Source organism: Acinetobacter celticus, from assembly GCF_001707755.1.
Lineage (GTDB): Bacteria > Pseudomonadota > Gammaproteobacteria > Pseudomonadales > Moraxellaceae > Acinetobacter > Acinetobacter celticus.
The window spans coordinates 1-230,686 of the sequence record NZ_MBDL01000009.1; the positions used below are offsets into that span (position 1 = coordinate 1).

The following is a 230,686-nucleotide window of genomic DNA, read 5'->3' on the forward strand; positions in this document are numbered from 1 at the left end:
GCATGTGTTAAGCCTGCCGCCAGCGTTCAATCTGAGCCATGATCAAACTCTTCAGTTTAATATTGCTTAGTGCCTTAAAGGGCACCAATCTTGGCTCATCAATTTTCTGACAAATATTTCTCAAATAAACTTCGAGTAATTTCTACCATCAATCAATGAAAATAATTTCGATCAATCAATCAGTAAAAATCCACACAAGTTGTTCTTCATAAGCTCTTAATGATCTTCTCACTGGTTCGTCACCAGCAAGTTTAACACTTCAAATTCAACAATTTGTTTCGTTTGTCGTGTTGATGGACGCTATTCTATACACTTTAAAAACAAGCGCAACCCCTTTTCCTAATTAAATTAGAAAACATTAATCTTTTGTCTGTTTTTTAACCCAAGATGCTATTTTTAGCTCAATAATTGGCTTTTGTATAGCATTTTATTTTACTTACTTACACACTTAAAGGGCTGATGGCATATAAAAAAGACCAGTATTTATTGACCTTTTTTTAATTTATACACAACTCATTGATTAATTCGTCTGCTCTGCTAACCAAGACATAAATTTTTGACGATCTTGTTTAGATGACTTTTGCCAAAGTTGAATAAGTTGCTGATCGGAAAATGCTGTGTTGCTATTTGTAGAAAAAGAGACACTCTTATTCGTATTGATTGCTGAAGTGTAAATAGGCGCTGGTTGATTAACAAGCACTGACACTTTGTTTTTGGTTAAATCTGTGGCGGAGTCACTAAATAGGTTCTCGCCTAACCAATTTTTTTGATTAGTTTTAGCACCAGCTTGCTGAACAAGTAATGTATTTTTTTGATCATATAAGCCAATGATAGGCTGATCTTTATATTTCTGAGCTTCATCAAAATCTTGAGGAGCTTGAATTAATGCCAAATGATAAATGGCGCCATCTGTTAATGCAGGAGTTTTTACAGCAACCACACCCGACTTCAAAATGTCATGTGAATTATCAGCATGCTGGAAAAATTCAGTGTATCGAACATGAATCGTGTTTTCACCTGCATCTATTTTGTATTGATTATTTTTACGTAAAAATCCACTGCTAACTTCCTGCCCATTAACAGCAATTACTTTAATTTCTTCTGGGGCTGTAACTGTTACGGCCGAAAATGCTACACCACTCACCATAAATGCCAAGACCGCTACAGTAAATCTAAAAGCCATTTATATACTCTTTTTCAATGCTAAATTTTGATTACATAGTGCAATGGATTAATGACATTTTCGTGACAGTTATAGGCTGAAACCAAATTGATATAAGCTTGCTATCAAGTTCAATTGTTTACCCAATAAAAAAGAGTGCTTAAAGCACTCTTTTAAATATCACATGACATTTTAAAATATTAGTTAAAACTTTTAAAACGTTCACTATTTTCAATAAATGTTTTTTCGCCCGCTGATGATTCGATTGAACCAAACACCAGTTGTGCACGTAATTTCCAATTTTCAGGAATATCAAACATCTGTGCAACCTCAGCATCAACAATTGGATTGTAATGCTGTAAAGATGCTCCGATATTTTTTTCAGATAAGGCTGTCCAAACTGAAAACTGTGCAATACCCGTTGAATGCTCAGACCATACCGGGAAGTTATCAGCATATAAAGCAAACTGTTCTTGTAGTGCTTTTACTGTGTCTTGATCTTCATAGAATAAAACCGTACCAAAACCTGCTTCAAAACTACTGATTTTTGCATCTGTACTTGCAAAAGCACTTGCTGGAACAATTTTACGTAAATTTTCACGCACAATATTCCAAAATTTATGATGTGACTCACCATACAAAGTTACGATACGTGAAGTTTGTGAATTAAACGCTGAAGGACTAAAACGTACTGCCTCTTGGATCGTCTGCTCAATGACATCTTGATCCAATGTTACATTTTTACCCACTGCATAAATTGTACGGCGCTGTTTAATCTGATCTAAAAACGACATTTAGAAACCTCTTTGTTATTTTCATACATAGAAACTTGATGAACGCATCATATGCCAATATCTTGTTATAAACACAACTAAAAATATGACATAGTGTTTTATTTTTAGAACAATCGTTTCATTGTAAATAAACACATTTCATTGTTCTGCATTCAATTAAATGTTGCCAATAAGTTCCTCATTTTTAGATATACACTCGAAATCTATCTTGATCATTAGTTTCTTCTTTTTCTGCAACTTGACCCTCAATAGAACCAAATACCAATTGCGCTCTCATTAACCAATTTGAAGCGATACCAAAATAATCGGCAACAGCACGATCGACCGAAGGATTATAATGTTGTAACGATGCGCCTAAACCTGAATCTGCCAATGACGTCCAGATGGCAAATTGAGCCATACCCGAAGTTTGTTCAGACCAAACTGGAAAATCAGATGCACTAAATGGCACCTTTTTCTGTAATTGTTGAATGGTATTTTGATCTTCATAGAACAATACGGTGCCAAAAGCATCTGCGCATTGGTCAATTTTAATTTCTACACCTTCAAAAATTGTACTGGGTACATGACGTTTTTGAATTTCTTTGACGATGTCCCAAAAGCTTTGATGGGATTCTCCAAATAACACCACAATTCGGGTACTTTGTGAATTATAGGCAGAAGGACAACTTCTAACAGATTCTTGAATAAGCTCTGCAATATATGCCTGACTGTAATGAACCTTTTTCCCCAATTGATACACACTGCGTCTTTTCTTTAACTGGTCAACAAATGTAATTTCAAAAGGAGCATTACTTGGTTTTTTTTTGAATTTAAAGTCTTTGGTTAAATCTGTAGTTAGTACGGCACCAATTTTATTAAATAAATCCACAACAATCCCCAAATGTCAAAAATGACGAAACAACAAATATCCTATTCTAATAATTAACGTTATGCTTTATACGATTGTTTCCACCTTTATGATGTTTTTTAAATCAATCAGTTAACTAAAAAACAATAAACTCCGCATTTAGCGGAGTTTATGTGATTGATCAAGCATTATGACAGAGCAAAAAAATCTAATCTATTTGTCTGTTTCAAAAAGTGCTGCAACAAAAGACTTGGCAGAGAATGGACGTAAATCATCAATTTTCTCTCCCACACCAATGAAACGGATGGGTACATGTGTACGGCTGGCAATATTAAATAGCACACCACCTTTTGCAGTACCATCAAGTTTAGTAATGGTAATCCCTGTTAGGCCTACGGCTTCATCAAACATTTCAACCTGATTAATCGCATTTTGCCCTGTACCCGCATCGACGACCAACATCACTTCATGCGGTGCGGTTGCATCAATTTTTTGCATGACGCGTTTTACTTTGGTCAACTCTTGCATCAAATGACTTTTATTATGCAAACGACCCGCAGTATCTGCAATTAATACGTCAACGCCTTTAGCACGAGCACTTTCAAAAGCATCAAAAATAACAGATGCGCTGTCTGCTCCATGACCTTGGGCAACCACTGCAATATTATTGCGTTCGCCCCAAATTTGAAGTTGTTCTGTTGCCGCTGCACGGAATGTATCCCCTGCCGCTAACATGACTTTTTTACCTTCACCTTGTAAGCGTTTAGCTAATTTACCAATAGTGGTGGTTTTCCCCACACCATTCACACCAACCACCAAAATAACATATGGACCTTTATTCGGATCAATATGCAAAGGTTTAACACGTGGTGCAAGCAATGCGACTAATTCTTCTTGAAGCGCTTTATACAAGGCATGTGAATAAATTAAATCGCCACGTGCAGTTCGCTCTGTTAAGTTTGCAATAATGGTTTTTGTTGCTTCTACACCAATATCTGCAACCAATAACTGCTCTTCAACCTCTTCAAGCAACTCATCGTCAATTTCTTTACCACCGATCAAAATATTGACCATACCATCGGTAAAGCTCTTACGTGTTTTGGTTAAACCTTCTTTCATCCGCCCAAAAAAGCCACCTTTAGTCGGTGTTTCTTCTGGCGCCACTTCTAATGCTACAGATTCAGAAACAGCTATTTGCTCTTTTGGTGTTTCTATAATTGGCACATTGACTGCAGGTAAACTTGGTAATGTGACATCATCATCTCCAATATCAGCATCAATCAAAAAATTATTTTGCCCATTAGATTGCTGTTGCATGCCGAATCCTTGAAAAGCATCGCGTTAAAAGAAGCTGATTCTAACATAAGTTCTTTATTTTTGGCCCTTTCCCAAAGGTTCAATCGGCAACACACCAAAAAACAACAACCTGTACTTGCGTTAAAATTGTGGTTTCTAAAGAATAGAGACAAATAGTATGATTTTTCATTTGGAATACTGATGTCCAAAAATATATTAAATCCTGTCACTTTTTATCATTTTTTTAAATATTGTATTTTTTGTGCCAGTTCCATTTGTATCGGCTTAGGAATGGTGTACTCAACTGCCTATGCAGAAACACGAAGTCAACTGACACCAACAACATTTGAAACCACTTTAACAAATGGCTTAAAAGTCATTATTCGTGAAGATCATCGTTCTCCCATGGTCATGACGCAAATTTGGTATAAAGTGGGCAGTAGCGATGAATCTGGAAATATTTTAGGCATCTCTCACGCACTTGAACATATGATGTTTAAAGGCGCCAATAAAGTCCCCAAAGATGAGTTTACTCGCCTTAGTCGCATTTATGGGGGCAGTATTAATGCTGCAACATCTACCAATTACACCAATTATTATCAACTCTATCCCAAGACCTATTTTCCAATGGCCTTGGAACTAGAAGCAGACCGCATGAGCAATCTGCTGTTGCGACAACAAGACTTTGAGCCTGAAATGAAAGTTGTCATGGAAGAACGACGACTTCGCACCGATGATAATCCCCGTTCGTTGGCTTTTGAACGTTTTAAATGGATTGCTTATCCAACCAGTCATTACCGCCAACCCATTATTGGCCATATGAAAAATTTACAAAATATTCAATTAGATGATTTAAAAAATTGGTACAAAAACTGGTATACGCCCAATAACGCCATTTTAGTTATTGTTGGTGATGTAGATTCTGAAAGTGCTATTTATCAAGTACAGAAATATTTCGGCGACATTAAAGCTAAAAAAACGCCACCTCGTAATGACGTTTTAGAATTTGAACGCGTGGGCTACCGCCATATGGAAATCAATTCTACCGTGCAAGTACCGAATTTATATATGGCATGGAATGTCCGCTCATTGGTTACAGCCAAAGACCCACAGGATGCTTATACACTCAATATCATTCGCAATATTTTAGATAGCGGTATTTCATCGCGCTTACAAGAGCGTCTCGTTCGCCAGAAAAAAACGTTAACTGCCTTAAGTCTATCTTACGACCCATATAACCGTGGTGACAGCTTGTTTAGTATTTCAGCCTTACCCGCGGAAGGTGTTTCACTGCAAGATGCGCAAAAAGCCATTCAGGCAGAAATTGATTTATTAAAAACAGAATTGATTCATCCTCAAGAAATGACACGTATTTCGGCCAAATTTATTTCCAATTTAATTTTTAATCAGGACGATATTGCAGGACAAGCCAAAATGATTGGCAACCTTGAGGTAAATGGTTTGAGCTATCGTTTAATGGATGAATTAGCAAAACATTATAAAAGTGTTAGCCCGCAAGATATTCAGCGTGTCGCCAATGTCTATTTTGTGAAAGATAATTTAAGCACACTTTACCTTTCGCCCGAAGTGCCAACAAAATAATGGGGAATCTCATGCGAAAAATTTCAGTTATTCTTTTTTTGGCAACTTTAGCAGGCACTTGCACCACTTTCGCAGAACAGCTAGATAACGATTTTAACCCAGAAACTATCATTCATGACAATTCAAACCAACTACAATCTATTCCACTCTTACAAAGCCTTAAAAATATCAACAACAATCAGGAATTCCACGCACCTTATGTCCAAGACCTCAAGAACCACAATGCTGTCCGAAGCTTATTTGTTGAATCTCAAGATTTACCCATGGTTGATATTCAACTGACATTCAATGCAGGATCAGCACGTGATTTAGAAATTGGTCAAGGTTTGTATGGCTTATCCAATATGGCTGCCAACCTCATGGATGAAGGCACTGAAAAATACAATGCCTATCAGATTATCAACGCATTTGAACAATCTGGCGCACAATTTAGTATTCAAGCTTACCGAGATATGTTTATTGTCCACCTTAGAGTGTTGTCAGACCCAAAAAAACTAGAACCAGCGCTCAGCATGATGTTAGAGGTGCTCAATCATGCAACATTTAAAAATAACAGTATTAATCTGGCTGTAAGCAACACTCAAGTCGGACAAAAACAATTAAAAGAAAGTCCGAGCCGTTTAATGAGTATCAAATTTTATCGTGAAATCTATGGATCACATCCTTATGCACAGCCCATTACAGGCACCAATGGTGGCCTTAAAAAAATTACGTCGGATGATTTAAAACAATTCCGCGATCAATTTATTGTTGCACAGAACATGAATATTGCCATTACAGGAAAACTCACAACGAAAGAAGCGCGCAGTTTATCAAAGCGTATTTCAGCGCATCTAAAACAAGGGGGAAAAGCACAACCATTAGCGCTACCCCAACCCAAAACCACATTAAATATTGTGCATATTCCTTATGATTCATCACAAGGACATGTCATGTTTGGACAACTTGGCACAACACGAAATGATCCAGATCGCTTAGCCCTTGAAATTGCGAACCGTATGTTTGGTGGTGGCTTTAATTCTATTCTTATGCAGGAATTACGCATTAAACGTGGCTACACCTATGGTGCTTATAGCTCTTTTAGTTTCAGCCAAGCGCCTGGTACTTTTAGCTTTAGCTATTCCACACGCCAAGACCAATTAATAGAGAGTATTAAAGTTGCTTATCAGGCTTTAACTCAGTTTGTACAAAAAACCATTGACCGCGAGCAATTAGAAGAAACCAAGGCTGGTATGCTACGTGCCTTTCCAAACAATTACAGTAGTAATCGTTCCATTAATGCACAATTAGGTTCACTCGGGTTTTACGTTCATTCAGCAGATTATTTAGATGAATACCCAAAACTATTAGAAAAAATAACAGCAGAAGATGTACAAAACGCAGTGCGCAAGCATTTACATCCAGAGCAAATGACTTTGATTGTGGTTAGCAAAGAACTTAATAAAACCAATTTAAAAGATATTTTACTCAATCATCAACAAAGTGAACCTTTATCCCCTAAAGACTCAGCTCCATTAATCTCATCTCAGCCAATTCAAACTATTGCTCAGCCAAAGGCGGAAGTTGATGCACCTGCACAGTCTCAGAATGATAAGCCTGCATTAACTTCAAATACTGCCCCATATTGACCTGATGTTTTTGACTTAACACAATTGCCATCTCTTGCGATTCAGGACAGTTTTGTTGTTCTGAAACTTTCAAAACATTATGAAATTGTTGCACAGAAATTGGACGCTTTAAAGCAAGAAAAGCCAAGATAAGAATAAGCACAACAATTAAACTAATGAAGATATTGTAAAGCTGTTCTAGCTTAAGTTTTGATTTGATCTGAAGAATTTTTTCTAAACCAATAGACATACACTACCTCGAATTCAAAGTAGTGTATGGCTACATTTCAATAAGTTCAAGCTCAGAATGCTTACTTCTCAGGCACTCTGCACCTATAGCACAACTTAAATACATATTTGAAAACTAATTCGTTATACGTTGAATAACTGCAAAATAAAAGATGAGTCCAATAATAGCCAAAACCAAACAGATGGTAAAAATACTCATCCCACCTTCCGCATGCACAGGATGTAAATCATCCTCATCTGCAATACGTAACAGCTCTCCATTATACATGCCGTAAAAATCTTCACGTTGTTGCACATCTAGCTCGCGAGTAAAATCATACACTCTCTTACGTTGCGCCAAACCAAAATCACCTAAATGAATTTCTTGATGAAAAATTGCTTCATCTAGCCTTTGGCGATGCAAATGTGCCAACGCAATAATTTGATCTGCCGAAGGAGGCATATCAAAGGTCAAACCATCTAAAGTTTTAGTCATCATACTTCTCCTTGTTATTAACGTATTCTTATCTAAACATATTAATAAAAATTCAAAGCGATCATTGTTTAATCATGTAAACAGCGACTTAAAGCTAACATTCTGCATATTTTGTTGACATTTCAACTTATTTGTAATACTAATGAAACAATACTTAATTAAAGTAAGTAATGATAGGGCGAAATAGGCACCTATCCAGATGTAATCATAATTAGAAAGATAAGGAGTTTAATATGATGCAACAAATCCCTGCATATGACCTAGAACATGTATATGCAAATGCGGTAAATACGATTCAACATCAAATGAACTTTGTAGATGCTGTAAAAGAATTGGAAGAAGCTGCACGCGCAGGTCATGGTAAAGCGGCGTTATTTTTAGCAGAGCTTTACTATCAAGGTTTCCGCGTAGAACGCGATTCCCTAAAAGCACAGTACTGGCAAAAGATGGCCACATTACAAGCATAACGAAACGTCGCCTAGGTGGCGTTTTTTTACGCCTATTTTTTATACTCTAATATCTTATATACATATTTTCTTACGTTTTTCTGCAAAGCTTACACAGTAATTTAATCTAATGTTTTTACAATAGAATCACCAAAGCAACAAACAGAAAATCATGTCGCAGATTAATCAATTACAACCTATCTCTACAGATTTATTTTTTAAAATTAAAATTTTAAAAACCATGATGTATTGCGGTGTACTTTGGGGCTTATACAATGAGGGTTGGGCCATGACTAAAGACGCAGAGGACTGTATATTTCCTTTTTGGCTCAATGGTTTACAAGCACATAAATACGCAAAAAAACATTGGCCCAATTACACACCTAAACGCATCACCCCCAAAGATTTTGAAAACTCATTACTTCCTACACTAACCCGATTAAAAGTGACTCCTGCACTTTGTAATGCCAGTAATAAAAAATTAAAACTCACCACCCAACAAATGCGTCATTTCTTCTTTTCGACTCAACAAATAAATTTTGCATAGGAGAAAATGGGAATTTATTCAAGAAATAAAAAATTGTGAACGTTCAGTATTTGCTTTTTTTATGATTCAAGTTAACTTAAAAGAAATAACAAATCTCGGGGACAAACAAAGATGACAACAGTTGCTCAAGTACTACACAACAAACCAGAACAAGCTGTATATACCATTGCTCCAGATGCTACGGTACTCGAAGCTATTTCCCTCATGGCAGAAAAAGAGATTGGCGCACTTGTTGTAACCCATGAAGATAGCGTTGTGGGTATTTTATCTGAACGAGATTACACCCGTAAGATTGCACTTATGGAACGTACCTCGTTCAACACCACAGTCAATGAAATTATGACAGCCAAAGTTCTGACCATTACCCGTGCCTTTACGGTAGAAGAATGTTTAGAGCTGATCACAGATAAACATTTACGCCACTTGCCTATTGTTGAAAATGGGACGCTCATTGGTTTGATTTCTATTGGTGACTTGGTCAAGGCCGCGATGGAAGATCAGAAAAAACTGATTGATCAATTACAGCAATATATTTCTGGCTAATTCAATCTCTCAATTTTAACGACACATCCTTTTTCAATAAAGAAAGAGGATGTGTCTAATAACTTTCTCTCATAGAAAAGCATGACAATGTAATGACATCAAAATTACAAAGTATAATTTTTTAGCTAAAAAATATATAAACCAAGATTAGAGACTACTTCCCTGTAAATCTTACAAAAAAATCCCAATTCTTTTCACTGGGATTTTTTTGTATCACGAATAATATGGGGGGGTATTAATTCAAACCTAATTTTGCCGCTACATAGTCTGCATCTTTATCGCCACGACCAGAAACATTCACAACAATTTTAATCTCTTTTGCCATTTTTGGTGCTTCACGTAGTGCCCAAGCCACAGCGTGTGCACTTTCTAGCGCAGGAACAATCCCCTCTACCCGTGACAAAATCATAAATGCATCTAGACACTCTTGATCTGTGGCTGTGGAATATTCCACGCGACCTAAATCTTTTAATAAACTGTGCTGTGGGCCAACACCTGGGTAATCTAAACCCGAAGCAATAGAATGCACAGGTAATGGCTCACCCTGTTCATCTTCTAAAACATAACATGCCATCCCATGAATATGGCTTGGCTTACCTAAAGTTAAGGTTGCAGAATGCATATGAGTATCTAAGCCATGCCCCGCAGGTTCTACACCAACCAACTTCACATCTTCATCATTTAAAAATGCCGTAAAAGCACCTAATGCGTTTGAACCACCACCGACACAAGCCACTACATAGTCAGGGTTTGCACCAAAGCGCTCATTGGTTTGAACTTTAATTTCATCACCAATAATGGCTTGAAAATCACGAACCATCATTGGAAATGGATGTGGGCCAACCACAGAACCAATTGCATAAATATAGTTTTGAGGATCTTTTAAATATTCTTCAAATGCACTATCTACTGCATCTTTTAAAGTCGCTGTACCACGTGTCACCGAAATAAGTGTTGCACCCAAAATTTTCATTTTTACAACATTCGGATGCTCTTTTTCAATATCGACTTGCCCCATATGAATTTCACATGGAATACCAACCAAAGCACAAGCTGTGGCCAAAGCCACCCCATGCTGACCCGCTCCAGTTTCAGCAATGACTTTGGTTTTCCCCATATATTTTGCTAACAGTGCTTCGCCCAAGCAGTGATTAATTTTATGCGCACCCGTATGGTTTAAGTCTTCACGCTTTAAATAAATTTGTGCACCACCCAACTGATTCGTTAAACGCTTTGCATAAAATAGTGGGCTGGGTCTACCCACATAATGCGCAAACAAATCACTTAATTCATTTTGAAATTCTGCGGTATGACGAATGTGCTCATAAGCAACGTTAATATCATCCATGGCTTGCTTTAAATCTGGCGGAATAAACTGACCACCATACTGTCCAAAAAAACCGTCCTCATTGGGTAATGCAATACCATTAATTTGATGTGCCATTTTACTTCCCTGTTTTCAATCAACAATAAAAAAAAACTGCCCCGATAGTAACGAACTTTGACTTTAAGCAACAAGTCCAAACCCATTTTTTTCGATCAAAGCAGTCTCATTTTTAAATCTAGATTTAAATGTTTTTTAAGCCTAACGCGCCAAATATTTGGTCATATCCTCAACACCTTTTAAGGTCATTGGGAACATATGATTTTCAAAAATTTGCTTAATGATGCCAATACTTTGCGTATAGTGCCAATAGTCTTCCGCTTCTGGATTTAACCAAGCCGTTTTATCAAAATGTTGCCGTAAACGTTGTAGCCAGACTTGACCCGACTCATCATTCATATATTCAACTGAACCACCAACCGATACAACCTCATAAGGCGCCATACTGGCATCACCCACGACAATGACACGATAATCACGACCATAGGTATTAAATAAATCCCAAGTGTTCATACGTGTATTGGAACGACGAACATTATCTTTCCATACATAGTCATATAAGCAATTATGGAAATAAAAATAGTCCAAGGTCTTAAATTCAGTTTTTGCAGCACTAAATAGTTTTTCACATTGTGCAATATGCGAATCCATCGAACCACCCACATCAAAAAGCATTAAAACTTTTACACGGTTACGGCGCTCTGGAACCAGTTGCACATCCAAAATACCCTGCTTGGCTGTTTCGCGAATAGTGCCATCAATGTCTAGCTCATCCGCTGCACCTTGACGGGCAAATTTGCGTAATCGACGCAGTGCCATCTGCATCTGGCGACTACCCAAAATCTGATCATCATCTAAATTTCGATATTGACGTTGTTCCCAAACTTTAACAGCAGATTTTTTACGCCCAGGCCCACCAATACGAACACCCTCTGGATGATCGCCAAATGCGCCAAATGGTGATGTTCCCCCCGTACCAATCATACGGTTACCGCCTTGATGCTTTTTATGCTGTTCGCGCAGACGCTCTTCCAGCATTTTCATCAATTCTTCAAGGGATCCCGCTTTTTTCAGTTCTTCACGTTGTTCTGGGGTTAAATGCTTTTCAAGCAATTCTAAATCAAACCAGTCTTTGGGTAATTGATGTACTTGCTTCAATAACTCATCTAAATCGAAGGTGGCAATCCCATCAAAATAATCTTTCATGGCTCGGTCAAATTTGTCAAAAAATCGTTCATCTTTAACCATGACCGTTCTTGCCAATTGATAGAATTCATCTTGATCAGCAAAAACAATACCCGCAACGACCGCCTCATTTAAATCGATGAGTTCACGCGTAGAAACGGGTACACCATATTTTCTTAAGGTATAAAACAATCGCACAAACATGCGTGTTCTCCCTTATCGACGTGACATGAATGCTAAACGCTCAAGAAGTTGCACATCTTGCTCATTTTTAATTAACGCACCATATAGCGGTGGAATTGCTTTCGATTTATCCTTATTACGCAAAACATCTTCTGGCATATCATCGGCCATTAACAAACTTAACCAATCAATCAACTCAGAGGTAGATGGTGGTTTCTTTAAGCCTGGAATTTGGCGTAATTTGAAGAAGACCTGTAAAGCTTCTGACACCAACGTTGCAGAAATATTATGAAAATGCACATCAATAATTTCACGCATGGTTGCTTCATCTGGGAATTCAATATAATGAAAGAAGCAACGACGCAAAAATGCATCAGGTAATTCTTTTTCATTATTTGATGTAATAATGACAATTGGACGTTGTATTGCAGTAATGGTTTCGCCAGTTTCATAAACATAAAACGACATTTTATCCAGTTCATGCAACAAGTCATTTGGAAATTCAATATCCGCCTTATCAATTTCATCAATCAATAAAACGCAACGTTCGTCACTGGTAAATGCTTCCCATAATTTCCCCGGTTTAATATAATTTTTAATATCATAAACACGGTCATCACCGAGCTGACTATCACGCAAACGTGAAACAGCATCGTATTCATACAAACCTTGCTGTGCTTTGGTTGTTGACTTGATATGCCAAGTAATCAGTCTTAGACCTAAACTTTCAGCCACCTGCTCTGCAAGCAAAGTTTTACCTGTACCAGGCTCACCTTTTACTAAAAGCGGTTTTTGCAAACTACGGGCTGCTTTTACAGCAAGTTTTAAACTATCAGTCGCAATGTACTGATCTGTACCAGAAAATTGTTGAGCATCCACTGACATATGAAACCTTATTGTTTTACTTTAAAGAGGTGAACTTTTTTTACGAACGGAAATATCTGTTTTATTTGCATTGAATTTTGACCAAAAATAGCCAATGATTAAACCCATACCAATCACAAATAAAATTAAAGATAGATTAGACCAAACCAAAGGTTGATCTTTGGTTAACACACCAAATAACAGACCAAAAATTGCAGGTGCAACCGAGGCATTTATGCCTTCAGATACTGTTGGTGTCAAAAGTACCGCAAATGCGAGCAACCAACCAATACCACCAAAAGGTTTCGGTATTCGTTTCATTACCCCATACCAACAAATCAAAGCAATCACACTACCCAAAAGATAAACCGTGATTGCAATGCTATCTTCAGGAATTGAGTCCAATAAAGCCCAAAAACTATTCATTTCACAACTCCTGAATTGACCTTATGCACCGCGCAAACCTTCTGGCGCTGGAGCATTTGGATTAATTAAACCTTCTGGAGGCATTTGTAGAAAAAAGCCTTTGGTTGCCAGTGAGTCCATCACATGAAGGACATTGACACGAGCCAAGGCCCGCGCTTCACTTAGCTCTAAGTGCATTACCAGTGTTGCACGGCCAAATGCAATTCGAACAGGCTCAGAAAGGACTTCTAAAGGGTCAAACGCTTCAGCTTCATTTTCGACAGGACGAACAACATAAAGATACATTTCGCCTTTTTTGCTCGATTTGTAAATAGAACAATGCATTTTGAATCAGTACTCATAAAACTCAAGACAAAGCATACATCAAAAAAAAGACTGATACATTAATGATTATTAACGCATCAGTCTTGAATGTGTATAAGTGCTAGATCTTTAATCAATCTTGAACACTTTTTATTCCATCACTTTCATTTGTTTCGACAGATACGATTCATCTGAATGAAGGACATCAATCAATGGTTTGGTCAACATGTCATAACGCCAACCCAATAAGTACTGGGGTAAATCTTGCTCATCATTATGAAAAACCACATGCTGATATAAAGAGCTCAGCCATTTTTTGCGCATGAGCACTTCTTTTGGCACAGCAATTTCGTCAGCAATATTTTGAATCGTTTGTTCAACTCGATCGGTAATTTCACGGGATGAATGTCGAATTGGACGGGCCATACGCAAAGGCCATTCAGCTTGTTCGGGTAAAAATTTCAGTAAATCTAAAATAGTTTTACCATGCTCACGCACAATATTGGTACGAATGTCTTTCATGGTACTTAACTGAAAAGTATTGCGCGGGTTTTTTTCAACCAAATCTTGCATGGTGGAATTTTTAAGAATAAAACTGCGCGGTTGGTTTAGCGCTTTCACCATTTGCTCACGCCACACAGCAAGTTGTTGCAATTGCATTAACTGTTTACGTGAATTACGGTAATTCCCCATATCCTGATAAAGCATTGAGATTGGTTTTTCTTGCCCAATTTCATAGGTAAGGCTACAGCAATCTTCTAACACGTAGTCTAATAAACGCTTTTCAGACAACTCTATTTTGACTTTCTCTGACAGTTGCATGATGTATTCAACATCATTGGCTGCATACATCAACTGTTCTGGGGTCAATGGTCTAGCCAACCAATCTGAACGGGTTTGATCTTTTTCGATATCAACATCTAACATAGTTTTTAATGCATTTTGATAGCTAACTTGTAAACCATGCCCTAAAAATGACATCCCTACTTGGGTGTCAAACACATTTTCTAAGGTTTTATGCTGTGAATAATGATAAATTAAATCAATATCTTCACTACAGGCATGGAATACATTTTGTTGCGCTGCAAAAATTCTGTTCCAGAACTCAGTTAAATCAAGTGTTGTACCATCGAGTAAATAGACCTTTCCATTCACATTAATTTGGAATACGCCTAATTTTGGCCAAAAGGTATCTACCTTAATAAATTCAGTATCTAGCCCATAAATGGTGCCCTGATCCATAAGGTGGTATACGGTTTGTAAATCTTGCTGATGATGAATAAATTGATACATAACTGCCGAGTCTATAGCTAGATGCTCTTTTCAAATATCTTACCCGATATATAATAATTATCGATAAAAAAATTAGATATATTCGTTATACTTTTTAGATTATAGTTGTTTTTAAAGTCAAAAAAGCCCTTTTACTAATATATATAAACTATTAGTAAAAGATACTTCACAATCGCTCGATTACTTCATGCGCATTCGGTTATGCACAGCTTGGCTTAAAGTGTGGCTATCGACATATTCAAGCTCACCACCTTGCGGTACTCCTTGCGCAATTCGTGTCATTTGTACAGACAAATGCTTGGCGGCTTCAACAATATAATGTGCCGTTGCCTGACCTTCGACTGTTGCATTGGTCGCCAAAATCACTTCTTTAATACAACCATCTGACAAACGTTGAAGTAGGTATGGAATGCCTATTTCATCTGGCCCTATACCATCTAAAGGTGATAAATGCCCACCAAGAACATGATATTTGCCTCTAAAGCTCCCACTTTGTTCAATAGCCATAACATCTGCAGGCGATTCAACCAAACATAAAATTTGATCATCACGTTCATGTGATAAGCAAATATTACAAACTTCATCTTCCGTCAAAGAATGACAAATTGAACATTCATGAATGTAACTGGTGGCTTCATTTAGCGCATGCGCCAAACCAATTGCACCCTCTTTATTCCTCATGATCAAGTGCAATGCCATACGTTGAGCCGACTTTGGCCCAACGCTTGGCAGAATACGCAATGCTTGAACAAGCTGATCAAAACGATCACTAAACATGCGTCGCTATTCCTTAGAATAAACCAGAAAGACCTGGTGGTAAGCCCATACCAGAGTTTGCAGCTTTCATTTTCTCTTCAGAAATTGCTTCTGCTTGGCGCGCAGCATCATTCATTGCCGCAGCAATTAAGTCTTCAATCATGTCTGCATCGTCTTGAAGTAATTCTGGGTTAATTTCAATACGTTTAACCACATTACGGCAAGTCATTGTTACTTTAACCAAACCACCACCAGCTTCTGCATGAACTTCTGTTTGAGCAAGCTGCTCTTTGGCTTTTTTAAGGTTGCTTTCAACTTCTTTTTGCATGCGCTGTGCTTGCTGCATTAACATATTAACGTTCATAAATCACTCCGAACAAAAACGTTTTAAAATTAGATAAGATCTAAACCACGGGAAATATCGCGAATAATATCATCAATATCTTCCAATCCAACAGATAAGCGAATTAATCCTTCACGAATACCCGCAGCTTCTTTTGCTTCGGCTGGAAGTTTACCGTGCGTGGTGGTTGCCGGATGCGTAATCGTCGATTTTGTATCGCCTAAATTACCTGTGATGGAAATAAACTGCGTATTGTCAATTACTGTCCAAGCGCCTTCACGGCCACCCTTCACCTCAAATGAAACAATACCGCCAAAACCCATTTGTTGTTTCTTAGCCAGTTCATACCCAACATGTTCTGGCAAGCCGGCATAATAAACTTTTTCAACCTTAGCATGTGCATTTAAAAATTCTGCAATTTTTTGTGCACCCTCAGAATGTGCTTTCATGCGTAAACGTAATGTTTCTAAGCCTTTTAAGAAAATCCATGCATTAAATGGGCTCATAGATGGACCCGTTGTACGCACGTAACCAAAGACCTCTTCTAATAATTTAGAATTGCCTACAACCGCACCGCCCAATGCACGACCTTGACCATCTAAATATTTAGTGGCTGAGTAAACTACTAAATCGGCGCCAAATTTAATCGGTTGTTGCAATACTGGCGTACAGAAACTGTTATCAATTGCCAGTAATGCACCATTGGCATGTGCTATATCTGCCAAGGCTTGTATATCTGCAATTTCAGCCAAAGGGTTCGATGGAGACTCAACAAAAAGGAGTTTGGTTTCAGGCTTAATGGCATTTTTCCATGCATTTAAGTCAGACAAATTAACAAAGTCGACAGTTACACCAAATTTAGCAATGTACTTTTCAAATAAAGAAACCGTAGAACCAAATACAGCACGTGAACAAATGACATGATCGCCCAACTTCAAGAACGCCATTGCCACAGCCATAATCGCGGCCATACCGGTACTTGTTGCGACAGCTCGTTCAGCACCCTCTAAAGCAGCTAGACGTTTTTCAAACATTGCCACAGTCGGATTGGTAAAACGCGAGTAAATATTGCCAGGTTCTGCACCAGAAAATTTAGCTGCCGCTTCTGCAGCGTTTTCATATACAAATGAAGAAGTCAGAAAGATTGGTTCACTGTGCTCGCCTTCAAAACTACGAGTATGACCTGTACGGATGGCTAAAGTATCTAATTGGTATTCTATATCGTCTTGATGACTCATCAGCATTACTCAGTCCAAAGACTGCCTTTTGTTCATAATTGTCAACATTTTGAGCGTCTATGCCATTTCAGGTCAAGGTATAATAAGCAAATATCGATTAGACTTCGACCAAACCTGCAAAGACAGAGGCTAATTATCCACATGTATCCAATAAAAAAGAAACTTTTAATACAACAAAAAAAACTGAAGCATCTTTCAGCACGTGTGTTTAATGCGAAATCACTCATTCTTTCCCAAACCACCCCTTATGAAGTGATTGAAGAATATAAATATTGTAAAATTCGGTACTATGCTTCGCCCAATAAAAAGTATCAAGAACCCTTGGTCTTTGTGGCCCCACTTGCCATCAATATGGCCATTTATGATCTTTATCCATATCGTTCATTGGTTAAACATTTTCAACACAGCGGTTTTGATGTGTATTTACTGGAATGGACAAAATTCAATTATCAGGACAGGTTTTTAAATTTTCTGTCATTTATTGATGATGCTTTACCACATTGTATTAACACTATTTGTCAGCATGCACAAAGCAAAGATATTTCTCTACATGGTTGGAGTATGGCTGGTGTGTTTGTCACGCTGTATACCGCATTGCATCAACCTGAACATGTTAAAAACCTAATCGTTCTAGGTAGCCCAATCGACAGCTATGCCTCAGGCCGTATCGGTCAACTTTTTAAGAAAATTAATACACTCATTTCACGTAATCATGCGCTGCAAAAAAACCTCTATAACGGTCAAATTCCCAAGTATTTTATTCATACATCAGGTCGAATTAATGCCCTTGGTTTTAAAATTTTAGACCCTAAAGGATGGTTTGAAAGTCAAAAACAATTTCTCATGAATTTGGCAAATACTCAAACTGTCTACGAACATGCCACCATGGGAGATTTTTTAAATCATATGTTGGACTATCCGGGTGGGATCAATCAGGACATGGTTCTAAACGTTTGGCTACAAAACCCACTAAAAAATGGCGTTATTCAATTATCGGATAAAGCCGTTCACTTAAAAGATATTAGCTGCTCACTCTTGGTGGGTGCGGGTTCCAGCGACCAAATTGTGACAGCCGAAGCCGCTCAACCATTATGTGAATTGACAAGCAGTCAAGATGTCACGTTTACTCTTATCCCTGGAGGTCATTTGGGTTTAATGTCCAGTCAAAAAAGCGCCAATATTTTTTGGCCAAAACTGACCACGTGGCTAGAACAAAGATCAACTTTACTAAAAACAGATAATTAGGATTTAAATATGATTCAATCAGTTGCATTCATTGGTTTAGGTGCTATGGGCTACCGTATGGCCTCACATTTACCAAAACACTTTGACACGGTGTATGTCTGGAATCGTAATTTCGACAAGGCCAAACAACATGCAATTGAATATGGCACACAAGCCGTCGAATTAAGCCAAGCAGTACAAGCCGATGTGATTTTTTCATGCTTACCTACCAGTGCAGACGTCGAAGCCTTAATAGAAACTTTGAATATTAAGTCGGGTGCAATTTGGGTTGACTGTACCAGTGGTGTACCTACATCTGCTCAAAAGCTTGCTGAACTATTAAAAATTCAAAATATTGATTTTCTAGATGCTCCAGTCAGTGGACAAACCATTGGCGCAGAAACAGCCACATTGACCGTGATGATTGGTGGTGATACTGAAGCCTTTGAACGTGCCTTACCCGCTGTGCAAGCATTCGGTAAATTAATTAAACATGTGGGTGCGTCTGGTGCGGGTTTTGCAGTCAAAGCTGTCAATAATATGTTAATGGCTGTAAATCTTTGTGCTGCTACGGAAGGTTTAAGCACCCTAAAAGCACATGGGGTGAATTTAAATGAAGCCTTAGATTGTATTAATGCATCAAGTGGAAAAAGCAATGCGACTGAAACTATTTTACCTCAGCGCGTGATGAACCGCACATTTCCCCTAAGCTTTGCTCTACCCTTATTAGCAAAAGATACAGGCATTGCTGTAGACTTGGTTCGCCAAGCAAAACTGTCTGCACCCATTATTGGTTTAACACAAAGTTTAATTCAAGTTGCCAACGATACTGCCGAATCAAATAGTGACTTTTCAAGCGTTGTAAAAATGTACGAAACATGGAGTAAAATTACAATCGAGTAATAACTCGCCCTTGCATAACCATAATGAAACCTAATATTGTAATAATGTGGTAATACATTTTGTTACAGATCTAGAGGAAACGCTCATGAACAAATTTTCTGTTGCCGCCCTAATTAGTGCCGTAACTTTTATTGGGGCATCTTCTGTCGCTTTTGCTTCTGAACAAGAATGCCAAAAGTTAAAGAATGATCATGATGTCATTTACGCATCAAAAGGCTTCTGTTTTAAAGACCCTGAAGCGAAAGCTAAATTTGGTAATGACAATTGCTATACAACCAAGCCAAAGTTTTCAGAAAAAGAACAGCAACGTCTTGATACGATCAGTGAACGTCAAAAAGCATTAAACTGTAAATAATTACACTTCAGTATTCGTTTAAGGAATTTAATCATGGTTTATGATGACCAAAATATTTTTGCAAGAATTTTACGTGGTGAACTTCCAGCCATAAAAGTTTATGAAGATGACCAAGTACTTGCATTTATGGACATTATGCCTCAGGCAGAAGGTCATACATTGGTTATTCCGAAGACACCTGCTGTTACTTTATTAGATTTAGCACCAGAAGCTGCAGCCTATACCATACAAATTGTGCAAAAAGTTGCTCAGGCCATTGAAACTGCGCTTGGTGCACAAGGAATTGTTCTCATGCAACTGTCTGGCGCATCTGCTGGCCAAACTGTGCCCCATGTGCATTTCCATCTTATTCCAAGCTCAGTACACGAACTTGGAAAACATGCTGTACAAATGGGCGATCAAGATAAAATTAAAGCTCAGGCTGAACAAATTAAAAGTGCTTTAGAAGCATTATAAATAATAGGTTTTAAATTTTTAAATGGAGCTTCGGCTCCATTTTTTTATATTTCCATGACATGAACCTTCAACGCACATTCATCCAATATGGATAAAAACCACACAATACAACAAAAAATAAAACACTAACTATACGTTTATAAAAGATATTTATGTAAAAACACTTCAGGAAAACCATCTTAAAAGACTGATTAACTTTAATATTTTTGAAATATTTCCTTAATAGAACTGTCTTATTTGTAATGAATACTTAGCGCCATTAGATAGCGAAATTATTTTTAGCGAAGCTACTGATAAATCGAATTGATAAGACGAATAAGTCTTTATTGGAGCTACAAATGAAAAAAACACTCTGTGCACTAGCAATCGGGGCAACTATTCTTACACCAGTGATGGCTTCTGCCGCTGATGTTAAAATTTATGGTCGTGCACACGTTTCTTTAGACTATTTAGATGATGGTAAAGATTATAACGAGGTTGGCTTATCCTCTAACTCTTCGCGTTTAGGTTTCAAAGTCGATCAAAAAATTAATGATGATTTAAATGTTTTTGCACAAATTGAACAAGAAGTTAACTTCGCAAGCGGTAGCCAAGATTCAAAAGGTGTCGATTTTTCTACTCGTGACACATTTGTCGGCCTAAAGAGCAATACCTACGGTCAAGCACGTGTCGGTCGTTTCGACAGCCCATTTAAAGCAGCACGTGGCCCAATCAACTTCTTTGGCGACATGGTCGGCGACGTGCGTAACGTAACACGTGTAGGTAATTTGAAATTTGATGAGCGCAATGAAAACACCATCGAATATAAATCACCAAAGTTTGGCGGTGGTTTTAACGTACTCGCAGCCATGTCTATGCATTCAGGCACACAAATTGATAAAGATGCGAATGGTGAAGGTATAGACGACAACAAAGCTTACGATCTTGCATTAACCTATAAAGCCGGCCCAATTGATGCAGCCGCAGCTTACGAAAAATATGATGAAAATGCTGCTAATGCCGCAGGTGGCGCAAGTCGTGATGCATTTCGCCTAGCGGGTGCATACAAAATTACAGAAGAATTTAACCTTGGTGCAATGTATCAAATTGCAAAACACGATAACAATGTTGCTAACCCAGATGCCCAAGTATTTGGTTTAGCTGGTGAGTATAAAATCACACCTAAAACATCAGTTCGCGGTGAGTACTTCTACCGTGATGTAGATGCGAACGATGCAAATGCAAGCTTAATTGGCGTTGGTGTCGAACACAAATTAGATAGCACACTTCGTGTATATGGCAACTTAGCGACAGTTTTAAATGACAAAAACTCTAAGCTCAATCCATGGAAAGAAGGTCGTAGTTTTGGTGCTGGCATTAGCGGTGTAGCAGACGAAAATTCAACCGCACTCTCTCTTGGTCTACGTTACGACTTCTAAGCGTATAAATTCCCTCCTTTAAAAGAACATGCTTACATGTTCTTTTTTTATGTTTCTTAGATTCCCACTTAAATAGCTTGTTTTTTATTCAATTTATGATTTAATTCAAGAGAGCTGTTTTTATTTTAAATGAACTTAAAATTAAATTCCAAGGCTTTTAGTCGGCTTTAAAATATAATCATAGCTATTTAGTTGGTATTAATAATGATAGAAACTAAACCAATTTAGTCAGAATAATTTTATATAAATACAACCGTTTCACTCAACTTTAAAATAAATTATTTTAGAATATTTTTTAACTATTTTAAACACTAAATCATTGTTTTAAATATCATTAATAATATATTTTTATTTTAATTGTTTCCTCTATTTATTTTTAGTTTATTTTTGTTAATAATAGGTAATTAGTTTAAATAACAGGCTTATCAATATGAGCTTAGTTCCCAAAGATTTTAACCGTCGTACAGTCAGAGAAATCACGGCTATTTTAATAATTAAAGTAGTGATTCTATTGACCATCAAACATATCTGGTTTGACGCCCCTACTATTCCCAAAAATTTTGACTCTCAAGTTGCAGAGCGTATCGCTGGCAACCCTTCCCCAATCAAGGAGACACGTTGATGATTTCTGAAAGCGTGGTCGATTTATCGCGGTTCCAATTTGCAATGACCGCGATGTATCACTTTATATTTGTTCCACTGACATTAGGTCTTGCCTTTATTCTTGCCATTATGGAAACCACCTATGTGATTTCTGGCAAAGAAATCTACAAGGACATGACTAAATTTTGGGGTAAACTTTTTGGTATCAACTTCGCTTTAGGGGTAACTACAGGCTTAACCATGGAGTTCCAATTCGGAACAAACTGGGCCTATTATTCACACTATGTCGGTGATATTTTCGGTGCACCACTCGCCATTGAAGGCCTCATGGCATTCTTTTTAGAATCGACCTTTATTGGACTTTTCTTCTTTGGATGGGATCGTCTCACCAAAGTGCAACATTTAATGGTCACTTGGCTGGTTGCAATTGGTTCCAATATGTCAGCCCTCTGGATTCTAGTGGCAAATGGATGGATGCAAAACCCCGTCGGTTCAGCATTTAACTATGAAACCATGCGTATGGAACTGATGGACTTCGGCGCACTGATTTTCAACCCAGTTGCACAAGTTAAATTTGTTCATACCGTTTCTGCAGGTTATGTCACAGGGGCAATTTTCGTACTGGCTATTTCAAGCTATTACATGCTGAAAAAACGTGACTTACCTTTTGCGCGTCGTTCTTTTGCCATTGCTGCCATCTTCGGTCTAGCTTCAACGTTATCCGTTATTCTTTTGGGTGATGAATCAGGTTATGAAATTGGTGACGTACAAAAAACCAAACTCGCCGCAATTGAAGCAGAATGGGATACACATCCTGCGCCTGCGCCATTTACGTTGTTTGGTATTCCAAATAAAGAAACCATGACCACAGACTACGCAATTAAAATTCCATATATCATGGGGATTATTGCCACACGCTCAACCACCAAAGAAGTTACAGGTATTAAAGACCTGATTATTCAACATGAAGATCGTATCCGTAATGGTATGGTGGCTTACTCACAATTAGAAAAACTTCGTGCAGGCGATACATCTGCTGAATTAAAAGCTGCATTTGCTGAATCTCAAAAAGACTTAGGCTATGGCTTACTTCTTAAAAAATACACACCAAATGTTGTAGATGCATCTGATGCACAAATTAAAGCTGCAGCAAAAGACACTATTCCGCATGTTCCAAGTTTGTTTTGGGCATTCCGCGCTATGGTCGCTTCAGGCTTCTTAATGTTGCTTCTCTTTGCTTTGGCAACTTTAGCAGTTGCTAAACGCAATGCAGAAAACAAACCTTGGTTATTAAAATTCGCCTTATTTGGCTTACCTCTTCCTTGGATTGCAGCCCAAACAGGCTGGTATGTTGCAGAAGTTGGCCGTCAACCTTGGACTATTGGTGAAGTACTTCCGACTCACCTGTCTGCATCTTCACTAAGTACTGGTGATGTATGGGGCTCAATCATTGCTCTAGCATCGTTCTACACTGTGTTACTAATCATTGAAATGTACTTAATGATTAAATTCTCGCGCCTAGGCCCAAGTTCACTTCATACAGGTAAATACCATTTTGAAAAACTGGATGCTGCCAACAAGGCAAATGAGGAGACTCAAGCATGATTGAATATGAACTACTCAAAATAATTTGGTGGGTGTTGGTTGGCGTACTGCTGATTGGCTTTGCCCTCACAGATGGCTTCGATATGGGTTCAATGGCGCTCATGCCATTTGTTGGAAAAACAGATGATGAACGCCGTGCAGCCATTAACACCATTGCACCGCACTGGGAAGGAAATCAGGTTTGGTTTGTAACCGCTGGTGGCGCATTATTTGCTGCATGGCCAATGGTGTATGCAACAGCTTTCTCTGGCATGTATTGGGCACTATTACTGGTCTTATTTGCCTTATTTTTACGACCTGTAGGGTTTGACTATCGTTCTAAACTACAAAACACACAATGGCGCACCTCATGGGATTGGGGTCTTGCAATTGGTGGTGCTGTTCCTGCACTGGTGTTTGGTGTTGCATTCGGCAATATGTTCCTTGGCGTACCTTTTACCCTAGATGAAACGGTTCGTTCTACATATACAGGTAGCTTTTTTGCGCTATTAAACCCCTTTGCATTGGTTTGTGGCTTGGTGAGTTTATCTATGCTATGCGCGCATGGTGGTGCATGGTTAATGTTACGTACCGATGGCGCTTTACGCCAACGCTCTGCCAAAGCAACTCAAATCATGGGAATAATCTTTTTGGTTTGCTTCTTAGGTGCAGGCGCTTGGCTATACTTTGGCGGTATTCAAGGTTACACATTGGTACAACCTTTTAATACCAATGGTGTTGCGAACCCACTAGCAAAACAAGTACTGACCAATGCAAATCCGGGTTGGATGAATAATTATTCAACCTATCCAGTGACCATGCTTGCACCAATTTCAGCAATCTTGGGCGCATTGCTCATTATCTTGGCCGCTACAAAAAATAAAGCAGGACTGAGTTTTACAGGTTCTACCTTGGCAGTAACAGGCTCAATATTAACAGCAGGATTTGCCCTGTTCCCGTTCCTTATGCCATCAAGCATTAACCCAACGGTAAGCTTGACCATGTGGGATGCTGTATCGAGTAAAAATACCCTAACTGTAATGACCGTTGTTGCGGGTATATTTGTCCCAATCATTATTGCTTACACGACATGGTGTTACTATAAGATGTGGGGCGTCATTACCAACAAACACATTCAAGAGAATTCGCATACGCTGTATTAAGGCGATGCACAGGAGCTTAAATTATGTGGTATTTTGCATGGATTCTCGGCGTTTTGATGGCCTGTTTTGCTGGTGTACTCAGTGCACTCTACATCGAACATCATCAAGACCTTGATGAGGAATAAAATATGACTGAAGTTGCAGTGACACACGAAGATAAAAAGCCGAATAGATTTGCAATGGCCATCTCATTTTTGTTGGCATTGCCACTTGCAGCCGTTTTGCTTATTCATCCCGCAGCGATGCTGGATGCAAATGGTGAATACAGCCACAGCACGATGATGTACGTGATGATAGGCATTTCTGGTGGCTTTATTCACGGTGTTGGCTTTATTCCAAGATTTTGGCTTTGGAAATGGTTATTTAGCCCATATTTAGCATGGCCACTCATGCTTTGGGGCTACTACACTTGGTTCTTTACCTGAACTTTAAAAGCCTTCAATAAGACCATGCCAGTCAGTGAATAAATTGACTGGCATTTTTTAAATTCATTACATTATTTGATATATGTCTAAATGCTACCCGCAACTGTTCGAAGCAAGGTGACTTTAAAATTAAAGTTTCTACCAGTTCGTCAATAAAAGAAATTTGACCAGTTTCGAGTGAAGTACACCTCGCTACAAAATACCTTTTTAGCAACCCAATGAACCCCTAATATCTCATTTAAAAAGGTAGAGTTCAGCCCTGAATAACTAAAAACACTGACTCAACCAATACTATAAACAAGGGTCAATGTAAGAAAAACATTCCTGTTCTAAACATCGAGAATGTATTTTTTTTAAATGATTATTCATATAAAGCCCACTTTATTATCGCCAATAAAAAAGCGGGAAATTACTCCCGCTTTTAAAAAATTTGCTCTTAGCGATGTGTGTGAATGGACATCACAATTCCCATGCCTGCCAGCATACCAATAACCGCTGTACCGCCATAACTCATTAACGGTAAAGGGTCACCTGTTACAGGTAAAATACCACTCACCATGCCTGAATTTAAAAAAACAAAGAAGAAAAAGGTTAAGCCAGTCGCCCCTGCATATAATCGACCAAAATTATGAAAGCTATCCATCGCAATCATTAAACAACGAATAATAATTGCAGCAAATAAGCTAAAAAGCAGAAAAACACCAACAAAGCCAAACTCTTCAGCATAAGTAGACATGATAAAGTCAGTATGATGTTCTGGTAAATAACCCAAATGCGATTGCGTCCCTTCAGTAAAACCCTTACCTGTCAGACCACCAGAACCAATCGCAATTTTAGACTGAATAATATTCCAACCAGCGCCTAAAGCATCTGACTCTGGATCAAACAATGTCACAATTCGCTTTTTTTGATATTCCTGTAAAAAGAACATCCATAGCAAAGGTGCCATAACCGCCAATGCAACCATTGCACCTGCAATGAGTCGCCATGACATCCCACTAAGGAACAAGACAAAAATACCCGGAATAATCAAGCCAATGTTTAAATCGGGCTGTAATGCCACCAAAAGAAATGGCATCATCATAATGACTAAAGCCACAATGATATGTAAAAACTTAGGTGGGAATGAGCGATTCGCAAAATACCAAGCCATCATCAATGGCATAGCAAACTTCATCACTTCACTGGGCTGCATACTCCCAATGCCTGGAATGGTAATCCAACGCTTTGCGCCCATACGGGTTTCACCAACCACCAAAACCAAAATTAGCATGAACAAGCCAAAAATATATAAATATGGACTTATCGCTTGATAAACTTTAGGAGGTACTTGCGCGCATAGAAACATAATAATAAAGCCCACACCAAAGCTCGTTGCTTGGCGCAGTACCATATCCGTACTTCCGGCTGTTGCGCTGTATACCACCATTAAACCCAAAACGGCATTTAAAATAAGGAAACAGAGCAACCATGGATCTAAATGTAATTTAGCCCAGCGCGAAGAATCGTGTTTTATACTAAGTCCATCTCTGGCGGAATGGCGTAAAAACCGATACTGCTGTGAAGGGATCATTTGCGATGCGTATTTAAAAATATAGTGGGCAAATTATAAGTTAAAGCCACACAGAATAAACCGATGTGGTCAAAATTATTCTAGATTTATTTAATGAGACAGCGACTGAGACGCTAAAATTAGTTTTGCCAATTCCAAATCATCTGGATAAGTAATTTTAATATTATCAGAACGCCCTTGTACAACCTGTACGGACTCGGACACATATTCTAAAGCACTGGCTTCATCTGTAATATTTGCTTGTGACAATACCGCTTGCTCAATTGCTTTTTTTAACACGCCCAGTTGAGCTATTTGTGGAGTTTGCGCCTGCCAAAGTTTAGATCGATCAACTGTTTGATCAATTGTAACCCCAACTTCAACGCGTTTCAGTGTGTCTCGTACAGGAATGGCCAATATCGCGCTTTTTCCAGTTTCAACTGCTGTATGTACCAAATGATTTAAACAGTCTTGCGTAACACATGGACGCGCTGCATCATGCACAAGCACCCAATCATCTTCAGAGGCAAGTGTCGATAAATAACTTAATGCATTTAACACAGAGTTAACGCGCTCTGCACCGCCCAAACAAAAATGCGCTTTATCTGAATGATCAAAATTCAAAGTTTTGGCGAATGTATCTTGTTCGCCCACAGCAAGCACATAACCGGCTAAAGGCAATTGATTCAACCTTGAAACTGTATGCTCTAATACCGTTTTATTTTGGATGACCTGATACTGCTTCAGTTCAGATTTAGAAAATCGGCTACCCGACCCAGCTGCTGGAATAATCGCCCACAAGTTAAGGCTCTGGTGGTGCTTCAACTGGCTCTTCATTGGTGCGTAAATCTTCTTTAGAATTTGGATCAATATAAATTGGTTTATATTGAGTACTGACCGTACTCATCTGCACAAAAGTTTCATGAGGTTTAAGCAAACCTAAGTCTAAACGTGCATGTTCCTCAATGGCTTCAACACCATTTTTTAAATCATATACTTCTGCTGCAAGAACGCGGTTCCGTTCTTTTAATTCTGCATTCAGCTCAATCTGTTGTTGAACTTTCTGTGACAGTTTCTGGTGATCGTTATGACCGCCTTCACCGAACCAATATATATATTGAAACCCTGCGATCAAAATGATCGCAAGGCCCAACAATGCTTTACTCACTTTGGAGTCAAATACATTTAGCATAGATAGCATGGACGCTTAGTTTAAACCTTTAAACTCAGCTTTACCGCGATATGCAGCATTAGTCAATTCTTCAATACGAAGTAATTGGTTATATTTTGCAACACGGTCAGAACGACACAGTGAACCTGTCTTGATTTGACCTGCGCCAGTACCCACAGCAAGATCTGCAATTGTAGAATCTTCTGTTTCGCCTGAACGGTGTGAAATCACAGTCGAGTAACCATTTGCTTTCGCAAGATAGATTGCATCTAGAGTTTCAGTCAATGTGCCAATTTGGTTGTATTTAATCAGAATAGAGTTACCTACTTTCTCATTAATACCGCGCTGTAAAATTTTTGGATTAGTAACAAATAAGTCATCACCAACCAATTGAATTTTATCGCCTAAAATAGAAGTTAGGTAAGACCAACCTTCCCAATCCGACTCATCTAAACCATCTTCAATTGAGATAATTGGATATTGGTTTACAAGACCTGCTAAATAGTCAGAAAATTGATTGCTTGTGAATGCTTTGTTGCCTTCGCCTGCAAGAATATATTGACCATTTTTGTAGAATTCTGAAGATGCACAATCAAGCGCAAGCATAATATCAGAACCAGCTTTGTAGCCTGTTTGACCAATGGCTTCAAGAATAACAGTGATTGCTTCTTCGTTAGAACGAAGGTTTGGTGCAAAACCACCTTCATCACCAACTGCAGTGTTTAAACCTTTTTTGTTTAAAACTGATTTTAGAGAATGGAAGATTTCTGCGCCAGCGCGTAATGCTTCAGAGAATGAAGTGAAGCCTACAGGCTCAATCATAAACTCTTGAATATCAACATTATTATCTGCATGCGAACCACCATTGATGATATTCATCATTGGTACAGGCATCGTCAAGATAGAGTTATTGCGTAAGTCTGCAATATATTGGAACAATGGTGTTTTTTTCTCGTCCGCTGCAGCGCGTGCAACAGCCAAAGAAACAGCTAAAGTCGCATTAGCACCCAATTTTTCTTTGTTTTCAGTTCCATCAAGCGTGATCATTGTGTTATCAATGTCTTTTTGCTCGAATACTGATTTACCCAATAAAGCATCACGAATCAGCGTGTTAACGTTGTTAACTGCTGTACGAACGCCTTTACCTAAGTAACGCGCTTTATCGCCGTCACGAAGTTCTAAAGCTTCACGAGAACCAGTTGAAGCACCAGAAGGTGCACATGCACGGCCTACAACGCCAGAGGCTAAGATTACGTCAGCTTCAATGGTAGGGTTACCACGAGAGTCCAAAATTTCACGTGCACGAATGTCAACGATTTGACTCATGAACAGTTCCTCAGTTGATTAATAAAGACGATGCGCCCAAAAGACGCATCAATGTAAATCTAATTTAGTGTGTGTCTAGCTTCTGAAAGCCTTTCACTAAAGTATCTAATTCTTTCAGTTGCGCCAAAAATGGTTCAAGCTGAGACATGCGTAAAGCACATGGCCCATCACACTTTGCATGTTCTGGGTCTGGATGTGCTTCTAAGAATAAACCCGCTAAACCTGTCGCCATACCTGCACGTGCAAGTGTCGTGATTTGGGCACGACGTCCGCCCGCAGAGTCTGCACGGCCACCTGGCGTTTGAAGCGCATGGGTAACATCAAAGAATACTGGCACATTCATTTCTTTCATGTGGTCAAAGCCAAGCATGTCTACAACTAAGTTGTTATAGCCAAATGCTGAACCTCGCTCACATAAAATGAGTTTGTCATTTCCTGCTTCTAAACATTTATTTAGAATATGACGCATTTCATGCGGTGCTAGGAATTGTGCTTTTTTAATATTAATGATGGCATCAGTTTTTGCCATTGCTTCGACCAGATCAGTTTGGCGACTTAAAAAAGCCGGTAACTGAATAATGTCCGCAACTTCCGCAACAGGAGCCGCTTGGTACGGCTCATGTACGTCAGTAATAATAGGCACATTGAAATGTTTTTTAATGTCAGCTAACCACTCAAGACCTTTTTCTAGACCTGGGCCACGAAAAGAGTTCAAGCTTGAACGGTTGGCTTTGTCAAAGCTGGCTTTAAATACATAAGGGATACCCAAACGCGTACAGATATCGACATAAGTCTCTGCAATTTCAAAAGCCAAGTCTTTAGACTCGAGTACATTCATACCGCCGAACAAAACAAATGGCAAATGGTTTGCCATTTGTATGTCGCCCAAACGTACAATTTCTTGTGGTTTTAGTTGTGACATTTAAACTTCCTAGTTTTATTCTGCAAACGTATTATTTAGTTTTTTGGTACTGCTTTTTAGCAGCATCAATAAAGCTAGCAAATAACGGATGACCATCACGTGGTGAACTTGTAAATTCTGGATGGAATTGTACAGCAATGAACCAAGGATGTTGAGGAATTTCAACTGTTTCCACTAAGCGCTGAATTGGAGAATAACCTGAAATTTTCATGCCTTTTTCTTCAAGCACTGGAATGTAGCGATTATTCATTTCATAGCGGTGACGGTGACGTTCGATAATTTCATCACTACCGTACACTTCACACGTTTTTGTGCCTTCAACCAATTCAGATTTCTGAGCACCTAGACGCATAGTTCCACCAAGATCAGATTCAACACTACGTTGCTGAACTTCACCGCGCTCATCTAGCCATTCCGTAATTAAACCAATCAACGGAGATTTAGTTGAACGGTTAAATTCAGTAGAGGTTGCATCTGGAATACCGGCAACATTACGTGCGTATTCAATTACAGCCAATTGCATACCCAAACAAATGCCAAGGAATGGTACGCCGTTTTCACGTGCGAATTTAATCGCCTGCATTTTCCCTTCTGTACCACGTTCACCAAAACCACCAGGTACTAAAATTGCATCTGCATCTTTAAGTACTTCACTTACATCTTGGCTTTCAAGCTCTTCAGCATTGACATAGTCAATTTGAACTTTAACGCGGTTTTTAATACCTGCATGTAGAAGTGCTTCGTTTACAGATTTATAAGCATCTGGAAGTTCTACATATTTACCAACCATCGCAACACGCACTGTGTATTCAGGATTCAACAATGCTTCTACAACGTTATCCCAATCTGTTAAATCAGCTTCAGGAAGATCATAACCAAAACGTTCACAGATTAAATCATCGACGTTTTGTTCATAGAATGTACGTGGAATTTGGTAAATTGAACGTGCATCTTTACACACGACAACTGCACGCGCTTCTACGTTGGTAAATAACGCAATTTTACGTGTCGTGTCTGCATCAACATCATATTCAGTACGACAGATTAAAATATCTGGCTGAATACCAATTGAAAGCAATTCTTTAACCGAGTGCTGTGTCGGCTTAGTTTTAAGCTCAGCAGCAGACTTAATATAAGGCAGTAACGTTAAGTGCATTAACATCGTGCGCTTATGGCCAAGTTCAACCATGAGCTGACGTACAGATTCCATGAATGGGAGAGATTCAATGTCACCTACTGTACCGCCGATCTCTACGATCGCAACATCATAGCCTTCGCCTGCGCGAAGTACACGCTCTTTAATATTGTCCGTAATATGTGGAATAACTTGGACTGTACCACCAAGGTAGTCACCACGGCGTTCTTTATTTAAAACGTCTTGGTACACACGACCTGATGTGAAGTTATTTAACTTGGTCATTTTTGCACGACGCAAGAAACGTTCGTAATAACCCAAGTCTAAGTCAGTTTCGGCACCATCCTCTGTGACAAAAACTTCACCATGCTGGAACGGGCTCATTGTTCCTGGATCGACATTAATGTATGGATCCATTTTAACCATGGTTACTTTTAAACCACGAGCCTCTAAAAGTGCAGCAACTGAAGCAGCAGAAATACCTTTACCTAGTGATGAAACTACACCACCAGTAACGAAAATAAAATGGGTCATTGGGTTTCTCGTACAATCGAGCCAAAATAGGCCTGCAATGTTGCGCAATTTTACTTTACCTTGCACTAATAATGCAAAGTCATTCCGCAGCAATTCAAAGAACAATAAACAATTGGTTATTCTATCAGCATTTCCAATAAAAATTTAGCTTAAATTTCCATGATTTCCATCTTCTATTTTATGGTTATAATATGCATATCTGTTTAACGCTTACTTTTGTGTAATTATGAATAAAAAACTTTTAATTTGCAGTGCAATTGCAGCAGCTTTACTCATTACTGCCTGTGTAAAAAAAGAAGAGCCAAAGCAAGAAGAGCAAGAACAAGTTGAAACTGCTCCTTCTGAAGCTATGCCTGCTGAACCAGCTCAATTCGAGCCTTTAGATGCAACCGATACGCAAGAAATTGAGCCTACACCGTCTCACACTGAAATTATTCGTGAAGAAACACCAAATACGACGACCGAAGTGCGCCGTGAAGTTCAAACGCCTGTGACTGCTCCTGTAGAAGCACCAAAACCGACAGTCACACCAAAGGCTGAAGCACCGAAAGCAGAAAGCAAACCTGCCCCTGTTACACCTAAGCAAAACAGTGGTTCAGCGCAATCTGAAGATGATGCTGTTGCCGCCGCTATTGCTGCTGCCACACCTGCACTTGGAAATTAATTTATTAATTTCCCTAAAAAAAAGCCCAGTTTAATATACTGGGCTTTTTTAATGACAATATATCTTTATAAGGTATTTTTATCGATCGATTTATCAAAATAACTCAAAGATATGGTTTTAACTTTTCTGCTAAAAATTCAATAAATAACCGCACACGTTTAGGCAAATGTTCTTGCAAATAATATACGGCGTGAATCTTCTGGTAATGCAATTCGATTTGATCCTCAAACAACGCCACCAAACGTCCTTCTATTAAATCATCTTGTACCAAAAAACGTGAAAGGCAAGTAATACCAACACCTTCCAATGCAAGCTGACGAACGGTTTCGCCATTTGAAGCCTTTACTTTTGGACGTGATACAAAAGCTTTACCATTCGTGCTAATGGGCCATGTATTTAAATGTTGTACTTGGCTAAACCCAATTAAATCATGCGTTAATAAATCTACAGCTTGCTTAGGTACACCATACTGCGCTAAATATTGTGGACTGGCTACAATATATAAACGGCTGTGGCAAAGGAGTTTTGCATGTAATGTTGAATCGTTTAACTCACCAAACCGAATAGCGACATCCGTTTGATGTTCGAGCAAATCAATGACTTGATCATGGTTATTTAATTCAATTTGAACATTTGGATACTTCTGCATAAATTCCCGCGTTAACGGCACAATCACATGCAAAATAAAAGGCGTTGCAGAATCTATACGAATAAGCCCTGAAATATCTTCATCGGATTTCAGTAACGAATCCTCTGCCTCTGCCAGTTCATTCAATATTTTGCGCGCTTTGGTTAAAAACAATTGCCCTTCTTGAGTTAATTTTAATTTTCGGGTGGTTCGTTCTAATAAGGTCACATTCAATTTTGACTCTAAGCGTTGCAAGGCCCTACTCACACCCGAAGCGGTCTGCTCCAAACGCTCAGCAGCCATAACAATAGAGCCACTATCAACAATAGTGACAAAGGCTTGTAATTCTTCAATTGTAGATTTCATCCACGCTCGCACTCTTGATTTTTAATCAATAATATTTTGCAAATTACCGCATTTTTTAGCAAGGATAAAATCTGCAAAATAGCCTCATTCATTTAACAAAATAAAGCCAGTCACTTCCGCAAATGACTGGCTTTAATTATTATCGAGATTATCGATTTATTTTTTACTGTGTTTAGAGGCATTTAACAAAAAGAAATCTGCAGCCAGACGAGACGCCCAAGAATGGGTTTCCGTAAGTCCTTCGTAAAACCCGCAATGGCTGCCTTTTTTTGTCGTGATGACTGCCACACTGTGCATGCGCTGAACGATAGCTTTATAAGGTTCAAAATTGTGAATATGGCAAACGGGATCATCTTCTGCATTCAAGACTAAAAGCGGAATATCGACCTTTTCAAAAACATAAATTGGGTTTGTAGACTGATTATAGCTGCTGTAATCCTTAAACCCTGCCATTTCAAAATAAGTCTGTTCAAAATCTAACAGTGTTTTGGACTGTAAAACACGCTCTAAAGAGGCTGTGTTTTGCCACGTTTCAGCATAAGGTTGGATAAATTTTTGAAATAGTTTCTTGGTCATTATTTTACTGTAAAACGGATGCACATTTTCAAAACCCAGTTCAGTATTATAGCCAGGGCATAACGCAAATGCTGCTTTAAAGGGTGCGTTTGCGCCTTCTTCACCCAAATAGCGAACCAAAAGCCCCGTTCCCGCAGATGACCCTAGTCCATACAATTCGGCGTCTGGATATTTTTGTTGAATAAATGCCAGTTGTTCACGTAAATCATCCGTTGAACCAAACAAGTTCATTTTAGGAATGGGCATTGGTAAGTCGGCATGTCCGCGACGCAAACACAGTGCAATTCGCCAACCAGTATATTGGTTCAAATCTTGCACCAATTCGCGCATACTTTCAGGCGTACCTGTAATAGTGTGCATAACCACAATGGTTGGTACAGAACTTGGTAAATCTAGACCGAACCATGCGACTCCTGTTACCCCACCATCCTGCATCGTCAGCTGGTCAATTTGATCATATTTTAAGCGAATACTGCGTTTTTTAATCACATCAAAATACAATAAGTGTGCATGTGTATTCGACAGCCACGGCGTAGGCCTATATTTACGATGAAGCTGGGGTAGCTTGTCAAAGATCGCTTTAAATTCTCCTTGTGGATTAAAATAAAGTTTCGGCTGTTCTGCACCGATGATCTGATCAAACACCGAAAATGCACGGTGACTGACTTTATTTAACACACTTTTCATGAAACCACCTTTTACACTTTGGCCGAACGACGCCCTATACACGCCATGCACAACTTTAATTTGATCAATCCACTTAGGCGAATTATTTTGGCGCAAAAGCTGCCATCCGTTGCCCCATCTGCGCGGCTAAGGCTTCTAAACCACTTTTTGGGCGGATCATCACTTCAAAATCTACAATTTGACCTGCTTCATTAAAGCGAATCATATCTATACCTTTTAGCTTTTTCTCTCCCACATTAGCAGAGAACTCTAGCACCACACTTTGCTGATCTTCAGTATAAAATTCACGGTAATAAGTGAAGTTTTCAAAAATTTGAATCACATTGGTCAAAATAAAGGTGACCACTTGTTTCCCCGGATAAGGCGTGTGCGCAATTGGAGAACGAAAGATCACATCTTCCGCTAATAACTCATCTAAAATACTCATATCACGGCTTTCTAACATTTGATGCCATTTTTGAACAGATGCCTGTGTTTGACTAAAACCCATAATGTATTCCTTTCTATTCATTTTTTTGAATGGAGTGATAAGACACCTTGAGAGGGATTTATTTCATCCAAACCCCTCTAAACGCGCTTTATCTAAACGTAAAAACGTCCTTGCTTAAATAACTGCAGCCAATGTTGCACCCTGACGAATTGCACGCTTCGCATCTAACTCGCCCGCTTCTTTGGCACCACCAATTAAATGTACACTTTTGCCATCGGCTTTTAACTGCTCATACATGGCAGTAAAAGACTCCTGACCTGCACAAATAATCACGTTGTCTACTTCAATAATTTTCGGTTGATCATTCACAGTAATATGTAAACCTTGATCATCAATTTTGTCGTAACTGGCTCCAGCAATCATTTTTACATCGCGATTTTTAAGTCCTGTACGATGAATCCAACCCGTGGTCTTACCTAAACCTGCCCCAACAGAAACCGCTTTACGTTGTAGCAAATAAATTTCACGTTCAGACTGTTCTATAGTTGGCTGTTTTAAACCGCCCACATGTGCATATGATGTATCAATTCCCCATTCATCATAGAATTTCTCTGGGTTTAAACTGCCACTTTCACCGTCATGGCTTAGGTATTCGGCTGTATCAAAACCAATACCACCTGCTCCAATAATCGCAACACGCTTACCTACGGGTTTACGTTCTTTAAGCACTTCTAAGTAATTCAATACTTTAGGATGATCAATTCCATCAATCTGTAACTGGCGTGGTGTAACCCCAGTCGCTACCACAATTTCATCAAAATCAGACTTCGCCAATTCGTCATAACTTACCGTATGATTCAGTACCAATTTTATACGTGGTTGCAATTCAATTTTGCGTTTGAAATAACGCAGCGTTTCATAAAACTCTTCTTTTCCTGGAATGGTTTTCGCAATATTAAACTGCCCACCAATTTGGTTTGATGCATCATAAATTGTGACATTATGCCCACGGTCGGCCGCATAGGTTGCAAAACTTAAACCAGCTGGGCCTGCACCAATCACCGCAATATTTTTTTCTTGAGAAGCTTCTTTAAAGAGTAATTCTGTTTCATGGCAGGCACGTGGGTTGACCAAACAGGTGGCTATTTTCATTGAGAAAATATGATCTAAACAAGCTTGGTTGCAACCAATGCAGGTATTAATCTCATCACTGCGACCTTGCACTGCCTTTTCTACAAAAAATGCATCTGCCAATAATGGGCGCGCCATCGACACCATATCTGCATGGCCCGAAGCCAATATATGCTCTGCCATTTCTGGGGTATTAATACGGTTTGAAGTAATTAAAGGAACATTGACCAAGCCTTTCAGCTTTTCCGTTACCCATGTAAATGCAGCACGAGGTACTTTCGTCGCAATGGTTGGAATACGAGCTTCATGCCAACCAATTCCTGTATTAATAATGGTTGCACCAGCTTTTTCTATTTCTTTTGCAAGTTGCACCACTTCATCAAAAGTTGAACCACCATCAACCAAATCAAGCATCGACAAACGGTAAATAATAATAAAGTTTTCACCCACTTCTTGACGTGTGCGCTTTACAATTTCAATTGGAAAACGAATACGGTTTTCATAACTGCCACCCCATTCATCATCACGGTGGTTGGTACGCGCAGCAATAAACTCATTAATTAAATAGCCTTCCGAGCCCATAATTTCCACACCATCATAACCTGCATACTGGGCAAGCTTGGCGCAGTTTACAAAGTCCGCTATGGTTTGTTTCACCTCTGCAGAACTTAGTGCATGTGGCTTTACAGGGTTAATTGGTGCTTGAATGGCAGATGGTGCAACGTTATCGGCCTGATATGAATAACGACCCGTATGTAAAATTTGTAAGGCAATTTTACCGCCTTCTGCATGTACAGCTTGTGTAACCACTTTATGCTTTTCAGCTTCTTCAAGGGTATCTAATTTATTTCCCCCCATAAAAGTTAAGCCCGCGTCATTTGGGGAAATCCCTCCCGTCACAATCAGACCCACGCCGCCTTTCGCACGCTCTGCATAAAATGCGGCCATGCGATCATATCCCCCCGGTGCTTCTTCCAAACCCACATGCATTGACCCCATCAATACGCGGTTTTTTAATGTGGTAAAGCCTAAATCCAATGGTTCTAGTAAGTTTGGATAGTTAGACATATTCTCTCCTTAGCGTGCTTATGTGCTGGCTGTTTTTATGCAGACTGTGGCATATTTTTAACCACAGCAATTAATGCAACTTGTTGCATACTTTTATATTCGAGATTTGATTTTTATGCAACATGTTGCATAATAAAACTTGTTAAAAAATATAAGCAGTACTCTATGTCCCTCGCTCATGTCTTACTGACCAGTTTAATTGAAAAGCCAAGTACTGGAATTGAGCTTGCACGCCGTTTTGACCGCTCCATGGGCTTTTTTTGGAATGCAACGCATCAACAAATTTACCGTGAACTCAGCGCCATGCAGCAAAAAGGCTGGATCTCCCCGATAGAAGATGATAATGCCAATAGCCGGAAAAAAACTTATCAAGCAGAACGTTTAGGTCGTACTGAATTGGCCAACTGGATGGTCAAACAAAGCCCGCCGGCTCAGTTACGTGAAGAATTGATGGTGCGCCTACGTGCAGAAGCTCAAATTGGCGGAAATACCGTTTTGCCCGAACTGGAACGCCATTTACAGTTGCATCAAGATAATTTAAAACTCTATCAAGCCATTTTTGCCAAAGACTTTGCACAAGCAAATGAGCAAGATCGCACCCTATTTATTCATAAGCACATTTTACAATTGGGTATAGATTTAGAAATAGGCTGGATAAAGTGGCTAGAAACACTCATCCCCGCGCTGAAGGCGTTTGATCAGAACAATTGAAATAAAAATAAATAAGGAATGACTATGCCACACTACCGGATGCCAGATGGCGAACAGCTTTTTGTAAGAGAATATGGTCAAGGAAAACCTGTTTTAGTGCTCTCTGGCTTAGGCATGCAAAGCTGGCAGTGGCATCCATTCTTATATCGCTATCGCAATCAGTTTAAATTCATCATTCCAGACTGGCGTGGTTTTGGTGGTTCAAGCCAATGTAAAATTCCACCCCTCGATGCAATTTCTAGCCATTGGTGTGATATTCAAAATTTGTTGCTACAGTTACCGCATGAGAAATATAGCGTCATTGCCTATTCCATGGGGGCAACAACCGCTATGCATGGTATGCAGTACGGTCAATTTGCAGATAAAATCCATCACTACTTACATATTGATCAAACGCCAACAATCCGTTCAAATTCAGATTGGCCTTATGGGTTATTTGGTACGCGCAATACCGAGTTTATTCGTATTCTTGAAAATATTTCTGCTGTGCTACAACGCAACACCAGCGCAGTGTTTATTGATCAGTTAAATAGCACAGACCGTGAAAGCCTATTACACAGTTGGCTCTTTTTTATCAATTTACAAGCCAGTAGCAAAATTGCACCATTTGTAATTCAACACGGCCTAAAACACCCTCGCTTGCAAGCTTTTATCCTACCTATTCAACGTTTAGATTATCTGGCTTGGTACATCAACAACTATTTGCATCATCAAGAAGACTACCGTATGGCCCTAAGTCGCTTAGAGCGACCCGCAACCTTTTTTATTGGTGAGCAATCTAAACTGTATCCTGCCGAAGGGCAGAAAATCATTGCCAGCCAATTAAATCAGGCCAAAACTGTGCTTTTTGAAAAATCAGGACATATGCCCCTAGTCAGTGAGCCATTTAAATTTAGCAAAGAAATTGGCGTATTTTTAAAAGCCATTTGACCCCAACTGAATTTTATTTAAAAAACACGGCGGTCATATTCAATAGCCTCTAAGTCATATACTTGATAAACACAGTCAATCAACGGGCGAGTATATTGACTTTCATCGTCATTTCGGACAATTAAATAAATTGGGCTCACGGCCGCACTGTCGGCCAAAGGCACATAGTTCACATGCCTAAATTGCATCATTTTGACAGATTCAGGAACAATACAAATTCCTTCACCGGCTGCCACCATCCCCAATGACTGTTGCAAACAATCAAGCACCATAAAGCGTTTCGGTTCTAAACCATACTCTAAAAACAATGACTTCACTTGTGATGCATACCCAAGACCCGCTTGTGATGGATAGGAAAAAATTTGCTCGTCATTTAATTCTGTGAGTGAAATTGCGCGGTGCTGATTAGCAAAGGGATGGCTCGAATGTACTGCCACCATCAGCTTTTCTTCGCGCAACATGACCCGCTTTACAGACTGATCTGAAATTCTCACTCGCCCAAAACAAGCATCTACTCGGCCCTCCTTTAAGGCCTGAATTTGTTCAATCCCATTTAACTCTGTTAATTTAACGCTCAAATGTGGATATTGCTGCCGAAACAAATAAACAATACGCGGTAATAACCCACACAATATAGATGTGCTATAACCAATTTGAATTGTTCTTTCGGTCATCCCCGCACGTTGCGTAATGAGCTTAATCTCATCCGCATTGGCTAAAAGTTTCAATGCCTGTTGATAGAAAAAACGGCCAATCACTGTTGGGCGTAATGGTCGACTCCCTCTTTCAAATAAAAGCGCGCCCAATTCCTGTTCTAAATTTTGAATTTGACGGCTTAACGGAGGCTGTGCAATCAATAATTTTTCTGCAGCTTTAGTAAAACTCTGCTCTTCAACCACGGCAACAAAATAGCGTAAATGTCTTAATTCCATGACAAATCCTCATGGTTTATGGCCTGCACAATAGTGTTTAAATCAACCCTGCATAAACCTATATTTTTAAGTATTCAAATTTATGCACCAATTTGAGCCGACATGCTACGTCCATTTCGTCCTGTTTCAAACGCGACTATAGTCTTGAAAAAATCAACAACAACTTGAATAACAAATATCATTTGACAACAATAAAACGATAAACTCTAATTTATTAATATTGTTGCAAATATGGAATATTACAATGCTCAGCGATTTGGATGATTTTTATTGTTTTGCCCAAGTGGTTGAACATGGTGGTTTTAGCGCAGCTGAACGGGCAACAGACATTCCCAAATCTAAACTAAGTCGGCGTGTTTATAATTTAGAAGAACGGCTTGGCGTTCGCTTAATTCAACGCAGTTCTCGACATTTCGCAGTCACTGATATTGGCATGAATATCTATCGTCATGCCCAAGTGATGATGAATGCCGCCCAAGCAGCCCATGATTTAGTCGATCACTTAAGCACTCAACCACGTGGTGTCATTAAAATTAGCTTACCCGTGTCCATTGCGCAAAATGAAATTACTAAAATTTTGCCTAATTTCTTAAAAATGTACCCTGAAATTAAAGTACAAATGATGGTCACTAACCGCCGTGTAGACATTATTAATGAAGGTTTTGATCTGGCACTGCGGGTGCGCGATAACTTAGATGATGATCCCAATTTGGTGATTCGAAAACTTGAAGCGATAGAGCAACATTTGTTTGCCAGTCAAGCCTATCTCAATCAATATGGTGACGTTAAACAACCCGAAGATTTAACCCAGCACCGCATACTCAGCATGGCCGATGAACATCTAGATCAGCATATTGTGGTTCATGATGATCAATCCCAGCAGAAAAAAATTCGAGTCAACCCGATTATTATGGGTTCCGATTTGACCATGTTAGCGCAGTTGGTTTCTCAGGATTGTGGGATTGCTTTGCTCCCCGATTCCATCGTGCAAGATTATTTAAAATCGGGTGAATTAGTCCGAGTCTTACCCGAATGGAAAGCACCACACGGCATTTTACATGCAGTTTACCCATCACGCCGTGGCTTACTGCCTGCTGTTCGGGTCTTTATCGACTATCTCGTTGCAAGTTTTAATCCTGCAAAAATTTAAGGCAAAAAAAAGCTTATCCAAATTCATGGATAAGCTAAAACTTTAAATACAGAAACTACAGCTGAATCTGTTGGAACTATATTACAAATAAAACTTCTTTTCGTTAAATAGAAAATAGCTCTAAATCAGCGTAACTATTTATCTGAAAGCCCTATAAATCAGGGTTTCTCAAAATAGACTTATTGCTAAATCATCTTTGTACAATTTTAAGTCAACATTCCACGACTAAAGTCTAGCGCATTTTAACGCCTTAAATTGCAGAATAACTACCTGTACCTTCTGGCCACGGAGAAAGCAATTCAAAACCATCTTCCGTAACAACCACCATATGTTCCCATTGCGCAGATAATGATCGATCTGCGGTCACAACCGTCCAACCATCTTTCAATTCTTTAGTACGTGCTTTGCCTGCATTAATCATGGGTTCAATGGTAAAAACCATCCCCTTTTTAAGCATGACCCCTTGGCCTGGTTGACCGTAATGCAAGACACTAGGTTGCTCATGATAAACTTTACCAATACCATGCCCACAATACTCACGGACAATAGTATAACCTTCACGCTGCGCCACGGTTTGAATAGCATGACCAACATCACCTAAGGTTGCACCTGGCTTAACTGCGTGAATACCCGCAACCATTGCTTCATACGTGGTTTCAACCAAGCGTTTGGCTTCGGGCTGAATGCTCCCCACATAGTACATACGACTGGTATCACCAAAGTAACCATCTTTAATAATGGCGACATCAATATTAATAATATCGCCATCGTTTAAAATTACTTTTGCTGAAGGAATACCGTGGCAAACCACTTCATTCGGTGAAATACAGGTGGTTTTGGTATAGCCATAATAACCCACATTGGCGGGTACAACTTTTAAAGTATTAACAATAAAATCATTACACAAATCATCTAAATATTCAGTTGTTACACCTGGCTTGACATACTCCCCGATCATCTCCAAAACCTGTGCAGCAAGACGTCCTGAAATACGAAGCTTTTCGATCTCTTGCTCAGTTTTAATTGTGATACTGGAAGCTTTCATTACAACATCCTCATATAAGATGGCCCTGATTATAGCCTTTTTCAATATTTTTTGTTTTATCTGTCTATGTCTCTAAATTTAGCTTTCCCACGGCTTATTAAAAGCAGATTCTTGAACAACTTATCTCCACTCAACTGTATATCAAAGAAACGAGTATCCATTGCAATAACAACACGCTATTCATCATTTTTTTCATTACCTACTGATAAAACAATTAGATAATTCAAATTAAAATTTACTGAATGATATGTTGAGTATGAATATTATAAAAAAAATGAATAATACCCCTAAATAAACTCCAAAATCTGGTTCAATTGCACTAAAATTACGGCCTTCGATTGATTCTCCCTTTCTTATCTTTATGACAAATCTCCGTACAAGGGATATTGTTGCCTTAGGTTTTATGACCTTTGCCCTCTTCATTGGTGCAGGCAATATCATTTTCCCACCCATTGTGGCTCAACAAGCTGGTGAACATGTATGGCTTGCGGCTGCAGGTTTTTTAATCACAGCCGTTGGTCTACCTGTTATTACCATTGTTGCTTTATCACGCGTTGAAGGCTCTATTCAAATTTTAAGTTCACCCCTTGGTAAATTCGCCAGTATTTTACTGACTGTGGTGTGCTATTTAGCTGTAGGCCCTTTATTCGCAACACCACGTACAGCAACTGTTTCTTATGAAATTGGTTTCTCTTCATATTTTGGCGACTCATCTAGTAGCTTACTCATTTACAGTATTATCTATTTTTCTTTTGTTACGCTTGTTTCTCTGTATCCAAATAAAATTTTAGATACTGTTGGTTACTTTTTGTCACCGTTGAAAATTTTAGGTTTGGCCATTTTAGGTCTATCTGCATTTTTCATTCCTGTTGGAAAAATTCATCCTGCAATTAACAACTATATTGCTAGCCCTGTTTCCGAAGGTATTGTGAATGGTTATTTGACCATGGATACTTTAGGCGCATTGGTCTTCGGTATTGTGATTGTAAAAGCCATCACTTCTCGCGGTGTAAGCGATAAAAAATTAGTGACGAAATATGCGGTTATTGCCAGCATTATTTCTGGTATTGGCTTAACACTGGTTTATCTCAGCTTATTTAAATTAGGCATGGGTAGTCACGAATTCGCTCCAAATGCAACCAATGGTGCAATTATCCTGCATGCCTATGTGCAACATGCTTTTGGTGATATGGGTGCTTACTTCCTTTCTGCCATGATTTTTATTGCATGTATGGTGACTGCAATTGGCCTAACCTGTGCCTGTGCAGAGTATTTCTCCACCCTGACAAAAATCCCATATAAAATACTTGTTTTTATTCTGGTTGGTTTTTCCCTCATCATTTCGAACTTAGGTTTAACTAAACTAATTGCTGTCTCTGTACCTGTACTAAGTGCAATTTACCCACCTGCCATTGTGGTTATTTTACTGAGTTTCTGCATCAAGTTTTGGGATAAACCATCACATGTTATTGCACCTGTCACAGCAGTTTCATTTGTTTTTGGTGTTTTTGATGGCGTAAAAGTGGCTGGTTTTGAATTACCTGCGATGTTACAGAGTTTACCTTTGAGTGAACAAAACTTGGCTTGGCTTATTCCATCTGCACTTGTTTTACTTATTGCAACAGTGATCGACAAAGTTAGAAAATAACCTTCTAATAATGCATTAAAATCGGATTTTTACCCAAATGAAGATTTTCTATCAATGACTTATAATTGCTCTATTTTACCCAAATGTGCTCTTATTGGTCTCACTGTCCAAATAATCAAACAACAATTTACCTCTAGCCCCACATAACCCAAACAAGAACCGTTACAATAAGTACATCTAGATGCATAAAATTAAAAATAATTAAAATTCATTACCTTAGTATTAAAAACGCTTACATTTTACCCATAATTTATCCATACATCCTATATACACTGATCTATTTCGCGTATTAAAAATGCTTGGCATGTATTTTGCTTATCCTATTTTGAGATGAAAAATTGTATTTTTAATCTCGCTCAAACATACCGTTTCAAAATATGAAGTATTTTTTGTATTTATAATGGTATTATGTATATACTATGGTCTAACATAGATATATGACAAAATAATGACACTTGCTCTTGAAATACCTTGAAATAGGCAGTACAACTGTAATTGTCATTCTTACTAAAACAATTGGGTTTTAGTAAAAAACGAAAGGAGGGGTGGAGATGTTATCAATACATTTCAATAAGGAATTTTTCATTAACGCTCTCAAAGCCAATAAAAATATGGTGACCTTTTTAAGCACCACTATTGCGTTGATGCTTACGTTATTGATTCATGGCTTAATGCAGGGAAACTTAAGACTTGAATACTTTGGCTATGCGTTAATTGTCTCATTTGCGTTCTTTTTATGGGCTGCAATTGACGAAAAATACCGCAAGCAAGTACCACTCTAATTTATTTGATTAGAGTATGAAAAAGGTGGATGACTTATCATCCACCTCTGAAAAAGAAAGACTAAAATTCCAAAAAACGATCACTAAAAATTTATTCAAAACTATCTCGTATTACTTTTATTTTTTCTATTGACCATAAAAACTTTTACTTAGCCCTAGTAATAATATGGCTGTCGCTCCTACCTCACTAATCACCAGCAATAACATGGCAAGAGTCATCAAACCCTTGGGTAAAGTCATTGTTTCACCCAACTGATGGGGTGTTTTAAACTGATTGGTCGTGTCTTTTAAATAACCATGTAAAATATAACTTAGAATAGAAAATGAGAAAAAAACCAAGTTAATAACAATACACAGCCAATTAATCCATTCCTGAAACGCAGAAAAATATGCCAAAACAGCTAAAATAAGCGATGCAGGTGCATACAATAAACTACTTCTATGCGCAATATCGACATAATAATGCGCACGAGATTGCGTTGATTGACGAATTTGCCAATATTTCCAAACGCCCGTTAACATTCCTACCCATAAAAATATTCCACTAAAAAGAATTCCCAATTTGACCGAAGCTGTCAGTTCTATTGCATCCATACGATTTTATATTTCCCTTGTCATTAAAAATTGATCTGACTTAAAAGTCATAAATCAATCAAGTTTCTATTTGGAACTTGTGTAAAGTACACTTATAGAAGTTAATATTTATAGAGATCACTATGTCTCAATTTGAAGCATTTAACATTTGCTGTAAAGATGGTTACATCTTAAGCGCTCGTTTTTATAGTCACTCATCAAACAGCCCTAAAAGTTTGCCTATTTTAATTTGTCCTGCAACAGGCATTACCAAGCAATTTTATAATAGCTTTGCAACATGGCTGAGTGAACAAGGATACAACGTTTTAGTGTTCGATTTCCGTGGCATTGGTGACTCATTGCACGGGCCATTAAGCAAATCGGAAGCCAGTATTGTGCAATGGGGTCAATTAGACATCCCTGCCGCTATAAATGCATTGCTCAATAAAACCCATGCAGCCAAAGTCCTTCTACTGGGCCACAGTGCTGGCGGACAATTACTTGGTCTTGCACCTAATCATGAAAAAGTGGCTAAAGTTGTGGCTGTTTCAGGGTCAAGTGGCCATGTAAAAGGTCTAAAAGGCCGTACAAAATTATTGGCCCCACTCATGTTTAAAGCGATATTTCCTATTGCCCGTATGACCATTGGCTATGGCCCGACCAACGCAATTGGTATGGGGGAAAACTTACCCAAAGATGTTGCACGTCAATGGGCAGAATTTTGTGGAAAACCTGGTTATGTCACGAATGCCATTGGCAAAACAGTGCATGAAGATTTTCATCATGACATTAAAACCCCTATTACCGTGGTTTGGTCTAGCGATGATGAAATTGCCACTGAAGTTAATGTCAAAGATTTACTACGTTTATATCCAAATACCCAAACCACAATGCTTGAATTAAAACCGAGTGAATTTAATCACAAAGCCATTGGACATATGCTGATGTTTAAAAAGAGCCATCAAAATATTTGGCCGCTTATTGAAAAGCAATTAAACCTCTAAGCTATTTTTATAGTCAGCCAAACTTGTCATGAACGGGTTTGGTCGATTAACCTTGTAATCATAGCTTTATTTAAATAAAACTTTTTTAGATGAAAAATTTAATTGATTAATCAACGCTATATTTTGTGCCCACTTTTTTAATTCAATTGTAGACAGGCTTTAAATAGATGATAATTGAAAGCAAAATAGCACTTTAATTTTTTATTCTATATTGATGTATTCTAAGTTTGTTCTAAATACTGTCATCATCAACTTAAATTTTTAATAGGCTAGATGATGAGTATGCAAATAATACCCTTAAAAAGCACCCTTCTCTTTAAAGGTATTATTTGCAAAATCAAAACCAATCTCCCAAATGGTTTTGATTTGATAGATTCATTCTAATCTTAACAGACTTTAAATATTTCTCTTATTTTTGCCTATTTTGAGGTGTTTTTAATAAATATTTCCGAAATAACAGCATTATTCAGAAATTTATCCTTAGGAAAATAAAATGAGTGAAAATATTTACACTTTAGATAAAACTGATCGACGTATTCTTTCCGAACTTAGGCAAGATGGACGCTTAACCGTAACCGAACTGGCTGAAAAAATTGGCTTATCGTCATCGCCTTGCTGGACACGTCTAAAACGCCTAGAAAACCTAAACGTCATTGAAGGCTATACAGCCAATATTAATCCGAAAGCCATTGGAATTAATGAACTGTTCTTTATTGAAATTACTTTAGAACGTCATGATGATGAAATTTTAAATGAATTTAGTGATGCCTTAGCAAATATGCCTGAAGTCGTTGAGGCACATTTAGTGACTGGCGATTACGATTATTTAGTGAAAGTTGCCGTAAAAAATTCTGAGCATTACGAACGTTTTTTACGTAAAAATCTCTATTCAATGAAAGCGGTCCGCCATACCCGTTCTATTTTTGCCTTACGTCCCTTAAAGCTTGAAAATAAAGTTGATTTAATGATGATTGAATAATCTATTATTTTTTTAACGTTCAATTCTTTATTTTAAATCGGTAATTTTTTCCAATTTATGTTTTAATACACTTAGTATGAGATGAGCCTCTACAGTATATGAGCTTGACTTATATACGACTAGCCCCTAACCATGGGGCTTTTTATTGCCTATAAATTTCATTTTCAATTGATTTATATGACTATTTATAATAAATAGGTCATAAAAAAGCACCGAATGAACAGTGCTTTTTTATTTTTGTGGCATTTAAACCAAGTAAATTAACCCAAAATACCAATTGAAAATTGGATTACAAATGCATTCACAATATCGACAAAAAATGCACCAGTCAGTGGAATAATTAAAAAGGCTTTATGTGATGGCCCATAAGTATTGGTTACCGCTTGAATATTAGCAATTGCAGTTGGAGTCGCACCTAAATTTACACCACATTGGCCTGCACAAAGCACAGCCGCATCGTAATTTTTCCCCATAATACGAAACGTCACAAAATACAAATATAACGCTAAGAAAATGGTTTGCACGATTAAAATAATGACCAGTGGCCCTGCTAAATCTGCCAACAACCATAGCTGTAATGACATTAAAGCCATAGACAAAAATAATGCCAAAGAGGCATTACCAAAAACATCTATGCAACGGTCAAAGACTTGAACTTTTAAACCATGTTCTAAAATATTACGCAGGATTACACCACACATGAGCGCCCAAACAAAAGTTGGAAGCTCAAACCACTGCCCTTTGGCAATTGCCGTCATGAAATAAGCAAAGCTAATGCAAATTGCAAACATCCCCAGCGTTTTTACAGCATCATCTGCGGTAATTAAACGCGTCTTTTCCGGGTATTCGAACGGTGCTGTTTGTGCTGCAGGTGGCGCTTCATTGCGACCCGTTTCCGGTAAACTTTCTTCCGCTAGCTTATAGCGTCGTATAAGAAACTTAGCGACTGGCCCGCCCATCATACCGCCAATGACCAATCCAAATGTCGCACTGGCCATGCCCAATACAACTGCGCCTTGTACGCCATGCTCTTGTTCAAATACAGCGCCCCAAGCACCTGCTGTACCATGTCCACCAGTTAAGGTTACTGAGCCTGTAATAAGACCAATCAGCGGGTCTAACCCTAAAACTTTAGCAAGACTAACACCGACTACATTTTGTAATAATACAAAAATAATAACGCATGCCAAAAAGAGTATAAGTGCTTTTCCACCCTCTTTAAGCTTAATCAAACTCGCACTCAAACCGACGGAGGTAAAAAACATCAACATAAAAACCTGTTGAATATTTGCGTCGAAGTTAACCGTAATATTAAAACTTTTAAATAAAAAATAGGTAATTACCGCCGCGACTAATCCGCCTGCGACTGGTTCTGGAATATTGTATTTTTTTAAAATACTCACCTTATTGACGACGACATACCCCATCAATAGTACAAAAACTGCTACAACGATTGTCAAAAAGGCATCTAATTGATAATTCATGAGGTATCCACTGATGCTTACTTAATTAATTTTAAACGGAATCGTAAGTTCTGGACAAGATTTTATTTTTATTCTTAGGCTATCTAGACTTTATTTGTACAAATACGACTATTTATAAAATACATCTATGTAAATATAGTGAATTAACTAAAACAAACGAAGTATTAAAGATTAAAAATATGGAAGAGGCCGATACTTTTTAGTAATACAAAAATACCGATCTTCACATATTATCAGCAATTAAAAAATTAGAGCTTTTCATTAAAATAGATAAATAAGCAACCAATTCTATTCGACGTCATACACCCAATTTCTGGCTTGTTTGTCTGTGGTATTTTCACAGACATAGTAAAAATCATCCCATGAATCTGGATGGAAAATTTCAAGTTTTCGATAAGTCACTTTTTTTGACTTCTCGATACATTCAAAGCTTTCACCTTGATCTTTCACGGCTGATCCGTTAAGGAATCCACCAATACATAAAAACCGTGCTTGTTTTGCCATTTGCTACATCAACTTTTTCAATCACTGAATCATGCGGTGATTAAACGATTTATTAGATGGACTGTAAAGTGAAACAAACGATATCTATAAAAAAGTATTAATCAGACGAAGTGAGTCTTGGTCTGATTGATTAAAATCATGCGTAATACCGATGATTTAGTTTTGGAAGTACTAAAAAACACCAAGTTTCATCATCTCTGTATTTTAAATTTATTGTAGTTTTTCAATTTTTTGCTCCTGATACTCAAAATAGTTGTCAAATTCAACTGGTAGATCTTTTTGAATTTCCTTCAAAATTTTTTCTACCCCCCCAACTCAGTCTGATCATCAAAGAAATTTTTAGGAAGATTTTTGATTAACTTATAATCCATAATAAACTTTTTCCAATCACTACCAAAAATAGTAAGACTGTTTATAGCTAATAGAGCTTGTTCGTAAGTATTTAATTGGATTCTTAATTTTTTCACATAATATTCATACTTGTCATTCCCTGAGATTTCAGCTGCATCAATCCATTTTGTAGTATGATAAAGATGTCGATAGTAATGACCTAAACGTGTCTGATGCCCTCCAAAAATTTTATATTTAAATTTTTTTTCATTTCTGACCAATTCTCGAAACGCATTATTTGAAAGTAAACCAATAAGCTCATCTACATTAATTTTTTCTGAAAATCATTCATCCAAATAATATTTTAATGTTCTATTAGATCTTTGCCCCGCACCAAAGAAAAAACAATAAAAAGCCATTTCAATTATATAAACACTATCTAATGAAGATTTAAAAAGAGGTTTATCACTATAAAAATTAATAAATTTTCCTATCTTTGAATCACACTTAACATTATTAATATCGATTTTATATTTAATTTGAAAAATTTCTATAATCAAAACCAATTCTCTAAACATCCAAAGAATCGCCTTATTACTTGAAATATAACCGCCATCTAATTTATCAATTTCCATCATTTTTACATTTTCACGATGAATTTCTAAAAGATGAAAAAAATGATCTTCAAATCGCTGTTGCTGCACTCTTTCAATTTCTTGTTTATATGCCTTATTAGAAAAATATACTGCTAAGGCCGTTAAAGCAACAATAATCAAAGCTGTCACACCAGAAACAAAACTACCTAAATATCCAATATTTTCAATATACTCACTTTTTTCATCCCATACTTCGAAAGAAAAATATTGTAAAAAAATACAAAATAAAAACCATGGGATTCCTATACATAAAAGAATAAATGGCAAATATACAATCTGTCTTAAGTTTTTCTTTTCAAGAAACATAAAATAATACTTTAATTAAAAATTTCGATTATTTTTATATTTATTTTTCAATATTTCAATAAATAAGGGCTGAATTAATCAGCCCTTATTTTAAACTACTTTTTAATCAATTAGACATTAAGTCAATTGAGCAGCAGCAATTTTCTTAGTATCAACATCTTTAGCAGCGTCAGTATAGTCGCTCATTTTGTCGAAGCTTAAGTATTGGTAGATGTCAGCTGACATGCTATCAATTTGAGCTGCATATTGTTGGTATTCTTCTGGGCTTGGCAATTTACCAAGTACAGCAGCAACAGATGCAAGTTCAGCAGAAGCTAAGTAAACGTTCGCACCTTGACCTAAACGGTTCGGAAAGTTACGCGTAGAAGTCGATACACAAGTTGTGTTCGGCGCTACACGTGCCTGGTTACCCATACATAATGAACAACCTGGCATTTCAGTACGCGCGCCAGCTTTACCATAAATGTTATAGAAACCTTCTTCCATCAATTGACGTTCGTCCATACGCGTAGGCGGAGCAATCCACAAACGAGTTGACAATACGCCACCAGGAACTTTTTCTAACAACTTACCAGTTGCGCGGAAGTGACCGATGTTTGTCATACATGAACCAACGAATACTTCGTCAATTTTCACACCTTGAACGTCAGATAACAATTTCGCATCATCTGGGTCGTTTGGACAGCAAAGAACTGGTTCAGTAATTGTCGCTAGATCAATTTCATACACTTTCGTGTATTCAGCGTCAGCATCAGCTTTAAGAAGTGATGGGTTCGCTAACCATTTCTCCATGTTCTCTACACGACGCGCCATAGTACGAGCATCGCCATAACCTTCAGAAATCATCCATTTCAACATTGTGATGTTTGATTTCAGGTATTCAGCAACTTTCTCTTCAGAAAGCGTGATAGAACAACCAGCAGCAGAACGCTCAGCAGAAGCATCAGAAAGTTCGAATGCTTGTTCAACAGTAAGGTCATTTTCCATTTCTGTTAAATCGATCTCAAGGATACGACCAGAGAAGATGTTTTTCTTACCTTTCTTCTCTACAGTTAAGTCACCTTGCTGAATCGCAACATAAGGAATTGCATGTACTAGGTCACGTAGTGTGATACCAGGTTGCATTTTACCTTTGAACTTCACAAGGATAGATTCAGGCATGTCTAGTGGCATAACACCAGTTGCAGCAGCAAATGCTACAAGACCAGAACCCGCAGGGAATGAAATACCAATTGGGAAACGTGTATGTGAGTCACCGCCTGTACCAACAGTATCCGGCATTAACATACGGTTTAACCAAGAGTGAATAATACCGTCACCTGGGCGTAAAGACACACCACCACGGTTCATGATGAAATCAGGAAGCGTGTGTTGCATTTGAACGTCAATTGGTTTTGGATATGCAGCTGTATGGCAGAAAGATTGCATAACAAGGTCAGCAGAGAAACCTAGGCAAGCCAAGTCTTTCAATTCATCACGTGTCATTGGACCAGTAGTATCTTGCGAACCAACAGTCGTCATCTTAGGTTCACAGTAAGTACCCGGAAGTACGCCTTGACCTTCAGGAAGACCACATGCACGACCAACCATTTTCTGTGCTTGAGTGAAACCTTTGCCAGTAGCAGCAGGTTGAACTGGAACACGGAATAAAGTAGATGGAGCAAGACCTAAAGCTTCACGCGCTTTAGTGGTCAAACCACGACCAACGATTAGGTTAATACGACCACCCGCACGAACTTCATCAAGAAGTACTGGTGTTTTAAGTTCAGCTTCAGCAATCACTGCACCGTCTTTAGACGCAGAAACTTTTGCAGCAGCATGATCAATTTTAAGAACGATTTCATCGCCCATGTTCATGTTTGCAACATCAATTTCAATTGGTAACGCGCCTGCATCTTCCATTGTGTTGAAGAAGATTGGAGCAATTTTAGAACCTAAGCAGTAACCCCCGTCTTTTTTGTTCGGGATGTGTGGAATGTCATCACCAAAGAACCAAAGCACAGAGTTTGTTGCAGATTTACGGCTTGAACCCGTACCAACAACGTCACCTACGTAAGCAACTTGCTGGCCTTTCGCGATTAAGTCTTTAATTTGGTTAAGTGGACCAACTTCACCAGGAACTTCTGGGTTAATACCATCACGTACGTTTTTCAACATTGCATTTGCGTGTAATGGAATATCTGGACGGCTCCAAGCGTCTTGTGCAGGTGACAAGTCGTCTGTGTTTGTTTCGCCAGTTACTTTGAAAACTGTAAGTTTGATTTCGCTTGGAACGTCTTTACGAGTTGTGAACCATTCAGCGTCAGCCCAAGACTGCATAACAGCTTGTGCATTTACGTTACCGGCTTTTGCTTTGTCTGCAACGTCATGGAACGCATCAAATACAAGTAAAGTTTTTTTCAAAGCTTCAGCAGCAAGTTCAGAAAGTGCTGCGTCATCAAGAAGAGCAACCAAAGGAGCAACGTTATAACCACCAAGCATAGTACCTAGTAAGTAAACCGCACGTTCTTTAGAAACTAATGGAGAAGTTGCTTCACCTTTTGCCAAAGCAGCCAAGAAAGCAGCTTTAACATATGCAGCTTGGTCAACACCTGCTGGTATACGGTTTTCAAGCAAGTCAACTAAGAATGCTTCTTCGCCAGCTGGTGGATTTTTTAATAATTCAACTAACGCTGCTGTTTGAACATCGTCAAGTGGCTTCGGTGGGACTCCGAGTGCGGCACGTTCTGCAACGTGTTGGCGGTAAGCTTCTAGCACGGTTTATTCCTCTTTTTTAAAAAATTACTTGCGAATTCCAGCCATTTTCAGGCTTCGCAAATAATATGGACTGCTTGATTTTACTAAAATTCCAGTTAAAAGTTAATGCGCTACTAGTGTTTCTTTGTGATGCTCATTATTTTCTAACTAAATGTAGCAGGATTGGTCATTCAACAACCAAATTCTTTAATAAAAACACTCATTTCAAGCAAAATTTAACGTTTAACTCGAATTTCAACATAAAAATAGGCAACGCTATGTTGCCTTGTTTGTATCAAAAGATGTATTCCACCTTAGTGGACAGTCGTTGTTGATAAATATTGCGTTAATTCTGTGCGATTTCCACTAAAACGTAATGGGCACTGGTCTTCATATAGTCCTTGATATTGATTACTGGCAAATGAAATTTCAACTTTAAAACATTGAGGATTTCCCTCAACTTGATGTTTTAAAAACACACGATCACCAATACTTAATACATAATTTCCACCACCAATAATAACCACACCCTGTGCATCTTCTAAGAGTAAATCTGCATGATGCAAATAGCCGACAACATCCATTTGTTGCTCCTCTTTTTATCATCTTCTATTTCGATTATTCAGTAAAAAGATAAGCTTTGCTATATTTTAGATATATAAATTTGTCACAAGTTGTATTTGTCATTAATCCCATGATATTTGCTTAGGCTATTTTATTTTAACAACAAAAAACCGCTCCTAAGAACGGTTTCAAAAGTTTTGATCTATTGCCCTGTAATGTCTAAAGCAAATTATTAAAATGGTTTGTAATCTGGCATTTTCTCATGCGGTGAAGCAATACATTTTGCAGTAAATTCACTTCGAACTTTTTCACGTACGCTTTCTACATCTGCCCGAATGGTTGCTTCTGGCAAGGCATACACTTCATCAATAATACTGATGATGAATTTTTTAGTGGTTTCATCTTCAATTTTATCGGCGTGTTCCACTGCTTTTTCTTTAGGAATCGCATTTTGGCGATCTAACATAATGGTTCGCGCGGCGTTGCCGACACTACGACAATAACCTTGCCATTGCTCTTCTGGGGTTAAAGGCTTCTTCTCTGCACAGCCAACCAATGCAATCAAAACTGATAAAGCGAGTAACTTTTTCATGAAAAATCTCCTACATGGCAGCACTATAAAAGATCGGTAGGAATTTGTCATTTAATTCCCCCAAACCCATCGTTTTAGGCCTCTAAATATTTTGAGTTTTAAATATTGATAGGTCTTTGTAATTTATCTACATAATTTATAACCAGCGACACAGTTTCAAATCCTACCTTTCTATTCTTTTATTTCTGTCTATAATTTAGTGATTATTTTCATGAATATTGTTTAATATTTTCTTATGTCAGATTTACAGCTTTCCCTTAGTGAATATTTATCTGCAGTACAAGAAGTCGTTAAACTGGCTTTTGACGATGCGGTCTGGGTAAAGGCTGAAATTCGCAATTTAAATATAAAAAGTGGCCATTACTATATTGAACTGGCAGAAAAAGAACAGGATAGTGATAAAGTTATTGCCAGTTGCAAAGCAACAATTTGGAAATTTTCAGCGACAAAAATTGTGGGAAAATTTGAACGTGAAAGCGGAATTGAATTAAGCCGTGATTTAAATGTCATGATAAAAGTCAAAGCACGGTTTGATCCGCAATATGGCTTTTCGGTCAATATTGAGGAAATTGATTCAAGTTATACTTTAGGCGATTTAGCCAGACGTTATCAGCAAATTGTGCAACAGCTTTCCAACGAAGGTTTGATTCATAAAAACAGGTTACTTCCCGCACCTTTTGACATTCAGCATGTTTTAGTGATTGCACCTGAACAAGCCGCAGGTTTAGGCGATTTCAAAAAAGATGCCGATGCCTTACAAAAATCGGGCGTGTGCGAATTCATTTATCATCACGCCACGTTTCAGGGGAATACGGCAGCGCAAAATATTATTGCGACCCTTGGGCAAGGGCTTCGCCAATGGGCTACAGATTTTGCGACCCCACCCGATTTAATTGTGATTATTCGCGGTGGCGGTGCTGTCAACGATTTGGCATATTTAAATGACTACGATTTGGCTGCCTTATTATGTAAGCGTTCTGTGCCTATTTGGGTGGGTATCGGTCATGAAAAAGACCGTACTATTTTAGATGAAATTGCCAACCGTTCTTTTGATACCCCCAGTAAAGTCATTGCAGGTATCCGCAACCATATTAGCTCGCGGGTTCAAGAGGTCTTAGATGCTTGGCAAAATATTCAATTGCTTTCTCAACAGCAAATATCAGCTTATCAAAGCCAAAATGACCAGCTAATGAAAATGATTCAAACGCTGTCTAAAAACCAAACCTACGATGCCAACAAACAACTACGGCAAATTAAAGACCAAATACAGCTATTTGCAGAGCAACAACTGAAATTTGCCGATTATCAAATTGAAGCATTGATGCGTGAAACCTTATTGCAAAACCCACGACATGTTTTATCTAAAGGCTATGCGGTTGTTCGGCAAAACCAACATGCTATTCGCTCAGTTCAGCAACTGACGACTGAACCCTCACATATTGAAATTGAATTACAAGATGGTACGGTGCATGCCAATATTCATGTAATTCACCCACAACAGGTTATTTCCAATGAATAAAGAACATTTAAGCTTTAAAGATGGCTATGAAATTTTAAAGAAAAATGCTGAATTATTAGAAAGTCAGCAAGAACCTGACATTGATAATTTAATGAAATTGGTAGAAGAATCAATGCAAGCCTATAAAGCCTGCAAAGCCCGTGTGGATGCTGTACAAACAGCATTAGCCAATACATTCAAAAAATAAATTTCACGCTATTTCATCAATATTCGACATAAAAAATGCAATCTTAAGATTGCATTTTTTATTAACTAGAAGCGCCAATTATAGAAAACGTCTATTGCACGTTCTAAGGACTGGCTGGCTTCCAAATACAATCGTTGATTCATTTGATAACGTAAGGTCAGCTTATTGACTGGGGTGAATACGCCTACACCATAACGAATAAACAAGTCTGGGGTAATATAGCCTGTCACCGAAACTTGGGTATCATCACCTGTGCCTTGTGCATCTAGTGCCAAACCACTTAAACCAAAAGTACGGCCAATTTGGTTAGTCAATGCACGCGTACCACCCAAGCCCATACTAATACCAGCCGCTGCAATGGTGTTGTTCACATCAGACTTAAAGCCTTCCGTTTGACTTAATGCACTACTACCTTCATTAATACGACCCGTGATTAAAGCATTCAGCGCCTCTTGTTCAGACAACCCTGCATCATTATAAATTTGAATATTTGGCCCAGCGGCTGTACCGGTTACACGAAAACCTACGGTACTTCCCTGAACCAATTTATTCGCATCAACATCTAAAGTCGGATTTGCGAGTGGCCCATTAAAACGCGCAATAGCACGATTCAAGTCTAGGCTTTGACCATAAGCTTCAATTTTCACACGCTGTGGTACACCAATGGCACCATTAGCTCGCATAGCTGTTTCTAAACCGCGTTGCGATAAATTCAGTCGGCCAATTAAGGGAATACGACTATTAAAGCCTTGAAAAATAACTTGCTTACCAAGACTGACCGCAATATCTGCACGAATATCCCATGGGCGGGCAGATTTTAAAATTTCAAGTTGGTTATCACCTTCATGCACAATCCGAACATCGGACGATACGTTAACCACTGGTGCAGTGGCTTCAGGCATTGAAATTAAAGCACGCGGGATATCGACAGAACCTGTCAGAGATAGACGTTTTTTGAATGGCAATACATCTAAATTTAATTCAGGTGTCACCAATGCAGTAATTAACGGCGCTTGGCGAATGAGCAAGTTTTTGGCTTTTAATTGCAGTTGAATTCGTGGTTCATCCTTCCAATCAATATCACCAGTAAGCTGTCCAGCACCTTGCCCGCTATTAAATGCACCATTAATTGTGGCATTGTTTTGACGAATAGAGGAATACAACTGAATATTGGTTAGGTTCACTGGCAATGAAATCATGCTGATTGAACCATCTTTTAGACGTAGCTCACCATTCAGTAACGGCGCTGTTAATGTCCCGCTAATTTTACCAGCATAAGACAATGTCCCACCCATAGAGCGTACATCTTGAATAAACGGTTTTAAAATTTTCAATTGCACTTGATTGAAGGCAATTTCTCCGCGCATCGGCTTATTGTCTTTATAAGGGTCAATAATGACATTGGCATAACCAGTACCAATATCTGGTGCTTTTGTATCTAAACGAATCTGCAAGCCTTCTGCGACACTTTTCGCAATAAGGCTAACTTCATCGTATTTCATGGTAGAACCTAAATACTGCGGGTCTTCAGCAGCCAAGCCAAGCACACCATTTCGAGTCAATAGGCGTGCATCAATTTTTGGTCGCGCACCTTTTGCCCATGAGGCTTTGGCATAACCATTCACTTTACCTGTAATGGCCAAACCTTCTGGCATAAAAGTGGCAAAGTCATTTAAATCTAAATTACGGCTAATAAATGACACACTGCCACGGTTAGGACTTACGCGAATCGGTTGATCAAAACACAACTCACTTTGTTGGCTCATCCAGCAATGTGCACCAATAAATAGGTCAGATTGTGCTGAAGTATAAATAATCGAGGCATTTTGTCGTTGCACTAAACGTGTACGTAACGAGTCGAAATCACCTTGTTGTATTTGACCTAACCAATTATTTTGTGCGTTAAAGCCTCCCGCTAACTGCACTTTAAATTTAGATAACTTATTTTCGGCACTGACTTTTAATACATGTGCATTACGCGTTCCAGCTAAAGAAATTTCGCCTTGCTGAATTTCACGTGTACCACTGCGTAAATTGTCCAAACGTGCAACCAATAAGGTTGGGGATGCGGATGTAGGTAGTTGACCTTGTACACGAATTTTTTTAATACTGAAAAGATCATTTAAACCAAAATCATCAACCGCTAAATTGGCAGAAGCTTGTAAACGAGGCTGAACTTGCATATTTAAATAACCGTAAGCACGACCACGCAAACCTGCATAAATTTCATATAACGCTGGTGCGTTTACTTTTAAACGTAAATTTTGCGCATTACCTGATGCTTGTACTTGGTTACTGGCATAGGAAAGGAATAGATCATTGGCTTCAAACTGTTGTGGTATAAAACCTTTTTGATTGGAATTAATCACCAATGCCAAATTACCTTTGCCACGCACAGGTTTACCATTAAGCACACCCGCCAAATTCAAACGTTGAATTTGAATACGCTTCATCGCATCTGACCAAAGCCCTTGCGATTTTACTGTGCCTGAAATTTCACCCCGCATATTAGATGCAAAATAATGTGGTTTAAAACGTACTAAAGAGGCATTAACATCCCATCCAATGCCATTTTTTAAATTCAATATCCCACTGGCTAAAATTTTCCCTGCCACGCCATCATGCTTTAACTCGGCAATTTTAATAAATTCAGGCGTTCCCGAAACTCTTAACTTTAGTAAACCTTTGCTGGCCTCAATTTGACTGGCATTTAGACTTCCATCGTAGTTCACGGCAAAACTTTTAAAACCACCTCCGGCTTTTTCATCATGAAAAATTAAGGCAGCAGTACTTTTTCCTGTTAAGCGAATTGTCTCTTTTTGCTGTGCTAAACGACCTGTTAAATCTACTGCATTTAACTGAATAATTTGCTGATTCAGTTTTGCGTAACCATTGGCTTGAATAGAACCATTTAATTGGTCAACTGGTGCAGCAGGAACAATCGTTTGCAGATTAAAATCCTGTGCTTTTAAATTAGCATTCCATTTTAGTTGGCGCTTTTGGTCTGGCAATTGTATGACTGCACTGCCGTTTAACTGCCCTTTATTTGCAACATAGCTAAAAGTAGGCACATTCAAAGTATTATTTTTTAAATTTAATTGAGCCTGATACGCACCCGCAGGCAACATGCCTTTATCATGCTGTGTAATAGCCGTTGCGACATGAATATTTTGTTGTCCGTCAGCCAACGTTAATTTTGCATTACCAGATGCACTGCTTAACCAGCCTACATAGGGAACAGCGCGGTCAATATTTTTCCAAGATACATCCAATAACATCGGTTGCACTTTTTTATTTTTTTCAGGGTTCTGATCGAGTTTTAAATTCCATGTTTCATAACGGTCAAAATCAACCAAAGCAGTGACATGCATCCCTTTTTCTAAAGTTCCTTTAGATTCAATTTTGCCATCAATACTTGGGGGCAAAAAATCTTGTACGGCTTGTGGAATCAATTTGTCTTTGGGATTCAGTTGATCTAAGCGCCCTTGTATATCCCAAGTCACATGATCTTTCCAACTAACAACCCCCGCTGCATTTACAGAGCCTTTCATCAGCTGACCGTTCACGTTTTCAATATTTAACTGATGAACCAAATCGGTATGCATGACTGCGTTATATTGACCTTCTGGAATATTTTGACCAGTTAAGTCAGTCATGATATTTAAATTTAGACGGTTAATATCACCATTAAATTTACCAATACCATCTTTAGTAAATAGTTTTTGCTCTGTCAGTAGTGGCCAATGATAGTTTTTAAATTTCAATTGTCCACGCATAGGCACATGCGGACGCATAGGGTTTACAATCGCCCAACCCGTCAATAGATCTGGGGTATTTGTAGCAATACCTGCTTGAATGGTGTCTAAAGTACCACGTGCATTTACTGCAATATCATGAATACTTAAGCTATTATTTAAAGAAGGTAAATTGACTATAGCTGTGGCATTTAAAGGATACTTTCCTTCAAATTTCATGTTCCCAGTGGCATTGCGCACACTCAGGTAGCCCATATCCATACTTGAGTTTTCAAAGTTCAGTTCTGTACCTGACCATAGGGCACCATTTAAATGAATATCATGAAAGTCGATACCCGCAGAATGGGTTTTAATCAATAAATGATCAACATCTGCACTGTCCACCCTTAAGACAAAGGGTAAACGAATTTCACTAAATTTGAATGGTTCATCACTTGGTGGTGTTTTGGTAATAATTTGAAGATTGCGTACATCAGCACTTTTTAAATGAATTTCTTTATTCACAATAGCGCGCCAGCCTAAGGTTACATCGGCACGGTCTATTTTGACATCGACTGGTTTTAAACTGACCAAAACATTACGTAAAATAATGCCACGCCAAAGATTTCCGCCTTCATATTCATAACGAATAATTTGCTGACGCTCTAACACCCGATCTAGCAAAAACTTACTGCCTTTGTCGGTAGAAAACATGATAGCTAAAGCAGCAACCAGCAATAACACCGTAAAGAGCAATGATAAAATCACGCTACGTAAAATACGGCGCTTTTGTGGCAATACGTCAGGCGTATTGTCTGGTTCTGGAGCTTGTTGCTGCTCTTGTTCAGCCATAATCGTCAAATTACCTTAAAATTATAATTGTGAGCCAATAAAAAAATGGATTCGAATTGGGTGGTTTTCATCAGAAAGACCTGTCGCGACATCAAGGCGAATTGGCCCAATAGGCGATGCCCAACGTACACCTAAGCCTGCACTATATGCAGTGTCAGTTTTAAAGTCTTTATCATATGCATTACCAAAGTCGCTAAACACGGCGCCACGCCAGCCTTCTTTGAATTGGTAATTATATTCTAACGACCCCACAGCTAAAGCTTGCCCACCAACTTTAAAACCATCTTCTTCTGCAGCCAAACTCTTGTAATCAAAACCACGAATGGTTTGATCTCCCCCTGTAAAATAACGCAAGTTATACGGCACTTTGATAAAATCTTCTGTCAAAATATAACCAATATCACCACGTCCAACAAACTGGTGATTATCATTTTCACCCACTGAGTAAATAAAACGCCAGCCCGCATTTAAAATGGCCATATTGGCATCGGACATTAAACTTTCAGCACCCATTTCAATCTTATAGGTTTGTTTAAAACCTTTACTTGGGTTAACCCGTTTATCACTACTGGTACGCGATGCTTCATAACCAAAGAGTAACGATTGTTGTTGGTCATTATTATTGACCAAAAATGCATCTGGAATTTCAGTAATATCAACAATACCTTTTTGGGTAATACGATCTAAACGATAACGTAATCCAAAAGTGTGTTGCCAGCTACCTCTTGGGTTTTTAATAATACGATCGACCCCAGCCACGGCAGACTCAATCATCAGATTAACGTCTTGCCCCACATCATCACGTTCTTCGCGTTCATAACCACCGACCAAACTAATATAGTCATTTAATGGATGATGATAAGGAATGTTATAACGACCATCTAAAGATTGGCGAATTTGTGATACTTCTAAGTTGGCATCAAACGAATGTCCGCGCTTGTTGACAATTGCCCGACGATATTGCCCGCGTAAACGAGGCCCCGTATCTGTTCCAAAACCAAGTCCAACTTCGGCACTATTCAATTTATCTGCATTCAATGTCACAATGACAGGGACTTTTTTATCTTCGCGTGCTTGTGCTTTTAAAAGATCTTGTTCTTGGTCTTTCTGATTTTGCTTATTTTGGATCAAACGTACATTGCTATTATCATCAGTAACATCTGTACCCGCAAATTGGTCTTCATTGACCAAGCTTTGTGTTACTTCTTTATTCGATGCGATAGCTTTTCGATCTTTCACTTCTAATGAATTTTCAGTTAACTGATTTTGATCGACCAAGGCCTGAATATCGGGTGGCAATTCCAAAGGCTTTTCAATCGGGTCAGGACGGACAGCATCCACCAACGTGTAGTTAAAATAACGCGAGTTGGTTAAGTTATTGGCCAAACCATTTACACGCCAAAACGTATAATCCGCGCCATCTTCCCATGTGACCAAACTTTGTAAAATGTCGGCATCTAATGGGAACTCAATATTTGGGTCATTCATACGAAATTCAACATTCCCCAACTTATAACGTTCGCCCGTTTCATAACGTAAGTTAATATCCGCCGTATTTTGCGGTTGCGCTACTTTGACATCATGCAAGCGCCAATACGAATCAAAATAACCATTATTGCTCGCGGCATCAGTAATTCGTACCTTGGTATTTTCATAAGCGCCATGATTTAAAATATCGCCTACATCTTGATCTGGCAAAACGCGAATAACTTGGAATTGTGCTTGATTTTCCCCTGCACCACTAAATTCTACATTTTGAGCTTGAATGAGTACGGGCGAATTGGGCGTAACAGTAACTTTGACTTTACTATCGCTAACTTTTTCAAATTTAAATTCTGAATTATAAAAACCAACTGCTTGGGCTGCCTGATTAGACAATGTTCTAAGCTGAGGTAAAGCCGATGGAAAATCATTAAAAGATTCCACTGTAAAGCTTGATAATTTACCTTCAATATTGGCCTTTAAACTATTTAAAGCCGTGACATATTCTTTCGTTGACGTTTCGTTGTTATTTTGACTGTTGGCAATAATGACATCTGCCGTGATACGAGAGACTTTGACGATATTAGGTTGCTTAGATGGGCGCACTTTATATAATAAGCGCTGAAAAATATTCAGCTCATTTACATCAGTTGGCAACTCATCAGAGAATGCTTCTGCCAATGTATTGCCACTTTCATTATTAGACACCACAATTTCACTGTCTGCGCGAATACTACTCATCAGTTCATCGACATTGACAGGCGCCTGATTTATTTGGGTTAATTCTTGTTGTGTAATATCAGCGACGGTACTTTCTATATTTTGTGTGGCACGATAATTCTGCGCTTCACGTTTTGCATCCTCTGCAACTTGTAAAATCTCATTGGCCATATTTTGGTCAACAGGCGCTATAGGTAAATCGTCTAAGGCTTCAAATTCAATTGGTTTAAAAGCTTCTATTGGCAATGTTGAGCTTTCTTGCTGTTGTAGCATTTGCATACTATCTGGCTCAGGCACAGAGTTCTGCATTAGTTCTATTTTTTCAATAACTTCAGGTGCGCTCAGTCCTTGCTTTGTCACTTCATTTTTCTGTTCTTTTAGCATTTCTGTTTGAGTCACATGAGCAACAGGCGTATGTTCTTCTACAGTTTGCGCCATACCATGCTGTGCAAGAAGCGTTAAAAAGATGCTCATCCATAAACGTTTATTGCTATGATGCCGATATACAAGTTGACTCATACTTAGGTGAAGCATTGTCTTTTGAAAATTTATTTTTGCAGGCATAGCAAGCTCTAGAGAAATTCTTTATGTAATGGGGGAATAAATCAATAAATTATGAGCTAAAGAACTTAAATTTATTGGTTTTCCCCCGTTCTAGCTAAAAGTATCTTACATGATTTTTTTAGATGTTTAACCAAACAATCACATTTCGTAATAAAACTTAAATGCGACACTAATCATATGAAGAACAGTGAACATCTTTTAAGCACTCGGCATTTCCTGCCTATGTTTCTAACCCAGTTTTTTGGGGCACTCAATGACAACGTATATAAGCAAGCTTTACTTTTAGTCATTACATATGGATGGATTCAACAACAAACCGCAGGTATTAGCACATTAAATAACTTCGCAGCCTTACTGTTCATTTTACCTTACTTTATCTTCTCTGCGACCGCTGGACAGCTTGCCGATAAATATGAACGTTCACAGCTTGTTCGAATACTCAAAATTGCCGAAATTTTGATAATGTTGATTGGTACAGCAGGCTTTTTATTAGGTAGTTTATGGTTGTTGTTATTGGCACTCTTTTTAATGGGCACACATTCAACTTTCTTTGGCCCAATTAAATACGCTATTTTACCCGAAATTTTAAAACCCAATGAATTGATGTCAGGTAATGCCCTCTTTCAATCTGGCACGTCTATGGCTATTTTGATCGGGATGATTTTAGGTGGCGCTGTCATTTCTATGTCGCAAGGTAATTTACTGTGGATTAGTTTGACGGTACTGACAATTGCTTGCTTAGGCTATTTTTCTAGCCGTTTTATTCTTAAACAAGAAGTCAGTTCACCGAATATTCAAATTGATTGGAATTTTTTTCGTACCAGTTTTCAAACCGTAAAATACGCAAAAAGTTTGCGGTTAATTTTTTTAATTTTATTGGGTAACTCTTGGTATTGGTTTTATGGCGCAACTTATTTAACACAAATACCACAATTGACCCAACAAAATTTGCATGCATCTGAAAATGTGGTGAGCCTACTTTTGACCTTCTTTTCTGTCGGCATTGGGGTTGGCTCTTTACTCTGTCGCAAAATTGGTGGTTCAGAAGTGAATATTAAAATGGTTCCACTGGGCGCTGTAGGCCTTACCGTTTTTGCACTTTATTTGGCAATTAGCCTGTCTTTTGTTCCTGAACGAACTGGCCCCTTACTGGGTTTATATGAGGTATTTCACGGCGGTTGGAGCTATTATCATGTCATGATAGCTGTCACGCTTTTAGGTATTAGTGGCGGGTTTTATATCGTGCCACTATACGCCATGATGCAAGCGTATTCTCCACGTTCACATCGTGCGCGGGTTGTGGCTGCCAACAATATTTTAAATGCTATTTTCATGGTATCTTCTGCTATATTCTCTATCATCATCTTAAGTATTCTAAAGATTGATATTAAAATACTTTTCTGCATAACGGCAGTACTCAGTGCCATCTTTACTATTTGGTTATTAATACGCCTAAAACCTATGCTTAAAACTGCGCAAGACTCATTGGAGGGTTAATTTCATGCGTCAATATACAGGTCTCGACAAGCTTATAAACTCATTTGACCAAGCTTTACGGAGTTTAGTTCCTGGTTCGACTGCAGCGCATAGAGAAAATCCTGCTGTTCAGGCAGAAACCCAATTGGCTGTCAGTGAAGCACGTCATGTTGCCGGATTAATGCGTGTTAATCACAGTGGTGAAGTTTGCGCCCAAGCGCTCTATCATGGTCAAGCACTGACTGCAAAACTGCCAAATGTACGCCGTGAAATGGAACAAGCTGCAGTTGAAGAACAAGACCATTTGGCATGGTGCGAAGACCGCTTAAAAGAACTAGATAGTCATACCAGTTTGTTAAACCCTGTGTGGTACGGTCTGTCTTTTGGTATGGGTGCTATTGCGGGTATTGCGGGCGATAAATATAGCTTAGGCTTTGTTGCTGAAACAGAACGCCAAGTCAGTATGCATTTGCAGCATCACATTAGCCAATTGCCTGAACAAGATCATCGTTCTCGTAAAATTTTAGTGCAAATGAATGAAGATGAACTACAGCATCGTGATACAGCACTAAACGCAGGCGGTGTCGACTTACCTGTTCCTGTTAAAATGACGATGACTGCAATTTCAAAACTGATGACCAAAACCAGTTACTTTATTTAATCACATTTAAAATTAAACAATCTAGCCTGCTCTGTAGCAGGCTTTTTATTTAATTATTAATTGCAAGTATTTGCTGTGCCGTTTCATAGCCACTCAAATATGCCCCCCGCAAAAAATATCGTATCTGCAATGGATTGGTTAAAAGTTTGTACCAAAGCTTCTGAATATTCAGGGGTTGGAAAACTAAATAACCCATTAGGTAAAATTTATGTTATTAATTTCAACCTCTTACTAGGCAATCTTGTTTAATATGTTTTGGATAAATCCTTCCACTTGCTGATGCGCTACTTGATCAATAAATTCTGATTGAAAGTTCCTTCTCGCTTCTAAGGAGAGGGAATATCCACTGTGAATTTATGATTGTTTAAAAAATGACTTATCAAAGAAGTCTAATTTATATTTTTAAATTTACATCACTATTTAAAATTTAAACTATTTTTTAGATTTTAAATACATGGTAATGACATAAATAACTTTGATCATTAAAAGACAGACAATCACCCAAAGAATAATATCAACGCCTTGGTGATACGGTAGCATCTTTGTCCAAAATAGGTGTAGCCAATGACTCATTTGTAGTCCAAAGCTCACCACAATCAAAGCCCACAAAAAACAGGCCATGAGATTGATCAAAATATACTTCCATAAAGGATAAGCTTTAATTCCCACAGTAATGGGTAAAACAGTTCTTAAGCCCCAAGCAAAGCGCATAAGTAAAATAGTTAAGATTGGAAACCGTTCAATAAATTGACTGGCCCTCTCAAATTTTTCTGCAAATTTAGGTTTGGTTTGTAGCAGTTTCTGCCCATAGCGACGACCGACTTGATAATAAAATTGATCACCTATAAAACTGCCAAATACTGCCACGGCAATCAATAGCCAAAAACTCATGACATGCTGATGCACGGCATACGCCCCAAGCATCAATACAGTTTCACCTTCAAAAAAAGCACCGATGAAAATTGCAAAATAGCCATAATGTTGTAACAGATCAGTCCAATTCATTCTTTTACTTTATCTTTACATCGCTAAGGATCATACCATTACATATTGCACATCTAGGCAAAATCTTTCTGCAATCATTGCAAACGCACTCTCTTGCTCAATTCAATGAATGGCGTCTTATTAAAATGATCAATAGATGTGTGTCATTCACTTTCATTGTTATAAATTTATTGAATGGCCTGTCCGAGTAATGACGTGCAACTCACCATTGGAAAGTGATGCGGACTGTGTCGAAATAACATATCGTCCCAAACATCCTGCATGGGAATTTTGACATCCAGTGCCAGCGGTAACTTTTTAGGATTAAACTGCATTTGAGATAAATCAGAACCCCAAGCAATCAAGTCCATGTCTAATGCAATATTATGTGATGGTCGCACTCGCCCCGAATCTGCTTCCATTTTTTTTAATAGTGCAGTCATTTCATCTACTGCTAAATGGCTTTTAAGCAAACAAGCTGCATTCCAATAATCTTCACCAATGCCATCACGACATGGCATTACATATATTTTAGAAAATTCAACCTGCCCTAACGCCATCATTTGAGTTAAGGCACTTTGAAAATGCAGTTGAGGATTGAAATTACTCGCCAGTGCTAGGGCGAAAATCGTTTCGGTGGCGTTCAAGACGAATTCCTACAGAATTTGCTTGCGCAATAATGGCAGGCTTACGGATGGTAATCATAATAGATTCAATGGATGCATAGGTAGTAAAAAGTGCATCGAGTACCAGTTTTGCTGCATGTTCAATCAATTTTGGTTGCGTAGTTTGAATGACCGTTGCAGAAATTTCACAAATTTCTGCATAGTTTAACGTATCTTCCAATTCATCTGAATTCGCCGCTTGTTCTAAACTGGTATTAATGGTGATATCCAACATTAAAGGCTGAATGATTTGACGCTCCCAATTGAAACAACCCACCACTGTATCAACCTTTAAGCCTTCAATAATAATTGCGTCCATGTTTAAAACTCGACTTTTAATCATACAAATCCTCCCTAAATCTTCCTTTTTATAAAAAGGGACTTTCTCTATCGCTAAGTTTCTAATCATTTCATCTAATTAACTTAGCTTCAGCAGAAGGAGTTTAAAACCACTTAAAAAAATGAGCGCCCCTCAACTTTAAAAGCTGAGAAGCACCACTATACGAAACAATTTTAATCAATGCTTTAATAACAAATTTGGATCCATGGTTTGCACCATTTGCAAACGTTGGTCGGCATAAATGTCTGTATACGGCGCAAGAATGCGCATGAAACGATCAAAATACAGCATTTGCTTGAACAGCAAGGCAAAGTCACGTGGGAAACGAATCCCATGACGCTCACCGACTCCAACCATATCCATCATAATGTCATTAAGGTCAGCTGGATTAGAGCTTAACAACTCTTGTGGATCTGCCATTAGTACGCCACTAAATAGACGTTCTAAATCTGCTGCCAAAACTTGTGTGTCAATTTTTTTATCGATCATGCCCATTTTCAGCATGTTTTCAGCCATCAAAACATAATCAGTTTTTTGTAATGCATCCATAAAGGCGATACAAGCTGTCCAGACTTCAGGATTTAACTGCCCGACAATACCAAAATCGATAAAACCAATTCGGCCATCCTCAAGTAACATCAGGTTGCCTGCATGTAAGTCTGCATGAAAACTGTTGCACATCATTAGGCTACCAAACCATGTATTCATGGCAGTCACCAAAACATGTGAAGGGTCTTTAGAGACTTTTTTGACCACATCAAAGTCCGTCAATGGTACGCCATAAAAACGTTCCATGGTTAACACGCGGCGGGTTGAAAACTGATGATAAACTTTTGGCGCAGTGGCAGCTTTATTGTTCGTCACCTGCAAATAATTGACAAAATCATCAATATTTTGTGCTTCTTCAATGAAATCGACTTCACGTACCATACGCGTTTTAATTTCATCAACAATATCCGCTAACGATGCAAATTTCACTTTTGGTACGACTTTTTCTAAAATTTTAGTCGCCCAATGTAAAACGTTTAAATCGGTATAAAGAATTGTTTCTACACCCGGTTTTTGTACTTTTAAAACAACGCTTTCACCCGTGACTAATTTAGCAGCATGCACTTGTGCAATAGAAGCAGAAGCCAAAGGTGTTTCATCAATTGACGCAAAAATTTGCGATAAATCACGGCCAGCAAATTCTGAAGCCAGCACTTGTTGTACATAGCTAAAAGGTAAACTTGGCGTTTGATCTAAACAGCCTTGAAACTCTTCGACGTATTCACGCGGAAATAATGATGGTGTACTGGCAATAAACTGTCCTAGCTTTATATAAGTAGAACCTAAAGATTCAAAGGTCTCGCGCATGAGTTTTGCATTGCTGGGTTTTTCTGTTGCGTACTTAATACCAGCCTTTGCTGCCACGACCGCTGTTTCACCCATACGGGCCACAGAACGGAATCCATCAAGCCAAATATTGTTTTTCATAATGTCTGAGGAAAAATAAATTGTAGTGAGTGTAGCAAAATTTCTAAGCCGTGCAGGATTATCTTGCCTGACAAATTGGACAATTTTCATCAAAGTTAAAGCCCAAAATACGTTGTTTCATACTTAAGCCATCCCAAAGTAATAGCTTTTGTTTTATTGGGGTTAAATTTAGACCTAAATACAATAAAGCATGATGTGCTTGTAAACTGGCCATCACATTTGGTGTCGTGGCAAGTACCCCAGAGTCGGCACATCTTAAACTTTCATTCATATGTTGTTCTTTGGGAAATAAGCATTCATAACACGCCGAATCCCCTTCAACCATAAACAATTGACCTTGAAAACCAATGGCTGAAGCACTAATTAAGGGCACATTAAATTGCTTACACACCGCATTGACCGAATAACGAGTCGTAAAATTATCACAACCATCAAGAACAACATCTTGTGATGCAATCAGCGACTCTGCATTCGATGCGTCTAATTTTGCAGTGATGCTATTGACCTGAATATGCGGATTAATACTCATCAATCGTTTTGCTAAAATTTCAGCTTTATAAAAGCCCAAATCCATTTCTGTAAAGGCCATTTGTCGTTGTAAATTACTGATTTCAATCGTGTCGGCATCGATTAAAGTCATTTTCCCCACACCTGCACGGGCCAGTAACTCAGCACTTGCGCAACCAATACCACCGCAACCGACAATTAGTACATTAGAAAGTTTAAGTTTTTCCTGTGCCTCAATGTCCCAGCCATCTAATAAAATTTGACGGCTATACAAGTGCATTTCAGATTCACTGAGTTCTAAGTCTAAGTCCGATGACTGATTCACAATATAAATATCCGTATGAAAAAAATGTAAGGTGACGGTTTTAACCATTATCAGCATTGCACTGGCGGTCTTGTCAATTTTTTGCTGAATTTAAGCCCAAGAAGTTGTCTTGTTGATCAACAATCCATCGGATAAATATTCATACTTACATGAACTGGCGACCAATCTATCTCAATTTCAAAAAACAGCATATAAAAAGGCTGTCTCATGACAGCCTTTTCTATTTAACTTGAATTAAAATTTTATTAGCCTACTTTGGGCAAATTTTCTGCTTTGGCAATTTCTTGTTGTTTTAGCAAATTGCGCTGAATTTTGCCACTGGAGGTTTTTGGTAAATTTTGCACAAACTCAATTTCTTTCGGATACGCATGTTTAGACAATCGCGAGCGCACATAATCTTGCAACTTTTGCATTAACTCAGTGGATGCCACGTACTGCGGTTTTAACACAACAAAAGCTTTTACGACTTCCGTTCGCTCTAGGTCTGGTTTACCCACCACAGCAGATTCTAAAACCTCTGCACATTCTAATAATGTACTTTCTACATCGAATGGCCCGACACGATAGCCTGACGTTGTAATGACATCGTCAGCACGTCCAATAAAATCAACACCACTTTGTTCATTTAAACGTACCGTATCACCAGTTAAATAATAGTGACCTACAAATGATTTGCGGTTATTGCCTCCATAGCCTGTAAACCAAAATAATGGCGACTGTGAACAATCAATAGCCAATGTCCCCATTCCACCCAGTTCAACTTCCTGATTTTCTTTATTCAAGACTGCAAAGCGATGCCCCGGTATGGCATAACCCGCTGAACCGACTTTTTTATAATGCTCAAGTGCGTGATGATTCGCGACGACCATCCCCAATTCAGTTTGACCATAATGGTCATAAATATTTACGTTTAAATCATGACTGAACCAGTGAATCACTTCTGGCGTTAATGGCTCGCCTGCACTACTCACGACACGTAAATGATCTTTAATTGAGGCATCAAATTTTTCTTTAAAGCCAAAAAACATGCGAAATGCCGTCGGAGATCCCGTTAAGTTACTGACTTTGTATTTTTGAATAATCTGTAAGGCGTTATCCACACTAAACGCACGTTCATCCATAATAATGCTGTGGCCTAAACTTAATGGGCCAGTAATGCCATAATACAAACCATAAGCCCAACCGGGGTCTGCCAAATTCCAAAATGAATCTTCATCACGTAAATCGACTGCATGGGTCATATACCCTTTAAAGGCCAATACAGCTTTTAATGGTACAGGAACAGATTTGGCCAACCCTGTTGTCCCCGATGTAAACATCATTAAAAAGTGATCATCAAATGACAACATGACAGGTTCGCAGACTGCTGATTGCTGCTCAATAACAGCCCAAAAGTCAGCGTTATGCGTTGCCTGTACCGTTAAAATATGAGGCACTTTGACATTGTTTAATTTCGGTCGCTGTTCTGCATTGGTCACAATGAATTGGGTATGTGCGGTTTCAGTTCTATGTTCAATGGCTTTCGATTCAAATGCGGTAAATAAAGGTTGATATACGGCGCCTATACGCCATGTGGCCAAGACCGTAATTAATAATTCAGGGGTTCTGGGCAATAAACCTGCTATGCAATCGCCTTTTTTTATTCCTAAACTTTTAAAATAATTTCCGAGTTTTCCCGAAGCTTCATCTAACTGCTCAAAAGTCCAAGTGGATGACTCACCTTGTTTGCCTTCCCAATGCAAAGCAATTTTTTGCTGACCAATATAACGTTGACAGCATTCGACATAGGCATTGATCTGTTGAGCCGACCCAATCAGCTGTTCATCAATTAATTTTTCAAAATCAAAATTTTGATATGCATGTTCCAATGTTTTCATTTTAACAACCTCTAATCCTATAGCTTGAATGGCAAGGTATCCGCGCTGTCCATTCATCATTGTTATATTCTTTACGGTCTCAATTGCAGAACCGTAACCGTACATCCAGTACTAAGTTGCGCACCAATGGCTCAGTGCACTTTTTTTAAATCATAAGATAAGCAAAACATGTTCAGATGCCACCTGCAATTTCCATAACCATCAAATTCATTGCAGGTTTTGAGCACCGACCAAAGTCTGAACTTAGGTTTTGGTCACTTCACGGGCAATCACTAAACGCTGAATGTCCGATGCACCTTCATAAATTTGGCTGACACGCACATCTCGATAAATTCGCTCTACTGGAAAGTCCGAAACATAGCCATATCCGCCATGAATTTGAATGGCATCGGAACACACTCTTTCTGCCATAGTCGATGCAAATAGTTTCGCCATGGAGGCTTCTTTTAAGCAAGGTAAATTGGCATCCTTTAAACTGGCAGCATGTAAAACCAATTGTCGCGCCGCCTCAATTTGCGTTGCCATATCGGCTAAACGAAATGCTACAGCCTGATGTTGTACAATTTCGACACCAAAAGCTTTGCGCTCATTGGCATATTCCACGGCGGCATCTAAAGCGGCACGTGCCATACCGACAGACTGCGCTGCAATTCCAATACGGCCAGACTCTAAATTGGATAACGCAATTTTGTAGCCATCACCTTCTTTACCCAATAAATGATCTGCGGGAATGCGACACTCATCAAAAATAATGGTGGCAGTATCTGAGCAATGTTGTCCCATTTTTTCTTCAATACGTGAAACAATATAACCTGACGAATTTGTCGGAACTAAAAAGCAAGAAATGCCTTTTTTACCCGCCGATTTATCTGTCATTGCAAAAACCAACGCAATATCGGCATATTTTCCTGTGGTAATAAATTGTTTTATGCCATTAATGACCCATTCATCACCATCACGTACTGCATGACATTCCAATGCACTGGCATCTGAACCTGCTTGTGGTTCTGTTAGACAAAAGCACCCCAACATTTCACCTGTCGCCAACTTGGTCAAATACTTTTTCTTTTGTGCTTCTGTGCCATAACGCTGCGTAATCCCGCAAGGCAAAGAATTTTGCACACTCACAATCGTCGAAATTGCACCATCGCCAGCAGCAATTTCTTCTAAAGCTAAAACCAATGACACATAGTCCGTACCTGCACCGCCCCATTCTTCAGAGACAGTCATACCTAAAGCACCCAATGTTCCTAATTCTTTGAGTTCCTGTGTAGGAAAACGCGCTGTTTTATCTCGTTCGGCCGCAGTGGGTTTCAGCTTCGCCTGTGAATAACCACGAAGTACATCTTGAACCATTTTTTGTGCATCATTTAAAATCATAGAGTATCCTTCTCATTACTATTTTTAGAATTCGGTATTTGTCAAAGTTCTATTAATATTTGATATATGACGGCCCATTCGCAACCTACATAACATCTAATAAAACATGTATCTGCGATAGCATAAAACGGTAATGTCAATTAAACAGGTTTTGCGAATGGAGAAAGTTTTGGTTACTTTTTAAAAAGTAACAGCCGAGCTCCCAACCTATAATTTATTCACCATAAGACTCCGCCATCACACATCCCACTTATTTAGGTTGCATTCGAATCGCACCATCCAAACGAATCACTTCACCATTCAAATAACCATTTTCAAAAATATGTCCCACCAAAAGTGCAAACTCTTCTGGTTTTGCCAAACGTGGCGGAAATGGCACCATTTGACCCAAAGCATCTTGCACATTTTGTGGCAAACCTTTCAACATTGGCGTTTCCATAATACCGGGTGCAATCGTCATCACCCGAATAGCCTCACGTGCCAATTCACGCGCCAAAGGCAATGTCATTGCAACCACAGCACCTTTTGAGGCTGCATACGCAACTTGACCAATTTGCCCATCAAAAGCTGCTACAGAAGCAGTATTAATAATGACACCACGGTTTTCTTCACCGTCTTTTAATTCATATTTCGCCATTAACTGAGTTGCATAACGCAACATGTTAAACGTACCCGATACATTAATATCTAATACCTTCTGAAACATTGCTAAGTGATGTAAACCATCGCGCCCTAAGACTTTGGCAGAAGGTGCAATTCCTGCACAGTTCACTAAACCATTGAGTTGACCATACTTACGTTCTACATGTTGAAAAAAGGCTTCGGCAGCAACATCATTGGTCACATCTAATTGCATAAATTCGGTCTGATCACCTAGATGGCGTTGTAATTCTTCACCTAGCTCTTGATTCATATCAACTATAATGACCGTCGCACCCTGACTGACTAAATACGTTGCAGTGGCAGCGCCCAAACCAGAAGCACCACCTGTGACAACAATAACTTTTCCTTGAATTTTCATTTTAATTGTTCCTTATTAATATCTTTTTAAATTCGACTTAAGGCACAGAGTAAACACAGAAGAAACTGAGTACAATTTCCAAATGTTGCATCTTGCATGATGTGTTTGAACAATCACGGAATTTAGCCAATTACAACATGGACGAATGCATTGGATACAGATTACTTTAAAGGCACTATTTCTATTAGCTTAGTCAGGGAAGCACTATTTTCAGCAGAACAACGCGGTTTTTGCACCACAACCTTGCTACAACAAGCAGGAATTTCGCCCGATTTACTTCAGTCAGATAAAGCCCGTGTTTCTGTCACTCAATATGCACAATTGTGGATTGTCTTGGCCAATACCATGAATGATGAGTTTTTTGGTATGGACAGCCACCCGATGCGTAGAGGCAGTTATACACTTCTCTCTAAATCGGTGTTATCTGCAGAAAATTTAGGAAAGGCGCTACAACACATTCTACAGTTTTTGAATTTGCTGTTAGATGACTTTAATAGCACCTGCTTTGTTCAAGAAAACTATGCCTATATTGTTATTCAAGATACACAGCATCCTAAACGTATGTTCAGTTATGCAACTTATTTAATGTTGGTTCATGGTTTGATGTGTTGGCTCAGTGGACAACGTATTATTTTAAATTCTATACAACTGAAATGTAATGCGCCAACAGATGATAGTGATTATAAAATTCGTTTTTGTGATGACATTAAATACAATACAGATGAAAACTATATCCAATTTGATGCCAACTACTTAAATATTGCGATCAAACAAGATAAAAAGTCTTGGTATCAATTTATTCAACATACGCCATACAACCTACTGGTGCGTTTTAAAAACCCAAATGCACTAAGCCATCAAATTCGCAAATATTTTTTGCAAACCTCCTGCACTAAATGGCCCGAACTCACCGAATTAGCACCACAATTTCATATGTCAGAAGCCACTATGCAACGTCGCCTGAAACAAGAAGGTACCAATTTCCAACAATTAAAAAATGATATTCGGCGTGATTTAGCAATTAGTTTACTTGGGCAAAATACGCTCAGTTTACAGGCCATCAGTGAACAACTTAATTTTCAAGATACCAGTGCATTTCATCGTGCATTTAAAAAATGGACTGGTCTTAGTCCCGGAACTTACCGCCAAAGTAATATCAGATAAGTCAACTAAATTTCTAGCAATTATTAAGTAAAAATTAAACAATATAAAATTCACATTGATTATCAGAACCTTATCAAGCCTTCCACAAAGTTACTGGACGTTCATCCTTTTCCACTTGAAAAAACTATCAAGATAGGTTAATTTTCACTCAATTTAAAGCATTTTGCTTATTTTTATATCTCTACTCCCATTAAATCAGCGTCAAGGTTTCTTCCATGCTTAAGATGATTGATGTACTCGAGCACAGCTTAGTACAAAACTTCTCAGACTCTTTATTTAACTCAACTGAACAATGCGAAAACCAGTTCAATCAAGCACTGTTCAATGTTTCAGATATTGATTTACAGAATATTATCTCTACATTTTTCATGCGTCATGACGCAACAGACCTTGCACAACATTTAGATATTCAATCTGAAACAATTGAACAACTGCAAGCAGGTTCAGACTTAAAAGATGAATCGTTAATGACCGCCACTGCAAAAATTGTGGCTTATTGTCTTGCCGTTGAAACTGATGCATTCAATCAAGTTGATGTAGCAGAAAGTTTGCAAGATTACCCAATGTAATTGAAATAAATGCATTAAAAAAGCGGTCTAAAGACCGCTTTTTTAATATGTTCAAAATTTAAACTTCACAACATTTAAGTTCTGAGCAAAAATAAAAGCACATTCAATGTGCTTTTATTTGATCTTAAGAAATACTCAATTAGTGTTGCCACTGACCTAAAGTCACACGGTCATTACCACCGTAGTCTTTCACTGTCCGTACTTGTTTAAAACCCGCATCTTTAAAAATATGCTGTACTGCGTCTGCTTGATCATAACCATGCTCAAGTACAATCCAGCCATGAATGGTCAAATGCTTTTTACCTTGCTGAATAATAGTTTTCAAATCTGATAAACCACGCTCACCCGCCACCAAAGCGCGTTCAGGCTCTGTCTCCAAATCTTTCATGTGGACATCGTTCGCATCAATATAAGGTGGGTTTGAAACAATCACATCATAGTATTGACGACCCAATGGACTAAACCAATCACCACAAATAAACTTCACCTGATTTAAGTCATGTTTTTCAGCATTGCGCTGCGCAACCGCTAAAGTCGGTTCATAAATATCTGTTGCAGTAATTACCCACTCTTCACGTTCACTGGCCAAAGAAAGTGCTACAGCACCAGTTCCTGTTCCCAAATCCACCACACGTGCATCTTCAGGCAAATCTAGACGTAAGACTGTTTCCACCAAGACTTCAGTGTCTGGGCGTGGCACTAAGGTATCTGGTGTCACAATTAAATCCAGCGTCCAAAATGGCTGTGACCCCGTGACATAAGCCAAAGGCTCACCTGCATCTATACGCGCCAAAGCTGAAACATAATCCTGTTCTTGTTCAGGGCTTAGGACTTGATCTTTTTTCATGATTAAATCAAAAGAATCAATTTTGGTAATATGTTCAAGTAACCACGCATTTTCTTGACGTTCGTAACTTTCAGCTTCACCACGTAAAGCAAGCGCCTGTGCAATATTCATTTATCCACCATTTTGCTGTGCAAGCATCGCAAGCTGATCGGCTTGATATTCACGATGTAAACTGTCTAATAATTCAGTCAAATCACCTTCCATCACCGCATCTAACTTATATAAAGTTAAATTAATACGATGGTCGGTCATACGCCCTTGTGGGTAGTTATATGTACGAATACGTTCCGAACGATCCCCTGAACCCACCAAATCACGGCGCATTTCAGAAGTGGCTGCATCAGCCGCTGCCCGTTTGGCATTTTCTAAACGTGACACCAACAACGCCATGGCTTTGGCTTTATTTTTATGCTGTGAACGTTCGTCCTGACATTCCACCACAGTTCCTGTCGGTAAGTGCGTAATACGCACCGCAGAATCGGTTTTGTTAATGTGCTGACCACCCGCGCCCGAAGCACGGTAAGTATCAATACGTAATTCAGATGAATTGATTTCCACCGAAGTATCGACATCAACTTCAGGTAAAATTGCCACGGTACACGCCGATGTATGCACACGACCTTGCGATTCAGTCGCAGGCACACGCTGTACACGATGTGCACCACTTTCAAATTTTAAGCGACCATACACGCCATCGCCATTAATCAGGCAAATGACCTCTTTATAGCCACCATGTTCGCCTTCATTTTCAGACAGTACTTCAAGACGCCAACCTTGTGTTTCAGCATATTTACTGTACATGCGATATAAATCGCCAGAGAAGATCGCAGCTTCATCACCACCCGTTCCTGCACGAATTTCCAAATAAGCAGAGTTGGCATCATTCGGATCTTTAGGAATCATTAAAATATTTAAATCAGCTTCAAGCTGAGCAATAATGGCTTTATTGTCCTTAATTTCTTCTTGCGCCATTTCCTTAAAATCTGGATCAGACAACATCGCTTCAGCGGTTTCAATATCCTCTTCCGCTTGCTTATACTTTCTCCAGACTTCAGTAATTTCATTTAAATCACTGTGTTCCCGAGATAACTGACGAAAACGTTTATTGTCTGAAATAACTTCGATATCGGCCAGCAAAGCATTTAATTCTTCGTGACGATCAGACAGTTGGTCTAACCGTAAACGTAGGGATTCTTTCATTGTTCAAAATATCTCAAATACAGCCTGTTCCAAGGCATTTGCCTAAACAGATCATTCTAAAAATTGCCCTTAGTTTAACGATTCTGTGTTTTAAATGACATCTTTATTGCGACGATGGACTCAAAAGTCCTTATAAACAGTGCATCTTAAAAATATAGTGATGATGACGACAAAAATACAAAGTGCTATACAAGCGAAAAATTTATCAAAAGAATGTCGATAGTCAGCACAATTTAAACCGTAAATTTTAAATTACTGGGTATGAAAAAACACTCATTCGATCAATATTAAATCTATTACAATTCAATAATTACAAAATAAAACAATGTGTAAACCAAAGCACAGCATTTCAGTGATGATTCTCCATAGTTTTAGAGAATCGTTTTGTTACATTTGCTCCATCGAATTGATTACAACAGTCCAAACGAATTTGGACATGGAATGAACCATGAAATTGAATGCTCTTTTAATCAGTACATCTCTAGCAGTAGCGTCTATGTTTACTGTTACGGCACATGCTGACAATACCACTCGTGTTGCTGCTGCAAGTGCCCTTGGTAGTGTGGCAGGTACTGCAATAGGTAAAAATATGGGTGGCAACACTGGTGCAACCATTGGTGCAGCACTCGGTGGAGCTGGTGGCGCAGCGGTAGCAAGTGATCGTCGCAACCGTACAGAGTCTGCAATTGGTGGTGCAATTGGTGGTGGTGCTGGTTATACCGTCGGTAAAAGCATGGGTGGCACCAATGGTGGCTATGTTGGTTCTGCTTTAGGTGCGGCTGGTGGTGCAGCTTTAGGAAATAAAATTGCAAAAGACAAAGCACATAGTAGTAAAAGCAAACACCGTAAATATAAAAAACATCGCCATCACTAAGTCAGTAAAATTAAGCACCTTCGGGTGCTTTTTTGTGACTTCAAGTTTAAAACGCACCGTCTAATGTAGCCAATGATGTAGAGACTTGGTAGATGAGTTACATAGTAATGACCAAAGGTATCATTTTAACAATAATGCCCTTCACGATGTTTTCTACATCTTTGCTTACATTAGTTTCAAGACAAAATTTATATGCTCTTAGGAGTAAATCATGAAAATCAATACACTAATTCTAAGTGCTGTTCTTACTGCTTCTGCGTTCACCATGACAACAGCACATGCAGGAAACACCACCAATACCGCAATTACTTCTGCACTCGGCGGTGTTGTCGGTGCTGCGGTAGGTAAACAGATGGGTGGCTCTACAGGTGCAATGATTGGTTCTGCAATTGGTGGCGGTGCAGGTGCAGCCGTATCTGCTGACCGTCGTGACCGAAATGGCGCAATTATTGGCGGTGCATTAGGTGGCGCAGGTGGCTATACCGTCGGTAAAAATATGGGTGGCACCAATGGTGGTTATATTGGCGCAGCGGCTGGTTCTGCTGGTGGTGCAATTTTAGGTCAAAAAGTAAGTGAAGACCGTCGATATGACGATGAACGATATGACCGTCGTTATAATGACAGAGGCTATAACAACCGTGGTGGTTACCGTTCTAGTCATTATCGCCACAATGATCGTAGTTATTACAGCAAAGACAATGGTCGCCATTTAGGTCACTATAAAAATGGCAAACGCCATTAAGTCATTCTGATATTGACAAAAAAAGCACCTTGGGTGCTTTTTTTGGACTTACATTTATAATATTTCAGCGCTTTATTTTTTCTTCCCATCACCAATCCGCTTATTAACGACCGTTCAAACAATGCTTTGCCAAAGTCACGCTCCTTTCATGTTTCAAAAACATATTTAGCCTATGACTTCTACTTTTTGCTCTACATCAATTTACTAACTTTCGGCCTATTTACAGACCCTCTGTGCCTGATTTTACAAAATGCCCTACTGGACTAAAAAAGATACCCATTCAATACAGCAATCCATAACTAAAATATCTATATAACTCTAACTACACTGCTTGCCACTGCTGATGCACCTCTTCTGAATTTTTATTTAACACCACTTGATTGTCATGGAGTTCTGCAACCCAAGACAATGGAATTAAATGATGCATACCATCGCCAGATTCATGTCGCCTTAACTTCAGCTGATCTGTTCCTTCTAAATGATCCACCGTACCCACTTTTGTACCACAGGATGCAATGACCTCTGCATGTTTTTGAATGCTGTTAAAATCTGTCATTATCTACTCCCAGCCCTAATTATATGTGGTATTAATCTAACTGTTTTTCAGGCTTATTCTGCTTATTGTTTAAAACAAACACACAACTCCTCTTAAGACTTACAATAAGAAACACCATAGTAAAAGAGTCATAAAATGAAACACTCAATATAAATATTAAAGTGAATCAATACAAATAAACACAATATGTAATGACAATTACAGTACTTTCCCCAGCAACCTAGCGCCCCATATATCGCTACATTTCGATATACATCGCCCCACTTATATCGTATTATTTCGATATATAGTATTTGTGAGATAAAATATGCGCTCATTGCAAACGACTCAGTTTTCAATTCTTGAATTGGCGCCAGTACGTGATGACCAACCCGTTGCGTTTTCTTTACATCATGCCCTAGAGCTTGCACGACACGCAGAAAAACTGGGTTATGCACGTTTATGGTTGGCTGAACATCACAATATGGAAGGGATTGCTAGCTCAGCAACAGCCGTTTTATTGGGATATTTACTGGCCAATACCACAACATTAAAAGTGGGTTCTGGTGGCATTATGTTGCCCAACCATGCGCCATTGGTCGTTGCAGAACAATTTGGCACATTGGCTACCTTGTACCCGAACCGTGTGGAATTAGGTCTTGGCCGTGCTCCAGGTACAGATCCACATACCATGCGTGCCCTGCGCCGCGGTCGACAAGAAACTGAAGATCAATTTCCACAAGATGTGAATGAAATTCTCTATTATTTTAAAGATGCACAGCCTAATCAGCGCATTATTGCCACACCAGGTCAAGGTACACATGTGCCTGTTTGGTTATTAGGTTCAAGTTTATTCAGCGCTCAGTTGGCTGCAAAATTAGGTCTGCCCTATTCCTTTGCATCACACTTTGCGCCACGCATGTTGGGGCAAGCCATTCAGCTTTACCGTGACAACTTCGAGGCTTCTGAATATTTAGCCAAACCTTATGTCTCTATGGGAGTTCCAACCATTATTGCGGAAACAGATGAAGAAGCACAGTATTTAGCCACCACGCCTTATCAACGCGTCCTCAATATGATTCGTGGACAGCGAGGCAAATTAAAACCACCTGTAGAAAGCATGGATGGGCTTTGGTCAACCGCAGAAAAAATGTCGGTCGATAATTTTTATGCCATGGCACAAATTGGCTCAAACAGTACGGTCAAGGCTGGTTTAGAAAAACTGTTAGAAAAATATGATGTCGATGAATTTATCTTTACTTGTGACATCTATGATACAGACAAACGTTTGCAAAGCTTTGAACGCTTAATGGACATTAAAAACAATACTTAAGGTTTGCTCTACTTATTCTTAAGACTTAAAGCACTGCATCTAGCCAGTGCTTTTTAATAACCCTGAAAAAACTGTAGCAAATATATAAACCCCATTGCCTTCTTCATACTTTTCAGCATAATTAAACCATAACAATGAACTCTAAAATAAGGATAACAATATGAATCAATACATAAATAAGCCCACACCTGCTTTTGTCGCGGCCAGCTGGGTCGCATTATTGGCGGGTGCCGCAACCTATTGTATCGGTCTATTTAATGCAAATTTGCTGTTAAATGAAAAAGGGTATTATCTAATTTTAATTTTATATGGCTTATTTTCATCTGTTTCTTTACAGAAAATTATCCGTGACAAACTTGAAGGCGTTCACGTCACTCATATTTACTATGGGCTGTGTTGGGCATCTGTCGCCATCTGCATTGCTTTACTTGCGATCGGCTTATTTAATGCCAATTTAGCTTTAAGTGAAAAAGGCTTTTATATTATGGCTTTTTTACTCAGTTTATTTGGTGCAGTGGCAGTACAAAAAAATATCCGCGATATGGAATATCTACGACAGCACAATTCAAGTGATCATTTAGAATTAAAAAACAACAAAAGCTTACCGGAAAATGAACCTCTCGATTAAATATAACTCTCTTATCAATCACGATAGATAGTGCGCCTTTTTCAAAGATGACTGATCAGCTTGCATTCTGCACTTTACCGTTTCTTAATTCTTCGTTATCAATAGCGTAATAAAGAACCTAAACGATATAAAACGAATAACATTGGAAAAATAATATGGTCACTTTTAAGCAGGATGCGCCCTCGTCTACCTTTAAAAATGTAGCAACAGACTTCCAGACATTTCAAGGAGTTTTAGTACAATCTAAAGAGATGAAAGATTTCGATTTCAGCCACAAAAATGTCGCAATTTTAAGTATCGATCAACATTCTGCAAGCCTGCTTAGCAATGTATGTGAACAAGCGACCCATGTGGCTGTCTTTCAAATTCACCCACATTTCATACTACCTAAAACTGAACGTTTTATGCAAAAATTGATTCAACATCCACTGGTTATGAAAAACCGACGCTTATTTAACCACCGTATAAAAAGTTTGTTGGCACTTCGATTTTTAGAAGATCAAGTTAAAGATACATGGCTCAAACACTTATTAATGCCCAATACCGCAATCCAAAATAAAGTTTTCTTAAAGGCCGATCACTATTACTCTTCACTACAACGAGAGAACTGTACCTTAGTGACTTGGCCAATTATTAAAATTCACGAACATGGTATTCAAGCCATTAATGGAGATATTTATGCATGTGACGTTATTGTGCATAACCCTGAAGAATCCCTATAAGCCTACCCAAAAAAAGATATAAAAATGAACCTTGATTAGGCTTGTATCTTGCAGGCCTAATTTTATAAAGCCTCATCGTTTCATTCCACCCCACAATCTGTCTGTGTATTTTTCACTCAACAAAAAAGCAGATACAATTCAAAAACAAGTCACTATCTATAGAGTTTAAAAAATTTCATTCATAGAAAATACTCTGTTTTTTATATTATTTTCACCTAATAAGTAAAACCACCCTCAATTTACGCAATAAAAAAGAGCCATATAAGATGGCTCTTTCATTACAAATTTTAATTTAAAAAAATTAACCAATACGACGTTTTAGACCCGTCATTTGCAGAACACGCGTTGAGATTTCTTCAATCGACATTTCAGAAACATCTAAGTATTTAATGCCTTCTGAAATATAAATACCTTCTACCGCACGAAGTTCCATCTGACATTGGCTAAAACTTGCATAACGGCTATTGGCTTTACGTTCAGTACGAATCGCGACAAGGCGCTCTGCATCAATCATTAAGCCAAATAATTTATGCTTATGTTCTCTTAAAACAGCAGGTAAACGGTTATCGTCCAAATCTTCTTCTGTTAATGGGTAATTTGCAACACGTATACCAAATTGTAATGACAAATAAATAGACGTTGGGGTTTTTCCTGAACGCGAAACACCAATTAAAATCAAATCAGCTTTGTCATAATGGCGTGTACGTGCACCATCATCGTTATCTAAAGCGAAATGTACAGCATCAATTCGGGCCTTATAAGACGCTGAATCTGTCACGGCATGAGTCTGTCCGACTAAAGTTGTAGGCGAAGTCCCCAACTCTTCCGACAATTTACTAATAAGACCTTCAAATACATCAAGATTTATTGCATTTGCGGTATTAATAATATCGCGTACATATTGATCAACCAATGTGTCAAATACCAACGGTTTTTCACCATCTTGTTGCGCTCGAAGATTGATCTCAGCTACGACATTAGTCGCGGCCTCTTCAGTGGTAATATAAGGAATAATATGAATGTCAAAATCAACATGTGGAAACTGCGCTAATAGCGAGTGTCCAAGGGTTTCAGCGGTAATTGCAGTACCATCGGAAATAAAGAAAACACTGCGCTGAATTTGTTTGGTTTCTGACATTAAAATTCTCCTCAAATATTTGTCTTAGTGCTATATAATCTTTATAGTAAGCCATCTTACATGACTGTCACTTGGTAAAATCAAAATACTAGGTAGATTTGTTATAATTTCATGCCAAGATAGTGAATAAAACTGCAAAAGTGGAGTAACAACTTTGGAAGCGCGCGTAATTGGTCTAGAAAAATTAGGGAAACACGACGTTGAACTCGTGGGCGGGAAAAACTCATCACTCGGTGAGATGATCAGCCACTTGTCAAATGCAGGTGTCTCTGTACCGGGTGGTTTTGCAACGACAGCGAATGCTTACCGTGAATTCCTCGAGCAAAGTGGCCTTAACGCTAAAATTAATGCAGAACTTGCTGCGCTTGATGTAGAAGACGTTATTGCCTTAGCCGAAACTGGTGCAAAAATTCGTCAATGGATTGTCGATACTCCTCTTACCGTCGAACTAGAAAAAGAAGTTCGTGAAGCTTTTGCAGAACTTTCTAACGGCAATCCAGAAATCTCGGTTGCCGTTCGTTCATCTGCAACTGCAGAAGACTTACCAGATGCCTCTTTCGCAGGTCAACAAGAAACTTTCTTGAACATCCGCGGCATTGACAACGTACTGATTGCCATTAAAGAAGTTTTTGCATCATTGTATAACGACCGCGCAATCGCTTACCGTGTACATCAAAACTTTGCACATGATGTTGTTGCCCTATCTGCGGGTATTCAGCGTATGGTTCGTTCAGAAACAGGTGCTGCTGGTGTTATGTTTACACTGGACACTGAATCGGGTTTCCGTGATGTTGTATTCATTACAGCCTCTTATGGCTTGGGTGAAATGGTCGTTCAAGGCGCAGTAAACCCTGACGAATTCTATTTATCTAAACCATTGCTTAATGCGGGCAAACACTCAATTTTACGTCGTAATCTTGGCTCTAAACATCAAAAAATGATTTATGGCGAAGAAGCATCTGCGGGTAAATCAGTGGTTGTTATCGACGTTGAAAAACAAGAACGCCAACAATTTTCATTAAACGACCATGAGCTTCAAGAACTTGCTAAACAAGCTTTAATCATTGAAAACCATTACGGTTCACCAATGGATATTGAATGGGCTAAAGATGGCGATGACGAACAAATTTATATCGTACAAGCCCGTCCTGAAACTGTAAAAAGTCGCGAAAATGTCGGCACCATGGAACGTTACCTTTTAAAACAAAAAGGTACTGTGGTCTGTGAAGGCCGTTCAATTGGTCAACGTATTGGTTCAGGTAAAGTACGTATTGTTACGTCTATTAAAGAAATGGACAAAGTACAACCAGGCGACGTTCTTGTTTCGGACATGACTGACCCAGACTGGGAACCAGTCATGAAACGTGCAGCTGCAATTATCACCAACCGTGGTGGTCGTACCTGTCACGCTGCAATCATTGCACGTGAATTAGGTGTACCTGCAATTGTAGGTTGTGGTAATGCAACTGAAGTGCTTACCGATGGTCAAGAAGTGACTGTTTCATGTGCCGAAGGCGACATGGGCTTTATCTATGAAGGTGCGTTAGATTTCGAAATTCAACGTAACTCAATTGAATCTATGCCTTCACTACCGTTCAAAATCATGATGAACGTCGGTAACCCTGACCGTGCATTTGACTTCGCGCAAATTCCAAACGAAGGTATTGGCCTTGCACGTTTAGAATTCATCATCAACCGTATGATTGGTGTGCATCCTAAAGCATTGTTAAACATTGATAGCTTACCACGTGAAACACGTGCTGCTGTGATGGCGCGTACTGCGGGCTACTCTTCTCCAATCGAATTCTATGTAGAAAAATTAGTTGAAGGTATCTCTACCCTTGCTGCCGCTTTTGCCGACAAACCAGTCATTGTTCGTATGTCTGACTTCAAGTCAAACGAATATGCGAACTTAATTGGCGGTAAGTTGTACGAGCCAGAAGAAGAAAACCCAATGTTGGGCTTCCGTGGCGCAAGTCGCTACGTGTCTGATAATTTCCGTGACTGCTTCGAATTAGAATGTCGCGCACTGAAAAAAGCACGTGATGAAATGGGCTTAACCAACATTCAAATCATGATTCCTTTTGTACGTACAGTTGCAGAAGCGAAACGTGTCATTGAATTATTGGGTCAAAACGGTCTTAAGCGTGGTGAAAACGGCCTTAAAGTGATCATGATGTGCGAATTACCAACCAATGCATTATTGGCTGAACAATTCCTTGAGCACTTCGATGGTTTCTCTATCGGTTCTAACGACTTGACTCAGTTAACACTTGGTCTAGACCGTGACTCGGGTATTGTTTCTCACCTGTTTGATGAACGTGACCCAGCGGTTAAAGCGCTTCTTTCAATGGCAATTCATGCTTGTCGTAAAGCGGGTAAATATGTAGGTATTTGTGGTCAAGGCCCATCTGACCATCCTGATCTTGCCCAATGGTTAATGGAACAAGGAATTGAATCTGTTTCATTGAATCCAGACTCTGTTTTAGATACTTGGTTCTTCCTTGCAGAAGAAAAGACTAAACAAGCTTAATAAAACATGTTAAAAAAGACCCTCTCGTAGGGTCTTTTTTTATCTACGATTTTTTGTTTTTTAGATTTATTTTGAGAATTGAGTTTTATGCAAATTTACTTGGCGAGAAATAACCAACAAGCCGGTCCTTATAGTTTAGAGCAAATCAACCAAATGCTTGCCAGCCAACAAGTACTTTTGACCGATCTTGCATGGCACCAAGGGATGCCTGAATGGAAAGCTTTAGGTGAACTCACACAAGGTAAACTCATCTACCAGCCAGAAGGATATATTGCGCCTGCCAGTGAGCAACCTTTTCAGGCACAGGCAACAACGCAATCAACAGCAGTGAAGCCACAAACAAATGCTCAGCAAACCTTAGCTTCAATTCCAAGTCGTGTGCTGGCGAAAATTGTCGATATTCTTTTATGGGTTCCTGCAACCTATATTTTAACGGGTTTCTTTTCAGAAAAAGAAGCAGCACAATTTAATGCCTATAACATCCAATTTATGGATGCAATGTTTGGCACAGTCGCCAACCCGACATTGGCACAAGAATTACAAACTAAAATGGTGGAAATGTTTCCGCAACAAGCATGGATTGCAATGGGTATTTACTTATTCATCATGCTTGCGATTCAGGCTTTTCTGATTGCTAAATCGGGGCAATCTATTGGTAAAAAACTCACCAAAATTAAGATTGTAGATGCTGAAACAGGTGAAAAAACGTCCCTGCTACGTGCCTTTACCTTAAGAAGTGTCTTGTTTATTTTCTTAAATTTTGTGTTTATGTTCATTGCAATTGTAGATCTTGCCTTTGGATTTGGGGCAAAACGTCAAACTTTGCACGATAAAGTTGCCAAAACCAAGGTCATTAAACAGTAAATTATAAAATAAAATGGGGGATGAACTTTTCACCTCCACTTTATCCTAGCATATTGAAATTAAAATAAAATTCTTATAAAAAACACTTAATTCTGACCAGTAAAATTGGTTTTTATAACAGCCATTTAAAGCATGTTTATGTATAGCTTAGTTTCCCGATATGAGGCATAATCCCCTTCAACGTAGCGGTGTCTCATGATTGAGACCGATTTTCCATGTCTAAAAAAATCGTTTGCAATCATGCGCCACTATAATCGCTATCCCATATTTAATTAGGGAATGGGACTCTTCACCGAGGTTGTAAAATGAGACAAACGATTTTAGCTGTATTGTCTTTATCTGCGATGGCTGCGCTCTTAACTGGGTGTGGCGGTGATATGGTACTTCTAAACTCAAAAGGTCCAGTAGCACAAGGTCAATCAGATCTTATGATGACTGCGATCTATTTAATGCTTCTAGTGGTGATTCCATCAGCACTTATGGCAGTTTGGTTTAGCTGGAAATATCGCGCATCGAATAAAGATGCAGACTATAAACCTACATGGGCACACTCAACTGCAATTGAAGTTGTAGTATGGGGTGTTCCTGTAATTATTATTGGTATTTTAGCGTGGTTAACTTGGTGGGGTTCCCACAAGTATGACCCATACCGCCCAGTTGATTCAGATAAAGCTCCTTTAACTGTTCAAGTTATTGCTGAACAATTCAAATGGATCTTCATCTACCCAGAACAGGACATTGCGACTGTTAACGAATTACGCTTCCCAGAACAAACTCCGGTTAGCCTTCGTTTAACGTCTAACTTTACAATGAACTCGTTCTTTATCCCTGCATTGTCTGGTCAGATTTATGCAATGGCGGGTATGCAAACTCACCTGAATTTCTTAGCAAATGAAACTAGCCCAGCCGAAGGCTACCGTGGTTTCTCTGCGAACTATTCAGGCTATGGCTTCTCACAAATGCGCTTCCGTGCTCATTCTGTGACAGATGCTCAGTTTGCTGAATGGGTAAATGCAGTTAAAGCAGGTAAGGGTTCAACTATTAACCCTAACGCAGTTCAAAAAGCTGTTTTAGACCAAGCTGAATTTGCAACCTTACGTGACGGTAACCGTGGTAAGCACCAAATCGAAGCATTAGTGGCAAAAGCAACGACTCCAGAAGAAAAGGCTGCTGCTGAAGCAATGAAGCCTTATCCGACTAAGCCACACCCAGTGACTTATTATTCTTCAGTAGAACCTAAATTGTTCGAATCTGTGATTCACAAATACATGAGTAACTACCACGGTGCTGATCACTCAGCTACAGGTACGCACGAAGCAGCTGCTTCTGAAACTCATGCAAATGCTGGTCATTCGACTGCTTCTGTAGGGGAATAAGACATGAGCTTATTAGGTAAGTTAGGTCCAGATGCAATACCACACGATCCAATCGTGTTAGCAACTGTTGTAATGATGATCCTAGGCGGTATCGCAGTTTTTGCGGGTATCACCTACTTCAAAAAATGGAACTACCTGTGGACTGAATGGTTCACATCTGTAGACCATAAAAAAATTGGTATCATGTATATCTTCGTGTCAATTGTCATGCTTGTGCGTGGCTTTGCCGATGCAATCATGATGCGTCTTCAGCTGTTCCTTGCAAAAGGTGGCGGCGAAGGCTACTTGCACCCAGAACACTATGACCAGATCTTCACCGCGCATGGCGTGATTATGATCTTCTTCGTAGCAATGGGTCTTGTTGTTGGTTTAATGAACATTGCTGTACCACTTCAAATTGGTGCACGTGACGTAGCATTCCCACTATTAAACTCTTTAAGCTTCTGGTTGTTCGCAGGTGCTGCGGGTCTAATGATGGCTTCGCTTGCAATTGGTGAGTTCGCTGCAACAGGTTGGATGGCTTACCCTCCACTGTCAGGCATTGAATACTCTCCAGGCGTAGGTGTAGATTACTACATTTGGGCACTTCAAATTTCTGGTCTAGGTACACTTTTAACTGGTGTTAACTTCTTTGTTACCATCATTAAAATGCGTGCGCCTGGCATGAAACTTATGGACATGCCTATTTTCACTTGGACAGCGCTTTGTACTGTAGTACTTATTATTGCGGCGTTCCCAGTGTTAACTGCAACCATTGCAATGCTTACACTTGACCGTTACTTCGGTTTCCACTTCTTTACAAATGACTTGGGTGGTAGCCCAATGTTGTATGTAAACTTGATTTGGACTTGGGGTCACCCAGAAGTATACATCTTAGTATTACCAGCTTTTGGTATTTACTCTGAAGTTGTATCTACTTTCTCTCGCAAATCATTGTTTGGTTATAAATCAATGGTGTATGCGACTATCGCGATCACAGTATTGTCATTCGTGGTATGGGTTCACCACTTCTTTACAATGGGTGCTGGTGCCAACGTTAACGCGTTCTTCGGTATCATGACCATGGTCATTGCGATTCCTACTGGTGTGAAAATCTTCTCTTGGTTATTCACCATGTATAAGGGCCGCATTACCTTTACAACACCTATGCTTTGGACACTTGGCTTCCTTGTGACTTTCGGTATTGGTGGTTTAACGGGTGTGTTAATGGCAGTTCCACCAGCGGACTTCTTGGTACACAACTCATTATTCCTAATTGCTCACTTCCATAACGTAATTATTGGTGGTGTAGTATTTGCAATGTTCGCAGGTATCATTTTCTACTGGCCAAAAATGTTTGGTTGGAAGCTGAATGAAGCTTGGGGTAAAGCAGCGTTCTGGTTCTGGTTCTTCGGTTTCTATTTTGCATTCATGCCACTTTATATCCTTGGTTTCATGGGTATGACACGTCGTTTGAATACATATGACAACCCTGAGTGGGACCCGTACTTAGCAATCGCACTTTTCGGTTCTGTTCTTGTTGCTATCGGTATCTTCTGTTTTGTTATGCAAATTGTTGTCGGTTTCCTTCAACGCAATGACAACTTAGACCTTACTGGCGACCCATGGGATGGCCGTGTACTTGAATGGTCTACTTCGTCTCCTGCTCCGTTCTATAACTTTGCTTATCTTCCTAAGGTCAATGGTATTGATACTTTCTGGACTGACAAAGAGAATGGTATTGCATACGCGAAACCAACCAAGTATGAAGACATTCACATGCCAACCAACCGTGCGGCAGGCTTTGTAATTGCAATGTTTATTACAGTTATGGGCTTTGCTTTAATCTGGCACATTTGGTGGTTAATCGTGATCACTTTCATTGCTTCTATCATCAGCTTCATCGTTTCTTCTTTCACAAAGAAAGTGGACTACTATGTTCCTGCTGCTGAAGTTGAACGCATTGAAAATGAACGTTACGCGATTCTTGAAAAACACTTGAAGAAGGACTAAGACAATGGCTGAAGTACTTCATCACGATAACCACGGCCATGATGAACATCATCATCACGATGATACTGACATCACAGTCTTTGGTTTCTGGACTTACTTGATGAGTGACTTGGTTCTGTTCGGGACACTCTTCATTGCGTTCGCTGTTTTAAGCAGTCATATTCCAATGGGCACACCTAGTGCGAAAGACTTGTTTGGCGACTCTTTAGGTTTCGTCTTAACTGAGACTTTTGCCCTACTTATCTCATCGGTAACATTCGGCTTTGCAGTTCTTGCAGCATACAAAAAAGATGTTGCTAAAGTATTAACTTGGTTAGCCATTACTTGGGTATTTGGCGCGGCCTTCATTAGCATGGAAATTTATGAGTTCAATCATTTAGTTCATGCTGGCCACGGCCCAACTACAAGTGCGTTCTTATCTGCGTTCTTTACCTTGGTAGGTACGCACGGTATTCACGTAACTTCAGGTTTGGTATGGATGCTGGTATTGATGTATCAAATCAAGAAAAATGGTTTGACACTTGCAAATACTCGTCGTCTTGCTTGCCTAAGCTTGTTCTGGCACTTCCTTGACATCGTTTGGATCTGTGTATTCAGCGTAGTTTACTTAATGGGAGTACTATAATGAGTCATGATCATAATTCTGCTGGTGCAGCTCACGGTAATACTAAACAGTACACCATTGGCTTTATCCTTTCAGTTATCCTCACAATCATTCCTTTTGGTATGGTGATGGCTGGCGGATTTGGCCGTGGTTTGTTAGTTACTGTTATTGCAATTACAGCAGTCGCTCAGATTCTAGTGCAGTTAATTTATTTCCTGCATATGAACTCATCTTCAGAACAACGTTGGAACGTTATTGCATTCGTGTATACGATTCTAACTGTTGCTATTCTGCTGGTTGGTTCTGTATGGATCATGAACTACTTGCACTACAACATGATGATCTAAACGGATCATCATGCTGAAAAAGTATTTATTCCTGACTAAGCCAGGAATTCTCTTTGGTAACTTTGTTACCACTCTGGGCGGCTTCTTTTTAGCCGCTCAGGGGTCTGTAGATTTCCTCCTCCTTTTCATTACCCTACTAGGTACAACATTAGTTGTTGCCTCTGGTTGCGTCGTCAATAACGTCATTGATCAAGATATTGATCAAAAGATGGAACGGACGATGAATCGCGCATTGGTCAAAAAAACAATCAGCCCTTCCATTGCACTAGTTTTTTCAGCCGCACTTGGAGTTTTAGGTTTCGCCCTGCTGTGGTTTTTTGTCAATGCCTACGCCTTTGGCTTTGCTGTACTTGGTTTTGTTGTTTATGTCATTTTTTATAGTCTTTGGAGCAAACGCACCTCTATTCATCAAACGGTGATTGGTAGCATTTCTGGCGCAAGCCCTCCTGTTATTGGCTATACCGCAGTTTCAAATGAATTTGACGTTGCTGCACTGCTACTTTTTTTAGCATATGCACTTTGGCAAATGCCTCATTCATGGGGAATTGCTGTATATCGTTTTAATGACTATAAAAATGCAGGCATTCCCATTTTGCCTGTTGCGCGTTCAATTTTCCGCACGAAAGTTGAAAGCCTGATTTATGTTGTATTGTTTGCTGCTGTGCTTAATGGTTTGTATTGTTTTGGCTATACCAATATGTTCTTTTTAATCACCTTTAATGCCTTATCCGCATATTGGGTGTATTTATCAATTATTGGATTTAAAGCTGAAAATGATCAAGTTTGGGCTAAAGGCTATTTCTTATATTCGGTTATTTTAATTACCGCATTAAGTTTCAGCTTTAGTTTTAGCTACATATCACCTGCACCGCACTTACCGTTGTTCTAAAAAAAGGATAGAGTTTTCTCTATCCTTTTTTTATTTATCTCATTTACCATTATTTTAAAATCTGCGCTACTTTAGCTTTCATTGCTCCCCCAAAACCACAACACGTTTCAATATCTCCGTTCATTTCTATATAAAACTCAGCAACGACACTCTACTGTTGAAATTTTTCATTTGCCTCAGGCTATAAAACCTTACCTCACCCATAAAAAAACTTTTGTAAATGATTCATCTGCGAAAGCCCGATAACATTCTATGCTTTATTTTTTACTCACTTGTGGCTGACCATATTGATCTGCCATTACTTCGACCAATTGATCTAGACGAATATATTTTTTAATGACTTGATCAATATCTGCTTTGGTCAACGTTGCAATCGCTTGATCACGTTTTTCACGCTCCAGTAAAGTACGGCCTTTTTCTAACTGCGGAATCAACATACTGTGAATACGGCGATCATCTTCTAATGCAGTCAGGCGTTTTTTCAACATTGTGGCTTTCGCAGCTTCTAGCTCTTGTTCCGTAATGCCTTTATTCAACATTTCTTGCAATACTTTATGTACAGCCTGAGAAACCTGTGCAGACTTTCCAGCCGTGTAATTGGCACTAATTAATAAAGCGCCCGATTCATTCCAATCACTAAAATTAACGTCTGCACCAAAACCATAAACCAGTGCATTTTTCTCACGTAACTCCTGCGCCAAACGTGAAGATAGCTGTGAGTCTCCTAAAATATGACGAAATACTTGTAAGGCAGGCATATCTGGATTGTCTGTTCCCACAGGCATGGTCAATAAAGCCTGATAACTACCAAACTCACGCTGTTCAGACAATGCATGTACTTTCTGAGCCTTATACGCAGTGTATTCATCCGTTAAGCGCTCATAAGGTTGTGTCGACTCCCAATTGGCAAACTCAGCATTTAAGCGCTTTTTGATGCGTTTAACATCGAACTCTCCAGTAATCGCGATGTTGGCATGATTGGTTTTAAAAAATTGTTGATACAGTTGTTGCACCTGTTCACGCGTGGCTTCCTGATACTGTTTTTTCACCAATTCAGGTTCAAAATGATAACGCAAGTCCCCCGGTTGATAGATTTCAATCAAACGGGCCATGGTAAGTGCAGCGACTGTACTCGGCTCTGTATATGGGCGATCTAAACTTGACAGACTTTGTGATTGAATTAAATCAAACTGAGTTTGTTCAAATAATGGTGTCTTAATAGCATCTAAAAAATATCGAAAGAAATCTTCAAATTTTTCTTTTTTAGCTGAAATTTGCAAACTAAAGCTATTTCCGCTCGCACTTACACTCGCAAAACCACCTGATTCAATAATTTTATCCGCAATCTGCTGCAAACTTTTATCTTTAGAAGCTCGGAACAATAAATATGCCGTTAAATCTAAAGTCACATCTTTATTCTTTAATAATTCGGCTGTACCAAAATCTAAGGAAATAGAAGCATAGGTTTTATCGTCGCGAGTATTGGTTGGAAATAACGCATATTGAATGCCATTTTTTAATTTACCACGCTGAATTTGCTTTTCTTTCTGTAGTAAATACGTTTTAGATTCTTGTACATACTGTTTTACTTCAGCCTGATAAGCACTGACATCTTTCAATGGCTCTTCCGTTGTCGCCTGCTGATCAAGAGTTTTTAGAGGCTCAACCTTTTGTTGCTCTAAGGCTTTTTTCTGCGCTTCGGGTGTTGGTAAAATATTACCCGTTAAACGATGTTCTGGGCGTAAAAATGCTTTATAAGCGGTATTCACATCTACAGGTTTTAACTTATAGACCTCGTCTAAATCTTTAAAATACTGTCCCCAATTTCCCTGATGTGCAACATAATAGTCACTCAGTCTTGAACCCAAAGCAGTTGCATTATTTTTAATGTTATCGGCCTGATTGCGCGTCATACTTTTTATACGGTTTAACTCTGTTTCATTAAAATCTTTAGTCTGCTCTACACCGTGATTTAATGCTGTTTGTACTTGTGTAGCATTATGGTTTGGCGCATAAACTGCCCCCATAAATACCAAATTAAAGTCGCGGTCTAACCATGTACTTGACTGAACAGCCGTCGCTAAGCCAGATTCCACAATGCTTTGATATAAATGACCACTGGGCTGTAAAGTAAATAATGCAGGTGACATTGACAGCGCAGGTACCAATGAGTGATCTGCACCATTTAAGTAAATATTAAACTTGGCTAAATCGCTGCCTTTTTGCACTGTAAATTCACGCTGTTTAATTTTAGCTCCATCGAGCTTAGGCACCACAATTGGGGTTGGCACTGGACGTGATGCAATTGAGCTAAACTGAGCATCAATTTGTTTTAATACCGTTGCTTTATCAAATTTACCCGAAAGTACCATGACCGCATTATTCGGTGCATACCATGTCCGATAAAATTGATTCAGCTCTTTCATACTAATCGATTGAAGTTCATTTAAATCGCCAATGGGTAAACGCCCCAAATACTGATTCCCATAGGCACTTTTGAAAATTTGATCCATCATGACCGCAAATGGCTGATCTAAACGTACTTCACGCTCACGTTTTACAATGGCAATTTCAGAAGGAACGTATTTTTCTTGTAGTACCAACTTATCCATACGTTCAGCTTCTAAATGAATCACTTCATTTAGCGCATTTTGTTCTGGGCGCACAACATTGGTATATTTAGTTGAATAATAATCTGTACTGGCATTGGTCATTAAGGTGTATTGATCTAGTCTGCGCTGAAATTCATCACCCTGAATATTTTGCGTACCTTTAAAGGCTAAATGTTCTAATAAATGTGCTAAACCACCTTTGCCTTGTGGATCGTTCAATGAACCTGTCAAATAAACAGTATTCATAAAAACTTTATCTTCCTTGTTATTCTGCGCAAGAATGATGCGAAAGCCATTATCTAGTTTATATTCTTCAATATTTTGTTCTGTTTTAATCAATATGGGCTGAGCTAAAATTGTGCCACTAAAACCAAGAAAAAAAAGCGAAAGTGTCAGTTGTTTAAAGCGCATAAACGTCTAATTCCCAGTCAGAAAATGTAAATTTTTTGTCATGTTTATATTAAAGAGATGATTCTCACTACACAGTATGTTTTAAAAAATCTGCCAGACCATAGACCAGCAAATTTTAATCAACAACAGTCCAACAAATTCTAAATTAATCTATCTTAATAGATGTTGTTATTCTGCATCTAAATAAATTTCGGCTTGCATATACAATTTTGCATAACCTGAGATTTCGATCCGTTCATTTCCCAACATCACACAATACAACTCACCACCTCGTCTAGAGGCCTGATAAGCCGTTAATGTATCTTTGCCCAATTTATCCGCCCAAATTGGCACAATAGCAGTATGGATTGAGCCTGTAACAGGGTCTTCATCAATCCCATTGGCCGGTGCAAAATAACGCGATACACAGTCATATTGTTGCCCTGTGGCAGTAATAGCCACATCTTTTGCATTCAATTGCTCAGATGCTGTAATTGCTGTACGCAATTTTCCCAACTGTTTAAGTAATGCCAAATTGGGTTGTTCATCCAATACATCTTGTACCGTTTCATATTCCACAATATAAGCTTGTGCGTTTAAATACACCTGCCTAAAAGGCTTACTCAATGCTCGCTTAAGCAATTCAGGATATTCTGTAACGACCTCTGCACGACGAATGGGAAAGTTCATTTGAATCTTGCCATCTTCTTCTTGATGAATAATAAAGATACCTAAATCTTTGACATGAAATTGAATTTTTTTAGCGACGGTAAAATCTTTAAATAACACATAACTGCTGGCCAATGTGGCATGGCCACAGAAATCTACTTCTGTCGTTGGGGTAAACCAACGAATTTCATAATTTTCATGATCATCTTTCACAGCACTGGTTTTTACAAAAGCGGTTTCTGCCAAATTATTTTCCATGGCAATATTTTGCATCACAGCGTCATCTAACCATTGATCCAATACAATAACCGCCGCAGGGTTCCCTTTAAAAAGTTCTGTGCTAAAGGCATCAACCTGATACATTTTCATCTGTGGTATTCCAAGTTTACTATTTGATTTTCAATATTTATTATCTTACAAAAGAAAAGCCAATACGAATACACTGGCTTTTCTTTTGTGATTTTTCTTTCAATGAATGCGCACAATATATAAATTAGCTATGCTTTAAATCGACATCATCTTGATTAAAAATACTCTTATTCGTTTGCCCCAAAATTTGACTGGTAACTGTCCCTGCCGTCATTGAACCATTCACATTTAATGCGGTACGCCCCATATCAATTAAAGGTTCAATTGAAATGAGCAAAGCCACCAAAGTCACAGGCAAACCCATAATAGGTAAAACAATTAGAGCTGCAAATGTTGCCCCACCACCCACACCTGCTACACCAATTGAACTTAAAGTCACCACACACAATAAAGTCAAAATCCAAAGCGGGTCTAAGGGATTAATGCCCACCGTTGGCGCAACCATGACTGCTAACATTGCAGGATATAACCCCGCGCAACCATTTTGACCAATGGTTGTACCAAATGATGCAGAAAAACCAGCAATAGATTCAGGTATACCCAGACGACGAGTCTGAGCTTCAATATTCAATGGAATACTGGCCGCACTCGAACGGCTTGTAAATGCAAAAGCCAAAACAGGCATAACTTTTTTAAAAAATCGAATAGGATTGATACCGGTCATCGCCAAAATAGTAGCATGCACAGCAAACATAATTGCCAAGCCAAGATAAGAGGCAATTAAAAATCCGCCCAAATTTAAAATATCAGCAAGTTTTGAACTGGCCACAACTTTAGTAATAAGTGCAAATACACCATAAGGGGTCAGCAACATAACCAGACGCACCAATTTCATGACCCAAGCCTGTAAGGTTTCAATGGCTATTAAAACCCGCTGTCCTTTTGGTGCATCATCCTGAATCAGTTTTATTCCCGCTATTCCCAACAGTACCGCAAAAATCACCACACTAATAATTGAAGTCGGATGTGCGCCTGTTAATTCAGCAAAAGGATTGCTTGGAATAAAAGAAAGAATTAAATCAGGTACATTTAAATCGGTTACTTTACCGACATAATCAGCATTTAACTGCGCTAAACGCTCTGTTTCTTGTGAACCTTGTACCAACCCCACAGCTGTTAAACCAAAAAAATTGGTAACAACAACGCCAACAAAAGCTGCAATAAAAGTGGTAATTAACAATGTACCAATACTGTAAAAGCTAATTTTACCCAATGAACTGGCATCATGCAGTTTAATCACCGCCCCTAAAATAGAAATAAAGACCAAAGGCATGACCACCATTTGAAGCAGTTTAACGTACCCATTTCCCACCACATTAAACCACCGAATAGATTCTGCTAGGACTTCAGGTGACGTCCCATAAACAGCATGTAAACCCAGCCCAAAAACCACCCCAAGTCCCAAGCCTGCAAATACTTTCTTAGAGAGACTCCAATGTGTTTTTTGTGTTTGCGCAAGCAATACTAATAGCCCAATAAAAACAATAATATTGAGCATTACTGGCGTATTCATATTCATTCCTTCCATTACATCTTTATATTATACCCCTGCGCTACGGCGCTATCTTATGATTATTTTGTAATGACCCAGATGACATATTCAATAGATTAACTTTTATGCGATGACCCATTTTATTCAATTCATAATCCAGAGTATGTTTTAGATAACCCTGAGTTTTAAATATGCTAAAACCCCTTTAACTTATTGAATTAGAAAAACGACCGATCCTGTGATTCACCTCAACTCATTTCCATGCTACTTTTGAATGAATTCTCCATAAATATAAAGTGTATCTAATGTCTTTTAAAATTCACTGTATAGATGTCAAAAATGCGTTGCAAAATTATATTTGGATACTCGAACATGAAGCATCCAAAGAAATAATAGCCGTCGACCCAACAGAAGCAAATTTAGTTGAGCAGTTTTGCAATACGCATGATTTAAAATTGGCACAAATTTGGCTGACGCATTGGCATAAAGACCATATTGGTGGTGTACCTGAATTAATCAAAAACCGTAATATTCCTGTATATGGCCCACGTGAAGAACTCAGTAAAATTCCCTTTATCACCCATGCTCTTGAACATGAAAATCAGTTCAAATTTCATGGATTAAACATCGATATCATTGCTGTTCCAGGACATACTCTGGGCCATATTGTGTATCTCATAGATGCTTTAGACGTTTTATTTTGTGGCGATACATTATTTGCAATGGGCTGTGGCCGTGTGTTTGAAGGTACATATCAACAAATGTATCACGCGCTTACGCGACTTGCAGCTCTACCCGCACGCACCCAAGTGTATTGCACCCATGAATATACCTTAGCCAATGCACAATTTGCGCGACACGTCGAACCTGACAATCTTGCCATTCAAAATCGCTTCGATGTGATTGAAGCAAAACGCATGCTTGGTCAATGTACATTACCCAGTACCATCGAATTAGAATTAGAAACCAACCCATTTATTCGGGCCGAAAGCGTGGAAGAGTTTCAACGCTTGCGAGAGCTTAAGGATAATTTCTAAGCAATCACTCCAAATAGGCTGTGAAATACGTATATATTCCCACCAATACAATAATCTTATAAGCGTTTTTCTCAGCCATCATTTTTAAAATCTATGCTTCTGTTCTTTTTATATCCAGATTTATATTAATTACTCACAAATCATTACACTACAAAAATATTAAATAAAATCAAAATCTTGATATTTAAAACCTCGATTCAAACTCCTATTTATGCACAATTTATCATCATAAAATAATTAATTTAATAAAAATAGAAATTTGCCCTTTAAAAGTTATTTAAACACCCCTATCTAATATTTAACAATGAATAAGGAGTTCGCTCGTGAAAAAAGTGGTTAAAGCAAAAAATCTGATTGCCTTTCGTCTATGGTTGGAAAAACTAGGTTATAACGTTCGTACCTTGGCGGACAATCGAGGGTTCTCTTTTAGTTTCAAAAAAGAATACGGTCTTGTTACCTATGAACTTGCAGGTAATGCTTTAGCCATACAATTGGGTGAAGAATTTGAGGATCACTTAAAAGCTTAAAATTTCCCAACTTTTTAATCGAGAAAAATGGATTTTTCAAAATATAGCCCTCAAATTAAATGAGGGCTTTTTATTATTCAAATTATTACTAAATTTTAGGCAATAAAAAAGCAAGGTCATTTACCTTGCTTCAATATAATGGTGGGGACGGAGAGACTCGAACTCTCACACCTTGCGGCGCTGGAACCTAAATCCAGTGCGTCTACCAATTTCGCCACGTCCCCATTTTGGGTGCCAATAAACATTGGACTTTCAACAACTCAATTCAACTTAAGATGAATTTTTTACAATAAAAAAGCAAGGCCAACTACCTTGCTCTAATATGATGGTGGGGACGGAGAGACTCGAACTCTCACACCTTGCGGCGCTGGAACCTAAATCCAGTGCGTCTACCAATTTCGCCACGTCCCCATCATTGGGTACTAACATAAAGTTAGACTTTGTAAAACTTGGCAGAGGATCAAGGACTCGAACCTTGACGAACGGTTTTGGAGACCGTCATGCTACCATTACACCAATCCTCTATTGCACATTCCTTAAACCTGTTTAAGATCTAAGTGGTGGGGACGGAGAGACTCGAACTCTCACACCTCGCGGCGCTGGAACCTAAATCCAGTGCGTCTACCAATTTCGCCACGTCCCCAATGGCTGTGTATATTATAGAGATCATTTAGACATGACAAGCCCTTTTTATAAAATTACTTCTTGTTTGATTAAATAAAAAACAAAAAAACTTTTTTTGCTTTTTTCTTAAACAATTTCAGTTATTAAGCATGTTTTTATTGGGTCAAAACTATCAACTCGTTGGCTTTTTTGCTTGGCAAGTAGCATTTGCAATAACGGTTTAAAACATAAAAAATGCTGAGGAAGATCAATATTTAAACGTTGGCAATGTAAATAAGCCCAATCTTCATAACTCTGTGCCTGTAAACGCTGCCCTGTTAACCATTCCAACAGCACAATACCGAATGCATAAATATCACTTTGTATGCTTTTAGCTTGACCTTGAAATAATTCTGGCGCCATATAACGTGGTGTGGCATTCATTGTGGTCAAAGAAGAAGTATTGAGTGCTAAGGTCTGTTCAAAATCAATCAGTCTCACCCGCCCTTCATACACCACAAAATGTTCTTTCTTAATATCTGCATGTAACCAACCTAATCGAGTCAGTTCATCGAACATTTCCACTATCTGTAGCAATAACCATTTGATCTGGCCCACCCCCAGTTCTTCAGGTATCTGATCGAATGCTGGAGAAGCATCTGGTAAAAGCAACCCTTGCGATTCACATGCATCGAATAACTGATGCTTTAGTTTTTTGACTGGCACAATTTGAAAGGGCAATAAAAAATGAGCCCCCAAAGAATGTAGCAAGGCATACATGCCTAATTCATGTTGAAATCCTAATATTGCGTGTTTAGAGTATGCTCCTACTCTCTGCTGGGTTTTAAGCCAAAACAATAAAGATGGTTCTGCATCTAAGGGTTGCGTTTGAATTTGATACAGTCGACGACCAAAGATGAAGCTTCTGGCCTTGGTTTTAAGAATAAAGTCTGCCGATTGCAATACTTGTTCATTCAACAACAATGAATTCTGCATGCTTTTTTTCTAGAGCATTTTGGTAATGCAATAATTCCAAACAATGTAAAATGGTTTTACCTACACGCGCCTGCGTTTCAATCATTGAAATTTTAGGCCACGTCGCACGCTCACCTTCGCGTTGTAAGATTTTAAATAAATACGGTCGGGGGTTTTGTAACATATAGCTGTAATGACGCAAACTGTGTTTTCCGACAATATTCACATCACCATAATAACGCTGATCGACCACGCCATAACCATGATCTAATAAACGACGTATCGGCGGGACATTTCCAACACGCTCACGGGCAAAATCCATTACCCCTTTTGCCACCACTTTGCCTTGTCTACGAATAATTCGTTCAGGCCAACTCAGCATATCTTTACGAAAACGTGAAATATCATTTTGCATAAAGGGCACAATATGCGGATTCACCTGACTAGCAATTGAATAGTTAATATTGTACAAACGCGCCATTTTTTGTTGCGGGAAGTCACTGCGTACACTGCCATCAACCCAACTTGTCGATGCCATATACGGTGTATATTGTCCATCATAACGCTTGCTGGTGAGCTTCACGGGTGGAAACAACACAGGAACTGCACAAGAAGCCAATACCGCGCTCCACACCAATAAGTCTGGCGAAGTATACGCATTCATAATACGGGCATCTTGTGAAGCATCGTATGGTGCTACAGCAATATTAATATCTAAGCCCGACTCCTTTTTTGCTTCTGCAAAGGTCAAATTACCCAAATTTTCTTTTAAGAAATTTTTTAAATATTTAACATCAGCCAAACCACCATTCCCTTTGAGCAAGTCGCTGATTTTCCTGAAGTGAAAGGCTTCGCTATAAAAGTTCTGCCCTTTCAAAATTTCCATAAATGCAGAAGGTTTAGATACGCCTAACATTGCAGTCATTAGCGCGCCTGCGCTCGAACCAGACAGCACTTTAGGCATTAAGTCTTGTTCCATCAGCGCTTTGCATACCCCTGTATGAAATAAACCTAATGTAGACCCACCTGAAAACATCATGGCAGGCTGACCAAATGCTTTTTGAGATTGCTCAAAAAAACTGATTTTCTCTGACAAAGTAAGGCATTCACACTCTTTTGAAGCAATAAATGCCAAACTTTCGCTGACTTCTGCAACATAGTCTTCAATAATTTTTTTAGTGCCGACATAAGCCACAGAAAACAGCAATGGATGTGCAATATTTGCAATATCGTAAGTTAACCCTTCACTTAAAATATACATTAAATCACGGGTGCGCTTTTGCATTCTGTAACGCTTCAACAAGGCTGAGCGATGTACAATAATTTCAGAATCAAAATATGGTGAATGATTGTCTAACTTCCATTCCTGTGCCCCAGACTCTTCATCTATTTTAAGGGCAACACTTTTCCATTCTTCATAGTTTTCAGCAGTTTCTAACTGTCGTTTTAATTTTTTTATGCGGTACGCTTGATGCGGATTTACATCTCGTGAAAAATCTTTAAATAGCATATCCATTCCTCAGCGCGAGCTTTTTATTTATTACATTTCTTTAAAACTAAAACTGTTGCGAAATTTGATTCGTGATTCAATAGCAATGACAGCGTTAAGTTGGCACAATCTACCGAAATACTATACATTGTTGCTGTAAAATTACATCTATTCATCGATTAATCACAAGCTGAATTTTCATGACCAACATTGATTTACCAGACAATATTTTAAAATCGCTTTCTACAGTACTTTTGCAATTACAGCAAACTTTACCAGAAATACGACAAATACCCGATTTTTCAAGTAGCGCCTATAAATGGCAAGACAAACAATTAAAACCCATTCATCAACCTAAAAAAATGTTTTTGGATAATTTAAAGGGCATTGAAAGACAAAAAGAAAAAGTCATTCAAAATACGCTCCAGTTTTTAAACGGATTCCCTGCCAATGACGTTCTACTTACAGGTTCTCGTGGTACAGGAAAGTCATCGATTGTTCGCGCATTATTGACAGCCTATGAAGCACAAGGGCTTCGTCTAATTGAAATTGAACGAGATGACTTATCTGACCTACCCGAAATTCAAAAGATTATTGCCAATCGCCCTGAAAAATTCATTGTGTATTGTGATGATTTAGCATTTAACGCTGAAGATGAAAACTATCGTAGTTTAAAAAGTGTGTTGGATGGTTCATTACAATCGGGTTCAAGTAATTTTATTATTTATGCCACCAGCAACCGTCGTCATTTATTGCCTGAATTCATGCATGAAAATACGCCCGTCACTAGAGTCGATGTTCCACAATATACAGAATTACACCCACAAGAGGCCATTGAGGAAAAAATCTCTCTGTCAGATCGTTTTGGTTTGTGGTTGTCATTTTATCCAATGGATCAAAAATTATATCTGGAAATTGTAGAGCATTATTTGGCAAAAGCAGAGATGCCCTTTACCGAGGAAACTCGTGCTGAAGCCTTAAGATGGTGTCAATTACGGGGCCAACGTTCTGGACGAGCAGCTTACCAATTTTCTAAACATTGGATTGGGTCAACCCAGCTTGCTTCTAATTAGGAAAAGTCTCAGTTTTGATCATCCATTGATTTATGAATGCTATACGCTTTAAATCAATGGACATCTTCTTGCCTCTACCTTGCGTTGCCTAATTTATTTTACATCCCCCTATTTCTTTAAAAATGACCTTATTGTATAGAACAGATAAGCAACTATTGTGATCAGCTTTTGGATTTTGACATATCAAAGGTCGACAAAATGCTTCAAACTCTGTGCAACCTCTTTCTTATAGTCATGTATATTTTTCATTATTTAGAGAGGATTCACCCATTTTAAGGACTCACCGATGACCGACACCGAACTCAATTCACTTTCAGTTGAAACCGATGCAAAACTATTTTCACGCAGTTTTGACTTTTCACTCGACTTTGAAAAAATCAACTTTAGAAAACGTCCAAAATTGTACCGTATTGGCCGTGGTGAAGAAGGTGTATTATTGGTTGAACCGTACAAGTCTGAAATTCTACCGTTTTGGGCGTTTGAAGATGTAGCTCAAGCGACCGAAAGCAGCGATAAAATTTTCGCCTTATTTTTAGAATATTTGGAAAATAACGATTTTGTTGGCGCAGACATGGCACGCAAATTCTTGTTGATGGGTTATACCCGTGCGCGTCGTTATGCCAATCATAAAAAAGGTTCGATTAAAACTGGCCGCAAAAGCAAAGGCGCAACCCCTAAAGTAAAAGCCGCAGTTGACGTAGCGAACCCAACTGAAAAACCACAACGTAGCCCTGAAGATTTAGCCAAAGTTGCGGTTGCTAAAATCTTTAAAGAAAAAAGCGATCAAGCTAAAGCCAATGAAAAATACGTTGAGTTGAAAGAAAAGTTCAATGAAATGATCCGTAAAGATTAATCATTTCATTTCTGAATAAGGCGCAATATTTCTTAAAATATTGCGCCTTATTTTTTGATAAAAATAACTAAATATAGGTATAGCTCATTTCTGATATAAGAAATACTCTCAGAAATCCAATAATGAAATATTAGAAGAGTTATGAATGTTGATCAAAAAATACTTAAAATAAAATTACTCTGGCTTTGTTAGCTCAGTCATCGGCCAACGCGGTGTCGTCGTTACTGACAGCCCATCACATTGCCCTGATTTTAAGCGCTGATAACCCGCAAAAGCAATCATAGCGCCATTGTCTGTACACAACGCAGGTTCTGCATAAAATACAGTTGCTCGAATTTTCATTAGATCCGCTTCCAAACGTTCACGTAAACGACTGTTAGCGCTGACGCCACCTGCGATCACCAAACGCTTTAAACCTGTTTGCTTTAAGGCTTTCACCGATTTTTTAACCAGTGTATCGACCAATGCTTCTTGGAAAGAGGCAGCAATATCTGCTTCACGGCCTTCGCCTTCCACTTTTTTTAACTGCACCGATACCGCTGTTTTCAGACCACTAAAAGAAAAGTCTAAACCTTGGTGCAACATTGGACGTGGAAATGCAAAGGCATTCATATCTCCATCCACAGCCAATTTTGAAATATTAGGCCCACCTGGATAAGGCAACCCCATCATTTTAGCGACTTTATCAAAAGCTTCACCCGCCGCATCATCAATAGACTCACCTAATAACTCATACTGACCAATACCATAGGCTGCCATGAGTTGCGTGTGACCACCTGAAACCAACAAGGCAACGAATGGAAATTCTGGAGGTGTTTCAGACAATAAAGGTGCCAACATATGCCCTTCCATATGATGCACACCAATTGCAGGTTTATTCAATGCAAAGGCTAAAGTCCGACCAAACAGTGCACCCGTCATAAGTGCCCCCATTAAACCCGGCCCACGCGTATATGCAATGGCATCAATCTCTGATTTTTTCACGCCACTGTCTGCCAGTAATTGCGTCATGAGTGGCACCAATTTACGCACATGATCACGTGACGCCAGCTCTGGTACAACTCCGCCATATTCTGCATGCAATTTAATTTGGCTATACAGCACTTGTCCGCGCAAGCCTAGTTCACTGTCATACAGCGCTAATCCGGTTTCATCACAAGATGTTTCTAAGCCTAAAACGATCATTAAACTGCCTATAACCTGTATCAAATCTATTGCAAAGCCCATTATAGACTTGTGGTATGAGATGTAAATGAGTAAAATACTGACCTTCACTTGTGATCCAAGGCAATTCAGCCTAGATCTTATCCATAACTTAATGAGGATTCTTCATGCCACAAGTTAAATTGAAAGAAGGCGAACCAGTAGACGTAGCTATCCGTCGTTTCAAACGTTCATGCGAAAAAGCGGGCGTTTTAGCTGACGTTCGTAAGCGCGAATTCTATGAAAAACCAACTCAAGAACGTAAGCGCAAAAAAGCTGCTGCTGTTAAACGCTACCAAAAGAAATTGGCGCGTGAATCAGTACGTACTACTCGCCTTTACTAAGATTAATTTGTGATTAACTGCCTGGATAACTAAATGACTACTTTAAAAAACCAAATAACTGACGTTTTAAAAGCAACAATGCGTGCTAAAGAAATGGGTAAGTTAACGGTAATACGTGGTCTTCAGGCAGCAATTAAGCAAATCGAAGTCGATGATCGCGTTGAACTTGACGACGCTCAAGTTCTTGCGGTTATTGAAAAGCAAATAAAACAACGTAAAGAATCGATTAAAGCCTTTCTAGGCGCTAGTCGAGATGATTTAGCTAGTAAAGAGCAAGCCGAACTTGAGATTTTATCTCAATTTCTACCAGAAGCTATGACTGAGGAAGAGCTTGATTCTATCATTGCGCAGACTATCTCTGCGCAAGAAGCTACTAGCATGAAAGATATGGGTAAGGTGATGAACTCTCTGCGTCCGCTCATAGCCGGGCGCGCCGATCCTTCACAAGTTTCCGCTAAAATTAAAGCAAAACTTTCTTAACCCTCATCACACTTCTTTGACGTTGAACTGCCTTTCACTACGAAGACAGTTCATCTGCAAGTCTATTTATTAGATCTTTTTACACCCCATACTTCTAATTAAAATCACACTGTACATTATAATTTTTCAATATTTGCATTTCCTTCGACGACAACATCTGCGCTACCACATCCTTTTTGGTCAGATTGACATATTTTTTATCTAAATATGCACGATTCGCATCAGCAGCTTGATATAGATCATCCGCATGCTTCGCCAAAATCCCACAAAACGTCTTTTGCTGTTCTGCATTAAAGCCCCGTTGCATCGGGTCTAAAGTATTAAAAAAATTCCGAGTATCTTGCTGATAACGATCATTAATTTTACTGACCGCCAATACATATTGTTCCGCACTGGCCGCGTGTACAGCCTGCAACCCCAAACCTGTCATAAAAAAAGCAACTATCATTTTTTTCATTTAATAAGTCTTTCAAATTAAATTATCAAGTGAATACATTGTAGCACTGAGCATTTTCAGGCTACAGATTAAAGAAGATTGAAACCAATAAAATTGGGGAAATATTCCTGATAAGCCAACTCTTTGGGTGCAGGCAATTTACCTTGTGTAACTGTACCCAATCTTAAACGCAAAATATGAGGTAAATCTAAACGATATGAATAAATTGGACTACCGCATTGACCACAAAATACGCGCGCTTTGTTTTCTGTATGAAAATATTCTTTTAATGCATCCGAACCCTGCAATATTTTAAATTTTGTTCGATCAATCGGACTATTCCAACCAAACAAGGCGCCTTGCGCAAGCTTGCAATGCGGACAACAACATAAAATACTTTCCTCAATATCTGCCAAATAATGATATTGAATCCTTCCACATAAGCACTGACCTTGTATCATCCCCCCCTAAATATGCGCTTAAATTTTTAATTGTCGATCTTTTTGCATAACAGTTAAACGCTGATCTATTGTCGCCAATAAAGATTTATTCTCTTTAGCCAAACGCTGTGCATGTAAAAGCGTTTTTATTGCTCTTTCTTCATATCCCGACCAAAACTCAACTTCTGCACGATAGCGCAAGACATTAATAGGTCTAAGTGTAGATGCATGGTCTACATTTGCAGCTTGTTGCATCAAGCGCCAACCACTCACATCTCGTGGATTGTTTTTTAAAAAGCTTTGTACAATAATTTGAGCTTGAGCAGGTTGGTTATTACGAATTAACACCTCAGCATACTTATAATTAAGCGCACGGTTTTCTGGCATAATAATCGCAGCATTCGCAATTCCACTTAATGCCTCTTGGATTTTATTTTGCCCAAGGAAAATATCTGCCTGCAATAAAGTCATTAAAACATGATCTGATTTAATTTTTTTCGCGCGCTCTATTACTGTTTGAGCAGCAACATAATCACCCTGTTGTACTTGAAAAGCTGTCAACGCCAAAAAACCAGCAAAACTATTTTGATCGACCAAAACCTGTAATTGTTGCTCATTGGTCTGCCCAGAAATCACACGGCTATACCACTTAAGCACATCAAAATCTTCATTATTCAAATTTGGCTTTATTTTAGGCAACTGATTTGCTCTTAATCGAGCCTCACTCATTCGCTGTGTTGTCAGCGGATGAGTCAACCAAAAATCGGGTAAAAAACTCACCCTACTGGTCGCGCGGTGCATTACTTCAAAAAAATCGGCCATACTTTGCGGATTATAGCCAGAGGTGTACATATATTGCATTCCAATGCGGTCTGCTTCGCGTTCTTGGTCTCGACTATATGTCAGCTGTTTATCCATTAAGGCAGCCTGTGAGCCTAACATAACAGCGGCCCCCACATCGCTATCGGCTTGAGATGCGACCAACGCGCCCACCAAAATACCTGCAAGCGACAATAAACCTTGCCCCTTAAAAGCTTCTTGAGAGCGACTATAATGACGCTGTGTCACGTGTGCAATTTCATGTGCCATTACACCTGCGACTTCATCCATATTTCGTGCAGAATTAATTAATCCCGTATTTAACGCAAATAACCCACCCGGCACGGCAAATGCGTTAATTTGTGGATCATTAATAATTAACAACCCTACAGGCTGATTCAACTGAGTTTGACTCAAAATATGAGAAAAAATAGTAAATAACCGATCTTCTAGCCAAGGGTTTTGTGTAACAGGCATTTGCTTATTTACTTCGCGAAATACCTGCTCACCAATCGCTTTTTCTTTTTGTTGATCTAAAAGTCCAATTCCACCACCAATATCAGGTACTGAAAATTGAGATGCTACATTAAATTCTACCGTTTGTGTTTGAGCAAGACCTGAGCAAAACCCCAAACTACATGCCAGCAAAAGTCGTTTCAATTTAGCATCCCAATTCATTTATAGCTAAAATAAATATAGCATTGAAAATAGGGTACTTATGAAAGAAAGTGTTATTAAATTTTTAATTAAAGTCTTTATTTACAAGATAACGAGGCATTCGCCCTTCCAAGGCATCAACTAAATTTTGATAGGCCAATTCCGCCATACGCTTACGGGTTTGTGCTGTCGCTGACCCAACATGAGGTAAAGTCACCGCATTTTCCAGTTGAAATAATGCTGAATCTTGCAAAGGTTCTTTCTCGTAAACATCTAAACCAGCTGCAAATATCGTTTTATTTTTTAAAGCTGAAATTAACGCCTGCTCTTCAATTACAGAACCGCGTGAAATATTAACCAAAACAGCATGAGCCTGCATAAGCTCAAGCTCCGCCTCACCAATCAGTGCTTTTGAACTATGATTTAAATCTACAGCAACAACCACAAAATCCGAACGTTGCAATAAATCAGTCAGTTCGCAATATTCTGCATTAAATTGCGTGGCGGTTTCCATTTTTTCACTGCGATTATGGTACAGCACATTCATATTAAAACCATGGAAACCACGTCGTGCTATTGCAGCACCAATATGGCCCAACCCAATAATTCCCAAGGTTTTACCATAAATATCTTGCCCAAATTGATCAGGCCCGACCGTTCTCAGCCACTGACCTTGTTTTGTCCACTGCACCAACGATGGTACTTTTTTTGCAGCACTCATCAATAAAGTAAAAGCTAAATCTGCCGTTGTTTCTGTCAATACATGCGGTGTATGTGCTAACCAAATTTTTCTTTGATTTAAATAACTTAAATCATAATTGTCATAGCCTACACTCACACTAGACACAATTTTTAATTGTTCGACAAACTTTAAGTTGTCTTCATTTAATAATCGCCCAGCTCCAATAAAGCCATCAGCATCTTTGCCCTGCTCTAAAATTTGCTGATTTACGTCCCCTAACTTAGGGTTAATTTGAACAACATGATAGCACTGCTGTAATTTCGTCAAAATTTCATGATCAATCTGGCTAAAAACTACAACTTTCTGCTTCATTTGTTCGTTACTCCTTGATTTTATTTTGCATAAATTGCCACAAGCGCTTCTTCAATAAAGGCTGCTCAACCATCTCTTGTAAAGACGCAAGTTGAATATGCGCCGAAGAGGTCAAATGTGGAATTTGCCCCAAACATAAGATATTTTTTTCTGTACTGATTGCATCTAAAAAACCCGATACATAAGACGAAGCGCCACGACCATCTTGCATATTGAGCCACAAAAATGGCCATTGCAAACTATGAAATTCAGCCTGAACTGCACGTTGGATATTTTTCCACAGAAGCTGCTGATCTGCCGTGACTGTTGTTGCGTCTATCAATAAGACACACTGTGTCAAGCAAATGGCTTCAATTGAAAATGCATCAATCTTTAAAACGGAAGACAATTCACTGGATGTTGCAGGTACGACGACATCAACAGCTGGAATATTTTTTTCAAAGACTGTTTTTATTTGAGGTTGTACGGGTGTCTTAGCTGGCGTAACAACAGGTTCTACTTTAGCCGGTGTGCTAGGCAAAATAATTTCAGAGACATTTTCTTGCTGTGCTGAATCACGCCAAAGATAAGATTGATTGTGCTCGCACACAGCGTCCCTTGGAATCCAGATATCGATTCCCAATGTCGCCATAATGTCACGTTGATGCCCAATCATTGTTTCTTCATCACCAAATTCAGGTTTAACATTCTAGCGGGAATGACCAATTTTTGCTGAACTTTTATTAGACTCTTGCACAATCACCCACCATGCCCGACTACAGGTTAAATATTCCATATTTGTATAAAATAATGATCTGTGTTGCAATATTTCTACCAAAAAAACTTAGATAATCACTTAAATAATCGTCAGACTATTTTTCTTTTGCATTAAATCAATCATTTCTGCTGTTTCAAAACCCAATCGCCAATACAGTAGCTCTAATACATCTAGTTCATCTTGAGTAATAACTCGATCATTCCACAAACAAATTTCCGCCACAGCCAAAATACTAAAACGATCACGTAATAATAGCCCCGCTATATCGTTTAAAATCTCAGCCAAATCAATGGGTTCATCAGAAATATCACTATATAAATCCAACTCTTTTGGACTTAAAATACGCGTTAAAATCAGTTCGCGTACTTCTAACTGATTATCACTATTAATTTGTTGTACATGCAACAAGGCATCAATTAAACGCACAATACTGGGTTTAACATCTTCTAGTGCAGTCGCTGTATGAATCGGCATTAAGTTTAATTCAAATTTTACCCGCTCTAGCAACAAAGCATCCAATAAGCCAATTTCACCATCTTCTTGAATAATTTTGGCCAACTTCATTAAAAACTGCCGTGCAATTGTTGCAGGCATGCCCCCTATATTTTTACAGGCTTGCTTAAAAATAGAGATATGCACACGACCATCTAAATGCAACAAAGAGTCCACAATCGCGCGACTCACTTCAGCCTCAGTCGGAATAAACTCACGATACTGACGAATCATCAAAATGGCGACCATAACCTCTCTTGAACCTGTTGCTGTTTGCATCGCGCGTTCAATCAATTCAGGTCTTCGCCAATTTTCACGAATTTCTGCTTTTAAAGGCTTGATGGCATCTTTAATTGCAAAACTAATTGGCGATAGTCTAAGCAATGGTAAAGGCTGTGGTGAACTCCAATGTACAACCACATCTGGACTGACTTCCTCTAATGAACGAAATAAACTAAATAAGGGCTGATTTTTTAATTTTTTTAGATTTTCTAATTGTAAATCTTGAATCATGTTGGGGTTTAGTTCAAAAATCCGTTGCTCAATTGTTGGATGAATATTCATCCAATTTTGCGGACTTAAAGCATTGGCAAAACACATGTGGGAAATTGCTTCAGCATATTCGCTATGAATTTGCGAACCAGAGTGATGCACATAAATACGAAGCAGTGTCTGAATATTGGCATCATTTTGAATTAAACGCTTGGTTTTTTGATCATTTTTATATGTTCGCCCACCCAAGGTAATAAACTTAATAAAGCGAGAAATAAGCAAACCCAAGCTACCTACCAACCAAATAATTGCACCAATTGCCACAAATACCGTTTCAAATTTATTTTCACGTACATAGCCATTACGATAAAAGCCACGTTTTGCAATTTTACTGCCCCACTGACTAAAGGTGGTTAAGCCACTGTACAATATTTTTAAACGCGTATTTTCTGCAGCTTCACCAGAAAGAATTTTATTAAACTCATGACTAAGCAAACCATAAAGCTCTATTTCATCTAAATTTTGCAAAGCCCCCCAAGTCAAAATAATGACGGTATCACGCGGGTAAAATCCAGCAGTAAGTGCATTTACACCCACTTCATAAGGCAATACATACAGCGCTGGCGTCTCAATCAGAAAAGTGCTCGCCAATTGTTCAGTTATTTTTAGGGCTACACTCTCCTCGGGAATACTTTCCATTAGAGTTAAACGACGCGTACCGAATTGCTTTGCTAAAGAATGACCACCCATCCTGAAAATATAAAATTCATAGAGAATAGAAATAGAAATAATTAATAAAAGTAAGAGAATCAAATAAGGGCTTAATACATGCCAATAAATAGATTGTGAGGAATCTACATAAAAAACCAACAGCCCCACAATTGTATTAATAATAACAAGAGTTAAGACTATAGCCACCGCACAAATAAAGGCAGACCAAAACATATTTTTGTTTTTAATAAAATTGTAGCCAGCTCGTCCCAAAACAACACCTTAAAACAACATTGCCTTTTGTTGATCCATCATAAATGAAAAAAGCGGGAAATTCCCGCTTTTCACAGAGTTTATGCGCGAATTATCCTTCACGCACACCAGTCAAATCTACGGATGCCGCATCGATATTGACATCAATATAACTGTCTGACTTCTCAAGCTTAGCAGAATCACTACGCTTCTTCTCTAGTGCATCAAGGTAAGCTTCATCAATCCCGCCCGCTACATACACACCATTAAATACAGAACAGTCAAATTCTTGCAATTCAGGAACTTTCGTGGTGCGTACTGCTGCTTTTAAATCTTCCAAGTCTTGGAAAATCAAACGGTCGGCACCAATGATTTCACGAATTTCTTCCACACTACGGTTTGATGCAATCAATTCTGCTTTAGCTGGCATATCGATACCGTAAACGTTCGGATACTTCACCATTGGTGCAGCCGATGCAAAGAACACTTTTCTTGCACCTGCATCACGCGCCATTTGAATGATTTCATTACATGTCGTACCACGAACAATTGAATCATCGACAAGCAGTACATTTTTGCCTTGGAATTCAAGCTCTACAGGGTTCAATTTCTGACGAACAGATTTTTCCCGCTGTTGTTGTCCTGGCATAATAAAAGTACGGCCAATATAACGGTTTTTCATGAAGCCTTCGCGGAACTTCACACCGAGTCTATAAGCCAGTTCAAGTGCAGAAGTACGCGATGTATCAGGAATTGGAATCACGACATCAATATCGTGTTCTTCACTCCATTCACGCAAGATTTTTTGCGCCAGTTTTTCACCCATTTTTAAACGAGCTTTATAAACCGAAATACCATCAATTGTGGCATCTGGACGAGCAAAATACACATATTCAAAAATACATGGACTGTATTCAGGAGCTTCAGCACATTGCTTGGTGAACATTTCACCGTCTACAGTAATAAAAATCGCTTCGCCTGGTGCAATATCACGCTCAACTTTAAAACCAAGCGCTGTAATTGCTACAGATTCAGAAGCAATAATGTATTCTTTACCCTGTTCCGTCTCACGTGAGCCGTAAATGAGTGGACGAATACCATTCGGATCACGAAAACCCACCAAGCCTTGACCAGTAATCATGCTCACAACGGCATAACCACCTTTACAGCGATCATGCACACGTGAAACAACAGCAAAAATATCATCTGCAGTCGCGGTTAATTTACTGCGCTTTTGCAATTCATGTGCAAAAACGTTAAGCAAAACTTCTGAATCAGAATCAGTGTTCATATGACGTAAATCCGTCTTGAACAAATCATCGTGAATTTCAGCAGCATTGGTTAAGTTACCGTTATGCGCTAACGTAATACCATAAGGCGAGTTAACATAAAATGGTTGCGCTTCTGCACTACTTGATGAACCAGCTGTAGGATAACGTACATGGCCAATACCATAATTACCCTGCAAAGCACGCATATGGCGTGTATGAAACACATCCCGTACCATGCCAGTATCCTTGCGAAGGAACAAGCGTCCTTCATGGCAAGTCACAATTCCTGCAGCATCTTGTCCACGATGTTGTAACATCGTTAATGCATCAAACAACATTTGGTTAACGGGTGATTTACCAGCTATACCAACTACTCCACACATAGCAACCTCGTAGACAAGCTAGGATTAATTAAAAGGATTATTTGTTGACTCACCTGATGAGCGGACTTTTTGGTTCACAGTTTCAGATGATGCATCTGAAGACTTAGGTTGATCTTCAGATTGAATATGATGCAAGGCTTCATTGGCTACTTCTTTAGACATTTGAGCTGCCCAAGGTGCATATGGCAATAAAGACTGAATGAATTTAGATTGTTTCCAATGAGGGGAACTTTCCACCCAAGGCCCAACGCCCTGAATTGTAATAAGAACCACCAAAAGACCTTTTAGACCACCAAAAATACCACCTGCTAAACGATTCAGCGGGCCAAGTTTTAGGCTTTTTAGAATACCATTTAATAAATATGTGACAATCCACGTCAGCACAACAATCATCAATACAATGAATGCAAAGGCCGCAATTTTCTGCACCACAGGATCAGCACTGAGTGAGTGCATCGAAGGTGCCAAAATGGATGCATATTTTGCCGCAACAATTAATGCCAGAATCCATCCTGCCAAGTTCGCAAAGGCTTTAATAAATCCTTGTCGCAAACCGTTAAGCCCTCCAATGAGCAAAATTATCAGTATAACGATATCAATGGTATTCATGATATTACAGTGCGTCTACACAGTCTTTAATCAGATTAGGCCCAGTATATATGAGGCCACTATAGACTTGTACAAGGCTTGCACCCGCATTCTTTTTCGCCAATGCGTCCTGACCCGATAAAATACCACCAACACCAATCAATGGAATCTGACCTTTTAAAGCTTCTGCAAATGCAGCCAAACAGGCAGTACTTTTAGCAAAAACTGGAGCACCTGATAAGCCACCTGCTTCATCACCATGAGGTAAATTTTCTACCCCTTCACGCGACAAAGTCGTATTGGTCACAATTAAACCATCCAGTTTAAAAGTCAGCAATTGTTGTGCAATAAATTGAATATCTTCAGACTCTAAATCTGGCGCAACTTTTAAGACCAATGGTACATAGTGCTGGTTTTCTTCTGCTAATTCAAGCTGACGCTTCTTTAATGTTTCCAACAATTCAGTAAGCGCATCGCCACTTTGCAAACTACGCAAATTTTGGGTATTGGGAGAAGAAATATTTACCGTAATATAAGAGGCGTAATTGTAGACTTTTTCTAAGCAAATCAAATAATCATCAACTGCTTTTTCTACAGGGGTCGCAGCATTTTTACCAATGTTAATGCCCAAAATGCCTTTAAATTTGGAAGCTTTGACATTTTCAACCAGCTGATCGACACCATCATTATTAAAACCCATACGGTTAATAATGGCTTTTGCCTTAGGCAAACGGAATAATCGAGGTTCAGGGTTACCTGCTTGAGGCAAAGGTGTAATGGTGCCAATTTCAATAAATCCGAAGCCTTGACTAGCCAAAGCATCAATATACGCACCATTTTTATCTAATCCTGCGGCTAAACCCACAGGATTTGGAAATTCAATACCCATGCAAGTCACAGGTTTTAATGCAACCGACTGACGCATCAAGCCCATTTTATGGGTTGATTTCAATAAGGATAGTGTCAGCTCATGTGCACGCTCTGGTGCTAAAGAAAACAACAAAGGGCGGGCAAGAGAATACAACATATCTGTGAAAGTCTACTGCTTTTTAAGTCGCCACATTATAGGCATAGCCCAGTCAAAACACCATGCTTCGGGGTTCTTTATTTTTAGCAATTATTGTACAGTCGCTGTTAATTTAATCTGTCCTGCTTCAGAACTTAATTCCATCTTATCAATACTTAAACCAGATTGAACCATTTGAGTTAGAAAGTTTGCCAACACTGCGTAATTTTCATGCATCACCGCAATTTGGATCTGCGTACCAGACTGTTGCGAGGCAACAGATAAACCCTGTTGTTGTGCAACGCGTTGTACCTTTTCTGTGGCAGATAATACGCTATCTCCTGCTGGTTTCATGGTAACTGCGTGACTTTGCATCCACACAATGGTGTCTTTTAATTCATTTAATCGTTTTTGTTGAAATTCAGCTGCTTTATGCATATAAAACAATGCAGAACCAATGAGTGCAACAGTGACAAAAACGATTGTAAAAATTACCATGACGCGCTCTCGTGTAGAAAGCCGATCTAAATAATCCGTGATTTTTTCTATTTGCAGATCAAGCGTCTGCTGTAATTGTTCAAATGCTTTCATTATTGTATTTTCACCAATCCAACAACCCCTGAATCTCGTGGCTGGATATTACCAAGCTCTACTTTAAAACCTTGTTGATTTAACTGCTGGGTTAAATTTTGTAATATTTCTGAAGAGGATGCTTTTAACTCCATATTGAGCGCAGAGGCATCATAAATTACGCGGTTCGCAACAACTTGATGCTGCATAACCAATGGCCCAACCCGACTTAATAGTGCTAAAGCCTGTGTGTTCCCAGTCTGATTTTGACGTAATTGTGCTTCGAACTGGCTTTTTAAAGTTTGCTCTGTCACAGGATAATTCTGTCCAAACCAATATTTAAACTGATCTATGGCTTGTACTGCCATAACATTTGCGACTTTCTTATTTTGATACCAACGCACAGCATCGTAACTGAACTGTATCACCAGCAAACCCAAAAAGACCGCCACACAAGCTTTCCAGTAACCAGATACGCCCGTATTGTTTTTGGCCTTAGGTAAAACATTAAAAGGATGTTGTTTGGCTTTTCTAATTTCAGGGACGTGATAATCAAAATTTTCAAGCAAATCTTGCGTGACAACGGCTTCCAAACTTTGCATCTGTGCAGAAGATAGATTTGTCATCTTATAAGACATATGCGCAGGCTGATAATCTAGATACACAGCTAAATCATCAATAGACTGACCAGAAAATTCACCTTCACGCGCCAGTAAATGACCATTAATATTGGCTAGAATCGTTTGTCCAGAGGCAGGTATCGGAAGCAATAAAAAATCGGGTAATAACGCCACGACTTTGACTGGAATTAAGGTCAAAGCATGCTGCAGGGTGGTTACTGTCGAGTTTGCAATACCCAAAATACTCAGTTGATCTGGGCTTTGAAAATGATGCAACACTTTCATCGAATCTAAAGGCAAAATAACATATTCTTCAAGCAGATACTTTACGCCGTCTTGACCTAGTTTCTTATACTGAGCCTTAGAGAATGTCTGCTGAATAATCTGCGTATCTCTACTTGGAAAGAATACCGTCGCTTCTTTACCATGATGTTCCCGCACATCCTGAATTAACTGTTCAAGATTTAAAGACTGCTTCCAAGTTTCACCATCTGACCATTGCCAAACCCCATTGGCTTCAGGTACCCATAAATACAACATTGCTTTTTTTCTGCCATTTTATTTAATTAATTTATTGTACGACTGGAATAAAACTCTTTATTTGAGTAGATAATCCTGGAGCAACCACCACTTGTTCATATAAACGAACTTCCGCCAATGCATACGGATGAAATGGCTCTTCAACAAGGATAGAGGCCATGTGTGCCACTACATTCATATGACAGACCACAACAATCGACTCATAAGGCAATTGCGAAATCCAATTGACGGCATTTTTAGCGTCATCATCGGGTTTAATTGCATTACAAATCACTACAGGTATATTTGGAAAATACAGGCGTAAATGTGACAAAGTCTCTTGGGCGCGAAGCAAGGGGCTCACAACAAATACGTCTGGCTGAATCATATCTTTTAAATAACGAGCCGTTTGTGCTGCCTGCAAATGACCATGTTCAGTTAATGGTCGTTTCATATCATTTCCCATAACGGGTGGCATAGCCTCCCCGTGACGGATTAAAGTCAGTTGCATAAAATATCCTTTTTTCTATGCCACACTATATATCGTGTTGATGACAGTTGTATTGTCGCCATCTTTATTTATCTCAGACTTGTTGATGTGGCAAAACAAACTCAACATCACTACGATGGCCATTTTTCATCAAAGAAAGTGCAATACTTAAAGGTGGCGCACCTTCATAAATAACATTGTATAAAGCACTGGTAATGGGCATATACACATTTAACTCGTCTGAACGTGCTTTCACTTGCACAATTGTATTAATCCCTTCGGCCGTTTGCCCCAACTCTTGTGTGGCTTGTTCTAAAGACTTTCCAGACCCCAATGCAAAACCAACTTGATAGTTGCGACTGAGAGGGCTACTACATGTTGCAAATAAATCACCCACCCCAGACAAACCAAGGAAGGTCAACGGATTAGCACCGAGCTCCACAGCAAAACGACTCATTTCAGCCAAAGCACGGGTTAAAATCATACTTTTGGTATTTTCACCCACACCATAAGCAGCGGCCATTCCCATTGCTACAGCATAAATATTTTTTAATGCCCCACCCAATTCCACGCCATGCACATCATCACTGGCGAATACGCGAAATAGCGCACTATGCAAAGCCTGTTGCACAGCAGAACGTACCAATTCAGATTGACTCGCAATAACCGTTCCAGCTGGTTGCCCTGCAACAATTTCCTTGGCCAAATTTGGCCCAGACAAAACGCCATATGGCACTTCAGGCAAGACAGAGCGAATAATATCGCTCATAAAACTAAAAGTATTGGCTTCAATGCCTTTCGTCAAAGACACAATCACTTGTGAGCTGATAAAAGGCTTAATTTGTTCTAAAACATGACGAAATGAATGGCTTGGAATAGCAACAAAAACAATATCTCGGTTACAAACTGCTTCTTCTAAATTGGACGTCGCATGTAATGCGGTTTCTAGCTGAAAATCGGGAAGATAACGCTTATTAATATGCGTATGATTAATGTCGGTTGCGACCGCTTCATCGCGAATCCAAATAATTGTTTCACAACCATTACGTACTGCAGTATTGGCCATGGCTGTACCAAAGCTACCACCACCCAATACAGTCACTCTTAATGCAGGCTTATCTGCGGATGCTGTAGGTTCAACCAAATCTGAAAATTTAAGTTCTGACATTGTTTTTATTTCCTAATAGGCTCAATTGATGGCTTATTTTTGCCATTCACTAACAAATTCAGATGTTTGTATTTCTGCGCGCGGTGGAATTGCTTTGACCGCTGTCCCAATATAAATAATTCCTGAAATTAAGTCTGTAGCATTTAAATTCAACGCCTGCTTAAACAAAACCGACTCAACGACCGCCCCACTTCGCCACATTGTAGAAAAACCTTGCGCCTGTAAAGACAGCAGAAAGTTTTGTATAGCAGCACCACTACTCAAAATTTGTTCAAAATGTGGAACTTTAGAATGATCTTGTAGTTTAGTTAAAGCCAAAACCAATAAAGGTGCCCGAAAAGGATGGTTTTTTACACGCTCTAATTGTGCTTCTTCAGTCTGCCCTGTATCTGCCAACGCCCGAGATAACAACTCGCCAAAAGCTTCACGTTCTGTTTCAGGAATAACAACAAAGCGCGTTGGTTTTAGTCGATGATGATCTGGCGCAACCAAAGCCGCTTGAAATGCTTTTTCCAGTTGCGTCGCATTCGGTGCTGGTTCGACCAAATGCCCAATAGACTGGCGCTGATGAATATTTTGATGCACCACTTCAACCGAAAATTCTGACATTGACATCTATATCACTTAAAAAATTCTGCCCCAAGATTAGCATATTCTCAAGCACTTACTCTATATGGTTTTATTCTTCACCTTTGCTTTTTTAAGTGATACCACAATATATTGTTATATAAAAAGCTGCACAACCTATACAGCTTTCACGCACGCGCCCCATAAAGCTATGATCAAATATAAAAAGTCTAAATCTATGGGGAAAGACTCAATATGAATATGTTATTTACGAAAAAAATCAGCATCATCGCTACATCTATTGCAACAACAATTTTATTAAGTGCATGTGCATCAAATGCGCCCACGCAATCTTTGGCAATACAAAAACCCAATAATCAATATGAAGTGACTGCGGTAGGCAAAACCAGTCTCACCGCCAAAAATAATGCCATTATGGCTGCCAACAACACCTGTGGCAAAAATGCTACACCTATAATTGTCGATGAAAAAAGTGGATACAATGGTGCTTTGAAAGGCGTTTTTGATGAAAAAACAGGGCAAATGGTACAAGCTGCAGCAGGTATTTTAGGCACAATCACAGGCACGAATAATGGCATCAATAAAGATGACGACTATCAAACGATTCTTAGCTTTACCTGCCAATCAAAATAACCAACCCAATACTTAAAGTAATTCAACCCAATAAAAAACCGCTCAAATGAGCGGTTTTTTATTCCTTAAACGCTTAGCAATAACCATCTAAACGCGTTAAAGGTAATTTTTGACCAATGGCCTTTTCAATTTCAGGAAGATAGAACGCATCATCTTCAGACAAGAAACTAATACTAATACCTCGTGTACCTGCACGGCCTGTACGACCAATTCGGTGTACATAATCATCCGACTGCTCAGGCAATGTAAAGTTAATCACATGAGATACGCCATCGACATGAATACCACGCCCTGCAACATCGGTTGCAATCATAATATTATGTTTGCCATTTTTAAATTGATCTAACATTTTTAAACGCTTGTCTTGTGCAATTTCACCCGACAACATCACAACGTTATAATTATCTTTTTTCAAATGATCATAAAGTTTACGTACTTGATCACGACGATTAGCGAAAATCATGACCTTATCAATGGGCTCATCGCGCAAAATTTCTTGCAACAATTTATATTTATCTGACTTTGCCACCATGTAGACACGTTGCTCTACATCTGCATTGGTTTTTTTCTCAGGTTCAATTTCAACTGTAACTGGTTCAAAAAGCCACTGTTGCGCCAAATTTAAAACATCGTAGCTAAATGTTGCAGAGAACATTAAGGTTTGACGTTGCTCTTTACGCGGTGAATAACGGACAATTCTCTTGACTGATGGAATAAAACCCATGTCCAACAAGCGATCTGCCTCATCAATAACCAAAAATTCAATTTGATCTAGCCAAACTTCTTTTTGCTCAACCAAATCAATTAAACGACCTGGTGTTGCAACAATAATATCGACAAAGTCTTTGTTTAATTGTGCCTTTTGCTTATCAAAGTCCACACCACCAAGCAAAGTCACAATATGCAAATTGCTAAATTTATTTAATTCTTTGGCATCGCTTTCAATTTGCAATGCCAACTCACGTGTTGGTGCCAAGATTAATGCACGTGGCTCACCACGGTAGCGTTGCTCTTGAATAGGATTACTGAGTAAGTCGTTCATTACACTAACTAAGAAGGCAGCGGTTTTACCGGTACCTGTTTGTGCACGGCCTATAGCGTCATGTCCAGCCAAAGTATATCTTAAAACTTTTTGCTGAATTGGCGTCATTTCCTTGAAACCCAAAGCATCAATTGCTTGTTTCAATTGCGGATGTAAATTTAAGGTTTCGAAACCAGATGACATATAAATGCGCTCGAACGTTAGTAATCACAAAAATTTTAAACATTATAAACAAAAAACGCCCCAATTTACATTGGAGCGTTTTTCAGGCTTTTTAGACAATTAGTCTAAAGGCTGAACTTCTTCAGCTTGGAAACCTTTTTGACCTTTTACTACGCTGAATTCAACGCGTTGGCCGTCACGAAGTGAACGGTGGCCGTCACCTTGGATAGCACGGAAATGAACAAAAACGTCATCGCCGCCGTTACGTTGAATAAAGCCGAAACCTTTAGTGTCGTTGAACCATTTAACAACGCCTTGTTCACGAGCTGTCATAAGTTAATCCTTATTGTAGTGTTTAAGAAGGACCACCCGGTGTTGCAAACAGCAGAGCAAACAAGTTTAAAAATGTTTTTTATTTCTAAGCTTGTAATCATTCTGTAAAACTATTAACAAAAATACCGGTTACATCCATTTGCATCAAGGGCGACAAACAACATTTGCTTGTCTGAAATCCTAAATACGCATCGAGCTTAACATGGGTGAATCATAAATAATAGAATTTTCTTCATCATTCCTTATTTATTTTATAATATTTTTTTTCACAAGCTTTTCGTCTAATTTCATGAACTTCTACGACAAATATTTTTCAAACTATTTGGGGTTTAGCCTCTAATTTGCTAATATTTGCGTTGGTTTTAAAACGCATGTTTTGGATTTTAAATTGAGTGACGATTCTGCAAATACAATTATTATTGATGCAATGGGCAAGCCATGCCCTATGCCATTATTAATGCTAAAAAAAGCATTAAAGAATAATGCATCTTTAGTTTTTCTTTTAAAATCCTCAGATCCGCATAGTCAGCAAGATGTATTACGTTATTGTCAAATACATACATTGAACTGCCAATTGATAAAAATATCTGAGTATGAATTTCACTACTTAATTGAATCTTAAATATTTTCAATTCAAACAAAAGCCTGCACAATAGTATAAAAGTTTACATTTTTATACCCAATTTCCCATCATTCAATGAAATATTGGATTAAGATAAAACTTAATTATTGGGCGATCCCTTTTTTACTCTTAAGGAGAACATATGAGTGACAGCAGCAAGCAATTGATGCCCCTGTCATTATCGGCACCTGGGGTGAATCTTGGTGCTTATATCAGTACTGTTAACCAGATTCCTATTCTGACAGCCGAACAAGAAAAAGAGCTGGCGGATCGCTATTATTACGACCAAGATTTAGATGCAGCAAAAATGCTGGTCATGTCGCATTTGCGTTTTGTTGTTCATATTGCACGTAGTTATGCGGGCTATGGCCTACCTCAGGGTGATTTAATTCAGGAAGGCAATTTAGGCTTAATGAAAGCCGTAAAGCGCTTTGACCCCAATATGGGCGTACGCTTGGTATCCTTTGCTGTGCATTGGATTAAAGCCGAAATTCATGAATATGTGATTCGTAACTGGCGTATTGTTAAAATTGCGACCACCAAAGCGCAACGTAAACTATTCTTTAATTTACGTAGCCTAAAAAAATCGTCTAAAAAATTGACCTTAGCCGAAGCTCAATCTATTGCAGAAGATTTAAACGTGACCGCAGCACAAGTGCTGGAAATGGAAGGCCGTTTAACTGCCTATGATGCAGCATTTGAAGCACAAGGTGATGATGACGATGAAGGTTCAACGCATGTTGCACCAGCGCTGTATTTAGAAGATAACCGCTATGATCCTGCTCGTCTGGTTGAAAATGAAGACTATGAGGAACAAAGCTCTTCTGCATTACACGAAGCTATGGATCAACTAGATGACCGTTCACGTAACATTTTACAGCGTCGTTGGTTAGACGATGAAAAGTCAACATTGCATGAGTTGGCAGCAGAATACAATGTATCCGCTGAACGTATTCGTCAGCTGGAAAAAAATGCAATGGAAAAAATTAAAGTGGCAATGTCATCGAATTAAAACCACATATAAAAAAAGCACTTCGGTGCTTTTTTTACGTCTATACAACTTTGATAACACTCAACTTTTCTTAATTAAGTCACACGGCAGATATCAATATATTCGGCTATATATCTGACAAACAATCTGTTTACAAAGTCGATTTAAAGCATTATTTGAGCTTAACCCGATACATGAAATATGCTATGGTTGAGCGCAAAATTTACCAAGGGCGCTTGTTGTATGTGGATTGGAATATCAGCCATTAACCTTGCTCTAGCAGTGATGCTTGGTGCGTTTGGGGCACATGGATTAAAAAAAATTGCATCAACAGAACAGCTCGTTTGGTGGCAAACGGCAACCGATTATTTTTTCTATCATGCTTTGGGTCTTTTAGCCTTGGCTATTTTAAGCAAAGTAATTCCACAGCTTCCAATTAAAGCCAGTTTTTTACTCATGCAAGTCGGGATTGTATTTTTCTGTGGCTCTTTATATGTCATGGCATTAGGCTTACCGCGTATTTTAGGTGCAATTACACCAATAGGTGGTGCACTGATGATTGCAGGTTGGCTCATTTTAGCTTGGAATGCATTTAAATACGCAAAATAAACACATTGAGATTTTGGCATGCACATCTACCTCAATGGCGAGCCCCTACACACCGCTTGCCATAATTTACTGGAACTTATTCAAGAACTTGCACTGGAAGGCAAACGCTTTGCAGTCGAGAAAAATGAAATGATTATTCCAAAAAGTAAGTTAGAACAAACAGCTATTTGCGATGCAGATCGTATTGAAATTATTCATGCCGTCGGTGGCGGTTAAAGGAACTCCCATGGAAGATACATTTAAAATTGGTTCACGTACATTTAACTCACGCTTATTGGTGGGTACGGGTAAATATAAAAATCTGCAAGAAACGGATTTAGCAATTCAAGCCAGTGGTGCTGAAATTGTAACCGTGGCGATTCGCCGAGTGAATATTGGACAGCATCCTGATCAACCCAATTTACTGTCTGTTGTTCCACCAGAAAAATATACAATTTTACCTAATACAGCAGGCTGTTTTGATGCCAACAGCGCCATTCGTACTTGCATGTTGGCACGCGAACTTTTAGATGGCCACAATTTGGTCAAACTAGAAGTTCTAGGGGATGAAAAAACCTTGTATCCAAACGTCACAGAAACCTTAAAAGCAGCCCGTACACTCATTGACGATGGCTTTGAGATTATGGTCTATACCTCTGACGACCCAATTGTGGCGCAGGAGCTTGAAAGTATGGGCTGTGTTGCAATTATGCCTTTGGGCAGTTTAATTGGTTCTGGTTTAGGTATTTTAAACCCACATACTCTTTCTATTATTAAAGAAAACGCGAAAGTTCCTGTCTTGGTCGACGCAGGCGTTGGCACAGCCAGTGATGCAGCCATTGCAATGGAATTAGGTTGTGACGGTGTATTAATGAATACCGCGATTGCGGCTGCGCAAAACCCAATTTTAATGGCTTCAGCTATGAGAAAAGCAGTTGAAGCAGGTCGTGAAGCGTTTCTTGCTGGTCGTATGCCACGTAAGCACATCGCAAATGCAAGTTCACCTGAAACGGGTTATTTCTTTAAATAACAACTTCATTAGATATCAATAGCCACAGCAAAAGGATTCTTCGGAGTCCTTTTGTATATTTAAAAACAAAATAATGCCTTATTTTCTGAGGTTTTCGATATGCTTAATGGATAGCGCTTACTAAACGAAAAGACCTCTACCCCTTAACTACCCTAATAAAATAAAAATGCGAGGAATTTAAACCCATGCTAAAACCTCGAAGATTGCTACTCATAATTAACACCCTACTTTTTATCACATTCGCAAATAGTGCTTTGGCTCAAACAGAAATAAAACTCTCTCTAAAAATGAGCTATCAATCCTTTGTTCCAAACAACTGGAAAATTTTAGAAAAAGTACAAGGCGATTTAAACCAAGATGGTCAAGCGGATATTGCCCTAATTATTGAAGACACCAATCCAGAGCATTCCGTGGCAAATGCAGGCTTGGGCAGTAACGTACTGAATGTAAATGAACGGAAACTTTTGGTTTTATTTAAGCAACCCACTGGCTATCAGCTCATTGCGAGTAATCATTCACTGCCGACGGAAAGCAATCTAGATTCTCCTTGTTTAGCTGACCCGCTCGGTGAATCTGAAGCTTTGAGCATACAAAAAGGTGTACTCAAAATTTATCTGCACTATTGGCTAAGCTGTGGTTCATGGTATGTAACCAATCATATTTATACTTTTCAATATCATGATCATTCATTTAAATTAATTGGTTATGACACAAATGATTTCCACCGTGCATCAGGTGATATCACGGCGCAAAGTATTAACTTTATGACAGGCAAAGTAAAAACCACGACAGGTGAAAATGAATTTGCTGAAAGCACGCAACCTGTCAAAGTACAATGGTCAACATTAAAACAACGCTACGCATTGAAACTTGAGCAGGTACAATTCAATGAACCCCGTGAGTTTGAATAAAAGTAGCCTATCAATAATTTTTCAAACTCACATCTGTAGCTTATTGCGCTTCTAAAATACGAATTTTTACACTGGCGACAGCACCTTCCGTTGCTTTGGCATGTTGTTGCATACTGACACTGTGCATATGCGCTTCTAAGTGTTGCATACTCTGCCATTTTTCATACATCATGATTGAAAATGGTACTTTGGTCCGCAATGCACTTTTAACCGCAGGATGATCAATATGCACATCATAGGTATGACAACCAAGTTCCTGTAATACCTGCTCACGGATATAATGAAATGAATCAAGTACTGTTTTTAAATCTTGTTCTGAATGACAAATAATTTCTGCAATCACAGTTAACATTTTAAGCTCCTGATTAAGCAAAAACTTGCGTCAAATGTTCACGATACTGTGCCATATAAGCTTCAACTTCTGGTGCTTTGATCACATCATTGACAATAAATGTCGGTAAAGACTGCATACCTAAAAACTGATTGGCTTTATGAAAAGGTAAATAAACACCATCAACGCCAACCCCTTCAAAAAATTGATCAGCTTCTGTAAATGCATCAATCGGTGCATTCCACGTTAAAGACAACATATATTTTTTATCGTGAATTAAACCGCCAGAACCATATTTTTTAGCAGTATCTGAACGTGAGCGACCATCACTTGCATATAAAGTTCCATGCCCTTCTGTGAAGATATCATCAATATACTTTTTCACTGTCCACGGTGCGCCCATCCACCAACCGGGCATCTGATAAATCACTGTATCTGCCCAAAGAATTTTTTGAACTTCTACTTGAGGCGTATCTGGGCTTTCTGCGCGGGTGATTCTAATATTATGGCCTAACTCGGCTAAAACATTTTCAGCCAATTCAGCTAAGGTGTCATTTAACGTACCATTCGAATGGGCAAACTGTTTAGCGCCATTAATAATTAAGATATTACTCATACAAAAAAACCTTCAATATTTATTTCTGAAGGCACTATAGCGACAACTTTTACTGTGAAAAACTCCCTAATCAGCAAAATATTATTGATTAAAAATCATGAATTAATATTTCTGAACAAAAAAAGTGCCCGAAAGCACTTTTTTATTACAGCAACCCCATTAAGGTATTAACCCTTCATCTCGCATTGCAATTTGTACAGACTGACGTTCTGCTACTTTATGGCGAATATGAATAATGTTTTTATATGGTGTTAAATCGTGTTCAATTGAATTAGACCAGTTCGTCAATACAAAAAGGTAAGCATCTGCAGGGCCAAAATTATCATCTACCAAATAATCATTGTCTGATTCGCCAATAGATTTATCTATATAAGTTAATAAACGGTCAATTTCAGCATAAGCTTTCTCTTTTGCATCCGTACTTAGTGGGCCACCAAAGAATACGGCATAAGCATCATGCAATTCTGAATTTAAATAACCTAACCATTCTAAAACTTTAGCACGCCCTAAGCCTGATGGCGGAATTAAATCTTGTTTCGGATCATGCTGTGCAAGAAAAGGTAAAATGGCCACGTTTTCGGTCAAAATCAAACCCGGATTAATTTCCAACGCTGGTACATAGCCTTTTGGATTAATCTCGTAATAATCTACGCCCTTTTCAGTTTTATGAGTTTTTAGATCAACACGAACCAAGTCAAAATCTACATTAATTTCATTTAAAATAATATGCGCGGCCAAAGAACACGCGCCTGGAGAATAATAAAGCTTCATATCTGATTTGATCCTTGTTATTAACTATTCATTGTTTTAAATCGCTTCTGAAAAACTTTCAAGTGATCAGACCTGTAAATTGCAAAAAAAAGCATAAATGTATAAAAACATCTATCCCCTGAATATTGTCTAAATTACATTTTTTTTCAAGTCAAAATATTAGGCATTTTTACATGCTAAGGTTTTAACATACGCAGGTTTTCAATTTTATGAAAAAATACTGTGCTTCAGCTATCGAATATTCAAACCAATGCCCTTGCACATTTAGTCGTTGGGCAAGCGATGACTCTTCTGACTGCTATGATTTAAGCCCTTACAGCTTATTTTTAAATTGCTAAATCAATCTGCTTTGTTTTTTAAATTGTGGTCTATGGTTTCTTCCATGCTTTGGCTATTTGATTTTTTATTACACAAACCACTGAACTCAATAAAATAAATAACTTAGGCTATTTATCGCTCTAATGTAGCTGTTCTATATTTATTTTGGTATTTTATTTATACAAAACAAAAAATCATCGGCTTTTATCGTACATTCATAAATTGGAAATACTTCCGTTCAGGTCATTTTACCACTAGAGCAAGTTGCGCGCGCTCTCATAAAATAAGCCTATTGTGAGCTTTGAATATAGCTTAGCTCAGTCAGTTCCAATCTTTTGACTGCGTTTATTCATGCAGATAATGCAATAAAATTTGACTTGTTCAGCTTAAGACTTAAAATACTGCATTCAAAATTTTTACATTTGCCAAAGTTATGTCGAACGATCAATTAGACCAGCAAGTTGTAGAGCTGGACAACTTAAGCGAACAACGCGAAATTGTCACATTTATGCGTCGCTCAACACCGTTGAATACCTCTCAACGTACTGCGCTTGAACAATATGGTCACTTAATTTTGGAATATCCTGTTGGCGATTTGCGTCAACATTTTGAGCACCCAGAACATCCCTTAACGGTAGAAATTGGTTTTGGTATGGGGCGCTCATTGGTTCTTATGGCAAAAGCAAACCCAGAACGTAATTTTGTCGGTATTGAAGTGCATATTCCAGGTATCGCGCAATGCGTATTTGAAGCAGGTATGGCCGAACTGAAAAACTTGCGTGTTTTAGATGCAGATGCCATTCAAGTTTTACGTGAAATGCCTGACAACAGCATTGATACGGTTCAACTCTACTTCCCAGATCCTTGGCAGAAAAAACGTCATTTCAAACGTCGTTTTGTTTCCCATGATCGTATGCCATTGGTTGAGCAAAAACTGAAAATGGGCGGTACATTCCATGCAGCTACTGACTGGGAACCGTATGCAGAATGGATGCTAGATGTTTTGGATAATCGTCCAAATTTAGAAAATGTAGCGGGTAAAGGCAATAGCTTCCCACGCCCAGACTGGCGTCCACAAACCAAATTTGAACGTCGTGGCCTAGAAGCTGGACATAAAATTAACGACTTCTTATTTAAGAAAATTGGTTAATTTTAGCTTCAATTAAAAAAGCGCTCTATTTGAGCGCTTTTTTATTCATCAATTTCTAACGGATAAATAACTTATAAATCCACATTTGAATTGAAGTTCCATAAGGAGGATAAATAAGCTTCATTAAACTAAATTTTGGGCGGACAAAAACAGATTTGGCATGACTAAACGTTTTAAAACCTTCATGTCCATGATAATGCCCCATTCCTGAAGGGCCAATGCCTCCAAAAGGTATATCTTCCATGCCAGCCGTAAGCAAGGTCTCATTCAAACAAACCCCTCCACTATGGGTCTCATGTAACACTTTTTGTTGCTCAGCCTTGTTATAGCCAAAATAATATAAAGCCAATGGTCGTTCTCGATCATTAATATATTGAATTGCTTCCTCTATTTGGTCATAACAAACAATAGGCAAAATAGGGCCAAAAATTTCATTTTGCATTAAGGCCATATCATCTGAAACGTCGGTCAATACAGCATGTGGCATACGGCGACCATCAGACTCTGCTTCTATTTGAATAAGCTGTGCACCCTTTTGTTGTGCATCCAATAAATAATGCTGTAAACGTTCAAACTGACGGTCATTGACCACGGCGGTATAGTCGGGGTTATTGCGAATACTGTCGGGATAAAATGCTTTAATCACCTCAAAATAGGCTTTGACAAATGCATCCTGCTGACTGCGATGTACCAAGGTATAATCTGGCGCGACACAGGTTTGACCTGCATTCATGGTCTTACCAAAGGCAACCCGTCGGGCACTTTCTTTTAAATCAGCATCTTTAGCAATAATGACTGGAGATTTGCCACCCAGTTCTAAAGTCACAGGTGTTAAATTGTCGGCAGCAGCATGCAAAACATGACGCGCCACAGCGGTAGCTCCTGTAAATAATAAATGATCAAATGCTAATTGGGTAAATTTTTGCGCTATTTGTACATCACCAGTAATGACATGAATTTGGCTTTCATCAAATTTTGATGCAATTAACTTTTGAAATAGTGCTGAAAACTCAGGAGTGAATTCACTCATTTTCAACATCACACGGTTTCCAGCCGCCAGTGCCTGAGCCAAAGGCCCAACAGCTAGAAATAAAGGATAATTCCAAGGAACGACAATCCCAACAACGCCCACGGGCTGATACATCACATAAGCACTAGCAGGCTGAAATAAAATACCCACATGACGTTTACTTGGCTTCATCCATTTTTTTAAATGCTTCAAACTATGTTTAATACCATTCAAACTGGTCATGACTTCAAATAAGCGGGTTTCATCTGTACTACGATTTGAAAAGTCGTGACTAATTGCCGTGGCAATTTCATCCTGATGGGTAATTAAAAGCCCATACAATGTCTTTAAATCTTCAACACGTTGTTCAAGGCTCGGATAAGTGTGTTGTTTGAATGCCTGTTTTTGCAGTTCAAACGTATGGCTTAAAGCAAAATCATTTTGATCGTGATTAAACTGCTGTTCCATTGCCATAATTTTTTCCAACTTTTATCTTTATTTATAAAATAAATGAAACAAAATGTGATGTCAGCACAATTCTGTGTCAGTTTAAGCCACTTGTTGCTGTAAATAATACTGACGAATCAAATCTACCGCTTTTTCCGCAATCATAACAACGGGAGCATTGGTGTTGCCATTGATTACATTTGGCATAATTGAAGCATCGACCACTCTTAGATTTTGTATACCATAAACTTGTAATTGTGGATTGACCACGGCCATGTCATCTACACCCATTTTACAGCTACCCACGGGATGATAAACCGTGTCGACACGCTGACGCAGAATAGCTCGAATATCATCATCACTTTTCACGTCTGCTGTAAATAAGTCTTGTTTGTAAATTTCAGACAACGCTGGCGACTGCATTAATTTTTGTGTCAATTTAAAGCCTTGAACTAAATCTTCTAAATCTTGTTCATCGGCTAAAAAATTAGGATCAATTTTTAATGGATCGCTAATTTTCGGGCCACTCAATTGAATTGATCCTCGACTACGCGGGTTCAGTAAACAGACATGATAAGAGACACCATGGCTTGCATGAAATTTACGTGCATGATCATCGACCAATGCCACGACAAAATGTAGCTGTAAATTAGGAATGCTTAAAGAAGGATCACTTTTCAAGAAACCGCCACATTCAGCAAAATTTGAAGTAATCATACCTTTACGTTCACGACGATAACGCTGAATTTGCTTAAACATATCTAAAGAACCCGACATTGAAATACCGAAAGTTCCCTGAATTTCTTTTACTGTATAACCAAAAATAAAGTCAGGATGGTCATGAAAGTTTTGGCCAACACCTGACAATGAATGTACACAGTCAATCCCATGCTTTTTCAGTTCTTGTTCAGGGCCAATGCCTGAAAGCATTAAAATTTGTGGCGATTGAATTGCTCCTGCACAAAGCAAAACTTCTTTGGTTGCCTTTATTTGCTTGATTTGACCTGTATGATGGATTTCGGCACCAATGGCTATTTTATTTTCAATTAAAATTTTATGAGTAACTGCATGACTAAGTACCGTTAAATTTGGACGATTTAAATGCGGTTGCAAATATCCACGAGAAACACTACATCTTTCACCATTCACATGGGTCACTTGATAAACCCCTAAACCTTCCTGTTCTGCCCCATTAAAATCATCTAACACGTTATAGCCTTCGGCTTGTGCTGCTGCAATATAGCGCTGATGTAAAGGATTATCCGTGCGTAGATTACTGACTGAAAGTGGCCCCGTATTGCCATGATATTTGTTCTGAAGAGATGCATTGTTTTCTGACTTAATAAAATAGGGCAAAACTTCTTGATATGACCAACCTGTATTGCCTAAAGAAGCCCAATGGTCATAGTCAGCCTGGTTACCTCGAATATAAATCATGGCATTAATATTCGATGAACCACCCAGGCCTTTCCCACGTGGTTGATAGCCTTTGCGGCCATTCAAACCTGCTTGAGGTACCGTTTCAAATGCCCAATTATTAATTTTAGTCGGAAGGCTAATCACAGTGGCGGCTGGAACATTCACTGTCCAGTTATTTCCATCACCACCTGCTTCTATTAAACAAACAGATATATTGGGGTCTTCAGTTAAACGTCCAGCTAAAACGCAACCAGCACTTCCGCCACCAATGACAATATAATCAAATTCATTTTGCATTCTTTTTTCCATAGTCTTTATTTTTATAAATTAAAGGTATGCTATTTTTCTAAAATAGAATAATCGATATTAAAAATACATTTGAATAAAGCCATCGAAAATACTTTTATTATCAAGCATCTGTATTACTCAGTTTTTAGGCGCGCAATATAGCCCTGATAAGTGAGTATTTGACAAAAACGTTCAACATACCCAAAGCCAGCTTGCTGTAAAAAATTACGTGTCTGTATTTCCGTCAGCGGAAAAAAATCATCTTGCATTCTGCTCAGCATCGCCTGCGTTTGCTGTTTAGACAGTCCATTTAATTCACAAATCTGCTTTAACCCGTTAGATTGCGACACCGATTCGAACTGCATTAAGTCGAAAGTTAAGAAGATACCGGTTGCACTTAAGCATTGTTGCGCGCTGTGTAGAAAACACTGTTTTTGATCAAAAGGTACAAAATGCGTCACTAAAATAGATAAAACAGCATCAAATTTTGGCTGATTGATCAATTGTGTATGCTGTCCCAAAATAAAATGAACACGCTCATCCAAATTCCACGGCGCAACATAGTTTTTAGCTTTTTCTAGCATAGCTGTTGAAAGTTCCGTGACGGTAAACCGACACTGTGGAAATTGTTGCAACAAATATCCCAACTCATAGCCTGTTCCAGCACCAATAATTAAAATATTGGCGTGTGTATGTAAATGAGCCTTTAATATCGCCAAAATTTGTAAATGAACAACTTCATAGCCAGGTATTAATTTTCTAATATGCTGATCATAACCATCTACAACCTGTTGATTATTAAAGTCCTTGGCCAAAATTATTTGCTCCTAAATATTTTAAAATTGGTGAGTATTAACTTATGACTGGTGGCGTTTTAAAATTTGCTCACTGAGCAAGTGATACACTGCTTCTAAATCTGGACGCTGGTCTTGTTTCAACATCTGTGCATGCATTGCAATAATATTTTGATCCCCTCGCATTGCGGGGCCTGTTTGCATGTTGCGTGGTTCGGCTTGTAACGCTTTTTGCGCTGTTTCTATGATGAGTGGATAAAGTAAACTAAAATCGACCTGTTTCGCATCTACAATTTGTTTCGCCATGTCATAACAATAATTACTGAAATTACAGGCAAATACAGCAGCCAAATGAAGGCTCAAACGTTGCGCAGAATTATATTGATACACGCGCTGACTCAACTCATTGGCCAATTGCAGTAAGGTATTTAAATCTGTCAGATGAGTCGCTTCTATAAATAGAGGTGTACTGTACCAATCAATCTCACGCTCTAAACTAAAAGTCTGTAAAGGATAAAATACCCCTGCTCTTGCATGCACTTTCGTCAGTTTTTCAATGTCTGTACTGCCCGAAGTATGCACAATCAAAGTATTGGGTAAGTACGTATGCACGTGTTGAATAACATCAGATATTGCACTATCACTAACTGCAATAATCAATACATCTATTTCAGCACTCAATTCAGCAAAGGTATGTACTGCTTCAGCTTTGACCTCTGTTGCCAACTTTTGAGCATGAACAAAGCCTTGACTATAAATTTGTATAATTTGATGGTGCTGTTTTAAGGCATGTACCAAATGATGAGCAACGCGCCCTGCTCCAATAAAACTAATTCGCATAATTTGTTCACAGCATTTTATATAACCACAGCATGACAATAAAAAAAGGACGAATCAATTCGTCCTTTTATAAAAATGTCGTTTTGTTCTAATTTATTTAATTAAATAAATTATTTAAATAAACGGAACGCTCATTGGTCTTTTGAATAAAGCATTTACTGTACTGAATTGCCTGATTTTGGGCATACATTGCATCATTCCAGTCATTCGCTTTCTTTTGATAAGTTTCTAATTCTTTATCATCAATTTGATGAACGCTTTTTTGCGCAAGCACTTTGCAGTCCACATCACGTTTTTCAAACCAATCAGATTGATCTTGTTGTAAGGATGTTCTCTGTTCAGCAGTCAAACGATCCCACGCCACATTTAACTTTTCAACAGCTACTTTTTGCTCACCATCAATTTCTTTTTGACGAACATCTAATGCTTTTTGTGCCAGTTCACGTTGTGCTACATCATCTTCAACAGATTTTTTTGAATATTCTTTATTTTTTTCATTTACTTTTAGATAGGACGCATATTGCACCGCTAACTCTGTTAAATGAGCTGCCTCACTAATAATTTCATGACTTTCCATGGTTAGGCTAATTTCATCTTTATCAGATTTTTCAATGTGATAAATAAAATCAATACCATTTAATTTGTCATTTTTTAAGGTCAAAGCAGGAAATGAATTATTGAAATAATCTTGCAGTGTGTAGGTTGAATCACTGTCTTCACCTTCACACTCATCACATGGCGCATCCATAAATGCATTTTCAGCTCGTTTTTGCAGACCATTTGGTAAAACAGCCGTAATTAACGTACTGCAATCTAAGGTCTTTGCTTGTTCAGGGTTGTCTGTTTTTGTGCTGATATGACCAATTTCAAATTTGATATTCTTACGGATTTTATCCAGCAATGCTTGATCTGCTTCATAGCCAGAATGGCGTAAACGCTGATCTAAATTCTTTAAATATTCATCTTTTACATAATCTTGTAATTGTTCAATATTTGCTGGCGCAGTACAACTAAAGTCCGTAACTTGCTGTACCTTAGGTTCTTCAACCACCGTTTTATCTTTTTTATTTTTAAAATAATCACAGCCTGAAACCAAGACTGTACTGCACATCAAACCGAGAATAATTGCCTTGTTCATTTTATCTAAACCATGGTGTTTTATAATTTTGGTATATTTAAACAAAAAATCTGACTTTACGCCATTACCTTGACCCAAAATCCCTGTTGTTATACATAGATTTTTTGACTTCAGTTATAAGTAGCATTCCTTTTTAAGGAATTAGTTAAATCATCTTCCAAGAAAAAGGCTCGGATTTAAAAGTCCGAGCCCCGTATTATTGCAAGCACATAGTATGCACTTCACATGACAAGCTAAATAATAAAAGCCTTAGCTTGTGAAACTTCTCACAACCTTGCCTTTAACAGTCTGGTTAATTAATGGTGTATTTTTACCATTTGACACAATACTGCCTTTATTCAGCACCCATTCCAACTCAGGGTCAACCAAAACCCAACCTGACTCTGCAACCCAACGCTCATACATATTTGCCACTTTTGCAGGTGCGACAGTCACTTTTTCAACCCATGCTAAAGGTTCAAATAAGCCTTCATGAATCAACTGCACACCAAAAGGAACAAAGGTATCAAAAGCAGTGAAACCCGGTTGTGTTTCGGCAAAAGGTGCCATTTTTGCTGAACTACTAAGCGGTTCATGATGCGTGCTAATCGCGTCAATCACGCCATCTTTTAAACCTTGGCGCAGTAGGGTTTTGTCTTGTTCTGAACGCAATGGCGGACGAACATGCGCCAGTGAATTAAAACCATCAATGAGTTGATCGGTTAAATGCAATTGATGCATAGCCACATCACAGGTTACGGGTAAACCTTTGGCTTTGGCGGTTTTAATCAATTCAACCGAAGCACCACAAGACAATAAACCAAAGTGTGCGCGCACACCTGTTACTTCAACCATCAGTAAATATTTGGCAATGGCAAGGGTTTCAGCTAGTGCAGGAATCATAGGAAGGCCCTGACGCGAAGCAACAAAGCCTTCATGTACACAACCATCTTTGGCAATTTGATGCTCCTCTGCATAGAACACCACTGTCATGTCTAAACCAGCAGCGTATTCTAATGTACGAATGACCACATCATCATCAGCAAAGGGTGCATTAGCATTTGAAACAGCTGTACAGCCACCCTTTTTTAAACCGGCCATATTGGCAGGTTGTTTGCCATTTAAACCTTGCGTTTGTGCGCCAATAACCTGTAAATAAATTCCCCCATCCAACATTGCCTTTTCCACTAGGCCGTGAATTAAAGCACCATTGTCTTGCACAATTGGTTGTGAATCTGGTGGCGTGAAAACATGCAAAATGCCATTTTCGCGGGCAGCTTTACCTTCAGATTTTAATGTGCCATGTTGTTGCTGGCCGGGTTCACGTAAACGTGCACATAAATCGACCATGGTTGGCATTAGCCATTTTCCTTGGCCATCTAGCGTTTCGGCTATGTGATTCGATGATGCAACGCGTTTTCCATTTTCAATAAATACTGTTTCTACGCTGTCCGTTTGATCAATCGGGTTTAAGACACGTACATTTTCAATTTTTACAATAGTCATGACTTTATACCTTATCCCGCAATCGCGTCTAACAAACCTTTTTCCTGCAATTGGCCCTGCATAGCCAAAGCCAATACCGCCATACGCACCGCAATACCATTGGTCACCTGACGTAAAATGACAGATTGAGGGCCATCGGCAATACTTGAATCAATTTCTACACCACGGTTCATTGGGCCAGGATGCATCACAATACAATCAGGTTTAGCTAAGGCCAAACGCTCTTTATTCAAACCGTACATTTTATAAAATTCAGCTTGAGACGCTAAAGCAGGTGAATCAATGCGTTCATTTTGAATACGTAAGGTAATAATTACATCACAGTCACGAATACCGTCTTCCATTTTATTGAATAAACGGACATCTTCGCCAAATTCACTAAAACCATAAGGAAGTAAGGTATTTGGCGCAACCACGCGAATGTCTTTGCATCCTAATGTTTGTAAGGCAGCAACATCTGAACGGGCAACACGTGAATGTTTAATATCACCAATAATAGCAATACTCATTTCTTCAAATTTTTTCTTAGTTTCACGGCGAATCGTCAGCATATCCAACATAGCTTGGGTCGGATGCGCGTGGCGACCGTCTCCTGCATTAATAATGGCGATATGCGGGCACACATCTTTGGCAATAAAATGTGGTGCACCTGAAGATGAATGACGTACCACAAAAATATCGGTTGCCATTGCTTCCAAATTCCACAAAGTATCACGCAAGGTCTCACCTTTTGAGGTGCTTGAACGGGCAATATCAATGTTTAGAACGTTAGCGGAAAGTCGTTTTGCTGCGGCTTCAAATGTGGTGCGGGTACGCGTCGAATTTTCAAAAAATAGGTTCATTACCGTGCGACCTTCTAAAAGATTATTGGTAATTAGCTGATTTTGGTCATTAAAAAAGGACTGCGCAGTGTCCAATATTTTTGTGAGGGTTTCTTTAGAAAGACCTTCGATGGTGAGGAAATGTTTTAAGTTCCCTTCTTGGTTGAGTTGAATCTGACTCGGTGTATGCAATGCCGCCAAGTGCATGAGAGATTCCTGATTGTTAAGTTAACGTATTATACAGAGAATCACCTTCTTTAGCAGTTGAAGTTTTCAGCAATTAAAATACTTTTTTTTCGAAATAAAATTTAAATATAAAAATCCTATGTATTTATTAAATAAGATAATTTAAACAAAATTAGAGGAGTGAAATTATAAAATATCAGTTGCACTACTTCTATTTACTGTTTTAACAATGGTTTTAGATTGCACGTTTATAGATAAATAAACAGACCATAAGCAACAAAAACTACTTAAAGTCTGCCCCAAATACTTTATAAAAATTAACGCAGTGCGCCAATATAATGGTGCGAAACCTGTGCCTTATAAATCTCATCAGCAGTTGCTTCGCTGATATATTCAGGTTCTATCATTTCTAAACTTTCTACTTTTACAGGTGTTTCTGAACCCGTGGTTAAATCTAATAAATCATATAAACGCTGAATCAACCGATCTAACTCTAGATCATTGGTTTTCATTGCAATCTCAATTACATATTTAGCATATTCTTTATTTTCAACCAAATAGCGTACGTCAACAACATGACCTGTCACTCGACGAAGGCGTGTATAAAATAATGTTGCTACAGAAAATGTGTCTGAATCTCGAGTATTTTCGTGCTGTACGACACCTAACATATCTTTCCCCTTGCCCAATAAAATAAAAACTAAAATGACACCACTTTTCAAATTGCAGAAGCAAATACCATCTTAAATAAGCAAGTTGCATACCAATAACGTGATCATTCTTTTGATTAAAATACAACCACCTTTTCTATGTCATAAAAAATGATTGATATTTATCAAACAACCGATGCAGATGATCCGCCCAAATAGTCGAAAATACGTTAAAATGTCCGATTGCTTTTTTGCTTTTGGAAATTTACATGAATTCGAAACCGCGTCTTTCTACATACTGGGTCACCTGTGCAGATGGACTTGAAACCTTACTCCGCGAGGAAATTGAGGGTTTAGGTGTTCAAAATATTGAGCAATTTCCGGGTCGTTTGGTTTTCAAAGGCACTTTAGAAAATGCGTATCGCGTTTGTCTGTGGTCACGTTTAGCATCACGCGTTTTAATGCCAATTCATACGCATGAACTTGAATTTACCCACGATGCACGTGATGTTGCTGAAGAGCTCTATGAAGGTGCAATTGCCTTTGACTGGTCGCTTATTTTTGCACCACAAAGTACATTTGCTGTACGTCTACATATTGAACGTGACATTAAGGTCAACAGTCAATTCGCGACTTTACGTGTAAAAGACGGTGTGGTTGATTCATTTATGGAAGCTGTCGGCAAACGCCCAAGCATCGATATTAAACAGCCAGAAATTACCATGTATGTATTGGCAGGTAAAACTGAGCATACCTATTGCCTAGATTTATCTGGTGATTCTCTACATAAACGCGGATATCGCCGTTTTATGACAGATGCGCCGATTAAAGAAAACTTAGCGGCAGCTATTCTACAAAAAGCAAAATTAAAAGAACGTGATCCTGAAATTTTCTTAGACCCAATGTGTGGTTCGGGTACATTTGTTATTGAATCATTGATGATTCTCACTGACCGTGCACCTGGTTTAGTACGTCGTTTTGGTTTTAATGGTTGGAATGGCCATGATCATGATTTGTGGATGAGTATTAAAGCTGAAGCCACTGAACGTCATGAAAAAGCACTACAAAACCCACTCCCAAAATTTTATGCCTACGACGCCGACTGGGAAGCTGTTAAAGCGACCAAACAAAATATTATTGCTGCAGGTTTTGAATCGGTATTAGATCAAATCAAAATTGAAGAACGTACTTTAGCAGACTGGCCAAATTTTGAAGCCGAAGGTAAACGTGCACTGATTGTAACCAACCCACCGTATGGCGAGCGCCTTGGTGAAAAAGCATCAAATCGTGCACTGTACTTAGGTTTATCTGCATTATTGCAAAAAAACTTCCCGAACCAGTATGCTGCTGTTATTGCTTCTGCCGTTGAACAAGCCGATGTTTTGGCCTTTAATGAGCCACAAATTTTGCGCTTAATGAATGGTAAATTGCCAATTTACATTCGTTTCGGCACAATCAAACCTGCACCTGTGAGCCTTCCATTTTTAGCGGAATGGCAACTACAGCAGTTTGAAGCGATTGAAGGTGCGGAAGACTTCACCAATCGTTTGCAAAAAAATATGCAAGCTTTGAAAAAATGGGCTGTTAAAGAAAATATTTATTGCCTACGTTTATATGATGCCGATTTACCTGACTTTAATGTCGCAGTCGATTTGTATGGCGACCGTTTGCATGTGCAAGAATATGCGCCACCTAAAATTATTGACCCAGAAAAAGCCAAAAAGCGTTTTAATTTAGCTTTAGCGTCTATTCGTGCTGTTACAGGTTTACCACGTGATGCAATCTTTATTAAGACACGCGCCCGCCAAGAAGGTAAAACCCAGTATTCGAAACAAAGTACTGCTTCAAAACGCTTTATTGTACAAGAAGGCAAAGCCAAAGTTTTAGTCAACTTAACCGACTATTTAGACACCGGCTTATTCCTTGACCATCGTCAAATGCGCTTACGCATTGCGGCAGAGGCCAAAGGTAAACACTTCTTGAACTTATATAGCTACACATCTACAGCCAGCGTCCATGCTGCGTTAGGTGGTGCTGCCAGTACGACCAGTGTCGACCTTTCAAATACCTATTTGAATTGGTCTAAAGAAAACTTTGTCTTAAATGGTCTGACTGTTGATCATGTCGATCAACAACATCAATTCTTCGCAAGCGATTGCTTTGAATGGTTAAAAGAAGGTCATGAGCAATATGAATTGATCTTTATTGACCCACCAACCTTCTCGAACTCTAAAAAGTTTTATGGCACATTTGATGTCCAACGCGACCATAACTCTTTACTTAAACGCGCCATGAACCGTTTAACAACAGAAGGTACGCTGTATTTCTCAAATAACTATCGCGGTTTTGAGATGGACGAAGAAGTTCAAGCCATGTTTGATGTACAAGAAATCAGTAGTGAGACGATTGGTCCCGATTTCAAACGGAATCAAAAAATCCATCGTGCTTGGAAAATTACCCATCCTCCAGTTTAAGACTCAAAAAGATGAAGCGCATTAATTGCGCTTCATCTTTTTTTATTTATGCAAAAAATACTGATTGATAGATTTTACTGATCAGGCTTTAAAAACATTTTTTGACCAAACTGATAGTCCAGCAACATTTTCATATGATCACCAGATCGCTTCGCTTGTCCCGAAGATTCTAAAGAGCTAAACATATTTTCAATATCTTGATCCGTCATTTTTCGCGCGGACGTTGCTTGAGCAAAACCATTACTCATGGTTTTAAACAAATTTTTATCAAACTCTAATTCTGCTTTAAATGACAATAAACTCGGAAGCATTTTGCCAAATGCTTGTACGGAACCATGATGTCCGGGCATTATTTTACCGGTTAAATTGGCTTTAGCGGTTCCGCTACCAACACTCATTTGGTTATTGGAAGAAAAATCAAAGCCGTCATTAATGATTTTTAAAAATGCATTTGATGCTTCTTGCTTAAGTAATTCCGTTCCCACACAACTTTTTTTCGACTTTTGCAATACAGAGGAAAATTCTTGAAGACGTTGCAAATTTATATTCTTCATTTCTAAATTCATCACAATATCTTTCGCTACTAGTGAATGAGGCACACTCAATTCGCCAATTTTAAAGGTACTATCAACAGCAACTCTATTCTCCTCAATTCGTGTATCCCAAAGCATTTCCAAATTTTTAATGCCTCCAGACAAGTCCGAATCTAAGCGTTGAAAAGAAGTGATTAAAAAACGTGTTTTACCTGAATCAAAGACAGCATCACCCAGACCTTGTGTGGTTTCTAATTTTAAACCTTGCGCCAAAATTTGATTACGCCCCTCTACCATCGTAAATGCAGGAATATCCATTTCCAACTTCGTAATTTCAGGCTTATCTTTAAAGTTTGAGTCGCTATAAACACGAATAAGGCTTGGATCTAATCTTAAATAGATACCATCAGTACGTGTATCAACTTTAGGCACATTTACAGTGGTTAATGACTGACCTAACCAATTGATTTGTGTATTCGCTTGTTGCTCTCCGCGTAGAAACATCTTGGCTTTTTCATTTCCAGACTTAAACACATAGGTAGAATCGATTTGGTATCCTTTCCAGTTTTTTTGGATTTTATCCCGACCTTCTAGAACAAGCACATCATTCGCCTTACAAGGGTCTAAAGCCAATATCATGACCCAATCTGCACTCCCACTAAAAGTATTCATCTTAAAATTACTGTATTGAATTTTAAGATCGTCTGAGGTCTGCGCAAGTTGCGCCTGCTCATAATACGTTGATATTTTTTGATCTGCATACCAATTCGCACTGACCGCGGAAGCGACTACAGTGATAACACTTCCAATAACCCAAATGATTTTTGACATTTTTGGCTCTTTTTCTGATTATTTTGAATCAGTATACTTAATTTTATTTACAAAAAAATACATTAAACCTATAAAAGTACAGAATTAATTTTTGTATTTATCAATTCAAGCGATTTATATCCGTCCTGTTTTGAAATAACTGATTTTTGAACCGTCAAATAATTCATACGGTTTGCCTTGGAAGCTATGAAAAGCATGAATGGCGTGAATCACATGAGAGGATGTATGACTCATTTGATGAATTCGTGGATCTGTCTTAGCCAAGGTAATACAAAAGGCATTCTTACGTTTTAAACGCGTTTGTTCTTGGGCATGAAACAATAAACTATTAAAAACCCCTTTATCAGATGGATGGCAGAGCGCGCTATGTAACATCAGATAATCAAAAGCGCGCTCTTTTTTAGGCAAAACTAATGCGCCCTTCACACCTGCATACAAGTTATAAAAAGGCCTGATGAGTTTAAGTAACCATGAATAATGCACCACTTTGGTTTGTTTAAAAGACTGTTGATTCCATAAGCCATAAATACCGACCATTTTATTTTCATGATTATAAATCAAATAAAAATCATCCATTTTCATGCCCAACCAAAATGGATGCTCACCATGTGCTAAATCAGAAAATTCATAATTGGGCAAAAAGTTGTAATGTGCTTTCATTGACTGCACAAATGCATTCGCATCTGCAATTTTATTGATGCTCAGTGGTTCAAATTGATAATGATCAAACGCTGCAGGTTTTTGAACTTGAGAAACAGTAAATGTTTGAATATCATCATAGAAATAAGGTGATGGAAAACCTGTTTTCGTTTCGTGCAATATGCGCCGTGCAGGTAAATTATCAACCAAAATAATACTTTCCAGCATACTGTCTTGTGGCAATTCATCACGCAGATAATCCATCAGTAAACGTAAAATATTCTGACCTCTAAACTTTTGATTTAAGCGTAAATCAGCCACATAACGTAGCACATCTGGCTGTTGATTTATATAACAATATTTCCAACCTAAATTCATCATTCCGACTATTTTATCTGGTTGATTATCTGGAACAACAACTCGAATATCTGGTCGATTATATTGCGCATGTGACGCTGCCAAATAGCTCGGGTAGCGCTCAAAAGCTAGCGTCATTCCATTACTGGGCATGGTTTCCGCAATAAGTTGCACCAGTTGCTCATCATCTGCTTTGGTTGCTGGTCGCACATGGAAATTTGGAACATTGGCTGACGAATATACTGTTCTCGTATTTTCAACCGAAATATTCATAGCATCTGAATTCATATTCCTTTACTCAATCTATTTTTGTTTTCATTTTTTTTAAAGGTTCAGGCTTAATATTGCCTTCAATCATGCCATTATGCATGGCCAAGGTTTTATAATATTGCCATGCATCATCTACATGCTTAATTTCTAGTGCGTCTAATTGCCCCAAATCTCGCGCCAGTTCATAATGAAAATTACGCTTTAATTGTCGGTCAAGGTCTTCTACATTCGGCTGGTGTAAGGCATTGCCTTCACTTAATAAAATGTAATGTGGTTTTTTAACTGTGCAATGTTCAATGCCCAACAAGCTTATTGGCACATAATCTGCTCGCTTAAAACCATCAAGTACGTGTACCGCCAAATGATGATCGAGTTTTTCACCGACCATATCAACTGTCATTTTACAACCAAGAAATCTAAAACATGGGACTTGCTGATAGAACCCTGTAACTTCAAGCTCATCTTCAATTACATACCGAATTAAACCAGACCCTGAAGTAATCTGGGCTAACAATATCCGCTAAATTCAACTGCCAACTTGGTACAATTTGGTCAGTTCCTTGAAGTAAGAACTCATAAAAATGTGATTGATAACTTAATGGATATTGATTTTCATACGGAATGGTGACGACGGCTTCAGTTGCCCACAATCCCTTACCTTCAAATGCCACATTGGCAATACGTGCTTGCAGTGGTGTTGCCCATGCTGTCGCACCCGCTGTGTCCCAACTTGAAATTAGAGTTAACTTAAATTCCATCATAATATTTATTCTCTGTTGCTCTATCATTCAATGAGCAATATTTTTTTTGTATAATAATTTTTTATAAGTTGGTTCCAACACGGGACGAACGGCGACCATATTAGTTCTAGCATTTAAAAAAATGCAATCAGGTTTACATATTTATATAAAAAATACGACGGACGTAAAATAAAAAAACCTAGCAAATGCTAGGTTTTTTTATTTATCTTTACTGAAAAATGGATTTTAAGTCATTAATTTAACTTTAATTTCCCAAAGTTAAGATGGCCATTTTCTCCTTGAATGACAATGGTATCACCTGCTTGGAATTCTCCAGACAAGATTTTTTGAGCCAATGTATTTTCTATCTGTTGCTGTATGGCACGTTTTAATGGACGAGCACCATATATAGGGTCAAAACCAGCATCGATTAATTGATCAAATGCACTATCATCAATCGTTAGGCTCATGTCTTTTTCACTTAATCTTTCGCGTAAACGAGCCAATTGGATATCAGCAATACCACGAATTTGCGATTTTTTAAGTGAATGGAAAATCACCAACTCATCAATACGGTTAATAAACTCTGGGCGGAAATGCTGTGTAACTGCATTCATCACCACGGCACGGACTTCCACATCTGTCGCCACATCGCCCAATTCACGTACATCGCTTGAACCTAGGTTCGATGTCATCACAATGACCGTATTTTTAAAGTCAATCACACGGCCTTGCGAGTCTGTTAGGCGTCCGTCATCTAAAACTTGAAGCAAGATATTAAATACATCTGGATGCGCTTTCTCCACCTCATCAAATAGCACAACGCTATAAGGTTTACGGCGCACAGCTTCAGTTAATACACCACCTTCTTCATAGCCGACATAACCCGGAGGCGCACCCACCAAACGACTGACGGAATGTTTTTCCATAAATTCAGACATATCAATACGCACCATGGCATCATCGCTGTCAAACAAGAAGCTCGCCAAGGCTTTGGTCAGCTCTGTTTTACCAACACCTGTTGGCCCTAAGAATAAGAACGAACCACTTGGGCGATTCGGATCTGATAAGCCTGCACGTGAGCGACGAACCGCATTTGAAACGGCAATAACAGCTTCATCCTGACCCACAACACGGTTATGCAAATAGTCTTCCATCCGCAAGAGTTTTTCACGTTCACCCTGCATCATTTTAGCTACAGGTATACCTGTAGCCGCACTAACGACTTCGGCAATTTCGTTGTCGGTTACTTTATTACGAAGCAGTTTTGGCGCTTCATTTTCTTCGGCAGCTTCAATACGTTCTAACTCTTTTTGCAAATCTGGAATGACACCATATTGCAGACGACCTGCTTCACCCAAATTACCTTCACGCTGCGCTTTTTCTAAAGCAAGACGCGCCTGATCCAATTTAATTTGAATGTCTTTGTTGCCTTCAACCAGTGCTTTGTCTGCACGCCAGACTTCTTCCAAATCATTGTATTCGGACTGAACTTCTTGAATTTGCTGTGCCAAATGATCTACAGCAGCTTTACTGCCAACATCATCATCTTTTTTCACCACTTCAAGTTGCATTTTTAACTGAATTAAACGGCGTTCTAGTTTATCCAAGGCTTCTGGTTTTGAATCCAGCTCCATTTTAATACGCGAAGCGGCTTCATCAATCAGGTCAATGGCTTTATCAGGCAATTGACGGTCTGTAATATAACGATGCGACATTTTTGCAGCTGCAATAATCGCCGAATCTAAAATTTGCACACCATGATGCGTTGCATAACGATCTTTTAGGCCACGCAAAATTGCAATAGTGTCTTCAACACTTGGCTCATCGACCAACACCTTTTGGAAACGACGTTCTAAGGCCGCATCTTTTTCAATGAATTGACGGTATTCATCTAAAGTGGTTGCACCGACACAGCGAAGCTCACCACGTGCTAAAGCAGGTTTGAGCATATTACCTGCATCCATCGCGCCTTCGCCTTTACCAGCGCCCACCAAGGTATGTAACTCATCAATAAACAGAATGACTGCTCCATCCTGTTTCGATAAGTCTTTCAACACCGCTTTTAGACGTTCTTCAAATTCACCGCGATATTTAGCACCTGCTAACAAAGACCCAATATCTAAAGATAAAACACGTTTACCTTTCAAGCTTTCAGGCACTTCGCCGTTAACAATACGTTGGGCTAAACCTTCAACAATGGCGGTTTTACCCACACCCGGCTCACCAATTAATACTGGATTGTTTTTTGTACGGCGTGATAAGACTTGCACTGTACGACGAATTTCGTCATCACGACCAATGACAGGGTCTAACTTTCCTGCCAGTGCGCGCTCGGTGAGGTCAACCGTATATTTATTTAATGAGTCGCGTTGATCTTCATGATTATTGCTCATGACTTTTTCATCACCTCTAATTTTTGTAATGACATTACGTAAGCTATCGACTTTAAGGCCAGCACTGCTTAAAAGAGCTTTAGTCGCACCCACTTCAGCTAGGCTCAGTATCACCCAGTCTGTAGATAAAAATTCATCACCTGCTTTTTGGGCAAAACTGTCTGCTAAGTTCAGCGCTTTTACAGCCTCTGGGCTCAAATTAATATCGCCAGTTGGATTGGCCAGCGTTGGCGCATCTTGTATCGCTTGTTGCAATTTGCTTTTCAGCTCAGGCAGATTTACACCCGATTGTTGTAACAAACTGAGATTAGAAGCTTCTTCTAATAAAGTGGATAAAATGTGTATACCGTCAATAGCGGTATGGTCTTTACCCATCGCTAGAGATTGGGCATCTGAGAGAGCTTGTTGCAATCGATTTGTAAATTTTTCAAAACGCATTCTTGTTATTCCTCACAACAAATTGTGTACTTAATGGATATATGGGAACGGTTCATCATTTTTCAAACAATATTTTAATATATTTTTCAGAAACTTAACTCGGTTAAAATATTAAACCTTGATCATAATATGGGTATAAAAAAAATTGATTTCAAGTGATAAATAGTATTTTTTTCAACAAATTGTGAATAAAGCACTTGTCAGATTTAAAATGCTACTCACTATAACGTTTTATACTGAAGAATAAAAAACGCTTATTTATTCTTCAGTCAAATAAATTAAGGTGCAGGATTCGGTTGCTGACGGTGAATAGCTTCAATGCCTTGCAAAATATCTTCAGATAAATTGATTTCAAAAGCATCAATATTTTCTTTCAGCTGAGCTAAATTCGTCGCGCCAATAATAGTACTGGTCACAAAAAACTGCTGTTTAATAAAAGCCAATGCCAGTTGGGTCAAACTCAAACTATGTTTTTCTGCCAACTGTGCATACTGCTCTGTCGCCCATTCACTTTGTGGGTTGCTATAACGGCTAAAACGACTAAATAAAGTCACACGCGCATTGGCAGGACGCGCGCCATGACGGAATTTCCCTGTTAAATAACCAAAAGCTAAAGGTGAATATGCCAGTAAACCGACATTTTCATACTTCGCAATTTCTGACATACCAATTTCATAAGTACGGTTCAATAGATTATATGGGTTTTGTACAGAAACCACTTTTTCTAGACCCAGTTTTTCTGCCAAATGAAGAAACTTTAAAGTGCCCCAAGGCGTTTCATTTGATAAACCAATCGCGCGGATGCGACCTTTTTTAACTTCATCACTTAAAGCCAATAAGGTTTCTTCTAAAGCAGTGACTTCCTGATCATTATTGGCTTCAGCATTATCGTAGCCTAGTTTTCCAAAGAAATTTGTTGGGCGCTGTGGCCAATGCAATTGATATAAATCAATATAATCAGTTTTAAGCCGTTGTAAATTACCATCTAAAGCAGAGGCAATTTCTGTTGCTGTATAACGTGTTTGCCCATTACGAATCTGGCTTCCTCCTTGTGAAGGGCCTGCGATTTTTGTTGCCAAAATAACATTGTCACGCCCACCCCTTTCTGCAAACCAGTTGCCAATAATGCGTTCTGTTGCACCTTGCGTTTCAGGTTTTGGCGGTACAGGATACATTTCCGCTGTATCCCAAAAATTCAGCCCCCGTTCTAAAGCATAATCTAACTGTGCAAAACCTTCTGCTTGCGTATTTTGCTCACCAAAGGTCATTGTACCCAGACAAATTTCTGGCACTAAAATTCCAGTATTGGCTAAAGGTTTAAATTGCATAAAACGTCTCATCCTTAAACAGTTGCAGTGAAATTTAATAAACTGAATTAACTTAACCAATTCTAAGTTCTAGGTTAAATCATTATTTTTTAAATTTTGTCGATATTTGTTAGAATATAGGCATAAAAAAAGCAAACCCGAAGATTTGCTTTTTTTAGTTCGCTATAACTTATTCATCATCTTCCGTGTCATCTGATGAAACGTCATTATTGGCGTCTAAAGACACATCAAAAATGAGAATAGCTTTACCCTCTGTTTCAATCATGCCTTGTTCTTCTAAAGTTTTAAGAACACGGCCGACCATCTCACGTGAACAACCCACAATACGGCCAATTTCTTGACGCGTAATGCGAATTTGACGTCCATTTGGCAAAATCATCGCTTCTGGTTGCGAAGATAAGTCAATTAAACAACGTGCAATACGGCCTGAAACATCAATAAATGCTAAGTCTGTAACTTTACGCGTCGTGTTTTTCAAGCGACGGACTAACTGTGCAAAAACAGCATAGCTTAAGTCTGGATATTGCTTACTTAATTCATGGAAATTTTCATAAGTCACTTCGGCAATTTCACAGACATCACGTGTGCGGACTTCCGCAGTACGCTGTGCATTTGTTTCGAAGAGACCCATTTCCCCAAAAAAGTCCCCCGCATTCAAATACGCAACAACAATTTCTCGCTCATCATCTTCACTTAAAATGATGGATACAGACCCCTTCAAAATCAAATATAAAGATTTGGATTCTGATCCTGCATCAATAATCGTTGTACGTTTTGGATATCGATTAATATAAGCACGTTTTAATAATGCTTTAACTGACTCAGGTAACTGACCTGGAGACAGTGCATCTGTGCTCAATTGTGAAAAGTTTGAAGTCATGCTAACGGTTCCGAATATGGATAATTTATAGATCGCACAGACCTAAAATGAACTTGTCACACTGAAGAGATGAAATTCCTTCTCAACTCAATTTATGGTAGTGTACAGGCACTTCGTAAATTTATAGCTTTTTTCAGGTAGTTGCAATGCAAACAAGTGTTCATTGGCTAGAGAATGTCGCTTTTGAGGCAAAAACTCAGAGCGGTCACAGCGTTATCATGGATGGTTCAGCAGAATACGGTGGTGAAAATCGCGGACCCCGTCCAATGGAACTCATTTTAACGGGTTTAGGTGGCTGTGCATCTTTTGATATTGTCACTATTTTAAAGAAAGCTCGCCAAGAAATTACCGATGTTCGCTGTGAATTAAAAGCTGAACGTGCTGATACAATTCCTGCCGTTTTCACTAAAATTCATTTGCATTTTGTGGTGACTGGTAAAGCAGTAAAAGAGAAACAAGTGGCTAAGGCTATTGAATTATCTGCTGAGAAATACTGTTCTGCCAGTAAAATGCTGATGGACGGTGGTGTCGAAATTACCCATGATTTTGAAATTTTAGAAACTGTTGAAAGTGAATAAATAATCACTTGTTATTGTTGCTCAGCCAAATCTTAATGAAAAACCGAGTTCATCGATGAATTCGGTTTTTTAATGTGTACAGTCGATTTTCTATTTTATGCCATTATCCAAAGGCGTTAAAACATTCCAAACACCCCATTTAAAGCGTCTAAGATATCAAGATAAACGTTCCGTCAAAATAAAAAACCTGAACTTAAAATCAGGTTAAATAGTGCAAAATACCCATCTGGTTTTCCTTCTTTTTAGATATTTTTTATAAACCGCTTAGAAAGAAGCACAAAAGTTATCAATTAAGAGAAATCCCTCTATAATATCGGCCATGACAATTGAGAGTCCGTTTTGGCCACAGGCAAACGGATAACTCTAACCACACTCTATTAAGTCAATTTCTTCTTTGTGATTCGGCTTATGAATCAATCTTTAAAATTTTATCTGTCAGCCATGACACATAAAAATCGTTAGGTGCTTGCATGGAAATCAAGGTCAATTATCTCGACAATCTTCGACAAGAAGCGAAGTTTGATGACTTCACAGTAATCGCCGATCAACCCATTCGCTATAAAGGTGATGGATCTGCACCAGGACCATTCGACTATTTTCTTGCATCATCGGCTTTATGTGCCGCATACTTTGTCAAAGTTTACTGCGCTGCCCGTGATATTCCGACCGATAATATTCGTTTGTCGCAGAATAATATTGTCGATCCTGAAAACCGCTATAAACAAATTTTTAAAATTCAGGTTGAACTTCCTGCAGATATTTCGGAAAAAGATCGTCAAGGTATTTTACGTTCCATTGACCGTTGCACCGTTAAAAAAGTCATTCAAACTGGCCCCGAATTTATTATTGAAGAAGTTGAAAGTATTGATTCCGATGCTCAAGCATTATTAATACCGAGTCTAACGTCAGAAAGTAGCACCTATATTGCAGGCAAAGACCTGCCTTTAGAAGAAACCATTGCCAATATGTCTGCTATTTTAGCGGGCTTAGGCATGAAGATTGAAATTGCTTCTTGGCGCAATATTGTACCCAATGTTTGGTCTTTACATATTCGTGATGCACAATCACCAATGTGTTTTACCAATGGTAAAGGTTCAACCAAAGAAAGTGCCCTAGCTTCTGCTTTAGGCGAATTCATTGAACGTCTGAACTGTAACTTTTTCTATAATGATCAATTTTGGGGTGAAGAGATTGCCCAAGCTGAATTTGTTCATTACCCAGATGAAAAATGGTTTAAACCCGGCCCAGAGGGTGAACTACCGAAAGAAATTTTAGATGAATACTGTCTAGAAATTTATGACCCTGAAGAGGAATTACTAGGTACACATTTATACGACACCAATTCAGGCAATACTGAACGTGGTATTTGTTCCCTACCTTTTGTACGTCAGTCCGATGGTGAAACTGTTTATTTCCCTTCAAATTTGATTGAAAACTTATATTTAAGTAATGGGATGAGCGCGGGAAATACCTTAGCTGAAGCTCAGGTGCAATGTTTATCTGAAATATTTGAACGTGCTGTTAAACGCGAAATTCTAGAAGGCGAAATTGCACTTCCTGATGTACCTGAAGAAGTACTTGCAAAATACCCAAGTATTGTCGAAGGCATTAAAGGCATAGAAGCTCAAGGCTTTCCTGTACTGGTCAAAGATGCATCCTTAGGTGGTAAATACCCTGTGATGTGTGTGACTTTAATGAACCCACGTACAGGTGGTGTATTTGCATCGTTTGGTGCACACCCTAAATTAGAAGTGGCGCTGGAACGTAGCTTAACAGAGCTTTTACAAGGTCGTAGTTTTGAAGGTCTAAATGATCTACCAAAACCAACATTTAGTAGCAATGCCGTTACCGAACCTAATAATTTTGTAGAGCATTTTATTGATTCTAGTGGTGTCGTGTCTTGGCATTTCTTTAGTTCAAAAGCAGAACATGCCTTTGTTGAATGGGACTTTACCAGCCAAAGCGAACATGCCAATGCAGATGAAGCTACACAAATGTTTAGCATTCTTGAAGACATGGGCAAAGAAGCCTATATGGCGGTATATCAACACTTAGATGCAACGGCTTGTCGTATTTTAGTTCCCGGTTATTCTGAAGTTTATTTGGTTGAAGATTTGGTCTGGGACAATACCAATAAAGCATTATTATTCCGTGAAGATATCTTAAATTTACACCGTTTAGATGATGAACAATTAGAAGCCCTCGTTGAACGCCTAGAAGAGGTTGAGGTCGATGATTACACTGAAATTAAAACCCTGATTGGTATTGAATTTGATGACAATACTGTTTGGGGTCAGCTGACTATTTTAGAATTGAAACTTCTCATTTATATGGCATTACAGCAATTTGAAGAAGCTCAAGATTTGGTGGGACAATTCCTACAATACAATACCAATACGGTTCAACGTGGTTTGTTCTATCAGTGTATGAATGTTGTTTTGGAAGTCGAATTAGACGATGAACTTGATTTGAATGATTATGAAACCAACTTCCGTCGCATGTTTGGTGATGAACGTATGGATGCGGTGATCGGTTCAATGGAAGGTAGCGTGCGTTTCTATGGTTTGACTGAAACCAATATGAAACTTGAGGGTCTTGACCGTCATTTACGTCTCATTGAGAGCTATAAAAAACTGCATGTAGCACGCGCTAAATTTGCAAATTTAGCGTAATACAATTGCAGTTTAAAAGAGCAATCCAAAATACTTGGATTGCTCTTTTATTTTTATCATAAATAACACTTATGCCATCAAACCCTTTCATTTTTTCTAAAAAAGCAGGACTGATCATCTGTACGCTTTTTTTTCTGTTCCAATAAAGGATGTATCTCGGTTAAATCGCTTTTAATAGCAACGTTCAAGGTTAAATTAAACGACGCTACCTCTACCCTTATTTCATGAGTTTTTTCGCTAAATAATCTGGATTTAAAAAGACCATACTAATCAGCCCAACTATAATCATATAAATTCCAATATATTCAAAACCATGGTTCATACCAATAATCAGCTTTTCTGCCATTTCTGGAGCCAATGCAATACCTTTAGCTGGTTGTACATAACCTGCGACATCCATTAAATATCCCACCATCGTTGGCGATACAATCCCGCCAATTGATGAAGTTGCAACCAATGTTGCCATGACTGCTGCACGTTGTTTTGAACTGACACTAAAGCCAACGGCCATAGTCGCGAGTGGAAAACACATGGCAAAACCTGCAGCAATTGTAATCAGTAAAATACAGATTGCACCACTTAGAAATGGAATAAGGTAAAAAGCAATACCAGAAATAAACACCAGCAAGCCAAAAACCAGACCCAATGAAATATGAACTGTCGCGCCCTTTTTCATTAAAATTCTAGAAAAATAGCCCGCACTCGCCAAACTAATTGCACCTAAAATCCACGGTAGACTTGAAACAGTCGCAATTATTTCAGGTGAAAATGTCCCAATTGAAGCAATATATTTCGGTGCCCACGTCGTTAAAAAACCCAATGACCAAAAACAGCCTAAACCTGCTAAAAATGATGCAAAGAACATTTTTGAAAAAAAGATTTTAAAAATGGGAACAGTTTTTAAAACATCGACATATTTCACAATACTTTTACAATTCGGATCATATACAACGGGTACTGCTTGAAGTTTTTGATCTGTTTCTTCACGATTAAAATGACTATATGGGCCTTCTTTAAACACCATTGCCCAAAGCACTGTCCAAACTAATCCGACCAAACCCAGAAAACCAAAGGCCCATCTCCAACCTAAATCGGGGTGTGCAATAATATAAGCAAGAATTGGTGCTGCAACCACGGGACCAATGGTCGTTCCAGATGCAACCAAACTACTTGGAAAACCCCGTGTAGATGGCTCGAACCAACCTTGAACGTGGGTTAATGATATTGATGATGCAGGCCCTTCGGCTGCGCCAAGTACAATTCGAGTGACGAGAAGTGCCATAGCACCGCCACCTAATAGCATTGGAAATTGTAATACAGCCCAGCTAATGCCCATAACTAAAATGAGCCATCTGGTTTGTACTTTTTCGGCAATAAACCCCACAATAATGCCCGATACTGCGAATAAGAAAAAAAATGAGCTACCAATAAAACCAAATTGTGTACTGGTCATGCCCAGTTCGGACATCACCGATTCTGCCACCAAACCTAATACAGCTTTGTCTGCAAAATTAATCATTTGGAATAAAATGAGGAGTCCAGTAATTAGCCATGCACGATTCAAAGTTTTTTTAGATATCCCTCTTTTTGTCTCTATTTCTGATCGATCCACCTGCATATTCATTTTATCTTCCTTAATTTAAAATGTATTTGAGAAACTTTTATTTAAAAGTCAAAGGTATTGGTTGTATTAAAGAGGTTGTCTTTGCTTCATTTTCAAGGTTGTTTATTCACCATATTTTCAATTTTTCGCTACAGTTCAGCCTCCCAATTAGATATCGAGTTTTAAAGGGATATGAACTATTACAAAGAGTGCTGTGATTAAAGCGGTGATGAATTAAAAAATAGAAAAATTCAAGCAAGGATATTGATAGATAAAACTTAAGTTTAAATATAAAGACCTCTTTAAAATGCGGATAAAATTATCAACAGAGATCTAAATATTTAAACTTTAGGGATAATGATCACTTCTTTTTTTACAATTAGACTGTCTTGTATTTTTCTGTACATTCAAAGACATTAAAATTTAAAGGTATAGCTCGTAATAATACGGTCTTCTACAAAATCTGTTCCAGGAGTATCTCCTGCTCCATATTTAATATCCGCGCGAATGTGTCTCCATTCCAAACCTAAACCTTTTAGTTTTCCTTCAGGAATGACGTAATTTACAATGACATTTTTCTCGATTTCTTTATTGTCTTTAAAACCCGAACGATATATTTCACTACCGTTCAAATAGCGCAATCCCAACTTCAGACCTGGCACACCCGCATTTTTAAAGTCATAGCTATATGTCGCATGCCATGTCAGCTCTTTTGCTTTGTAAAAAGCCAAAGTTGACCAGCTTTGTAGATACGCTTGTGGCACATAGCCTGCCAATAATGGAATCGCATCGTCTCCCATATTTTTTTGTATACCCGCAGTCAATGAACTGCCACCATTTTGAACCGTCGCCTGCAAACCTACAGATTGTGCATCAATACTGCCAAAATAAGCATCACCATCTTCTTTATAGTTAAAATAGCGAGTATCTACTTTCAGCTTCGTGGCATTGATCTGCTCTGAATAAGCGGCATTTACATAATGTTGCTGATAGATATCTTCCAGTTGGCCAAACCAATACGATCCAGAAATTTTTGGTGTGAAATTATAATCCAACCCAATAAAGTTCATTCCATCACTTTCTTTATTTGGGTCTGTATTGCCCCCCAAACTCATTTTTTTAAATTCATCATCATCACGGGCATTAATATGCGTAAAGCGCCCTGCCGATATTTTTAAGTTTTTAATTTCTTTACTTTCTAGCATTGCACCTGCAAAAGTTGTGACCAACTGACGCGAATCATCAATGAACAACACAGGTGTTTTAGGCAATAATTCGCCGACTTTAAGTTCAGTATTTTGATATTTAAGCTTTAAGGTCGCGCCTAATTTTAAGAAATTACGTTCCTGACGTTTTGCTGCCTGATCATACTTAAAGACCGTATCTAAACGCTCTTCATTATGATCACCCAATCTCACGGCATATTGAAAACCCAAATCTAAACCAAGCTGAACCGGTGTATCGGTATAACCAGACTCAAAACGACCACTCAAGCCTTGAGACCAACTTCCTAAATCTTGATTTGTTCCTTCAAAATCTCGTTCAACATAAAAATTCCTTAAGTAGATGGACTTTTGACTGTCTTCGAAAAAATTGGCGTGCGCAACATTCAACCCAGCAATGCTAAAAAATGAAAATAACACTGCTTTTTGAACTGTGCGTTTTGAATATAAGCTATACATGGAAATCCTTTCCTACATCCGTATTGTTTTCTCATCCACTATGCAAACACCATCATTTGCCTGTCTGATCTGGATGCTGACTTATTCCAATAAAACTTTTTAATATTAAAATTTAATATAATTTCAAAACTAAAAAGAAAAATTAGAATAGCCCTGATTATTTGAATTATCAATGTAATTTTCCATATCCTATTAAGTATATAATTATACCTTTTTCGTCATAATAGAATTATTTGGAATAAATAAAGGAAAATAAACACTGAATTTTTATCGATTGTTCGATCGGCTTATCTATCTTCAACATGAAGCGCAATGTTTTCGTTTTTAAAAACCTCTTGAATACAATCTAAAATTTTTGGAATGTAACTGCTCTGATCCATATTACGCACAGATAAAGAAATTGGGCTGTAAGCTTCCAAATCTAAAATTGGGATATAAATTAAATTTTTCATACCAATGTCACTGGCTGTTTCTGGAATCAAGCAAATACCTTCTCCGGAAGAGACCAAGCCAAGTGCCATATGAATTTCGCGCACTTCTATCAACTTTTTCGGCACTAGGCCTAATTCTGTAAATATGCTTTGTACTGCCGTGGCAAAATTGGGTTTTGGTGTTTTGGGATAAGAAAAAATAGCTTCATCTAAAATTTGTGACAGATAAATACCAGATTCTATACATTCAGCTAAATGATGATCCTTATGAATGGCGAGTAGTAAACGCTCTTTTCTTAACAGTAGACGTTTAATGGATGGATCCATAAGGCGAAGTCGACCAAAGCCTAAATCTATTTTCCCAGCTTTGAGCGCTTCAATTTGATCTCGCGTGCCGTACTCAATCAATTCAACGTGCATATCTGGGTTACGTTGCCTAAATAAATAAATAATTTGTGGCAACAACGCGTACAGTAAAGAACTCACATAACCAATACGGACAGTCTGATCTACAGCATTAATCCTTTGTGCCATAGACGTTGCTTGTGCGGTATGCGTTAAAATTTGAACAGCATGTTCATAAAAAAACATCCCTGCTTCTGTGGTTTTAACTGGGCGGGAACCACGTTCAAATAAAGTAATCCCTAACTCTTCTTCTAGCTTTTGAATTTGCCGACTCAAAGGGGGTTGCGCAATACAAAGTTTTTCTGCAGCTTTAGTAATGCTTTGCTCTTCTACCACTGTCACAAAATAACGAAGATGTCTTAATTCCATTTAACATACCTTTTAAGTATCTAAAAATACCAATTTAGCTATAGTTAAGGATATTACATTAAATTAGGGTATATAAATGATTTAATGTATAAGAATATAGAAGATGTATAAAACGATAGAAACCATGCTTGTAGAGATTCCTACAATCCGCCCACATAAAATGGCTGTGGCGACAATGCAGACACAAACCTTAGTTTTGGTCAAAATAACCACCAATGACGGTTTCACTGGATGGGGCGAAGCGACCACCATTGGCGGTTTAGGTTATGGCGAAGAAAGCCCTGAAAGTATTAAAACCAATATTGATACCTATTTTAGCCCGCTCTTGAAATCGCTGTATGGACTAAATATTGCGCAAATAATGCAGACGATTAAAAAAAATATTAATGGTAATCGCTTTGCAAAATGTGCCATTCAAACCGCCCTCTTAGATATTCACGCACAACGTTTAGCTTTGCCATTGAGCGAAATTTTAGGCGGTCGCTTACGTGATTCTATTCCTGTACTTTGGGTACTGGCTTCTGGTGATACAGAAAAAGATATTGCCGAAGCACAGAAAATGATTGAAGCTAAACGTCATAATATTTTCAAGCTTAAAATTGGTTCTCGCTCAGTTGAAGCCGATGTTGAACATGTATTAGCCATTAAAAAAGCCTTAGGAAAAGACATTTCAATTCGTGTCGATGTAAACCGTGCATGGTCTGAACTTGAAGCCATTAAAGGGATTCAAGCGTTACAAGATGGTGGCATTGACCTCATTGAACAGCCTTGTGCGATTGATAATATTGATGCCATGCAACGCCTTACTCGCAAGTTTGATATTGCCATTATGGCTGATGAGTCTCTAATGGGGCCAAACACTGCTTTTCAATTGGCGAAACGCAATGCAGCCTCTGTTTTCGCTGTTAAAGTTGCACAATCTGGCGGTCTAATCGAAAGTTGCGAAGTCGGAAAAATCGCTCAACTTGCTGGTATTAATTTATACGGTGGCACAATGCTAGAAGGCCCTGTAGGAACTATCGCATCGGCACATGTGTTTTCAACATTTGATAATTTGGCTTATGGTACGGAGCTATTCGGCCCATTATTACTCACTGAAGAAATTTTAAAAACGCCACTTCAATATCAGAACTTTGAATTACAAATTCCTCAAAGCGCAGGACTTGGTATTGAATTAGATGAAAACAAGATTGACCACTTACGTCATCAGTAATTAAAGGAACAGAATATGCTTTTCCAAGTACGTATGGATGTAAATATCCCTCGTGATCTACCCGCTGAACAAGTCAATGAAATTAAGGCTGTTGAAAAAGCCTACTCACAAGATTTACAGCGTCAGGGCAAGTGGCGTCATATTTGGCGTATCACAGGACAGTATTCAAATATCAGTATTTTTGATGTAGAAAGTAATGAAGAGCTACACAATATTTTGCAAGGTCTTCCGCTTTATCCTTATATGAACATTGAGGTTATGGCACTAAACCGTCACCCGTCTTCAATTCGTGAAGATGACACCTGATTTTTAATCCTACACAGCCCAAAAGGTTTTGGGCCATGTAAACAAAAAAATGTGGTCTATAAAAGCAAGCTGAACGCACGCCGATAAGCCCACAAAACTACATACTCAAGGAACAAAAGTATGAACCGTCAAGAAATCGATGCATTAGTTAAACAAATGAACGTGGATACAGCGACTGGTGAAGTCCATCCTCGTGTACAACAAGTCGTTGTACGTTTGCTTGGTGATTTTTTCCAAGCCATTCAAGATTTAGATTTAACTCAAACTGAAGTTTGGAAAGGTTTGGAATATATCGTTGATTCTAGTAAATCAAATGAATTGGGTCTTTTGGCTGCAGGTCTTGGCTTAGAGCATTTCTTAGATCTTCATGCTGATGAAGTTGATGCGAAAGCAGGCATTACCGGTGGTACGCCACGTACCATCGAAGGTCCACTCTATGTTGCTGGTGCACCTGAATCAGTTGGCTTTGCACGTATGGATGACGGTTCTGAATCTGACTATGTCGATACCTTATTCATTGAAGGCGTTGTGACTGATACTGACGGTCAAATTATTCCAAATGCTAAAGTTGAAGTTTGGCATGCCAACAGCTTAGGTAACTATTCATTCTTTGATAGTTCACAATCTGAATTCAACCTTCGTCGCAGTATCTTAACAGATACGAATGGTCAATATGTTGCTCAAACAACGATGCCTGTCGGTTATGGTTGCCCACCAGAAGGTACAACACAAGCGTTATTAAACAAGCTTGGTCGTCATGGTCAACGCCCTTCTCATGTGCATTACTTTATCTCTGCACCAGGCTATCGCAAGTTAACAACTCAGTTCAACATTGAAGGTGACAAATACCTTTGGGATGACTTTGCATTCGCTACACGTGAAGGCTTAATCGCTTCTGTAACTGACATTACTGATCCTGCTGAACTGGCTAAACGCGGTCAGGACAAACCAGTTAAACACATCACTTTTGATTTCAAACTGGTAAAAGACCTTGCTACAGCACCAACGTCTGAAGTTGATCGTCGTCGCGTTAGCGCTTAAGTCAATGATTTCCACTGCAAGGCATGGCAAATGTCTTGCAGTATTTTTAGATTTTTATCATTAAATTTTCAATTAATTTTTTAATGCTAAAGATTTGCTTATTGCTCTTTAAGGCTCACAACATGATTGATAAAAGCACATCATCTTTAACAGAAGCACTTTCCCAAATTAAGGATGGCTCGACCATCATGATTGGTGGCTTCGGAACAGCTGGTCAACCCGCTGAACTCATTGACGGGCTGATTGAATTAGGCGTCAAAGACTTAGTTATCATTAACAATAACGCTGGTAATGGTGATTATGGTTTGGCCAAACTGCTTAAAACAGGTGCAGTACGTAAAATCATTTGCTCTTTCCCACGTCAATCCGACTCTTGGGTTTTTGATGAATTGTTCCGTGCTGGCAAAATTGAATTAGAACTGGTTCCACAAGGCAACTTGGCTTGTCGTATTCAAGCCGCAGGCATGGGTTTAGGTCCTATTTATACTCCAACAGGTTTTGGGACTTTACTGGCTGAAGGTAAACCGACTTTAAACTACGACGGCAAAGACTTCGTCTTAGAAAACCCAATCAAAGCAGACTTTGCTCTCATTAAAGCCCATCAAGGCGACCGTTGGGGTAACTTGGTGTACAACAAATCTGCACGTAATTTTGGCCCGATCATGGCCATGGCTGCAGAGGTCACCATTGCGCAAGTGTCTGAAGTGGTTGAACTCGGTGCTTTAGATCCTGAGCACATCATCACTGCGGGTATTTTTGTCCAGCATGTGGTTGCTGTTGGCAAAAAACAACTTGAACAATCGGCCTAAGACCTGAGGATTAAACTATGAGCTATAGCAAACTCTCCCGCGATCAAATTGCAGAACGTGTGGCGCAAGATATTCCAGATGGTGCTTATGTTAATTTAGGCATTGGTTTACCGACCAAGATTTCCAATTATTTACCTGCAGACAAAGACGTGTTCTTACATTCTGAAAATGGGCTATTGGCCTTTGGCCCACCACCTGCCAAAGGTGAAGAAGACCCTGAGCTGATTAATGCTGGTAAAGAATTCGTGACCTTACTTGAAGGCGGTGCTTATTTTCATCATGGTGACTCTTTTGCCATGATGCGTGGTGGTCACCTTGATATTGCTGTGTTGGGTGCTTTCCAAGTGGCTGAAAATGGCGACTTGGCCAACTGGCATACCGGCGCACCCGATGCGATTCCTGCCGTTGGCGGCGCCATGGATTTGGCAGTCGGTGCAAAGAAAGTCTTTATCACCACCGATCATGTGACTAAAAAAGGCGAACCAAAGATTGTCGCTGAACTGGCTTATCCTGCGACAGGGTTGAAATGTGTCGATCGTATCTACACTGACCTGTGTGTGATTGATGTTACGGCTGAAGGCATGAAAGTCATTGAGAAAGTGGAAGGTCTTTCATTTGCAGAATTGCAGGCAATGACTGGTGCCAAACTGATTGATGCAACTCAGGGTTAATTTTTAAGATTTATTAAATCCCCCTAAATCCCCCTTTGAAAAAGGGGGACTTGCCAGAACAACTGGATTGAGAGTCTCCCTCCTTTATTAAAGGAGGGATTAAGGGAGGATTCGAGAGAAAAGCTAAAATGAAAAACGCTTATATCGTAGATGCGATTCGTACCCCATTTGGTCGTTATGCAGGTGGTTTAGCCCCTGTCCGTACCGATGATTTGGGTGCCATTCCAATTCAAGCCTTGATGCAACGTAATCCATCGGTGAACTGGGCATTGGTCGATGACATCATTTATGGTTGTGCCAACCAAGCCGGTGAAGATAACCGTAATATCGGCCGTATGTCGGCACTTTTAGCAGGTGTGCCGTATCAAGTGCCTGCCACCACAGTGAATCGTTTATGTGGTTCATCCCTCGATGCCGTTGCCATGGCAGCACGTGCCATTAAAGCTGGTGAAGCAGATTTGATTATTGCTGGCGGTGTAGAAAGCATGAGCCGTGCGCCTTTGGTGATGGGTAAATCTGACACTGCTTTTGGTCGTGCTCAGAAACTTGAAGACACCACCATGGGTTGGCGTTTTATCAATCCAAAGTTGAAAGAGCTGTATGGTGTTGAAACCATGCCACAAACTGCTGAAAACGTGGCAACGCAGTTCAATATTCACCGTGCCGATCAAGATCAGTTTGCGCTCACTAGCCAACAACGTACCGCAGATGCGCAAGCCCGTGGTTTCTTCGACAAAGAAATTGTACCTGTAAGCATTCCGCAGCGTAAAGGTGAGCCTGTGGTCATCGCCAAGGATGAACATCCACGTGCCACCACCATTGAAGCCTTGACCAAACTTAAACCTGTAGTGAAAGCCGAAGGTTCTGTAACAGCAGGCAACGCTTCAGGTATTAATGATGGTGCAGCAGCGTTGTTGATTGCATCTGATGATGCGATTGAAAAGTATGGCTTGAAAGCGCGTGCCAAAATTATTGCTGCAACCACTGTTGGTGTTGAACCGCGCATTATGGGCTTTGCTCCTGCACCTGCGATCAAAAAACTATTGGCTCAAACCGGTTTAACGCTTGAGCAAATGGACGTGATTGAGCTGAATGAAGCCTTTGCAGCGCAAGCTTTGGCGGTGACGCGTGATCTAGGCATTGCTGATGGTTCAGACAAAGTCAATCCGAATGGTGGTGCCATTGCCTTGGGCCATCCACTGGGTGCTTCGGGTGCGCGTTTGGTCACGACGGCCTTGAATCAGTTGGAAGCCACGGGTGGAACCTATGCCTTGTGTTCAATGTGTATTGGCGTGGGTCAAGGTATTGCGCTGATTATTCAACGGGTTTAACCAATCATAACTATTTAAGATATTTCCCCTCCTTTTTTAAAGGGAGGTCGAGAGGGATTTAATGCCAAAATTTATATCCAATGATGCGGAAATTAATTACCAAACATTTGGTGATGCGAGTCAACCTGCGATTATTTTTTCTAATTCGTTAGGTACCCAATTGAATATGTGGCAACCGCAGATTAGTTTTTTTGAAAAGAAATTCTACGTCATTTGCTACGATACCCGTGGACATGGTGCATCATCTGCGCCTCAAGGGCCGTACAGTATTGAACAATTGGGCACAGATGTCGTTCACTTACTCGATCATCTAAATATCGAAAAAGCCAGCTTTTGTGGCATTTCTATGGGTGGGCTTACAGGTCAATGGCTGGCCATTCATCACCCTGAACGCTTTAACCACGTGATTGTTTGCAACACGGCAGCAAAAATTGGTCAAGAGCAAGCATGGAACGACCGTGCACAACTTGTTCGTGAACAAGGCTTAAAACCGATTGCAGAAACGGCAGCATCACGTTGGTTTACCGAACCCTTTATCCGAAGCAACACAGCAATTGTAGAATCTTTGAGTAACGATCTTGGTGCTGGCAGCCCAGAAGGTTATGCAAGTTGTTGTGAAGCTTTGGCTAAAGCGGACTTACGTGCAGATCTAAAAACAATAACCGTGCCTGTGCTGATCATTGCAGGTCAACAAGACCCTGTCACCACAGTGGCAGATGCACAATATTTGGTCAATCAGATTCCAAATAGTCAGTTGATTGAAATTAATGCCTCACATATTTCAAATATAGAATGTCCAGAAGATTTTTCTCACGCTTTAAACACTACTTTTCATTAATATTGATTTTCTGCTTTAGATGTAATGTAGGCACATTACATCTTTTTATTGGCATAAACTTAATAAAAAAAAGATTAAATCACTAAGCAATTTAATCTTTTTTTGACAATACTATCTGCATAAAAAATCACATCATTATTTTTTTGATTCATGCATTTTGCGTACCATCGCATCAAAAAATTTCGTTGCAAAACCACTTTCAGTAATGAGCATTGCGGTTAAATCCGTACACTTTTGCTTTACATCTTCACTCAAAGGGAAATCTTCTCCGCCCAAAGCTCCAGCCTGACATTGAATTTCAGCAGCGCGTTGCACAGTCCACAATAAGAAAAATGCTTTTTCTATACTGCTCTCCCCCACAGCAATACCATGATTACGCAATACTAAAATATGCTTATCTGCTAGATGCTGAATCATCCGCTGTTTTTCTTCCTGAAATAAGGTAATTCCTTCAAAAGCATGATAAGCGACTCGACCATATAACTGTGCGCCATAGAAACTATCATAAGAAAAACCATTTTTTTTCTGCACCACAGCACTAATTGGTGTTGTATGGGTATGAATCAAACAGCGAATATCATGTCTAGCGCCATGCACTGCACTGTGCAAGGCAAAGCCTGCGGGGTTTGCATCATATTCAGAAGGTTCTACTTTATTGCCCTCTAAATCGACTTTCAGTAAATTTTCTGGCGTCACTTCACTATAATTTAACCCGAAAGGATTGACTAAGTAATGATTCTCATCGCCAGGTAATCGTGCTGAAATATGATTAAAAATAGTTTCAGTCCAGCTAAAATAATCAACCAAATGGTAACAATGCGCTAATTTTACCCGTAGCTCCCATTCCTGCTGACTCATATTCAAGGGTTGAATGCTCGCGTTCATAAAAATCCTTTTTTAATGTTTCAGTGATTGCTCACTCAAATAAGCGGTTAAATTACAAATATGCTTGGTGACTGGCATAGGACAATTAAATTGCTCTGCCAACTCAAAAACTGCTTCCGCTATTCCTGCCATTTCTAAGGGCTGTTTTTTTTGATAATCATGCCACATGGATGTATGCACATTTCCCATGTCTGCACCCAACTGTAAAAAAGTCACGGGGTCAATCGTAATGCGTGCACCATAACTGGCAGCCACTTGACGAACTTCTTGGGTAATTTGCAAAGCTATTTCATGTAAGCGCGGGTGCGCGTAAATATCTTTTAAAGTAGCACCTGTCACTACAGAAAGTGGGTTTGAACTTAAGTTCGCCATCACCTTAGTCCAAATCTGGTCTCGAATTTGATCAGTAACTCTTAACTCAATACCTGTATCTGCAAAAAGATTTTGAATGGCTTCTAAGCGCGTCGTCACTTGATTATTTGGCTCGCCCAAAATCAGCAAATATGGATTATCCGATTCCACCTTGCCATATGACTTTAATTTTGCAGTGATAAACACCACTGCACCCATTAAGTTCGCCAAAGGAAATTGTTCAATCAATTGCCTATTTTCATCCAAACAGCGAATCGTTTGAATATCATCATTGTTCTGCCCATGATAAAAATACCAAAATGGCAGACCATTCATAAGTGGAATAACCACAGTTTCAGCATGCACAGCCTGTTGAATAGAGGTTGTAACCTGATGAAGCGCATTCGATTTTGTAGCAATAAAAATAAGATCTTGTGGTTCAAGTTCTGCAATGTCTTGCACCACCCGATAGGGCGTCAACTGATATTCACCTGTTAAATCTTTTAGATGAATCCCTTGCTTCGATAACGCCTGAAAATTATCACCACGTGCAATTAAACTCACTCGTTCACAGCCCGCTAAAATTAGACGGGCTGCCAGTGTACAGCCAATTGCACCTGCGCCTAAAATAGAAATTTTGGTCTCTTTCTTCATAAGGCGCTCCCGCTTAAATGCACAATCAAATAGACAAAATGTCCTGATGTTTACTGTTAATCCCTAAATAGCTTTCAATAATTCTAGGGTCTTCAACTAAATCTTGACCCGTTCCTTGCATAGACAATTCGCCCATTTCTAATACATAGGCATAGTCTGCTAACTTCAAGGCTGCACGTGCATTTTGCTCTACCAATAAAATGGACACCCCTTGACCGCGTAGCTGATCAATAATTTTAAAAATCTCTCGGGTAATTAAAGGTGCTAAACCCAGACTTGGTTCATCAAGCATCAACAGTTTGGGTTTGGCCATGAGCGCACGTCCAACAGCAAGCATTTGCCGCTCACCTCCAGATAACGTGCCAGCTTCTTGAATTCGGCGCTCTTTTAAGCGCGGGAAAATACTATAAACTTCATCTAGCGTTTCTTTTAAACTGCGGTCGCCATGTCGATAACGCTGAAATCCACCTAGCATGAGATTGTCCTCAATACTCATGCTACTGAACAATTCTCTTTTTTCAGGAACTAAGCCCAATCCCCGCACCACCATGCGCTCTATAGGCGGGCATTGTTCAACACTGCCATCAAACTCAACATCACCTTTTGAAGCAAGCACGCCCATAATTGCAGAAAGTAAGGTGGTTTTTCCTGCACCATTTGGGCCAACCACAGATACAATCTGCCCCTCGTTTACCCGCATATTGAAGTTCATTAGTGCATCGACTTTGCCATAGGCAACGCTTAAATTACTCACTTCTAATAAGCATTTTCCTTGCGTATTTTCTGCTATTGCACTCATGCTGCGCCTCCTAAATAGGCTTCTAAAACGGCATCGTTCTTTTGCACGTCCTCTGGTAAACCTTCTGCAATTTTTTCGCCAAACTCCATCACCACAACGTGATCAACCAAATTCATTACAAAGTCCATGTCATGCTCTACCAATAAAGTCGCCATGCCTTCTGCTTTCAGTTTCATTAAAAGCTCGGCCAAAGCCTGCTTTTCTTTTAAACGTAGGCCTGCAGCAGGTTCATCCAATAGCAATAAGCTTGGGTGAGCACATAAAGCACGCGCAATTTCCAAAATTCGCTGTTGTCCTAATGCCAAATTTCCAGCTTCGGTATAAAGATAATCACCTAAACCAACTCGCTCTAATTGAAATTTTGCTTCATTTAATAAGTTGTTTTCTTCTTCACGATCTAATCTGAACAAAGATGCCCAAACGCCTTTTTCACCACGTAAATGCGCACCAATCACCACATTTTCTAACACCGTCATTTCTGGCAAAATTTTGACGTGTTGAAAAGTTCGGCTTAATCCTTTTTTAGCAATCTCACGCGATAACATGCCATTAATTTTTTCACCTAAAAAGATCACTTCGCCACTGGTCGGCACATCTACACCAGACAGTTGATTAAACATGGTGCTCTTCCCTGCGCCATTTGGCCCAATCAGCGCCAGAATCTCTCCAGCATGAATTTTTAAGTTCATGTTGTTATTGGCAACCAAACCACCAAACTTCTTCGTGACATTTTTCGCTTCTAAAATTAAAGTTCCTTTTTTGGGTAAATCTAATGTTGGAAGCGCATGAGTCGGTGCCGTTAGTTTGGTATGCAAATCTGTGGCTTTAAAACGCTGTGGGATGAGTTTAACCAGCATTGGCCATAAACCCGATGGTGCTTTTTGCATCAAAATAACAATCATTAAACCAAAGACAATGGTTTCATACTGCCCATCATTACCAAAAATAATAGGCATTAAATCTTGTAGCCATTGGCGCATCATGGTGAAAATACCTGCACCAAATATTGCGCCCCAAATACTGCCTACGCCACCAAGTAAAGCCATAAACAAATAATCAATACCCATTTGCAAACCAAACGGTGTTGGGTTGATAAATGATTGATTATGCGCATATAACCAGCCTGAAATAGAGGCAAAAACTGAAGATATAATAAAGACGACCATTTTAGATCTAAAGGTATTTACCCCCATAGATTCCGCCATGACTTGACCACCTTTGAGTGCTCGTATTGCACGGCCTTCTCTGGAATTTAACAAATTTTTAGTCAAAATAATGGCCACAAACAAAATTAGCCAAATGAGATAAAACATTTTATTGCTGGTGTCTAAGGCATAGCCTGCAATAGAAATACTTGGAATATTCGAAATACCCGAATGTCCGCCTAAACTTTCAATCGTTGAGAAAAAATAATACAGCGATATCCCCCAAGCAATAGTGCCTAAAGGTAAATAATGTCCAGACAGTTTTAAGGTTAAGCCCCCCACAAGAAATGCAGAAACAACCGTTAAAATAATACCTAAAATCAGTCCTGCCCATGGGCTACCACCTGTCCACATTAAGAACTGGGGTAACTGTTCTGTCACTGTTAAATAGGCTGTCGAATAAGCACCAATTCCAACCAAAGCGGCTTGACCAAAGCTGGTCATACCGCCAACACCCGTCAATAGCACTAAACCAAGAACCACTAAAGCATTCAATCCAATATAGTTCAGAAGCGTTACTTGATAAGCGGGTAAGATGAACGGGCTCAGGGCCATGAGCACAGCAAAGCCCATAAATAAATATTTAGACTTCATTCATGGTCCTCCTCAATGTGACGAGACGTTAAAGATTTCCAAAGCAAAAATGGAATAATGAGGGTAAAGACAATAATTTCTTTATAATCGCTGGCCCAAAACATAGAAAATGCTTCAATAATACCAACAGCGACAGAACCAGCAGCAGCCACTGGAAAGCTTGCCAAACCGCCAATAATTGCGCCAACAAAGCCTTTTAGGCTAATAATAAAACCAGAGTCATAATACAGTGTGGTAATTGGTGCAATTAAAATACCCGCAAATGCACCCATAAAGGCAGCCATTGCAAAGGTAATTTTGCCTGCAAAAATTGGAGAGATTCCCATGAGCTGCGCGCCCACCCGATTCACCGCAGTGGCCCTTAAGGCTTTGCCGTAAAGCGTCTTGCCAAAGAAATACCACAACACAATGATCATGCTGAAAAAAGCCACAATAATGTAAAGTGTTTGACTGTTAACAGCCAAGCTTCCCACTTGATATACAGCGTCACTAAATGGTTTCGTTTGTGCACCATCTGGGCCAAAAATTAATAAACCAATACCCACCAGAGACACATGCACAGCAATAGAAACAATCAGTAGCACTAATGATTTAGCAGCCACTAAAGGCTGAAAGAATAAACGATAAATTTGCGGGCCAAGCGGTGTAATTATAGCCAAAGCCAGTAACACTTGAATTAGCATTGGTAAGCTTGCCAATGGCAGTAAATACATGGCACCAACAACTAAAGCAATATAAACCGCCCAGAGACTATGGCTTCTTAAATTAAATGGAGTCTTATTTTTTAAACTTGCATACACATCAAGAAGTAGCTGAACAGCAAAGAAGATGACCAACAACCATACAATACGGCTTGGTGTTCCAGCTTGAATAGAGGCAAGTGTCAGTGCGCCAAAAACACTAAATTCACCTAAAGGAATGAGCAAAATTCGGGTGACAGTAAAAACCAATAAAATACATAAGGCGAGCAATGCATAAATTGCTCCACTGGTAATACCATCCTGCCCAAGAATTAATGCGATGTCTAAATCCATGACCGCCTGATCCTTGCTATTTTTCAGGGGCAAACGCTCCCTAAGAGCTATTACACCCTGAATTTGATAGCAGATTAATTAATTAAAAAAACTTATTACTTCAGCAATTTCCATTGACCATTTTTCACAGTCACCATGACTCGTCCGCGCTTGTCAAAACCGCTATGATCCATTGGTGTCATGTTATAAACACCTTGTGTTCCAGCAAGCTCTTTGGTTTGTTCCAATGCTGTACGTAAGGCTTGGCGGAATTGAACACTGCCTGGTTTTGCCTGCTTTAATGCCACTGGAATCGCCTTTTCTAAAAGCAATCCTGCATCATAAACATTCGCACCAAATGTCGCGGGATATTCACCATACGTCTTTTTGTAATTGTTCATGTATTTCAAAGCAACGGCTTTGGAAGGATGCGTATTATCAATTTCATTAATGACTAGCATCAGACTGGCAGCCAAAATCGTGTTATCCACTTTTTTGCCACCCAACTTTAAAAACTGATCTAAAGCTGCACCATGTGTTTGATAAATTTGTCCACGATAACCACGATCATATAAAGCAACTTGCGGTGTCACAGCAGAACTGCCCGGTGCCGCGATTAAAATAGCTTGTGGTTTACCTGCAATCAGTTTCAGTGCCTGTCCAGTCAATGAGGTATCTTGGCGCTGAAAAGACTCTTTCTGCGTAATTTTAATCCCTTTGCTGGCGGCTAAATTAGCAACAACTTTACTCCAGTTTTCACCATAAGGGTCTGCTGTACCAATAAAACCTAATGTTTTGATCTTACGCTTAACCATGTCCTCAACTAACGCTTGAGCAATCAAATCATCATTCTGAGTGGTTTTGAATACCCATTTTTTTTGCGTATCCATTGGTAAAACAACCGTTGATGTTCCAACAGGTGCAAGCAAAGGAACTTGTGCTTTGGCAATAATCCCAATCACAGCACTGGCATTTGGCGATCCAGATGGCCCAATAATGGCATCTACATTGCTTTCACTAATCAATTTATTAATTGCTTTTACGCTTGCTGTTGGGTCACTGGCATCATCTAAAGAAATATAAGTGACTTTTTCACCGCCAATGGTTTTCGGAAGTAACGCAACTGTATTTTTTTGCGGAATTCCGACCATCGCCACTGGGCCTGTAGATGAGCTGACAACACCAATACGTATTTCAGCATGAGTGGTTACTGAACCTGCGGCTAGAGCAGAAACAAGCAATATTTTATTGATTTTCATATGACAAACTCCATTTATCATTCATTAATGAGTCTCACGACTTTATTTTTTATAACATAAATACATGTAATTTTCTTGTTATTTTTTAAAAATCTCATTTATTTTTAAAATTAATCTTTAGAATATATTTCATTTAAAAATAACTAAGCTAAAACAGGCCTTTACAGAAAAATTTTTGTGTCAATTTCAGAAAGCATTATCAAAATTAAAAAATCACTTTTAAATACAGAATCTTAACGACATTGGATTGCAGAAGGTATAACTATATACCTCTCCAATAGTGGAAAATTACATGGATAAGTAGTAAAAAATTAAAGCAATGAACAAGGCATGTTCATAAGTGAATTAACCACTTTGAATCAGTGGTTATAGCTCGTTAATTCACTTCTAAATCATAATGAAAGCAAGGATCTCTGAATTGAAAAATCATCTACTGAATAATCAGCCTCATTATAAAAATGCTTTAATTCGATACGGCGTTTTAGGTTTAAGTTGCATGTTTCTCGCAGGTTGTAGCTCCTCTTCAACTTTAGATCCCACATCTATTCAAAAACAAGTCACCATTAAGCGCGATAATTTTGGCACACCGCATGTATATGCAGACAATACATTCGGGCTTTTTTATGGATATGGCTATGCTGTCGCAACAGATCGTTTATTTCAAATGGAAATGTCCAAACGAACGGGTCAAGGTACGGTAGCTGAAGTTCTAGGGCCAGACTACCTGCAATATGATATTGCAACCCATAGTCGTTTTAACCCTGAAAATATTAAGCAGCAACTTGCACAACTATCACCTGAAGATCGTGCAATTTTTGAAGGCTATGCCGCTGGTTTCAATAAAAGAATCAAAGAAATTCTAGAAAACCCTGAACTCATGCCAAAAGAATTTATTGATTATGATTTCAAGCCATCCACTTGGCAGTCCGAAGACATTGCTATGATTTGGGTGGGCTTAATTTTAAATCGCTTTTTTGCAGCAAGTTCAGAAATTTCTAATTTAGACCTGCTAACTCAACTGCAAAAAGAAAAAGGCCAAGACGAAGGTTTAAAAGTTTATCAGCAACTGCGCTGGCTAGATGACCCGAGCGCTCCAACGATTATCCAATCAGAACAAAAACCTCAGTTTTCAGCACAGCAAAAGCAAGTTTTCAAGAAAGTTCGACCTATTTCAAAACAAACGGCAGAAAACTATTTAACTCAAGCCCGTATTGCCTTAGGCAAAGGTGTTATTGATGGTGTGCCAACGGCAAGCAATGCTTGGGTGCTAAAAGGCGATAAAACCATTGAAGGGCAAGCGGTTTTATATAATGGCCCTCAACAAGGATGGTACACCCCTGCCATTACCTACAGTATTGGCTTACATGGTGCTGGCTATAATTTAACTGGTATTACGCCTGTCGGTCTGCCGGCTATTTTATTTGGAACGAATGGCAAAATTGCATGGGGTTCTACTGTCGGTTCATTAGATACCAATGATTTCTATCAGTTGAAGCTCAACCCGAGTAATCCTAAAGAATATTTCTACCAAGGCGCATATATTCCCCTTGAACATCGCCAAGTGAAAATTAAAGTACGTCAACAAACAGATCATATTTTAGATGTTTATAAAAGCAAACAAGGCTTCGTCAATGCATGGGATGAGAAAAATCAAATTGCGTATGCGCAAAGACGCAGCTGGGAAGGTGTTGAAGTCGAAACCTTGTTAGGCTGGGCAAATGCAGCCAAAGCAACCAACTGGGAAGAATTCCTGAAGCAAGCCAATCGTGTCGCCGCATCCATCACTTGGTTTTATGCAGACACAAACGATAATATTGGGGTCGCAGCCTTAGGTCGTTTACCGATCCGCCCAGAAAATCAACATCCGCAGCTTCCTGCCCAAGGTGATGGTTCGATGGAATGGCAAGGTTTTTATGATTTCTCTCATAATCCCAAAGAATACAATCCAGAAAAAGGTTATATCGCCAGCTGGAACAATAAAGCATATGCAGGTTTACGTTCAGACTCATCGAATTTTTCTCATGTAGACCGCGTCAATGAGCTACTTGAACCGCTTGAAAGTAAACAAAAGCTGAGCCAACAAGAAATTTGGGACATTAATAAAACTGGTGCATGGGCTGATCTCAACGCACGTTATTTTGTACCATCGATGATTAAAGCCGCGCAAAATCCGAAAGCATCCGAAGCTGTAAAAAAAGTAGCGCCTTTACTGGCCTCTTGGGATTACAAACTCCATCCAGATCATGATGCTAAATATTATCAAGGTGCATCCCCTGCCATTATGCGCGCATGGCTGAATCAAATGATTCAATTGGTCTTAAAACCGAATTTATCAGAAAGCATTTACATGCGTTATACCGATACGCTTTATCCAACTAATTTAGACCCACGCAGTGCCCAACCCGCCAGCGCATCAAAATTAATTTGGAACGCACTGCAAGGAAAACAATCGGGCGTTCCTCAACAGATTGACTTCTTAAAGGGACAATCTCCTGACGACGTGGTTTTAATTGCGCTTGAAAATGCTTTGGCAGCGCTATCTAACCAATACAACTCTACAGATCCAAATGATTGGAAGCTTTCTGTTGCGACCATGGGCTTCTCGGCCAAAAATTCAGTCGGTATTCCATGGGCCGATCTAGCACATCAACAGCAATTAAATACTTACGGTAATACAGGCAGTGCCTCTTTTAGAGTGGTATTGAACCCAAATCAAGTCACTATGTGTTCAATTTTAGCCCCAGGTCAAAGTGGCTTTATTAATAAAAATGGTAAACCTGATGCTCATTTTGCAGATCAATTGTCATTGTTTGAAAACTATGAATGTAAAGAAGATGCTGTTGATCAACAGAAGATTGATAAAAACAGTAAGCAGAGTATTACTTTGAAGTATTAATCTTTAGAACATGCTGATCTTTCATTTTTAATCTAGGTCTGTCATAGAAGAATATGACAGACCTATTCTCTATCTGACTCATCTCATAAATATTCTTCTTCTCAATGATCGATTAATATTTAATATTTTTCACTCATGCGTAAAATACATAACGAAATAAATCATCTTTATAAAATTTCAATGCAAGAGCTGTATTGAGCTTTTGGGCAATTTTAAAATAGGGTTAATTTTGTTCAATTAAGCAGTCTAAACAATGAAAATGTCTATTAAAAAATACTTAAAAATCAGAGCTAATTTTAATAAAGTGTTAGAGGTACATCATTTTTTGCAAGCGTACTGCTAGTCTACTTAGACTAAAAAACGGCTACTCTCATAAGCTATTGTTATTGGTTATTATTATAATAAAAAAATAGGCAACTATTGCTTTTCAACATTAGTTGCCTAGTGGTTTAACTTAGTTAATCCCCGCAATATCCTTTAAAATTTTAATAAAAATTTCTTTTTCATTTTCAGAGTATTTTTCAAAAACTTCATTTTGATGACTGTCTGCGATATCAAATAAATAATGTGCTGTTTTCTTGCCCTTTTCAGTCAACTTATAAAAGCCATCACTTTCAATCAGTAAACCATCTTTTTCTAAAATAGATGCAGATTGCTCAACTTCATGCATTGGCATCGCAATATCACGTGGTAAGTCTGCTTTACTTGAGGCCGTACCACTGCCTAAAACCAGTAACAGTCGTGCTTCACTGGTACGAAAACCTGTTACAAGTTGTTTAGGAATATAGTCATTTTGATAGAATTTAAAAGCACGACTCATTAAGTAGCAAACATTACGATGTAAATGCCCTTGATGCATTTCACCAATATCGGTCATTTCAACTGATTCTTTTACCTGTAATAAAGGATGTGGCGTTACACCTGAATAAGCACCTTGGTGGTAAACCAGTGGGCTACGGCCTTCGTCATGGAAATTTACGACTTTCCCAATAATAATCCAGTGATCCCCGCCTTCAATAATTTGATGGCGTTCACACTCAAATACAGCCGAACAGTGGTCTAAAACTGGCGCCAGTCCTGCGCCTTCTTGAAAACTGGTGCCTTCATATTTATCAATATTACGGCGTGAAAACTTATTCGAAAGTTCAATTTGTGAACCTGACAAAATATTAACTGCAAAATGTGTTGCTTGTTCAAACACATGAAAACTTGAAGACTTTTTATCAATACTCCACAGAATTAATGCAGGATCTAAAGAAACTGAGTTAAAGCTATTTGCGGTAACGCCAACCTTTTCGCCTTGTGCATTCTGCGCCGTCATAATGGTGACGCCAGTCGCAAAATTGCCTAATGCGCGTCTAAATTTCATTGGATCCACTTTTACACTATCCATCGTTTGTAATGCGTTCATGCTTCTCTCCTGAATTTTACAGTCCTGTTCCTGTGTGGACTCAATACTTTGCAATTCCAATCTGAATTATCTTTATTTAAATATCTAAAACGAGACGTGCCGATTTAGCCCGAGAACAGCACACCAATATTTGTTCATTGCTGGCTTTCTCTTCATCGGTAAAATACACATCACGGTGATCTGGTTCACCTTCAATCACATCGCACATGCATGTTCCGCAAACCCCTTGCTCACATGACATTTCGATCTCAATGCCTTCGCGTGCCAAAGCTTGTAAAATGGTTTCTTCAGCATTCACCATAATAATTTTGCCACTTTGTTGAGCAAAAACCTCAAAAGCATCGCCACCCGTTTCCACGTTTACCTGAAAATATTCTTTGTGAATTTGATTTTCAGGAAATTCCTGTGTAAGCGCTAAATTAATCACCCAATCCATAAATCCATTCGGGCCACAGGTATAAATATGACTTTCTACATCAATATCTTGTATGGCTGATTGGAAAAACTCACGGTGACTGGCACCTTCGGATTTAAAATGGAAAGTGGTAAATTGAGCCAGTTCCCCATTTTTAATTTCATCGACAAAAGCACAGCGTTCTGGACTTGCACCACAATAATGCAACTCAAAAGACTCGCCTTGATGAGCCAACTGATAAGCCATCGTAATCAGTGGTGTAATGCCTATTCCACCGCCAATCAATACTGAATGCTTGGCTTTCACCAAAGAAAAAAGGTTCTTCGGTTCACTGACCTGAATATGCATACCATCTTTTAAATCATCAAAAGCAGATACAGAGCCACCGCGTGACTCAGGATCTCGCAAAATTCCTAAGCGAAAAATGCCTGTTTCACTCGGGTTTTGACAAAGTGAATACTGTCGCACCATGCCGTTCGGCAAATGCACATCAATATGTGCACCTGCTTCAATTTTAGGTAAAGTTGTAGATGTTGCAGATTCAAATTCCATGACTGCAATATTTTCGCCTTCTACATGGCGGTTTTTGACAACAACATTATAAAGTTCAGTCATCATGAATCTCCCTTTTATGCATCAAGCCCAAGGCTTAACGCATAAATAATCCGCCGTTAATATCCCACGTTGCACCTGTTACGAAACTGGCATTTGGACTGGCCAATAACGCACATGTTTCAGCAATAAATTCCATACTGCCCAAAGCTTTGACAGGAATATTCTGAATAAACTGTGCCATTTTTTCATCCGATACCACGCTATGCACAATTGGAGATTCCATTGGGCCTGGTGCGACCGCATTGACAGTGACACCTTTGGCAGCAAACTCTTTGGCAAAAATTTTCGTCAGGGTCACAATGGCACCTTTCGTTGCTGCATAATGCGCCCCCGTTGCTGTACCGCCGTTTTGACCCGCTAAGGACGCCATATTGACAATACGGCCATAACCTTTATCTGCCATATATTTGCCAATAATTTGACAAGACTGAAATGTACCGCGCTGATTCACTTGAGTAATCCAGTCAAAATCAGCCGCAGTAATCTCTAAAACAGGCGTTGCTTTAGTAACTGTCGCGTTATTTATTAACACATCAAGTTTGGAAAATTTCTCTTCAATCCATTGCACAGCAGCATGAAAGTCTGCCTCAACAGAAATATCTAGCTTCAAAGGAAACATATTATTAGCATTTACACTGCGCACTTTAGCTGCTTCAGCTTTTTCTAATGTGCTTGCAGATAAAATCACTTGATGACCTTGGCTAGCAAAGTATTCTGCAATGACATTTCCCAAACCCGATGCTGCACCAGTCACTAAAACAACCTGTTTCATGTTCTTCTCCTAAAGAATGTAACTGATACCAGCCAAAGTATCGGTAGAATTGACTAAGTTAATAATTTTACGATTAATTTTAAAACCTTGTTCAGCATCTCGAATCAAGTGAAACGTCACATCTGCGGTATAGTGTTTCAAGTTTTCTTTGCGGAACTCACGTAAGTTTTGCGCGCAACGTAAAATGATTTCATCATCTTCATCTTTGATAATACGAATACGAGACACACTACGCACGGTATTGGCTTTTGGAGAAGTTGAAATGGCTTCACCATTGTCTAAACGGTTTACTCGTAATTGACGCATATGATGATTGTCATAGGCATAGTTCAAATTATTTTCATAATCCGTCAAAGCTGGATCAATAGGAATAATATATACGCCTGTTTTATTCCACAGATTTAACCATGCTTCATGTTCATAATGGTCGAGCATATCCGCTTCGGCCCAAATAAAAGCAGTCACTTCATTCAATAAATTTAAATCGATTTTCATTGCTCTCTCCTTAAGCCGTCATCAACTTTTTCCACTGCTGATACGCAGCCCGCATACCTGTTTCAGCACTGACATCACTTTTTAAACCATCTTCAGTTTTTACTTCACCTGGTAGGCCACGATTGAGCATGATCCATAAGTCATCACCTGCACTGGCACCATGTTGTACACGCTCCCATGCTTCTGCATCATCAGGTGTACCAAAACCAAATGGGCCTTGGAAATGTTCATGTAAGCGTAAGCGGTATTGGTTGGCCGTTTGTGGCCCACCATCCATGGTAATTACAGAATGATGAATTTCTGTTTTATCAACGGCAATTGGTTGCATCACACGGAAGAACGCCATTGAACACGCAATATTTGGGAAAATATTTAAGTTAAAACCAGAACCACCTACAGCACGAACAATACGACGCACCTCCAACTCTTCATGACCTTCATCACGCAAAGCCTGAGCCAAATCTTCAAAACGTTCTTGAATAGGACGTTCCATCAATTCTTCTTCAAGATCGACCAATTCAGGAATCATCACCATCACACTGTGACCATTGCCTAAATCTTCAACAAAACCAGGCTGATTATCAAAGTTAAAGAGTTCTTCGGTTTTCTCATCCACAGAGCTTAAGAATGATTTATGCACCAATGGGAAGTGATAGGCATCAGTGGTATTTTCTAACTGAATTTTCCAGTTACCAGGGAAGGTAAAACGATGTTCGCCCAGAACTTTGATTGGATAGCCCGCACCCTGTTTCATAAACAGGTCAATCCATTTTTTCGCAGCACCAAGGAAATCTTCTAACGGCTCAACATCTTGGTTGAACGAGGCAAAAATCATACCGTTGTATTCTTCAACACGCAGGCTAATCAAAGGTAATTCAGACTTATCTAAGCATTCACCATAGCTTTCAGGAGATGGCACACCACGCAAGCTACCGTCTAAGGCATAGCTCCAACCGTGGTAAGGACATACAAAACTATTGGTTTTCCCTTTTTTATGCTCACAAACTGTAGCAGCACGGTGACGGCAACGGTTCAGTAATACATGAACTTTCTTTTTACGGTCACGTACTGCAACCACAGGTTGCTTACCGATATTCATGGTTTTATAACTACCCGCATCTGGAATTTCGCTGGCATGCGCAACCCAAACCCAAGTGCTGTAATAGATTTTTTCCATTTCATCATCAAAGATTTTTTCATCTTTATACAAAGAAGTATGTGCGCGGTCTGATTGCACGAGTTCATTGTAGTCAATATCAATATTTTGCATTGGGATGATACTGTTCATGTTAATGATCCTTTTAAATTTATCCTTGAATTATTTCTGAGACGGTACTGGCAGTGTCGCTGTACTGTTCCAATGAGAGACTGGTCGGCTAAAAATATTTTCCGTTTGAAAATGCTTAATTTTCCAGTGTCCGTCCTGTTGTTGCTTAAATGTCACAGTGAGTTTGGCTGCATTTAAATGGCTCTGATTCTCTCTGAATGTTGAGGTTTGCAACATCAACCAAGTTGCTTTTGCATGCGTATCTTCAACATAGATTTGTTCTGAACTGACAAAATGTGCGTTCATCACGAAATGCGATTCTTTTTGGGTATAGCCCTGAAACATGTCGTGAATTGCTTGACGTGAACTAAAATGACCGAAAGATTGTGCATATTTTTCGCCAATGCCTTCCCAAATACTGTCTTCGTCAAACAAATCCATTAATTCATTTAAGTCAGTATTGGCATCTAAAGCATCACAAATTTCCATATAACGATTTATGCAGTTTCGAATTGCAACGTGCGCTTCCAATTCTGCTAAGCGTTGTAAAATTGCGGTCAAATCCATTTTGTCATTCATTCTAAATACTCGCGTATGAAGCCAATTTGCTTATAAATAGCCCGGTGCTGGTTTTAAGCCAAAGCTGATTAAACCTGCATTTTGTAAAGTTGCATCTCCCATAAAGGCATGCTGAGTCACCACATTGGTGTCATTCACAAAACGGCTAAATACATTGTTGGTATAAATGGCGGTCATCCCTGCGAGCATTTGCATTTTTCGGGCAACGCGGGCAGCAACACGGGCAGCATGAGTGCAAGACAGACGCATATCACTGATTTGTTCCGCAGTTGGGGTGCGACCTGCAACGACTTCACTCCAAACGTTATCCATAGTTTCATAAAACCATGTACGCGCAGCTTTAAACTCAGCTTCTGCTTGTGCAAATTCATACTGAGTTACAGGACGGTTTGCAATTTCTGCACCACCCGTAATAGAAGCCTTTCCTGGGGCGAGGTTCTTAAATTCATCTAAAGCAGCAGCAGCTACACCAATCCCCACGACTGTTAAGACCTGAGTTGCAAGTGACAAAGACGGATATTTAAAAAATGGCTCTGGAAGTTTAGACGGCTCTCCGCGTACAAATGTCCACTCTTTCGCGACCAAAACATCTTCAACGATGAGGTCATGACTTCCCGTTCCTTTTAAGCCCACGGTATCCCAAGTCATTTCAATTTTTACTTTTTTTGCAGACATGACGGCCATGCGGGGCAAGCCTTGTGCTTCATTGCCCTTTTGTGGCGCAATACCGACACCAACAATATCGGCGCCCATGCAACCACTAGAAAATTTCCAGCGCCCTTTAACAACCAGACCTTCATCGGTCATTTCTGCTGGCTGTGGTGGAAAAATACCGCCTGCAAAAACAATATCAGGGGAATCTTTATAAAGCTCTTTGAGCGTTTCTTCTGGCAAACTTCCTAAATAAGCGGGGCTCATACCAAAACTGGCTACCCATCCGACAGAACCATCGGCCATAGATAATTTTTCTATCAACTCGCAAAACGTACGTGGCGAAATTTCAGAACCACCAAAACGCTTCGGAACAAATGCACGATATACACCTAATTTTTTTAATTTTTCAATAATGTCCTGACTGACATAAGCTTGATTATCAAATTCACCCGTACATGCACGTTCACGGATTTCCTGACACAAAGCCGTCAAATCTACTGCGGTATTATCCATTACAAAATCCTTTGTAGATAAATCATTCATTCGTTAACTCCTTGTAACTTATTGCGTTGCCTTCATGACAAATTCAGCAATTGCACAAAGCTGTTCATCCGCATTTTTTTTAGCAACGATTTGCAATCCAACAGGTAAACCTTGTTTTGTCTCTAAAGGCACTGAAATTGCAGGATGCCCCGACAAATTAAATGGACGAACCAGCCCAGTTAAATTCAAAAATGCAACTGTATTTTCTGCATCTGCAACTAGTGGTGGAATTTGTGGCAAGGTTGGTAACAACAATGCATCGTATTGGCTCAGTAAAGCATCTACTTCTTGGGTGAAACGCTCTTTCACTTGTGCAGCTTCTGTAACCTGTTGCTGCGTCGTTTCAGAGGCTTGCAGTAAACGAGCATGAACATCTGAACCCAAAAGACCCGTTTCAGTTAAAGCACCATACGCCTGCCAGTTTTCAAAGTTGATAATTTGCATACCCGCATGAAATGCATCATCAAAAGATGCAAGGTCTACATTCACTACAGTTAATCCAGCTTGCACAAGATATTCAGCAATACATGTATTCACTTCGTCACTGGCCGGCACATTAAGTATTGCAAGCTTAGGCGCTTGCTCTAGGGCTTTTGCAGGGTGAAAACTTGGATCAATAATCTGCATAGCGGTTTCAATCATCTGAACTGAATTTGCAAATGGGCCAACGCAGTCTAATGAACTACTGTCAGGATGCACGCCTTCACGGCTTACACGGCCAAAAGTAGGCTTTAAACCAAAAACACCACAGCAGGCTGCTGGCATACGAATTGAACCACCGGTATCTGTACCTAAAGTGAAATCAGCCAGTTTTGCTGCCACAGCGGCAGCCGAACCGCTTGATGATCCACCTGGAATGAGTGCGGGATATTTAGGATTAAGCGCAGTGCCAAAAGCACGGTTAATGCCAGTAATGCCAAAGGCCAATTCATGCAAATTTGTTTTAGCGGTAATTTGACAGTCTGCAGCTAAAATACGATCAACCACAACAGCATTTTGCGTAGCCACAGGAACATGCTCTAGCGCCTTACTTCCTGCTACAGTCTGAAAACCTTGAATATCGATAGAGTCTTTAACCATTACAGTGAACTTTCCTGACCCTAATTGGACATCCTTTGCCACAATATTCATTCACTTTTCCATGTATTTTTATATATAGGACTAATATCTGAAAAAGCAATGTAATTGTCAAGTATTTTTCATTACAGAGAACAAAGAAAATATTTTTTATTTTTGTATAATGTCACTATCTGTTTTCACAAAGTTATCACTTTGCCATGCTTACTCATTTAGAAAATTTTCTGCCCAACAATGAACCTAGCAGTCTACAAAGCTATCCTTTTTTCTGGATTTCCCAAGTCAATGGGAAATATACACAGCTCATTGAGAAGTCTATAAAAAAATTAGGAATAGACAATACACGACGTAAAATTATTTTAAGTACCAATGCATTAGGACAAGCTAGTATTACTGAAATTGCCAATTTATCGACCCTTAAACTGACTACTGCAACCAAGGCTATTTATCGCCTAGTTGAAGATGACATTGTCGAGGTTTTTTCTTCCGAATCTGACGAACGCATCTCTATGGTCAAGTTGACAGAAAAAGGAAAAAAGTTGGTAGAGCAAATTAATCAAATCAGCCAAGTGACACTTTCAGGTATTCTAAATGCATTTGAAGATGAAGAATTAATTCAAATCAACGCGCAGATGAAAAAAATATTTGAGCTAATGCCATCTAGCTAAGAGATTAAATAGCCTTAATCAAAAAAGCCCATTATGGCAAATGGGTTTGTTTTACGAGTGATTGATTCGGCTTGGTGGCAACATTAGATGTTTCAATTCTACTGAGAAAGGTTTGCAACACCTGTCGCTTATAAGCAGGAATATCCATGTCTTCATTTTGCCCAGCGTGGTCAAAAAGGGTTTAAATACCTGCACTGCTTGATCTGAAGTTTGTTCCGAATGACTTAATTCCACCAATAAAATCTAAGATTGAAAAATAACAAAGCAACAGATTCAGCATTTATGCCTATAAGCAAAAAATTTATATAAAAAAGCAGAACTTACGCCCTGCTCTTTTTATCGAAATAAAGATCTAAATTTTACTTTAAGATGTTTTATTTACGTTGATTATAAATTTGTTGCGCTACTGGTAAGTTCTTACGCATAGCTTCAATACGCTGACCATTTGATGGATGCGTCGATAAGAACGAAGAACCGCCAGCCCCTTCTAGCTTATTCATTTTTTCCCAAAGTGTAATAGCCGCTTGTGGGTTATAACCCGCTCTTGCCATGAGCAATAAACCACCTTGGTCTGCACGACTTTCAAGGTTACGTGAATACGGCAAACCCACACCGACCTGACTACCCAACTGCGCGGCTGCTGTACCCAACTGACCCACATTACTACCAGCTGCGCTTAAACCAATGTTTAATGCCAAATCTGTCAGGGCTTGAGCGCCAATCTTGCTTTTTGAATGCTCTTCTAAAGCATGCACCATTTCATGTCCCATAATGGCCGCAATTTCAGCATCGGTTAAGTTTAAACGGGTCACAATTCCCGTATAAACCACAACTTTCCCCCCAGGTGCTACAAATGCATTCAGCTCATTTGACTTAAAGACAGACAATTGCCATTGGAAAGGCTGACCTGTCTGATTCATTTGATCTGCATACGGTTTTAAACGTAAAAATACACTATTCACACGCTTATAAACGCTAGAGGATGTATCTAGCTGATTTTTTGCCCGTGCTTCACTGACCATTTGATTATAACTTTGCGCTGCCGATGCATTTAATGTTGCCGTGTCCGCACCAGCCATATCTGCAACAGTGGCACAGCCCGAAAGCATGACTGTCACTAGTGCACAGGCACTCATTAAAATATTTTTATTCATTATTTAAAACTCCAAAACTGTACTTAAACCACATTTAAGTTGCCCTAATTATATTCTTTAGATTTAGGTAGTTAAATGAAGACAAAGCAGTTTCTGATAGGATTTATGTAAACTTTTAGGCTAAAAACTGAATGTAGAGCCAATAAGCCAAACAGCAACCATTCAATACCAAGTAGAACTGACATAACGGCTCGACTTTTGCTTCCAGAGCTTCACTTTTACGTTTAAAAAATAGATACGCATTTTGAATGAGAACAATTGGTACTAAAATGCAGGCAATAATGACAGATAAACCAATCAACGCATTATAAATAATTTCTGGATTCTGCGTTTGTGCGCGGATAATGATCATCGCAATTGTGGGTGCACCACCCATGGCAAAAAGCAAAGAATAAAAAATGGTTCCCGCTATGTATTTCTGCATCCTGCATCGCCTGAAATATGATTGGCTTGCATTCTAACAATTCTGCATGTCTTGTACAGTAAACAAAACTGAAACTTTAGTCTTGATTTATTCCTTGAAATATTCAAGTCCCTAAATAGCGTTCAATTGCCTTAGATCAGCACATTAAAGTCACTAAAATCATCTATTTCAACAAGAATCGTTTTCTTTTAATGTATAACAACCCTTTTCAGTGATCAATAAAAAAGCCCTGCAAATGCAGGGCTTCTGGGTCATTATTCTAAGCCGATTAAGCTTGGAATGGATGACGTAAAATCATGGTTTCTTCACGGTCTGGACCAGTAGAAATGATGTCGATTGGACATTCAATTAACTGTTCAATACGTTTAACGTAATTGATCGCATTTTGTGGCAATTGATCTAAAGATTTTGCACCAAAAGTAGATTCTGACCAACCCGGCATTGTTTCATAAATTGGTTTAAGTGCTTCAAATGCAAGTGCATCAGAAGAACCGACACAACCAGAATCAGCAGCTTCATAACCGACACAGATTTTAATTTCTTCTAAACCATCAAGAACGTCAAGTTTAGTTAAGCAAATACCAGACAGTGAGTTTACATCCACTGAACGGCGTAAAATTTCTGCATCAAACCAACCACAACGACGCTGACGACCTGTAGAAGCACCAAACTCAGAACCTTTAGTTCCAAGATGCTTACCAATTGCATCACCCACGTCATTTGCAGCGTCATATACCAACTCAGTTGGGAATGGACCAGCACCGACACGTGTTGTATAAGCTTTGGTAATACCAAGAACGTAGTCAAGGTGCAATGGACCTAGACCAGAACCTGAGCTTACGCCACCCGCTGTAGTGTTTGAAGATGTTACATACGGATATGTACCATGGTCAACGTCAAGAAGTGAACCTTGAGCGCCTTCAAACATGATGTTGTCGCCGTTTCTACGGTAGTTATGAAGCTCAGTTGTAACATCAATCACAAGTGGAGCAACGACTTTACGCCATTCATCACACAGTGCAATCACATCATCAACATTTACGGCTTCTACACCAAAGAATTGAGTTAACTGGAAGTTATGGTATTCAAGCAATTCTTCAAGCTGCGCTTTAAGATGAGCACCACCACGAACCAAGTCAGCAACACGAATTGCACGACGTGCAACTTTATCTTCGTACGCTGGGCCAATACCACGGCCTGTTGTACCAATTTTTGCATTGCCACGCTTAATTTCACGTGCTTGGTCTAACGCAATGTGATGCGGAAGAATCAATGGGCAGTTTGGAGAAATACGCAGACGTTCACGAACAGGTACACCTTCTTTTTCAAGGATGTCCATTTCTTTAATCAGCGCTTCAGGTGAAAGTACAACACCATTGCCAATTAAGCACAGTACGTTTTCACGTAAGATGCCAGATGGAATGAGGTGTAATACAGTTTTCTTACCACCAACGACGAGAGTATGGCCAGCGTTGTGACCGCCTTGATAGCGAACAACTGCAGCCGCTTGATCTGTGAGCAGGTCGACGATCTTGCCTTTGCCTTCGTCGCCCCATTGGGTACCAAGTACCACAACATTCTTGCCCATAATAGCCTCATTACACCATGCTGTTAAAATTGAAAAGCAAAACTGAATGACCTAAACATTCAGCTATGCAACTAAATTGTTTCGACTTTCCACTCACCCGCTACAAGAACCATTTGGTGTGTTGCATTCGGAATCGAGTTTAAACCATCATTACCTAATAATTGAATTACACTAAAGCCTTGGTCACGAACATTTGCGATTGCTTCAAGCAACGCTTTGTCTGTGCCCTTCGGTGCAACAACTGTATGAATTTGCTTAAATTGACCTGCACTCAGTGCATATAAGTCACAAGAAAACCCTGTTGCTGGACGCGCACGTCCAAAGTGTTCACCAATACCATCATAGCGCCCACCTTGAGCCAATGGGGCTGCGCGGTTTGGTGCATAGACTGCATACATTAAACCAGTGTGATAATGGTATGAACGAAGTTCTACAACATCTATACCAATATGAAGTTCTGGCCAACGCGCTTGAATTTCTGACTGGGTCTTTTTCACAACATCAAATGCACTTTTAAATTCGACATCAGCAATAATTTCAGCACTTAAATTGTTTTGAAGTGCATCTAAATCACTTGCATAACGACCAAGATTGTAGAAATCTGCACCGAATTTTAAGGTTTGTGTAAATTCAGCAAGTTCAGGTAAAGCTTTACGTTGATACAAATCTGAAAGTCGACGCTCGGTCGCTTTAGATAGGCCTGCATGCTTGACTAAGCTGCGGAACAAACCCACATGCCCTAAATCTAGATGGATACCATTTGCCAAACCTGCTTTTTGAAGCAAACTTAACATGACGTCAACCATTTCAACGTCAGCATCAATACTGTCTGAACCAAATAATTCTGCACCCAATTGCAATGGGGCACGTGTGGTATTAAAACCCTGAGGTTTCGTATGTAAAACCGTGCCAGCGTAACAATAACGTGCTACGCCTTCCACTGGATGTACATGCGCATCGATACGGGCCACTTGTGGTGTCATATCGGCACGCACACCAAGCAATCGACCAGATAATTGGTCAATAACTTTAAAAGTGGCTAAGTCTAAATCTTGATTCGATTCTGAAAGAGAAGAAAGAGATTCGATGTATTCGATAAATGGCGTGTACACCAGCTGAAAACCTCGAGATGCGAGGAAATCTAATGCTTCACGGCGCAAAATTTCAATCACTTGCGCTTGTTCTGGTAATACATCAGCTACACCATCAGGTAATAACCATGTCTCTGAAATGGGCATGTTGTAAACCTAAATACTTGTCAGCGCGGAACGAATCCGCATAAAAAAATCGGGAACACACCCGATTTCTCATAGTCTATCACGTTCGTTTTCAGCATGCACCAGACAATTTAGGAAAATAATCATTAATAATGCCAAATAAAACTTCTGAACGTTTTTGACGTAGGTAGAAGTTGAAAAAGTCAGTTTTAATCAATGAATAACATCACAAGGTCTAAGCCTTTACAGTCGCTATCTGGGACAACCACGAACATCGCTAAATCCATTGATAATTTTTATTCAATTGGTTGTTTTTTCTTATATTTCCAATTAAGAAAGACTTACATTTTTTTTTGCGTATATCTTATAATTTCGCTGAATTAAACAGCAATACATATAAACAATAGCGCTTTATTCAATGCGCTTATAACATTATTTTCTTAGGGGAAAAATCAGATGGAATTACACAGTAATCTGTATTACAAGCATAAAAATGTGCAAATAATGTCAAATATTGACCGCTTATTTAAAGAACATCATGGCAATGCAGATACATTTACTGCTGTCGCAATTGAACTAAACCCACACTGTGGACAAGAACTTGCCGAAGATATTTTAAATACGGTTGATAATATTGAATTTGATTTAGGCCCAGAATCATTATGCTCAGTTGAAGGCTATTCAATTGCTCATTTTGTGCATGGTTCAGCGGGTGATGAATTTGTTGAAGCAATTCTGCTTTTCTTAAAAGCATTGGTTCCAGATATTCATGCTCAAGCATGGGGCTGTGGAGACGATGACCCTTGGGAATTTTGGTTTAAATTTAATGGCGATGAACTTATTCGTGAAGATGATGAACCCTTCAATGACCCAGAAGAAGACCAAGAGATTAAAGCCAATATTTATCTGTGGTGGCATACTGATATGCCCAAAAACATTAAAGAAGGTTTTTTAAACGAAAAAGCTGAACAATAAAAAAAACAATGCCTAAGATGCGTATACGTATTCTTAGGCATTCATCCTATATTTAAAACATAAACTCAATTATTTACAACATTGGCAATTCTGTGCTGAGCTTAACTTTTGCAATGGTATTTCTGTTTTGACATTTTGCATATTGATAATTTTATTTAAACGTTGGGTTTTAAATTTCCGACATGTATCTAGATCTACCATCAACATACATAAAAAAAGTCGCAAACCCCTGCCATTATTCGCCTTTCGGATCCACTATTTTTGCCAATAAAGTAACCAACTCAGCATTCTGTAATTCAACCTGTTGCAATTTGTGCGAGGTATGATCCATCGCTTCTTGCTGTACATGCATTTTTTTGGCGAGATCTTGCATAATTTCCAAGGTCTTTTTTAGGTTTTCCTCTAAATGAACAATTTTTTCTTCCAAATGTAGATTGGCTGATATTTCAGCATTATCTTCTTGATTATTAAACTGTAACCAAATAAGAAAAATAACCGCCAAGGCAAGTAAAAAAATAAATCCCCACAATAAAATCATCAGCATCGCTCTTTTAATCTTTAATTGACTTTATCTTAACCAATTTTTAAATCAATATTTTCAGAAAAAACAACAATTTCATATTTTTTCGACTAAAAACATCGATCACCTGCCAAAATGTATTCTAATCATAGTTTTTTAATTTCGATACGACCAAATAGAAGCATCCGAAGATGCTTCTTAACGCCTTTAAGCAAAGGACTCACACAAATCTAGTAAGCGGTTTGCATACCCCCATTCATTGTCATACCAAGCAAAAACTTTAACTTGGCGACCAACCACCATGGTTTGGCTCAAATCTACAACCAACGAATAAGGTGAATGGTTAAAATCGCTTGAAACTAAAGGTTCATCTGTGACTGACATAATGGCTGCATAATCTTGTGCTGCCGACTTTACCAATACCTCGTTCACTTTATGCATGGTCACAGGTGATTGCGAAATAAATGTCAGGTCTATGGCAGCCACATTAATGGTCGGAACACGAATAGAAAAGCCATCTATGCGATTTTCCATTTTGGGCATGACTCGTTTCAACGCGCCCACAGCAGAAGATGTAGTAGGAATAATATTTTGACCCGATGCTCGTGCGCGACGCAAATCACGGTGTGCATGATCTAGCACCGATTGATCTGCTGTCACGGCATGAATTTCCGTCATCATTGCGGACTCTATGCCAAAGGCATCATCAATAATTTTAACCAAAGGCACCAAGGCCTGCGTGGTACATGACACACTGGAAATAATTTGGTCTGTTGCTTTTACCTCATTGTGATTCACACCGTACACAATAGCGACATCGACACTATCAAACGGTGCTGCACCAATGATGACGCGTTTTGCACCTGCTGTAACATGCTGAGTCGCGGCTTCTCGTGAGCGAAATAACCCTGTACATTCCAACACCACATCAATATTTAGCGCTTGCCACGGCAAATCAATCGGTTGCTCATTTTGTAAAACTTGTACACGTAAAACTGATGTACCTGCTTGAATATTCAAGTATTGCTTATCGTTTTCAACTTCTATGCTGACAGTGCCCTGAAAGCGACCATGTGTGGAATCATATTTAAACAAATGCAAAAGTGTATCAATATCGGCAACATCATTGATTGCAACAATTTCAAAATGAAATACTTTCGGATTTTCAAACCATGCACGTAAAACATTGCGCCCAATTCGGCCAAACCCATTAATTGCCACTCGTTGCATGCCTTTTCCTTCATTTTGAAACAATTACAAAGCACTGAGTATATTAATAGATATTCGCACTTAATCGTTATCATTAATTCCTTTAAGCCTTATTTATCACGCGTTTTACCACTTTGTAATTTAATAATAACCTGACTTAAATATCCCCATACATTTCTAATGATTATTCCCCTAACTTTATTTGTACTGGTTCGTTCCTAAAATTCCACAAAAATTCACACAGTTAAATTAAAATCATTGGTCGATACGCCATTTTCCGTTATAATTTGGCGTTTTAAAAATTTTAAGCCGGTATCTCTCGTGAGCTTTATCGAAGTAAGACTCACTCGAAATACTATAAGCCAAATCGAAATTATGGAGTGACTTGGTGTGAGTACTCGTTTTATGACATCAGCTGAAATCCGCGAAGCTTTTCTAAGCTATTTTGAATCGCAAGGGCATACACGTGTCGCGTCAAGTTCTCTAGTACCTGCCAACGACCCAACTTTATTGTTTACCAACGCAGGTATGAACCAGTTTAAGGACTGTTTCTTAGGTCTAGAAAAACGCGATTATGTACGTGCAACCTCATCACAAAAATGCGTACGTGCAGGCGGTAAGCATAACGACTTAGATAACGTAGGTTATACAGCTCGCCATCACACATTCTTTGAAATGTTGGGCAACTTCTCTTTTGGTGATTACTTTAAACGTGATGCCATCAAATTTGCTTGGGAATTCCTAACAGGTGACAACTGGCTTGCTCTCCCTAAAGATAAACTTTATGCCACTGTGTATCACACAGATGATGAAGCATTTGACATCTGGAACAAAGACATTGGCTTAGATGCTAGCCGTATTATTCGCATTGGCGATAATAAAGGCGGTCAATACGCATCTGATAACTTCTGGGCAATGGGTGATACAGGCCCGTGTGGCCCTTGTTCTGAAATTTTCTTTGATCATGGCGACCACATTTGGGGTGGCTTACCAGGCACACCTGAAGAAGATGGCGACCGTTTCATTGAAATCTGGAACAACGTATTCATGCAGTTCAATCGTACTGCTGATGGCGTATTACATGCACTTCCTGCACCATCTGTAGATACAGGTATGGGCTTAGAACGTATTTCTGCCGTTTTACAACATGTCAATTCAAACTACGAAATCGACTTGTTCCAAAACCTATTGCGTAATGCTGCAGAAATTATTGGTTTAGACACCACTGCAATTAAAGCTGCAGAAAACAACACACCTGTCGACTACCCTGCGTCTTTAAAAGTTGTAGCAGACCATGCGCGTTCATGTTGCTTCCTCATTGCTGATGGCGTAAACCCATCGAATGAAGGTCGTGGCTATGTGCTTCGTCGCATTATTCGTCGTGCAGTCCGTCACGGCAATAAGCTGGGTGCAACAGGCTCATTCTTCCATAAAATGCTTCAACCGCTTGTTGATGTAATGGGTGTTGCTTATCCAGAACTTGCTGCAAACCAAGCACGTATTGAAGCTTTATTATTAAAAGAAGAAGAACAGTTCGCTAAAACGCTTGAGCAAGGTCTAAAACTACTTGAAGGTGAACTTGTAAACCTAAAAGGTTCAGTCATTCCAGGTGCTGTGGTCTTTAAACTTTACGATACTTACGGCTTCCCTGCTGACTTAACCGCTGATATTGCCCGTGAACGTGATTTAACCATTGACGAAGCTGGCTTTGAAGTTGAAATGACTGCACAACGTCAACGTGCACGTGATGCAGGTAAGTTTACCATTGACTACAACAGTATTGTGAATGTTGAAGGCGAAACGCAATTTGACGGTTACGATGCAACTCAAGGTCAAGGTCAAATTATTGCGATCTATAAAGATGGCGAACAAGTTGACGAAGTCAATGAAGGCGATGAAGCATTAATCGTGTTGAACCAGACGCCTTTCTATGCAGAAAGCGGTGGTCAAATTGGTGATACAGGTCTATTCAAAAATGAAACCGGTATTTTTGAAGTTCAAGATACTAAAAAATCTGGTGGGGCTTTTGTCCATCAAGGTATCGTGACTGTAGGTAGTTTAAAAGCAACTCAGTCTGTTGAAGCCATTGTTCAAGCCGATATTCGTGAAGCAACGGCACGTAACCACTCTGCGACTCACCTTTTACATGCAGCCCTTCGTCAAGTATTGGGTGCTCATGTACAACAAAAAGGTTCTTTGGTTGCTAGCGAACTCTTACGTTTTGACTTTGCCAACGATCAGCCTGTGACCTTCGAACAACTTCAAGAAATTGAACGCATTGTAAATCGTGAAGTCATTGCCAACACAGCCGTTTCTACTGAATTGCTCGACATCGAATCTGCCAAAAACAAAGGCGCGATGATGCTATTTGGTGAAAAATACGGTGATGAAGTTCGTGTACTTTCTATGGGCTCAATCCAAGAAGATAAAAACTTCTCGATTGAACTTTGTGGTGGTATTCACGTCAAACGCACAGGTGATATTGGTTTATTCAAGATTACCTCTGAAGGTGGCGTAGCGGCAGGTATTCGTCGTATTGAAGCAATTACAGGGATCAAAGCGGTTGAAGTTGCACAAAAAGCGGATCGTGACATTCATGCAATCAATGACTTGCTCAAAGCGCAAAAAGATCAAACTGTAGAAAAAGTTGAACTTTTAGCCTCTACAGCCTCTAGCTTGCAAAAACAAATTGAGCAACTGAATCAGAAATTGGCTAGCTTCCAAGCAGCCGAGCTATTGAGCCAAGTGCAAACCATTGCTGGCCGTCAAACTTTAATTACCACAGTACATAATACAGATGCGAAATCACTTCGTAATTTGCATGACGGTGTTAAATCTAAATTAGACAATGCCATTATTGTGATTGCGGCAGTTGATGCCGATAAAGTTAGCTTAATTGCTTCTGTTGCTCAAGAGTTTACGGCAGCCGTAAAAGCTGGCGACATCATTAAACACTTAGGCCAAGAACTGGGTGGTAAAGGTGGTGGTAAACCAGATTTGGCACAAGGTGGCGCGCCATTGAATGACAAATTAGTTCCAGTAATGGCCAACTTAACCACTTGGTTAGCGCAAAAATAAGACCAAAGCCTTATGGGCAAAGTTTAGTTATACATTAGACTTTGCCTCCTCCTGTTTTTTTCTATCATGCTTCAATTCAGTATGACCTAAAGCAAAAAGCAGGTTTTAGATACAAAAAAACGTCATCATGTTGGGCCTTCACAAGTCAACCGCTGGATAAATGACAAAGAAGGAGTCTGAAAGGCGATCATGTAAAAATGCCTTTTGGGTGCAAAGTATCCCAATAAACTCCCTCCTTAAAACAAGGAATGAGTTTAGGAGCTACGTGGTATATTGATTCTCCCTCTTCAAAAGAGAGAGTCAAATATGTGTAAGTGCTTTAAGTCGTTAGACTTATTTACTTGGTAAGGATAGTTATGGCATTAATCGTTCAAAAATATGGCGGCACCTCAATGGGTACTCCAGAGCGCATTTTAAATGTTGCTCGTCGTGTAAAGCGCTGGCATGACAACGGCCACAAAATTGTGGTGGTTGTGTCTGCAATGAGTGGCGAAACCAATCGCCTACTTGCTTTAGCGAAAGCCATTACGGACACCCCTGACCCACGCGAGTTAGACCAAATGGTCTCTACTGGTGAACAGGTAACGATTTCGATGTTAGCAATGGCACTCAATTCAATTGGTGTTAAAGCTAAGTCACTTACAGGCCGTCAAGTTGGTATTAAAACCGACAGCGCATTTACCAAGGCACGTATTGAAGCAATTGATACCGATGTGATGACCCATCACCTTGATGCTGGACGCGTCATTGTTGTTGCTGGCTTCCAAGGTTTTGATACTGAAGGCAACACCACGACATTAGGCCGTGGCGGTTCAGATACCTCAGGTGTTGCACTTGCTGCCGCACTCAAAGCAGAAGAATGCCAAATTTACACCGATGTAGATGGTGTTTACACCACCGACCCGCGTGTTGCACCTAAAGCAAAAAAAGTAGATCGTATTTCATTTGAAGAAATGCTAGAAATGGCATCTCTTGGTTCTAAAGTTCTTCAAATTCGTTCAGTTGAATTTGCAGGGAAATATCAAGTGCCTTTGCGTGTTTTATCAAGTTTTGATAATGACAATGATGGCGCATTTGATGAAGACTTTAAACAAAACGTCGGCACTCTTATTACTACTGAATTGGAAGACAACATGGAACAGCCAATTATCTCTGGTATCGCATTTAACCGTGACGAAGCAAAATTAACAATTTTAGGTGTGCCTGATGAACCAGGTATTGCAGCTAAAATTTTATGTCCAATTGGTGATGCTAACGTTGAAGTGGATATGATTATCCAAAACGTTGAAGAAGATGGTACAACCGATTTCACCTTTACGGTTAACCGTGGTGAATTAGCTAAAGCTAAAACTATTCTTGAAGATACCGCAAAGAAAATTGGTGCTCGTGAAGTTGCAACCCGTTCTGATATCGTAAAAGTATCGATTGTTGGTGTTGGTATGCGTTCACACGCAGGCGTTGCAAGTAAAATGTTTACTGCATTAGCCCAAGAAGGCATTAATATTTTAATGATTTCAACGTCTGAAATAAAAATTTCAGTCATCATTGAAGAAAACTACTTAGAACTTGCAGTACGTACATTACATACCGCATTTGGTTTAGACCGTGAACATGGCGAATCAACTATTCGTAGCTAATAAATAGATCAAAAATTGTCATTGTTAGACAGTTTCTGAAAAATGTTATAAAAAAACAGAGCCACTATAGTTTTTCCTATAGTGGCTCTGCTATATTAACCATGAGGTTTTTTAGAAAATTTTGTTAGAATTCCATCTATAACGGAGATTGTTATAGATCTCTAATAATTTTTTTGCTTTTCAAGTTATGTTTTTACATTCAAATCAACTGCAGGTTTAGCGTTTTGCAAGGAGATAAACATGCTGATTCTGACTCGTCGCGTCGGAGAAACATTAATGATTGGAGACCAAGTAAGCGTTACTGTACTTGGTGTTAAAGGCAATCAAGTACGCATTGGCGTAAATGCTCCAAAAGAAGTATCTGTTCATCGTGAAGAAATTTACCAACGTATTCAACATGAACGCGCTATGCACGAGCACCTTCAACATATCGATCAAGATTATCAACCTTCTTTCGAAGATGAGAATCTTTCACAAAACAATTTTAATCGTTAAGATTCATTGTTCAGTGAAAAATAAAGCGGCTACTTAGCCGCTTTAAATTTATCTACTCTTTATAATGATTCATTATCCAATTGAGCCACATACATTTGCTCTAAGACCTTACGTACAGGCCCAAAACTACGGCGATGTTCTGAAATAACCCCATGTTGTGCAATTGCTTCAAAATGTGCTTTCGTTGGATAGCCCTTATGTTTTGCAAAACCAAATTGAGGATATTTCAAATCTAGCTCAACCATTGCATGGTCACGAGTTACTTTGGCTAAAATACTGGCGGCAGAAATTTCAGGATGAATCGCATCCCCTCCAACAACCGCATCACAGCTCATCATTAAGCCCAGAGGAACCTTATTGCCATCAACCAATACATGGTCTGGCTGTATGTCCAATTTCTCTACGGCTCTGCGCATGGCCAATAACGATGCTTGTAAAATATTATATTCATCAATTTCAGCTGCCGATGCTTCGGCAATTGCCCATGCCAGTGCTTTTTCTTTAATTTCTATAAACAGTTTTTCGCGTTTTTTTTCACTCAGCTTTTTGGAATCGTTTAAACCTTCAATGGGGTTATTAGGGTCTAAAATGACAGCAGCAGCCACAACTGAACCCACCAAAGGGCCACGCCCCGCTTCATCTGCACCAGCAATTTTCATAGCATTTTACCTTTCAATATTTGAAAAAATAGGCTGAATCAATCAGCCTATTTCACATCAAAAAAAATTAGCGGACAGCTTCCTGTACACATGCATTAATTGTCTTTGATACAACATTACTTACAATTGTAGCACGTGCCGTAGGGTCTAGTGCAGCGGTTGCTAAATCTACAGCAGTCACGCTTTCTGGTACTTTTTCACTAACACAACCACAAATTTCAGATTGAATATTCTGCTTTTGTGTTGCTGTCATAATTTTTGTAGCAGCCTGCCAAGCAGGAACATTATTAATTTCAGTGGTACATTTTGCATTGATTGCAATTTTAACGGCAGCTGTACCCAGCTGTTGCGTCGCACTTTGTGGCTCTGTACCAGTACCTGATGTCCCCATTGTGGTGCATGCTGAAAGAACAAGTGTCAGTGGCGCCATAACAGCAATGAGCTTTTTCACTGTTTATCCTTACGCTTATAAATTTAGGTGAGCCATTTTGCCCAATGTAGCATTCAGAAGAAATAGCCTCTATGCAAATAATCATTAAATGTACATTTATAAAACAGATCTAAGCGTTGCAAAATTTCAACGCTATGTTCTTCTCTAATACTTTTTTAAAGCCCAATAAATGAATATGATATTTTAATCAAACAAGATGATGCTTCAAATGAAAAACACTTCGGGATACTACACGCGAACAGCCCAAATTCTGCATTGGCTCATGGCAATTATTTTTATTACAGCATGGCTTATTGGTTTTTATAGTGGTAATTTTTTAAGTTACGACACAGACGGAAGCTTTAAAGGTACTGTCATTACCCTACATAAAAATATTGCAACAACCATTATTTTTTTAGTGATCATCCGAATTTTTTGGCGCTATACCCACCCCTCCCCTGAACTACCAAAGAGTATGTCGCCTTTTATGAAAAAAATGGCGCATTTTGGCCATCTTGCTTTGTACTTGATCTTACTGGCCTTACCTATTACAGGTTGCTTATTTAGCTGGAGCGCAGGCCATCCCGCACCTGTACTTTATTTATTTGACATACCACAACTTGTACAAGAAGATTCCGATCTACTTGCTATTGTTAAACCTCTGCATATCTATATTTCTTGGATCGCAAGTTTATTACTTACAGGCCATATTTTAGCCGCCTTAAAACACCACTTTATTGATAAAGACAATGTTCTTAACAGCATGACCAAACAAAAGTAATTCACGGTTTCACACCCAATAAACGCTAAAAGCATCAATTCAATGCTTTTAGCGTTTCAATTGAACCACACAACCTTTTACAGTATTGAGTATGGCTTTATGAATCAGCTGATTTTTTGCATCTGTACTCACAGCCGCATGCGCTAATTCTGTCGCAGGTACATCATTTAATGCATTTTCCCCCACACAGCGACATACTTCATTTTGAAATTGAAGTTTATTACTGTCCGTCATTAAATAGGTGGATACTTTCCATAAGTTAGAATCTTTCAATTCTAAAGCACACTGATGTTCAATGACAGGTTTCAACAATTTTTGCATTGGTGTTTGGTGTGCTTGCACACTCCCCACATAGACCAAAGCAAGTATTACACAACCAATTTTTAATATATTTTTCAATGAAATAACCTTAAAATATAAAAGGTAGCTGATGCTACCTTTTAACAATTTATAGATGAAACGTACAAATTAAGATAGATTTTGAATCTGCAATTTCCATTTTTGCTTTTCCGTTTCAGGCATAAATGAAGCTTCAAAAGAATTCATCGCCAATTGTTTTAACTCTGCATTGCTTAAATCCAACGCCTCAGTAATTGCAATGAAATTATCATTCATATATCCACCAAAGTAAGATGGATCATCAGAATTGACAGTCACGTGAACGCCCTGTTGCAATAAGCGACGGATATTGTGCTGTGCCATATTATCAACCACACGTAACTTTAAATTACTCAGTGGACAAACTGTTAATGGCATTTTTTCTGCAATTAAACGTTGCATCAGCTGTGCATCTTCTTCTGAACGCACACCATGATCAATTCGATTCACTTTCAATAAATCTAAAGCTTCCCAAACGTACTGTGCTGGCCCTTCTTCACCAGCATGCGCCACAATTAAAAAGCCTAATTCACGTGCTTTTGCAAATACACGTTCAAACTTTGATGGTGGATGACCCATTTCGCTTGAATCCAATCCTACCGCAATAATTTGCTCTTTAAATGGCAGTGCCTGTGCCAAAGTTTCAAAGGCAGCCTCTTCACTTAAATGACGTAAAAAACACATAATTAAACGTGAACTAATACCCAATTTTTCCAGAGCATCATCACAAGCACGTTGTAAACCGTTTATGACCACTTCAAAGGCAATACCACGATCTGTATGCGTTTGTGGATCGAAAAACATTTCTGTATGAACCACATAATCTTCTGCACATTTTTCAAAATAAGCCCAAGCCAGATCATAAAAATCTTGCTCATGAATCAGTACGTTTGCCCCTGCATAGTAAATATCTAAAAAGGATTGCAAATTATGGAAATTATATGCCTGTCTAACGTCTTCTACAGATTGATAAGGGATTGCAATTTGATTGCGCTGTGCAATTTCGAACATCAATTCAGGTTCAAATGTTCCTTCAATATGCACATGTAACTCTGCTTTTGGCAAAGCACGGATCAGCTCAAGTTGATTCATCTCTTATCCTCATAAAAACAAAAAAGGGTGTAAAGCAAGTTTACACCCTTAGATACATTTGGTGATTTAACCGCCAAACATCGCAAATTTCAATGCCCAAAGGGCTGCAATAATCCAGACCATATACGGTACTGATCTTGCTTTACCTGTAAACAATTTAATTAAGGCATAGCTAATAAAGCCCATTGCAATACCATCTGCAATTGAATAAGAAAATGGCATAAATACAATGGTTAAAAATGCTGGAACCGCTTCTGTAATGTCGTCCCACTCAATATGTACAATGCCTTGAATCATCAACACACCAACAAAGAGTAAAGCCGGTGCAGTAGCAAAACCAGGCACAGACTGTGCTAATGGCGCTAAGAACAAGCAAAGAAGGAACAGAACAGCAACCACAACAGCGGTTAGGCCTGTACGACCACCCGCAGCCACACCCGCAGAAGATTCAATGTATGGCGTTGTTGACGATGTGCCTAAAGCCGCACCTGCAACAATTGCCGTTGAATCTGCAAATAACGCTTTTTTCAAACGAGGTAACTTGCCATCTTTTAACAAACCAGCGCGGTGCGACACACCAACCAATGTACCTGTAGAGTCAAATAAATCGACCAAAAAGAATACAAAAATAACGCCAATTAAGCTTGCTTCAAATAGACCAGAAAAGTCCATTTGCATGAATGTTGGTGCAATTGAAGGAATCTCGCCAACAACGCCTTTAAATTCATTAAAGCCCAGCACTGTTGAAATGGCAGTAATCAGTAAAATACTGATAATAATTGCGCCACGCACTTTGAACTGATGCATGATTACAATAAGTAAAAAGCCCAATAACGCTAACATTGCAGGAGGTTGACCAAGGTCACCTAAGCCCACTAAAGTTGCATCATTTTTTACAATAATACCTGCATTCTTAAGTGCAACAAGCGCCAAGAACAAGCCAATACCGCCACCAATAGCCAATTTCAAAGACATTGGAATGGCATTAACAATGGCTTCACGTATCTTAAACATGCTGATAGCAATAAATACTAAACCAGATACAAATACCGCTGCCAACGCAGTTTGCCAAGGTACACCCATACCCAAACAAACCGAATAAGTGAAGTATGCATTCAAGCCCATGCCTGGTGCCAATGCAATAGGATAGTTGGCAATCAAGCCCATCACCAAACAGCCGATTGCTGCTGCAAGGCAAGTTGCAACAAATACAGCCCCATGATCCATGCCTGTTTCAGACAAAATCATCGGGTTGACAATAATGATGTAACACATCGTTAAGAAAGTTGTTACACCTGCAAGCACTTCTGTTCTAAAACTGGTTTTATTTTCACTCAGTTTGAACAGGCGTTCCAACACACTCTCTGAAGATGGATTAGGAGTCGTCATGACCTAGCCCCTATTTAGTAAACGTTATGCCCTAAGCACTCCACAAAATAAATCATCATTGTATAAATAATTTATTTTGTGGATGTTCTAGCAATCTGTATGCCAGTATTGACATACTGAAGGAAAAATATTTATGCAATCAATGAGTTAAGTATTATTGATTCAGTTCGTTAAAACAGCATCAACAAAAAAGCTGCATATCACTTATGCAGCTTTATTTATCTGAATTAGATCAGCGATTTAATGCACCTAAATCAACCTAACCATACATGTGGCAAATTATAACACATTGATTTTTCTTGTTTCTAAATTTTATTTTGCAGATAAAATAATTATATTTAACTTATTGGTTTTATTTAAAAGAAATAGAAATTTTGTGAAAAAAAATTCAAAACTCGTTTCTGTAGTTAATGTCAAAATCGCAGGCCCAACCTATGAGCAAGCTCAGGTTGAATACTCTCATCGTAATCGGTATTTGGATAAAATCGGTTTTCCTCATTCATTAACTGATTCAGCTCAACTTGTTTGCGCATTTCAGTATCTTTAAAAATGATAAACCCAAGTAAACCAATAAAAATAATAAAGGAAAAAATGATTAAGACTCTCATAACTTAATTTTATTTTTAACGAAACCTTTCATTATAATAACAAAATAAAACAATAAAGTGTGATCAAGCTCGTAAATCATTCAACTCTTTATTTATTCCTATTTTTTGCTTTTTATCACAAGTAACTACAGTTCTTTGCTATCAACTAACCAAAAACCTACTAAAAGTAACTTACTTACTTTTTATATAAAATTAAAGTTTTGGCCAAATTTTGTTTAGCTTTCGACTCACATTTTTGCTGAAAATAAACTGTTTGAAATAGCATTTCTGCCTGATAAAAATTGTTTAATACATCAGCTCGCTTGACGTCATAAAGCGTAGCATCAACCCAAGCGTATTCTTTACGAATCTGCGCCTCATACTCGTTAAATCGCATTTCATCTGTAGCTAAAATTGCTAGATCTATATCCAATAAATATTGCAAATCAGATTCATCAGTAGCGCTATGTAACCGCGTTGCCCGAATCCAATTGGCTACCTTGCTCAGTTGCTTGGCAGGGAATAAATCGGCACAAAGTTGTAGCATCAACAGCGCGCTGTCATCTTCATTCTGTACCGACTGCGGATTATAAACGACATCATGAAACCACAGTGCCAGCTCAACACCTTGTGCATCTTGCAATAAGTGCCGAACTTCATCTAAATGTTTTAAGCATTCAATAATATGCTGAACGCTATGATAATGGCGCTGTGGCTCTGAATAAGCTTTTAATAGTTGCTGAAAAATTGTGACACTATGCGTTGCAGGAAAAGCACATCGTTTGGAAAACTCATCCCAATCTTGCTGAAATTGTTTTAAGTTGTCCTGCATTGCCTATTCTCCTAAAACGCATACAATTTTAATCAATAGAAAAGTACGCTCAAGTAGCTTCCAATTTAAGCTACTTTTTCATCTCGCTTAAAGACCAATTCAACTGCATTAGAATTGCCTGCATCAAAATAATAACCATCTGTATTAAAGCTTTTTAAAGCCTCTATCTGGTCTATTTTATTTTCAACAATATGGCGCGCCATTAAACCACGGGCTTTTTTTGCATAGAAGCTAATCACCTTGTATTTGCCATTTTTTTGATCCAAAAACACAGGTTTTATAATTTGCGCTTGAATCTTATTTTCTTTCACCGATTTGTAGTATTCATCTGAAGCTAAATTGACCAACAACTCAGATTGAGCACTTTCTAAATCGTGATTAAGCATTTGAGTGATCTGATCTCCCCAAAACTCATATAAATTATGACCTCTAGAGTTTTGCAACTTGGTGCCCATTTCTAACCGATACGGCATCATTAAATCTAAGGGACGTAAAAGACCATATAAACCTGAAAGCATGCGTAAATGTTGTTGTGCATAGTCAAATTGCTGATCATTAAAGCTATATGCATCTAAGCCTGTATAAACATCACCTTTAAATGCAAATAAGGCTTGGCGGGAATTAGAAAAATCCAAATCAGATTGCCAGTCTTTGAAACGCGCTACATTCAAATTGGCAATTTTTTCACTCACCTGCATTAAATTGGCGATATCTGAAGCAGATAACTTACGACTAACGTCGATAAGTTCTTGTGAATGATCCAATAATCTTGGTAATGTGTTTTTATCTGTAGGTAATGCCGATTCGTAATCTAGCGTTTTGGCAGGAGAAATAAGAGCGAGCATAAATAACTTGATTAAAATTTAAGTAATCAGACTATAACAGTAGACTTATTTGATTGCCAACCTGTGTTTTTACTGAACGTTATCGGTAGAATACGGCTTTCTCCTGCTATTTAATCTATTATTATGTCTGAACAGATTTTCATTCAAGGTGTTGCTGGCCAAATTGAAGTTTTTGTAGATTATCCACAGGGTGAAGTGAAAGGATTCGCGGTTATTTGTCACCCTCATCCCCTGCAAGGTGGAACGCCTCAACATAAAGTTCCGACATTACTTGCTCAAATGCTCCTTGAACATGGCTGTATTGTTTACCGACCAAGTTTTCGAGGATCAGGCCAAAGCCATGGCGTGCATGATGAAGGTTATGGCGAAACTGAAGATACCTTGCAATTAATTCAATATGCACGTATCCAACATCCAACCTTGCCCTTTTATGCAGGTGGATTCAGTTTTGGTGCACATGTTATGGCCAAGTGTTATCACGCTTTGCAAGAAGAAATCAGACCCAAACAAACAATTTTGTGTGGCTTACCAACAGCAACGGTTGATGGCATACGTCACTATGTAACACCCGCAATTAAAGGTGATATTCTTTTCATCCATGGCGAAGCCGATGAAGTCACTTTACTGTCTGACATGATTGCATGGGCCAAACCACAACGCCACTTAGTCACAGTTTTACCTGGCGCAAATCATTTCTTTACAGGCTATTTAAAGCAATTACGTATTGCAATTAGTCGTTTTTTAATTTCAGGTTAATTTTTTCATCTATTTAAAAATTAAAGCCATGACTGTCATGGCTTTTTTATTCATCGCATTTTATATTTCATTCAACTTTATACAACAACCAGATCGACTTTTTTAAATCAATTTGTGATTATTTCAAAACTTCAAATGTAATAAAAAGCCAAATCAATTCACACTTCCTCAACACGTTTTGAGACAAAATACAATATCAGGAAAACTCATCCAAAATTGCTAAAAATTAAGCATTATTGCAATTCATATCATAGACTAATAAAAATACAATCAACCATTTAGCCAATATTGGCTTTTGGAATTTACATGAAATTTCTTTCATGCTTATAGGGATACTATGAAAACACTTATTGGGGTAATTAGTCTTGCTTTGTTATGTTCTTCTGCAATGGCACAAGATATTACAGGAACATGGCGTTACATGGATGATAAAACAGGCGAAGCTAAAGGTCTGGTAAAAATAGAACAACAAGCCGATGGAACTTATGCAGGCACTGCTCTAAAAGCCACTCCACGTGCAGGCTACACACCCAAAGAGCTGTGTTCCAATTGCCCTGCTCCCTATACCAATAAGCCAATTATCGGCATGCAAGTTATCACAGGTTTAAAATCATCAGATCAAACCAACTATACCAATGGTAAAATTATCGATCCAGTTTCAGGAAGAATTTACCAGTTAAAAGGCAAACTCAACGCGAATGGGAAAAAACTATTTCTTCGTGGTTATTTTGGCGTCTCTGCGGTTGGACGTAATCAAACGTGGTTGCGTGTGGAATAAAATGCAACTCGGTAGCAGTCATTCATGCACTGCTTTTACTTACTAATCGCTTAAAAACAATCTGGCAGACTGCGTATGACCATGCTGTCTGCCATGTAAACTATAAATCTATTTTTCTCTAAAAATCTATGATCAGTAAAAATCAGCCTTTCCACTGAAACTGACTAAATGACTCATCTTCTTTCAACGTATTTTCAACCGCTTGCGCCAATTGATTCAATAAACTCTGCTCTGTAATGCGCTCTAACCAATCCTGATCTTCATTTGGGTACGATGTAATTTCACACACCAAATGCCCCTCAATATCGTGTTCTTGGCAGGTCACAGACAGTGGCAATGCATGGTTATCGACACTTACTGCAATTTGATCGCCACTTTGAGATAAGGTTTCAAAACCATATTGCCCTAGTTTCATTGCCAATAAGTCTGCCACTTGCTTTTGTGCTAGCTTAAAGTCATTGACTTCAGATTGGTGGTCGCAGTTCGCAACAAATTGTAATTTTTTCATTGTGCTATCCAATTCAAAGGCATTTTTGTTGTATGGTTTTAGAATAAGCAATAAACACAAAACAGCCAAGCAAAAGCTTGGCTGTTGTTTAACAAATGCACAATTTTTGCGCTGTTTTTATTCAGTGACTTGAATAGCTAAACCAGCTTGAGTTGCAAGTGCAGTAAATGTTGGAAAGCTGGTAGCAACTGTTTCTGTTCCTACAATTTTAATTTCACCCGAAGTACGCAAACCGGCCATAGAAAAGCTCATCGCAATACGATGGTCATGATGTGATTCAATTTCACCACCAGTAAAAATAGCAGACCAATCGCCAGCTTTACCTTGACCTTCAATAATAATGCCATCATCCGTTGGCGTACAATCAATCCCCATAATTTTTAAACCGTCTGCCATGACTTGAATTCGGTCAGACTCTTTGACACGAAGTTCTGCAGCACCAGTCAAAATAGTTTGCCCTTCTGCACACGCAGCAGCAATAAACAATGCAGGGAATTCATCAATTGCCAATGGCACTTGATCTTCTGGCATATGAATGCCTTTTAATGTACGCGACCCACGAATACGAATATCTGCAATAGGTTCGCCACCAGCAATACGCTCATTTTCAACAGTCAGGTCAGCACCCATCTGTTTTAAAATTTCAATCACCCCTGTACGCGTTGGGTTAATACCCACTGCTTCCAAGGTAATATCTGAACCTTCTGTAATGGCAGCACCCACCATAAAGAACGCAGCAGATGAAATATCAGATGGAACCTGAATATCCGTTCCAATTAACTTGCCACCACCTTGAAGCGAAATACGGTTACCTTCAGTGTTTACATCATAACCAAAAGCACGAAGCATACGTTCTGAATGGTCGCGAGTTGGCTCGGGTTCTGTCACCGCTGTTTCGCCATTTGCCCAAAGACCTGCCAATAAAATACCAGATTTCACTTGCGCAGATGCCATTGGCAAATCGTATTGAATACCTTTTAAAGCCTGATTTCCAGTAATAGAAATAGGAGGCGTGCCACGCTCACCTGTGGTTTGAATCTGTGCACCCATTGTACGTAAAGGTTTGGCTATACGTTCCATTGGGCGTTGTGTTAATGAAGCATCGCCAGTCATAACCGAATCAAATTTCTGAGCAGCCAACATGCCTGACAGCAAGCGCATCGATGTACCTGAATTCCCCATATAGAGCGCACTTGCAGGTGCTTTTAAGCCATGCATACCAACACCATGGATTGTAACTTCACCATTTTTAGGGCCTTCAATACTTACGCCCATGTCACGAAAAGCTTGTAAGGTTGCCAAAGCATCTTCACCTTCCAAGAAGCCTGTTACATGCGTAGTACCTTCGGCAATGGCACCAAACATAATGGAACGGTGTGACACAGATTTGTCACCTGGCACGCTAAACTTACCTTGGAATTTTTTTTGGCCTGGTAAAATAGTAAATTGCTGTGTCGTCACTTTGTTTTTCTCCATCAAAGGTTTGTTGGCGAGCATATGATTAAAATGCTGTCTGGCGGCCTGTGCATGTCCTAACACACCCATCAGCGCCTGAGAATTTTCATCTTCAATTAATTTACGCAAGGTTGTGAGCTGTTTTTCGAAGCCATCAACAGCATTTAAAATTGCTTTTTTGTTGGCAAAAAATATGTCATGCCACATTTGTGGGTCACTGGCAGCAATGCGAGAAAAGTCTCGAAAACCACCCGCGGCATAACGAAAAATATCAAAATTATCTTCACGATTGGCCAATTGCTCGACCAAATTAAATGCCATTAAATGTGGAAGATGACTGGTATGCGCAAGCACTTCATCATGCTTTTCAACATCCATACAAATCACTTCCGCTTTAGCCACTTGCCAAAGCTGAATCAGTTTTTCCACAGCCCAATCTGCACTGCTAGGTAGCGGTGTCAAAATCACTTTATGATTTGCAAATAAATCGACTTTACCTGCATGCACACCAGTATGTTCTGCACCTGCAATAGGATGTCCCGGAACAAAACCTTCTGGCAGATTTTCACCAAAAACGGCTTTAGCCGCTTCAACCACATTGCCTTTGGTGCTTCCCACATCGGTCAAAATAGTATGTTCCGAAAGATAAGGTTTAATGGTTTCTAAAACCTTTTGAGTCGCACGAACAGGCAATGCCAATACCACCAAGTCAGCGCCTTGAACAGCATCAACAGGGTTGCTATAGCCTTCTTGAATTAAACCCAGCGCTTTTGCATCATCTAAGGTTTTTTGTGAACGGGTTGAAGCAACAACTTGCTTTGCCAAATTTTCGGCAATAATCACACGTGCCAAACTTGAGCCAATGAGCCCAAGTCCAATGAAAGCAACTTTTTCAAACAGTGGTCCAGACATAACTTACGCTTTTGCCTCTAAACCAAGCACTTTCGCTAATGCAACTAAGAACTTCGCATTTTCAGCTTCCGTCCCAATAGATACACGTAGATGATTTGCAATGCCCACAGGACGTACAATCACACCTTCTTTCAATAAAGCATTAAATGTTTGAGCAGGATCAGCCTGAATATCCACCAAAATAAAATTGGCACGAGACGGCACATAATTTAAGCCAAGTTGTTCAAACCCCGCCTCTAACTGCGCCATACCTGCTTTGTTTACTTCACGCGATTTTTCAATAAATACGCCATCTTTCAATGCTGCCACAGCGGCCACCATTGCTAAATGATTCACATTAAATGGTTGACGAATACGGTTCAAAAAGTCTGTTACTTCAGCAGAAGCTAAAGCAAAACCGACACGCAGTGCCGCCAAACCATAACATTTAGACATGGTACGGCTAACAATTAAGTTTGGATATTGTGCAAGAAATTTCAAGCTATTGAAGTTTTCTGGGTAATATTCAACATAAGCTTCATCTAATACCACAATGACATTGGCAGGAACTTTTTGCATAAAAGCATCAAATTCAGCTTCTTCAAACCAAGTACCAGTTGGGTTATTCGGATTGGCAATAAAAATTAGTTTGGTATTGGCTTTAATTGCTTTTGCCATGGCATCTAAGTCGTGCGAAAAGCCTTTTGCAAGTACTTCAATGGCTTCTGCATTAATCGCTTGAGTGACCAAACCATATACGGCAAAGGCATGTTGGCTGTACACCACAGAATCGCTTGAAGACACAAATGCACGTGCAAAAATTTCAAGAAGATCGTTTGAACCATTCCCCAAAGTAATACAGTTATGCGCTACACCAAACTGTGCATGCACCTGATCTTTTAGAATAAAACCGCCACCATCAGGATATCGACCAATTTCAGCAAGTTCTGCAGCAACTGCTTCTTTGACTTTGTCAGAACAACCTAAAGGGTTTTCATTTGAGGCTAATTTGACAATGTCGGTAATACCTAATTCACGTTCAAGTTCGCTAATGGGTTTACCAGGCTGGTATGGTTTTAATTTTTCAATGCCTTCGTGGGCTGGAACAAACGTCATTTTACACTTCCGATATTTTCAAATAATCAATGCACTCAACTTCAATCTAAAATTAAGTGCAACTACGATTTATAACACGGCAATAGGATATGAACCCAATACACGAATTTCTTTCACCAAAGGACGAATCTCTTCAATGGCAGCTTTTACATTGTCCTGTTCGACATGGCCTTCTAAATCGATGAAGAACACATAAGCCCATTTTTCAGGCAAAGCAGGTCGTGTTTCAATACTGGTTAAACTAATATTGTGTTTTGCAAAAGGTGCAAGAATTTCTAACAATGCACCCGCACGGTCATGTGCAGAAATAAGTAATGATGTTTTATCATTGCCACTTTGCGGAATTTTTTCACGGCCAATCACCAAGAAACGCGTGGTGTTTTCTGGGTTATCTTCAATATTGCCATGTAAAATTTCTAAGTCGTAAATATTCGCAGCCACGTCTGATGCAATTGCTGCTGAATGCCATTCGTTACGAATACGGCGTGCAGCTTCGGCATTTGAACTAAGTGCAACACGTTCTACACCCGGATAATGCGCGTCTAACCAACCACGGCATTGCGCCAAAGTTTGTTGATGGGCATAAATCTGCTTAATGCTGTCTTTACGGGTATTTTCAGACACTAAAAACTGGTGATGAATACGCAATTCAACTTCACCAATTACATTTAAATGTGATGCTTTAAAACAATCTAAAGTATGATTAACCACTCCTTCAGATGAGTTTTCTACAGGAACCAAACCATAGTGTGCACTACCCGCTTCAACTTCACGGAACACTTCATCAATGGTTGGTAACGGACGGATCACAGCATCGTGACCGAAATGTTTAAGTACAGCAGAATGCGTATACGTACCCACTGGGCCTAAAAATGCAATACTTTGCGGTGCTTCAAGCGCCAAACATGCCGACATAATTTCACGAAATAAGCGTGCCATAGTCACATCAGACAAAGGCCCTTCGTTGCGCTCCATAACATTACGTAAAACTTGCGCCTCACGCTCAGGACGGTAAAACAGCGGGTTCTCTTCGGCGGCAAACTTCGCTTTAGCAACTGCTTCTGCTAGCTTTGCGCGACGGTTAATTAGTTGCTGAATCTGCATATCAACAGAGTCGATATCATCGCGGATTTGAGCTAAATCAATAGAAGCCGTGGTGTTCTGATCGTCATTGATCATTGTTATGTCGCCCTTCAAAAACATGGTTGTAAACAGTATAACAATAGTTAGCTTTCAAATGTTACGCAATAAGACTTTGATTGATTCAGTCTTAAAAACATACAGTTGTTTAAACCTTCAGCATGACTTAGAATAAATATCAACAAAACAAATATATAAAAATATGGTTTACAAGATAAATTCGTAAAACGGATCTGTTGAATAGTGCCTGAATATCGTGATGTGATTAGTATGAAATTGATTATCCGATCCAATTTTCATCTACAAGAAATTACTTACAAATAGATTAATAATTAGACTAAATTGGTTTAGTATTTAACGAAACAGTTCACAAAAATATTCATTAACTGTTCATTTAGTTTCCATTTTACTGACTTTAAACTCGCTTTTTAATTAGGTTTTTAGACTGAGCGACAACAAAGTCATCACCAATTATTAATCATTTTTCTATCGTCTTTAAAAAAAACAATACGGGAGTACAAATAATGCGCAAAAGAATCGCTGTACTGGTTACGCATGACTTTGAAGATTCTGAATATACAGAAACTGTAGAAGCCTTCCGTGCAGCCCGTCATTGCATTTCCAATATAGAGCATCAAGCAGGAAACATTGTCTATGGGAAACACCGCAAGTCTGCGGTCACGATTGATCTCAGTATTGATCTGGTTTCCATCCATGATTTTGATGCTTTACTCATTCCTGGCGGTCACTCGCCCAATTTACTGCGCGCAGATGAACGCTATGTCGACTTTGTCCGATGTTTTGCAGGTGCCTACAAACCTATTCTGTGCATTTGTCATGGCCCGCAATTATTGATTAATGCTCAAATCGTCAAAGGACGTCGTATGACCTCTATTCAACCGATTATTGATGATCTAGTGAATGCAGGTGCGGTGTATTATGATCAACCTGTCGTGAATGATAATAATTTATACATTAGCTCACGAGCACCCGATGACTTACCTGAATTTATACGTGAAAGTCTGCAAGTCCTTAGCAAATAAAAAAGAGCCTTTAAGGCTCTTTTTTTAAATGATGCATTAACGCCCTAGCAAACCACGAGCAACAATCTCTTTCATAATTTCATTGGTGCCACCATAAATGCGCTGAATACGTGCGTCGACAAAGAAACGTGAAATTGGATATTCGCTCATGTACCCGTAACCGCCAAATAATTGCAGTAGGTTATCGGCAATTTTCATCTGCATATCTGTCGAGAAACTTTTTAAGGCTGCTGCTGTTTCAACATCCAGCTTGCCTTGCATATACAGTTCTACATTTTGATTATAAAACGCAGCTGTTGCCAATTCGTCAATTTTAGCCTGAGCAATCACAAAACGGGTGTTTTGAAATTGACTGATCGGCTGACCAAAAGCTTGACGCTCTTTGACATACTGAATTGTGACGTCGATAGAACCTCGAATTGCACCAATAGCCGTCGCTGCAATGGCTGTACGTTCACGTGGCAACTCTTGCATTAAATAGGCAAAACCTTGGCCTGCCTGTCCTAAAAGTTGCTCTTTCGGTACTTTTACATTGTCATAAAATAGTTCTGATGTATCTTGTGAATGTAAGCCAATCTTTTCCAGATTTGTGCCTTTCTTAAAGCCGTCTAAGTGCGTGTCGACCAATAAAAGTGAAACACCCTTTGCACGTGCTTGCGGGTCTGTTTTAGCCGCCAACACAACTAAGTCGGCATGCTGACCATTTGAAATAAAGGTCTTCGAACCATTAAGCAGGTAATGGTCGCCTTGTAGAATTGCACTACTACGCATCGCCTGTAAGTCAGAACCTGCACCAGGCTCGGTCATGCCAATTGCACCAACAACTTCACCGCTCACCATTTTAGGTAACCAATGTTGTTTTTGCGCTTCTGAACCAATATGCAAAATATACGGCGCTGCAATTTCCGAATGACATGAAATACCCGTAGAAAGTGCACTAAACCCTGCACGAGCAGACTCTTCGACCAACATTAAAGAATAATGCGTTGGTACACCATAACCACCATATTCTTCAGGTACATCAATACAAAGAAAGCCATTTTCGCCCAAAGCATTCCAAACAGAACGTGGCATAAGACCATCGCGCTCCCACTGCTCATAATGCGGTGCAATATGTTCATTCATAAAACGGCGGAAATTATCACGAAATAGTTCTAAATCTGCATCATAAGCTAGCATTTCTTTTCCTTATTGAGATGATGTGGTTTTATGACCTTATCCTATTGTAATTCTAGGTATTCGTCATGGGCCAAAACCTGCGCGTTCAATTTATATTGCAAATTCTATTGCCCATAAAAAAAAGGAAGCTGATGCTTCCTTTTTCACTCATTCAATAACTGATTAAACAAGCTGTGTATTTTCTTCTGCCATTTGACGGTCTACATCTTCTGGGTTTGCCAAAGCATGGTTTAATTTATCCATGTCCAACTGCCCCACCCATTTTGCAACCACAATAGTTGCCAATGAGTTACCCACTAAATTCGTTAATGCACGTGCTTCAGACATGAAACGGTCAATACCTAAAATTAGTGCCAAACCAGCAACTGGAATATGACCGACCGCAGACAATGTCGCCGCCATTACAATAAAGCCAGAACCCGTGACACCTGCAGCGCCTTTAGATGAAATCAGCAAGACTGCAAGTAAGGTAATTTGATGCGAAAGATCTAACTGAGTATTGGTTGCTTGTGCAATAAAAATTGCCGCCATGGTCAGGTAAATAGACGTACCATCTAAGTTAAATGAATAACCTGTTGGAATCACCAAACCAACCACCGATTTTTCACAACCTGCAATTTCAAGCTTTTTCAACATGCGTGGTAAAACTGATTCTGAAGATGACGTCCCCAGTACAATCAGTAATTCTTCACGGATCATACGAATCATTTTCAAAATACTAAAACCGCTTATACGGGCAATCGTACCTAGAATGAAGAAAACAAAAAGCAAACAGGTAATATAGAAGCAAATAATTAACTGTGCCAACTGCGCCAGTGAACCAATACCATATTTACCAATGGTATAAGCCATTGCACCGAATGCACCAATTGGCGCTAATTTCATGATCATATTTACAATGTTAAAGAACACATGTGAAATTTGATCAATAAATTTCAATACTGGTTTACCAGCAGCACCTAATTTATGCAGTGCAAAACCAAAAAGTAATGCAAACAAAAGAACTTGAAGAATTTCACCTTGAGCAAATGCACCGACAACAGTATCAGGAATAATATTCATGAAAAAGTCAGTGCTCGACTGTGCTGCACCAGATTCTATATATTTAGAAATACCCGCAGTATCTAAAGATGCAGGATCGACATTCATGCCGACACCTGGTTTTGCAATGTTAATCACCAATAAGCCAATCACTAAGGCAATGGTCGAAACAATTTCAAAATACAGCAATGCAATACCGCCAGTTTTACCCACTGACTTCATACTTTCCATACCAGCAATACCGCTCACCACGGTACAGAAAATCACTGGTGCGATAATCATCTTAATGAGCTTAATGAAGCCTTGTCCTAATGGATATAACTGCTCGCCTAAGCCTTTTACATATTGTTCAGTACCGTTGACAAGTTGAGTGCCACTTGGGTAAAAATGCCCAACCAGAACACCGGCAATAATAGCGACTATCACTTGAAAATACAGCGACTTATAAATTGGTTTTTTAGCCATGAGAATTCTTCACGATCTGTTGCTTCACTCAGAAGCTTCTTTTATTGTCTATTTCTTTTCAAAAACAAACAGCCCAAACTCATTTGCCGCTGACAAAAGAGCACCATCGTATTGGGTATCGCCCAATATTTAGAAAACATTAATAAACTGTGAATATGGTTTTAGAACAAAACCACGCCATGCCAAAATTTCATTCAGCAAAAGCTCAGGAGATGAAGAACACACAAGAGTACGGTTAAATTTTACCTAATTTTTATTTTTTTGTTTGGCCTCAAATGTTAAATTTGATTAACAAATAAACGAGTTTCATTAGACCATAGTCTAAACCCCTACCAAATAAGCACTAGAATTTGGCTGAAAAACATAAAAGATCAAAGTAGACTACAGGGTTTGCCTGTACTTTTAAAAGCTTGTTGAATGAATACTAAACGCAATATTTATAAAGATTTTGAACATCCTTTTGCCCAATTTATCCGAATTATTGGCAAAGGAAAAAATGGCGCACGCTCGCTCACCTTTGAAGAAGCTTATGAAGCCTTTAGCATGATTCTCAAAGATGAAGTATTGGATGTGCAATTGGGTGCATTTTTAATGCTTCTACGAGTAAAAGAAGAATCGGTAGATGAACTTGCGGGTTTTGTACAGGCCACACGAGATCAATTAACATTTAAACCCTTACAGGTCGATTTAGACTGGTCTTCGTATGCAGGCAAACGAAAACATTACCCTTGGTTTTTACTGGCCGCTCTGACTTTAGCAAAGCATGGTTATAAAGTCGTCATGCACGGCGCATCTGGCCATACCATGAACCGTATGTATACCGAACAAGTTTTAGAATATCTAGACTACCCCATCTGTCAAAATGACCAAGATGTTGAAACGCAATTGGCTACGCGTAATTTTGCCTATTTGCCCTTACATGCTATTTCCCCTATTTTAAGTGACTTAATTTCCCTGCGAAATGTCATGGGACTACGTTCACCCATTCATACATTGGCACGCTTAATTAACCCATTTAATGCCAAAGCAACCCTCCAAGCCATTTTCCATCCTGCCTATCGAAGCTCACATCAACAAACTGCTTTTCAATTGGGCTATCAAAATAGTGCCGTGATAAAAGGTGAAGGTGGTGAATTTGAACGTAACCCAGATGCTAAAACCCTAATATGTGGTATTCAAAATGGACAATTATACGAACATGAATTGCCTAAATTGACAGACAACCGCAGTCCGATTGAAGAACAGCTTGATTTGGCCGTATTTAAAGCGGTTTGGGAAGGTAAGCAAAGCCATAGCTATGGTGAAATTGCCACCATTGAAACGATGGGTATTGCCCTGTATGCCATGGGGGTTTGTGAACGTCATGACCTTGCTATGCAGCAGGCGCAAACCCTTTGGCTTAATCGGCACCTAATCACTAGCGAAAAACCATAGAAATATAACAAGATTGATACAGACGGCTTTTAGATCTGCTAGTCATGGTAGATCTAAAATGCTAATTTAATAAATGTGCATTCTTTAGCAAAAATATAAAAAAATGAGGATTCCACATGAATACTATTTTCAATAGCCATCAAGTAGAAAAAGAAGAGCTTGCTCGCACTGCATTATATGAGGCGATTTGCTTTAGAAATCCATTCACCCAAATTGTGATGCAATTTATACAACATCATCTGGACAGCATACCTGCTGACTATTGGACGTCACATTTTGGCTCACCCAAACCCAGCACTGAACAAATTATTAATAAGTTAGAATTGGATGATCGTTATTTTTTAAATTCTGATAATTTGACTGAAGAAGAAATAGCATTTCATGCCAATCATTTAGATTTTATATTGCCCGCAGATGCTAGCCCCTATGCACTCTGTGTGAGTTTCGAGCTTGGACAACCCTACTCCATTAGTATTGTGAATTAAAAAAACCAGCATCATGCTGGTTTTTTTAATTGATGCTTTATGCCATTTTTGAATAAAGCATTTTGATATTTTATGCAGTCTTAAATAAAACGGATTGGCTTAAACTCAGGTTCTTCTACATGAGAATCGCAATGCTCATCTTCTTCTTTGGTACCACGGTCAATATAGCCACTACGTTCAGCTTCTGGTAAGTTTTTTGCTTCCCAAGCATAGACTGCTTGCATACAAGTTTGGCGTTGTTCTTTCGTTAACGCTAAGCCATTGGGCCATTTTCCAATTTCAACCGCAAGCTTTAAACGGCTCACAATTTCAGGATCCAATACAGCAAGCATTTGTTCAATATTCATGGGCTAATCCTGTTTAAATGAGTCAAAATCTTGATTCCAACCAAGCTTGGTACGACATGCTATATAAAAGTCATAGCCAGGCGGATGCAATAAATTTAGTTTAAATGGATGCTTACGGATATGTAAGCTATCTCCGACACTAAGTGAAACACTGTTTTGCCCGTCAGCACTGACCATTGGCAACACACGATTTTCACGAATTAAAATTTTAATTTCACTGTGACCGCCGACCACAATTGGACGAGACGACAAGGTATGCGGATGCATCGGCACCAGTGCAATAGCATCCATACCAGGATGCACAATAGGCCCACCACCCGACAACGCATAAGCAGTCGAACCTGTAGGTGTCGATACAATCAGACCATCGCTGTGTTGACGGTACACATATTGACCATCAATATTCAGCTCAAAATCGATCATATGTACCGATTTTCCTGAGTGTAAAACCACATCATTCAATGCTATCGCATCGTAAATACTTTCACCTTTAGAACGTATTTCAATTTCTAGCAGAAAACGACGGTCTAATTGAAATTCACCTTTTAAGACTTGATCAAGCTTAAAAAGAACTTCTGTGGGTTTAATATCGGTTAGAAAGCCTAAACGGCCTCTGTTCACCCCAATCACTGGAGTATTGAATTTGACCAGCGAGCGGGCCGCATGTAACAAAGAACCATCACCGCCAACCACAATCACCAAATCAACCACTTCGCCCAACAGCGCCTTACTGACTGTTTGAGTGTTGGTATATGGCACCAATTTAGCCGTCGCTGTATCAAAAACAGGATGTAGCCCTAAACTGAGTAAATGATCATGAATGAGACATAAAGTTTCAACAACTGATGATTTATCAGGGCGACCGATTAATCCAATGTTACGAAATGTCTTGTGTGAAATTTGCACCTACGTCATTGCTCCACTACGCTTCATGCTTATCATAGCATTAACGCTTTTGATTTTAAAAAACTTTGAATTGCTAATTTATCAGACTGATGTATCTATATTTTGCATACTTATACAGTTTAATTATTGCAAATTACGTAAAAGCTTCGCATGATTAGCAAAATTTCTCAGGATCTTGTCATCATTTATGAAGTCTGTACGCGGTATAGGTGCTATTGCATTTATTTTTTGTGTTTTGGTGATTGGCGCATTTGTCGCTTTCAGTGTTTATCTGATTAAAATCGACAATATAGTTAGAGCCAAATTCGAAGGACAGCGTTGGGATATTCCAGCGAAAGTATTTGCACGCCCCTTAGAAATTTATACCAATGCCCCTGTCAGCCAAGATGATTTGCGTGAAGAGCTCAAAATGTTGGGCTATAAAGGCGCAGAAAGTTATGCCAAAACAGGAAGCTTTGTCACGTCTGGCAATGAGATGTATGTGCATACTCGTGGTTTTGACTTTGGTGACCGTGTTGAGCCTGAGCAAGTACTCAAGATTTCATTTGGTAAAGATCAAGTAACTGATATCAGTGCCACAAAGCCATCATCCAATGGTATTGCTCGTTTAGAACCGCTTTTAATTGGTGGTATCTACCCGCAACACAATGAAGACCGCGTGCTGATTAAATTAAAAAATGTGCCTAAACCGCTCATTGAAGCGTTAATTGCAACTGAAGACCGCAATTTTCATCATCATCATGGTATTTCTGTACGTGGTACAGCACGTGCTATTGTCAGTAATGTTACAGGTGGTAAACGCCAAGGCGGTTCAACTTTAACGCAACAGCTGGTGAAAAACTTTTATTTAAGTCCTGAGAAAACTTTAAAACGTAAAGTAAATGAAGCCCTAATGGCTTTACTCATTGAATTACATTACGACAAAGACGAAATTCTTGAAGCCTATTTAAATGAAGTGAATTTAGGTCAAAATGGTAACTATTCAATTAATGGTTACGGCTTGGCTTCACAATTCTATTTTGGCTTGCCTTTACGTGAATTAAGTATAGCTCAACAAGCCTATTTGGTCGGTTTAGTACAAGGGCCCAGCCTCTATAACCCATGGCGCAACCCAGAAGCGGCTAAAAAACGCCGTGATATCGTGCTTAACAATATGTTGGTGATGGGCTATTTAACCCAACAACAATATGAAACTGAAACTGCGCGTCCCTTAAATGTGCTTGCGAAACCGACACTTGGCCCTGCCCGCTTCCCAGATTTTTTAGATATTGTTCGTCGTCAATTACGCACCGAATATCAAGAAAGTGATTTAACCAATCAAGGGTTGCGTATTTTTACAACCTTAGACCCAATTGCACAAACACGTATTCAAAACAGTTTTAAAGAAACCGTAACTCGCCTAAGCAATGCAAACCCAAATCGTTTAAAAGATTTACAAGGCGCGACATTAGTCACTCATCCTGAAAATGGCGAACTGGTGGCTGCTGTGGGTTCTACACAAGACTTTACAGGCTTCAACCGTGCAGTCGATGCCAAACGTCAAGTTGGTTCACTCCTCAAACCTGTCATTTATTTAAGTGCTATTGAATCTGGACGTTACAATTGGGCCAGTCCAATTCAAGACAGTAGCATCAGCATTCAAAGTGAAGGCAAAGCGTGGACACCCAAAAATTATAGTGGTGGTGAACATGGTGTCGTGCCAATGGTGCAAGCACTTTCACAATCTTATAACTTATCTGCTGTGCGCCTCGGTCAAGAGTTTGGTCTTTCCACGTTTATTAATCATCTGAAAAAGTTTGGTGTAACCGCAAATATCCCGAATTATCCATCCATTTATTTGGGTGCTGTCGATATGTCACCTATGGATGTCTTGGGTCTTTATGGCAACTTTGCAACAGGTGGTTTCAAATACCCAATTAAATCTATTCGTGCCGTAGTCGATAACAACGGCCGTACATTAGATCGTTACAGCTTGTCAGTACAGCCAACTATTGACCCTGCCGCTGCTTATGTATTGAACTATGGGATGCAACAGGTGATGGCCTCAGGTACTGGCCGATCTGCCTACAATACATTCCCCACATCTTTAGAACTTGCAGGAAAATCGGGTACGACGAATGACACCCGCGACTCTTGGTTTGCGGGCTATTCAGGCAACTACGCCGCTGTTGTTTGGTTGGGCTTGGATGACAATAAAATTACAGGACTAACGGGCTCTTCAGGTGCATTACCGGTATGGATTAATATCATGAAGCAGTTGCGTCAAAAACCTGTCAATTTGCGCCAACCCGACGATGTGGAATGGCATTGGTTAGACCGAAATACGGGTGAACTTTCAGCTTCAGGCTGTGACGGTGCGATTCATATTCCACTTCTACGTAATTCAATTCCGAAACGTGCAACGGCGTGTAGCCAGTCACAATATGAAGTACAGCCTTACACAAGTGATACTGAAGCTACTCAAGAACCTGCACCGCAGAGTGATAATTTAGAAAACTTGATTCGAGAAAGTGAAAATAACTCCGATCAAGATACATCTAATCAAACACGTATTGTTTCCAGTGGAAGTTTTACAAACTGAGGTTAAAGTTGCAGATATTAAACAAGACGCTAATCTGTGTAATCTTGCTTGGGCTAGCAGGCTGTCAAAGCTTGCCAGTACCTGAGCAGAAAGCACCGAAACAGCAAACACCCAAAGAGGTGAAAAAAGACATTCACGCTCCTTCGGGTGCGGTCATTCATCCGTATGACCGCCCAGACATTCAACGTCAGCGCATTGTGATTCCGAAACAACAGGAACGCGTGCAACAGTTTGATGATGGACGCAGTCTACCTGCCTTTAAAAAATTGATGCAACAAACACAAAATGCATACGCCAAAGGTCAGTTTAATCAAGCAGAAGACGCAGCCACACAGGCTCAACGCCTTGCACCGCAGTCGGCAGAGACCTATTTATATTTGGCCATGATTGCAAATCGTAAAAACCAACCCGCTAATGCTGAAGCTTTGGCACAGCGCGGTCTAAGTTATGCGCAAAGTACAGCCATGAAGCGACAACTGTGGAATGTCATTCTAAAAGCCGGTCAAAAGCAAAATATGCCCCAGACCGTACAAAAAGCACAACATGCTCTAAAAGCCCTTTAAAGGGCTTTTTTATTGCAAAGTATTCTGTTCAATAAACTAAAGAAAACGTAGCCCTGCAATGCCATAGGCATGATGCTGCTGTGCTTCGACCAAATGCTCTTGCGTCATTCCACCCAAAGCAAATACAGGAATATGCATTTTTTGAGCGATCAATTCAAACTGCTCCCACCCCATTGGTAAGGCATCTGTATGCGTTGCAGTCGGTAGAACAGGACTTAATAAAATCGCATCACAACCAATAGCCTGCGCATGTAAGGCCGAGACTAAGTCATGACAGGCTGCAATATAACGATGCCCTGTATTAAGTTGACCTTTTCGCATCTGCATAAGTTGCGACTGTTTTAAATGAATGGTGCCAACACCTTGTTGCTGAATACTGTTCAACTTCTGCCATACATCTATATTTACAATCAATTTTGGCAAATCATCTATCCGAGTATTGGATAATGCAATCACCTGTTCAGCGTTTGCTTCTGTTCTAAAATACAAGAGTTGGTTTTTAGCTAGATGTTCTAACACAGTTAAATCATCTGAAATTTTAATGTGATGAGGCCAAAATAAACGTTGCAACATCGTTTTATTGGCTTTTGGAAAATTCAAGTCCAGCAATTGGTCACGCTTAAACCATGTCCACGGTTGTTGAATTTCGTTTAACAATTCATCTGCTACAGAAGCATGGAAGATATGTAAATTAACAATCACATCGTCATATTCATGCTGAATACAATCGAAAGCATGCCACTCCTTTAAACCAATACCGACTTCTTCATAAACCTCACGCCGACAAGCCTCCAACGCTGTTTCACCATCTTCAACTTTTCCACCAGGAAATTCATGTTTATTACCCTGATGTTGTTGCGCATCACGCCATCCCACCAAAACTTGCCCTCGATGTAACAAAATGGCTATCGCAATATGTAAGTTCGGTTTAGACATGTGTTGTATCCATTTTCTTAATTTATATAACCAAGTGTAAGCAACTTTAAGTTTTTTATAAATTCTTTGTATTAACGATTGACAGGCCTATTCGATAATGATTATCATTTAAACCGTTCACTACACACCACGGAGTCCAACTATATGAACGCACCATTTAGCTTATTTACTCGTAACACAGAATCTCATCATGCCTTACCTATGTTGCATTCAAATAACTTATTTTCGCTCGGTCGTGAAATTCGTATTATGCATGCAGGTGAAGAATACCGTTTACGTTTAACTCGAAATAATAGACTGATTCTGACCAAATAATTAAAACAACCAGACAATAAAAAACGTGGGAACAAGCAGTATGAATCAGCGCATACTGCTTTTTATGCATTAAATTATTTTAATTTTTTTCGGCAAATAAATTTTGACACATAAGCCACCTAATGCCGATTTTGAAAATTCGATTGTTCCTTGATGTAATTCTATAATTTTTTTACAAATAGACAGCCCCAACCCTGTTCCTTGCGTTTGCGTCCCCAAAGCACGATAAAAGCGTTCACCCAAACGCTCTAGCACATCATCGGTCATGTCCGTTCCATTGTCTTCAATACGCCATAAAATGTGTTGTTCGTCAGATTCAGCAGACACGATTAACCTACCGTTGATTTGCGCATAACGAACGGCGTTATCGACCAAGTTTCTTAAGCAAGTAAATAATAATTCTGAATTTACCCAAAGAGCACTCGATGGCACATCGACAGTCAATTGAATATTTTTTTGTTGAATAAACGGCGCCAAAGCTTGCAGCACTTCAAACATGACATCTGCTAAATCAATATCCGCTTTAGGCAAGTCCGCAGGATTAGATGGGTCTAACCGCGCCAACAGCAGTAAGTTTTCCAGCACTTGTGTACCACGTTTTACATCGTGTTGAATTTGTCTTAAATCTTCAGGCAATTGTGGATGGTCTTGATATTTACGCATTAACACTTGCGAACGCATTTGAATTGCAGACAAAGGAGAACGTAGTTCATGCGATGCATCGGCAGTAAAACGCTGTTCTGCCACCAAAGCTTGCTTTACACGCTCTAACATAAAGTTCAGTTGTTGCACCATCGGTTGTAACTCAACCAATTCAGGTTCTGGCGAAACAATGGGTTCTAAATCGCCTGCACTTTTTTCAGAAATTTGATGCGACAGTGCATGAATCAATTTAAATTGTCGCTTAATGGAAAAATGTACAATGAGCCATTGTAAGCACCATAAAACAACCAATACTGCAAAATAACCTGCTGCCGTTGAAATAATTTCTTCAAAGCGAACATCTAAAGGTTGTATAGCATACAAGGTCATATCCGATTCATTTTTGACGTATACCCGCCACACGTCCTGCTGATACCGAAATATGGAATAACCCGGTTTCGTTTGCTGATTGACCAAATCTTGCAGAATTTCATTTTGAGCATCTTCGGACTGAGTCAAAGTTTGACCCTCGTAAACCAAACGGTAATGAATATCAAATTGATTGCTCAATTCGTCAATTTCCTGCCCAGTCGATTTGGTAATATCCGCAATTAACAGCATATCGGAAATTTCATCCATGATTTCATCTTGCAAATGCATGGTCTGATAGACAGAAATACCCAATAACAAAACCAAAGAAACCAAACCTGCCACAATAGAACTCAAAACCGAGGTTTTGACCAGATTTCGTTGCAATGAAACTGCGCGATGTTGCATAAATTAAGCCTTAGGCTGATTCATGCGGTAACCTAAACCGCGAATAGTTTTTATATATTGGCTCCCAATTTTTTTACGTAATTGATAAATAAAAACCTCAATGGCATTACTTTCAATTTCATCGCCCCATGCATATAAAGACTCCTCCAGTTGCTCACGGGTAATAACATGTTCTGGTTTTTGCATCAATTTATATAAAATTTGAAATTCTTTTGAGGTTAAGGTCAGCGCTTCGCCATCTTGAATAACCAATTTTGCCTGTGTGTCTAAAATTAAATTAGCAAATTGAATTTGTTGACTGTTTAGACTGTGTTTTTGGCGCATTTGTGTACGCACCCGAGCAGAAAGCTCTTCTAAACTAAAAGGTTTAACCAAATAATCATTGGCGCCTAAGTCCAGTCCTTCCACGCGGTCTTGAACGCTGTCCCGTGCCGTTAAGAAAATAACCGGTGTATTGAGCTGCTTTTTGCGTAGCGCTTGTAGAATGTCATCGCCTGTGGCTTTAGGTAGCCCACGGTCTAAAAGCACACAATCATATTCATGCTGATCTATCGCTGAAATGGCATAGTCACCGCGCTCTACCCAATCAATACTGTAACCATCCATCTCTAACCAAGTCTTAATGCTTTGTGCCTGAGATACGTCATCTTCTGCCAGTAAAATTCTCATTAACCCTCCGTCAGCGCGACGCTGCTGTAGTAATCTGTGGTTTTCTTTAATTATCTTCAGTTATTTTTCGTCAATCTTTAGCTATATACCATCAATGTTTCAGTGTGTTTTAACAAATAGAATTAACCTCAAACATAGCAGTTTTGTTGTTTAAAATTAAGCTTAACCATAATAAAAAACCGCATACCACGCTAAATATTACGTGGATATGCGGTGTGATGGCTAAATCAACAGAACTGATTTATAGAAAGCTAAATTAAAATCTTACCGCATCTACATCAATGCTGACATGTTTTGCAGGTTTGTGGTCAATGTCAATTTCACCTACAATTGTCACAGGCGTTTTCGCAGAGACTTTTTTGCCATGCCATAATTTGTCATCAATTTTTACATTAATCGTGCCTGTATTGTCACGGAACTGATATTTTTCATCTCCCATTGCTTTTACAACATGGCCTTTTAACTCTACTTTCGTGTCATCTTTTAAAGAAAGTGCTTGTTTAACCGTCACTACTTTTGCCATTGCCGCATGGTTTACTATTTGATTCTCAGCTACATGTTCAGGCATCACTGGCGCTTTTACAGCAGGATTTGCCATTGCGACTACAGATATTGTCGCAAATCCAGCTACCATGATTGCTTTAGTCAATACGTTCATTTTCTAGCCCTTAATTCATGCTTTATTGCGTTGAAACCATTAAAGCAACTGCAAATGAACAGAATCTTAAGATTGAGCAAAACCATGATTTAATACCAAACAACAACATTTAGACCATGTATAACAATTGGTTTAATTCAGTGGTACCACGCGCAATACTTCTTCTAAAGTGGTAATACCTGCAACCACTTTACGTGCGCCCGCAATACGTAATGGTTCAATACCCTCTTTGCGTGCCTGCTGTTTAAGTAGGGTTAAATTACCATTGGCACCAATAATTTGTTTGGTTTCCAAACTCAATGGCATAAATTCGTAAATCCCGACACGGCCTTTATATCCCGTATGACGACAAGCTTCGCAACCTACAGCCTTAAAAACAAAATCTGGGGTTTTTACATTGTAGTCAAAAGTTAAATGCTTCCACTCTTGATCATTAATAAAGGTTTCTTGCTTACAATGTGGGCATAACTGGCGCACCAAACGCTGTGCCAACACCCCTAAAATAGTGGCTGCCGTTAAAAATGGCTGTACACCTAAATCATGCAAACGGGTTAGGCTAGAAGGCGCATCATTGGTATGCAAAGTAGAAAGCACCAAATGTCCTGTCAAGGCTGCTTGAATCGCCATATTGGCAGTGTCTTGGTCTCGAATTTCCCCAACCATAATAATGTCTGGATCTTGTCGCATCAGTGCCCGCACACCATCGGCAAAGCCTAAATCAATACCATTATTGACCTGCATTTGGTTAAAGCTCGGTTCAAGCATTTCAATTGGGTCTTCAATGGTGCAGACATTGACTTGTTCTGTCGCCAATTGCTTTAACGATGAATACAACGTGGTGGTTTTACCTGAACCCGTCGGCCCTGTAACCAAAATAATACCGTGACTATGACTGGTCAGCTGATTCCACGATTCCTGCAAGCGTTCTTCAAAACCCAATTGCTGAAAACTACGTACCAAAACATCAGGGTCAAAAATACGCATCACCAGTTTTTCACCAAATGCTGTTGGCAATGTCGATAAACGTAATTCTGTTTCCTGTCCTTTCGGTGTTCTTGTCTTTAAACGTCCATCCTGTGGTTTGCGTTTTTCGGCAACATTCATTCGGCCTAAAATTTTAATTCGCGAAATGACAGCAGTTAAGGTATTTGCAGGCATGTTATAAATGGTATGCAACACACCATCAATACGAAAACGGACTTTCCCTGTGTCTTTTCGTGGCTCTAGATGAATATCACTGGCACCTTGTTCAAAAGCAAACTGTAATACCCAGTCCACCAATTTCACAATGTGTTGATCATTGGCATCTGGATTCTGTGAATCCCCCAATTGTAAAAGTGCCTCAACACCTTTGTTTTCACGATCATAAGCCGAAGACTTTTGCGATGAGTTTACCGCACGGCTTACTTGATAATATTCCACCAAATAACGTTGCAATTGCTCAGGGTTTAACAACACTCGCTGAATTTTACGTGGTAAAACGGTGCGCTCTAAATTGACCATCCACTCAGATTTAAAGGGTTGATCGGTCGCAATTAACACATGTTCATTTTGAATTTCGACTGCAAGAATTTTATTGCGCATGGCAAATTCTTGCGACATGACATGGGTCAAGGCCTGCACGTCTGCTTTTAAAGGGTCAATAATATAAAAAGGCAGTTCAGACCTTTCAGACAACCACTGACATAAACGATTCAAAGTTAATGTCGATTGCGGATGACTAACATCTGCCAAATTAAAATTGGCAATCCATTGTAAAGGATGCCATTTCAACTGATCTCGCTGACGGTGCGTTGTCTGAATCAGCATTTTATTTTTTTCTGTAATACGGCCGTCTTTTTGTAGTTGCTCTAAACACCATGAAGTGTCAATTTCAAAATTTAATGTCATTACTTTATGTCCCCAAACATCCAAATACTATAACAAAATTTAAGATGCCTATTTTTCTTTTTGTTCAAACCAAGCAATTTAAATGCCGATTTTTCATAACAAAAATTATTTTAGAAGCATTAGATTGAAATACAAAAAATGGTATGAATACCGCAACAGATAAAACATTGACCCTCTACTTCTGTTTCGACTACAGTGCTAAAAAGACTAATTCTTAAGCAAATATTTAAATCATATTTTAGCGATTATCTGGTGAATACCGCCGAATGTTCAGCTTAAAAGAAGCTGCACCTACTGCAGGAACATTAACAATTATTCAAGCAGGTATTTATGGCTTAAGCCTTTAGCTAGGCGACGCAGAGTTAATTGCAGGCACACTATTCGCATCATTTTTTGAAATTCATACTGCTATGGCAACAGTAGTCATACAAGGCACACCCACTGACAATGCTGTGTTTTATGCATTTATTTCAGCCCTTGCCACCCATGCCATAGCAAAGTCGATTAACACCTTACTTACTGGTGGTCTAAAATACGCTTCGGTTTTTGCTCCAATTCAAATTTTTCACATGACCATATTAATTACGCTACTTTGGTGGAATATTTAAATGTAATTACTTTACACTTACATTTAAGCTTTGAATATGAACACTGTCTGTATCTACAGTAAAAGAAACATCCATATTCGCAAATAACATTCCATACACGCGATGCTCATCGTCCTGATAAGCAGGCCTTGGGTCTAAAGACAAGACTTGCTCAAGTTCTGCTAAAACTTGCAAATCAATGTATTGCTTCATCAATAACCTTTGTTTTTGCCCTTCTGCTTCAATAGACCAGCGTACAGTTTTACGCACAGGCTCATTCTGCGCATAGCCACTTTGCGCCTCTGTAAGCGCATCCGAATAATGAATATAAGGTTTAATATCAATTATGGGTGTGCCATTTAATAAATCGCTACCCATAACATATAGCCGTACAGACTTACCTACTTTTTGAATTTTTTTAAACTGTACAACAGACAAACCAATGGGCGCAGGACGATACATACTGCGTGTTGCAAAAACCCCTATTTTTTTATTGCCCCCTAAGCGTGGAGGTCTAACTTGTGGACGAAATTTAGCCTGATCGTGCTGATTTTTATTGTCATGAAATTGCCAAATAAGCCATAAATGGCTGAATTCCTCAATTCCCTCAAAAGCAAGCGGATCATTAAATGGTACTTCCATTTCAATATAGGATTCTACTTGAACCAAATTTGGTTGTCGTGGGATACCAAACTTTTCACGGTAAGGAGAATTCATATACCCAATAATTGGTAAATTCAAGCCTTTCATAATAACTTTTTCTGATAAGTTCAATTAAATATATTCAGTTTATCGAGAATGATTTTAGATTAGAATAGCAAGTTGTTCTAATTTGATAATTTATTGAGACCTTTAATGGCTGCTTTCAACGTCGAAAAGATTACTCACGTACACCACTGGAATGACACATTATTCAGTTTTAAAACCACTCGCGATACTGCGTTACGTTTTAAAAATGGTCAATTTGTGATGATTGGTCTTGAAGTGAACGGTAAGCCTTTAATGCGTGCATATTCTATTGCCAGCGCAAACTACGAAGAAGAACTCGAATTTTTCTCGATTAAAGTGCCAGATGGCCCTTTGACTTCTATTTTGCAAAAAGTAAAAGTGGGCGATGATATTTTAATTTCTAGAAAACCCACGGGGACTTTGGTACTGGATGACTTAAATCCAGGTAAAAACTTGTACCTTCTTTCTTCTGGTACAGGCCTTGCACCTTTCTTGTCAACTATTCGTGACCCTGAAACTTATGAACGCTTTGAAAAAATCATTGTTGTTCATGGTACACGCTTCATTTCTGAATTGGCTTACCAAGATTTAATCTTAAATGAACTGCCAAACCATGAATTCTTTGAAGAGTTGGGCATTAAAGATAAGTTGGTTTATTACCCAACGGTAACCCGTGAAGACTTCCATACTCAAGGTCGCGTAACAACTGCGATTGAGTCAGGTCAATTATTTGAAAAAATTGGCTTACCACGTTTCAATCCAGAAACTGACCGTGCCATGCTTTGTGGTAGCCCTGCATTCCTTGACGATGTCGTCGCCCTGCTTGACCAACATGGCCTGAAAGAATCTCCGAAAATGGGTGTTCTTGGCGACTATGTTATTGAACGTGCATTTGTTGAAAAATAAGATTTAGATTTTTAAAATTTAAGCATCTTAAAACCGAGGTCATTGCCTCGGTTTTTTATTGTCAATCATCTAAACTTAACTATTTAATTTTCAAATTAGATTTTTGATCAAACCAAGACTGATATTTACGCCCTCGTTTTTATTGCTTAGGTTTTATCTTCAAATTTGCTAAGATTTAATCACAACGATAACATCAGCAAAATAAATCTATGCTATTTCCACAATTAAAATTCCAAGAATTTCTACATCCACGCCCAAAACCCAAAGGTATTGACGTGCAATGTAAACTGCAACATTTTGCACTCATTACCTATGCCATTGACCCAATACGCTTTAAAGACCTTATTCCAGAGCGCTTTCAATTAGACACGATTCACTATCAAGGTGAAGAAAAAGCGCTGATGTCAGTCGTGCCATTTATTGATGTCGATTTTACCTCTGCGGTGTTTCCCTTTCCAAAATTTACAATGGGACAAACCAATTACCGTGTCTATGTGATTGATCAAGAAATAAAAGAACGATGTGTTTGGTTTATCGGCACGACTTTAGATTCATGGACGCTGATTGTACCTCGTTATTTTTGGCAATTGCCTTGGCATGCTGCTGTTTTTGAATTTGACTGCCAACAGGATGAGTACGGTTTGTACAAACAATATAAAATGCGCACGGAGTCCGAATGGGCCAATGCCGAATTGCACTTAAACCAATCTACAGAAGATACTTGGAAATATGAAGGCTTCCCCGATTTAGAAAGCTATCAGGTTTTTTTAACCCATCCCCTAGCTGGTTTTTATCATCGCAGAGATGGAAAATTAGGAAGCTATCGCGTCTGGCATGACCGTTTAAAACCTCAACCTGCAAAACTACAGCACGCACGTTTTGAGCTTTTAGAACGTCTCAATTTAGTGTCGTTTGAAGATCAGCTCAACCCTTATAGCGTACTAATTGAACCGATGAATGAGTTTACAATTTACCTTCCACCCCAAACATTCTAATTGTTCACAAAAAAGATGAAAAATATTCAGCATATTGATTCATCTATTGCCTTTTAGAATAACTCGTCTATAATTCAACAAAACAGACAGGTCTGTCTATTTTTTTTGCTGAAAACCGAATGAACTTAAACATTCAGAGGGTAAAAACAAACATAAGAAGAAGCACTAAGCTTCTCAAATCTTATCTTCAAAGTTGGCACAATTTTGAAGATAAGAAATATAAGTCTTTATCAGCAAAGCGCGATTAACCTAAAGTTATCGCGCTTTTTTATTGCCTATTATTTTAGATCAATGAATTAATCACTCATCTTCATATACACAGATTAATCTCAAATCAAATTATATGATCGCCAACTCTAACTGAATTAAAGTTTCTACTCGTTTCCAATAACTTTCTAAGCACACTTGATTTGGATCAATTTGAGCTTGAATAGTCATACCATCAAGAATACTGGACAAGAAAATAGCCAATTGCTCTACTTGCTTTACCCCTAAATGCATTAATGAATTACATAATTGGGTTTTTAACCACTCTTTATAATCAATAGCAGGCTGAAGGGATGAAGGGTAAACTTTTGAAATTTCTTCTACCGCTTTTTGAAACATACAACCATTAAAATCTGTTGTATGAAACCATGCGCCATACCATAAAAAAATTGCTTTAATCTGACTGAGATAATTTTGAGGGTTACATGTAGCAATTGCCGCACCTAATGACTGTTGTATGTGATTATTTCGAGTCACTAAACATTCCTCAATGAGTTTCGCTTTCGATGGGAAATATTTATAAAAAGTCATTTTTGCAACACCAGATTCGCTAATAATCCGATCAATACCAACTGAATTATAACTATACGTATTGAAGAGATTTAATGCTGTATTAAGTATTTTCTCTTTTTTTGACATTTTTTTTTACCTGATGTACAAATAATTAAATTGAAAACCAGATCATTGGCTCATAAGAAATAGCATATCATTTTCATTATATATTAAATCAAGAATGATTAAATTTATTAAAAAAAACAGTCAAACAAAAACTAACAAACCATTGAAATACAAAACTTTAAAATAAAAAAAAAGCGCTAGCTAAACCTTGTATTTTTCACTAATATAAAAAAATGAAAACTAAAATTTAATTCAATATATGAATACGCTCTCCTTTACCCAATCTGAACACACTCGCGTAGAATCGTTGCATTTTATTCAAAACTCTATGCCTGCAAATGTATGGAATAAAAATATCAGTGTTATCAATCAATTCGAAAAACAAACGATAAATCACCCACTATTTAATCACCCCATCTTGGCGCGTTTACATCAAGGCCAACTTACACTTACACACCTAAAATTGATTCATATCAATTATTTTACAGCCATTGTTAAAAATTTTACTGATGCACTTAGTATGGCTATTTATCAAGCCAATGCACTTGAGCAACATCAATCGATTCATCAAGAAAAGCGTATTGCATCTAAAATTTATGCACGATACTTACTTTCTCTCAATTTAATTGATGAGCTGGGTTTTAACACTCATGACCTTACACAAAGTTCACCGTCAAAATCGCATTTGGTTTATTTTTTAAAATTGATGCAAACCCTGCACTTAGACCCTCTCGATCAGAAAGAGACTGAAATAGAAGCCCTCTCGCTCACGCAATTTATTCAAAATCATATGCACTCATATGCAGATTTATTGCTTATATTGGCATGTACTGAACTTCAGGTGATCAAATTCAGCCAAGCACTACGACAAAATATTTCTATTTATAACAGCGAATTCACTGAAGGCTATTATGCTTGTCATGGCATAGCCCAAAAAAACAACCTTGGTCTTGCAAATGATGACAACCATGAAGATGATATCTGGTTACTACTCACCCAATGCTATACCCCAGAAAATGAGTCACATTTTCAGCGTATACACACTGAGTATTTAGAATTATGGGATAATTTTTGGAGCAAAATGAATCAATTAACCACTTAATTGATTTTTTGGCATCTCAATATTTATTTTTTTCGCTATGTTTCATTCATTATACAAAAAAAGTATTTGTCAGCTTTCTATAGAGGAAGCTGACAAATATACATGACAGGTTTTTACTAAAAATCTTGAAAATTTACTGACAAACCTCATTTTCTGCCACATATGCTTTGCGCTCTTGTAATGATTTTTTCATTACTTGATAGCCACCTGTTAGACCTAAAGTAGCCATAATAAATGCCACAATCAGATCGGGGAACATACTCCCTGTACCAAATACGCCAATGGCTGCAAATATCACTGCAACATTACCAATAGCATCATTACGACTACACAGCCAAACAGACTGCATATTTGAATCGCCATCTCTAAAGGTATATAAAACAACCGCCGATGCCACATTTGCGATTAAAGCCAAAACGCCAATTGCCCCCATGGTCATGGCTTCTGGCGGTATACCTTGCATATAGGCATAAATAACTTTACCAATGACCACGAAACCAAATAGAGCCATAACTGTCCCTTTGACCAATGCAACTGTTGCACGCCAATAAAGACCAGCACCCAACACGGCCAAAGACACAGCATAATTTACAGAGTCACCAAAGAAATCCAGTGAATCTGCCCATAATGCAGATGAATGTGCATAAGCACCACCAATGAGTTCAACTAAAAACATCGCTAGATTGATAAAAAGTGCAATCCAGAGTGCTGTTCTAAATTTACTGTCTTTCTTGATTGGTGCAGGTTCATGACTACAACTACAAGCCATCGCATACCTCTTGTTTATAATTTAAACTGTATTAGACTATTTAAAACTATGGTCTAACTCCAAGGTCAAGACATGCAACAATATTTAATTGGCGATCTAGCCAAAAAAACACAACTGAGCACAGATTCAATCCGTTTTTATGAAAAAAAGCAGCTTATTAAACCGAGCTTTCGTGCAGATAATAATTATAAATATTACGATGAAGACACCTTAAAACGACTGATTTTTATTAAACGTTGCCGTGCATTAGAGATTTCTTTGCATGAAATTACAGAATTAATTGCCTTAACCAAACAGCCCAAGCAAGATTGTTTGATTGTTGATCATTTAATTGAGGAGCACATTCGACAAGTTGAAGAAAAACTCAACGAACTACAAAAATTTAAAATACAATTGCAGGAGTTACGTCAGTCATGCAACTCAAATACTACTGTAGATCACTGTAATATATTAAAAAATTTAGAAATGAACACAAATAAATCAGACTAAAATACTAGGTTGAATCATTTTTTTATATCCCTACAATAAAGCCATATATTTTGTATGCCTTTGTTGACATGACTATTTCCCACGTTACTGAACTCCTCTCACCTGCTGGCTCGCTCAAGAATATGCGCTATGCATTCGCTTATGGTGCAGATGCAGTGTATGCAGGTCAGCCCCGTTACAGCCTACGTGTACGCAACAATGCTTTTGATCATGACAATTTAAAAATCGGCATTTCTGAAGCACATGCTTTGGGTAAAAAATTCTACGTGGTTGTGAATATTCAACCTCACAATTCTAAATTAAAAAACTTTATTCGTGACTTAACACCCGTTGTGGCAATGCAACCAGATGCATTGATTATGTCTGACCCAGGCTTAATTATGATGGTACGAGAGCACTTTCCAGAAGTGTCAATACACCTGTCTGTTCAAGCCAATGCCGTCAATTG

Annotated in this window: 220 protein-coding genes, 4 tRNA genes and 1 pseudogene (1 of these 225 cut by a window edge); 86 read left to right on the forward strand and 139 right to left on the reverse strand. The window is 38.9% G+C overall.

Features of this window, described 5'->3' with window-relative positions; translation table 11 throughout:
* Positions 1 to 520 precede the first annotated feature (520 nt).
* The 4 genes from BBP83_RS06745 to ftsY all read right to left on the reverse strand — a co-directional run bounded on the left by BBP83_RS06745 (position 521) and on the right by ftsY (position 4,123).
* The gene (locus tag BBP83_RS06745) at positions 521 to 1,183 is read right to left on the reverse strand and encodes a DUF2057 family protein (protein WP_068886810.1); all 663 of its coding nucleotides are present in this window, start codon (positions 1,181 to 1,183) and stop codon (positions 521 to 523) included.
* Between the two features lie 179 nt (positions 1,184 to 1,362).
* On the reverse strand, positions 1,363 to 1,956 hold the full coding sequence (locus BBP83_RS06750) for a nitroreductase family protein (protein WP_068886812.1): 594 nt from the start codon (positions 1,954 to 1,956) through the stop codon (positions 1,363 to 1,365).
* A gap of 184 nt (positions 1,957 to 2,140) precedes the next feature.
* Complete coding sequence (locus tag BBP83_RS06755; protein ID WP_068886814.1) at positions 2,141 to 2,827, reverse strand: nitroreductase family protein; 687 nt, start codon at positions 2,825 to 2,827, stop codon at positions 2,141 to 2,143.
* Positions 2,828 to 3,019: 192 nt separating this feature from the next.
* Positions 3,020 to 4,123, reverse strand: a complete 1,104-nt coding sequence (gene ftsY / locus BBP83_RS06760) for a signal recognition particle-docking protein FtsY (RefSeq protein WP_068886816.1) — start codon at positions 4,121 to 4,123, stop codon at positions 3,020 to 3,022.
* Between the two features lie 270 nt (positions 4,124 to 4,393).
* On the opposite strand from ftsY, the gene BBP83_RS06765 reads away from it, so the two are divergent.
* Both BBP83_RS06765 and BBP83_RS06770 read left to right on the forward strand, forming a co-directional pair.
* Entirely contained in the window at positions 4,394 to 5,704 is a 1,311-nt protein-coding gene (locus tag BBP83_RS06765; RefSeq protein WP_141689962.1) for a M16 family metallopeptidase, read from the forward strand.
* Positions 5,705 to 5,715: 11 nt separating this feature from the next.
* Entirely contained in the window at positions 5,716 to 7,332 is a 1,617-nt protein-coding gene (locus tag BBP83_RS06770) for a M16 family metallopeptidase (RefSeq protein ID WP_171258059.1), read from the forward strand.
* Here BBP83_RS06770 and BBP83_RS14970 read toward each other — a convergent pair.
* Together BBP83_RS14970 and BBP83_RS06775 are read right to left on the reverse strand one after the other, a co-directional pair.
* Positions 7,244 to 7,561: a hypothetical protein gene (locus tag BBP83_RS14970; RefSeq protein ID WP_078055411.1), complete on the reverse strand. Its 318-nt coding sequence runs from the start codon at positions 7,559 to 7,561 to the stop codon at positions 7,244 to 7,246. The two genes, BBP83_RS06770 and BBP83_RS14970, sit on opposite strands and share 89 nt — an antisense overlap.
* A 114-nt stretch (positions 7,562 to 7,675) precedes the next feature.
* Positions 7,676 to 8,035 carry a hypothetical protein gene (locus BBP83_RS06775; protein ID WP_068886820.1) on the reverse strand — a complete coding sequence of 120 codons (360 nt, stop codon included), beginning with the start codon at positions 8,033 to 8,035 and terminating at the stop codon, positions 7,676 to 7,678.
* A gap of 233 nt (positions 8,036 to 8,268) precedes the next feature.
* Here BBP83_RS06775 and BBP83_RS06780 point away from each other — a divergent pair, with 233 nt between their 5' ends.
* From BBP83_RS06780 to BBP83_RS06790, 3 genes are all read left to right on the forward strand, one after another.
* A complete protein-coding gene (locus BBP83_RS06780; protein ID WP_068886822.1) occupies positions 8,269 to 8,502 on the forward strand; it encodes an SEL1-like repeat protein in 234 nt (77 codons plus the stop codon).
* A gap of 151 nt (positions 8,503 to 8,653) precedes the next feature.
* Positions 8,654 to 9,028 carry a DUF2750 domain-containing protein gene (locus BBP83_RS06785; protein ID WP_068886824.1) on the forward strand — a complete coding sequence of 125 codons (375 nt, stop codon included), beginning with the start codon at positions 8,654 to 8,656 and terminating at the stop codon, positions 9,026 to 9,028.
* A 111-nt stretch (positions 9,029 to 9,139) separates the two neighbouring features.
* Positions 9,140 to 9,571 carry a CBS domain-containing protein gene (locus BBP83_RS06790; RefSeq protein ID WP_068886826.1) on the forward strand — a complete coding sequence of 144 codons (432 nt, stop codon included), beginning with the start codon at positions 9,140 to 9,142 and terminating at the stop codon, positions 9,569 to 9,571.
* Positions 9,572 to 9,806: 235 nt separating this feature from the next.
* Here BBP83_RS06790 and trpB read toward each other — a convergent pair whose 3' ends face one another.
* From trpB to BBP83_RS06835, 9 genes are all read right to left on the reverse strand, one after another.
* A complete protein-coding gene (gene trpB / locus BBP83_RS06795; RefSeq protein WP_068886828.1) occupies positions 9,807 to 11,015 on the reverse strand; it encodes a tryptophan synthase subunit beta in 1,209 nt (402 codons plus the stop codon).
* A 141-nt stretch (positions 11,016 to 11,156) separates the two neighbouring features.
* Entirely contained in the window at positions 11,157 to 12,344 is a 1,188-nt protein-coding gene (locus BBP83_RS06800; protein ID WP_068886830.1) for a vWA domain-containing protein, read from the reverse strand.
* Between the two features lie 12 nt (positions 12,345 to 12,356).
* Positions 12,357 to 13,208 (reverse strand): AAA family ATPase, encoded by an 852-nt coding sequence (locus BBP83_RS06805; protein ID WP_068886831.1) that lies wholly within the window; start codon positions 13,206 to 13,208, stop codon positions 12,357 to 12,359.
* A 21-nt stretch (positions 13,209 to 13,229) separates the two neighbouring features.
* Positions 13,230 to 13,613: a hypothetical protein gene (locus BBP83_RS06810; protein ID WP_068886833.1), complete on the reverse strand. Its 384-nt coding sequence runs from the start codon at positions 13,611 to 13,613 to the stop codon at positions 13,230 to 13,232.
* A gap of 21 nt (positions 13,614 to 13,634) precedes the next feature.
* Positions 13,635 to 13,937 (reverse strand): YcgL domain-containing protein, encoded by a 303-nt coding sequence (locus BBP83_RS06815; RefSeq protein WP_068886835.1) that lies wholly within the window; start codon positions 13,935 to 13,937, stop codon positions 13,635 to 13,637.
* Positions 13,938 to 14,066: 129 nt separating this feature from the next.
* Positions 14,067 to 15,209: a ribonuclease D gene (locus BBP83_RS06820; RefSeq protein WP_068886837.1), complete on the reverse strand. Its 1,143-nt coding sequence runs from the start codon at positions 15,207 to 15,209 to the stop codon at positions 14,067 to 14,069.
* Positions 15,210 to 15,389: 180 nt separating this feature from the next.
* On the reverse strand, positions 15,390 to 15,986 hold the full coding sequence (gene recR / locus BBP83_RS06825) for a recombination mediator RecR (RefSeq protein WP_068886839.1): 597 nt from the start codon (positions 15,984 to 15,986) through the stop codon (positions 15,390 to 15,392).
* Positions 15,987 to 15,999: 13 nt separating this feature from the next.
* Positions 16,000 to 16,329 (reverse strand): YbaB/EbfC family nucleoid-associated protein, encoded by a 330-nt coding sequence (locus tag BBP83_RS06830; RefSeq protein WP_068886841.1) that lies wholly within the window; start codon positions 16,327 to 16,329, stop codon positions 16,000 to 16,002.
* A 29-nt stretch (positions 16,330 to 16,358) separates the two neighbouring features.
* Positions 16,359 to 17,546 (reverse strand): O-succinylhomoserine sulfhydrylase, encoded by a 1,188-nt coding sequence (locus BBP83_RS06835; protein WP_068887638.1) that lies wholly within the window; start codon positions 17,544 to 17,546, stop codon positions 16,359 to 16,361.
* 141 nt (positions 17,547 to 17,687) lie between these two features.
* On the opposite strand from BBP83_RS06835, the gene BBP83_RS06840 reads away from it, so the two are divergent.
* From BBP83_RS06840 to BBP83_RS06885, 10 genes are all read left to right on the forward strand, one after another.
* Positions 17,688 to 18,791, forward strand: a complete 1,104-nt coding sequence (locus BBP83_RS06840) for an alpha/beta fold hydrolase (RefSeq protein ID WP_068886843.1) — start codon at positions 17,688 to 17,690, stop codon at positions 18,789 to 18,791.
* A gap of 9 nt (positions 18,792 to 18,800) precedes the next feature.
* Positions 18,801 to 19,673: an NAD(P)-dependent oxidoreductase gene (locus tag BBP83_RS06845; RefSeq protein ID WP_068886845.1), complete on the forward strand. Its 873-nt coding sequence runs from the start codon at positions 18,801 to 18,803 to the stop codon at positions 19,671 to 19,673.
* A gap of 85 nt (positions 19,674 to 19,758) precedes the next feature.
* The gene (locus BBP83_RS06850; protein ID WP_068886847.1) at positions 19,759 to 20,028 is read left to right on the forward strand and encodes a YARHG domain-containing protein; all 270 of its coding nucleotides are present in this window, start codon (positions 19,759 to 19,761) and stop codon (positions 20,026 to 20,028) included.
* 33 nt (positions 20,029 to 20,061) lie between these two features.
* Positions 20,062 to 20,484: an HIT family protein gene (locus BBP83_RS06855; protein WP_068886849.1), complete on the forward strand. Its 423-nt coding sequence runs from the start codon at positions 20,062 to 20,064 to the stop codon at positions 20,482 to 20,484.
* A 338-nt stretch (positions 20,485 to 20,822) separates the two neighbouring features.
* Positions 20,823 to 21,902, forward strand: coding sequence for a porin (locus tag BBP83_RS06860; protein ID WP_068886850.1), 1,080 nt, complete (start codon positions 20,823 to 20,825; stop codon positions 21,900 to 21,902).
* Positions 21,903 to 22,332: 430 nt separating this feature from the next.
* On the forward strand, positions 22,333 to 22,524 hold the full coding sequence (cydP, locus tag BBP83_RS06865; protein WP_068886852.1) for a cytochrome oxidase putative small subunit CydP: 192 nt from the start codon (positions 22,333 to 22,335) through the stop codon (positions 22,522 to 22,524).
* Positions 22,524 to 24,110 (forward strand): cytochrome ubiquinol oxidase subunit I, encoded by a 1,587-nt coding sequence (locus tag BBP83_RS06870; RefSeq protein ID WP_068886854.1) that lies wholly within the window; start codon positions 22,524 to 22,526, stop codon positions 24,108 to 24,110. The genes cydP and BBP83_RS06870 overlap by 1 nt, the downstream gene beginning before the upstream one ends.
* Entirely contained in the window at positions 24,107 to 25,252 is a 1,146-nt protein-coding gene (cydB, locus tag BBP83_RS06875; protein WP_068886856.1) for a cytochrome d ubiquinol oxidase subunit II, read from the forward strand. The genes BBP83_RS06870 and cydB overlap by 4 nt, the downstream gene beginning before the upstream one ends.
* A 23-nt stretch (positions 25,253 to 25,275) precedes the next feature.
* A complete protein-coding gene (gene cydX, locus BBP83_RS06880) occupies positions 25,276 to 25,377 on the forward strand; it encodes a cytochrome bd-I oxidase subunit CydX (protein ID WP_004653762.1) in 102 nt (33 codons plus the stop codon).
* A 3-nt stretch (positions 25,378 to 25,380) separates the two neighbouring features.
* Positions 25,381 to 25,677: a cyd operon YbgE family protein gene (locus BBP83_RS06885; RefSeq protein WP_068886859.1), complete on the forward strand. Its 297-nt coding sequence runs from the start codon at positions 25,381 to 25,383 to the stop codon at positions 25,675 to 25,677.
* Between the two features lie 436 nt (positions 25,678 to 26,113).
* On the opposite strand, the gene rodA is transcribed toward BBP83_RS06885, so the two are convergent.
* The 6 genes from rodA to BBP83_RS06915 all read right to left on the reverse strand — a co-directional run bounded on the left by rodA (position 26,114) and on the right by BBP83_RS06915 (position 32,317).
* Positions 26,114 to 27,250, reverse strand: a complete 1,137-nt coding sequence (gene rodA, locus BBP83_RS06890; RefSeq protein ID WP_068886860.1) for a rod shape-determining protein RodA — start codon at positions 27,248 to 27,250, stop codon at positions 26,114 to 26,116.
* Positions 27,251 to 27,340: 90 nt separating this feature from the next.
* Positions 27,341 to 28,066: a 2-C-methyl-D-erythritol 4-phosphate cytidylyltransferase gene (gene ispD, locus BBP83_RS06895; protein WP_068886862.1), complete on the reverse strand. Its 726-nt coding sequence runs from the start codon at positions 28,064 to 28,066 to the stop codon at positions 27,341 to 27,343.
* Positions 28,032 to 28,421, reverse strand: coding sequence for a septum formation initiator family protein (locus tag BBP83_RS06900; RefSeq protein WP_068886864.1), 390 nt, complete (start codon positions 28,419 to 28,421; stop codon positions 28,032 to 28,034). Before BBP83_RS06900 ends, ispD begins: the two co-directional genes overlap by 35 nt.
* A 15-nt stretch (positions 28,422 to 28,436) precedes the next feature.
* Positions 28,437 to 29,726: a phosphopyruvate hydratase gene (gene eno, locus BBP83_RS06905; protein ID WP_068886866.1), complete on the reverse strand. Its 1,290-nt coding sequence runs from the start codon at positions 29,724 to 29,726 to the stop codon at positions 28,437 to 28,439.
* A gap of 64 nt (positions 29,727 to 29,790) precedes the next feature.
* Positions 29,791 to 30,648, reverse strand: a complete 858-nt coding sequence (gene kdsA / locus BBP83_RS06910; RefSeq protein ID WP_068886868.1) for a 3-deoxy-8-phosphooctulonate synthase — start codon at positions 30,646 to 30,648, stop codon at positions 29,791 to 29,793.
* A gap of 31 nt (positions 30,649 to 30,679) precedes the next feature.
* Complete coding sequence (locus tag BBP83_RS06915) at positions 30,680 to 32,317, reverse strand: CTP synthase (protein WP_068887640.1); 1,638 nt, start codon at positions 32,315 to 32,317, stop codon at positions 30,680 to 30,682.
* Between the two features lie 226 nt (positions 32,318 to 32,543).
* Between BBP83_RS06915 and BBP83_RS06920 the strand changes: the two genes are divergently transcribed.
* Entirely contained in the window at positions 32,544 to 32,981 is a 438-nt protein-coding gene (locus tag BBP83_RS06920) for an internalin (protein WP_068886870.1), read from the forward strand.
* A gap of 103 nt (positions 32,982 to 33,084) precedes the next feature.
* On the opposite strand, the gene BBP83_RS06925 is transcribed toward BBP83_RS06920, so the two are convergent.
* From BBP83_RS06925 to BBP83_RS06940, 4 genes are all read right to left on the reverse strand, one after another.
* Entirely contained in the window at positions 33,085 to 33,975 is an 891-nt protein-coding gene (locus BBP83_RS06925) for a LysR family transcriptional regulator (RefSeq protein ID WP_068886872.1), read from the reverse strand.
* A gap of 156 nt (positions 33,976 to 34,131) precedes the next feature.
* A complete protein-coding gene (locus BBP83_RS06930) occupies positions 34,132 to 35,238 on the reverse strand; it encodes a YheT family hydrolase (protein WP_068887642.1) in 1,107 nt (368 codons plus the stop codon).
* An 82-nt stretch (positions 35,239 to 35,320) separates the two neighbouring features.
* On the reverse strand, positions 35,321 to 35,728 hold the full coding sequence (locus tag BBP83_RS06935) for a nuclear transport factor 2 family protein (RefSeq protein ID WP_068886874.1): 408 nt from the start codon (positions 35,726 to 35,728) through the stop codon (positions 35,321 to 35,323).
* Positions 35,729 to 35,842: 114 nt separating this feature from the next.
* Positions 35,843 to 37,867, reverse strand: coding sequence for an NADPH-dependent 2,4-dienoyl-CoA reductase (locus BBP83_RS06940; protein ID WP_068886877.1), 2,025 nt, complete (start codon positions 37,865 to 37,867; stop codon positions 35,843 to 35,845).
* A 165-nt stretch (positions 37,868 to 38,032) separates the two neighbouring features.
* On the opposite strand from BBP83_RS06940, the gene BBP83_RS06945 reads away from it, so the two are divergent.
* Together BBP83_RS06945 and BBP83_RS06950 are read left to right on the forward strand one after the other, a co-directional pair.
* On the forward strand, positions 38,033 to 38,578 hold the full coding sequence (locus BBP83_RS06945) for a PadR family transcriptional regulator (protein WP_068886878.1): 546 nt from the start codon (positions 38,033 to 38,035) through the stop codon (positions 38,576 to 38,578).
* 24 nt (positions 38,579 to 38,602) lie between these two features.
* Positions 38,603 to 39,508 (forward strand): alpha/beta fold hydrolase, encoded by a 906-nt coding sequence (locus BBP83_RS06950; protein WP_068886880.1) that lies wholly within the window; start codon positions 38,603 to 38,605, stop codon positions 39,506 to 39,508.
* A gap of 17 nt (positions 39,509 to 39,525) precedes the next feature.
* On the opposite strand, the gene BBP83_RS06955 is transcribed toward BBP83_RS06950, so the two are convergent.
* Complete coding sequence (locus BBP83_RS06955) at positions 39,526 to 40,440, reverse strand: LysR substrate-binding domain-containing protein (protein WP_068886882.1); 915 nt, start codon at positions 40,438 to 40,440, stop codon at positions 39,526 to 39,528.
* A 244-nt stretch (positions 40,441 to 40,684) separates the two neighbouring features.
* Here BBP83_RS06955 and BBP83_RS06960 point away from each other — a divergent pair, with 244 nt between their 5' ends.
* Positions 40,685 to 41,590, forward strand: a complete 906-nt coding sequence (locus tag BBP83_RS06960; protein ID WP_068886884.1) for a LysR substrate-binding domain-containing protein — start codon at positions 40,685 to 40,687, stop codon at positions 41,588 to 41,590.
* A 250-nt stretch (positions 41,591 to 41,840) separates the two neighbouring features.
* Here BBP83_RS06960 and map read toward each other — a convergent pair whose 3' ends face one another.
* On the reverse strand, positions 41,841 to 42,635 hold the full coding sequence (map, locus tag BBP83_RS06965; RefSeq protein WP_068886886.1) for a type I methionyl aminopeptidase: 795 nt from the start codon (positions 42,633 to 42,635) through the stop codon (positions 41,841 to 41,843).
* 361 nt (positions 42,636 to 42,996) lie between these two features.
* On the opposite strand from map, the gene brnQ reads away from it, so the two are divergent.
* Together brnQ and BBP83_RS06975 are read left to right on the forward strand one after the other, a co-directional pair.
* The gene (brnQ, locus tag BBP83_RS06970) at positions 42,997 to 44,283 is read left to right on the forward strand and encodes a branched-chain amino acid transport system II carrier protein (RefSeq protein ID WP_068886888.1); all 1,287 of its coding nucleotides are present in this window, start codon (positions 42,997 to 42,999) and stop codon (positions 44,281 to 44,283) included.
* A gap of 551 nt (positions 44,284 to 44,834) precedes the next feature.
* Positions 44,835 to 45,065 (forward strand): hypothetical protein, encoded by a 231-nt coding sequence (locus BBP83_RS06975; RefSeq protein WP_068886890.1) that lies wholly within the window; start codon positions 44,835 to 44,837, stop codon positions 45,063 to 45,065.
* A gap of 126 nt (positions 45,066 to 45,191) precedes the next feature.
* Here BBP83_RS06975 and BBP83_RS06980 read toward each other — a convergent pair whose 3' ends face one another.
* Positions 45,192 to 45,659: a hypothetical protein gene (locus BBP83_RS06980; RefSeq protein ID WP_068886892.1), complete on the reverse strand. Its 468-nt coding sequence runs from the start codon at positions 45,657 to 45,659 to the stop codon at positions 45,192 to 45,194.
* Positions 45,660 to 45,781: 122 nt separating this feature from the next.
* On the opposite strand from BBP83_RS06980, the gene BBP83_RS06985 reads away from it, so the two are divergent.
* Positions 45,782 to 46,642: an alpha/beta hydrolase family protein gene (locus BBP83_RS06985; RefSeq protein ID WP_068886894.1), complete on the forward strand. Its 861-nt coding sequence runs from the start codon at positions 45,782 to 45,784 to the stop codon at positions 46,640 to 46,642.
* Positions 46,643 to 47,135: 493 nt separating this feature from the next.
* Positions 47,136 to 47,621, forward strand: coding sequence for an Lrp/AsnC family transcriptional regulator (locus tag BBP83_RS06990; RefSeq protein WP_068886896.1), 486 nt, complete (start codon positions 47,136 to 47,138; stop codon positions 47,619 to 47,621).
* A gap of 260 nt (positions 47,622 to 47,881) precedes the next feature.
* Here the strand turns inward: BBP83_RS06990 and gltS are convergent, their stop codons facing one another.
* From gltS to BBP83_RS07025, 7 genes are all read right to left on the reverse strand, one after another.
* Positions 47,882 to 49,105, reverse strand: a complete 1,224-nt coding sequence (gene gltS / locus BBP83_RS06995) for a sodium/glutamate symporter (protein WP_068886898.1) — start codon at positions 49,103 to 49,105, stop codon at positions 47,882 to 47,884.
* A 288-nt stretch (positions 49,106 to 49,393) separates the two neighbouring features.
* Positions 49,394 to 49,609 (reverse strand): hypothetical protein, encoded by a 216-nt coding sequence (locus BBP83_RS07000; RefSeq protein WP_068886900.1) that lies wholly within the window; start codon positions 49,607 to 49,609, stop codon positions 49,394 to 49,396.
* A 302-nt stretch (positions 49,610 to 49,911) separates the two neighbouring features.
* Positions 49,912 to 50,220 (reverse strand): putative phage abortive infection protein, encoded by a 309-nt coding sequence (locus BBP83_RS07005; protein WP_068886902.1) that lies wholly within the window; start codon positions 50,218 to 50,220, stop codon positions 49,912 to 49,914.
* A 63-nt stretch (positions 50,221 to 50,283) separates the two neighbouring features.
* Positions 50,284 to 50,901, reverse strand: coding sequence for a hypothetical protein (locus BBP83_RS07010; protein WP_068886904.1), 618 nt, complete (start codon positions 50,899 to 50,901; stop codon positions 50,284 to 50,286).
* 117 nt (positions 50,902 to 51,018) lie between these two features.
* Positions 51,019 to 53,658 carry a bifunctional aconitate hydratase 2/2-methylisocitrate dehydratase gene (locus tag BBP83_RS07015; protein WP_068886906.1) on the reverse strand — a complete coding sequence of 880 codons (2,640 nt, stop codon included), beginning with the start codon at positions 53,656 to 53,658 and terminating at the stop codon, positions 51,019 to 51,021.
* Between the two features lie 293 nt (positions 53,659 to 53,951).
* Positions 53,952 to 54,221, reverse strand: coding sequence for a hypothetical protein (locus BBP83_RS07020; protein WP_068886908.1), 270 nt, complete (start codon positions 54,219 to 54,221; stop codon positions 53,952 to 53,954).
* A 212-nt stretch (positions 54,222 to 54,433) separates the two neighbouring features.
* Positions 54,434 to 54,793, reverse strand: a complete 360-nt coding sequence (locus BBP83_RS07025; RefSeq protein WP_068886911.1) for a hypothetical protein — start codon at positions 54,791 to 54,793, stop codon at positions 54,434 to 54,436.
* 235 nt (positions 54,794 to 55,028) lie between these two features.
* Between BBP83_RS07025 and xseA the strand changes: the two genes are divergently transcribed.
* Together xseA and xseB are read left to right on the forward strand one after the other, a co-directional pair.
* A complete protein-coding gene (xseA, locus tag BBP83_RS07030) occupies positions 55,029 to 56,312 on the forward strand; it encodes an exodeoxyribonuclease VII large subunit (protein WP_068886913.1) in 1,284 nt (427 codons plus the stop codon).
* Positions 56,305 to 56,499 (forward strand): exodeoxyribonuclease VII small subunit, encoded by a 195-nt coding sequence (gene xseB / locus BBP83_RS07035; RefSeq protein ID WP_068886914.1) that lies wholly within the window; start codon positions 56,305 to 56,307, stop codon positions 56,497 to 56,499. Before xseA ends, xseB begins: the two co-directional genes overlap by 8 nt.
* 65 nt (positions 56,500 to 56,564) lie before the next feature.
* Here xseB and BBP83_RS07040 read toward each other — a convergent pair whose 3' ends face one another.
* A complete protein-coding gene (locus tag BBP83_RS07040; protein ID WP_068886916.1) occupies positions 56,565 to 61,085 on the reverse strand; it encodes a translocation/assembly module TamB domain-containing protein in 4,521 nt (1,506 codons plus the stop codon).
* Positions 61,086 to 61,106: 21 nt separating this feature from the next.
* Positions 61,107 to 63,851 carry an autotransporter assembly complex protein TamA gene (locus BBP83_RS07045; protein ID WP_068886918.1) on the reverse strand — a complete coding sequence of 915 codons (2,745 nt, stop codon included), beginning with the start codon at positions 63,849 to 63,851 and terminating at the stop codon, positions 61,107 to 61,109.
* 177 nt (positions 63,852 to 64,028) lie between these two features.
* On the opposite strand from BBP83_RS07045, the gene BBP83_RS07050 reads away from it, so the two are divergent.
* Entirely contained in the window at positions 64,029 to 65,348 is a 1,320-nt protein-coding gene (locus tag BBP83_RS07050) for an MFS transporter (protein ID WP_068886920.1), read from the forward strand.
* Between the two features lie 4 nt (positions 65,349 to 65,352).
* A complete protein-coding gene (gene coq7, locus BBP83_RS07055; protein WP_068886922.1) occupies positions 65,353 to 65,988 on the forward strand; it encodes a 2-polyprenyl-3-methyl-6-methoxy-1,4-benzoquinone monooxygenase in 636 nt (211 codons plus the stop codon).
* A 432-nt stretch (positions 65,989 to 66,420) separates the two neighbouring features.
* Here coq7 and BBP83_RS07060 read toward each other — a convergent pair whose 3' ends face one another.
* The 8 genes from BBP83_RS07060 to BBP83_RS07095 form a co-directional block, all read right to left on the reverse strand.
* Positions 66,421 to 66,993: a DedA family protein gene (locus BBP83_RS07060; RefSeq protein WP_171258060.1), complete on the reverse strand. Its 573-nt coding sequence runs from the start codon at positions 66,991 to 66,993 to the stop codon at positions 66,421 to 66,423.
* Between the two features lie 167 nt (positions 66,994 to 67,160).
* On the reverse strand, positions 67,161 to 67,619 hold the full coding sequence (locus tag BBP83_RS07065) for a 2-amino-4-hydroxy-6-hydroxymethyldihydropteridine diphosphokinase (RefSeq protein WP_068886924.1): 459 nt from the start codon (positions 67,617 to 67,619) through the stop codon (positions 67,161 to 67,163).
* Positions 67,576 to 67,956, reverse strand: coding sequence for a dihydroneopterin aldolase (gene folB, locus BBP83_RS07070; RefSeq protein ID WP_068887646.1), 381 nt, complete (start codon positions 67,954 to 67,956; stop codon positions 67,576 to 67,578). Before folB ends, BBP83_RS07065 begins: the two co-directional genes overlap by 44 nt.
* A gap of 198 nt (positions 67,957 to 68,154) precedes the next feature.
* Positions 68,155 to 69,453 carry an ABC1 kinase family protein gene (locus BBP83_RS07075; RefSeq protein WP_068887648.1) on the reverse strand — a complete coding sequence of 433 codons (1,299 nt, stop codon included), beginning with the start codon at positions 69,451 to 69,453 and terminating at the stop codon, positions 68,155 to 68,157.
* A gap of 58 nt (positions 69,454 to 69,511) precedes the next feature.
* Entirely contained in the window at positions 69,512 to 70,240 is a 729-nt protein-coding gene (locus BBP83_RS07080; RefSeq protein WP_415502414.1) for a HesA/MoeB/ThiF family protein, read from the reverse strand.
* A 290-nt stretch (positions 70,241 to 70,530) separates the two neighbouring features.
* Entirely contained in the window at positions 70,531 to 72,162 is a 1,632-nt protein-coding gene (locus BBP83_RS07085; RefSeq protein ID WP_068887652.1) for an AMP-binding protein, read from the reverse strand.
* Positions 72,163 to 72,405: 243 nt separating this feature from the next.
* Complete coding sequence (locus tag BBP83_RS07090) at positions 72,406 to 73,542, reverse strand: acyl-CoA dehydrogenase family protein (RefSeq protein ID WP_068886926.1); 1,137 nt, start codon at positions 73,540 to 73,542, stop codon at positions 72,406 to 72,408.
* Between the two features lie 250 nt (positions 73,543 to 73,792).
* Positions 73,793 to 74,563, reverse strand: a complete 771-nt coding sequence (locus BBP83_RS07095) for an SDR family NAD(P)-dependent oxidoreductase (protein WP_068886928.1) — start codon at positions 74,561 to 74,563, stop codon at positions 73,793 to 73,795.
* Positions 74,564 to 74,713: 150 nt separating this feature from the next.
* On the opposite strand from BBP83_RS07095, the gene BBP83_RS07100 reads away from it, so the two are divergent.
* Both BBP83_RS07100 and BBP83_RS07105 read left to right on the forward strand, forming a co-directional pair.
* Entirely contained in the window at positions 74,714 to 75,727 is a 1,014-nt protein-coding gene (locus BBP83_RS07100; RefSeq protein WP_068886930.1) for an AraC family transcriptional regulator, read from the forward strand.
* A 215-nt stretch (positions 75,728 to 75,942) separates the two neighbouring features.
* Complete coding sequence (locus BBP83_RS07105; RefSeq protein WP_068886932.1) at positions 75,943 to 76,296, forward strand: hypothetical protein; 354 nt, start codon at positions 75,943 to 75,945, stop codon at positions 76,294 to 76,296.
* A 139-nt stretch (positions 76,297 to 76,435) separates the two neighbouring features.
* Here the strand turns inward: BBP83_RS07105 and prmC are convergent, their stop codons facing one another.
* Entirely contained in the window at positions 76,436 to 77,254 is an 819-nt protein-coding gene (prmC, locus tag BBP83_RS07110; protein ID WP_068886934.1) for a peptide chain release factor N(5)-glutamine methyltransferase, read from the reverse strand.
* Entirely contained in the window at positions 77,255 to 78,343 is a 1,089-nt protein-coding gene (prfA, locus tag BBP83_RS07115) for a peptide chain release factor 1 (RefSeq protein ID WP_068886936.1), read from the reverse strand. It abuts the gene before it with no gap.
* A gap of 448 nt (positions 78,344 to 78,791) precedes the next feature.
* Between prfA and BBP83_RS07120 the strand changes: the two genes are divergently transcribed.
* Both BBP83_RS07120 and BBP83_RS07125 read left to right on the forward strand, forming a co-directional pair.
* A complete protein-coding gene (locus tag BBP83_RS07120) occupies positions 78,792 to 79,217 on the forward strand; it encodes a hypothetical protein (RefSeq protein ID WP_068886938.1) in 426 nt (141 codons plus the stop codon).
* A gap of 211 nt (positions 79,218 to 79,428) precedes the next feature.
* Positions 79,429 to 79,959 carry a hypothetical protein gene (locus BBP83_RS07125; RefSeq protein WP_068886940.1) on the forward strand — a complete coding sequence of 177 codons (531 nt, stop codon included), beginning with the start codon at positions 79,429 to 79,431 and terminating at the stop codon, positions 79,957 to 79,959.
* 322 nt (positions 79,960 to 80,281) lie between these two features.
* Here BBP83_RS07125 and BBP83_RS07130 read toward each other — a convergent pair whose 3' ends face one another.
* Positions 80,282 to 80,515, reverse strand: a complete 234-nt coding sequence (locus BBP83_RS07130; protein WP_068886942.1) for a DUF2171 domain-containing protein — start codon at positions 80,513 to 80,515, stop codon at positions 80,282 to 80,284.
* Positions 80,516 to 80,822: 307 nt separating this feature from the next.
* Here BBP83_RS07130 and BBP83_RS07135 point away from each other — a divergent pair, with 307 nt between their 5' ends.
* From BBP83_RS07135 to BBP83_RS07145, 3 genes are all read left to right on the forward strand, one after another.
* Positions 80,823 to 81,827 (forward strand): LLM class flavin-dependent oxidoreductase, encoded by a 1,005-nt coding sequence (locus BBP83_RS07135; protein WP_068886944.1) that lies wholly within the window; start codon positions 80,823 to 80,825, stop codon positions 81,825 to 81,827.
* Positions 81,828 to 81,987: 160 nt separating this feature from the next.
* Positions 81,988 to 82,455 (forward strand): inner membrane protein YiaA, encoded by a 468-nt coding sequence (gene yiaA, locus BBP83_RS07140; RefSeq protein ID WP_068886946.1) that lies wholly within the window; start codon positions 81,988 to 81,990, stop codon positions 82,453 to 82,455.
* 155 nt (positions 82,456 to 82,610) lie between these two features.
* On the forward strand, positions 82,611 to 83,177 hold the full coding sequence (locus BBP83_RS07145) for an NAD(P)/FAD-dependent oxidoreductase (RefSeq protein ID WP_068886948.1): 567 nt from the start codon (positions 82,611 to 82,613) through the stop codon (positions 83,175 to 83,177).
* 301 nt (positions 83,178 to 83,478) lie between these two features.
* On the opposite strand, the gene ppsR is transcribed toward BBP83_RS07145, so the two are convergent.
* Positions 83,479 to 84,315 (reverse strand): posphoenolpyruvate synthetase regulatory kinase/phosphorylase PpsR, encoded by an 837-nt coding sequence (gene ppsR, locus BBP83_RS07150; RefSeq protein ID WP_068886951.1) that lies wholly within the window; start codon positions 84,313 to 84,315, stop codon positions 83,479 to 83,481.
* Between the two features lie 154 nt (positions 84,316 to 84,469).
* Here ppsR and ppsA point away from each other — a divergent pair, with 154 nt between their 5' ends.
* The 7 genes from ppsA (at position 84,470) to cyoE (ending at position 92,920) form a co-directional block, all read left to right on the forward strand.
* Entirely contained in the window at positions 84,470 to 86,848 is a 2,379-nt protein-coding gene (gene ppsA, locus BBP83_RS07155; protein ID WP_068886953.1) for a phosphoenolpyruvate synthase, read from the forward strand.
* Positions 86,849 to 86,935: 87 nt separating this feature from the next.
* On the forward strand, positions 86,936 to 87,712 hold the full coding sequence (locus BBP83_RS07160; protein WP_068886955.1) for an RDD family protein: 777 nt from the start codon (positions 86,936 to 86,938) through the stop codon (positions 87,710 to 87,712).
* Between the two features lie 305 nt (positions 87,713 to 88,017).
* A complete protein-coding gene (gene cyoA, locus BBP83_RS07165) occupies positions 88,018 to 89,088 on the forward strand; it encodes a ubiquinol oxidase subunit II (RefSeq protein WP_068886957.1) in 1,071 nt (356 codons plus the stop codon).
* A 3-nt stretch (positions 89,089 to 89,091) separates the two neighbouring features.
* On the forward strand, positions 89,092 to 91,080 hold the full coding sequence (cyoB, locus tag BBP83_RS07170; protein WP_068886959.1) for a cytochrome o ubiquinol oxidase subunit I: 1,989 nt from the start codon (positions 89,092 to 89,094) through the stop codon (positions 91,078 to 91,080).
* A gap of 4 nt (positions 91,081 to 91,084) precedes the next feature.
* Positions 91,085 to 91,705: a cytochrome o ubiquinol oxidase subunit III gene (gene cyoC, locus BBP83_RS07175; protein WP_068886961.1), complete on the forward strand. Its 621-nt coding sequence runs from the start codon at positions 91,085 to 91,087 to the stop codon at positions 91,703 to 91,705.
* Positions 91,702 to 92,031: a cytochrome o ubiquinol oxidase subunit IV gene (locus tag BBP83_RS07180; protein WP_171258069.1), complete on the forward strand. Its 330-nt coding sequence runs from the start codon at positions 91,702 to 91,704 to the stop codon at positions 92,029 to 92,031. Before cyoC ends, BBP83_RS07180 begins: the two co-directional genes overlap by 4 nt.
* Before the next feature lie 10 nt (positions 92,032 to 92,041).
* Positions 92,042 to 92,920: a heme o synthase gene (gene cyoE, locus BBP83_RS07185; RefSeq protein WP_068886964.1), complete on the forward strand. Its 879-nt coding sequence runs from the start codon at positions 92,042 to 92,044 to the stop codon at positions 92,918 to 92,920.
* Between the two features lie 257 nt (positions 92,921 to 93,177).
* On the opposite strand, the gene BBP83_RS07190 is transcribed toward cyoE, so the two are convergent.
* From BBP83_RS07190 to BBP83_RS07200, 3 genes are all read right to left on the reverse strand, one after another.
* Complete coding sequence (locus tag BBP83_RS07190; protein WP_068886965.1) at positions 93,178 to 95,943, reverse strand: M16 family metallopeptidase; 2,766 nt, start codon at positions 95,941 to 95,943, stop codon at positions 93,178 to 93,180.
* A 168-nt stretch (positions 95,944 to 96,111) separates the two neighbouring features.
* Positions 96,112 to 96,960, reverse strand: coding sequence for a PhzF family phenazine biosynthesis protein (locus tag BBP83_RS07195; protein ID WP_068886966.1), 849 nt, complete (start codon positions 96,958 to 96,960; stop codon positions 96,112 to 96,114).
* A 124-nt stretch (positions 96,961 to 97,084) separates the two neighbouring features.
* Positions 97,085 to 98,473, reverse strand: coding sequence for an L-cystine transporter (locus tag BBP83_RS07200; protein WP_068886967.1), 1,389 nt, complete (start codon positions 98,471 to 98,473; stop codon positions 97,085 to 97,087).
* 284 nt (positions 98,474 to 98,757) lie between these two features.
* Here BBP83_RS07200 and gloB point away from each other — a divergent pair, with 284 nt between their 5' ends.
* A complete protein-coding gene (gloB, locus tag BBP83_RS07205; RefSeq protein WP_068886968.1) occupies positions 98,758 to 99,489 on the forward strand; it encodes a hydroxyacylglutathione hydrolase in 732 nt (243 codons plus the stop codon).
* Positions 99,490 to 99,812: 323 nt separating this feature from the next.
* Positions 99,813 to 100,016: a hypothetical protein gene (locus BBP83_RS07210; protein ID WP_068886969.1), complete on the forward strand. Its 204-nt coding sequence runs from the start codon at positions 99,813 to 99,815 to the stop codon at positions 100,014 to 100,016.
* Positions 100,017 to 100,155: 139 nt separating this feature from the next.
* Here BBP83_RS07210 and BBP83_RS07215 read toward each other — a convergent pair.
* From BBP83_RS07215 to BBP83_RS07240, 6 genes are all read right to left on the reverse strand, one after another.
* A tRNA-Leu gene (locus BBP83_RS07215) sits at positions 100,156 to 100,240 on the reverse strand.
* A 102-nt stretch (positions 100,241 to 100,342) separates the two neighbouring features.
* Positions 100,343 to 100,427 (reverse strand) — tRNA-Leu (locus BBP83_RS07220).
* 39 nt (positions 100,428 to 100,466) lie between these two features.
* A tRNA-Trp gene (locus BBP83_RS07225) sits at positions 100,467 to 100,540 on the reverse strand.
* A gap of 34 nt (positions 100,541 to 100,574) precedes the next feature.
* Positions 100,575 to 100,659: transfer RNA gene (locus tag BBP83_RS07230), tRNA-Leu, on the reverse strand.
* A 107-nt stretch (positions 100,660 to 100,766) separates the two neighbouring features.
* Positions 100,767 to 101,615 (reverse strand): protein kinase domain-containing protein, encoded by an 849-nt coding sequence (locus tag BBP83_RS07235; RefSeq protein WP_068886970.1) that lies wholly within the window; start codon positions 101,613 to 101,615, stop codon positions 100,767 to 100,769.
* Entirely contained in the window at positions 101,590 to 103,104 is a 1,515-nt protein-coding gene (locus tag BBP83_RS07240) for a DUF3336 domain-containing protein (protein ID WP_068886971.1), read from the reverse strand. Before BBP83_RS07240 ends, BBP83_RS07235 begins: the two co-directional genes overlap by 26 nt.
* Before the next feature lie 179 nt (positions 103,105 to 103,283).
* Between BBP83_RS07240 and BBP83_RS07245 the strand changes: the two genes are divergently transcribed.
* Positions 103,284 to 104,156: an ATP-binding protein gene (locus BBP83_RS07245; RefSeq protein WP_068886972.1), complete on the forward strand. Its 873-nt coding sequence runs from the start codon at positions 103,284 to 103,286 to the stop codon at positions 104,154 to 104,156.
* Between the two features lie 286 nt (positions 104,157 to 104,442).
* Positions 104,443 to 105,009 (forward strand): DUF4385 domain-containing protein, encoded by a 567-nt coding sequence (locus tag BBP83_RS07250; RefSeq protein WP_068886973.1) that lies wholly within the window; start codon positions 104,443 to 104,445, stop codon positions 105,007 to 105,009.
* 174 nt (positions 105,010 to 105,183) lie between these two features.
* On the opposite strand, the gene tsaD is transcribed toward BBP83_RS07250, so the two are convergent.
* Positions 105,184 to 106,194 (reverse strand): tRNA (adenosine(37)-N6)-threonylcarbamoyltransferase complex transferase subunit TsaD, encoded by a 1,011-nt coding sequence (tsaD, locus tag BBP83_RS07255; RefSeq protein WP_068886974.1) that lies wholly within the window; start codon positions 106,192 to 106,194, stop codon positions 105,184 to 105,186.
* A 146-nt stretch (positions 106,195 to 106,340) separates the two neighbouring features.
* Here tsaD and rpsU point away from each other — a divergent pair, with 146 nt between their 5' ends.
* Positions 106,341 to 106,556, forward strand: coding sequence for a 30S ribosomal protein S21 (gene rpsU, locus BBP83_RS07260; RefSeq protein WP_001136722.1), 216 nt, complete (start codon positions 106,341 to 106,343; stop codon positions 106,554 to 106,556).
* 33 nt (positions 106,557 to 106,589) lie between these two features.
* On the forward strand, positions 106,590 to 107,036 hold the full coding sequence (locus BBP83_RS07265; RefSeq protein WP_068886975.1) for a GatB/YqeY domain-containing protein: 447 nt from the start codon (positions 106,590 to 106,592) through the stop codon (positions 107,034 to 107,036).
* A gap of 94 nt (positions 107,037 to 107,130) precedes the next feature.
* Here the strand turns inward: BBP83_RS07265 and BBP83_RS07270 are convergent, their stop codons facing one another.
* The 14 genes from BBP83_RS07270 to BBP83_RS07335 form a co-directional block, all read right to left on the reverse strand.
* A complete protein-coding gene (locus BBP83_RS07270) occupies positions 107,131 to 107,493 on the reverse strand; it encodes a hypothetical protein (protein WP_068886977.1) in 363 nt (120 codons plus the stop codon).
* 68 nt (positions 107,494 to 107,561) lie between these two features.
* On the reverse strand, positions 107,562 to 107,933 hold the full coding sequence (locus tag BBP83_RS07275) for a GFA family protein (RefSeq protein ID WP_068886979.1): 372 nt from the start codon (positions 107,931 to 107,933) through the stop codon (positions 107,562 to 107,564).
* 18 nt (positions 107,934 to 107,951) lie between these two features.
* On the reverse strand, positions 107,952 to 109,391 hold the full coding sequence (locus BBP83_RS07280; protein WP_068887654.1) for a M48 family metalloprotease: 1,440 nt from the start codon (positions 109,389 to 109,391) through the stop codon (positions 107,952 to 107,954).
* An 82-nt stretch (positions 109,392 to 109,473) separates the two neighbouring features.
* Entirely contained in the window at positions 109,474 to 110,442 is a 969-nt protein-coding gene (locus tag BBP83_RS07285) for a 2-hydroxyacid dehydrogenase (protein WP_068886981.1), read from the reverse strand.
* Between the two features lie 7 nt (positions 110,443 to 110,449).
* A complete protein-coding gene (locus tag BBP83_RS07290) occupies positions 110,450 to 111,097 on the reverse strand; it encodes a hypothetical protein (protein ID WP_068886983.1) in 648 nt (215 codons plus the stop codon).
* A 180-nt stretch (positions 111,098 to 111,277) separates the two neighbouring features.
* A complete protein-coding gene (locus BBP83_RS07295; RefSeq protein WP_068886985.1) occupies positions 111,278 to 113,128 on the reverse strand; it encodes a M48 family metalloprotease in 1,851 nt (616 codons plus the stop codon).
* Positions 113,129 to 113,258: 130 nt separating this feature from the next.
* The gene (gene purF / locus BBP83_RS07300; RefSeq protein WP_068886987.1) at positions 113,259 to 114,800 is read right to left on the reverse strand and encodes an amidophosphoribosyltransferase; all 1,542 of its coding nucleotides are present in this window, start codon (positions 114,798 to 114,800) and stop codon (positions 113,259 to 113,261) included.
* A gap of 24 nt (positions 114,801 to 114,824) precedes the next feature.
* Positions 114,825 to 115,409 carry a CvpA family protein gene (locus tag BBP83_RS07305; RefSeq protein WP_068886989.1) on the reverse strand — a complete coding sequence of 195 codons (585 nt, stop codon included), beginning with the start codon at positions 115,407 to 115,409 and terminating at the stop codon, positions 114,825 to 114,827.
* Between the two features lie 4 nt (positions 115,410 to 115,413).
* Entirely contained in the window at positions 115,414 to 116,415 is a 1,002-nt protein-coding gene (locus tag BBP83_RS07310; protein ID WP_068886991.1) for a quinone-dependent dihydroorotate dehydrogenase, read from the reverse strand.
* Positions 116,416 to 116,505: 90 nt separating this feature from the next.
* Positions 116,506 to 116,985 (reverse strand): type II secretion system protein GspM, encoded by a 480-nt coding sequence (gene gspM, locus BBP83_RS07315; RefSeq protein WP_068886993.1) that lies wholly within the window; start codon positions 116,983 to 116,985, stop codon positions 116,506 to 116,508.
* Positions 116,985 to 118,124: a type II secretion system protein GspL gene (gene gspL, locus BBP83_RS07320; RefSeq protein WP_068886995.1), complete on the reverse strand. Its 1,140-nt coding sequence runs from the start codon at positions 118,122 to 118,124 to the stop codon at positions 116,985 to 116,987. Before gspL ends, gspM begins: the two co-directional genes overlap by 1 nt.
* 31 nt (positions 118,125 to 118,155) lie before the next feature.
* Positions 118,156 to 118,614 carry a SixA phosphatase family protein gene (locus tag BBP83_RS07325; protein WP_068886997.1) on the reverse strand — a complete coding sequence of 153 codons (459 nt, stop codon included), beginning with the start codon at positions 118,612 to 118,614 and terminating at the stop codon, positions 118,156 to 118,158.
* A gap of 73 nt (positions 118,615 to 118,687) precedes the next feature.
* A complete protein-coding gene (locus BBP83_RS07330; RefSeq protein ID WP_068887000.1) occupies positions 118,688 to 119,761 on the reverse strand; it encodes an NAD(P)H-dependent glycerol-3-phosphate dehydrogenase in 1,074 nt (357 codons plus the stop codon).
* 33 nt (positions 119,762 to 119,794) lie between these two features.
* Positions 119,795 to 120,370 (reverse strand): nitroreductase family protein, encoded by a 576-nt coding sequence (locus tag BBP83_RS07335; RefSeq protein ID WP_068887002.1) that lies wholly within the window; start codon positions 120,368 to 120,370, stop codon positions 119,795 to 119,797.
* Between the two features lie 219 nt (positions 120,371 to 120,589).
* On the opposite strand from BBP83_RS07335, the gene BBP83_RS07340 reads away from it, so the two are divergent.
* Positions 120,590 to 120,982 (forward strand): hypothetical protein, encoded by a 393-nt coding sequence (locus tag BBP83_RS07340; RefSeq protein WP_068887656.1) that lies wholly within the window; start codon positions 120,590 to 120,592, stop codon positions 120,980 to 120,982.
* Between the two features lie 73 nt (positions 120,983 to 121,055).
* On the opposite strand, the gene rhlB is transcribed toward BBP83_RS07340, so the two are convergent.
* Both rhlB and BBP83_RS07350 read right to left on the reverse strand, forming a co-directional pair.
* Entirely contained in the window at positions 121,056 to 122,207 is a 1,152-nt protein-coding gene (gene rhlB, locus BBP83_RS07345; RefSeq protein ID WP_068887004.1) for an ATP-dependent RNA helicase RhlB, read from the reverse strand.
* 99 nt (positions 122,208 to 122,306) lie between these two features.
* Positions 122,307 to 122,519 (reverse strand): cold-shock protein, encoded by a 213-nt coding sequence (locus BBP83_RS07350; RefSeq protein WP_004648643.1) that lies wholly within the window; start codon positions 122,517 to 122,519, stop codon positions 122,307 to 122,309.
* Between the two features lie 388 nt (positions 122,520 to 122,907).
* Between BBP83_RS07350 and BBP83_RS07355 the strand changes: the two genes are divergently transcribed.
* The 6 genes from BBP83_RS07355 to BBP83_RS07380 all read left to right on the forward strand — a co-directional run bounded on the left by BBP83_RS07355 (position 122,908) and on the right by BBP83_RS07380 (position 126,661).
* Positions 122,908 to 123,141: a sulfurtransferase TusA family protein gene (locus tag BBP83_RS07355; protein ID WP_068887006.1), complete on the forward strand. Its 234-nt coding sequence runs from the start codon at positions 122,908 to 122,910 to the stop codon at positions 123,139 to 123,141.
* 142 nt (positions 123,142 to 123,283) lie between these two features.
* A complete protein-coding gene (gene rpoH / locus BBP83_RS07360) occupies positions 123,284 to 124,153 on the forward strand; it encodes an RNA polymerase sigma factor RpoH (RefSeq protein WP_068887008.1) in 870 nt (289 codons plus the stop codon).
* A gap of 222 nt (positions 124,154 to 124,375) precedes the next feature.
* Positions 124,376 to 124,741 (forward strand): DUF423 domain-containing protein, encoded by a 366-nt coding sequence (locus tag BBP83_RS07365; protein WP_068887010.1) that lies wholly within the window; start codon positions 124,376 to 124,378, stop codon positions 124,739 to 124,741.
* Between the two features lie 18 nt (positions 124,742 to 124,759).
* Positions 124,760 to 124,957, forward strand: a complete 198-nt coding sequence (gene thiS, locus BBP83_RS07370; RefSeq protein WP_068887012.1) for a sulfur carrier protein ThiS — start codon at positions 124,760 to 124,762, stop codon at positions 124,955 to 124,957.
* A gap of 10 nt (positions 124,958 to 124,967) precedes the next feature.
* A complete protein-coding gene (locus BBP83_RS07375) occupies positions 124,968 to 125,750 on the forward strand; it encodes a thiazole synthase (RefSeq protein WP_068887014.1) in 783 nt (260 codons plus the stop codon).
* Between the two features lie 185 nt (positions 125,751 to 125,935).
* Positions 125,936 to 126,661 carry a hypothetical protein gene (locus tag BBP83_RS07380; protein ID WP_068887016.1) on the forward strand — a complete coding sequence of 242 codons (726 nt, stop codon included), beginning with the start codon at positions 125,936 to 125,938 and terminating at the stop codon, positions 126,659 to 126,661.
* Between the two features lie 40 nt (positions 126,662 to 126,701).
* On the opposite strand, the gene BBP83_RS07385 is transcribed toward BBP83_RS07380, so the two are convergent.
* The 3 genes from BBP83_RS07385 to BBP83_RS07395 all read right to left on the reverse strand — a co-directional run bounded on the left by BBP83_RS07385 (position 126,702) and on the right by BBP83_RS07395 (position 128,379).
* Positions 126,702 to 127,013 (reverse strand): putative quinol monooxygenase, encoded by a 312-nt coding sequence (locus BBP83_RS07385; RefSeq protein WP_068887018.1) that lies wholly within the window; start codon positions 127,011 to 127,013, stop codon positions 126,702 to 126,704.
* A 13-nt stretch (positions 127,014 to 127,026) separates the two neighbouring features.
* Positions 127,027 to 127,608, reverse strand: a complete 582-nt coding sequence (locus tag BBP83_RS07390) for an NAD(P)H-dependent oxidoreductase (RefSeq protein WP_068887020.1) — start codon at positions 127,606 to 127,608, stop codon at positions 127,027 to 127,029.
* A gap of 159 nt (positions 127,609 to 127,767) precedes the next feature.
* Positions 127,768 to 128,379, reverse strand: coding sequence for a glutathione binding-like protein (locus BBP83_RS07395; protein ID WP_068887022.1), 612 nt, complete (start codon positions 128,377 to 128,379; stop codon positions 127,768 to 127,770).
* 751 nt (positions 128,380 to 129,130) lie between these two features.
* On the opposite strand from BBP83_RS07395, the gene trmB reads away from it, so the two are divergent.
* Positions 129,131 to 129,847 (forward strand): tRNA (guanosine(46)-N7)-methyltransferase TrmB, encoded by a 717-nt coding sequence (gene trmB, locus BBP83_RS07400; protein WP_068887024.1) that lies wholly within the window; start codon positions 129,131 to 129,133, stop codon positions 129,845 to 129,847.
* Between the two features lie 55 nt (positions 129,848 to 129,902).
* Here trmB and BBP83_RS07405 read toward each other — a convergent pair whose 3' ends face one another.
* From BBP83_RS07405 to BBP83_RS07440, 8 genes are all read right to left on the reverse strand, one after another.
* Positions 129,903 to 131,330 (reverse strand): coniferyl aldehyde dehydrogenase, encoded by a 1,428-nt coding sequence (locus tag BBP83_RS07405; protein ID WP_068887027.1) that lies wholly within the window; start codon positions 131,328 to 131,330, stop codon positions 129,903 to 129,905.
* Positions 131,331 to 131,405: 75 nt separating this feature from the next.
* Positions 131,406 to 133,019 carry a GMC family oxidoreductase gene (locus tag BBP83_RS07410; protein ID WP_068887029.1) on the reverse strand — a complete coding sequence of 538 codons (1,614 nt, stop codon included), beginning with the start codon at positions 133,017 to 133,019 and terminating at the stop codon, positions 131,406 to 131,408.
* Between the two features lie 125 nt (positions 133,020 to 133,144).
* Positions 133,145 to 133,825: a class I SAM-dependent methyltransferase gene (locus tag BBP83_RS07415; protein WP_068887031.1), complete on the reverse strand. Its 681-nt coding sequence runs from the start codon at positions 133,823 to 133,825 to the stop codon at positions 133,145 to 133,147.
* Between the two features lie 42 nt (positions 133,826 to 133,867).
* Positions 133,868 to 134,644, reverse strand: a complete 777-nt coding sequence (locus BBP83_RS07420; protein WP_068887033.1) for a Rossmann-like and DUF2520 domain-containing protein — start codon at positions 134,642 to 134,644, stop codon at positions 133,868 to 133,870.
* Positions 134,645 to 134,741: 97 nt separating this feature from the next.
* Positions 134,742 to 135,782, reverse strand: a complete 1,041-nt coding sequence (locus BBP83_RS07425) for a hypothetical protein (RefSeq protein ID WP_068887658.1) — start codon at positions 135,780 to 135,782, stop codon at positions 134,742 to 134,744.
* A gap of 249 nt (positions 135,783 to 136,031) precedes the next feature.
* Positions 136,032 to 137,267 carry a dihydroorotase gene (locus BBP83_RS07430; protein ID WP_068887035.1) on the reverse strand — a complete coding sequence of 412 codons (1,236 nt, stop codon included), beginning with the start codon at positions 137,265 to 137,267 and terminating at the stop codon, positions 136,032 to 136,034.
* A gap of 11 nt (positions 137,268 to 137,278) precedes the next feature.
* On the reverse strand, positions 137,279 to 138,295 hold the full coding sequence (locus BBP83_RS07435; protein WP_068887037.1) for an aspartate carbamoyltransferase catalytic subunit: 1,017 nt from the start codon (positions 138,293 to 138,295) through the stop codon (positions 137,279 to 137,281).
* A 296-nt stretch (positions 138,296 to 138,591) separates the two neighbouring features.
* Positions 138,592 to 138,945, reverse strand: coding sequence for a hypothetical protein (locus tag BBP83_RS07440; protein ID WP_068887660.1), 354 nt, complete (start codon positions 138,943 to 138,945; stop codon positions 138,592 to 138,594).
* 248 nt (positions 138,946 to 139,193) lie between these two features.
* Here BBP83_RS07440 and rlmKL point away from each other — a divergent pair, with 248 nt between their 5' ends.
* Positions 139,194 to 141,398 carry a bifunctional 23S rRNA (guanine(2069)-N(7))-methyltransferase RlmK/23S rRNA (guanine(2445)-N(2))-methyltransferase RlmL gene (gene rlmKL, locus BBP83_RS07445; RefSeq protein ID WP_068887039.1) on the forward strand — a complete coding sequence of 735 codons (2,205 nt, stop codon included), beginning with the start codon at positions 139,194 to 139,196 and terminating at the stop codon, positions 141,396 to 141,398.
* Between the two features lie 74 nt (positions 141,399 to 141,472).
* Here the strand turns inward: rlmKL and BBP83_RS07450 are convergent, their stop codons facing one another.
* The 7 genes from BBP83_RS07450 to crp all read right to left on the reverse strand — a co-directional run bounded on the left by BBP83_RS07450 (position 141,473) and on the right by crp (position 149,810).
* A complete protein-coding gene (locus BBP83_RS07450; RefSeq protein ID WP_068887041.1) occupies positions 141,473 to 142,762 on the reverse strand; it encodes a DUF945 family protein in 1,290 nt (429 codons plus the stop codon).
* A 114-nt stretch (positions 142,763 to 142,876) separates the two neighbouring features.
* The gene (locus tag BBP83_RS07455) at positions 142,877 to 144,046 is read right to left on the reverse strand and encodes a GNAT family N-acetyltransferase (RefSeq protein WP_068887043.1); all 1,170 of its coding nucleotides are present in this window, start codon (positions 144,044 to 144,046) and stop codon (positions 142,877 to 142,879) included.
* 10 nt (positions 144,047 to 144,056) lie between these two features.
* Positions 144,057 to 144,428 (reverse strand): hypothetical protein, encoded by a 372-nt coding sequence (locus BBP83_RS07460; RefSeq protein WP_425394293.1) that lies wholly within the window; start codon positions 144,426 to 144,428, stop codon positions 144,057 to 144,059.
* Positions 144,429 to 144,492: 64 nt separating this feature from the next.
* Positions 144,493 to 144,789, reverse strand: coding sequence for a GH3 family domain-containing protein (locus tag BBP83_RS15590; protein ID WP_281181019.1), 297 nt, complete (start codon positions 144,787 to 144,789; stop codon positions 144,493 to 144,495).
* Between the two features lie 233 nt (positions 144,790 to 145,022).
* The gene (clpB, locus tag BBP83_RS07465; protein ID WP_068887045.1) at positions 145,023 to 147,602 is read right to left on the reverse strand and encodes an ATP-dependent chaperone ClpB; all 2,580 of its coding nucleotides are present in this window, start codon (positions 147,600 to 147,602) and stop codon (positions 145,023 to 145,025) included.
* Positions 147,603 to 147,880: 278 nt separating this feature from the next.
* On the reverse strand, positions 147,881 to 148,930 hold the full coding sequence (locus tag BBP83_RS07470) for an NADP(H)-dependent aldo-keto reductase (protein WP_068887047.1): 1,050 nt from the start codon (positions 148,928 to 148,930) through the stop codon (positions 147,881 to 147,883).
* Positions 148,931 to 149,099: 169 nt separating this feature from the next.
* Entirely contained in the window at positions 149,100 to 149,810 is a 711-nt protein-coding gene (gene crp, locus BBP83_RS07475; protein WP_068887049.1) for a cAMP-activated global transcriptional regulator CRP, read from the reverse strand.
* Between the two features lie 146 nt (positions 149,811 to 149,956).
* On the opposite strand from crp, the gene BBP83_RS07480 reads away from it, so the two are divergent.
* On the forward strand, positions 149,957 to 150,388 hold the full coding sequence (locus tag BBP83_RS07480) for an OsmC family protein (RefSeq protein ID WP_068887051.1): 432 nt from the start codon (positions 149,957 to 149,959) through the stop codon (positions 150,386 to 150,388).
* 470 nt (positions 150,389 to 150,858) lie between these two features.
* Positions 150,859 to 153,060: an OsmC domain/YcaO domain-containing protein gene (locus BBP83_RS07485; RefSeq protein ID WP_068887053.1), complete on the forward strand. Its 2,202-nt coding sequence runs from the start codon at positions 150,859 to 150,861 to the stop codon at positions 153,058 to 153,060.
* A 217-nt stretch (positions 153,061 to 153,277) separates the two neighbouring features.
* Here BBP83_RS07485 and BBP83_RS07490 read toward each other — a convergent pair whose 3' ends face one another.
* The 3 genes from BBP83_RS07490 to catM all read right to left on the reverse strand — a co-directional run bounded on the left by BBP83_RS07490 (position 153,278) and on the right by catM (position 157,550).
* Positions 153,278 to 154,684 (reverse strand): MFS transporter, encoded by a 1,407-nt coding sequence (locus BBP83_RS07490; RefSeq protein ID WP_068887055.1) that lies wholly within the window; start codon positions 154,682 to 154,684, stop codon positions 153,278 to 153,280.
* Between the two features lie 395 nt (positions 154,685 to 155,079).
* The gene (locus tag BBP83_RS07495) at positions 155,080 to 156,345 is read right to left on the reverse strand and encodes an OprD family outer membrane porin (RefSeq protein WP_068887057.1); all 1,266 of its coding nucleotides are present in this window, start codon (positions 156,343 to 156,345) and stop codon (positions 155,080 to 155,082) included.
* A 287-nt stretch (positions 156,346 to 156,632) separates the two neighbouring features.
* Positions 156,633 to 157,550 (reverse strand): cis,cis-muconate-binding transcription regulator CatM, encoded by a 918-nt coding sequence (gene catM / locus BBP83_RS07500; protein ID WP_068887059.1) that lies wholly within the window; start codon positions 157,548 to 157,550, stop codon positions 156,633 to 156,635.
* A 103-nt stretch (positions 157,551 to 157,653) separates the two neighbouring features.
* On the opposite strand from catM, the gene BBP83_RS07505 reads away from it, so the two are divergent.
* The 7 genes from BBP83_RS07505 to pcaD all read left to right on the forward strand — a co-directional run bounded on the left by BBP83_RS07505 (position 157,654) and on the right by pcaD (position 163,759).
* On the forward strand, positions 157,654 to 158,763 hold the full coding sequence (locus tag BBP83_RS07505) for a muconate/chloromuconate family cycloisomerase (protein WP_068887061.1): 1,110 nt from the start codon (positions 157,654 to 157,656) through the stop codon (positions 158,761 to 158,763).
* Between the two features lie 15 nt (positions 158,764 to 158,778).
* Positions 158,779 to 159,069, forward strand: coding sequence for a muconolactone Delta-isomerase (gene catC / locus BBP83_RS07510; RefSeq protein WP_068887063.1), 291 nt, complete (start codon positions 158,779 to 158,781; stop codon positions 159,067 to 159,069).
* Between the two features lie 120 nt (positions 159,070 to 159,189).
* Positions 159,190 to 160,110 carry a catechol 1,2-dioxygenase gene (gene catA, locus BBP83_RS07515; RefSeq protein WP_068887065.1) on the forward strand — a complete coding sequence of 307 codons (921 nt, stop codon included), beginning with the start codon at positions 159,190 to 159,192 and terminating at the stop codon, positions 160,108 to 160,110.
* Positions 160,111 to 160,232: 122 nt separating this feature from the next.
* Entirely contained in the window at positions 160,233 to 160,919 is a 687-nt protein-coding gene (locus BBP83_RS07520) for a 3-oxoacid CoA-transferase subunit A (RefSeq protein ID WP_068887068.1), read from the forward strand.
* A 17-nt stretch (positions 160,920 to 160,936) separates the two neighbouring features.
* Positions 160,937 to 161,590: a 3-oxoacid CoA-transferase subunit B gene (locus BBP83_RS07525; protein ID WP_068887070.1), complete on the forward strand. Its 654-nt coding sequence runs from the start codon at positions 160,937 to 160,939 to the stop codon at positions 161,588 to 161,590.
* A gap of 128 nt (positions 161,591 to 161,718) precedes the next feature.
* Positions 161,719 to 162,921: a 3-oxoadipyl-CoA thiolase gene (gene pcaF / locus BBP83_RS07530; RefSeq protein WP_068887072.1), complete on the forward strand. Its 1,203-nt coding sequence runs from the start codon at positions 161,719 to 161,721 to the stop codon at positions 162,919 to 162,921.
* A gap of 61 nt (positions 162,922 to 162,982) precedes the next feature.
* Positions 162,983 to 163,759, forward strand: a complete 777-nt coding sequence (gene pcaD, locus BBP83_RS07535) for a 3-oxoadipate enol-lactonase (protein WP_068887074.1) — start codon at positions 162,983 to 162,985, stop codon at positions 163,757 to 163,759.
* Between the two features lie 135 nt (positions 163,760 to 163,894).
* On the opposite strand, the gene BBP83_RS07540 is transcribed toward pcaD, so the two are convergent.
* The 6 genes from BBP83_RS07540 to BBP83_RS07565 form a co-directional block, all read right to left on the reverse strand.
* Positions 163,895 to 164,644, reverse strand: a complete 750-nt coding sequence (locus tag BBP83_RS07540; protein ID WP_068887076.1) for a class II aldolase/adducin family protein — start codon at positions 164,642 to 164,644, stop codon at positions 163,895 to 163,897.
* 12 nt (positions 164,645 to 164,656) lie between these two features.
* Entirely contained in the window at positions 164,657 to 165,649 is a 993-nt protein-coding gene (locus tag BBP83_RS07545; RefSeq protein ID WP_068887078.1) for a ketopantoate reductase family protein, read from the reverse strand.
* 25 nt (positions 165,650 to 165,674) lie between these two features.
* Entirely contained in the window at positions 165,675 to 166,448 is a 774-nt protein-coding gene (locus BBP83_RS07550) for an ABC transporter ATP-binding protein (RefSeq protein WP_068887080.1), read from the reverse strand.
* Positions 166,445 to 168,247 carry a branched-chain amino acid ABC transporter ATP-binding protein/permease gene (locus BBP83_RS07555; protein WP_068887082.1) on the reverse strand — a complete coding sequence of 601 codons (1,803 nt, stop codon included), beginning with the start codon at positions 168,245 to 168,247 and terminating at the stop codon, positions 166,445 to 166,447. Before BBP83_RS07555 ends, BBP83_RS07550 begins: the two co-directional genes overlap by 4 nt.
* Positions 168,244 to 169,281, reverse strand: a complete 1,038-nt coding sequence (locus BBP83_RS07560; RefSeq protein ID WP_068887084.1) for a branched-chain amino acid ABC transporter permease — start codon at positions 169,279 to 169,281, stop codon at positions 168,244 to 168,246. The genes BBP83_RS07555 and BBP83_RS07560 overlap by 4 nt, the downstream gene beginning before the upstream one ends.
* A 95-nt stretch (positions 169,282 to 169,376) precedes the next feature.
* Positions 169,377 to 170,519: an ABC transporter substrate-binding protein gene (locus BBP83_RS07565; RefSeq protein ID WP_068887086.1), complete on the reverse strand. Its 1,143-nt coding sequence runs from the start codon at positions 170,517 to 170,519 to the stop codon at positions 169,377 to 169,379.
* A gap of 397 nt (positions 170,520 to 170,916) precedes the next feature.
* Here BBP83_RS07565 and BBP83_RS07570 point away from each other — a divergent pair, with 397 nt between their 5' ends.
* On the forward strand, positions 170,917 to 173,415 hold the full coding sequence (locus BBP83_RS07570) for a penicillin acylase family protein (RefSeq protein ID WP_068887088.1): 2,499 nt from the start codon (positions 170,917 to 170,919) through the stop codon (positions 173,413 to 173,415).
* A 454-nt stretch (positions 173,416 to 173,869) separates the two neighbouring features.
* Here the strand turns inward: BBP83_RS07570 and BBP83_RS07575 are convergent, their stop codons facing one another.
* The 8 genes from BBP83_RS07575 to BBP83_RS07610 all read right to left on the reverse strand — a co-directional run bounded on the left by BBP83_RS07575 (position 173,870) and on the right by BBP83_RS07610 (position 181,297).
* Positions 173,870 to 174,826 carry a p-hydroxyphenylacetate 3-hydroxylase reductase component gene (locus tag BBP83_RS07575; protein WP_068887090.1) on the reverse strand — a complete coding sequence of 319 codons (957 nt, stop codon included), beginning with the start codon at positions 174,824 to 174,826 and terminating at the stop codon, positions 173,870 to 173,872.
* Positions 174,827 to 174,902: 76 nt separating this feature from the next.
* Positions 174,903 to 175,856 carry a PDR/VanB family oxidoreductase gene (locus tag BBP83_RS07580; protein WP_068887661.1) on the reverse strand — a complete coding sequence of 318 codons (954 nt, stop codon included), beginning with the start codon at positions 175,854 to 175,856 and terminating at the stop codon, positions 174,903 to 174,905.
* A gap of 34 nt (positions 175,857 to 175,890) precedes the next feature.
* Positions 175,891 to 176,628, reverse strand: a complete 738-nt coding sequence (locus BBP83_RS07585; protein WP_068887092.1) for an SDR family NAD(P)-dependent oxidoreductase — start codon at positions 176,626 to 176,628, stop codon at positions 175,891 to 175,893.
* 9 nt (positions 176,629 to 176,637) lie between these two features.
* Positions 176,638 to 177,123, reverse strand: a complete 486-nt coding sequence (locus BBP83_RS07590; RefSeq protein ID WP_068887094.1) for an aromatic-ring-hydroxylating dioxygenase subunit beta — start codon at positions 177,121 to 177,123, stop codon at positions 176,638 to 176,640.
* Between the two features lie 10 nt (positions 177,124 to 177,133).
* Entirely contained in the window at positions 177,134 to 178,411 is a 1,278-nt protein-coding gene (locus BBP83_RS07595) for an aromatic ring-hydroxylating oxygenase subunit alpha (protein ID WP_068887096.1), read from the reverse strand.
* 30 nt (positions 178,412 to 178,441) lie between these two features.
* Positions 178,442 to 178,969, reverse strand: coding sequence for a nuclear transport factor 2 family protein (locus BBP83_RS07600; protein ID WP_068887098.1), 528 nt, complete (start codon positions 178,967 to 178,969; stop codon positions 178,442 to 178,444).
* Positions 178,970 to 178,999: 30 nt separating this feature from the next.
* Positions 179,000 to 180,166 (reverse strand): acyl-CoA dehydrogenase family protein, encoded by a 1,167-nt coding sequence (locus tag BBP83_RS07605; RefSeq protein ID WP_068887100.1) that lies wholly within the window; start codon positions 180,164 to 180,166, stop codon positions 179,000 to 179,002.
* Positions 180,167 to 180,184: 18 nt separating this feature from the next.
* Complete coding sequence (locus tag BBP83_RS07610; protein WP_068887102.1) at positions 180,185 to 181,297, reverse strand: amidase; 1,113 nt, start codon at positions 181,295 to 181,297, stop codon at positions 180,185 to 180,187.
* 146 nt (positions 181,298 to 181,443) lie between these two features.
* Between BBP83_RS07610 and BBP83_RS07615 the strand changes: the two genes are divergently transcribed.
* Positions 181,444 to 181,911, forward strand: coding sequence for a MarR family winged helix-turn-helix transcriptional regulator (locus tag BBP83_RS07615; RefSeq protein WP_068887104.1), 468 nt, complete (start codon positions 181,444 to 181,446; stop codon positions 181,909 to 181,911).
* A gap of 374 nt (positions 181,912 to 182,285) precedes the next feature.
* Here BBP83_RS07615 and BBP83_RS07620 read toward each other — a convergent pair whose 3' ends face one another.
* The 4 genes from BBP83_RS07620 to BBP83_RS07635 form a co-directional block, all read right to left on the reverse strand.
* Positions 182,286 to 183,065: a M48 family metallopeptidase gene (locus BBP83_RS07620; RefSeq protein WP_068887106.1), complete on the reverse strand. Its 780-nt coding sequence runs from the start codon at positions 183,063 to 183,065 to the stop codon at positions 182,286 to 182,288.
* 115 nt (positions 183,066 to 183,180) lie between these two features.
* Complete coding sequence (locus tag BBP83_RS07625; RefSeq protein ID WP_068887108.1) at positions 183,181 to 183,489, reverse strand: hypothetical protein; 309 nt, start codon at positions 183,487 to 183,489, stop codon at positions 183,181 to 183,183.
* 268 nt (positions 183,490 to 183,757) lie between these two features.
* Entirely contained in the window at positions 183,758 to 185,077 is a 1,320-nt protein-coding gene (locus BBP83_RS07630) for an adenylosuccinate synthase (RefSeq protein ID WP_068887110.1), read from the reverse strand.
* Positions 185,078 to 185,148: 71 nt separating this feature from the next.
* Positions 185,149 to 186,315 (reverse strand): ATP phosphoribosyltransferase regulatory subunit, encoded by a 1,167-nt coding sequence (locus BBP83_RS07635; protein ID WP_068887112.1) that lies wholly within the window; start codon positions 186,313 to 186,315, stop codon positions 185,149 to 185,151.
* A gap of 435 nt (positions 186,316 to 186,750) precedes the next feature.
* Here BBP83_RS07635 and BBP83_RS07640 point away from each other — a divergent pair, with 435 nt between their 5' ends.
* The gene (locus BBP83_RS07640) at positions 186,751 to 187,269 is read left to right on the forward strand and encodes a hypothetical protein (RefSeq protein WP_068887114.1); all 519 of its coding nucleotides are present in this window, start codon (positions 186,751 to 186,753) and stop codon (positions 187,267 to 187,269) included.
* Between the two features lie 235 nt (positions 187,270 to 187,504).
* Here BBP83_RS07640 and BBP83_RS07645 read toward each other — a convergent pair whose 3' ends face one another.
* Together BBP83_RS07645 and BBP83_RS07650 are read right to left on the reverse strand one after the other, a co-directional pair.
* Positions 187,505 to 187,807: a hypothetical protein gene (locus BBP83_RS07645; protein WP_068887116.1), complete on the reverse strand. Its 303-nt coding sequence runs from the start codon at positions 187,805 to 187,807 to the stop codon at positions 187,505 to 187,507.
* Between the two features lie 189 nt (positions 187,808 to 187,996).
* Positions 187,997 to 189,019, reverse strand: a complete 1,023-nt coding sequence (locus BBP83_RS07650; protein ID WP_068887118.1) for a type I glyceraldehyde-3-phosphate dehydrogenase — start codon at positions 189,017 to 189,019, stop codon at positions 187,997 to 187,999.
* Positions 189,020 to 189,388: 369 nt separating this feature from the next.
* Between BBP83_RS07650 and alaS the strand changes: the two genes are divergently transcribed.
* The 3 genes from alaS to csrA all read left to right on the forward strand — a co-directional run bounded on the left by alaS (position 189,389) and on the right by csrA (position 194,208).
* Positions 189,389 to 192,076 (forward strand): alanine--tRNA ligase, encoded by a 2,688-nt coding sequence (gene alaS, locus BBP83_RS07655; RefSeq protein ID WP_171258061.1) that lies wholly within the window; start codon positions 189,389 to 189,391, stop codon positions 192,074 to 192,076.
* Positions 192,077 to 192,432: 356 nt separating this feature from the next.
* Positions 192,433 to 193,713: an aspartate kinase gene (locus BBP83_RS07660; RefSeq protein ID WP_068887123.1), complete on the forward strand. Its 1,281-nt coding sequence runs from the start codon at positions 192,433 to 192,435 to the stop codon at positions 193,711 to 193,713.
* A gap of 240 nt (positions 193,714 to 193,953) precedes the next feature.
* The gene (csrA, locus tag BBP83_RS07665) at positions 193,954 to 194,208 is read left to right on the forward strand and encodes a carbon storage regulator CsrA (protein WP_068887124.1); all 255 of its coding nucleotides are present in this window, start codon (positions 193,954 to 193,956) and stop codon (positions 194,206 to 194,208) included.
* Between the two features lie 59 nt (positions 194,209 to 194,267).
* On the opposite strand, the gene rnhB is transcribed toward csrA, so the two are convergent.
* Both rnhB and BBP83_RS07675 read right to left on the reverse strand, forming a co-directional pair.
* Positions 194,268 to 194,867, reverse strand: coding sequence for a ribonuclease HII (gene rnhB / locus BBP83_RS07670; protein WP_068887125.1), 600 nt, complete (start codon positions 194,865 to 194,867; stop codon positions 194,268 to 194,270).
* Between the two features lie 67 nt (positions 194,868 to 194,934).
* On the reverse strand, positions 194,935 to 195,318 hold the full coding sequence (locus tag BBP83_RS07675; RefSeq protein WP_068887127.1) for a hypothetical protein: 384 nt from the start codon (positions 195,316 to 195,318) through the stop codon (positions 194,935 to 194,937).
* Between the two features lie 208 nt (positions 195,319 to 195,526).
* Between BBP83_RS07675 and BBP83_RS07680 the strand changes: the two genes are divergently transcribed.
* Entirely contained in the window at positions 195,527 to 196,078 is a 552-nt protein-coding gene (locus BBP83_RS07680; RefSeq protein ID WP_068887663.1) for a cytochrome b, read from the forward strand.
* Between the two features lie 48 nt (positions 196,079 to 196,126).
* Here BBP83_RS07680 and BBP83_RS07685 read toward each other — a convergent pair whose 3' ends face one another.
* The 5 genes from BBP83_RS07685 to yaaA form a co-directional block, all read right to left on the reverse strand.
* Positions 196,127 to 196,477 carry a hypothetical protein gene (locus tag BBP83_RS07685; RefSeq protein WP_068887129.1) on the reverse strand — a complete coding sequence of 117 codons (351 nt, stop codon included), beginning with the start codon at positions 196,475 to 196,477 and terminating at the stop codon, positions 196,127 to 196,129.
* A 69-nt stretch (positions 196,478 to 196,546) separates the two neighbouring features.
* Positions 196,547 to 197,548 (reverse strand): adenosine deaminase, encoded by a 1,002-nt coding sequence (locus BBP83_RS07690; protein WP_068887131.1) that lies wholly within the window; start codon positions 197,546 to 197,548, stop codon positions 196,547 to 196,549.
* Positions 197,549 to 197,614: 66 nt separating this feature from the next.
* The gene (locus tag BBP83_RS07695) at positions 197,615 to 198,937 is read right to left on the reverse strand and encodes an NCS2 family permease (protein ID WP_068887133.1); all 1,323 of its coding nucleotides are present in this window, start codon (positions 198,935 to 198,937) and stop codon (positions 197,615 to 197,617) included.
* A gap of 783 nt (positions 198,938 to 199,720) precedes the next feature.
* Positions 199,721 to 200,356 carry an HD domain-containing protein gene (locus BBP83_RS07705; protein ID WP_068887138.1) on the reverse strand — a complete coding sequence of 212 codons (636 nt, stop codon included), beginning with the start codon at positions 200,354 to 200,356 and terminating at the stop codon, positions 199,721 to 199,723.
* Positions 200,357 to 200,421: 65 nt separating this feature from the next.
* On the reverse strand, positions 200,422 to 201,201 hold the full coding sequence (gene yaaA, locus BBP83_RS07710; protein WP_068887140.1) for a peroxide stress protein YaaA: 780 nt from the start codon (positions 201,199 to 201,201) through the stop codon (positions 200,422 to 200,424).
* A gap of 123 nt (positions 201,202 to 201,324) precedes the next feature.
* On the opposite strand from yaaA, the gene BBP83_RS07715 reads away from it, so the two are divergent.
* Both BBP83_RS07715 and BBP83_RS07720 read left to right on the forward strand, forming a co-directional pair.
* On the forward strand, positions 201,325 to 201,957 hold the full coding sequence (locus BBP83_RS07715) for an alpha/beta hydrolase (protein ID WP_068887142.1): 633 nt from the start codon (positions 201,325 to 201,327) through the stop codon (positions 201,955 to 201,957).
* Positions 201,958 to 202,294: 337 nt separating this feature from the next.
* Positions 202,295 to 202,735: a DUF2147 domain-containing protein gene (locus BBP83_RS07720; protein ID WP_068887144.1), complete on the forward strand. Its 441-nt coding sequence runs from the start codon at positions 202,295 to 202,297 to the stop codon at positions 202,733 to 202,735.
* 142 nt (positions 202,736 to 202,877) lie between these two features.
* On the opposite strand, the gene BBP83_RS07725 is transcribed toward BBP83_RS07720, so the two are convergent.
* From BBP83_RS07725 to pheA, 4 genes are all read right to left on the reverse strand, one after another.
* Positions 202,878 to 203,243 carry a hypothetical protein gene (locus BBP83_RS07725; protein WP_068887146.1) on the reverse strand — a complete coding sequence of 122 codons (366 nt, stop codon included), beginning with the start codon at positions 203,241 to 203,243 and terminating at the stop codon, positions 202,878 to 202,880.
* A 117-nt stretch (positions 203,244 to 203,360) separates the two neighbouring features.
* Positions 203,361 to 205,610 (reverse strand): bifunctional prephenate dehydrogenase/3-phosphoshikimate 1-carboxyvinyltransferase, encoded by a 2,250-nt coding sequence (locus BBP83_RS07730; protein WP_068887148.1) that lies wholly within the window; start codon positions 205,608 to 205,610, stop codon positions 203,361 to 203,363.
* Positions 205,611 to 205,613: 3 nt separating this feature from the next.
* A complete protein-coding gene (gene hisC / locus BBP83_RS07735; protein WP_068887151.1) occupies positions 205,614 to 206,705 on the reverse strand; it encodes a histidinol-phosphate transaminase in 1,092 nt (363 codons plus the stop codon).
* Between the two features lie 69 nt (positions 206,706 to 206,774).
* Positions 206,775 to 207,884, reverse strand: a complete 1,110-nt coding sequence (gene pheA / locus BBP83_RS07740) for a prephenate dehydratase (protein WP_068887153.1) — start codon at positions 207,882 to 207,884, stop codon at positions 206,775 to 206,777.
* 485 nt (positions 207,885 to 208,369) lie between these two features.
* On the opposite strand from pheA, the gene BBP83_RS07745 reads away from it, so the two are divergent.
* The gene (locus BBP83_RS07745) at positions 208,370 to 208,888 is read left to right on the forward strand and encodes a type 1 glutamine amidotransferase domain-containing protein (RefSeq protein WP_068887155.1); all 519 of its coding nucleotides are present in this window, start codon (positions 208,370 to 208,372) and stop codon (positions 208,886 to 208,888) included.
* 36 nt (positions 208,889 to 208,924) lie between these two features.
* Here the strand turns inward: BBP83_RS07745 and BBP83_RS07750 are convergent, their stop codons facing one another.
* Both BBP83_RS07750 and BBP83_RS07755 read right to left on the reverse strand, forming a co-directional pair.
* Positions 208,925 to 210,067: an acyl-CoA dehydrogenase family protein gene (locus BBP83_RS07750; RefSeq protein WP_068887157.1), complete on the reverse strand. Its 1,143-nt coding sequence runs from the start codon at positions 210,065 to 210,067 to the stop codon at positions 208,925 to 208,927.
* Positions 210,068 to 210,229: 162 nt separating this feature from the next.
* Positions 210,230 to 211,573, reverse strand: a complete 1,344-nt coding sequence (locus BBP83_RS07755; protein WP_068887160.1) for a dicarboxylate/amino acid:cation symporter — start codon at positions 211,571 to 211,573, stop codon at positions 210,230 to 210,232.
* 417 nt (positions 211,574 to 211,990) lie between these two features.
* On the opposite strand from BBP83_RS07755, the gene BBP83_RS07760 reads away from it, so the two are divergent.
* Together BBP83_RS07760 and BBP83_RS07765 are read left to right on the forward strand one after the other, a co-directional pair.
* A complete protein-coding gene (locus tag BBP83_RS07760) occupies positions 211,991 to 213,007 on the forward strand; it encodes a glycosyl transferase family protein (RefSeq protein WP_068887162.1) in 1,017 nt (338 codons plus the stop codon).
* A gap of 116 nt (positions 213,008 to 213,123) precedes the next feature.
* Positions 213,124 to 213,492 carry a hypothetical protein gene (locus BBP83_RS07765; protein WP_068887164.1) on the forward strand — a complete coding sequence of 123 codons (369 nt, stop codon included), beginning with the start codon at positions 213,124 to 213,126 and terminating at the stop codon, positions 213,490 to 213,492.
* Positions 213,493 to 213,572: 80 nt separating this feature from the next.
* Here the strand turns inward: BBP83_RS07765 and BBP83_RS07770 are convergent, their stop codons facing one another.
* Positions 213,573 to 213,839 (reverse strand): YeaC family protein, encoded by a 267-nt coding sequence (locus BBP83_RS07770; protein WP_068887166.1) that lies wholly within the window; start codon positions 213,837 to 213,839, stop codon positions 213,573 to 213,575.
* 3 nt (positions 213,840 to 213,842) lie between these two features.
* Complete coding sequence (locus BBP83_RS07775) at positions 213,843 to 214,745, reverse strand: NAD(+) kinase (RefSeq protein ID WP_068887168.1); 903 nt, start codon at positions 214,743 to 214,745, stop codon at positions 213,843 to 213,845.
* A 187-nt stretch (positions 214,746 to 214,932) separates the two neighbouring features.
* Between BBP83_RS07775 and mrcB the strand changes: the two genes are divergently transcribed.
* Positions 214,933 to 217,326 (forward strand): penicillin-binding protein 1B, encoded by a 2,394-nt coding sequence (mrcB, locus tag BBP83_RS07780; RefSeq protein ID WP_068887171.1) that lies wholly within the window; start codon positions 214,933 to 214,935, stop codon positions 217,324 to 217,326.
* A gap of 14 nt (positions 217,327 to 217,340) precedes the next feature.
* Positions 217,341 to 217,889 (forward strand): tetratricopeptide repeat protein, encoded by a 549-nt coding sequence (locus BBP83_RS07785; RefSeq protein ID WP_068887665.1) that lies wholly within the window; start codon positions 217,341 to 217,343, stop codon positions 217,887 to 217,889.
* Positions 217,890 to 217,925: 36 nt separating this feature from the next.
* Here BBP83_RS07785 and BBP83_RS07790 read toward each other — a convergent pair whose 3' ends face one another.
* The gene (locus BBP83_RS07790; RefSeq protein WP_068887173.1) at positions 217,926 to 218,825 is read right to left on the reverse strand and encodes an NUDIX domain-containing protein; all 900 of its coding nucleotides are present in this window, start codon (positions 218,823 to 218,825) and stop codon (positions 217,926 to 217,928) included.
* Positions 218,826 to 218,969: 144 nt separating this feature from the next.
* Here BBP83_RS07790 and hemP point away from each other — a divergent pair, with 144 nt between their 5' ends.
* Entirely contained in the window at positions 218,970 to 219,140 is a 171-nt protein-coding gene (gene hemP / locus BBP83_RS07795) for a hemin uptake protein HemP (protein ID WP_068887175.1), read from the forward strand.
* 69 nt (positions 219,141 to 219,209) lie between these two features.
* Here the strand turns inward: hemP and BBP83_RS07800 are convergent, their stop codons facing one another.
* From BBP83_RS07800 to tfpB, 4 genes are all read right to left on the reverse strand, one after another.
* On the reverse strand, positions 219,210 to 220,559 hold the full coding sequence (locus BBP83_RS07800) for a sensor histidine kinase (protein WP_068887178.1): 1,350 nt from the start codon (positions 220,557 to 220,559) through the stop codon (positions 219,210 to 219,212).
* Between the two features lie 3 nt (positions 220,560 to 220,562).
* Complete coding sequence (locus BBP83_RS07805; RefSeq protein ID WP_068887180.1) at positions 220,563 to 221,228, reverse strand: response regulator transcription factor; 666 nt, start codon at positions 221,226 to 221,228, stop codon at positions 220,563 to 220,565.
* A gap of 256 nt (positions 221,229 to 221,484) precedes the next feature.
* Positions 221,485 to 221,886 carry a NirD/YgiW/YdeI family stress tolerance protein gene (locus BBP83_RS07810; RefSeq protein WP_068887182.1) on the reverse strand — a complete coding sequence of 134 codons (402 nt, stop codon included), beginning with the start codon at positions 221,884 to 221,886 and terminating at the stop codon, positions 221,485 to 221,487.
* A 132-nt stretch (positions 221,887 to 222,018) separates the two neighbouring features.
* Positions 222,019 to 223,776 carry a type IV pilus assembly ATPase TfpB gene (gene tfpB / locus BBP83_RS07815; protein WP_068887184.1) on the reverse strand — a complete coding sequence of 586 codons (1,758 nt, stop codon included), beginning with the start codon at positions 223,774 to 223,776 and terminating at the stop codon, positions 222,019 to 222,021.
* A gap of 263 nt (positions 223,777 to 224,039) precedes the next feature.
* Between tfpB and BBP83_RS15470 the strand changes: the two are divergent.
* Positions 224,040 to 224,384, forward strand: a pseudogene (locus tag BBP83_RS15470) (Mg2+ transporter-C, MgtC family protein); the annotation flags it as partial.
* A gap of 6 nt (positions 224,385 to 224,390) precedes the next feature.
* Here the strand turns inward: BBP83_RS15470 and tsaA are convergent.
* Positions 224,391 to 225,113 carry a tRNA (N6-threonylcarbamoyladenosine(37)-N6)-methyltransferase TrmO gene (gene tsaA / locus BBP83_RS07825; protein WP_068887188.1) on the reverse strand — a complete coding sequence of 241 codons (723 nt, stop codon included), beginning with the start codon at positions 225,111 to 225,113 and terminating at the stop codon, positions 224,391 to 224,393.
* A gap of 105 nt (positions 225,114 to 225,218) precedes the next feature.
* On the opposite strand from tsaA, the gene BBP83_RS07830 reads away from it, so the two are divergent.
* A complete protein-coding gene (locus tag BBP83_RS07830; RefSeq protein ID WP_068887190.1) occupies positions 225,219 to 225,998 on the forward strand; it encodes a ferredoxin--NADP reductase in 780 nt (259 codons plus the stop codon).
* A 209-nt stretch (positions 225,999 to 226,207) separates the two neighbouring features.
* Positions 226,208 to 226,993 (forward strand): DUF2071 domain-containing protein, encoded by a 786-nt coding sequence (locus BBP83_RS07835; RefSeq protein WP_068887192.1) that lies wholly within the window; start codon positions 226,208 to 226,210, stop codon positions 226,991 to 226,993.
* A gap of 339 nt (positions 226,994 to 227,332) precedes the next feature.
* Here BBP83_RS07835 and BBP83_RS07840 read toward each other — a convergent pair whose 3' ends face one another.
* Positions 227,333 to 227,899, reverse strand: coding sequence for a TetR/AcrR family transcriptional regulator (locus BBP83_RS07840; RefSeq protein ID WP_068887194.1), 567 nt, complete (start codon positions 227,897 to 227,899; stop codon positions 227,333 to 227,335).
* A gap of 238 nt (positions 227,900 to 228,137) precedes the next feature.
* Between BBP83_RS07840 and BBP83_RS07845 the strand changes: the two genes are divergently transcribed.
* Positions 228,138 to 228,980 carry a hypothetical protein gene (locus tag BBP83_RS07845; protein ID WP_068887196.1) on the forward strand — a complete coding sequence of 281 codons (843 nt, stop codon included), beginning with the start codon at positions 228,138 to 228,140 and terminating at the stop codon, positions 228,978 to 228,980.
* Positions 228,981 to 229,113: 133 nt separating this feature from the next.
* Here the strand turns inward: BBP83_RS07845 and BBP83_RS07850 are convergent, their stop codons facing one another.
* The gene (locus tag BBP83_RS07850) at positions 229,114 to 229,749 is read right to left on the reverse strand and encodes a cation efflux transmembrane domain-containing protein (RefSeq protein WP_068887198.1); all 636 of its coding nucleotides are present in this window, start codon (positions 229,747 to 229,749) and stop codon (positions 229,114 to 229,116) included.
* A gap of 72 nt (positions 229,750 to 229,821) precedes the next feature.
* Here BBP83_RS07850 and BBP83_RS07855 point away from each other — a divergent pair, with 72 nt between their 5' ends.
* Positions 229,822 to 230,238, forward strand: a complete 417-nt coding sequence (locus BBP83_RS07855) for a MerR family DNA-binding protein (protein WP_068887200.1) — start codon at positions 229,822 to 229,824, stop codon at positions 230,236 to 230,238.
* A gap of 68 nt (positions 230,239 to 230,306) precedes the next feature.
* Positions 230,307 to 230,686: the 5' portion of a prephenate-dependent tRNA uridine(34) hydroxylase TrhP gene (gene trhP, locus BBP83_RS07860; protein WP_068887667.1), read on the forward strand. It continues 1,018 nt past the right edge of the window; 380 of the gene's 1,398 nt are visible here — the first part of the coding sequence; the start codon lies at positions 230,307 to 230,309; the stop codon falls past the right edge of the window.

Bases quoted from the DNA above. Each gene is read 5' to 3' on its own strand.
- BBP83_RS07770 (WP_068887166.1), bottom strand. From the start codon at position 213,839: ATGAATATTGAACAAATGCTTGCTGTATTGGATCCTGAAATTGTGAGC.
- BBP83_RS07630 (WP_068887110.1), bottom strand. From the start codon at position 185,077: ATGGGCAAGAATGTTGTGGTACTTGGTACCCAATGGGGCGACGAAGGC.
- BBP83_RS07845 (WP_068887196.1), top strand. From the start codon at position 228,138: ATGAATACGCTCTCCTTTACCCAATCTGAACACACTCGCGTAGAATCG.
- BBP83_RS07805 (WP_068887180.1), bottom strand. From the start codon at position 221,228: ATGAGAATTTTACTGGCAGAAGATGACGTATCTCAGGCACAAAGCATT.
- BBP83_RS07410 (WP_068887029.1), bottom strand. From the start codon at position 133,019: ATGCAAAATGAATTTGATTATATTGTCATTGGTGGCGGAAGTGCTGGT.
- BBP83_RS07195 (WP_068886966.1), bottom strand. From the start codon at position 96,960: ATGAAAATGTATCAGGTTGATGCCTTTAGCACAGAACTTTTTAAAGGG.
- prfA (WP_068886936.1), bottom strand. From the start codon at position 78,343: ATGAAAGAATCCCTACGTTTACGGTTAGACCAACTGTCTGATCGTCAC.
- cydP (WP_068886852.1), top strand. From the start codon at position 22,333: ATGAGCTTAGTTCCCAAAGATTTTAACCGTCGTACAGTCAGAGAAATC.
- BBP83_RS07835 (WP_068887192.1), top strand. From the start codon at position 226,208: ATGCTATTTCCACAATTAAAATTCCAAGAATTTCTACATCCACGCCCA.
- BBP83_RS07455 (WP_068887043.1), bottom strand. From the start codon at position 144,046: ATGAATTCAGATGCTATGAATATTTCGGTTGAAAATACGAGAACAGTA.
- BBP83_RS07645 (WP_068887116.1), bottom strand. From the start codon at position 187,807: ATGATTTTATTGTGGGGATTTATTTTTTTACTTGCCTTGGCGGTTATT.
- BBP83_RS06955 (WP_068886882.1), bottom strand. From the start codon at position 40,440: ATGGAATTAAGACATTTACGCTATTTTGTTGCCGTGGTTGAAGAGCAG.
- BBP83_RS06745 (WP_068886810.1), bottom strand. From the start codon at position 1,183: ATGGCTTTTAGATTTACTGTAGCGGTCTTGGCATTTATGGTGAGTGGT.
- BBP83_RS06785 (WP_068886824.1), top strand. From the start codon at position 8,654: ATGTCGCAGATTAATCAATTACAACCTATCTCTACAGATTTATTTTTT.
- BBP83_RS07565 (WP_068887086.1), bottom strand. From the start codon at position 170,519: ATGAAAATCAATAAAATATTGCTTGTTTCTGCTCTAGCCGCAGGTTCA.
- BBP83_RS07200 (WP_068886967.1), bottom strand. From the start codon at position 98,473: ATGAATACGCCAGTAATGCTCAATATTATTGTTTTTATTGGGCTATTA.
- rpoH (WP_068887008.1), top strand. From the start codon at position 123,284: ATGAGTGACAGCAGCAAGCAATTGATGCCCCTGTCATTATCGGCACCT.
- BBP83_RS07385 (WP_068887018.1), bottom strand. From the start codon at position 127,013: ATGTTAACTGTGATTGCAGAAATTATTTGTCATTCAGAACAAGATTTA.
- BBP83_RS06860 (WP_068886850.1), top strand. From the start codon at position 20,823: ATGAAAAAAACACTCTGTGCACTAGCAATCGGGGCAACTATTCTTACA.
- BBP83_RS07275 (WP_068886979.1), bottom strand. From the start codon at position 107,933: ATGATACAAGGTCAGTGCTTATGTGGAAGGATTCAATATCATTATTTG.
- prmC (WP_068886934.1), bottom strand. From the start codon at position 77,254: ATGAATATTGCACAGGCGCTTGCTTTACGTGGTGAAGCTGAAAGTTAC.
- BBP83_RS06845 (WP_068886845.1), top strand. From the start codon at position 18,801: ATGATTCAATCAGTTGCATTCATTGGTTTAGGTGCTATGGGCTACCGT.
- BBP83_RS06770 (WP_171258059.1), top strand. From the start codon at position 5,716: ATGCGAAAAATTTCAGTTATTCTTTTTTTGGCAACTTTAGCAGGCACT.
- cyoC (WP_068886961.1), top strand. From the start codon at position 91,085: ATGGCTGAAGTACTTCATCACGATAACCACGGCCATGATGAACATCAT.
- BBP83_RS07440 (WP_068887660.1), bottom strand. From the start codon at position 138,945: ATGTTAGGTGTCGTACAGCACGAAAATACTCGAGATTCAGACACATTT.
- hemP (WP_068887175.1), top strand. From the start codon at position 218,970: ATGAACGCACCATTTAGCTTATTTACTCGTAACACAGAATCTCATCAT.
- BBP83_RS06855 (WP_068886849.1), top strand. From the start codon at position 20,062: ATGGTTTATGATGACCAAAATATTTTTGCAAGAATTTTACGTGGTGAA.
- BBP83_RS07520 (WP_068887068.1), top strand. From the start codon at position 160,233: ATGATTGATAAAAGCACATCATCTTTAACAGAAGCACTTTCCCAAATT.
- BBP83_RS07595 (WP_068887096.1), bottom strand. From the start codon at position 178,411: ATGAACAGTATCATCCCAATGCAAAATATTGATATTGACTACAATGAA.
- BBP83_RS07080 (WP_415502414.1), bottom strand. From the start codon at position 70,240: ATGCACTTGTATAGCCGTCAAATTTTATTAGATGGCTGGGACATTGAG.
- map (WP_068886886.1), bottom strand. From the start codon at position 42,635: ATGAAAGCTTCCAGTATCACAATTAAAACTGAGCAAGAGATCGAAAAG.
- BBP83_RS07695 (WP_068887133.1), bottom strand. From the start codon at position 198,937: ATGACGACTCCTAATCCATCTTCAGAGAGTGTGTTGGAACGCCTGTTC.
- pheA (WP_068887153.1), bottom strand. From the start codon at position 207,884: ATGATCAATGACGATCAGAACACCACGGCTTCTATTGATTTAGCTCAA.
- BBP83_RS07690 (WP_068887131.1), bottom strand. From the start codon at position 197,548: ATGAATCAACTTGAGCTGATCCGTGCTTTGCCAAAAGCAGAGTTACAT.
- thiS (WP_068887012.1), top strand. From the start codon at position 124,760: ATGCACATCTACCTCAATGGCGAGCCCCTACACACCGCTTGCCATAAT.
- trmB (WP_068887024.1), top strand. From the start codon at position 129,131: ATGTCGAACGATCAATTAGACCAGCAAGTTGTAGAGCTGGACAACTTA.
- BBP83_RS07160 (WP_068886955.1), top strand. From the start codon at position 86,936: ATGCAAATTTACTTGGCGAGAAATAACCAACAAGCCGGTCCTTATAGT.
- cyoE (WP_068886964.1), top strand. From the start codon at position 92,042: ATGCTGAAAAAGTATTTATTCCTGACTAAGCCAGGAATTCTCTTTGGT.
- BBP83_RS07145 (WP_068886948.1), top strand. From the start codon at position 82,611: ATGGTCACTTTTAAGCAGGATGCGCCCTCGTCTACCTTTAAAAATGTA.
- BBP83_RS07105 (WP_068886932.1), top strand. From the start codon at position 75,943: ATGCTTAAGATGATTGATGTACTCGAGCACAGCTTAGTACAAAACTTC.
- BBP83_RS07575 (WP_068887090.1), bottom strand. From the start codon at position 174,826: ATGAACGCATTACAAACGATGGATAGTGTAAAAGTGGATCCAATGAAA.
- BBP83_RS07350 (WP_004648643.1), bottom strand. From the start codon at position 122,519: ATGACAGCTCGTGAACAAGGCGTTGTTAAATGGTTCAACGACACTAAA.
- hisC (WP_068887151.1), bottom strand. From the start codon at position 206,705: ATGACGTTTGTTCCAGCCCACGAAGGCATTGAAAAATTAAAACCATAC.
- BBP83_RS07760 (WP_068887162.1), top strand. From the start codon at position 211,991: ATGAATACTAAACGCAATATTTATAAAGATTTTGAACATCCTTTTGCC.
- crp (WP_068887049.1), bottom strand. From the start codon at position 149,810: ATGACTTCAAACTTTTCACAATTGAGCACAGATGCACTGTCTCCAGGT.
- BBP83_RS07000 (WP_068886900.1), bottom strand. From the start codon at position 49,609: ATGGCAAAACAAGCACGGTTTTTATGTATTGGTGGATTCCTTAACGGA.
- BBP83_RS06790 (WP_068886826.1), top strand. From the start codon at position 9,140: ATGACAACAGTTGCTCAAGTACTACACAACAAACCAGAACAAGCTGTA.
- BBP83_RS07605 (WP_068887100.1), bottom strand. From the start codon at position 180,166: ATGAATGATTTATCTACAAAGGATTTTGTAATGGATAATACCGCAGTA.
- BBP83_RS06935 (WP_068886874.1), bottom strand. From the start codon at position 35,728: ATGGGTTTTAGTCAAACACAGGCATCTGTTCAAAAATGGCATCAAATG.
- BBP83_RS07250 (WP_068886973.1), top strand. From the start codon at position 104,443: ATGACCGACACCGAACTCAATTCACTTTCAGTTGAAACCGATGCAAAA.
- BBP83_RS07020 (WP_068886908.1), bottom strand. From the start codon at position 54,221: ATGGATGTTGTCGGCTATTTGCATCATGCAGATTTACTCTTAGAAGAT.
- BBP83_RS07340 (WP_068887656.1), top strand. From the start codon at position 120,590: ATGTTATTTACGAAAAAAATCAGCATCATCGCTACATCTATTGCAACA.
- BBP83_RS06950 (WP_068886880.1), top strand. From the start codon at position 38,603: ATGCCACACTACCGGATGCCAGATGGCGAACAGCTTTTTGTAAGAGAA.
- pcaF (WP_068887072.1), top strand. From the start codon at position 161,719: ATGAAAAACGCTTATATCGTAGATGCGATTCGTACCCCATTTGGTCGT.
- BBP83_RS07325 (WP_068886997.1), bottom strand. From the start codon at position 118,614: ATGCAACTGACTTTAATCCGTCACGGGGAGGCTATGCCACCCGTTATG.
- BBP83_RS06900 (WP_068886864.1), bottom strand. From the start codon at position 28,421: ATGCTAAATGTATTTGACTCCAAAGTGAGTAAAGCATTGTTGGGCCTT.
- cyoB (WP_068886959.1), top strand. From the start codon at position 89,092: ATGAGCTTATTAGGTAAGTTAGGTCCAGATGCAATACCACACGATCCA.
- BBP83_RS06800 (WP_068886830.1), bottom strand. From the start codon at position 12,344: ATGTTTGTGCGATTGTTTTATACCTTAAGAAAATATGGTGTACCCGTT.
- gltS (WP_068886898.1), bottom strand. From the start codon at position 49,105: ATGAATTATCAATTAGATGCCTTTTTGACAATCGTTGTAGCAGTTTTT.
- BBP83_RS07025 (WP_068886911.1), bottom strand. From the start codon at position 54,793: ATGAAAAAGTTACTCGCTTTATCAGTTTTGATTGCATTGGTTGGCTGT.
- BBP83_RS07750 (WP_068887157.1), bottom strand. From the start codon at position 210,067: ATGCTAGCTTATGATGCAGATTTAGAACTATTTCGTGATAATTTCCGC.
- ftsY (WP_068886816.1), bottom strand. From the start codon at position 4,123: ATGCAACAGCAATCTAATGGGCAAAATAATTTTTTGATTGATGCTGAT.
- BBP83_RS06920 (WP_068886870.1), top strand. From the start codon at position 32,544: ATGAATAAAAAACTTTTAATTTGCAGTGCAATTGCAGCAGCTTTACTC.
- yiaA (WP_068886946.1), top strand. From the start codon at position 81,988: ATGAATCAATACATAAATAAGCCCACACCTGCTTTTGTCGCGGCCAGC.
- BBP83_RS07615 (WP_068887104.1), top strand. From the start codon at position 181,444: ATGCTTACTCATTTAGAAAATTTTCTGCCCAACAATGAACCTAGCAGT.
- BBP83_RS14970 (WP_078055411.1), bottom strand. From the start codon at position 7,561: ATGTCTATTGGTTTAGAAAAAATTCTTCAGATCAAATCAAAACTTAAG.
- BBP83_RS06885 (WP_068886859.1), top strand. From the start codon at position 25,381: ATGACTGAAGTTGCAGTGACACACGAAGATAAAAAGCCGAATAGATTT.
- BBP83_RS07600 (WP_068887098.1), bottom strand. From the start codon at position 178,969: ATGAATGACAAAATGGATTTGACCGCAATTTTACAACGCTTAGCAGAA.
- gloB (WP_068886968.1), top strand. From the start codon at position 98,758: ATGTCTTTTAAAATTCACTGTATAGATGTCAAAAATGCGTTGCAAAAT.
- BBP83_RS07800 (WP_068887178.1), bottom strand. From the start codon at position 220,559: ATGCAACATCGCGCAGTTTCATTGCAACGAAATCTGGTCAAAACCTCG.
- gspM (WP_068886993.1), bottom strand. From the start codon at position 116,985: ATGAAAGCATTTGAACAATTACAGCAGACGCTTGATCTGCAAATAGAA.
- BBP83_RS07545 (WP_068887078.1), bottom strand. From the start codon at position 165,649: ATGAAGAAAGAGACCAAAATTTCTATTTTAGGCGCAGGTGCAATTGGC.
- BBP83_RS06820 (WP_068886837.1), bottom strand. From the start codon at position 15,209: ATGTATCAATTTATTCATCATCAGCAAGATTTACAAACCGTATACCAC.
- BBP83_RS07190 (WP_068886965.1), bottom strand. From the start codon at position 95,943: ATGCGCTTTAAACAACTGACACTTTCGCTTTTTTTTCTTGGTTTTAGT.
- pcaD (WP_068887074.1), top strand. From the start codon at position 162,983: ATGCCAAAATTTATATCCAATGATGCGGAAATTAATTACCAAACATTT.
- BBP83_RS06835 (WP_068887638.1), bottom strand. From the start codon at position 17,546: ATGAGTCATCAAGACGATATAGAATACCAATTAGATACTTTAGCCATC.
- BBP83_RS07380 (WP_068887016.1), top strand. From the start codon at position 125,936: ATGCTAAAACCTCGAAGATTGCTACTCATAATTAACACCCTACTTTTT.
- BBP83_RS07405 (WP_068887027.1), bottom strand. From the start codon at position 131,330: ATGGCAATGGAACAGCAGTTTAATCACGATCAAAATGATTTTGCTTTA.
- BBP83_RS07335 (WP_068887002.1), bottom strand. From the start codon at position 120,370: ATGTCAGAATTTTCGGTTGAAGTGGTGCATCAAAATATTCATCAGCGC.
- BBP83_RS07135 (WP_068886944.1), top strand. From the start codon at position 80,823: ATGCGCTCATTGCAAACGACTCAGTTTTCAATTCTTGAATTGGCGCCA.
- BBP83_RS06945 (WP_068886878.1), top strand. From the start codon at position 38,033: ATGTCCCTCGCTCATGTCTTACTGACCAGTTTAATTGAAAAGCCAAGT.
- BBP83_RS07375 (WP_068887014.1), top strand. From the start codon at position 124,968: ATGGAAGATACATTTAAAATTGGTTCACGTACATTTAACTCACGCTTA.
- rnhB (WP_068887125.1), bottom strand. From the start codon at position 194,867: ATGAAAATTGCTGGTGCAGATGAAGCGGGGCGTGGCCCTTTGGTGGGT.
- clpB (WP_068887045.1), bottom strand. From the start codon at position 147,602: ATGCGTTTTGAAAAATTTACAAATCGATTGCAACAAGCTCTCTCAGAT.
- BBP83_RS06915 (WP_068887640.1), bottom strand. From the start codon at position 32,317: ATGACCCATTTTATTTTCGTTACTGGTGGTGTAGTTTCATCACTAGGT.
- BBP83_RS06750 (WP_068886812.1), bottom strand. From the start codon at position 1,956: ATGTCGTTTTTAGATCAGATTAAACAGCGCCGTACAATTTATGCAGTG.
- BBP83_RS07850 (WP_068887198.1), bottom strand. From the start codon at position 229,749: ATGGCTTGTAGTTGTAGTCATGAACCTGCACCAATCAAGAAAGACAGT.
- BBP83_RS07330 (WP_068887000.1), bottom strand. From the start codon at position 119,761: ATGTCAGAACTTAAATTTTCAGATTTGGTTGAACCTACAGCATCCGCA.
- BBP83_RS07790 (WP_068887173.1), bottom strand. From the start codon at position 218,825: ATGTCTAAACCGAACTTACATATTGCGATAGCCATTTTGTTACATCGA.
- BBP83_RS07745 (WP_068887155.1), top strand. From the start codon at position 208,370: ATGCGCAAAAGAATCGCTGTACTGGTTACGCATGACTTTGAAGATTCT.
- BBP83_RS07505 (WP_068887061.1), top strand. From the start codon at position 157,654: ATGTATAAAACGATAGAAACCATGCTTGTAGAGATTCCTACAATCCGC.
- BBP83_RS07855 (WP_068887200.1), top strand. From the start codon at position 229,822: ATGCAACAATATTTAATTGGCGATCTAGCCAAAAAAACACAACTGAGC.
- BBP83_RS07285 (WP_068886981.1), bottom strand. From the start codon at position 110,442: ATGAAGCAGAAAGTTGTAGTTTTTAGCCAGATTGATCATGAAATTTTG.
- BBP83_RS06775 (WP_068886820.1), bottom strand. From the start codon at position 8,035: ATGACTAAAACTTTAGATGGTTTGACCTTTGATATGCCTCCTTCGGCA.
- BBP83_RS07635 (WP_068887112.1), bottom strand. From the start codon at position 186,315: ATGCCCATTTCAGAGACATGGTTATTACCTGATGGTGTAGCTGATGTA.
- rhlB (WP_068887004.1), bottom strand. From the start codon at position 122,207: ATGTCATCTGGTTTCGAAACCTTAAATTTACATCCGCAATTGAAACAA.
- folB (WP_068887646.1), bottom strand. From the start codon at position 67,956: ATGGACGCAATTATTATTGAAGGCTTAAAGGTTGATACAGTGGTGGGT.
- BBP83_RS07480 (WP_068887051.1), top strand. From the start codon at position 149,957: ATGCAAACAAGTGTTCATTGGCTAGAGAATGTCGCTTTTGAGGCAAAA.
- BBP83_RS07660 (WP_068887123.1), top strand. From the start codon at position 192,433: ATGGCATTAATCGTTCAAAAATATGGCGGCACCTCAATGGGTACTCCA.
- BBP83_RS07555 (WP_068887082.1), bottom strand. From the start codon at position 168,247: ATGAAGTCTAAATATTTATTTATGGGCTTTGCTGTGCTCATGGCCCTG.
- BBP83_RS07040 (WP_068886916.1), bottom strand. From the start codon at position 61,085: ATGGCTGAACAAGAGCAGCAACAAGCTCCAGAACCAGACAATACGCCT.
- BBP83_RS07580 (WP_068887661.1), bottom strand. From the start codon at position 175,856: ATGACTGAACTTTATAATGTTGTTGTCAAAAACCGCCATGTAGAAGGC.
- coq7 (WP_068886922.1), top strand. From the start codon at position 65,353: ATGCGTCAATATACAGGTCTCGACAAGCTTATAAACTCATTTGACCAA.
- tsaA (WP_068887188.1), bottom strand. From the start codon at position 225,113: ATGAAAGGCTTGAATTTACCAATTATTGGGTATATGAATTCTCCTTAC.
- recR (WP_068886839.1), bottom strand. From the start codon at position 15,986: ATGTTTAGTGATCGTTTTGATCAGCTTGTTCAAGCATTGCGTATTCTG.
- BBP83_RS07390 (WP_068887020.1), bottom strand. From the start codon at position 127,608: ATGAGTAATATCTTAATTATTAATGGCGCTAAACAGTTTGCCCATTCG.
- BBP83_RS07720 (WP_068887144.1), top strand. From the start codon at position 202,295: ATGAAAACACTTATTGGGGTAATTAGTCTTGCTTTGTTATGTTCTTCT.
- BBP83_RS07120 (WP_068886938.1), top strand. From the start codon at position 78,792: ATGAAATTGAATGCTCTTTTAATCAGTACATCTCTAGCAGTAGCGTCT.
- BBP83_RS07395 (WP_068887022.1), bottom strand. From the start codon at position 128,379: ATGAAGCTTTATTATTCTCCAGGCGCGTGTTCTTTGGCCGCGCATATT.
- BBP83_RS07585 (WP_068887092.1), bottom strand. From the start codon at position 176,628: ATGAAACAGGTTGTTTTAGTGACTGGTGCAGCATCGGGTTTGGGAAAT.
- cydB (WP_068886856.1), top strand. From the start codon at position 24,107: ATGATTGAATATGAACTACTCAAAATAATTTGGTGGGTGTTGGTTGGC.
- BBP83_RS07495 (WP_068887057.1), bottom strand. From the start codon at position 156,345: ATGTATAGCTTATATTCAAAACGCACAGTTCAAAAAGCAGTGTTATTT.
- BBP83_RS07830 (WP_068887190.1), top strand. From the start codon at position 225,219: ATGGCTGCTTTCAACGTCGAAAAGATTACTCACGTACACCACTGGAAT.
- BBP83_RS07620 (WP_068887106.1), bottom strand. From the start codon at position 183,065: ATGAATAAAAATATTTTAATGAGTGCCTGTGCACTAGTGACAGTCATG.
- BBP83_RS07010 (WP_068886904.1), bottom strand. From the start codon at position 50,901: ATGTTTCTTGAAAAGAAAAACTTAAGACAGATTGTATATTTGCCATTT.
- BBP83_RS07295 (WP_068886985.1), bottom strand. From the start codon at position 113,128: ATGTTTTGGTCTGCCTTTATTTGTGCGGTGGCTATAGTCTTAACTCTT.
- BBP83_RS07095 (WP_068886928.1), bottom strand. From the start codon at position 74,563: ATGAAAATTCAAGGAAAAGTTATTGTTGTCACAGGTGGTGCTTCTGGT.
- BBP83_RS07435 (WP_068887037.1), bottom strand. From the start codon at position 138,295: ATGCACTTGGCGGCATTGCATACACCGAGTCAGATTCAACTCAACCAA.
- BBP83_RS06930 (WP_068887642.1), bottom strand. From the start codon at position 35,238: ATGAAAAGTGTGTTAAATAAAGTCAGTCACCGTGCATTTTCGGTGTTT.
- BBP83_RS06830 (WP_068886841.1), bottom strand. From the start codon at position 16,329: ATGAACGTTAATATGTTAATGCAGCAAGCACAGCGCATGCAAAAAGAA.
- brnQ (WP_068886888.1), top strand. From the start codon at position 42,997: ATGACAAATCTCCGTACAAGGGATATTGTTGCCTTAGGTTTTATGACC.
- BBP83_RS07640 (WP_068887114.1), top strand. From the start codon at position 186,751: ATGGAATTACACAGTAATCTGTATTACAAGCATAAAAATGTGCAAATA.
- rlmKL (WP_068887039.1), top strand. From the start codon at position 139,194: ATGAATTCGAAACCGCGTCTTTCTACATACTGGGTCACCTGTGCAGAT.
- cydX (WP_004653762.1), top strand. From the start codon at position 25,276: ATGTGGTATTTTGCATGGATTCTCGGCGTTTTGATGGCCTGTTTTGCT.
- mrcB (WP_068887171.1), top strand. From the start codon at position 214,933: ATGAAGTCTGTACGCGGTATAGGTGCTATTGCATTTATTTTTTGTGTT.
- BBP83_RS06765 (WP_141689962.1), top strand. From the start codon at position 4,394: ATGGTGTACTCAACTGCCTATGCAGAAACACGAAGTCAACTGACACCA.
- BBP83_RS07290 (WP_068886983.1), bottom strand. From the start codon at position 111,097: ATGATTGGGCATCAACGTGACATTATGGCGACATTGGGAATCGATATC.
- BBP83_RS07755 (WP_068887160.1), bottom strand. From the start codon at position 211,573: ATGGCTAAAAAACCAATTTATAAGTCGCTGTATTTTCAAGTGATAGTC.
- BBP83_RS07460 (WP_425394293.1), bottom strand. From the start codon at position 144,428: ATGACAGTTGATATGGTCGGTGAAAAACTCGATCATCATTTGGCGGTA.
- BBP83_RS07365 (WP_068887010.1), top strand. From the start codon at position 124,376: ATGTGGATTGGAATATCAGCCATTAACCTTGCTCTAGCAGTGATGCTT.
- BBP83_RS06840 (WP_068886843.1), top strand. From the start codon at position 17,688: ATGTATCCAATAAAAAAGAAACTTTTAATACAACAAAAAAAACTGAAG.
- BBP83_RS07550 (WP_068887080.1), bottom strand. From the start codon at position 166,448: ATGAGTGCAATAGCAGAAAATACGCAAGGAAAATGCTTATTAGAAGTG.
- BBP83_RS07130 (WP_068886942.1), bottom strand. From the start codon at position 80,515: ATGACAGATTTTAACAGCATTCAAAAACATGCAGAGGTCATTGCATCC.
- BBP83_RS06870 (WP_068886854.1), top strand. From the start codon at position 22,524: ATGATTTCTGAAAGCGTGGTCGATTTATCGCGGTTCCAATTTGCAATG.
- BBP83_RS07310 (WP_068886991.1), bottom strand. From the start codon at position 116,415: ATGTTGTATTCTCTTGCCCGCCCTTTGTTGTTTTCTTTAGCACCAGAG.
- BBP83_RS07705 (WP_068887138.1), bottom strand. From the start codon at position 200,356: ATGCAGGACAACTTAAAACAATTTCAGCAAGATTGGGATGAGTTTTCC.
- BBP83_RS07450 (WP_068887041.1), bottom strand. From the start codon at position 142,762: ATGTCAAAAATCATTTGGGTTATTGGAAGTGTTATCACTGTAGTCGCT.
- BBP83_RS07650 (WP_068887118.1), bottom strand. From the start codon at position 189,019: ATGCAACGAGTGGCAATTAATGGGTTTGGCCGAATTGGGCGCAATGTT.
- BBP83_RS06925 (WP_068886872.1), bottom strand. From the start codon at position 33,975: ATGAAATCTACAATTGAAGAATTACAAGCCTTTGTCACTATTGTTGAT.
- BBP83_RS07470 (WP_068887047.1), bottom strand. From the start codon at position 148,930: ATGCAATTTAAACCTTTAGCCAATACTGGAATTTTAGTGCCAGAAATT.
- gspL (WP_068886995.1), bottom strand. From the start codon at position 118,124: ATGTTGTATTTATGGGTACCTGAAGCCAATGGGGTTTGGCAATGGTCA.
- purF (WP_068886987.1), bottom strand. From the start codon at position 114,800: ATGTGTGGAGTAGTTGGTATAGCTGGTAAATCACCCGTTAACCAAATG.
- BBP83_RS07540 (WP_068887076.1), bottom strand. From the start codon at position 164,644: ATGAACGCGAGCATTCAACCCTTGAATATGAGTCAGCAGGAATGGGAG.
- BBP83_RS07270 (WP_068886977.1), bottom strand. From the start codon at position 107,493: ATGAAAAAAATGATAGTTGCTTTTTTTATGACAGGTTTGGGGTTGCAG.
- catM (WP_068887059.1), bottom strand. From the start codon at position 157,550: ATGGAATTAAGACATCTTCGTTATTTTGTGACAGTGGTAGAAGAGCAA.
- yaaA (WP_068887140.1), bottom strand. From the start codon at position 201,201: ATGCTCGCTCTTATTTCTCCTGCCAAAACGCTAGATTACGAATCGGCA.
- BBP83_RS07125 (WP_068886940.1), top strand. From the start codon at position 79,429: ATGAAAATCAATACACTAATTCTAAGTGCTGTTCTTACTGCTTCTGCG.
- BBP83_RS07590 (WP_068887094.1), bottom strand. From the start codon at position 177,123: ATGAAAATCGATTTAAATTTATTGAATGAAGTGACTGCTTTTATTTGG.
- trpB (WP_068886828.1), bottom strand. From the start codon at position 11,015: ATGGCACATCAAATTAATGGTATTGCATTACCCAATGAGGACGGTTTT.
- BBP83_RS07045 (WP_068886918.1), bottom strand. From the start codon at position 63,851: ATGCCTGCAAAAATAAATTTTCAAAAGACAATGCTTCACCTAAGTATG.
- BBP83_RS07420 (WP_068887033.1), bottom strand. From the start codon at position 134,644: ATGCGAATTAGTTTTATTGGAGCAGGGCGCGTTGCTCATCATTTGGTA.
- BBP83_RS06810 (WP_068886833.1), bottom strand. From the start codon at position 13,613: ATGAATAGTTTTTGGGCTTTATTGGACTCAATTCCTGAAGATAGCATT.
- BBP83_RS06780 (WP_068886822.1), top strand. From the start codon at position 8,269: ATGATGCAACAAATCCCTGCATATGACCTAGAACATGTATATGCAAAT.
- BBP83_RS07425 (WP_068887658.1), bottom strand. From the start codon at position 135,782: ATGAACAAGGCAATTATTCTCGGTTTGATGTGCAGTACAGTCTTGGTT.
- BBP83_RS07810 (WP_068887182.1), bottom strand. From the start codon at position 221,886: ATGAACGTATTGACTAAAGCAATCATGGTAGCTGGATTTGCGACAATA.
- BBP83_RS06940 (WP_068886877.1), bottom strand. From the start codon at position 37,867: ATGTCTAACTATCCAAACTTACTAGAACCATTGGATTTAGGCTTTACC.
- BBP83_RS06975 (WP_068886890.1), top strand. From the start codon at position 44,835: ATGTTATCAATACATTTCAATAAGGAATTTTTCATTAACGCTCTCAAA.
- kdsA (WP_068886868.1), bottom strand. From the start codon at position 30,648: ATGTCACAACTAAAACCACAAGAAATTGTACGTTTGGGCGACATACAA.
- BBP83_RS07715 (WP_068887142.1), top strand. From the start codon at position 201,325: ATGTCTGAACAGATTTTCATTCAAGGTGTTGCTGGCCAAATTGAAGTT.
- BBP83_RS06960 (WP_068886884.1), top strand. From the start codon at position 40,685: ATGCTCAGCGATTTGGATGATTTTTATTGTTTTGCCCAAGTGGTTGAA.
- csrA (WP_068887124.1), top strand. From the start codon at position 193,954: ATGCTGATTCTGACTCGTCGCGTCGGAGAAACATTAATGATTGGAGAC.
- BBP83_RS07075 (WP_068887648.1), bottom strand. From the start codon at position 69,453: ATGAAAAACAATATTTGGCTTGATGGATTCCGTTCTGTGGCCCGTATG.
- BBP83_RS07560 (WP_068887084.1), bottom strand. From the start codon at position 169,281: ATGGATTTAGACATCGCATTAATTCTTGGGCAGGATGGTATTACCAGT.
- cyoA (WP_068886957.1), top strand. From the start codon at position 88,018: ATGAGACAAACGATTTTAGCTGTATTGTCTTTATCTGCGATGGCTGCG.
- xseB (WP_068886914.1), top strand. From the start codon at position 56,305: ATGAATAAAGAACATTTAAGCTTTAAAGATGGCTATGAAATTTTAAAG.
- BBP83_RS07240 (WP_068886971.1), bottom strand. From the start codon at position 103,104: ATGCTATTTAAAGATTTTTCACGAGATGTAAATCCGCATCAAGCGTAC.
- BBP83_RS07245 (WP_068886972.1), top strand. From the start codon at position 103,284: ATGACCAACATTGATTTACCAGACAATATTTTAAAATCGCTTTCTACA.
- BBP83_RS07485 (WP_068887053.1), top strand. From the start codon at position 150,859: ATGGAAATCAAGGTCAATTATCTCGACAATCTTCGACAAGAAGCGAAG.
- BBP83_RS07680 (WP_068887663.1), top strand. From the start codon at position 195,527: ATGAAAAACACTTCGGGATACTACACGCGAACAGCCCAAATTCTGCAT.
- rodA (WP_068886860.1), bottom strand. From the start codon at position 27,250: ATGATCCCTTCACAGCAGTATCGGTTTTTACGCCATTCCGCCAGAGAT.
- BBP83_RS07610 (WP_068887102.1), bottom strand. From the start codon at position 181,297: ATGAATATTGTGGCAAAGGATGTCCAATTAGGGTCAGGAAAGTTCACT.
- BBP83_RS07840 (WP_068887194.1), bottom strand. From the start codon at position 227,899: ATGTCAAAAAAAGAGAAAATACTTAATACAGCATTAAATCTCTTCAAT.
- BBP83_RS07235 (WP_068886970.1), bottom strand. From the start codon at position 101,615: ATGCAGAATTCATTGTTGTTGAATGAACAAGTATTGCAATCGGCAGAC.
- tfpB (WP_068887184.1), bottom strand. From the start codon at position 223,776: ATGACATTAAATTTTGAAATTGACACTTCATGGTGTTTAGAGCAACTA.
- BBP83_RS06805 (WP_068886831.1), bottom strand. From the start codon at position 13,208: ATGTCAGTGGATGCTCAACAATTTTCTGGTACAGATCAGTACATTGCG.
- BBP83_RS07090 (WP_068886926.1), bottom strand. From the start codon at position 73,542: ATGATTTTAAATGATGCACAAAAAATGGTTCAAGATGTACTTCGTGGT.
- xseA (WP_068886913.1), top strand. From the start codon at position 55,029: ATGTCAGATTTACAGCTTTCCCTTAGTGAATATTTATCTGCAGTACAA.
- catC (WP_068887063.1), top strand. From the start codon at position 158,779: ATGCTTTTCCAAGTACGTATGGATGTAAATATCCCTCGTGATCTACCC.
- BBP83_RS06815 (WP_068886835.1), bottom strand. From the start codon at position 13,937: ATGCATTGTTCTATTTACAAATCGAGCAAAAAAGGCGAAATGTATCTT.
- BBP83_RS07765 (WP_068887164.1), top strand. From the start codon at position 213,124: ATGAATACTATTTTCAATAGCCATCAAGTAGAAAAAGAAGAGCTTGCT.
- BBP83_RS06980 (WP_068886892.1), bottom strand. From the start codon at position 45,659: ATGGATGCAATAGAACTGACAGCTTCGGTCAAATTGGGAATTCTTTTT.
- BBP83_RS07050 (WP_068886920.1), top strand. From the start codon at position 64,029: ATGAAGAACAGTGAACATCTTTTAAGCACTCGGCATTTCCTGCCTATG.
- BBP83_RS06850 (WP_068886847.1), top strand. From the start codon at position 19,759: ATGAACAAATTTTCTGTTGCCGCCCTAATTAGTGCCGTAACTTTTATT.
- BBP83_RS06990 (WP_068886896.1), top strand. From the start codon at position 47,136: ATGAGTGAAAATATTTACACTTTAGATAAAACTGATCGACGTATTCTT.
- BBP83_RS07430 (WP_068887035.1), bottom strand. From the start codon at position 137,267: ATGACTATTGTAAAAATTGAAAATGTACGTGTCTTAAACCCGATTGAT.
- BBP83_RS07625 (WP_068887108.1), bottom strand. From the start codon at position 183,489: ATGCAGAAATACATAGCGGGAACCATTTTTTATTCTTTGCTTTTTGCC.
- BBP83_RS07730 (WP_068887148.1), bottom strand. From the start codon at position 205,610: ATGTCTGGACCACTGTTTGAAAAAGTTGCTTTCATTGGACTTGGGCTC.
- BBP83_RS07570 (WP_068887088.1), top strand. From the start codon at position 170,917: ATGAAAGCAAGGATCTCTGAATTGAAAAATCATCTACTGAATAATCAG.
- BBP83_RS07725 (WP_068887146.1), bottom strand. From the start codon at position 203,243: ATGAAAAAATTACAATTTGTTGCGAACTGCGACCACCAATCTGAAGTC.
- ppsR (WP_068886951.1), bottom strand. From the start codon at position 84,315: ATGTCAGAAACCAAACAAATTCAGCGCAGTGTTTTCTTTATTTCCGAT.
- ispD (WP_068886862.1), bottom strand. From the start codon at position 28,066: ATGAAGAGCCAGTTGAAGCACCACCAGAGCCTTAACTTGTGGGCGATT.
- BBP83_RS07085 (WP_068887652.1), bottom strand. From the start codon at position 72,162: ATGAAAACATTGGAACATGCATATCAAAATTTTGATTTTGAAAAATTA.
- BBP83_RS07265 (WP_068886975.1), top strand. From the start codon at position 106,590: ATGACTACTTTAAAAAACCAAATAACTGACGTTTTAAAAGCAACAATG.
- BBP83_RS07525 (WP_068887070.1), top strand. From the start codon at position 160,937: ATGAGCTATAGCAAACTCTCCCGCGATCAAATTGCAGAACGTGTGGCG.
- BBP83_RS07060 (WP_171258060.1), bottom strand. From the start codon at position 66,993: ATGAATTGGACTGATCTGTTACAACATTATGGCTATTTTGCAATTTTC.
- BBP83_RS07490 (WP_068887055.1), bottom strand. From the start codon at position 154,684: ATGAATATGCAGGTGGATCGATCAGAAATAGAGACAAAAAGAGGGATA.
- catA (WP_068887065.1), top strand. From the start codon at position 159,190: ATGAACCGTCAAGAAATCGATGCATTAGTTAAACAAATGAACGTGGAT.
- BBP83_RS15590 (WP_281181019.1), bottom strand. From the start codon at position 144,789: ATGATGGAATTTAAGTTAACTCTAATTTCAAGTTGGGACACAGCGGGT.
- rpsU (WP_001136722.1), top strand. From the start codon at position 106,341: ATGCCACAAGTTAAATTGAAAGAAGGCGAACCAGTAGACGTAGCTATC.
- tsaD (WP_068886974.1), bottom strand. From the start codon at position 106,194: ATGATCGTTTTAGGCTTAGAAACATCTTGTGATGAAACCGGATTAGCG.
- BBP83_RS06985 (WP_068886894.1), top strand. From the start codon at position 45,782: ATGTCTCAATTTGAAGCATTTAACATTTGCTGTAAAGATGGTTACATC.
- BBP83_RS07305 (WP_068886989.1), bottom strand. From the start codon at position 115,409: ATGAATACCATTGATATCGTTATACTGATAATTTTGCTCATTGGAGGG.
- eno (WP_068886866.1), bottom strand. From the start codon at position 29,726: ATGAGTCAAATCGTTGACATTCGTGCACGTGAAATTTTGGACTCTCGT.